This window comes from Thermococcus henrietii (assembly GCF_900198835.1).
Taxonomy (GTDB): Archaea; Methanobacteriota_B; Thermococci; order Thermococcales; family Thermococcaceae; genus Thermococcus; species Thermococcus henrietii.
Genome location: NZ_LT900021.1, coordinates 1,543,033 through 1,765,488 on the forward strand (window position 1 = coordinate 1,543,033; position 222,456 = coordinate 1,765,488).

234 protein-coding genes, 1 tRNA gene, 5 pseudogenes and 1 CRISPR repeat array (2 of these 241 cut by a window edge) are annotated in these 222,456 nt (G+C 54.3%); of the genes and pseudogenes, 121 read left to right on the forward strand and 119 right to left on the reverse strand.

Going from position 1 to position 222,456, the window contains the following annotated elements; all coding sequences use genetic code 11:
- The 17 genes from CS910_RS08480 to CS910_RS08555 form a co-directional block, all read left to right on the forward strand.
- Positions 1–457, forward strand: the 3' portion of a protein-coding gene (locus tag CS910_RS08480) for a TIGR00288 family NYN domain-containing protein (protein ID WP_099211156.1). Its footprint begins 29 nt before the window's first position; 457 of the gene's 486 nt are visible here — the last part of the coding sequence; its start codon lies off the left edge, out of view; its stop codon occupies positions 455–457.
- Between the two features lie 86 nt (positions 458–543).
- Complete coding sequence (locus tag CS910_RS08485; protein WP_099211157.1) at positions 544–1,710, forward strand: thiamine ABC transporter substrate-binding protein; 1,167 nt, start codon at positions 544–546, stop codon at positions 1,708–1,710.
- A gap of 114 nt (positions 1,711–1,824) precedes the next feature.
- Positions 1,825–2,040, forward strand: coding sequence for a hypothetical protein (locus CS910_RS11830; protein WP_145955400.1), 216 nt, complete (start codon positions 1,825–1,827; stop codon positions 2,038–2,040).
- Positions 2,018–2,521, forward strand: a complete 504-nt coding sequence (locus CS910_RS08490) for a hypothetical protein (RefSeq protein WP_223211947.1) — start codon at positions 2,018–2,020, stop codon at positions 2,519–2,521. The genes CS910_RS11830 and CS910_RS08490 overlap by 23 nt, the downstream gene beginning before the upstream one ends.
- A gap of 1 nt (position 2,522) precedes the next feature.
- Positions 2,523–4,367, forward strand: coding sequence for a hypothetical protein (locus CS910_RS08495; RefSeq protein WP_099211160.1), 1,845 nt, complete (start codon positions 2,523–2,525; stop codon positions 4,365–4,367).
- A gap of 42 nt (positions 4,368–4,409) precedes the next feature.
- A complete protein-coding gene (locus CS910_RS08500) occupies positions 4,410–5,006 on the forward strand; it encodes a chromosome assembly protein (protein WP_099211162.1) in 597 nt (198 codons plus the stop codon).
- Positions 5,003–5,620, forward strand: a complete 618-nt coding sequence (locus CS910_RS08505) for a hypothetical protein (RefSeq protein WP_099211164.1) — start codon at positions 5,003–5,005, stop codon at positions 5,618–5,620. Before CS910_RS08500 ends, CS910_RS08505 begins: the two co-directional genes overlap by 4 nt.
- A gap of 36 nt (positions 5,621–5,656) precedes the next feature.
- Positions 5,657–10,285 carry a DUF2341 domain-containing protein gene (locus tag CS910_RS08510; RefSeq protein WP_099211166.1) on the forward strand — a complete coding sequence of 1,543 codons (4,629 nt, stop codon included), beginning with the start codon at positions 5,657–5,659 and terminating at the stop codon, positions 10,283–10,285.
- 56 nt (positions 10,286–10,341) lie between these two features.
- Positions 10,342–11,934 carry a serine/threonine-protein kinase gene (locus CS910_RS08515; RefSeq protein WP_099211168.1) on the forward strand — a complete coding sequence of 531 codons (1,593 nt, stop codon included), beginning with the start codon at positions 10,342–10,344 and terminating at the stop codon, positions 11,932–11,934.
- 135 nt (positions 11,935–12,069) lie between these two features.
- Positions 12,070–15,948, forward strand: coding sequence for a PEGA domain-containing protein (locus CS910_RS08520; RefSeq protein WP_099211170.1), 3,879 nt, complete (start codon positions 12,070–12,072; stop codon positions 15,946–15,948).
- Positions 15,949–15,957: 9 nt separating this feature from the next.
- Complete coding sequence (locus CS910_RS08525) at positions 15,958–17,070, forward strand: pentapeptide repeat-containing protein (RefSeq protein WP_099211172.1); 1,113 nt, start codon at positions 15,958–15,960, stop codon at positions 17,068–17,070.
- Positions 17,071–17,097: 27 nt separating this feature from the next.
- A complete protein-coding gene (locus CS910_RS08530; protein WP_099211174.1) occupies positions 17,098–18,297 on the forward strand; it encodes an ATP-binding protein in 1,200 nt (399 codons plus the stop codon).
- Entirely contained in the window at positions 18,294–22,037 is a 3,744-nt protein-coding gene (locus tag CS910_RS08535; RefSeq protein ID WP_099211176.1) for a protein kinase domain-containing protein, read from the forward strand. The genes CS910_RS08530 and CS910_RS08535 overlap by 4 nt, the downstream gene beginning before the upstream one ends.
- Before the next feature lie 310 nt (positions 22,038–22,347).
- The gene (locus CS910_RS12070; RefSeq protein ID WP_223211949.1) at positions 22,348–24,672 is read left to right on the forward strand and encodes a serine/threonine protein kinase; all 2,325 of its coding nucleotides are present in this window, start codon (positions 22,348–22,350) and stop codon (positions 24,670–24,672) included.
- Positions 24,669–25,433, forward strand: a complete 765-nt coding sequence (locus CS910_RS08545) for a PP2C family protein-serine/threonine phosphatase (protein ID WP_099211178.1) — start codon at positions 24,669–24,671, stop codon at positions 25,431–25,433. Before CS910_RS12070 ends, CS910_RS08545 begins: the two co-directional genes overlap by 4 nt.
- Positions 25,427–27,313: a serine/threonine-protein kinase gene (locus tag CS910_RS08550; protein WP_099211180.1), complete on the forward strand. Its 1,887-nt coding sequence runs from the start codon at positions 25,427–25,429 to the stop codon at positions 27,311–27,313. Before CS910_RS08545 ends, CS910_RS08550 begins: the two co-directional genes overlap by 7 nt.
- A gap of 3 nt (positions 27,314–27,316) precedes the next feature.
- Entirely contained in the window at positions 27,317–27,865 is a 549-nt protein-coding gene (locus tag CS910_RS08555; protein ID WP_099211182.1) for a hypothetical protein, read from the forward strand.
- Here CS910_RS08555 and CS910_RS08560 read toward each other — a convergent pair.
- Positions 27,852–29,051, reverse strand: coding sequence for an amidohydrolase family protein (locus CS910_RS08560; protein ID WP_099211184.1), 1,200 nt, complete (start codon positions 29,049–29,051; stop codon positions 27,852–27,854). The two genes, CS910_RS08555 and CS910_RS08560, sit on opposite strands and share 14 nt — an antisense overlap.
- A 220-nt stretch (positions 29,052–29,271) precedes the next feature.
- On the opposite strand from CS910_RS08560, the gene asnS reads away from it, so the two are divergent.
- On the forward strand, positions 29,272–30,564 hold the full coding sequence (gene asnS / locus CS910_RS08565; protein WP_099211186.1) for an asparagine--tRNA ligase: 1,293 nt from the start codon (positions 29,272–29,274) through the stop codon (positions 30,562–30,564).
- Between the two features lie 33 nt (positions 30,565–30,597).
- Here the strand turns inward: asnS and CS910_RS08570 are convergent, their stop codons facing one another.
- Complete coding sequence (locus CS910_RS08570; protein WP_145955401.1) at positions 30,598–32,331, reverse strand: hypothetical protein; 1,734 nt, start codon at positions 32,329–32,331, stop codon at positions 30,598–30,600.
- A 996-nt stretch (positions 32,332–33,327) separates the two neighbouring features.
- Positions 33,328–33,404: transfer RNA gene (locus CS910_RS08575), tRNA-Val, on the reverse strand.
- Between the two features lie 50 nt (positions 33,405–33,454).
- Between CS910_RS08575 and CS910_RS08580 the strand changes: the two genes are divergently transcribed.
- Positions 33,455–34,228 carry a hypothetical protein gene (locus CS910_RS08580; RefSeq protein WP_223211950.1) on the forward strand — a complete coding sequence of 258 codons (774 nt, stop codon included), beginning with the start codon at positions 33,455–33,457 and terminating at the stop codon, positions 34,226–34,228.
- On the opposite strand, the gene tgtA is transcribed toward CS910_RS08580, so the two are convergent.
- A complete protein-coding gene (tgtA, locus tag CS910_RS08585; RefSeq protein WP_099211192.1) occupies positions 34,225–35,961 on the reverse strand; it encodes a tRNA guanosine(15) transglycosylase TgtA in 1,737 nt (578 codons plus the stop codon). The genes CS910_RS08580 and tgtA overlap by 4 nt on opposite strands.
- A 98-nt stretch (positions 35,962–36,059) precedes the next feature.
- On the opposite strand from tgtA, the pseudogene CS910_RS08590 reads away from it, so the two are divergent.
- A pseudogene (locus CS910_RS08590) lies at positions 36,060–36,691 on the forward strand (IS607 family transposase).
- Positions 36,692–36,714: 23 nt separating this feature from the next.
- Positions 36,715–37,776 (forward strand): annotated as a pseudogene (locus CS910_RS12075) (RNA-guided endonuclease TnpB family protein); the annotation flags it as partial.
- A gap of 161 nt (positions 37,777–37,937) precedes the next feature.
- Here CS910_RS12075 and CS910_RS08600 read toward each other — a convergent pair.
- The 16 genes from CS910_RS08600 to eif1A all read right to left on the reverse strand — a co-directional run bounded on the left by CS910_RS08600 (position 37,938) and on the right by eif1A (position 52,592).
- Positions 37,938–38,873 (reverse strand): inorganic phosphate transporter, encoded by a 936-nt coding sequence (locus tag CS910_RS08600; protein WP_197704280.1) that lies wholly within the window; start codon positions 38,871–38,873, stop codon positions 37,938–37,940.
- A gap of 133 nt (positions 38,874–39,006) precedes the next feature.
- Positions 39,007–40,056 carry a glycosyltransferase family 2 protein gene (locus tag CS910_RS08605; protein WP_099211194.1) on the reverse strand — a complete coding sequence of 350 codons (1,050 nt, stop codon included), beginning with the start codon at positions 40,054–40,056 and terminating at the stop codon, positions 39,007–39,009.
- Positions 40,057–40,058: 2 nt separating this feature from the next.
- Complete coding sequence (locus CS910_RS08610) at positions 40,059–41,174, reverse strand: HD domain-containing protein (protein ID WP_099211196.1); 1,116 nt, start codon at positions 41,172–41,174, stop codon at positions 40,059–40,061.
- Between the two features lie 54 nt (positions 41,175–41,228).
- Positions 41,229–41,978 (reverse strand): ABC transporter ATP-binding protein, encoded by a 750-nt coding sequence (locus tag CS910_RS08615; RefSeq protein WP_173866242.1) that lies wholly within the window; start codon positions 41,976–41,978, stop codon positions 41,229–41,231.
- The gene (locus CS910_RS08620; RefSeq protein WP_099211198.1) at positions 41,975–42,436 is read right to left on the reverse strand and encodes a hypothetical protein; all 462 of its coding nucleotides are present in this window, start codon (positions 42,434–42,436) and stop codon (positions 41,975–41,977) included. The genes CS910_RS08615 and CS910_RS08620 overlap by 4 nt, the downstream gene beginning before the upstream one ends.
- Positions 42,433–43,200: a hypothetical protein gene (locus CS910_RS08625; RefSeq protein ID WP_099211200.1), complete on the reverse strand. Its 768-nt coding sequence runs from the start codon at positions 43,198–43,200 to the stop codon at positions 42,433–42,435. Before CS910_RS08625 ends, CS910_RS08620 begins: the two co-directional genes overlap by 4 nt.
- A gap of 4 nt (positions 43,201–43,204) precedes the next feature.
- On the reverse strand, positions 43,205–44,269 hold the full coding sequence (locus CS910_RS08630; RefSeq protein WP_099211202.1) for a hypothetical protein: 1,065 nt from the start codon (positions 44,267–44,269) through the stop codon (positions 43,205–43,207).
- A 49-nt stretch (positions 44,270–44,318) separates the two neighbouring features.
- The gene (locus CS910_RS08635; RefSeq protein ID WP_099211204.1) at positions 44,319–44,642 is read right to left on the reverse strand and encodes a hypothetical protein; all 324 of its coding nucleotides are present in this window, start codon (positions 44,640–44,642) and stop codon (positions 44,319–44,321) included.
- 757 nt (positions 44,643–45,399) lie between these two features.
- Positions 45,400–46,200 carry a GTP cyclohydrolase IV gene (locus tag CS910_RS08650; RefSeq protein WP_099211206.1) on the reverse strand — a complete coding sequence of 267 codons (801 nt, stop codon included), beginning with the start codon at positions 46,198–46,200 and terminating at the stop codon, positions 45,400–45,402.
- Between the two features lie 41 nt (positions 46,201–46,241).
- Entirely contained in the window at positions 46,242–46,634 is a 393-nt protein-coding gene (locus tag CS910_RS08655; RefSeq protein WP_042690571.1) for a DUF1699 family protein, read from the reverse strand.
- Between the two features lie 4 nt (positions 46,635–46,638).
- Positions 46,639–47,892, reverse strand: a complete 1,254-nt coding sequence (locus tag CS910_RS08660) for a DUF530 family protein (RefSeq protein ID WP_099211208.1) — start codon at positions 47,890–47,892, stop codon at positions 46,639–46,641.
- The gene (locus CS910_RS08665) at positions 47,889–49,049 is read right to left on the reverse strand and encodes a DNA topoisomerase IV subunit A (RefSeq protein ID WP_099211210.1); all 1,161 of its coding nucleotides are present in this window, start codon (positions 49,047–49,049) and stop codon (positions 47,889–47,891) included. The genes CS910_RS08660 and CS910_RS08665 overlap by 4 nt, the downstream gene beginning before the upstream one ends.
- The gene (gene top6B, locus CS910_RS08670; protein ID WP_099211212.1) at positions 49,042–50,724 is read right to left on the reverse strand and encodes a DNA topoisomerase VI subunit B; all 1,683 of its coding nucleotides are present in this window, start codon (positions 50,722–50,724) and stop codon (positions 49,042–49,044) included. The genes CS910_RS08665 and top6B overlap by 8 nt, the downstream gene beginning before the upstream one ends.
- 2 nt (positions 50,725–50,726) lie before the next feature.
- Positions 50,727–51,425: a KH domain-containing protein gene (locus CS910_RS08675; protein ID WP_099211214.1), complete on the reverse strand. Its 699-nt coding sequence runs from the start codon at positions 51,423–51,425 to the stop codon at positions 50,727–50,729.
- A gap of 4 nt (positions 51,426–51,429) precedes the next feature.
- Positions 51,430–52,206 carry a serine protein kinase RIO gene (locus tag CS910_RS08680; protein WP_099211216.1) on the reverse strand — a complete coding sequence of 259 codons (777 nt, stop codon included), beginning with the start codon at positions 52,204–52,206 and terminating at the stop codon, positions 51,430–51,432.
- A 17-nt stretch (positions 52,207–52,223) separates the two neighbouring features.
- Complete coding sequence (gene eif1A, locus CS910_RS08685; RefSeq protein WP_099211218.1) at positions 52,224–52,592, reverse strand: translation initiation factor eIF-1A; 369 nt, start codon at positions 52,590–52,592, stop codon at positions 52,224–52,226.
- Positions 52,593–52,767: 175 nt separating this feature from the next.
- Here eif1A and CS910_RS08690 point away from each other — a divergent pair, with 175 nt between their 5' ends.
- Genes CS910_RS08690 through rnhB form a run of 3 tightly spaced genes read left to right on the forward strand, consistent with a single transcriptional unit; the run spans position 52,768 to position 55,083 of the window.
- Positions 52,768–53,562, forward strand: coding sequence for a metal ABC transporter ATP-binding protein (locus tag CS910_RS08690; RefSeq protein ID WP_099211220.1), 795 nt, complete (start codon positions 52,768–52,770; stop codon positions 53,560–53,562).
- Positions 53,559–54,380 carry a metal ABC transporter permease gene (locus tag CS910_RS08695; protein ID WP_099211222.1) on the forward strand — a complete coding sequence of 274 codons (822 nt, stop codon included), beginning with the start codon at positions 53,559–53,561 and terminating at the stop codon, positions 54,378–54,380. The genes CS910_RS08690 and CS910_RS08695 overlap by 4 nt, the downstream gene beginning before the upstream one ends.
- A 4-nt stretch (positions 54,381–54,384) precedes the next feature.
- Positions 54,385–55,083 (forward strand): ribonuclease HII, encoded by a 699-nt coding sequence (gene rnhB / locus CS910_RS08700; protein WP_099211224.1) that lies wholly within the window; start codon positions 54,385–54,387, stop codon positions 55,081–55,083.
- Here rnhB and CS910_RS08705 read toward each other — a convergent pair.
- Positions 55,055–56,470 (reverse strand): dolichyl-phosphate-mannose--protein mannosyltransferase, encoded by a 1,416-nt coding sequence (locus CS910_RS08705; protein ID WP_099211226.1) that lies wholly within the window; start codon positions 56,468–56,470, stop codon positions 55,055–55,057. The genes rnhB and CS910_RS08705 overlap by 29 nt on opposite strands.
- Before the next feature lie 60 nt (positions 56,471–56,530).
- Between CS910_RS08705 and CS910_RS08710 the strand changes: the two genes are divergently transcribed.
- The gene (locus CS910_RS08710; protein ID WP_099211228.1) at positions 56,531–57,682 is read left to right on the forward strand and encodes a methyltransferase domain-containing protein; all 1,152 of its coding nucleotides are present in this window, start codon (positions 56,531–56,533) and stop codon (positions 57,680–57,682) included.
- On the opposite strand, the gene CS910_RS08715 is transcribed toward CS910_RS08710, so the two are convergent.
- The gene (locus CS910_RS08715) at positions 57,677–57,871 is read right to left on the reverse strand and encodes a PCNA-inhibitor (RefSeq protein ID WP_099211230.1); all 195 of its coding nucleotides are present in this window, start codon (positions 57,869–57,871) and stop codon (positions 57,677–57,679) included. The two genes, CS910_RS08710 and CS910_RS08715, sit on opposite strands and share 6 nt — an antisense overlap.
- 120 nt (positions 57,872–57,991) lie before the next feature.
- Between CS910_RS08715 and glmS the strand changes: the two genes are divergently transcribed.
- Positions 57,992–59,800, forward strand: a complete 1,809-nt coding sequence (glmS, locus tag CS910_RS08720; RefSeq protein ID WP_099211232.1) for a glutamine--fructose-6-phosphate transaminase (isomerizing) — start codon at positions 57,992–57,994, stop codon at positions 59,798–59,800.
- A gap of 10 nt (positions 59,801–59,810) precedes the next feature.
- Positions 59,811–62,771, forward strand: a complete 2,961-nt coding sequence (locus CS910_RS08725) for an STT3 domain-containing protein (protein WP_099211234.1) — start codon at positions 59,811–59,813, stop codon at positions 62,769–62,771.
- Here CS910_RS08725 and CS910_RS08730 read toward each other — a convergent pair.
- Genes CS910_RS08730 through CS910_RS08740 form a run of 3 tightly spaced genes read right to left on the reverse strand, consistent with a single transcriptional unit; the run spans position 62,747 to position 63,998 of the window.
- A complete protein-coding gene (locus CS910_RS08730; protein WP_099211236.1) occupies positions 62,747–63,436 on the reverse strand; it encodes a class I SAM-dependent methyltransferase in 690 nt (229 codons plus the stop codon). The genes CS910_RS08725 and CS910_RS08730 overlap by 25 nt on opposite strands.
- Positions 63,436–63,717, reverse strand: coding sequence for an MTH1187 family thiamine-binding protein (locus tag CS910_RS08735; RefSeq protein WP_099211238.1), 282 nt, complete (start codon positions 63,715–63,717; stop codon positions 63,436–63,438). Before CS910_RS08735 ends, CS910_RS08730 begins: the two co-directional genes overlap by 1 nt.
- Positions 63,717–63,998, reverse strand: coding sequence for a ubiquitin-like small modifier protein 1 (locus tag CS910_RS08740; RefSeq protein ID WP_099211240.1), 282 nt, complete (start codon positions 63,996–63,998; stop codon positions 63,717–63,719). The genes CS910_RS08735 and CS910_RS08740 overlap by 1 nt, the downstream gene beginning before the upstream one ends.
- A gap of 72 nt (positions 63,999–64,070) precedes the next feature.
- On the opposite strand from CS910_RS08740, the gene CS910_RS08745 reads away from it, so the two are divergent.
- Positions 64,071–64,814 (forward strand): hypothetical protein, encoded by a 744-nt coding sequence (locus CS910_RS08745; RefSeq protein ID WP_099211242.1) that lies wholly within the window; start codon positions 64,071–64,073, stop codon positions 64,812–64,814.
- Here the strand turns inward: CS910_RS08745 and CS910_RS08750 are convergent.
- On the reverse strand, positions 64,780–65,451 hold the full coding sequence (locus CS910_RS08750; RefSeq protein WP_099211244.1) for an adenylate kinase: 672 nt from the start codon (positions 65,449–65,451) through the stop codon (positions 64,780–64,782). The genes CS910_RS08745 and CS910_RS08750 overlap by 35 nt on opposite strands.
- 51 nt (positions 65,452–65,502) lie before the next feature.
- Between CS910_RS08750 and CS910_RS08755 the strand changes: the two genes are divergently transcribed.
- Positions 65,503–65,955, forward strand: coding sequence for a single- stranded DNA-binding family protein (locus CS910_RS08755; RefSeq protein ID WP_173866244.1), 453 nt, complete (start codon positions 65,503–65,505; stop codon positions 65,953–65,955).
- On the opposite strand, the gene trmY is transcribed toward CS910_RS08755, so the two are convergent.
- Together trmY and CS910_RS08765 are read right to left on the reverse strand one after the other, a co-directional pair.
- Positions 65,939–66,544: a tRNA (pseudouridine(54)-N(1))-methyltransferase TrmY gene (gene trmY, locus CS910_RS08760; RefSeq protein ID WP_099211248.1), complete on the reverse strand. Its 606-nt coding sequence runs from the start codon at positions 66,542–66,544 to the stop codon at positions 65,939–65,941. The two genes, CS910_RS08755 and trmY, sit on opposite strands and share 17 nt — an antisense overlap.
- A gap of 1 nt (position 66,545) precedes the next feature.
- On the reverse strand, positions 66,546–66,929 hold the full coding sequence (locus CS910_RS08765; protein WP_099211250.1) for a DUF2095 family protein: 384 nt from the start codon (positions 66,927–66,929) through the stop codon (positions 66,546–66,548).
- Positions 66,930–66,987: 58 nt separating this feature from the next.
- On the opposite strand from CS910_RS08765, the gene CS910_RS08770 reads away from it, so the two are divergent.
- The 4 genes from CS910_RS08770 (at position 66,988) to CS910_RS08785 (ending at position 69,768) form a co-directional block, all read left to right on the forward strand.
- Positions 66,988–67,422, forward strand: a complete 435-nt coding sequence (locus CS910_RS08770) for a GIY-YIG nuclease family protein (RefSeq protein ID WP_099211251.1) — start codon at positions 66,988–66,990, stop codon at positions 67,420–67,422.
- 4 nt (positions 67,423–67,426) lie between these two features.
- Entirely contained in the window at positions 67,427–67,621 is a 195-nt protein-coding gene (locus tag CS910_RS08775; protein WP_099211253.1) for an antitoxin family protein, read from the forward strand.
- Positions 67,622–67,670: 49 nt separating this feature from the next.
- Positions 67,671–68,429, forward strand: a complete 759-nt coding sequence (locus CS910_RS08780; RefSeq protein WP_099211255.1) for a geranylgeranylglyceryl/heptaprenylglyceryl phosphate synthase — start codon at positions 67,671–67,673, stop codon at positions 68,427–68,429.
- Between the two features lie 148 nt (positions 68,430–68,577).
- Positions 68,578–69,768 (forward strand): magnesium transporter, encoded by a 1,191-nt coding sequence (locus tag CS910_RS08785; protein ID WP_099211257.1) that lies wholly within the window; start codon positions 68,578–68,580, stop codon positions 69,766–69,768.
- Positions 69,769–69,774: 6 nt separating this feature from the next.
- Here CS910_RS08785 and CS910_RS08790 read toward each other — a convergent pair whose 3' ends face one another.
- Positions 69,775–70,014, reverse strand: coding sequence for a hypothetical protein (locus CS910_RS08790; protein ID WP_317450603.1), 240 nt, complete (start codon positions 70,012–70,014; stop codon positions 69,775–69,777).
- Positions 70,015–70,157: 143 nt separating this feature from the next.
- On the opposite strand from CS910_RS08790, the gene CS910_RS08795 reads away from it, so the two are divergent.
- Positions 70,158–71,003 carry a M55 family metallopeptidase gene (locus CS910_RS08795; RefSeq protein WP_099211261.1) on the forward strand — a complete coding sequence of 282 codons (846 nt, stop codon included), beginning with the start codon at positions 70,158–70,160 and terminating at the stop codon, positions 71,001–71,003.
- Between the two features lie 293 nt (positions 71,004–71,296).
- On the opposite strand, the gene CS910_RS11835 is transcribed toward CS910_RS08795, so the two are convergent.
- Entirely contained in the window at positions 71,297–71,530 is a 234-nt protein-coding gene (locus CS910_RS11835) for a hypothetical protein (protein ID WP_145955402.1), read from the reverse strand.
- A 175-nt stretch (positions 71,531–71,705) separates the two neighbouring features.
- Positions 71,706–72,353, reverse strand: a complete 648-nt coding sequence (locus CS910_RS08800; protein ID WP_099211263.1) for a PHP domain-containing protein — start codon at positions 72,351–72,353, stop codon at positions 71,706–71,708.
- Between the two features lie 120 nt (positions 72,354–72,473).
- Here CS910_RS08800 and CS910_RS08805 point away from each other — a divergent pair, with 120 nt between their 5' ends.
- From CS910_RS08805 to CS910_RS08830, 6 genes are all read left to right on the forward strand, one after another.
- The gene (locus CS910_RS08805) at positions 72,474–72,902 is read left to right on the forward strand and encodes a cobalamin B12-binding domain-containing protein (protein WP_042690502.1); all 429 of its coding nucleotides are present in this window, start codon (positions 72,474–72,476) and stop codon (positions 72,900–72,902) included.
- A gap of 40 nt (positions 72,903–72,942) precedes the next feature.
- Positions 72,943–73,908 (forward strand): methylmalonyl Co-A mutase-associated GTPase MeaB, encoded by a 966-nt coding sequence (gene meaB / locus CS910_RS08810; protein WP_099211265.1) that lies wholly within the window; start codon positions 72,943–72,945, stop codon positions 73,906–73,908.
- A gap of 4 nt (positions 73,909–73,912) precedes the next feature.
- Positions 73,913–74,314, forward strand: a complete 402-nt coding sequence (gene mce, locus CS910_RS08815) for a methylmalonyl-CoA epimerase (protein WP_099211267.1) — start codon at positions 73,913–73,915, stop codon at positions 74,312–74,314.
- Between the two features lie 159 nt (positions 74,315–74,473).
- Positions 74,474–74,896: a DUF835 domain-containing protein gene (locus CS910_RS08820; RefSeq protein WP_099211269.1), complete on the forward strand. Its 423-nt coding sequence runs from the start codon at positions 74,474–74,476 to the stop codon at positions 74,894–74,896.
- 44 nt (positions 74,897–74,940) lie between these two features.
- On the forward strand, positions 74,941–78,507 hold the full coding sequence (gene smc / locus CS910_RS08825; protein ID WP_099211271.1) for a chromosome segregation protein SMC: 3,567 nt from the start codon (positions 74,941–74,943) through the stop codon (positions 78,505–78,507).
- 2 nt (positions 78,508–78,509) lie between these two features.
- Positions 78,510–79,184, forward strand: a complete 675-nt coding sequence (locus tag CS910_RS08830; RefSeq protein ID WP_099211273.1) for a segregation and condensation protein A — start codon at positions 78,510–78,512, stop codon at positions 79,182–79,184.
- Positions 79,185–79,355: 171 nt separating this feature from the next.
- On the opposite strand, the gene CS910_RS08835 is transcribed toward CS910_RS08830, so the two are convergent.
- Complete coding sequence (locus tag CS910_RS08835) at positions 79,356–79,577, reverse strand: hypothetical protein (protein WP_042690523.1); 222 nt, start codon at positions 79,575–79,577, stop codon at positions 79,356–79,358.
- Positions 79,578–79,591: 14 nt separating this feature from the next.
- On the reverse strand, positions 79,592–80,041 hold the full coding sequence (locus tag CS910_RS08840) for a hypothetical protein (protein WP_099211275.1): 450 nt from the start codon (positions 80,039–80,041) through the stop codon (positions 79,592–79,594).
- 114 nt (positions 80,042–80,155) lie between these two features.
- On the opposite strand from CS910_RS08840, the gene CS910_RS08845 reads away from it, so the two are divergent.
- Entirely contained in the window at positions 80,156–80,512 is a 357-nt protein-coding gene (locus CS910_RS08845; protein ID WP_099211277.1) for a DUF5658 family protein, read from the forward strand.
- Positions 80,513–80,600: 88 nt separating this feature from the next.
- Positions 80,601–82,988: a DEAD/DEAH box helicase gene (locus tag CS910_RS08850; protein WP_099211279.1), complete on the forward strand. Its 2,388-nt coding sequence runs from the start codon at positions 80,601–80,603 to the stop codon at positions 82,986–82,988.
- Here CS910_RS08850 and CS910_RS08855 read toward each other — a convergent pair.
- The 4 genes from CS910_RS08855 to CS910_RS08870 form a co-directional block, all read right to left on the reverse strand.
- The gene (locus tag CS910_RS08855; protein ID WP_099211281.1) at positions 82,967–84,016 is read right to left on the reverse strand and encodes a glycoside hydrolase family 5 protein; all 1,050 of its coding nucleotides are present in this window, start codon (positions 84,014–84,016) and stop codon (positions 82,967–82,969) included. The genes CS910_RS08850 and CS910_RS08855 overlap by 22 nt on opposite strands.
- 53 nt (positions 84,017–84,069) lie before the next feature.
- Positions 84,070–84,364: direct repeats of the CRISPR family, unit length 30 nt; unit sequence CTTTCAATTCTCCTCGAGTCTTATTGCAAC.
- Between the two features lie 453 nt (positions 84,365–84,817).
- Positions 84,818–85,378 carry a Maf-like protein gene (locus CS910_RS08860; protein ID WP_099211283.1) on the reverse strand — a complete coding sequence of 187 codons (561 nt, stop codon included), beginning with the start codon at positions 85,376–85,378 and terminating at the stop codon, positions 84,818–84,820.
- A 99-nt stretch (positions 85,379–85,477) separates the two neighbouring features.
- Positions 85,478–85,846: a hypothetical protein gene (locus CS910_RS08865; protein WP_099211285.1), complete on the reverse strand. Its 369-nt coding sequence runs from the start codon at positions 85,844–85,846 to the stop codon at positions 85,478–85,480.
- 48 nt (positions 85,847–85,894) lie between these two features.
- The gene (locus CS910_RS08870) at positions 85,895–87,703 is read right to left on the reverse strand and encodes a PINc/VapC family ATPase (RefSeq protein WP_099211287.1); all 1,809 of its coding nucleotides are present in this window, start codon (positions 87,701–87,703) and stop codon (positions 85,895–85,897) included.
- Positions 87,704–87,772: 69 nt separating this feature from the next.
- On the opposite strand from CS910_RS08870, the gene minD reads away from it, so the two are divergent.
- The 6 genes from minD (at position 87,773) to CS910_RS08900 (ending at position 94,137) form a co-directional block, all read left to right on the forward strand.
- Positions 87,773–88,510 (forward strand): cell division ATPase MinD, encoded by a 738-nt coding sequence (gene minD, locus CS910_RS08875; RefSeq protein WP_042690266.1) that lies wholly within the window; start codon positions 87,773–87,775, stop codon positions 88,508–88,510.
- A complete protein-coding gene (locus CS910_RS08880) occupies positions 88,507–89,247 on the forward strand; it encodes an ATP/GTP-binding protein (protein ID WP_099211289.1) in 741 nt (246 codons plus the stop codon). Before minD ends, CS910_RS08880 begins: the two co-directional genes overlap by 4 nt.
- 96 nt (positions 89,248–89,343) lie before the next feature.
- Positions 89,344–90,783 (forward strand): DUF7411 family protein, encoded by a 1,440-nt coding sequence (locus CS910_RS08885; protein WP_099211291.1) that lies wholly within the window; start codon positions 89,344–89,346, stop codon positions 90,781–90,783.
- Between the two features lie 22 nt (positions 90,784–90,805).
- The gene (locus tag CS910_RS08890; RefSeq protein ID WP_099211293.1) at positions 90,806–91,834 is read left to right on the forward strand and encodes a glycosyltransferase family 4 protein; all 1,029 of its coding nucleotides are present in this window, start codon (positions 90,806–90,808) and stop codon (positions 91,832–91,834) included.
- Positions 91,835–91,874: 40 nt separating this feature from the next.
- A complete protein-coding gene (locus tag CS910_RS08895; protein ID WP_099211295.1) occupies positions 91,875–92,894 on the forward strand; it encodes an L-threonylcarbamoyladenylate synthase in 1,020 nt (339 codons plus the stop codon).
- A gap of 52 nt (positions 92,895–92,946) precedes the next feature.
- On the forward strand, positions 92,947–94,137 hold the full coding sequence (locus CS910_RS08900) for a hypothetical protein (RefSeq protein ID WP_394346603.1): 1,191 nt from the start codon (positions 92,947–92,949) through the stop codon (positions 94,135–94,137).
- Here the strand turns inward: CS910_RS08900 and CS910_RS08905 are convergent.
- On the reverse strand, positions 94,124–94,546 hold the full coding sequence (locus tag CS910_RS08905; RefSeq protein ID WP_099211299.1) for a hypothetical protein: 423 nt from the start codon (positions 94,544–94,546) through the stop codon (positions 94,124–94,126). The two genes, CS910_RS08900 and CS910_RS08905, sit on opposite strands and share 14 nt — an antisense overlap.
- Positions 94,547–94,628: 82 nt before the next feature.
- Here CS910_RS08905 and CS910_RS08910 point away from each other — a divergent pair, with 82 nt between their 5' ends.
- Both CS910_RS08910 and CS910_RS08915 read left to right on the forward strand, forming a co-directional pair.
- Positions 94,629–95,333, forward strand: coding sequence for a nucleotidyltransferase domain-containing protein (locus CS910_RS08910; protein ID WP_099211301.1), 705 nt, complete (start codon positions 94,629–94,631; stop codon positions 95,331–95,333).
- Between the two features lie 64 nt (positions 95,334–95,397).
- A complete protein-coding gene (locus tag CS910_RS08915) occupies positions 95,398–96,153 on the forward strand; it encodes a hypothetical protein (RefSeq protein WP_099211303.1) in 756 nt (251 codons plus the stop codon).
- Here CS910_RS08915 and serS read toward each other — a convergent pair.
- Entirely contained in the window at positions 96,147–97,511 is a 1,365-nt protein-coding gene (serS, locus tag CS910_RS08920; RefSeq protein ID WP_099211305.1) for a serine--tRNA ligase, read from the reverse strand. The two genes, CS910_RS08915 and serS, sit on opposite strands and share 7 nt — an antisense overlap.
- Positions 97,512–97,628: 117 nt before the next feature.
- On the opposite strand from serS, the gene CS910_RS08925 reads away from it, so the two are divergent.
- The gene (locus CS910_RS08925) at positions 97,629–98,711 is read left to right on the forward strand and encodes an ATP-binding protein (protein ID WP_099211307.1); all 1,083 of its coding nucleotides are present in this window, start codon (positions 97,629–97,631) and stop codon (positions 98,709–98,711) included.
- Here CS910_RS08925 and CS910_RS08930 read toward each other — a convergent pair.
- Positions 98,708–99,910 carry a molybdenum cofactor synthesis domain-containing protein gene (locus tag CS910_RS08930; protein ID WP_099211310.1) on the reverse strand — a complete coding sequence of 401 codons (1,203 nt, stop codon included), beginning with the start codon at positions 99,908–99,910 and terminating at the stop codon, positions 98,708–98,710. The genes CS910_RS08925 and CS910_RS08930 overlap by 4 nt on opposite strands.
- A gap of 73 nt (positions 99,911–99,983) precedes the next feature.
- Positions 99,984–100,124, reverse strand: a complete 141-nt coding sequence (locus CS910_RS11930) for a hypothetical protein (RefSeq protein ID WP_158523832.1) — start codon at positions 100,122–100,124, stop codon at positions 99,984–99,986.
- A gap of 123 nt (positions 100,125–100,247) precedes the next feature.
- Here CS910_RS11930 and CS910_RS08935 point away from each other — a divergent pair, with 123 nt between their 5' ends.
- The 3 genes from CS910_RS08935 (at position 100,248) to CS910_RS08945 (ending at position 103,915) form a co-directional block, all read left to right on the forward strand.
- Positions 100,248–101,003 carry a hypothetical protein gene (locus CS910_RS08935; RefSeq protein WP_099211312.1) on the forward strand — a complete coding sequence of 252 codons (756 nt, stop codon included), beginning with the start codon at positions 100,248–100,250 and terminating at the stop codon, positions 101,001–101,003.
- Entirely contained in the window at positions 101,000–103,513 is a 2,514-nt protein-coding gene (locus CS910_RS08940; RefSeq protein WP_099211314.1) for a CDC48 family AAA ATPase, read from the forward strand. The genes CS910_RS08935 and CS910_RS08940 overlap by 4 nt, the downstream gene beginning before the upstream one ends.
- 69 nt (positions 103,514–103,582) lie before the next feature.
- Positions 103,583–103,915 carry a PRC-barrel domain-containing protein gene (locus CS910_RS08945; protein WP_099211317.1) on the forward strand — a complete coding sequence of 111 codons (333 nt, stop codon included), beginning with the start codon at positions 103,583–103,585 and terminating at the stop codon, positions 103,913–103,915.
- Here the strand turns inward: CS910_RS08945 and CS910_RS08950 are convergent.
- Genes CS910_RS08950 through acs form a run of 3 tightly spaced genes read right to left on the reverse strand, consistent with a single transcriptional unit; the run spans position 103,912 to position 106,880 of the window.
- Entirely contained in the window at positions 103,912–104,610 is a 699-nt protein-coding gene (locus CS910_RS08950) for a metallophosphoesterase family protein (RefSeq protein WP_099211319.1), read from the reverse strand. The genes CS910_RS08945 and CS910_RS08950 overlap by 4 nt on opposite strands.
- A gap of 32 nt (positions 104,611–104,642) precedes the next feature.
- The gene (locus tag CS910_RS08955) at positions 104,643–105,440 is read right to left on the reverse strand and encodes a hypothetical protein (protein WP_145955403.1); all 798 of its coding nucleotides are present in this window, start codon (positions 105,438–105,440) and stop codon (positions 104,643–104,645) included.
- Between the two features lie 48 nt (positions 105,441–105,488).
- Entirely contained in the window at positions 105,489–106,880 is a 1,392-nt protein-coding gene (gene acs / locus CS910_RS08960; protein WP_099211323.1) for an acetate--CoA ligase alpha subunit, read from the reverse strand.
- 222 nt (positions 106,881–107,102) lie between these two features.
- Here acs and CS910_RS08965 point away from each other — a divergent pair, with 222 nt between their 5' ends.
- Both CS910_RS08965 and fen read left to right on the forward strand, forming a co-directional pair.
- A complete protein-coding gene (locus tag CS910_RS08965; protein ID WP_099211325.1) occupies positions 107,103–107,558 on the forward strand; it encodes a phosphate-starvation-inducible PsiE family protein in 456 nt (151 codons plus the stop codon).
- Between the two features lie 92 nt (positions 107,559–107,650).
- Positions 107,651–108,670 (forward strand): flap endonuclease-1, encoded by a 1,020-nt coding sequence (gene fen / locus CS910_RS08970; RefSeq protein ID WP_099211327.1) that lies wholly within the window; start codon positions 107,651–107,653, stop codon positions 108,668–108,670.
- Here the strand turns inward: fen and CS910_RS08975 are convergent.
- The 5 genes from CS910_RS08975 to CS910_RS08995 form a co-directional block, all read right to left on the reverse strand.
- Positions 108,667–109,566 (reverse strand): transcription initiation factor IIB, encoded by a 900-nt coding sequence (locus CS910_RS08975; protein ID WP_042690374.1) that lies wholly within the window; start codon positions 109,564–109,566, stop codon positions 108,667–108,669. The genes fen and CS910_RS08975 overlap by 4 nt on opposite strands.
- 22 nt (positions 109,567–109,588) lie before the next feature.
- Positions 109,589–109,882 (reverse strand): hypothetical protein, encoded by a 294-nt coding sequence (locus CS910_RS08980; RefSeq protein ID WP_042690371.1) that lies wholly within the window; start codon positions 109,880–109,882, stop codon positions 109,589–109,591.
- Positions 109,883–109,896: 14 nt separating this feature from the next.
- Positions 109,897–110,235 (reverse strand): DNA-binding protein, encoded by a 339-nt coding sequence (locus CS910_RS08985; RefSeq protein WP_099211329.1) that lies wholly within the window; start codon positions 110,233–110,235, stop codon positions 109,897–109,899.
- 73 nt (positions 110,236–110,308) lie between these two features.
- The gene (locus CS910_RS08990) at positions 110,309–110,761 is read right to left on the reverse strand and encodes a 30S ribosomal protein S19e (protein ID WP_042690366.1); all 453 of its coding nucleotides are present in this window, start codon (positions 110,759–110,761) and stop codon (positions 110,309–110,311) included.
- A 3-nt stretch (positions 110,762–110,764) separates the two neighbouring features.
- Positions 110,765–111,175 (reverse strand): YhbY family RNA-binding protein, encoded by a 411-nt coding sequence (locus tag CS910_RS08995; RefSeq protein WP_099211331.1) that lies wholly within the window; start codon positions 111,173–111,175, stop codon positions 110,765–110,767.
- Between the two features lie 71 nt (positions 111,176–111,246).
- Here CS910_RS08995 and CS910_RS09000 point away from each other — a divergent pair, with 71 nt between their 5' ends.
- Genes CS910_RS09000 through CS910_RS09010 form a run of 3 tightly spaced genes read left to right on the forward strand, consistent with a single transcriptional unit; the run spans position 111,247 to position 112,292 of the window.
- Positions 111,247–111,594, forward strand: coding sequence for a 6-pyruvoyl trahydropterin synthase family protein (locus tag CS910_RS09000; RefSeq protein WP_099211333.1), 348 nt, complete (start codon positions 111,247–111,249; stop codon positions 111,592–111,594).
- Between the two features lie 48 nt (positions 111,595–111,642).
- The gene (locus tag CS910_RS09005; protein ID WP_099211335.1) at positions 111,643–111,825 is read left to right on the forward strand and encodes a hypothetical protein; all 183 of its coding nucleotides are present in this window, start codon (positions 111,643–111,645) and stop codon (positions 111,823–111,825) included.
- A complete protein-coding gene (locus tag CS910_RS09010; protein ID WP_099211337.1) occupies positions 111,822–112,292 on the forward strand; it encodes a PIN domain-containing protein in 471 nt (156 codons plus the stop codon). The genes CS910_RS09005 and CS910_RS09010 overlap by 4 nt, the downstream gene beginning before the upstream one ends.
- On the opposite strand, the gene CS910_RS09015 is transcribed toward CS910_RS09010, so the two are convergent.
- Positions 112,289–112,759: a DUF192 domain-containing protein gene (locus CS910_RS09015; RefSeq protein ID WP_099211339.1), complete on the reverse strand. Its 471-nt coding sequence runs from the start codon at positions 112,757–112,759 to the stop codon at positions 112,289–112,291. The genes CS910_RS09010 and CS910_RS09015 overlap by 4 nt on opposite strands.
- Positions 112,760–112,856: 97 nt before the next feature.
- Between CS910_RS09015 and pfdA (CS910_RS09020) the strand changes: the two genes are divergently transcribed.
- On the forward strand, positions 112,857–113,282 hold the full coding sequence (gene pfdA / locus CS910_RS09020; protein ID WP_099211341.1) for a prefoldin subunit alpha: 426 nt from the start codon (positions 112,857–112,859) through the stop codon (positions 113,280–113,282).
- 35 nt (positions 113,283–113,317) lie between these two features.
- Positions 113,318–113,608, forward strand: a complete 291-nt coding sequence (locus CS910_RS09025; protein WP_099211343.1) for a prefoldin subunit — start codon at positions 113,318–113,320, stop codon at positions 113,606–113,608.
- Here the strand turns inward: CS910_RS09025 and CS910_RS09030 are convergent.
- The 11 genes from CS910_RS09030 to CS910_RS09080 all read right to left on the reverse strand — a co-directional run bounded on the left by CS910_RS09030 (position 113,598) and on the right by CS910_RS09080 (position 122,042).
- A complete protein-coding gene (locus CS910_RS09030; RefSeq protein WP_099211345.1) occupies positions 113,598–114,149 on the reverse strand; it encodes a 2-oxoacid:ferredoxin oxidoreductase subunit gamma in 552 nt (183 codons plus the stop codon). The two genes, CS910_RS09025 and CS910_RS09030, sit on opposite strands and share 11 nt — an antisense overlap.
- Positions 114,146–114,991 carry a 2-oxoacid:ferredoxin oxidoreductase subunit beta gene (locus CS910_RS09035; protein WP_014121907.1) on the reverse strand — a complete coding sequence of 282 codons (846 nt, stop codon included), beginning with the start codon at positions 114,989–114,991 and terminating at the stop codon, positions 114,146–114,148. The genes CS910_RS09030 and CS910_RS09035 overlap by 4 nt, the downstream gene beginning before the upstream one ends.
- Entirely contained in the window at positions 114,991–116,139 is a 1,149-nt protein-coding gene (locus CS910_RS09040; protein ID WP_099211347.1) for a 2-oxoacid:acceptor oxidoreductase subunit alpha, read from the reverse strand. Before CS910_RS09040 ends, CS910_RS09035 begins: the two co-directional genes overlap by 1 nt.
- Entirely contained in the window at positions 116,136–116,648 is a 513-nt protein-coding gene (locus CS910_RS09045) for a 2-oxoacid:ferredoxin oxidoreductase subunit gamma (RefSeq protein WP_099211349.1), read from the reverse strand. The genes CS910_RS09040 and CS910_RS09045 overlap by 4 nt, the downstream gene beginning before the upstream one ends.
- A gap of 2 nt (positions 116,649–116,650) precedes the next feature.
- Positions 116,651–117,028: a HEPN domain-containing protein gene (locus CS910_RS09050; RefSeq protein ID WP_099211351.1), complete on the reverse strand. Its 378-nt coding sequence runs from the start codon at positions 117,026–117,028 to the stop codon at positions 116,651–116,653.
- A complete protein-coding gene (locus CS910_RS09055) occupies positions 117,025–117,300 on the reverse strand; it encodes a nucleotidyltransferase family protein (RefSeq protein ID WP_099211353.1) in 276 nt (91 codons plus the stop codon). Before CS910_RS09055 ends, CS910_RS09050 begins: the two co-directional genes overlap by 4 nt.
- A complete protein-coding gene (locus tag CS910_RS09060) occupies positions 117,293–118,153 on the reverse strand; it encodes a 2-oxoacid:ferredoxin oxidoreductase subunit beta (protein WP_099211355.1) in 861 nt (286 codons plus the stop codon). Before CS910_RS09060 ends, CS910_RS09055 begins: the two co-directional genes overlap by 8 nt.
- Entirely contained in the window at positions 118,153–119,343 is a 1,191-nt protein-coding gene (locus CS910_RS09065) for a 2-oxoacid:acceptor oxidoreductase subunit alpha (RefSeq protein WP_099211357.1), read from the reverse strand. Before CS910_RS09065 ends, CS910_RS09060 begins: the two co-directional genes overlap by 1 nt.
- A 2-nt stretch (positions 119,344–119,345) precedes the next feature.
- Positions 119,346–119,615, reverse strand: a complete 270-nt coding sequence (locus CS910_RS09070) for a 2-oxoglutarate ferredoxin oxidoreductase subunit delta (RefSeq protein WP_014121915.1) — start codon at positions 119,613–119,615, stop codon at positions 119,346–119,348.
- A 143-nt stretch (positions 119,616–119,758) separates the two neighbouring features.
- Positions 119,759–120,733 (reverse strand): archaeosine biosynthesis radical SAM protein RaSEA, encoded by a 975-nt coding sequence (locus CS910_RS09075; protein WP_099211359.1) that lies wholly within the window; start codon positions 120,731–120,733, stop codon positions 119,759–119,761.
- 34 nt (positions 120,734–120,767) lie between these two features.
- On the reverse strand, positions 120,768–122,042 hold the full coding sequence (locus tag CS910_RS09080) for an AAA family ATPase (protein WP_099211361.1): 1,275 nt from the start codon (positions 122,040–122,042) through the stop codon (positions 120,768–120,770).
- Positions 122,043–122,368: 326 nt separating this feature from the next.
- Here CS910_RS09080 and CS910_RS09085 point away from each other — a divergent pair, with 326 nt between their 5' ends.
- The 4 genes from CS910_RS09085 to CS910_RS09100 are packed head-to-tail and all read left to right on the forward strand — an operon-like array spanning position 122,369 to position 124,242.
- The gene (locus CS910_RS09085; RefSeq protein WP_042690226.1) at positions 122,369–122,587 is read left to right on the forward strand and encodes an AbrB/MazE/SpoVT family DNA-binding domain-containing protein; all 219 of its coding nucleotides are present in this window, start codon (positions 122,369–122,371) and stop codon (positions 122,585–122,587) included.
- Positions 122,584–123,000 carry a type II toxin-antitoxin system VapC family toxin gene (locus tag CS910_RS09090; RefSeq protein ID WP_099211363.1) on the forward strand — a complete coding sequence of 139 codons (417 nt, stop codon included), beginning with the start codon at positions 122,584–122,586 and terminating at the stop codon, positions 122,998–123,000. Before CS910_RS09085 ends, CS910_RS09090 begins: the two co-directional genes overlap by 4 nt.
- Complete coding sequence (surE, locus tag CS910_RS09095; protein WP_099211365.1) at positions 122,997–123,782, forward strand: 5'/3'-nucleotidase SurE; 786 nt, start codon at positions 122,997–122,999, stop codon at positions 123,780–123,782. Before CS910_RS09090 ends, surE begins: the two co-directional genes overlap by 4 nt.
- Positions 123,783–123,789: 7 nt before the next feature.
- Entirely contained in the window at positions 123,790–124,242 is a 453-nt protein-coding gene (locus tag CS910_RS09100) for a hypothetical protein (protein ID WP_099211367.1), read from the forward strand.
- A gap of 12 nt (positions 124,243–124,254) precedes the next feature.
- Here the strand turns inward: CS910_RS09100 and ftsY are convergent, their stop codons facing one another.
- Positions 124,255–125,238: a signal recognition particle-docking protein FtsY gene (gene ftsY / locus CS910_RS09105; RefSeq protein ID WP_099211369.1), complete on the reverse strand. Its 984-nt coding sequence runs from the start codon at positions 125,236–125,238 to the stop codon at positions 124,255–124,257.
- A 62-nt stretch (positions 125,239–125,300) separates the two neighbouring features.
- Entirely contained in the window at positions 125,301–125,780 is a 480-nt protein-coding gene (locus CS910_RS09110; RefSeq protein WP_099211371.1) for a hypothetical protein, read from the reverse strand.
- A gap of 129 nt (positions 125,781–125,909) precedes the next feature.
- On the opposite strand from CS910_RS09110, the gene CS910_RS12195 reads away from it, so the two are divergent.
- The 4 genes from CS910_RS12195 to CS910_RS09130 are packed head-to-tail and all read left to right on the forward strand — an operon-like array spanning position 125,910 to position 130,739.
- Positions 125,910–127,226, forward strand: a complete 1,317-nt coding sequence (locus CS910_RS12195; protein ID WP_099211373.1) for a BMP family lipoprotein — start codon at positions 125,910–125,912, stop codon at positions 127,224–127,226.
- 42 nt (positions 127,227–127,268) lie between these two features.
- Positions 127,269–128,804, forward strand: coding sequence for an ABC transporter ATP-binding protein (locus CS910_RS09120; protein ID WP_099211375.1), 1,536 nt, complete (start codon positions 127,269–127,271; stop codon positions 128,802–128,804).
- Positions 128,788–129,831: an ABC transporter permease gene (locus CS910_RS09125; RefSeq protein WP_099211377.1), complete on the forward strand. Its 1,044-nt coding sequence runs from the start codon at positions 128,788–128,790 to the stop codon at positions 129,829–129,831. Before CS910_RS09120 ends, CS910_RS09125 begins: the two co-directional genes overlap by 17 nt.
- The gene (locus CS910_RS09130; RefSeq protein WP_099211379.1) at positions 129,828–130,739 is read left to right on the forward strand and encodes an ABC transporter permease; all 912 of its coding nucleotides are present in this window, start codon (positions 129,828–129,830) and stop codon (positions 130,737–130,739) included. The genes CS910_RS09125 and CS910_RS09130 overlap by 4 nt, the downstream gene beginning before the upstream one ends.
- A gap of 5 nt (positions 130,740–130,744) precedes the next feature.
- Here the strand turns inward: CS910_RS09130 and CS910_RS09135 are convergent, their stop codons facing one another.
- Positions 130,745–131,725, reverse strand: coding sequence for a metal ABC transporter solute-binding protein, Zn/Mn family (locus tag CS910_RS09135; RefSeq protein WP_099211381.1), 981 nt, complete (start codon positions 131,723–131,725; stop codon positions 130,745–130,747).
- A gap of 93 nt (positions 131,726–131,818) precedes the next feature.
- Between CS910_RS09135 and CS910_RS09140 the strand changes: the two genes are divergently transcribed.
- Positions 131,819–133,621 carry a DUF4932 domain-containing protein gene (locus CS910_RS09140; RefSeq protein WP_099211383.1) on the forward strand — a complete coding sequence of 601 codons (1,803 nt, stop codon included), beginning with the start codon at positions 131,819–131,821 and terminating at the stop codon, positions 133,619–133,621.
- On the opposite strand, the gene CS910_RS09145 is transcribed toward CS910_RS09140, so the two are convergent.
- Positions 133,603–133,911: a hypothetical protein gene (locus tag CS910_RS09145; protein ID WP_099211385.1), complete on the reverse strand. Its 309-nt coding sequence runs from the start codon at positions 133,909–133,911 to the stop codon at positions 133,603–133,605. The two genes, CS910_RS09140 and CS910_RS09145, sit on opposite strands and share 19 nt — an antisense overlap.
- 12 nt (positions 133,912–133,923) lie before the next feature.
- Positions 133,924–134,571: a phosphoribosyltransferase gene (locus tag CS910_RS09150; RefSeq protein ID WP_099211387.1), complete on the reverse strand. Its 648-nt coding sequence runs from the start codon at positions 134,569–134,571 to the stop codon at positions 133,924–133,926.
- A 119-nt stretch (positions 134,572–134,690) separates the two neighbouring features.
- On the opposite strand from CS910_RS09150, the gene CS910_RS09155 reads away from it, so the two are divergent.
- Positions 134,691–135,305, forward strand: a complete 615-nt coding sequence (locus tag CS910_RS09155) for a DUF7411 family protein (protein WP_099211389.1) — start codon at positions 134,691–134,693, stop codon at positions 135,303–135,305.
- Here the strand turns inward: CS910_RS09155 and rpl18a are convergent.
- The 7 genes from rpl18a to CS910_RS09190 form a co-directional block, all read right to left on the reverse strand.
- Positions 135,289–135,522 (reverse strand): 50S ribosomal protein L18Ae, encoded by a 234-nt coding sequence (gene rpl18a / locus CS910_RS09160; RefSeq protein WP_042690358.1) that lies wholly within the window; start codon positions 135,520–135,522, stop codon positions 135,289–135,291. The two genes, CS910_RS09155 and rpl18a, sit on opposite strands and share 17 nt — an antisense overlap.
- Before the next feature lie 45 nt (positions 135,523–135,567).
- The gene (locus tag CS910_RS09165) at positions 135,568–136,254 is read right to left on the reverse strand and encodes a translation initiation factor IF-6 (protein ID WP_099211391.1); all 687 of its coding nucleotides are present in this window, start codon (positions 136,252–136,254) and stop codon (positions 135,568–135,570) included.
- A gap of 27 nt (positions 136,255–136,281) precedes the next feature.
- Positions 136,282–136,551, reverse strand: coding sequence for a 50S ribosomal protein L31e (locus CS910_RS09170; protein ID WP_099211393.1), 270 nt, complete (start codon positions 136,549–136,551; stop codon positions 136,282–136,284).
- Between the two features lie 10 nt (positions 136,552–136,561).
- Positions 136,562–136,717 (reverse strand): 50S ribosomal protein L39e, encoded by a 156-nt coding sequence (locus tag CS910_RS09175; protein WP_099211395.1) that lies wholly within the window; start codon positions 136,715–136,717, stop codon positions 136,562–136,564.
- Between the two features lie 79 nt (positions 136,718–136,796).
- A complete protein-coding gene (locus CS910_RS09180) occupies positions 136,797–138,212 on the reverse strand; it encodes a CGP-CTERM sorting domain-containing protein (protein ID WP_099211397.1) in 1,416 nt (471 codons plus the stop codon).
- A gap of 77 nt (positions 138,213–138,289) precedes the next feature.
- Complete coding sequence (locus tag CS910_RS09185; protein WP_099211399.1) at positions 138,290–139,576, reverse strand: dicarboxylate/amino acid:cation symporter; 1,287 nt, start codon at positions 139,574–139,576, stop codon at positions 138,290–138,292.
- A gap of 122 nt (positions 139,577–139,698) precedes the next feature.
- Positions 139,699–140,412, reverse strand: coding sequence for a biotin--[acetyl-CoA-carboxylase] ligase (locus CS910_RS09190; protein WP_262926570.1), 714 nt, complete (start codon positions 140,410–140,412; stop codon positions 139,699–139,701).
- Positions 140,413–140,538: 126 nt separating this feature from the next.
- Between CS910_RS09190 and fba the strand changes: the two genes are divergently transcribed.
- From fba to CS910_RS09245, 11 genes are all read left to right on the forward strand, one after another.
- Complete coding sequence (gene fba / locus CS910_RS09195; RefSeq protein WP_099211403.1) at positions 140,539–141,384, forward strand: class I fructose-bisphosphate aldolase; 846 nt, start codon at positions 140,539–140,541, stop codon at positions 141,382–141,384.
- Positions 141,385–141,469: 85 nt separating this feature from the next.
- Positions 141,470–143,233 (forward strand): pyruvate/oxaloacetate carboxyltransferase, encoded by a 1,764-nt coding sequence (locus CS910_RS09200; RefSeq protein WP_099211405.1) that lies wholly within the window; start codon positions 141,470–141,472, stop codon positions 143,231–143,233.
- Positions 143,234–143,382: 149 nt separating this feature from the next.
- Entirely contained in the window at positions 143,383–145,161 is a 1,779-nt protein-coding gene (locus CS910_RS09205) for a carbon starvation CstA family protein (protein ID WP_099211407.1), read from the forward strand.
- Between the two features lie 39 nt (positions 145,162–145,200).
- Entirely contained in the window at positions 145,201–145,467 is a 267-nt protein-coding gene (locus tag CS910_RS09210; RefSeq protein ID WP_099211409.1) for a hypothetical protein, read from the forward strand.
- Between the two features lie 9 nt (positions 145,468–145,476).
- Entirely contained in the window at positions 145,477–146,478 is a 1,002-nt protein-coding gene (locus CS910_RS09215) for an ArsA family ATPase (protein WP_099211411.1), read from the forward strand.
- Positions 146,459–146,749, forward strand: coding sequence for an iron-sulfur cluster assembly protein (locus CS910_RS09220; RefSeq protein WP_099211413.1), 291 nt, complete (start codon positions 146,459–146,461; stop codon positions 146,747–146,749). Before CS910_RS09215 ends, CS910_RS09220 begins: the two co-directional genes overlap by 20 nt.
- Entirely contained in the window at positions 146,749–147,405 is a 657-nt protein-coding gene (locus tag CS910_RS09225) for a hypothetical protein (protein WP_099211415.1), read from the forward strand. Before CS910_RS09220 ends, CS910_RS09225 begins: the two co-directional genes overlap by 1 nt.
- Before the next feature lie 56 nt (positions 147,406–147,461).
- The gene (locus CS910_RS09230) at positions 147,462–147,737 is read left to right on the forward strand and encodes an AbrB/MazE/SpoVT family DNA-binding domain-containing protein (protein ID WP_099211417.1); all 276 of its coding nucleotides are present in this window, start codon (positions 147,462–147,464) and stop codon (positions 147,735–147,737) included.
- Positions 147,734–148,138, forward strand: coding sequence for a type II toxin-antitoxin system VapC family toxin (locus CS910_RS09235; RefSeq protein ID WP_099211419.1), 405 nt, complete (start codon positions 147,734–147,736; stop codon positions 148,136–148,138). Before CS910_RS09230 ends, CS910_RS09235 begins: the two co-directional genes overlap by 4 nt.
- A 1-nt stretch (position 148,139) precedes the next feature.
- Positions 148,140–148,922: an alpha/beta hydrolase gene (locus tag CS910_RS09240; RefSeq protein ID WP_099211421.1), complete on the forward strand. Its 783-nt coding sequence runs from the start codon at positions 148,140–148,142 to the stop codon at positions 148,920–148,922.
- Positions 148,923–148,990: 68 nt separating this feature from the next.
- Positions 148,991–151,045 (forward strand): hypothetical protein, encoded by a 2,055-nt coding sequence (locus CS910_RS09245; protein ID WP_099211423.1) that lies wholly within the window; start codon positions 148,991–148,993, stop codon positions 151,043–151,045.
- On the opposite strand, the gene CS910_RS09250 is transcribed toward CS910_RS09245, so the two are convergent.
- Positions 151,038–152,057, reverse strand: coding sequence for an adenylosuccinate synthetase (locus tag CS910_RS09250; protein WP_099211425.1), 1,020 nt, complete (start codon positions 152,055–152,057; stop codon positions 151,038–151,040). The genes CS910_RS09245 and CS910_RS09250 overlap by 8 nt on opposite strands.
- 158 nt (positions 152,058–152,215) lie before the next feature.
- Between CS910_RS09250 and CS910_RS09255 the strand changes: the two genes are divergently transcribed.
- Together CS910_RS09255 and CS910_RS09260 are read left to right on the forward strand one after the other, a co-directional pair.
- Entirely contained in the window at positions 152,216–152,509 is a 294-nt protein-coding gene (locus CS910_RS09255; protein ID WP_158523833.1) for a hypothetical protein, read from the forward strand.
- Between the two features lie 31 nt (positions 152,510–152,540).
- Positions 152,541–153,461, forward strand: coding sequence for an SDR family oxidoreductase (locus tag CS910_RS09260; protein ID WP_099211429.1), 921 nt, complete (start codon positions 152,541–152,543; stop codon positions 153,459–153,461).
- Here CS910_RS09260 and CS910_RS09265 read toward each other — a convergent pair.
- From CS910_RS09265 to CS910_RS09280, 4 genes are all read right to left on the reverse strand, one after another.
- The gene (locus CS910_RS09265) at positions 153,446–154,885 is read right to left on the reverse strand and encodes a hypothetical protein (protein ID WP_099211431.1); all 1,440 of its coding nucleotides are present in this window, start codon (positions 154,883–154,885) and stop codon (positions 153,446–153,448) included. The genes CS910_RS09260 and CS910_RS09265 overlap by 16 nt on opposite strands.
- Before the next feature lie 85 nt (positions 154,886–154,970).
- Complete coding sequence (gene pfdA / locus CS910_RS09270; RefSeq protein WP_099211433.1) at positions 154,971–155,384, reverse strand: prefoldin subunit alpha; 414 nt, start codon at positions 155,382–155,384, stop codon at positions 154,971–154,973.
- 62 nt (positions 155,385–155,446) lie between these two features.
- Positions 155,447–156,337: a nucleotide-binding protein gene (locus CS910_RS09275; RefSeq protein WP_099211435.1), complete on the reverse strand. Its 891-nt coding sequence runs from the start codon at positions 156,335–156,337 to the stop codon at positions 155,447–155,449.
- The gene (locus CS910_RS09280) at positions 156,337–157,206 is read right to left on the reverse strand and encodes a P-loop NTPase (RefSeq protein WP_099211437.1); all 870 of its coding nucleotides are present in this window, start codon (positions 157,204–157,206) and stop codon (positions 156,337–156,339) included. The genes CS910_RS09275 and CS910_RS09280 overlap by 1 nt, the downstream gene beginning before the upstream one ends.
- A gap of 106 nt (positions 157,207–157,312) precedes the next feature.
- Here CS910_RS09280 and CS910_RS09285 point away from each other — a divergent pair, with 106 nt between their 5' ends.
- The 4 genes from CS910_RS09285 to CS910_RS09300 are packed head-to-tail and all read left to right on the forward strand — an operon-like array spanning position 157,313 to position 159,177.
- On the forward strand, positions 157,313–157,795 hold the full coding sequence (locus CS910_RS09285) for a ferritin family protein (RefSeq protein ID WP_223211978.1): 483 nt from the start codon (positions 157,313–157,315) through the stop codon (positions 157,793–157,795).
- 55 nt (positions 157,796–157,850) lie between these two features.
- Positions 157,851–158,261 (forward strand): NifB/NifX family molybdenum-iron cluster-binding protein, encoded by a 411-nt coding sequence (locus CS910_RS09290; protein WP_099211441.1) that lies wholly within the window; start codon positions 157,851–157,853, stop codon positions 158,259–158,261.
- A gap of 3 nt (positions 158,262–158,264) precedes the next feature.
- Entirely contained in the window at positions 158,265–158,696 is a 432-nt protein-coding gene (locus CS910_RS09295; protein ID WP_099211443.1) for a methyltransferase family protein, read from the forward strand.
- Complete coding sequence (locus CS910_RS09300; RefSeq protein WP_394346605.1) at positions 158,659–159,177, forward strand: DUF2250 domain-containing protein; 519 nt, start codon at positions 158,659–158,661, stop codon at positions 159,175–159,177. Before CS910_RS09295 ends, CS910_RS09300 begins: the two co-directional genes overlap by 38 nt.
- Positions 159,178–159,195: 18 nt before the next feature.
- Here CS910_RS09300 and CS910_RS09305 read toward each other — a convergent pair whose 3' ends face one another.
- The 6 genes from CS910_RS09305 to gapN all read right to left on the reverse strand — a co-directional run bounded on the left by CS910_RS09305 (position 159,196) and on the right by gapN (position 165,156).
- Entirely contained in the window at positions 159,196–159,588 is a 393-nt protein-coding gene (locus CS910_RS09305; RefSeq protein WP_099211447.1) for a hypothetical protein, read from the reverse strand.
- A gap of 135 nt (positions 159,589–159,723) precedes the next feature.
- Positions 159,724–160,464, reverse strand: coding sequence for a Rossmann-like domain-containing protein (locus CS910_RS09310; RefSeq protein WP_099211449.1), 741 nt, complete (start codon positions 160,462–160,464; stop codon positions 159,724–159,726).
- Positions 160,465–161,259, reverse strand: coding sequence for an ABC transporter ATP-binding protein (locus CS910_RS09315; protein WP_099211451.1), 795 nt, complete (start codon positions 161,257–161,259; stop codon positions 160,465–160,467). It lies immediately after the preceding gene.
- The gene (locus CS910_RS09320) at positions 161,259–162,215 is read right to left on the reverse strand and encodes a FecCD family ABC transporter permease (protein WP_099211453.1); all 957 of its coding nucleotides are present in this window, start codon (positions 162,213–162,215) and stop codon (positions 161,259–161,261) included. Before CS910_RS09320 ends, CS910_RS09315 begins: the two co-directional genes overlap by 1 nt.
- Positions 162,212–163,321, reverse strand: a complete 1,110-nt coding sequence (locus tag CS910_RS09325; protein WP_223211953.1) for an ABC transporter substrate-binding protein — start codon at positions 163,319–163,321, stop codon at positions 162,212–162,214. The genes CS910_RS09320 and CS910_RS09325 overlap by 4 nt, the downstream gene beginning before the upstream one ends.
- Before the next feature lie 308 nt (positions 163,322–163,629).
- The gene (gene gapN / locus CS910_RS09330; RefSeq protein WP_099211457.1) at positions 163,630–165,156 is read right to left on the reverse strand and encodes an NADP-dependent glyceraldehyde-3-phosphate dehydrogenase; all 1,527 of its coding nucleotides are present in this window, start codon (positions 165,154–165,156) and stop codon (positions 163,630–163,632) included.
- 125 nt (positions 165,157–165,281) lie between these two features.
- Between gapN and tsaA the strand changes: the two genes are divergently transcribed.
- The 7 genes from tsaA (at position 165,282) to CS910_RS09365 (ending at position 169,054) form a co-directional block, all read left to right on the forward strand.
- Positions 165,282–165,764 carry a tRNA (N6-threonylcarbamoyladenosine(37)-N6)-methyltransferase TrmO gene (gene tsaA / locus CS910_RS09335; RefSeq protein ID WP_099211459.1) on the forward strand — a complete coding sequence of 161 codons (483 nt, stop codon included), beginning with the start codon at positions 165,282–165,284 and terminating at the stop codon, positions 165,762–165,764.
- Positions 165,765–165,829: 65 nt separating this feature from the next.
- Positions 165,830–166,453, forward strand: coding sequence for a NifB/NifX family molybdenum-iron cluster-binding protein (locus tag CS910_RS09340; RefSeq protein WP_099211461.1), 624 nt, complete (start codon positions 165,830–165,832; stop codon positions 166,451–166,453).
- 37 nt (positions 166,454–166,490) lie between these two features.
- Positions 166,491–166,721: a hypothetical protein gene (locus CS910_RS09345; RefSeq protein ID WP_042690424.1), complete on the forward strand. Its 231-nt coding sequence runs from the start codon at positions 166,491–166,493 to the stop codon at positions 166,719–166,721.
- A 55-nt stretch (positions 166,722–166,776) separates the two neighbouring features.
- Positions 166,777–167,247, forward strand: a complete 471-nt coding sequence (locus CS910_RS09350) for a NifB/NifX family molybdenum-iron cluster-binding protein (protein ID WP_099211463.1) — start codon at positions 166,777–166,779, stop codon at positions 167,245–167,247.
- Positions 167,248–167,292: 45 nt separating this feature from the next.
- Positions 167,293–167,601 (forward strand): antibiotic biosynthesis monooxygenase, encoded by a 309-nt coding sequence (locus tag CS910_RS09355; RefSeq protein ID WP_099211465.1) that lies wholly within the window; start codon positions 167,293–167,295, stop codon positions 167,599–167,601.
- A gap of 37 nt (positions 167,602–167,638) precedes the next feature.
- The gene (locus CS910_RS09360; protein WP_099211467.1) at positions 167,639–168,430 is read left to right on the forward strand and encodes an SDR family oxidoreductase; all 792 of its coding nucleotides are present in this window, start codon (positions 167,639–167,641) and stop codon (positions 168,428–168,430) included.
- Positions 168,431–168,475: 45 nt separating this feature from the next.
- Positions 168,476–169,054, forward strand: a complete 579-nt coding sequence (locus CS910_RS09365; protein ID WP_099211469.1) for a DUF998 domain-containing protein — start codon at positions 168,476–168,478, stop codon at positions 169,052–169,054.
- Here the strand turns inward: CS910_RS09365 and CS910_RS09370 are convergent.
- Positions 169,026–169,448 carry a PPC domain-containing DNA-binding protein gene (locus tag CS910_RS09370; RefSeq protein WP_042690435.1) on the reverse strand — a complete coding sequence of 141 codons (423 nt, stop codon included), beginning with the start codon at positions 169,446–169,448 and terminating at the stop codon, positions 169,026–169,028. The genes CS910_RS09365 and CS910_RS09370 overlap by 29 nt on opposite strands.
- A gap of 54 nt (positions 169,449–169,502) precedes the next feature.
- On the opposite strand from CS910_RS09370, the gene CS910_RS09375 reads away from it, so the two are divergent.
- Entirely contained in the window at positions 169,503–170,027 is a 525-nt protein-coding gene (locus tag CS910_RS09375; RefSeq protein ID WP_099211471.1) for a hypothetical protein, read from the forward strand.
- On the opposite strand, the gene CS910_RS09380 is transcribed toward CS910_RS09375, so the two are convergent.
- Positions 170,024–170,479, reverse strand: coding sequence for a 6-pyruvoyl trahydropterin synthase family protein (locus CS910_RS09380; protein WP_099211472.1), 456 nt, complete (start codon positions 170,477–170,479; stop codon positions 170,024–170,026). The two genes, CS910_RS09375 and CS910_RS09380, sit on opposite strands and share 4 nt — an antisense overlap.
- A gap of 73 nt (positions 170,480–170,552) precedes the next feature.
- On the opposite strand from CS910_RS09380, the gene CS910_RS09385 reads away from it, so the two are divergent.
- Positions 170,553–170,903: a DUF134 domain-containing protein gene (locus CS910_RS09385; RefSeq protein WP_042690444.1), complete on the forward strand. Its 351-nt coding sequence runs from the start codon at positions 170,553–170,555 to the stop codon at positions 170,901–170,903.
- 366 nt (positions 170,904–171,269) lie between these two features.
- Here the strand turns inward: CS910_RS09385 and CS910_RS09390 are convergent, their stop codons facing one another.
- Both CS910_RS09390 and purB read right to left on the reverse strand, forming a co-directional pair.
- Positions 171,270–171,557 carry a hypothetical protein gene (locus tag CS910_RS09390; protein ID WP_099211474.1) on the reverse strand — a complete coding sequence of 96 codons (288 nt, stop codon included), beginning with the start codon at positions 171,555–171,557 and terminating at the stop codon, positions 171,270–171,272.
- 757 nt (positions 171,558–172,314) lie between these two features.
- Entirely contained in the window at positions 172,315–173,658 is a 1,344-nt protein-coding gene (purB, locus tag CS910_RS09395) for an adenylosuccinate lyase (RefSeq protein WP_099211476.1), read from the reverse strand.
- A gap of 196 nt (positions 173,659–173,854) precedes the next feature.
- Here purB and albA point away from each other — a divergent pair, with 196 nt between their 5' ends.
- The 3 genes from albA to CS910_RS09410 all read left to right on the forward strand — a co-directional run bounded on the left by albA (position 173,855) and on the right by CS910_RS09410 (position 175,327).
- Complete coding sequence (albA, locus tag CS910_RS09400; protein WP_013467275.1) at positions 173,855–174,130, forward strand: DNA-binding protein Alba; 276 nt, start codon at positions 173,855–173,857, stop codon at positions 174,128–174,130.
- Between the two features lie 75 nt (positions 174,131–174,205).
- Positions 174,206–174,763 (forward strand): ArsR/SmtB family transcription factor, encoded by a 558-nt coding sequence (locus CS910_RS09405; protein WP_223211954.1) that lies wholly within the window; start codon positions 174,206–174,208, stop codon positions 174,761–174,763.
- A 39-nt stretch (positions 174,764–174,802) separates the two neighbouring features.
- The gene (locus CS910_RS09410) at positions 174,803–175,327 is read left to right on the forward strand and encodes a CBS domain-containing protein (protein WP_099211480.1); all 525 of its coding nucleotides are present in this window, start codon (positions 174,803–174,805) and stop codon (positions 175,325–175,327) included.
- Here the strand turns inward: CS910_RS09410 and CS910_RS09415 are convergent.
- On the reverse strand, positions 175,324–175,854 hold the full coding sequence (locus tag CS910_RS09415; RefSeq protein ID WP_099211482.1) for an NTPase: 531 nt from the start codon (positions 175,852–175,854) through the stop codon (positions 175,324–175,326). The genes CS910_RS09410 and CS910_RS09415 overlap by 4 nt on opposite strands.
- A gap of 56 nt (positions 175,855–175,910) precedes the next feature.
- Between CS910_RS09415 and mtnA the strand changes: the two genes are divergently transcribed.
- Complete coding sequence (mtnA, locus tag CS910_RS09420) at positions 175,911–176,984, forward strand: S-methyl-5-thioribose-1-phosphate isomerase (protein WP_099211484.1); 1,074 nt, start codon at positions 175,911–175,913, stop codon at positions 176,982–176,984.
- A gap of 1 nt (position 176,985) precedes the next feature.
- On the opposite strand, the gene CS910_RS09425 is transcribed toward mtnA, so the two are convergent.
- The 5 genes from CS910_RS09425 to CS910_RS09445 form a co-directional block, all read right to left on the reverse strand.
- Complete coding sequence (locus CS910_RS09425; RefSeq protein ID WP_099211486.1) at positions 176,986–177,273, reverse strand: hypothetical protein; 288 nt, start codon at positions 177,271–177,273, stop codon at positions 176,986–176,988.
- A 62-nt stretch (positions 177,274–177,335) separates the two neighbouring features.
- A complete protein-coding gene (locus CS910_RS09430) occupies positions 177,336–177,836 on the reverse strand; it encodes a GNAT family N-acetyltransferase (protein ID WP_173866281.1) in 501 nt (166 codons plus the stop codon).
- Positions 177,793–179,271 (reverse strand): hypothetical protein, encoded by a 1,479-nt coding sequence (locus CS910_RS09435; protein WP_099211488.1) that lies wholly within the window; start codon positions 179,269–179,271, stop codon positions 177,793–177,795. Before CS910_RS09435 ends, CS910_RS09430 begins: the two co-directional genes overlap by 44 nt.
- Positions 179,243–180,328 carry a DUF1611 domain-containing protein gene (locus CS910_RS09440; protein WP_099211490.1) on the reverse strand — a complete coding sequence of 362 codons (1,086 nt, stop codon included), beginning with the start codon at positions 180,326–180,328 and terminating at the stop codon, positions 179,243–179,245. Before CS910_RS09440 ends, CS910_RS09435 begins: the two co-directional genes overlap by 29 nt.
- On the reverse strand, positions 180,321–181,235 hold the full coding sequence (locus CS910_RS09445) for a pyridoxal-phosphate dependent enzyme (RefSeq protein WP_223211955.1): 915 nt from the start codon (positions 181,233–181,235) through the stop codon (positions 180,321–180,323). The genes CS910_RS09440 and CS910_RS09445 overlap by 8 nt, the downstream gene beginning before the upstream one ends.
- Before the next feature lie 271 nt (positions 181,236–181,506).
- Between CS910_RS09445 and CS910_RS11995 the strand changes: the two genes are divergently transcribed.
- The 3 genes and pseudogenes from CS910_RS11995 (at position 181,507) to CS910_RS09460 (ending at position 184,568) form a co-directional block, all read left to right on the forward strand.
- Positions 181,507–181,668, forward strand: coding sequence for a hypothetical protein (locus tag CS910_RS11995; protein WP_173866246.1), 162 nt, complete (start codon positions 181,507–181,509; stop codon positions 181,666–181,668).
- A 39-nt stretch (positions 181,669–181,707) separates the two neighbouring features.
- Positions 181,708–182,985 carry an MFS transporter gene (locus CS910_RS09450; RefSeq protein WP_099211494.1) on the forward strand — a complete coding sequence of 426 codons (1,278 nt, stop codon included), beginning with the start codon at positions 181,708–181,710 and terminating at the stop codon, positions 182,983–182,985.
- 271 nt (positions 182,986–183,256) lie between these two features.
- Positions 183,257–184,568 (forward strand): annotated as a pseudogene (locus CS910_RS09460) (RNA-guided endonuclease InsQ/TnpB family protein).
- Positions 184,569–184,614: 46 nt separating this feature from the next.
- Here the strand turns inward: CS910_RS09460 and hisC are convergent.
- The 6 genes from hisC to modA form a co-directional block, all read right to left on the reverse strand.
- Positions 184,615–185,625, reverse strand: coding sequence for a histidinol-phosphate transaminase (gene hisC, locus CS910_RS09465; protein ID WP_099211496.1), 1,011 nt, complete (start codon positions 185,623–185,625; stop codon positions 184,615–184,617).
- A 15-nt stretch (positions 185,626–185,640) separates the two neighbouring features.
- On the reverse strand, positions 185,641–186,390 hold the full coding sequence (locus tag CS910_RS09470; protein ID WP_099211498.1) for an ATPase domain-containing protein: 750 nt from the start codon (positions 186,388–186,390) through the stop codon (positions 185,641–185,643).
- Between the two features lie 90 nt (positions 186,391–186,480).
- Positions 186,481–187,287, reverse strand: coding sequence for a beta/alpha barrel domain-containing protein (locus tag CS910_RS09475; protein ID WP_099211500.1), 807 nt, complete (start codon positions 187,285–187,287; stop codon positions 186,481–186,483).
- Positions 187,284–188,339, reverse strand: coding sequence for an ATP-binding cassette domain-containing protein (locus tag CS910_RS09480; protein WP_099211502.1), 1,056 nt, complete (start codon positions 188,337–188,339; stop codon positions 187,284–187,286). Before CS910_RS09480 ends, CS910_RS09475 begins: the two co-directional genes overlap by 4 nt.
- Positions 188,320–189,117, reverse strand: a complete 798-nt coding sequence (locus CS910_RS09485; protein WP_099211504.1) for an ABC transporter permease — start codon at positions 189,115–189,117, stop codon at positions 188,320–188,322. The genes CS910_RS09480 and CS910_RS09485 overlap by 20 nt, the downstream gene beginning before the upstream one ends.
- Positions 189,105–189,917: a molybdate ABC transporter substrate-binding protein gene (modA, locus tag CS910_RS09490; RefSeq protein WP_099211506.1), complete on the reverse strand. Its 813-nt coding sequence runs from the start codon at positions 189,915–189,917 to the stop codon at positions 189,105–189,107. The genes CS910_RS09485 and modA overlap by 13 nt, the downstream gene beginning before the upstream one ends.
- A gap of 136 nt (positions 189,918–190,053) precedes the next feature.
- Between modA and CS910_RS09495 the strand changes: the two genes are divergently transcribed.
- Positions 190,054–191,190, forward strand: coding sequence for an iron-containing alcohol dehydrogenase (locus CS910_RS09495; RefSeq protein ID WP_099211508.1), 1,137 nt, complete (start codon positions 190,054–190,056; stop codon positions 191,188–191,190).
- A gap of 18 nt (positions 191,191–191,208) precedes the next feature.
- Here the strand turns inward: CS910_RS09495 and CS910_RS09500 are convergent, their stop codons facing one another.
- A complete protein-coding gene (locus tag CS910_RS09500) occupies positions 191,209–192,702 on the reverse strand; it encodes an MFS transporter (RefSeq protein WP_099211510.1) in 1,494 nt (497 codons plus the stop codon).
- A gap of 101 nt (positions 192,703–192,803) precedes the next feature.
- Here CS910_RS09500 and CS910_RS09505 point away from each other — a divergent pair, with 101 nt between their 5' ends.
- From CS910_RS09505 to CS910_RS09515, 3 genes are read left to right on the forward strand one after another with little or no spacing between them, the layout of a single operon-like run.
- Positions 192,804–193,016, forward strand: a complete 213-nt coding sequence (locus tag CS910_RS09505; RefSeq protein ID WP_014122108.1) for a hypothetical protein — start codon at positions 192,804–192,806, stop codon at positions 193,014–193,016.
- A gap of 34 nt (positions 193,017–193,050) precedes the next feature.
- A complete protein-coding gene (locus CS910_RS09510) occupies positions 193,051–193,491 on the forward strand; it encodes a PIN domain-containing protein (RefSeq protein ID WP_099211512.1) in 441 nt (146 codons plus the stop codon).
- Positions 193,492–193,522: 31 nt separating this feature from the next.
- Positions 193,523–196,297 (forward strand): DEAD/DEAH box helicase, encoded by a 2,775-nt coding sequence (locus CS910_RS09515; RefSeq protein ID WP_099211514.1) that lies wholly within the window; start codon positions 193,523–193,525, stop codon positions 196,295–196,297.
- Here the strand turns inward: CS910_RS09515 and CS910_RS09520 are convergent.
- The 4 genes from CS910_RS09520 to CS910_RS09535 form a co-directional block, all read right to left on the reverse strand.
- Positions 196,289–197,530, reverse strand: a complete 1,242-nt coding sequence (locus CS910_RS09520; RefSeq protein WP_099211516.1) for a sugar phosphate nucleotidyltransferase — start codon at positions 197,528–197,530, stop codon at positions 196,289–196,291. The two genes, CS910_RS09515 and CS910_RS09520, sit on opposite strands and share 9 nt — an antisense overlap.
- A gap of 233 nt (positions 197,531–197,763) precedes the next feature.
- On the reverse strand, positions 197,764–198,024 hold the full coding sequence (locus tag CS910_RS09525; protein WP_099211518.1) for a DNA-binding protein: 261 nt from the start codon (positions 198,022–198,024) through the stop codon (positions 197,764–197,766).
- Positions 198,025–198,026: 2 nt separating this feature from the next.
- On the reverse strand, positions 198,027–200,015 hold the full coding sequence (gene feoB, locus CS910_RS09530; RefSeq protein WP_099211520.1) for a ferrous iron transport protein B: 1,989 nt from the start codon (positions 200,013–200,015) through the stop codon (positions 198,027–198,029).
- Positions 200,016–200,024: 9 nt separating this feature from the next.
- Positions 200,025–200,252, reverse strand: coding sequence for a FeoA family protein (locus CS910_RS09535; protein ID WP_099211522.1), 228 nt, complete (start codon positions 200,250–200,252; stop codon positions 200,025–200,027).
- A gap of 189 nt (positions 200,253–200,441) precedes the next feature.
- On the opposite strand from CS910_RS09535, the gene CS910_RS09540 reads away from it, so the two are divergent.
- The 6 genes and pseudogenes from CS910_RS09540 to CS910_RS12240 all read left to right on the forward strand — a co-directional run bounded on the left by CS910_RS09540 (position 200,442) and on the right by CS910_RS12240 (position 204,076).
- Positions 200,442–200,792 carry a DUF4870 domain-containing protein gene (locus CS910_RS09540; RefSeq protein WP_099211524.1) on the forward strand — a complete coding sequence of 117 codons (351 nt, stop codon included), beginning with the start codon at positions 200,442–200,444 and terminating at the stop codon, positions 200,790–200,792.
- A 37-nt stretch (positions 200,793–200,829) separates the two neighbouring features.
- Positions 200,830–201,615: a DUF7411 family protein gene (locus CS910_RS09545; protein WP_099211526.1), complete on the forward strand. Its 786-nt coding sequence runs from the start codon at positions 200,830–200,832 to the stop codon at positions 201,613–201,615.
- On the forward strand, positions 201,615–202,367 hold the full coding sequence (locus tag CS910_RS09550) for a PP2C family protein-serine/threonine phosphatase (protein ID WP_197704291.1): 753 nt from the start codon (positions 201,615–201,617) through the stop codon (positions 202,365–202,367). Before CS910_RS09545 ends, CS910_RS09550 begins: the two co-directional genes overlap by 1 nt.
- A complete protein-coding gene (locus tag CS910_RS09555; RefSeq protein ID WP_099211530.1) occupies positions 202,367–203,362 on the forward strand; it encodes an AIR synthase family protein in 996 nt (331 codons plus the stop codon). The genes CS910_RS09550 and CS910_RS09555 overlap by 1 nt, the downstream gene beginning before the upstream one ends.
- A gap of 155 nt (positions 203,363–203,517) precedes the next feature.
- Positions 203,518–203,706, forward strand: a complete 189-nt coding sequence (locus tag CS910_RS12080) for a hypothetical protein (RefSeq protein ID WP_223211956.1) — start codon at positions 203,518–203,520, stop codon at positions 203,704–203,706.
- A 38-nt stretch (positions 203,707–203,744) separates the two neighbouring features.
- A pseudogene (locus CS910_RS12240) lies at positions 203,745–204,076 on the forward strand (HEPN domain-containing protein).
- On the opposite strand, the gene CS910_RS09570 reads toward CS910_RS12240, so the two are convergent.
- A complete protein-coding gene (locus CS910_RS09570) occupies positions 204,063–205,136 on the reverse strand; it encodes an mRNA surveillance protein pelota (protein WP_099211532.1) in 1,074 nt (357 codons plus the stop codon). The pseudogene CS910_RS12240 and the gene CS910_RS09570 overlap by 14 nt on opposite strands.
- A 40-nt stretch (positions 205,137–205,176) precedes the next feature.
- Positions 205,177–205,935 (reverse strand): molybdopterin-binding protein, encoded by a 759-nt coding sequence (locus CS910_RS09575; RefSeq protein WP_099211534.1) that lies wholly within the window; start codon positions 205,933–205,935, stop codon positions 205,177–205,179.
- Between the two features lie 155 nt (positions 205,936–206,090).
- Here CS910_RS09575 and CS910_RS09580 point away from each other — a divergent pair, with 155 nt between their 5' ends.
- Positions 206,091–207,098: a phosphorylating glyceraldehyde-3-phosphate dehydrogenase gene (locus tag CS910_RS09580; RefSeq protein WP_099211536.1), complete on the forward strand. Its 1,008-nt coding sequence runs from the start codon at positions 206,091–206,093 to the stop codon at positions 207,096–207,098.
- Here the strand turns inward: CS910_RS09580 and CS910_RS09585 are convergent, their stop codons facing one another.
- The 7 genes and pseudogenes from CS910_RS09585 to glyS form a co-directional block, all read right to left on the reverse strand.
- Positions 207,099–207,509, reverse strand: coding sequence for a PIN domain-containing protein (locus tag CS910_RS09585; RefSeq protein WP_099211538.1), 411 nt, complete (start codon positions 207,507–207,509; stop codon positions 207,099–207,101).
- Complete coding sequence (locus CS910_RS09590) at positions 207,494–207,724, reverse strand: AbrB/MazE/SpoVT family DNA-binding domain-containing protein (protein ID WP_099211540.1); 231 nt, start codon at positions 207,722–207,724, stop codon at positions 207,494–207,496. Before CS910_RS09590 ends, CS910_RS09585 begins: the two co-directional genes overlap by 16 nt.
- Before the next feature lie 116 nt (positions 207,725–207,840).
- A pseudogene (locus CS910_RS09595) lies at positions 207,841–209,307 on the reverse strand (AAA family ATPase); the annotation flags it as partial.
- 235 nt (positions 209,308–209,542) lie between these two features.
- Complete coding sequence (locus CS910_RS09600; RefSeq protein WP_099211544.1) at positions 209,543–210,910, reverse strand: ATP-binding protein; 1,368 nt, start codon at positions 210,908–210,910, stop codon at positions 209,543–209,545.
- 25 nt (positions 210,911–210,935) lie between these two features.
- Complete coding sequence (locus CS910_RS09605) at positions 210,936–211,235, reverse strand: DUF167 domain-containing protein (RefSeq protein ID WP_099211546.1); 300 nt, start codon at positions 211,233–211,235, stop codon at positions 210,936–210,938.
- Positions 211,232–211,735 (reverse strand): DUF402 domain-containing protein, encoded by a 504-nt coding sequence (locus tag CS910_RS09610; RefSeq protein ID WP_099211548.1) that lies wholly within the window; start codon positions 211,733–211,735, stop codon positions 211,232–211,234. The genes CS910_RS09605 and CS910_RS09610 overlap by 4 nt, the downstream gene beginning before the upstream one ends.
- A 34-nt stretch (positions 211,736–211,769) precedes the next feature.
- A complete protein-coding gene (glyS, locus tag CS910_RS09615; RefSeq protein ID WP_099211550.1) occupies positions 211,770–213,482 on the reverse strand; it encodes a glycine--tRNA ligase in 1,713 nt (570 codons plus the stop codon).
- A gap of 149 nt (positions 213,483–213,631) precedes the next feature.
- Between glyS and CS910_RS09620 the strand changes: the two genes are divergently transcribed.
- From CS910_RS09620 to CS910_RS09640, 5 genes are all read left to right on the forward strand, one after another.
- Positions 213,632–213,862, forward strand: a complete 231-nt coding sequence (locus CS910_RS09620) for an LSm family protein (RefSeq protein ID WP_042690133.1) — start codon at positions 213,632–213,634, stop codon at positions 213,860–213,862.
- A gap of 18 nt (positions 213,863–213,880) precedes the next feature.
- Positions 213,881–214,072 (forward strand): 50S ribosomal protein L37e, encoded by a 192-nt coding sequence (locus CS910_RS09625; RefSeq protein WP_015859350.1) that lies wholly within the window; start codon positions 213,881–213,883, stop codon positions 214,070–214,072.
- Positions 214,073–214,176: 104 nt separating this feature from the next.
- A complete protein-coding gene (locus CS910_RS09630) occupies positions 214,177–215,577 on the forward strand; it encodes an MATE family efflux transporter (protein ID WP_099211552.1) in 1,401 nt (466 codons plus the stop codon).
- 47 nt (positions 215,578–215,624) lie between these two features.
- Positions 215,625–215,846, forward strand: a complete 222-nt coding sequence (gene vapB / locus CS910_RS09635; RefSeq protein ID WP_099211554.1) for a type II toxin-antitoxin system VapB family antitoxin — start codon at positions 215,625–215,627, stop codon at positions 215,844–215,846.
- The gene (locus CS910_RS09640) at positions 215,827–216,237 is read left to right on the forward strand and encodes a type II toxin-antitoxin system VapC family toxin (RefSeq protein WP_173866248.1); all 411 of its coding nucleotides are present in this window, start codon (positions 215,827–215,829) and stop codon (positions 216,235–216,237) included. Before vapB ends, CS910_RS09640 begins: the two co-directional genes overlap by 20 nt.
- On the opposite strand, the gene CS910_RS09645 is transcribed toward CS910_RS09640, so the two are convergent.
- The 4 genes from CS910_RS09645 to CS910_RS09660 are packed head-to-tail and all read right to left on the reverse strand — an operon-like array spanning position 216,234 to position 219,451.
- Positions 216,234–217,331: a VIT1/CCC1 transporter family protein gene (locus CS910_RS09645; protein ID WP_099211556.1), complete on the reverse strand. Its 1,098-nt coding sequence runs from the start codon at positions 217,329–217,331 to the stop codon at positions 216,234–216,236. The genes CS910_RS09640 and CS910_RS09645 overlap by 4 nt on opposite strands.
- A complete protein-coding gene (locus CS910_RS09650) occupies positions 217,312–218,442 on the reverse strand; it encodes a tRNA (guanine(10)-N(2))-dimethyltransferase (protein ID WP_099211558.1) in 1,131 nt (376 codons plus the stop codon). Before CS910_RS09650 ends, CS910_RS09645 begins: the two co-directional genes overlap by 20 nt.
- Positions 218,443–218,483: 41 nt before the next feature.
- Positions 218,484–218,750, reverse strand: a complete 267-nt coding sequence (locus tag CS910_RS09655; RefSeq protein ID WP_042690112.1) for a 50S ribosomal protein L35ae — start codon at positions 218,748–218,750, stop codon at positions 218,484–218,486.
- Positions 218,751–218,785: 35 nt separating this feature from the next.
- A complete protein-coding gene (locus tag CS910_RS09660; protein ID WP_042690110.1) occupies positions 218,786–219,451 on the reverse strand; it encodes an HAD family hydrolase in 666 nt (221 codons plus the stop codon).
- An 84-nt stretch (positions 219,452–219,535) separates the two neighbouring features.
- On the opposite strand from CS910_RS09660, the gene pepQ reads away from it, so the two are divergent.
- Positions 219,536–220,588 carry a Xaa-Pro dipeptidase PepQ gene (gene pepQ, locus CS910_RS09665; RefSeq protein WP_173866284.1) on the forward strand — a complete coding sequence of 351 codons (1,053 nt, stop codon included), beginning with the start codon at positions 219,536–219,538 and terminating at the stop codon, positions 220,586–220,588.
- Here the strand turns inward: pepQ and CS910_RS09670 are convergent.
- A protein-coding gene (locus CS910_RS09670) for an ATP-dependent helicase (protein ID WP_099211562.1) crosses the window boundary here: on the reverse strand, positions 220,585–222,456 show its 3' portion. It continues 723 nt past the right edge of the window; only the last 1,872 of its 2,595 coding nucleotides appear in the window; its start codon lies off the right edge, out of view — the gene reads right to left on this strand; it ends in the stop codon at positions 220,585–220,587. The two genes, pepQ and CS910_RS09670, sit on opposite strands and share 4 nt — an antisense overlap.

The window sequence follows — 222,456 nt, forward strand, 5'->3', positions numbered from 1 at the left end:
GCGCGAGAAAGAGCCACCAAGTGAGGAGATAAGCGGCAAGAGCATCGGGCTCATAATAGACGGACCGAACATCCTGAGGAAGGAGTTCGGGATAAAGCTCGAAGACATCGTTGAGGCCCTTGAGAGAATTGGTAAGATAAGGGTCGCAAAGGTTGTCCTCAACCAGTACGCACCCCAGGGACTCATAGAGGCGGTCGTCAACCAGGGGCTTGAGCCCGTTATAGTCGCCGGCGACACCGACGTGAGGATAGCGATAGAGGCCATGGAGCTCATATATAACTCCGACGTGGAGGTTATAGCCCTGGCCACGAGGGACGCGGATTTTCTACCTATAATCCAGGAAGCGAAGAGAAAGGGAAAGGAGACGATAGTCATAGGCACCGAGCCCGGCTTTTCTGTGGCCCTTCAGAACGCCGCCGACTACGTCATCAAGATGGTTAGCAAGGTAGAGGACTGAAGTGGCCAAAGTTGGGAGGCAAACCTTTTTTAAACCTTCAATTATCGGGTTATTGAACGTGACAACTTGTTAATGGAGGTGGTTCGATGAAGAGGCTACTGGTGATTCTGGTTGCCGCCCTCATGGTGGCCTCCCTCTTTGGCGCAAGGCCAGTCAAGGCCGAGGAAACGCTGACCGTTTACTCCTACGATAGCATTGAGCCCTGGATGAAGGAAATCATTCCAATATTCGAGAAGGAGTACGGCGTCAAAGTCCGCCTCGTGACGTTCGGCGACGCCGGGGAAGTGCTCAGCAAGCTGATAATCGAGAAGAACAACCCGCAGGCGGACGTTGTCGTTGGAATAGACAACAGCTACCTTCAGAAGGCACTTCAGGCGGACATCTTAATCCCCTACAAGCCGGAGAACGCGAAGTACATCCCCGATTGGATTATAAAGGACTTTGACCCGACCTTCCACCTCACGCCCTATGACTACGGTGCTATAGCAATAGTCTACAAGAAGGACGTCGTGAAGAACCCGCCGAAAACCTTTGAGGACCTGACGAAGCCCGAGTGGAAGGGCAAGCTCATCGTCGAGAACCCGCTGACGAGTTCAACTGGAATGGCCTTTTTCCTCTGGACGATTGGCGTTTACGGCGACAAGTGGCCCTACTACTGGGAGAAGCTCAAGCAGAACGACGTGATAATCGTCAAAGGCTGGGGAGCCGGCTGGGAGATGTGGGACAAGAACCAGGCCCCTCTGTTCGTCAGCTACGCCACTGACCCGGCCTACGCAGCCTGCGAAGAGAACAGCACCAACATCGGTGCAATCTTCCTTAACAACACCGCCTACGTTCAGATTGAGGGAGCGGGAATCGTCAAGGGAACTAAGCACCTCAAACTCGCCGAGGAGTTCATAAACTTCCTGATAAGCAAAACCGCCCAGGAGAAGCTCCCAACGACGCAGTGGATGTATCCCGTTAACAAAGAAGTCAAACTCCCGGCCTGCTTCAGCTACGCCCTCAACGTCAGCTCCGCTAAGGTAATCTCAATCCCCTCCGAGGAGCTCGCCAAAAACACCGACAAGTGGCTTAAGGAGTGGAGGGAGCTGATGGTCGAGGGCAAATCCCCCGAGGAAATCTCCCCAACGCCGACTTCCACCGCCAATACGAACAAAACCGAGAGCTCACGCGGTAAGGGTTCGAGTATCTGTGGCCCTGGTTTGATAGTCGGACTTGCCATAGTGCCTCTTCTTCTCAGGAGAAGACTCTAACTTTCCCCACTTTTCAATTATGCCTAACAAATCTCTATTCAATGAGTAAGAACGAGAACAACATTTTTCCTTTGAGGTTAACACCTCTAAAACGTCCAAATTCTCGTCGAACAAGTGAAGTTTAGGCTCAAGGAGAGCATTGGAGCACTCTCCCGAACTTGTAGAAAGGTAAAGGGAATAATCCACAGGATAAGATTGGCTGATATAATTCCTTATTCTTCCATGGAAGGCAATCTCCAGATTGGAGAAACATTTATATACTCCAAGAGCAGTGATATTAAGTGCAGTGGTGTCTATGCGATATTTGGTGATAGTGAGATACGAAAATGATGCCGAGAGAAAGAGAGTGGACTACCTCCTTGAGAAATGGTCAGAAAAAACTTCAATAAAAAAACCAAAGGGTCTTATTTTTTTCATAGATACCGACCGTCCACATGAGTTCTTGGAGGACTTGTTTTCAAAGTTAGAGGGAGAACCCGAGAGGAAAGTGGAGGTGTATAAGGTTGAAGGTACCGTTAGGGGGGTGGAGAAAAGGAGCGTTGAGTTGAGATACAAAATTCCCGAGGAAAAGCGAGTGGTTGAGAGGTTTATTGAGTATATCCTTACGAAGTTTAATGCAAACGTACTCCAGAAGATAGGGGGGAGCAAAGTCTACGAGGTCCCCACGCGAAAAGGTAGGGGTACGGTACAAGTGGAACTCAAAGAGAACAACGGGACCGAGGTCATAATCACGATTCAGGGTTATGGGGATGTTGTTGATTTTCTTTCAGAACGAATCAAAGAAGAACTCACATTGTTTGCAGGTGATTAAGATGGGGCTATTTGAGGAGGGCAGGACGGATTGTGTTAAGGCTTTGCTAAAACCCGCGGAGCGGGTTTTGAAAGAAGGGCTGGATATCGCGGTAGAGAGTTTTCAGAGGCGAGAAAAGCTCTGGCAACAGGTAGAAGAAAATTATGAACGCTATTTAGACGGAGAATGTGGGGAATTTCTTAGGGACCTTGATATGCACTTTAGGAGCAAGTTTGAGGGCGCGTTGGCTTTGCTCGCTTGGAGTTTCAGGCAGAACGGCGAAACGTACCTTCCAGCCAGTAGGAGGTATAGGGACAGGGAGCTTGAGGCTCTCGAACGTGTTCTCCGTTACAACGTCTTTGAAATTTATACTATGGAGGACATACTGAGGCAGATAATGCATAGGGACACCAACATTCTCGGTCTCCTCAGGGAGTACCGTAGCGTGAACACATGGATTGAGGGAATACTACAGGACCACAGCATCAAGTTGCAGCTGAGATTGTTCTTGAAATCAACATGGGAATCCTACAAGGGCAAAATAACCGCCGCTATGGCAGAGGCAACACAGCGCTTTGATTGGTTCCAGGACGTCATCCACGAAGCCGAAGAAGAAACAATGGCCGTCGAGAGGACATACCGGAGACAACTGGAGAGGAAAGACCAAGAGATGAACGAACTGAGGAAGCAGATGAACAGTATGCGCATGAGATTCGAGCAGGAAAAGGCGGAGCTTCAGAAAAGACTTGAAGCCGCAAAGGATGAGGAACTCGCCCGCATCATTCAGGAAAAGGAGGAGATGCGGAGAAGGTTCGAAGAGGAAAAGGCCCGGCTTGTTGAAGAGATAAGCAGAATGAAAGATGAGGAAGCTAGAAAGATGCTGGAAGAAGAACTGGCCAAGATGCAGGAGAAAATGACGGCAGAAGTTAGGGCGATGGAGGAAGAAATAAAACGGAGGGAACTCCAGCTCAGAGAAAAAGAAATGGAACTTAGGAAGAGAGAACTTGAAATCAAAGAGAAAGAGGACGAGATTTCAAGGAAAATCCGAGAGGTAATGAACCTTACAGGAAAGGTCGAGAAGGGTTCACGCTTTGTGAAACTTGACGAAGCAAGGATAATGGAGATTAACTTCATCGGTCGGATTAAGAGCAAGTTCAAGGACAACGTTAAACTCCTTGGAATGACGTTTAAGGTGGAGTCAGTAAAGGAAGTAAAAACGTTTGACAAAACATCGTACGTTGGAAAGCTCAATGAGAGGGACCTCAAAAACGTTCCGGACAATACGCTTGTTGAGGTCAAGCTAAAGGAAAAGAAGCTTCTTGGCAGGGGAAAAGAGATAATGGTCAAGGCACTCTTCTACGGAAGGCCAGAGCGTTATGCGGAGGTCGGCTTCGATACAGACCCAATTGAATTGGCCGACATAAACGCCCTCCTAATAGACGCCCGGGATAACGCCAAGAACGGCCGCGTTGTTCTTCTCGTGGCATCTCCCACGGGATTCGAGAGGAGAGTAAGGAGTTACATCGACTCGAAGGACTTTCATAGGAACTTTATCTCCGAGAACGTCTCCATTGCCCTCCTTGACCTTGAGAGCGGTGAACTGCTGTACAATCCCCACGATGAATACGCTAAGGCCTTTAAGCCTTTCCTCAGGCTTGAACGGGATGAAGAACTCTTGGCCAAGGTCAAGGCAATGCTTGAGGAGAGAGTCTCACAGAAGGGATACGTTAGGCTTGAAGATGCCGTTGGAGACTTTTCCGAGGACATCGTGAAAAGGGCATTCCAGGAACTCAAGAATGAGAAAGGTTACGTAACAAAATTCATCGACGGCGTTGGTTACGTCCTCGTAAAGGAGGGGTTCCTCTGAAGCTTTCGTTTTTAGTATGCAGATTGTGGTGGGGGTGTTGATATGGGACTAAGAGACATGTTTGGGAAAAAGAACACGATAGAGAAGCTCTCCCTTAGGGAGCTCCAGGGGGAAGAGATACGGCTGAGAAACAGACTGGAACGTCTCAAGAAGGACCTCAACCAGATAGAGAAAAAGAAAAAGCAGCTCTTTCAGGAGGGAATCGGAGCGGATAAACTCAAGAAGAAGATGCTTGCCCAAGAAATCAAAAGCCTCGACATGGAGCAGAAACTCAAGCTCAAGGACTTCACGATGGCCCAAAAGCAGTACACTCTGATAAAGAATATGATAATCGTCAAGAAGTACGAGAAGGAGCTTCGGAAAGTTGGGATATGGGAAAAGCTGAGCAGTGTTGAGCCAGAACAGCTCGAGCAGGCCCTGATAAAGATAAACCTTGACGGAAAGGAGTTCGATGAGATGGTAAGCAGCCTCAACAGGGTATTCGAAATGGAGGTTGCTGAATTTGAAGAGAGCGAAGACGAGACGGAGAGGGAGCTTCTCAAAGCCTGGAGCCAGGTAGAAACAGGGGAAGCTGATGTAGAAGAGGTCGCAGAGAAGGTCATTTCTATGGACAAAAAACTTGAGGATGAGGAGCTATGAGCATCCTCTCAAAATTTTTTGGAAAAAGAAATCCGCTGGACGTCCCCTTGAAGAGCCTTAACGAGAGCAGAATAAAACTGGAGTACCAGATAGAGAAAGTTGAGAATGAGATAGCAGGCATTGACCGGGAGATAGCGATACTATTCGAGAGAGCCAAAAGAGCGAGGAGCAAGAGCGAAGAGCTGACCATTGCAACCAAGATTAAAACGCTCAACCAGCGCAAAAAGAACCTCCAGAAGACTCACATGCAACTTAACAAACAGCTCATGCTCATCAGTAACCTTGCAATAATCAAGGAAAACGAGGCTCTTCTCAAGGGCACACCGACGTGGAATCTACTTCGTAGGATGTCTCCAGAGGAGCTTGAGCGCCACCTCACAGAGATGCAACTCGATGCCCAGAACTTCAACGAGAACCTCAACCAGATGCTGGGCATGACCGACCAAACGATAGGAGCAGGTGTGGATTTTGAAGAAGATGAGGAGCTTGCCGAGATTATGAGGACCATCCACGCGGTCAAGGAAGGGGAACTCGAGCCCGAGGTAGCGGCAGAGAAAGTAACCGGCGAAGAGAGGCCGAAGAAAAGGAAGGAGGATTGGTTCGAGGAGTTTTGATTTTTTCTTGCTTCCAAAACCCTTGGAGATGGGATAATGAAAAAGAGAATCATTGCTGTTGTGTGGGTCGTTCTAGTAATTGAAGCGTTTCTCCTAACTCCCTACCCTACTGTAGCTACAGGTTACTCAGATACAATTTATGAGTACAAGTATGTCCTCCCATTAGTATACCTAGAATCCCTATGGGGTGCAGATGGTTACCACAGCGGTATTGTCGTATTCTCGGCGACACCAGATACAAAGGTTCTTATAGACACTAACTTTAACGGTCCTGATGCCTCAGATAAAGTGTTCACTCTTTCTGCAGGGGATAGACTGTATATAGGCAACTTTCCTGATGTTTCCAAATATCAAACGTTTCAATGGAACAAGAATCCGTTGGTGATATACTCAAATAAACCCCTGTATATACAGGGGCAATACTCCAACAATGATTTTGGGGACTATGATGATTCATACATGTTCTTTGGAACACCTATTCCGGGTACCAAACTAATAGGCCCAGACGTTAAAATGTTGTACATAACAGCTTATTCAAGTGAAACTGATGTTTATATAAATGGGAACTACATCGGACATGTTTCCCCCGGAGAAGTCCTAACGGAAAATTTCACTACTCCTCAAACTGTGGTTGTAACTTCCACAAAGCCTGTTGTGGCTATGGGAGTATCAATAGATCCCTCCACAAGAAGCAGGAGCTACGCATTCCCATTGATGCCCCCAATGTCAGGCAAATTTTTGATTCCCGATTCAAATGCACAGTATGCTTATGAGATGAATACACAGGAAGTTAATGAGCGTTATCTCATCTTGGATTCAAACGGAAACATTATCAAAAACGAATCCCTACCTTCAACACCACAAGTTTTTACACTCCAAAACTCAGAAGTCTTTGTCTTTAGAACTTATTACTACCAAGACCCTTGGGGAGATGGAGCCTCAAGATACGCCATGAGTGCTACAGCCATAAAGCCGGCTATGAACTCAACGTTGATTGGATGGATTGGAAAAGTCGATAATAATGATGTAAACAGAGAGCTCGTATTCTACGCTGCCAGTAACGTAAAAATCTATGAGGACTATAATGGGGACGGAACAATTGACAACGTTGAAATGCTCTCAGGGGGTAGAATTTACAAGTTCTCTGATAGGAAAGATAATGAATCTGTGTTGATATATGTGGTTGGTAATATCTCCGGTGAATATTTGGATTTTGTTGGGTGGGCTGGACAACTCGAAGGAGTGCAGGAAGAAGGGACAGTCCCCCTGTCCAAAATCAACAGTCTTGAAAATAGTGGAAGTTCTGAGAGTAACGAGAACTCCCAGAGTATGGGGCATACTATCTTCTTTGACGGCTTTGAAAATTACACTGTTGGGTCATTTCCTTCAGCAGGCGGATGGATTCTTGATTATGAAGGAGCAGGTAGCAGTTATCAAAAAGTAGTCTCTTACCCTGTTAAAACAGGAGAAAAAGCACTGCAGTTATTGTCTGCTCAAGGATGCTGGGCTGCAGTTGCAGAACATAAATTCAACTCGAATGCTCAGATAATAGGGTTTGAAGCAGATGTTATGGCCCAGAGTTTTGGAACCGAGGGATGTGGAGGGAATAGAACTACTGTTATACGATTGGCCTTCTGGAATGGGAATCTAGATTCCTGGGGTAGATACTATGCCGATGTACAATTTGCTCACAATGGCATTATTTACGCCCTATCCTCAGGTATAGAGCACAGATTAATCTCTTGGAAGCCTCAGAAGTGGTATCATGTCACAGTAATTCTTAACAGAAACACAAACACGTACTCTGTGTATATAAACAACAAACTTGTCGCCAGCAATATCCCTGTGGAGCATACAGACACAAACAATATCAACGCTATAGTATTAACCGCTGGACACGCTAATACCAAAGTGTTCTTTGACAACGTAAGAGTTTTTGAAATAAATTCAAGTGCATCAATATCAAAACAAACTCCAATCCTAAAAGTGGTTCAATATCTAACTCCTGAGGACCTATCTAAGTGGAAGTATTATCGCAATGTTATCATACAGGACAAGTCCGGACAAACATTGAAGAACTTTCAGGTTCTGATTAAACTCAACTCAACTAACTTTGACTTCTTCCACGCCAACCCCGATGGTAGTGATATAAGGATAGTGGATGAAAACGGCAACTTTTTGCCCTACTGGATTGAGGAGTGGAACTTAACTTCAAAAGAGGCGGAAATCTGGACGATAGTTCCAGAAATCCCAGCATATGGGACGGTCACATTAAAATTATACTACGGCAATCCCAACGCCCAGAGTAGAAGCAATGGGGATAAAGTGTTCGAGTTTTTTGATGATTTTTCAAGAGATGTGATAATAAACAAACAAAAATGGAACCTTAACTACAGTTATAACTCAACATGGACCCTTGTGAATGGATTACTAAAATACACAGCTAATGGTAACAGGGGGTACCTTTTGACAAACCAATACTGGGGACGTGAAAACTTAATGTGGTGTACTGTAGCAAAATCTTCCAATGACTATCAGAATTGGGTTGTATGGTACAGTCCTCCCTTTGGTGGATACGTATCTAATCCTGGAACAGGTTATTTTGTAGATGTTAGGGCCTATGGATACGGATGGAGCATAGGAGAATCCTCTGGAAACCCATGGCAGTGGAAAAATATTGCTCTAGGCAATATATCTAATGATGGGTCTTCATGGTATTTGGCGTGTATTGCATTAACACCATCTCAAGTCATTGGCTACATTAAAAATCTCAACACCGGAAAGTCAGAAATTCTTACTGCCACTGATCAAAATTATACAGCCCCGAGAATGTTTGGGTTATCCTCACGAGAGCAACCAGACGGAGCTACTGCATATTTTAAATATGCATATCTACGCCTCTATGCCCCCAAAGACCCTCTTGTTACTGTGGGTAGTGAACACATTACAGAGGAGTATAGCCAGTCGACAACTCCAACGACCACCTACACCTCAACAGCTACTCAAACTTCTACAACAACTCAAACTCCAACCCAAACCTCGTCTTCCACAACAACCCAAGCTACATCGAATACGCAAACATCTACCTCAACCCTCGCCCCAGTCGCCAGCTCCGCAATAGGCGCAGCTAAGACAATAATATCCCAGGTACCATCCTACGTGAACACCAGCCAAGCGAAGACTCTGCTGGAAGAGGCACAGAATGCCTACAACAACGGGGATTACAAACTCGCCAAAGAATTCGCTGAAACTGCTCAAGCTCTTGCGGTCAAGTCCTACTACGACGCATTATATACCAAACTCCAAGAGGAAAAAGCCAAAGGCGTTGACACGTCCAAAGCAGGAACACTACTCCAGCAAGCTTACAGTGCATATCAAGACAAAGATTACACAAGAGCCCTTCGTATTCTTGCCCAGGCCGATTTAGTGCTTGAGGGAACAAGCTCTTCATCTTCTAAATACTATTACTACATCCTTGGCGCCCTTGCCATAGTTGGGGTAAGTGCCTATGCATTCTCTCGGAGAAAGTCCAAACCAGCTCCAGTTTCCCAGAATGACTCCGTAGAAAAGAAGCCGATAAGGACAACTGCTCCAACGACCGGAAACATCGTTGAGAGCCTCCAGGAGCTCTACACAGACTTTGAACTTATTGGCCAGGGAGGTTTTGCTTGGGTATACAAAGCACGGAGAAAGAAAGACGGCAAAGTAGTCGCTTTAAAAATACCGAAGAACATAGACCCGGTAACAGGAAAATCCTTCCTCAGGGAGATTACCCACTGGCTTCACCTCAAACATCCAAACATTGTAGAACTGTACGATGCAAATGTTCTACCAATTCCATACCTGGAAATGGAGTACTGTGATAAACCTCTCTCAAAACTAAGGACACCACTAGACGTCGAGCAGGCGACTTGGATAATATTTAACATCGCCGAAGGATTGAAGTATGCACACAAGCGGGGTGTTATTCACAGAGACTTGAAACCAAGTAATGTTCTCTTAAAGGCAGGAATTCCAAAGATAAGTGACTGGGGACTTAGTAAAGTCATGAACGAGAGCAAGAGTTCGACAACTACTACTAGCTTTACTCTCCTCTACGCAGCTCCGGAACAACTTTCAAAGTCCCAATTTGGACACACAGACGAGAGAACAGATATCTGGGCACTTGGAGTTATCTTCTATGAGCTCGTCACCGGAAAACTGCCCTTTGATGGTAGCGACCTAGGCGAGATAACTTTCTCAATAATAGGCAAAGACCCAATTCCACCCAGTTCTATCAACCCTGAGGCAAAACTAATTGAACCCATTATCATGAAGATGCTCGCCAAGAGAAAAGAAGACCGCTACACCAGCGTTGAGGAGTTGCAACAGGACCTTGCAAGGGTGTTAAACCTAAGCCTCGTTGAGAGTATGAAAAAAAGCCAGGACCCAAGAGCAGTAGTATTCTATGCCGGTAACTTAGCACTAATGCATCTAAAGCTTGGTAATCTAAATGAGGCTTTGAAATACCTCCTAGACCTCCAGCGTTATACAGGGAGAATGAACTCTGACCTCAATTGGCTCATTGACCAAGTAAAACTTGCGATGGAGGAAAATGTCAGGTTAGGTGAAGACGCGCTGATGAAAGCCGACGTCATCATCCACGAGATAAAGATGGGGAGGTGAGATTTGCCTCCCTTTTTAGGTTTATCTCAAAGTTAAAACGACAGGAGAGAAAAAAGATGCCAAAGAGAAGCCTTGAGGAGGACTTCGTTCGGAGGCTCATCATCTCGATTTTCCTGATTGCCCTCCTTCAGGGCTTCGGGTTACTCATATCGTTCTTCATATTCCTGCCGTGGATTGAGAGATTCCTGCGGGAAACAGGCCCTCGGAGACCAAGACCCGAACCAGTTCCCAGACCGGTGCCCAAGAAACCGCATGACAAGGACTCAAATCCCGGAATCTCCCTTACGGACGGGCTGATTTTTGAGGCGCCGAAAAAGCTAATCCGGGGAGCTGAGGCGCTGATAAAGGTTGGTTTCAGGAACAGGACAGGGAAAAGCCTTCGCGTCTCGATAGACCTGTCGGAGCTGGCCCTCTACGGAAAGCTGGAGAGGAGGACCCTTGACCTGTACCTCCTCCCTGGCGAGGAGAGGAGCGAGTACGTGCGCTTCGTGCCCTCGAAGGTTGGGAAGCACGCGCTTACCGTCCGCGTCCGCTCCGGGCCGTTTATGGGGAAGAAGGCCATTGAAATCGAGATCGCAGGGGAAAAAGCCGGGGGCAACGGGCTAGATGCCCTTCTGTCGAGGTACGAGAGGGTCGAGCAGATTGGAGAGGGCGGCTTTGGCAGGGTCTACCGCGCCCTGAGGGACGGCCGGTGGGTCGCGCTCAAGGTTCCCCACGTCCTCAACGAGAGAACCGGAAAGCTCTTTCTGCGCGAGGTTTCAATATGGCGCGAGCTGAGGCACAGCAACATAGTGAGGCTCCACGACGCCAACCTGACGCCTTACCCCTACATAGAGATGGAGCTCTGCGACCGGTCGCTCGAGGACCTGGAGAAGCCCCTTCCGGTGGAGCGCGTGGCTGAGATAGCCTTTGAGGTAGCGGAAGGCCTGAAGTACGCCCACTCGAAGGGTATAATCCACCGCGACCTGAAGCCAAGCAACGTCCTCCTCAAGGGCTCCAAGCCGAAGATAAGCGACTGGGGGCTTGCGAAGGTTCTGTTCGAGAGCGGAACCACGACGGTAACGGCGATGACGCCTTACTATGCCTCACCCGAGCAGATAAGTCCGTCTCGCTTCGGAGGGGTTGACGAGAGAACCGACGTATGGCAACTGGGCGTTCTCATGTACGAGCTCGCGACGGGGAGGAGGCCCTTCGAGGGGAGCGACTTCGTCGAGGTCGCCGGGAGGATAATCATGGAGGAGCCGCAGAAGCCGAGCGAGCTTAATCCAGAGGCGAAGCCCCTTGAAGGAGTAATCCTCCGCTGTCTGAGTAAGGAGAAGGAGAGGCGCTACGGAAGCGTTGAAGAGCTCCAGCGGGATTTGTCGGGAATCCTCGGCGGGAAGTACCGGGAAGAGCTCAAGAAGAGCGTCGAGCCCTCGCGCTCGGCCTACTACGCGGGCCAGCTGTTCCTCCTCCACCTGCGGCTCGGGGACGCGAAGGAGGCCCTGAAGTACGCAAGGGACCTGCTGAGGTACGCAAGGGGGAGGGAGAGGGAAGAGCTGGAGAAGCTAATCGAACAGATTGAGCTGAGGGTTGAGGAGGGTCTTCCGGCCCCGCAGGAGCTCGTTGAGAAGGGTGAGGTGGTAGTTCATGAGGTTAGCGGGGTATGAACGTATAGTGCATGTTATAGCTCCCCTAGACACAGAGGGGTTCGAGATGGGAGGGATGTTGAATTTGGATGATTGCAGCGCTCGTTGGGGGTCTAGCATGGGTAGGAGCCAGTTAGATAAGGGAGGGGGAATTTCATGAGAGCAATGAAGATGTTTGTACTAGTTTTTGTTCTTTTAGTATTCATTGTCTCGGAGAGTGTCCCTTGGGCTACTGCTGGAAACGTTAGCGTTTCGTGGTCCTCAAAGACACCAGGTACACTGATTGCCGTGTGTGAGACAATGAACCAGTTGATAATAGCTTCCGGGACCAGGTTGGAGTTTAGAGACCTCAAGGGGAACCTCCTGAATTCGAGGGATTTGGTGTATCCAATAACCGATGTCGAGCTTGAGCGTAACACATGGGGGTTGGATGTCTATGTTGCATCTGGAAAGTTCATCCATGTTTTCTATAAAAACGGGATGTACAAAAGGTTCACAGCACCAGACTCGATGAAAGTTCTGAAAGTAGAACCCTCCCCTTGGACCGACAGGGTTCTTCTCCTGCTGATGGATAACGGGCACTACTACGCGTATATAACGAACAAGAAGTTCTCAGAGGTCGTATTTAAGCTCGATTTGGGGACGGATAGGCCCCTTGTTGGAATGACCTACGATGCCAACTACCTCGCGGTAGCCCAGGGAAGCGAACTCCGCCTCGTTGAGGTTTCCGACGGAAAGGTCGTGTGGGCTAAAAAGCTCGGAGGAAGCGTTACTGCTCTCCTCGTTGTTGACCGTGGAGATGTGTACGTGGGAACCTCCGGGGATACACCGAAACTCCAGAAACTCAATGCTAAAACTGGAAAAACCGAGTTCTCGGTGCCTCTGCTCGGTACTCCCGTTGCAGTATCCATCGACTGGGAGGGGAGCTATCTCGCCGTCGCTCAGAAACCTGGTAGGCTGTCTTTACTCTCCTCCTCTGGAAACGTTCTGTGGGAGGAGGATTTCTCCAAGGAATTCGGCGAGGTGGGTGATGTTGAGGTATCGAGGAGCGGTCGCTACATAGCGGCGACGTTCGGCGGTGGGACGTTGGTTCTTACCAACGGATTTGTGCCTCCGGCGAAGTTTAGTGTGAATGCCAAAAACGCCAAGTTGATTCCTGTGTTCACGGCACAGGTTAGGGGAAGCGTTTACGCTGTTGATGCGGACGATGAAGGGAAAGTTCTTGCGGTCATTAGTTACTATCCGAACCCTAAGGGGATCTTTCCGAATTATTTAAGTGACGTTGTCATTATGGACAGCTCCGGCAACGAGATTGGAAAAGACACTTTCGAGGGAATACTCAGAGATGTAGCAGTTAGCGGGAATGGAAAATACATAGCGGTTGTTGGCGACGACCACTATCTTCACGTGCTCAATATGAAAGGCGATGAAGTTGCGAACAGATTTTTTGACTTTTACAGTGGTGGATCATACACGGTCGCCATCTCAGAAAACGGTAATAGAATAGCAGTTGGAACCTTTGCAGGCTGGACCGATGATAACATGACGGAGGTGGCAAACGCCAGCATTTACTACTTCACGTTTGATGGCTCCAAAATCAATGAGGTATGGAAGAAGCCGTTTCCAAGCCCTACCTGGGGAACGAGGGTGTGGGGACTCTCTATGGACTCTCAGGGAAACCACTTGGCAGTGAGTGTTGATGGTGGGTATAACAACACATTTATCCTTTCATCGAGCGGTAAACTCCTGTGGGAAAGTGGGGAAAGGGGATATATCCGTATCAGCAAGGATGGTGAAACCGTAGTATACCTGCCCCTCCCAGGAGATGGCATTATTCGCGTTCAGAAAATAACGGGGGATATTATCTGGACCAAGCCCGTATCTGGGGTTATAGGGGGCTTCAAGTTTTCAAGGGACTTCTTGGTGGCATGTCTACGAGATGAAAATAAATTAACCAGCACTATCAAGATTTTCTCGATACAAAATGGCACAGAGATTCTTACAGCAACTTTTCCTGGATTAATAGTTGATTTCGCAGTCAGCAGGAACAACTACCTCCTGATAGGCTTCGAGAACGGCACCGTAGAATACTACAAAATCGAGAGCACGGTTCCTCTGCCCAACGTTAGGGTCACACTGAAAATCAAGAGCTTCCCATCCAACGCGAGGGTCTTCGTGGACGGCTCATACAAGGGAAATACTCCCATAACCCTTGAGCTTGAGGAGGGTACTTATTCAATAGCCATCGAGAAGATAGGCTACACCCGGTGGACCTCGACCGTTAAGCTCCTTGCGGGGGAGACGAAAACCCTCAACGTAACTCTTGAGAAGGTGGCCGCGGACACGGGAGCAGTCTTGGAGGTAACCTCCACTCCCGAGGGAGCAAAGGTCTATTTGAACAGGGAGTACGCGGGGGTTACGCCCCTCAACTTGACACTTGAAGCCGGCGACTACGAGGTAAAACTGGTTAAAGAGGGTTATCTGGACTGGGTAAAAACCGTCTCCCTAACTCCAGGCTCCTCGGAGAAGGTCAGTGCAGTTCTGAGCGAAGCTTACGGCGTCCTTGAGGTTACCACGAGTCCAACTCAAGCCAAGGTCTATGTAAACGGGGATTACCAGGGCCTCTCACCTCTGAGGATAACCCTCACCCCCGGCAACTACACCGTGAGAATAGTCCGCGAAGGCTACGAGGATGAAGAGAGGAACGTTACAATCAAGGGTGGGGAAAAGACTTCCCTCGCATTGACGCTTGTTCCATTGAAGGGCTCCTCAGAAGGGCCAGTTGAAATAGCAGGGGTTACAATGAGCTCGAGCACGTTCTACTACATAGGTGCCGGTGTGGTTGCCGTTTTCGTTGCCCTCATGCTCTTCATCAACAGGCGCTTGAAGCAGATAGAGCAGAAGACCACCGCCATGACGGTTGATGAATTCGCCCCAAGGCCGGCCTCCCCTACTACCTTTCCCCAGGAGCTCTCCAACAAATACACTGAAGTTGAGTTTATAGGCAGGGGCGGCTTCGCCAGGGTCTTCAAGGCCAAAAGGGCGAGCGATGGAAAGGTCGTCGCCGTAAAGGTTCCCATAAACCTAGACGAGGCTACTGGCAAGAGTTTCATCAAGGAGCTCCAGAACTGGGCCAACCTGAGGCATCCAAACATCGTGGAACTCTACGATTACAATATCCTTCCCATCCCGTACCTTGAGATGGAATACTGTGACTGCAGTCTTAGGCGGGAGAAAAAGCCTATGGACGTAAAGAAAGCAGCATGGCTGATTTTCAACATAGCTGAAGGCCTGAAGTACGCCCACAATAAGAAGGTCGTCCACCGCGACCTGAAGCCGAGCAACATCCTCCTCAAAAACGGGGTTCCAAAGATAAGCGACTGGGGACTGAGCAAGGTCATGACGAGCAGCAGGAGCTCCACGGTTGCAGGCTTTACCCCGCTTTACGCCGCCCCAGAGCAGATAAGTCCGACAAACTTCGGGGGCACCGATGAGAGGACGGACATCTGGCAGTTGGGCGTGGTGTTCTACGAGCTCGTAACCGGAAATCTTCCATTTGAGGCGAGCGATTTCGTGGAGCTGGCTTCAAAGATCACTACAGAGGACCCGGTTCTGCCGAGCCGGCTCAATCCAGAGGCGAAGGAAGTGGAGCACATAATAATGAAAATGCTCTCCAAGGACAAGGAGCTCCGCTACAAGAACATGCTCGAACTCCAGAGGGACCTCGCGATTTACCTCGGCATGTCCCTCAAGGAGGAGCTCAAAAAGAGCACGACTGTGAGGGACAGGCACAGGATTGTTTCGTATCTCGGCGACCTTCTGCTGATGAGCATGAAAACCGGAAATAAGATCGAGGCATATAAATACGCAACGGATATCGTGAACTACGTTACAGGAGAACTGGGAAATGAGTTCAGAAACCTTGCAAAGTACCTGCAAATAATAACAGAGGAGGGCCTTCCGATTCCGGATGAACTCATTCAAAAAGCCGAGATTCTCATCCACAAGGTCAAGCTCGGCTTTGAAAGGCTCTAGGTGGTCTAAATGAGATGCACCCACCAGTACAGGCATTCGATTAAGGAGTGTCCGCGCGAGGCGGAGGAGCTTGGCCTCTGCATTTTCCACCTTCCATTCAGTGGGAAGAACTTTGAAGAGGCAGAGCTAAGCGGGGAAGACCTGGAGGAGGCATACCTCAGCGGGGCAAATCTGAGGGGGGCAAACCTCAGCAACGTCAACCTCCGCTATGCCGATGTAAGTGAAGGTAATCTAAGCGGGGCAAACCTTGAATGGGCCTCTTTGGTGGGTGTTGATTTAAGCAGTGCCAAGCTGGACGGTGCGAACCTGACAAACGCTGATATACGTAATGCTGACTTAACGGGAGCCAACCTAGACGAAGCAACCCTGAGCTTTGCCAACCTTGAGGGTACGAGCCTTATTAGGGCGTCTCTCAATGGAGCCGAGCTCTACGGTGCAAGTCTGAATGGCACAAATCTCCTTGGCGCCGACTTCAGGGGGGCAAGGCTCTATGGGGCTGAGTTTGATGGGGCAAAAAACGTTGAGCACGCGATTTTTGACGACATCGCAGTTGAGGAAAAAGAAGGAGATGAATTCAGAAAGAAAAAGGACTTTGAAAGGGCATACGATTCCTACTCCAAGGCTCTTGAAGTTTACCTTGACCTGAAGAGAATTTTTAGGACCAAGGGGCTCTACGACAGGGCCTCGGTTTACTCAGTCGGCGAGTGGCGCGTTCGTGGTAAGCTTCAGTTAATAGCATCACGGGTTCAGAATCATAGTTCAACCAGATTTCTGCCCCTAACGGGAGGTGGAAAACTGGGTGTTGTTGAGGGAACGCTCAGGTACGTTACAAACAGGTTGTACGGGATTACATCCCTTTACGGAGAAAGCCCACTGAGAGTTCTCTTGACGACGGTGACGATAATACTGGCTTACGCACTGATTTTCTGTGTGAGTGGAACAATCCGTGTGGGTTCCCCAAGGGACTGCCTCTACTTTAGCATTGTGACGTTTACAACCGTTGGATACGGGGATATAACCCCCGTCCCCTCCCATAGACTACTCGCGGCGAGTGAAGCCTTTATCGGTGCGTTCATGCTTTCGTTCTTTGTGGTTGTGATGAGCAGAAAACTTATCAGATAAATGAGAAAGTTAGGAGGAGGTGTAAGAATGCCAGTTGACCTTTCAGGACCTTTAATGGCCGCCTTCAAGAAAGCGAAAAGGGAATTCGAAGAAGCCGTAAAGAAAGGAAATAACGAGGTTGCCAAGAAGAAGGCTCTGGAGTGTGCCCGCATACTGAGGCAGCTCGCCAACTATGACGAGTTCAGCAGGGAGAGTTATCTTAGAAAGGCCAAGAAGTGGGAAGCCATCGCAAGGGACGTTGAAGCCGGCCGCTACGGGATAAAGAGGAACAAGCCGATAAAAGAGGGTGGGAACCAAAGGAGAAGCGGGAACTTCGAAGAGAATGGTGAAGATGATGTATTCAAACAGTACGTAGAGGGCCTCATTGCAAGGTCAAACGTTAAGTGGAACGACATAGGTGGTCTTGAGGAAGTTAAGAGACTCATGATGGAGACCATTGTTATCTCAGCCCTACAAAAACCCCAGTCAGTACAGCCTTGGAAGGGAATCCTTCTCTTCGGCCCGCCTGGAACCGGTAAGACCCTCCTCGCGAGCGCGGCAGCTGGAAGCTTAAACGCGACCTTCTTCTCTGTCAAAGCCAGCAACGTCCTAAGCAAGTACTTCGGCGAATCCGCGAAGATAATCTCGGCCCTCTACGAGGTGGCTAGAGAGAAGGCCCCCAGTATAGTGTTCATGGATGAAATAGATGCCCTGACAACGAAGCGCTCCGGTGACCAGAGTGAGGCCAGCAGGAGGATGCTGTCAACACTGCTGACCGAACTCGACGGCTTCCAGGACAAGGGCAATGACGTGCTCGTCCTAACGCTGGCGGCGACCAACACCCCCTGGGACCTTGATGAAGCGGTTCTGTCAAGGTTTCCACGGAGGATTTACGTTCCGTTACCGGACCAGAAAGCCACGAAGGAGATAATCAAAATCAACACGCGTGGGCTCGACACAAGCAGACTTGACTTGGACGCGATAGCCGAGGAGAGCGTCAGACGCCGGTACTCGGGAAGGGACATCAAGAACCTCTGCCAGGAAGCAATATGGAATATGATACGTGAGGAGAACAGGGACCTTCACAAGCTCGCCGAGCTTCCATTCCACGAGCTGAAGAAGCGCTCGCTCAGAACGAGGCCTCTTGAGATGAGGGACTTCGAAGAGGCGTTCAAGAAGATTAAGAGCCCGCTGACGAGGAAGGAGGTCGAGAGGTACGAGAAGTGGGCGGAGGAGTTTGGGGGATGAACTCCACCAAGAGTAAAACATGCTGTATACCTTGGGAAAACACATTGGAAGTTATATCCGTCCTTGTTATCCTATTGTTGGCTTTATTGAATGCTAACTTTGCATTAGGACAGCCTGCATACGAATTCTGGAAAGAGATACCCCTCCCAAGCCTCCAAGAGAGACTAACTTATCACTATGATTACAACAATGGTTTCATCCTCATTGGCAGCAACAGAACGGTAATGCTTTACTCAGAAAAAGGCACAAAGTTGCTGGATATTGACTTGCCTCCCAATGACAACGGGCACATAATAAGCGTTGGATTATCACCGGATGGGAAGTACTTCGCAGTTGGAACTGATGACCACGGCCTTTACGTCATCGATTCAAAGGGAAAAGTTCTCTGGAGGAGCCATGAACCTAATCAGTGGGTTAGTGCGATTGCTATTGACCATGGTCTCATCGCGATAGGCAACGGGAACACCCTTGAGCTCTGGAATGTCAGTGGGAGTCTACTCTGGGCTCAAGAAGTTGGTTCTTGGATATACGACGTGAAGTTTATGTACTGGACTGGTCAAACGTACATAATAGTTGGAACGTGGGGAATTGGAAAAGGATACAATACTAATCTTTTAGCGTTTGATATATCGGGTAATATTAAATGGAAAACAAAGCTTGAAAACGGAAACGTGGAGAGCCTTGCCGTGAACGATGCCACTGGGATGATTGGGGCCGTTGTTATGTCTCAAGGTAACTCAGGGAGCTGGTACTGCAATATTTACGTGCTCAGTTTTGGAGGGGCCATTCTACACAGGATAAACTGGACGACTAACCTACACACCAGTAAGATAGCATTTCGCGAAGATGGAGCCTACCTCGGGGTGCCCGGTTACTTCGGTAGAATGGCAGAGGTTGATGTTTCCAGCGGGAAAGTGATTCCCACTAAGATTCTAGCCTCAAATGTTCTTTATTTCTCGGGTTCAATGGTTGTTACCTCAGAAAAAGATACGGTATACATCTACAGGACTTCACTTGGTCAGAACTCAACGGAAACTTACTCCTACACCCCTTGGAGCCTGCGGTTTAACTATACTCCAAGAGCCGTTGCGGTATCCGACAACGGCTGTTCCGTGGTCGGTACAGAAATGCCAGATGGAAGCGTCTACTATGTGCTTAATGGGAAAATACTGTGGAGCCACCCGCTGTCGTCAAGTGTTTACGACGTCGCGATAACCGCCAACGGGTCGAGAGTCTACGCAGTAGGTGGAGATGTCCGAGCGTTTTCACGGAACGGAACACTTCTCTGGAGATACGACGTGTCGACAACAGTCACGAGCGTTGATTCAACGCCCAATGGAAAGTATGTAGTGGCAGGAGCGATTGGTGGGGTGTACCTCTTTAATTTCAAGGGGGACCCTCTGTGGAAGGTACCCCTAACTGCAGAGGACACGATAACAGTCCACGTCGCCGTAAGCAACGACGGGAATGTTGTGGCAACAGTAACTACGAGAAATGGCGGGTATGTTTGGTACATTGAAAATGGTCGCGTTGTGTGGAAAAAACACGTAACCGATGACATGTTATTAAGCGCCGACATTTCCCCAGACTCAAACTACATTGCAGTTGGAGGAAGTGACGGGAGGGTATACGTCCTCAATAATAAGGGGGAGCTCGTAAAAGAGTCGATTGTAGGAACGGTTAGAGCGGTTGAATTTTTCAAACAGGGAAACCGGCTTTACCTAGCAGTAAGGGCGAACGGAGTTAAAGTATTCACTGTTCCCAATCTCAGAAAAATCCTGACAATACCTGCCGAGGAGTACCCCTCCTCACCATCAAGACCTATGGACGTGTCCAATGACGGAAGTTATATACTTCTCGCTGACAGTGATGGTACCGTCAGCTTCCGGAGTTTACCTGACCTTAGAGAAGGTACTCTAATAATAACCTCAACGCCTTCCAATGCGCAGATACTTCTCAATGGAACGTACCTGGGAACAACTCCGATGAAAATAACAGTCAAACCTGGTAAATACGTTCTCGTGATTATGAAAACTGGATACAAGAACCATACTGAAGTCTTAGACGTGGAGTCCAATAGTGTTATTACAAGGAACGTGACTCTCACTCCCCTTGTAGGATATGTAACAGTTACATCAACACCAGAGGACGCCAAAGTTTACATTGATGGAAGATACGTGGGCATGACGCCACTAGAGAATTACAGTATACCCAGTGGAACCCATGAGATAATACTTAGAAAGAGTGGGTATAAGGAGTACACAAAAAAGGTACTCATTACAGCTGGAGAGGGAGTAACTCTATCCGTAGCTCTCGTCATGGCAACTCCTTCCCTACAATCCCAAACATCAACAAACACCAGCTCATCCCATGTATTGGCAACAATGACTTCATCAAAGGCCATTCCGACAAAAGAGACAACCTCCATAACCGTGGGTTCCTATTCAAAAAGAGACAGGAACACATCCCCAAACTCATACGCACTCATTCTGTTTCTAAGTTTGGTGGTCCTTGGTGGAGTTACCGTTGGAGCATGGCGCGTGAAGTCTCGGAAGAAAAAGCACACACAGGGGACATCTATTGTGGGATTTCCATTGGAGCTCCTCGACAAGTATGAACCCCTCGAGTTCCTCGGTGAGGGCGGCTTCGCCAAAGTCTTCAAGGTTAGAAGGAAATCCGACGGGAAAATCATAGCCCTTAAGGTTTCCCGCCTCGACGAGAAGGCAAAGCGTTTCTTCCTCAAGGAGGTTAAGGCTTGGCGTCTGCTTGACCACCCAAACATCGTCACGCTCTACGACGCCTACGCTGAACCGTTGCCTCATCTCGAGCTGGAGTTTGTGGACGGGGTAAAACTCAATGGCGAAACCATTAGAGACCTTGGAAGATACCCGAAGCCAGTTGAGGAAAGTGAGGCACTCCACTTTATCAAAGGTATCGCCAGTGGTTTAGCTCACGCGCACTCCAAGGAGGTCTATCACCGCGACCTTAAGCCCCAGAACGTCCTCATAACAAGCGATTTAACGCCGAAAATAACCGACTGGGGATTGGCCAAGGTTGGAGCCGTATCAACAACTGCTACAACCACTAAGGGACTAACGCTTCTCTACGCCGCGCCAGAACAGCTTGACGAAGGAACATATGGGCATACCGACCACAGAACGGATATTTATCAGCTCGGACTGATATTCTACGAACTTTTAACCGGAAAGCTTCCCTACACAGGAACCACCCCCGCGGTGGTCATGGCTAGGGTGATAAATCCAGCGGTGAAGCCCAAGCCACCGAGTCACTACAACAAAGCTTTGGCGAAGTACGATGGAATCTTCGAGAAGCTCCTCGCTAAGAACAAGGAGGACCGCTACCAGTCCGTTGAGGAGTTTTTAGCGGATTTGGAGCTCATAGAAAAGATAGAAGAGGAGAGAAGGACCCTTGAGAGGGAGATAGAAAAGACGAAGACCACCATGAGTCTCACAACAAATAGCAAGGAACTCAAAAAGCTCATGCGCCAGCTTGTTGAACAGCTGAGCAGAAATGCCATACTACATGCCCAGCTCAACGACAAAGCTGGACTCATCAACGCGCTTGAGGATTTGAAGGCGTTCTCGAAGGAACATAGAGATGAGCTTGAAAGTGCAATAGACCAGTTCAAGATGATGATGCAGGAGAGCGTGCCAATAAGCAAGTCCACGCTGGACGAGCTGAAGGTCCTCCTGCACAAGGTTCAGAGGGAAGTTGAATGACTTCGACAGCAATAAAGCTCCACAAACGGCACTTTAAAATTTCAGAGGAAATCAAAATAGTCCCACATCTAATGGAAAAGTTGAATGTGCAAAGAGCATCATCACAACGACCTAGAGTTCATCCTCACGAGGGAGACGTTGAAGAGGGAATATTCCTGCTCAGCTCAGAAGGTTTCACAATTACCTAGAGGCGAGAGGAATGAGGGGGATAACTCACCCAAAAAATGATGGGAATCCCCACAAGACCCAATTGGAAAGACACTGCCAATTGCAAGGGACAATGTAGAAGCCGGCATGTTGGTGGTGGGAAATGAGCAGAAATCCATCTCTCCTGTTGCTCCCCGTGGTTTTCTTAATTATATTGCCGTACGTCAGTGCAACAACGATTGGGATAGACCTCTCTCACGGCGAGAACCCAAACGGCCTCACGTCAGTGGTCTACAAAAATCAGACGCTCGCTCCAGGAATAGTTGAAATCTTAACCCAATATAACTTCGTCTACTTTGGGAATGAGAGTTACCAGGATGAGCTGGGAATTCGCTGGCTGGGCAGGTCAATAACTCCGGGCCTGCTGGAAAACGTTGACGTCCTCATACTCGGCCAGCCAACGGCAAACCTCTCAAGCGCCGAAATCTCAGCCATAAGGGAGTGGTTCTACTCCGGAGGGAAGGTTCTGTGGGTTGCCGGTGATTCGGACTATGGAAACGGTGCCAAGACCCAAGAGATAGTGAACGGCCTGCTCAAAGCCCTTGGAGCGCCCCTACGCCTTGACCTGTGCTCCGTTGAGGACCCCGTGAGCAACGCCGGCGGGAAGGCATACCGCCTCATAGCCTACGACAGACCGAGCAATGATACCCCCTACCGCCTGCTTTTGATTCAGGGAGTAGCTCATGGCATCCTCGCGCACGGGCCCGGGCCGGTGGCGCTCTTCGCAAACGGCACTTGGAAGCCCCTGAGGGATGGGAACAAGCCTTCGGGAGTTTACATCATACTCAGGACGAGCAAAAATGCCCAAATCGTTGAGAACAGCGCACCCTCTGCAAAGGCTTACAAGGCCGGAGAAAAGGGTGAATTCCCGATAGTGGTGGCATGGGTATGGAATTCGGGCAACAAAAGGAGTGTTCTGGTAGTCAGCGGCGAGACGCCCGTTGGAGGCTACATTCCAATGTGGGTTAGTCAGTATTACGGCATCAAGCTCGACGGGCCAACCTTTGTCTCGAACGTAATCCACTGGGGAATCACCGTTGCGTCTGGATCCCTTGGGGCTTCAGGTCCGAGCTCATCGACGTCCGCACAGGAAGTATCAAACAACCCTCTTGCCCAACCTCCGAGCTCCCTGCCAGAGACAGGAACGACAGGAAAGGGCCCGTCTTCACAAGTCTCCTACCTCGCAATTGGAGGTATTCTAGTATTCCTCTTCGTTGGACTTGTCTTCCTGAAGAGCAGGAGCGGAAGTGAGAATAGGGGCAACCGCACCATCCCCGGCTTTCCTCCTGGGCTCTTGGACAGGTACGAGCCACTCGCGTTCCTTGGCGAGGGCGGCTTCGCCAAGGTCTTCAAGGTCAAACGCAAAAAGGACGGCAAAACAGTCGCCCTAAAAGTCCCGCATCTAACAGATAAGTCAAGAAAATCCTTCATTAGGGAAGTTCAGGCCTGGAACATGCTGGAGCATCCAAACATAGTAAAGCTCTACCGTGCAGAGGAGGAGCCAGTACCATACCTCGAGATGGAGTTCGTCGAAGGGGCTGAGGTTGATGGGAAGCTCGTTAGAACTCTTGAGGAACTGCCAAAGCCCGTTGATGAGACCACTGCTTTAGAACTCATCAGAGGCATCGCAGAGGGATTGGAGCACGCGCACTCGAAGGGTATAATCCACAGGGACTTAAAACCCGGAAACATCCTCCTGAAGGCTGACTTAACGCCAAAGATAACCGACTGGGGACTCGCGAAAATAGGAACACATTCAACGACCACCACCTCGGGGGTAACGGTTCTCTACGCCGCGCCGGAGCAGCTTGACCCCGAAACCTACGGGCGCACCGACCACAGGACGGACATCTACCAGCTCGGCCTAATCTTCTATGAACTCCTGACAGGAAAACTGCCCTACGGAGGGAAGGGCCCCGCAAGTGTAATCGCAAAGATTCTCAACCCAGAAACCAAGCCAAAACCGCCGAGTGCCGTTAGGCCAGAGCTTGCGAAGTACGATGGGCTCTTCGAGAAGCTGCTGGCGAAGAGGAAGGAAGACCGCTACGGAAGCGTTGAGGAGTTTCTGGAAGACCTTAAGCTCTTGGAGAAGCTTGAAGGAGAAAGGACCGACCTCAGAGGGCAGATTGAGGAGCTCAAGAAAACCATCCAAGTAACGACGGACAGGTCGGAGGTTCAGAGGCTCGTCAGGAAACTCGTTGAAGGACTTGGGAGGAACGCGGTCCTTTCGGCGAGGCTCAACGACAAGGCAGGCCTGATTAGTGCGCTTGAGGAGCTCAAGGAGTTCACTCGGGAAGAAAGGGGAGAGGTTGAGCGGGCGATTGAAACCGTCGAGCTCCTCCTGAGGGAGGGCCTGCCGATTTCCCGGGAACTCGTTGAGAGAGTGGAAGTCCTTGTTGATAGGATTAAACGGGAGGTGGAGAGATGAGGCTAATACTGCCCGAAAATCCATGCGTGGACTTCAGCGGGGCCGGAACTGACTTCGTTTACGGGATAACCCACATTGGAGGACGAAAGCACAACGAGGACGGCCTGCTCATCATGAAGCTCCCCGACGGATACCTACTTGCCGTTGCGGACGGACTGGGCGGCCACAACGCCGGGGAAGTCGCTTCTAGGCTGGCCCTGGAAACCCTTGCGGGGGTCTTTGGGGAGGAGTACGTTGAAGGCCTTGAAGAAGACCTTCTCGCGATTCTCCTGAGGAAGACCCACGAAGTTGCCCACTCCGTTGTTAGGGAGCGCGCAAAGGGGCCGCTTGAAGGGATGGGGACGACCCTCGTCTCGGCCGTGGTTAGGGGAAGGACTGTTATCGTTGCCAACACCGGCGACAGCAGGGCGTACCTGGTTTCCAGGGGGAGGCTCGTCGCGAGGACGCTCGACCATTCACCACTTCAGGAGCTCGTCCTTATGGGGCAGGTAAGCGAGGAGGAAGCCATGTACCATCCACTCAGGAACAGGGTGAGTTCTGCAATTGGGCGGCGTCTGATGGTTGACCTCTACCGCTGGGAAGCCGGACCCGGCCACGTTCTCCTGCTCAGCACGGACGGCCTTCACGACTACGTTCCAAAGGAGGAAATCCTGCGGGCGCTCACCCCGGGGAAAACGGCACGTGACCTCGCCAAAACCCTCGTGGAAAGGGCCCTGCCTGCCACTGAAGACAACGTCACGGTGGTGGTGTGGAGATGGTGACTAAGAACATGGGGAGTCTCGTAGTGATAGCCCTGCTCCTCGTGGCAATTTTGGCGTCCTCTACACCGGCCGCGGCCAGCAAAAGCACCCCGGTGGTTAACATCGACACAACGGCTCCGGGAGTTAGCGTTTACCTCGATGGTAAATACGTCGGAGTGACTCCTATACACGGGCTTGAGGTCTCGGAGGGAATTCATACAATTCGACTCGAAAAAAACATGTATGGAACAGTCATTGTTCTCTTCAATGCGGTCCCCGGCAGAAACATTACACTAAACGTCCCTATGGTGTTCAATTTTAAGGTTGGAGAAAATCCCATTCTTAACGTGAAAACAAGCCCTCCCGGTGCGGAAATAGAGCTGAACGGTGTTATCATAGGCACGAGTCCAGTATACAACTATACACTCCTTCCAGACATGAAATACCAACTCCAGATTAACCTGAGAGGGTACAATCCAGAGAACCTCACACTGAACCCAGATATGCACACTTTGTACTACGTCTATATCACGCTGACTCGGGAACTCACAACGAATTCCCCGGGCTCCCCTGAAGAAACCTCTATCACTTCAAAGCTGTTGGGTCTGGCTCTTCTGATTGCAGTTGGGGTTGTAGCGGTTGCCATAGGCCGTAAAAGGCACAGAAAAGAAAAGAGGCCTCCCTCCCCACGGCAACCCAAAGAAAGCGTATCCAAGCCCTTGGAAGGCTTCCCCCAGGAGCTCCTAAACAGATATGAGCCACTCGAGTTCCTTGGCGAGGGCGGCTTCGCCAAGGTCTTCAAGGTCAAACGCAAAAAGGACGGCAAAACAGTCGCCCTAAAGGTCCCAAGAATCGACGAGAAAACCAGTAAAACCTTCCTCCGCGAGGTTTCAACGTGGTTCCAGCTCAATCATCCCAACGTCGTCAAGCTCTACGACGCGGACATTTTACCAGTTCCTCACCTTGAGATGGAGTTCGTTGAAGGAGCCGAAGTTGGCGAAAAGCTCGTTAGAACACTTGAAGAACTGCCTAAGCCCGTTGATGAGGAAACCGCACTGAGACTCATAAAGGGCATTGCGGAAGGCCTAAAACACGCCCACTCGAAAGGCATCGTTCACCGCGACTTAAAGCCTGGAAACATCCTCCTGAAGGCTGACTTAACGCCAAAGATAACCGACTGGGGACTCGCAAAAATCGGAACGATGAGCTCGGGAAGGAGCGTGATGGGCTACACCCCACTCTACGCAGCCCCCGAACACCTTATGCCCAGCAGGTTCGGAAGCACCGACACCAGAACAGACATTTGGCAACTGGGAACGATTTTCTACGAGCTTCTCACAGGTAGGGTTCCCTTCGAGGGCTACACATACGAGGAGGTCTTCGGCAAGATAACCGACGAAAACTACCGCCATAAGCCGCCCTCCGACTTCAACCTCGCATTGGCAAAGTACGATGGGCTCTTCGAGAAGTTGCTGGCGAAGAGGAAGGAAAACCGGTACGGAAGCGTTGAAGAATTCCTGATGGACCTTGAGAAGCTCGAAGAAAGCGAGAAGCGGAAGCAGGAGCTCGAGTCCCAAGTTGAGGAGCTGAAGAAAACGCTCGCAAGAAGCGTGGAAGCCCTGAAGAAGAGCAAGACAGCTGAGGAAATCAGAGAGAACAGCCGGCTCGTTGTCCAGACTCTCTCAAAGCTTGCCCTGGCTTACGCGGAGCTCAACAGGAAGGCGGAGCTTCTCAACACCCTAAGCGACCTGAAGTTCTATACAACCCAGCACAGGGAAGAACTCGGAAGGGCAATTGAAGCCCTTGAGCTCATGATTAGAGAAAACCTGCCCGTAAGAGAGGACTTCATTGAAAGGCTCAAGGTGCTTCTTCACAAGATAGAGCGCGAAAACGGGGTGTGAGTTATGAAGTTCTGGAAATCCAAGGAGGAAAAGGAAATAGAGCGGAAGATAAGGGCTAGAAAAGCGAAAATGGCCCTAAAACAGTACATAACCAACCTCGAAGCCTTAAAGCGCCGGGTCTTTCTCCAGGGAAAGGAAGCAGCGAAGCTCGGCGACGAAGAGCTGTTGAGGAGGAGTGCAGTGAAATACCTCACACTCGAGAACAGGATAAAGCAGGCGAAGAGACTCCTCCTCCTGATGGAAGAAGCCGAGATTCAAAGGGAGCTCGTTAAGGTCTCTGGAGAGTTTCTCCGCTTCAGCAGGGACATCGTTGAGAGCATTGCGGAGGGACCCGGAGCAGAGGACGTTGCCAAGATGCAGGTCGAGTTCGAGAAAGCGATGACAAAGGTGGAGAGCCTCGATGAGGCTCTGAGTTCCATGCTAGACGTAACGAGCGAAAGCATCCTGAGCGGAAACTTTGACGAAGAAACGATAAAAGAAGCGGAGGCGTTCTTCGACGTAGAACCCTCCGGAGAGAGGCTCAAAGAGATTGAGAAGGCTATGAGGGCTTAGCCCAAGCCACTTTTCCATTTACCACAACCTTTTCCACGTCGCTTCCCCTCGCGGAATACACGAGGAGCGAGTAAACGTTTTCCAACGGCCTGAACCACGGTTTATCTGCGTTTACGAGAACCAAATCCGCGAGATAGCCGGGCTCAATGAGTCCGGCCTTTAATCCAAGGGCCCTTGCGCCTCCAACTGTCGCCATTCCGAAGAGCTCTCTCGCGGGAACCGCGTGCGCCTTTCTGGCCGTCAGGTTCGCAACGATTCCAGCTGCCCTCATCTCAAGGAATGGGTCAAGGGTTCCTGTTGGATTCGGCGAGTCGTTGCCTAGAGCCACGTTGAGGCCGAGGTCAAGGAGTGTCCTTAGGTTCACTGTCCGGGCTTCAAGCTTGACGTTGCTCGTTGGGCAGTGGACGAGGGTCGAGCCGGCCTTGGCTAGCCTCTCGAAGTCAGAATCGCTTAGATAAACGCCGTGGACGCCGATTAGGCTTTCGTTCAAAAGCCCGGCCCTTTCGAGGAGGCCAACGGGCGAAAGGCCATAGCGCCTTCTAACCTCAGAAACTTCCGCCCTGCTCTGAGCCAGGTGAACGTGAACCCTTGCGCCGGTTTCCCGGGAGAGTTCTGCGAGTTCTTTCATCAGCTCAAGCGAGACGGTGTTCGTTGCGTGTGGTGCCAGGGTGGGCGTTACAAGCTCGCTCCGGTTCCGCCAGCGTTTGAAGAACCGGAAGCCTTCCTCAGGACTCGCGAGAGGGAAATCGACCTCGTCCATAACCGTCTGGCCGATGAAGGCCCTTACGCCAAGCCTTTCGGCGACCTTCGCTATCTCGTCCGCGAAGAAGTAGTGGTCGTTTACCGTCGTCGAGCCGTTCATCAGGGCTTCTCTAAGGCCGATTTCAGCCCACTCGCGGATTTCCTTCCGCGTCCATTCCAGCTCCATCGGCCAGATGATTTTCTCAAGCCACTCCTCCGTCGGTAGGTCCTCGCCGAGACTCCTAAAGCGCGCCATCGCCACGTGGGTGTGGGCGTTAATTAGGCCGGGAATCACGAGGTAGTTCTCCCCGCCGTAAACTCCGTCAACGCCCCACTCCCCCAGTTCCCCCACCGGAACGACGGCCCGAATGACGTTATCCTCAACGATGACGGCCCCATCTCGAACGGAGCGGTAATCAACGAGCTTTCCGACCAGCGCGAACATCCTCCCACCGTTGAACATACGGCAGGGAAGAACTTAAACCTTTTGACGTTGTGACATTCAAATGCCCAAAGGATTTAAATCCCAAAACGAAAAACCCCTACCATGCCCCGGCTCGTTCGGATTGAGTCAAGGTTACGGGCCCTGTCGCTCTGGCTGAATAACCTCTTCTGATTGGGTTAGCGTTATAAACCCCGCTGAAAAGCTTTTGGAGGTGGTAAAGGTGATTGATAAGGTTTACTGTGCCGACGTTAAGCCCGAAATGGAAGGGAAGAGGGTTAAGCTCGCCGGATGGGTTTACAGGAAGAGGGAAGTCGGAAAGAAGGTCTTCATAGTGCTCAGGGACTCGAGCGGAATCGTTCAGGTGGTCTTCTCCAAGGAACTCAACGAAGAAGCCTACAGGGAGGCCAAGAAGCTTGGCATCGAGTCGAGCGTCATCATCGAGGGAACCGTCAAAGCTGACCCGCGCGCCCCAACCGGCGCCGAGGTTCGGGCCGACAAGCTCGAGGTAATCCAGAACGTTGACTTCTTCCCGATAACGAAGGACGCGAGCCCGGAGTTCCTGCTCGACGTCAGGCACCTGCACCTCCGCTCGCCCAAGGTCGCGAGCATAATGAAGGTGAAGGCCACGCTCGTTCAGGCCGCTCGTGAGTGGCTCCTTCAAGATGGATGGTACGAGGTTTTTCCGCCGATACTCGTCACCGGGGCGGTGGAGGGCGGCTCAACGCTCTTCAAGCTCAAGTACTTTGACCGCTACGCCTACCTGAGCCAGTCGGCCCAGCTCTACCTTGAGGCGGCAATATTTGGCCTCGAAAAGGTCTGGTCGCTCACGCCGAGCTTCAGGGCCGAGAAGAGCAGGACGAGGAGGCACCTCACCGAGTTCTGGCACCTCGAGCTTGAGGCCGCGTGGATGGACCTCTGGGACATCATGAAGGTCGAAGAGGAGCTGGTAAGCTACATGGTTCAGCGCGCGCTTGAGCTCAGGAAGAGCGAGATTGAGACCTTTAGAAAGGATTTGACCACGCTCAAGAACGCCGTTCCGCCGTTCCCGAGGATAAGCTACGACGAGGCCATAGACATACTCCAGAGCAAGGGCGTCGAGATAGAGTGGGGAGAGGACATGGGTGCCGACGAGGAGAGGGTTCTCACCGAGGAGTTCGAGGCCCCGTTCTTTGTTTACGGCTATCCAAAGGGCATCAAGGCCTTCTACATGAAGGAGGACCCGGAGGACCCGAGGAAGGTTCTCGCTGCGGACATGCTCGCGCCCGAAGGCTACGGCGAGATAATAGGCGGCTCCCAGCGTGAGGACGACTACGACAAGCTCGTGCAGAGAATCCTTGAGGAGGGAATGAACCCCGAGGACTACCAGTGGTACCTCGACCTCAGGAAGTACGGTTCCGTTCCGCACAGCGGCTTCGGTCTCGGCCTTGAGAGGCTCGTCGCGTGGGTCCTCAAGCTCGACCACGTCCGCTGGGCCACGCTCTTCCCGAGGACGCCGAGCAGGCTGTATCCGTGAGGTCAGTTCTTTTTATACTTTTTTTAGTTTTAGTCAAGACAAATAGTAAAACACAATAATAGCTATAAAAAAGAGAATACCTAAAAATATCCTCCTTCTTCCCGTCACGTTTCCAATTTGTGAGACAACAAGAGCAAACAAGCCAATAGAGAGCTCAGCTGAATACACAACTCTAGCAATCGTATTATTGATATTATTTATGTTTAATAGCCCGCCCCCACCTATTCCAAGCACAATCAACAGCATTGCAATGACGTTCTGCAAGGTAAGGAATCTTGCAAGCATCGAATTTTCCTGACTCTCTTCCCAGAGGAGAAGAACAGATGTAAGAGTTACACCAAGATAAAGAAGGGCCACATATCGGAATTGTTCTTGTATTACCTCGATTATATTTGACGCATTTGAAAGCCCTATTCCGTTTGCGATAGCATCAGCAAAAATGATAGAGCTGGGGACAATGAAAGCACCAATAATAAGGTTGTAGAATGTATCTAAGATATCATTGCTCCCTCCTCGCCCAACAGTAGTTTTAATAAGGGCCTGAACAAATACAAGTCCATATCCCATCAAGCCCATTAAAGTTAGACCGTATGTGGGAGATATCATAGAAACTTCTAATATAAGAATTACAATAAAAATAAAGAAGACTCCCCCAACTATACCACTAGCCCTTGCCCTAATTAAAACAAAGGTGATACCTGCCCCAAATAACACTGAGAAGACCCAGATGAGTATGGCAAAGTCCCCCGGATTAACCCCCACCCGAAGGAGAAGGGCAACATTCCCAATAATCAAAAGAGTAACACCAAATGAAATAAGAAGTGCTCTTAGAGTGTCCAATATTTGTTGCGTTCTCCATATTACATACATCATTATACACATCGCAGTTATAATCAATACGATGCTAATAATGTTGGATAGGGCAAGTACCCCTATTAACCCAAGGATACCCAATATGGCTCCCACCAGACTAAACGCCGCAGTTCTCCCCTTTCTCCTCAGTAGACCATCAGAGAACATAAACGCTATAGTGGGCAATAAAATCAACAGTAGAATCCACGTTAGAAGCAGGTCTCGACCAACGTTAGTAGAATTCGTAGAGCCTGAAGATACGTTGAATTTTTTACCGTTTGTGTTTGATACAAATGTGAAGTTCTTTACTACTCTTTTGCCATTCTCAGTAAACGTAACAACTAGATAAGCAAGATTTTTCTCTGGAACGAGCAAACTCATATTGGCTGAATTACTCTCAAGGACTGCATATGCGTGGTCAATATATACAGTAGTGCCTGTTAAAGTTACATTTTTCAGAATAAAACCAATTTCAAGGGGGCGAGAACACATATCATTTTCGCAGAGAACTACGTTCCAGTGGTTTAAGTGGCCATAGCTGATGGTAGAATTTAAAATAATGTCTCTGGAACCTTGAGGGGAAATAACAAAAAAAGCTCTTTTGCTGTGAGGTCCACACAGAAAGGTCTTAACTTTGAGAATATGTGAAGAGTTTAGAACGCCAACAGTGGCATAAATTGCAATATCGATATCTTGGGCATTTTTTGGAAAGTTAATTATTGTAACGTTGCTGATATTAAAAACAACGTACTTGCTGGTGGATACCACCGCAAATTGATTGCTGCCCCTCCAGACTGTCTCAGCATTAGCATAAGAATGGGATATAGAACCTACAACTATGAATGCTAATATTGCTGCTAAGATTATGATTTGTAGCTTTTTCATTTTAATCGTTGGTACATAGTATAAGCACAATTTAAAAACGTTTCGTTAGTTAATTAAAAAGTTTAATTTAAAAATTAAAAATCCTCAACGCCAGCGGCGGAAACAATATTGCAAGCCCTAATTAGCACTTTCAAGGAGGCTTTTCAAAAGTTTGTAGCTCTTTATAGCGTTGCACTCTGAGGGTGGGGTTTCTAAACCAAGGCCAACTTTTCTCGTGAGAACTTCCAAAGATTCCTTGCAAAGAGGTTTGACTTCAAAAAGATGCCCGGAGGGCATCAAAAGAAAGCAAACCTTACACAAAGAGGCTTTTAAAGCAATTCTCCACGCTAAACCGCCCCAATAATAAGAAACCCCTGGACACCAGCATTTCAAAAAGGAGCTACGAACCTTGGTCAAACTCTGCGGGACTCTCGTTCCTCGCGTCGAGCAAAGCTCGACGTCGCGCAGGCGAACAAGCTTTACAACAGCCTTTGGGAAAGGCTGGCGAAAAACGCCCTTCTCACCAAAGGGCAAAAAACAGTCTGCACTAACCAAAGGGCAAATTCACAGAGGGTTTAACGCTACAACAAAACCCCTAAGATAGTTTCAAATTCCTATTGGCGCCCTTCGGGCGCCTCTTCAGAGTGAAACTCTTGGAAATGAAGCAAATTTGACAGAAACCCCTTTTCCAAAACGAACACTTAGAATCAGCACTTAACCTTCCGCCAGCGCTTTCGAAGGAAGCTTTTGGAAAAAGCTTCACCAAAAGTTAGTAGCTCCTACGGAAGGCTCAAATAGTCAAAATTTTACTCACAAAACTGCGCATTCCCAAAGGAGAACATGCTAAAACAGCCCCCTCACAAAAGGGTTTACTCTTCCCTGACGCCCAAAGGGCGTCGATTTAAATGCAAAAACCTACGAAAGGAGCAAGTTGAGAAAGTTCTCACAATTAAATTGACCATTCAACAAGAAAAATCACCCAAAAACTTAACCTTCCAAAAGGAGCTACGAACCTTGGTCAAACTTCGCGCAGGCGAAGTTTGTAACTGGTGGGCCCGCGGGGATTCGAACCCCGGACCTCCACCTTGTAAGGGTGGCGTCATAACCATCTAGACCACGGGCCCGCCCACCTTCGAGGACGCTGGAAAATTTATAACGTTTTCGCATTATTCCCTTGGGGATTGGCATGGACAGAATCAAACTTCTCGCGGGACTCTCGGCAGTTCTCATCCTAATCGCAACGGGGGCAACGTGGGTTATTACAAAAGACATCAACACTACCATTGTAATTCTCACGCTTGCCTCGACCCTGGCAACCGTCATGATGGCCGTAACGATATACGAGCTGGACATAGCGCTGAAAGAGCTCAACTTCGAAGCGGTTAGTGCAGTTTATGAGATGATGGACGAGAAGGTCAAAGGCGACATTACAAAGATTAGAAAGTGGCACCAAGAGGATAGTGAAAAAGGGCTGATTTCAAAGGGAGACGAAGTGAAAGAGGAGTTCTACAGAGAGTTCTTTCGGGACAACGAAAAGGTAAAAACCGTAAGCGACGCCAGCAGGGTGCTCAATCGCATAGGATACTTCGTTTACAGGGACTTCGTGGGTGACTGGTTCATCCAGGAGCAGTACGCGGGTTTGATACTTGACTCATTTCTCGCCATGAAGCCATACCTCAAAGCCCTCAGAGACCGCAGAGAATGTGGCGATGAGGATGAGAAAAGCGAAAAGGAAGGTTGCAAAAACGGACCCTGGTTTCTGAGGCGCTTCTACCTTCTTCTGGTCGTGATTAGCTACGACTACCTGTGCAGGGAATTTCAAGAGAACTGCGAGAAAACGTTCAAAAAGTATGGATATCCTGGGCACACAAATCCCATACCCAAAGAGTGGCTCGCAGAAGACGTTAGAAAATGGCTAAAGAAGAAAGGGTACAAAAATTACGTTTAACCAACGCCCCTCCTGACCTTTACGGCCAGCCCGCTCTGGAAGACCTTCAACTCCTCGCCGTTCAGGAGGGTCTGTCCGGTCGCGAGGAGCTCGTCTTTTTCATTCACCACCAGAACCTCGTCGTAGGGCCTGATTGAGGGGTCGGCATCGACCACGAACTTTGCGAAGACGTTTTTTCCGCGCTTCGCGAAGGGTTCGGCATCTTCGTTGACAACGACACGCATCCTCGGGAACGGCAGGAGCGCGTGGAGTCTCTTTGCCCCTTCGATGCCGAGCGTTAACAGACCGTCCTCCGCTCTAAAGGTCGCAAGGTGCTTGCCCTTCGCCTTTACCTGCCTCGGCATTCCTGTCTTCCGGGAAAGCTCGACGAACGCATCTCTGAAAGCCTCGCCCGCCCCTTCGCCGAACTGATACTCCGCCACCGCCATGACGTACTTCCTCGCTTCCCCTTTCCTCGGCTTCTCTATCGGGAAGTCCTCCTCGCCCTCGCTCTGGGCGAAGGGGTAGCTCAAACTCAGGTACTTTGGAATCTCGCCGAATATCGGGTGTTTTACCTTCTCGGGGAACTTTCTGGCAATGCGCTCGGCCCTCGTCTTGGCGCGGTAAACGATGGGCCATCTCATCGCTTCCTCGCTAACCTTGAAGAAGGCGCTCGCTTTGGTTACCGGCTCGTTCCTCTCAAGGTAGTCCCTGTACTCGAGCAGTCTCTTGTAGGCGGAGTAAAGCTTCGGGTGGCTCCTTGCCCTCTCGTCAACGAGGCGCCAGAGTTCCCCTTCCTTTATCGCCTGCTTGACCCTGTTGAGTTCTTCGCGTATTACCCAGAGGTTGTGGATGGCCAAAAGCCTTGTCCGTTCCTCCTTCGGCATCTCACGGAGCTCCTGTGGAGTGTAGCGGGAGCAGACCGGGCAGGAGCAGGGGAAGTACTCAAGCTCTTCGAGCCTTTTCGTTCCCTCAGGTGTCAGATAGCGGTCGTCTTTAGCGTACAAAGCGTAGCTCGCCGAGTCGAATAGGTCAACGCCCATGGCAACTGCCAAGGCGAAAATCATCGGGTGGCCAGCGCCGAAGAGGTGAACGGGCCTGTCCGGTCTTAGACCGAGCTTGGAAGCCACCACAATGTCCACCAAATCTCTATAACGGTAGCTCTCCATGAGAGGAACGACCGCACCAATCGGATGTATCTCGAAGTTCATCTTGCTGAGCTCCCGCGCGGCGTAGGTTCTTAAGTCCGGATAAGTTGAACCCTGAACCGCCGCGTTCATGGCAATGTTCTTTATGCTCTCGGCTTCCTTCGCCCGCTCGAGGGTTATCCTGAGGTCCTCCTCGGCCTTCTCCCTCGGCGCGTCGGGAGAGGTTGGAATGTCGAGGAAAGTGCCTATATCGACGCCGATTTTCTCCTGGAACTCGATTATCTCCCGGTTGGTAACCTCAACCTCGCCGTAGCGCATGAGCTGGAAGGAGCCTGAGTCAACCTCGATTATCCCGTCGTAGTCGAGGAGCCTGTGAATGCCCAGCTCTAGCGCTTTCTCCCTCAGCTCCGGCGTCTTGTAGATGATGTAGGAGTTGGTGATTACCATTCCAAAGCCCATCTCCCTGAGCTCCTTCGGCGTCACGATGAGCTGTTTTGGATTGATGACGGGCATTATGGCGGGAGTTTCGATGCTCTTGCCGTTGACGGTGAGCTTTCCTATTCTTCCGGCCGCGTCGCGCGCCTTAACCTCGAACCTGAACTCCATGCTATCACCTCTAGGAGAGCTATCTCTTGAACTTAAAAGCCTTAGTTGACTGTTTTTGAGCGGAATGTTTAGAAGTTTTTGTGATTAAATGTGAGTATATGGTAGTGAAAGAGAAACTCTATACGCTCAAACAGGCGAGCGAAATACTCGGAGTCCACCCAAAAACAATCCAGAAATGGGACAGAGAAGGAAAAATCAAAGTCATTAGAACGCCCGGCGGACGAAGAAGAATCCCCGAAAGCGAAATCAAACGCCTCCTCGGGATAAAAGAGGAAAACGGCCTCATCATAGGCTACGCAAGGATTTCCAGCCACACTCAAAAAGACGACTTGGAACGACAAATCGAGGCGATAAAAGAATACGCAAGAGAAAGAGGCTGGCAAGTTAAAGTCCTCAAGGACATCGGCTCCGGGCTGAACGAGAACAGGAAAAACTACCGCAAACTCCTCGAATTAGTTGCCAAAGGAGAAGTTTCAAAAGTCATCATCACTTACCCAGACAGACTCTCACCCGTTTTGGATTCAAAACACTTCAATTCTTTTTCCAGCAACACGGGGCAGAGATAATAACAATCCAAGAGAAGGACAAAACCCCAAGAGAAGAACTAATTGAGGACTTGATGGCCGTAATCAGTCATTTTGCAGGCAAACTCTACGGAATGCGCTCTCACAAATACAAAAAACTCAAGGAAGGCTTGAAAAAACTCATAGAGGAGGTTGAAGACGAGTGAAAATCGTTCTCACCTACAAAATGATGCACGACTGGAACGTCGGAGAACTCCTCATTGAGTATCAAAAACTTCTCCAGCGGGCGATTGACGAGATTTGGGCGAACACGACTTGGAAGGAAAAGAAGGTAAAACACCGCTATTTAATCGGAGAAGAGAAATACAAATATTACACGACAACCCGATTAATCCCATACTTTCCAAAATCCAACGAGTTCAAGAGGGAACTTAGGAACGAACTCCTCAAAGATTGGCCCTTTGCGAGACATTACATTGATTCGGCCATAAAAACAGCCTACTCAATCCTTGAGAGCTGGAGACAGAACTACCTGAAGGGAAGGCGAAAAAAGAGAAAACCGGTTGTGAAGAGGAAATTTGTGCGAGTCAAAACCACGTTGATGAAGGTTGAAGGCTCGAAAATTAGGATAACCATCAAACCGAGGGAGGAATACCTAGAACTCGACTATTCTGGCGAGTGGTTTTATGAGAGGATTACGGGCTGGAAGGTTGGCGAGTTGATAATCAGGGAGAAGGACGTTTACCTGACTTTCTCAAAAGAAGTCGAGTTTTCGAGAAGGATTAAAATCGGAATTGACAGCAACTTAACGAGCCTTAACATTTATCACCCTGAGAGGGGCTGGATTAAGGTGGACTTGAGTGAACTCCACAGGATTGCGGAAACTCATGATAGGATTATTTACAGACTTAAGAGCCTTCAAAGGAAGGCTCCGAAGAGGATTTCGAGACTGCTCAAAAAGTATTATGCCCGCAGGCGGAACAGGATTGAAGATTATCTCAACAAGTTGGCTGTCCAGCTCTCAAAGGAGTTTCCTGATGCAGTTTTCGTCTTCGAGGACTTGAACAAGTTCAGCATGTTCAACGGAAATGGTAGGAAGTTCAACCGGAAACTCTCACGCTCAACTTGGAGTAAGATTGTCCAAAAGCTCTCCTATCGTGTTCCGGTTGAGTTCGTCAATCCCGCTGGCACTTCCTCCACCTGCCCGAGATGTGGGAGTAGGTTAGAGTCCCGAAACGGGCTGGTGGAGTGTTCTAACTGTGGGTTTAAGGCTAATAGACAGTTTGTTGGAGCGTTCAACGTTTTCGTGCGGGGGCGTGGGGTCGCCCTGAGCGGGGGTGAGGCCAGTGATTTACTCCCCTATGAACCCGGAGGGGAGTTGAGGCTGATGAACCCCAAGTCCGTCGTGAGGGTTGACTTGAACGGGAGAACACTCACTTACCTCCCTAAAACTCACGACGGACAGACCCCTGCCGAGAAGAGCTTGATGAGCAGGAACGCGAGGATTCCGGCGAAGAGTGGCGCGCGAACCCAGCTCTTCACGATGTCCACGAGGAGCTTTTTGTTAACGCGCTCGCCCTTGTAGGCGCTCAGCCCGCTTATCGCTCCGACTATCGCCTGGCCCGAGCTGACGGGCAGACCGAAGAGGTTCGCAGTGCTGACCGCTATCGAGGCCCCGAACTGACTCGAGAATGCCGAGGTCGGTCCGAGGGGTGCTATGTCCTTTCCTATCGTCATCATGACCTCGTAGCTGAAGGTGAGCGTTCCAAAGGCCATCACAAGGGCGAGGAAAGCGTTCGGATTGGACATTCCGCCGGCCTTTGCGAGTCCGATGACGTTCGAGACCTCGTTCGTGCCGAGGTTGAAGGCCGAAAAGGCCGAGGCGAGAAAGACTAGCCACTTTTGAGTAATTTCAAGGTTCTTGAGGCACTTTATCCTCCGGAGGAATGGCTTGTAGAGCTTGTATATTGCTATAGCAAGGAGAGATGCGAAGACAGGCGAGAAAAACCACGCCGAGACGATTTTGCCGATTGTCCACCAGTCGACTGGGAGACCAAGGGCGAGGGAGGAACCTATGAGCGCACCGATTATGGACTGGGTCGTCGAAATTGGCCGTCCCCACAGGCTCGCGATTGTAACCGCAGATGCCGCGCTGAAGAGCGCCAAAGCGACTTCCCCAGCTGATAAACCGCTCGCCAGTCCAGTTATCGTCCCTGAAACGGCAGAGTGACCGATAACTGCACCTAACGTGGTGAAAACTGCTATTATCAGAACAGCCCGTTTGAAGCCCACTATTCCCGAACCGACCGCTGTGCCAACCGCCTTTGCGCTGTCGTTCGCTCCGACGGCCCATGCCATGAAGAACGCCGCTGCGATGACCTCCAGCATTCCCTCACCTCTCTATATTCTATATAGTCTATTTAGGCAGAGGGGCACTTTAAAAGGGTTTCGGCTTTAAAAGCATTGCGGTAGTTATGACCAAAAACTTAGGACAAAATGCTGGATTGAGATTCACAACGAATCACAACCGTCCAGTGAGAAGTCTGGTGTAGCCGTAGACGTGGAGCAAGAGGTAGAAGAGCGCCCAGAACCAGACGATTAAGGGGAAGAGAAGGGCGTTGGAGAGCTTTCCGCCCTCAACGAGCGTTGGAAGGAGCATTGTGACAACCTCAAACCCCCACCAGAGGGCAAAGAGGCCAAAATTGCCGGTTGCGAGCAGTAGAACGGGAACCAGAACGTCGAGGAGGGCTATGAAGTCGCCGAGCAGGAGAAACCCCCAGTCCTTGGTAAAGCCACCGCCCAGGTTCTTGAGGTCGCCGAGGAACCAGCGCTTCCTCTGGCGCCAGAGAACTGAGAGGTTCTTCGGCATCTCCGTCCAGACCCTCGCCCTTGGCGCGTAGACCACCTTTCCGAGCCTCTTGATGGCCTTTGTGGTGGCGTAGTCCTCAACGATGTCTTCGACGAAGCCTCCGATTCTCCAGAGGGCGTTCCTGCGGAAGGCAGAAACCGGGCCGGGGGCGAGGCTTAAATCTTCAAGCTCCTTAGCTCGGCGGAACATCGCTATCCTAAGGTGCTCCGCGTCCTGCGCTCTCTCGAGGAAGGAATCCCCCATGACCCTCACCTGTCCCCCAACGGCGAGCACTTCGTCGGAGTAGAAGCGCCTCACGAGTTCTCTAACCGCGGTCGGTTCGAGGTAGCTGTCGGCGTCGGTCGTCACTATTATTTCGCCAGAGGCCCTGGAAAGGCCGAAGTTCATGGCTTTGGCTTTGCCCCCGTGCTCCTTCCGGTAGACCTTCAGACGAGGGTTCTTCATGGACGAGGCAACTTCAAACGTGTTGTCCTCACTGCCGTCATCAACAAAGATGACTTCAAAATCGGGGTAATCCTGAGCGAGCGCCGAGCGTAGGGCTCTAAGAACCCTCTCCCCCTCGTTGTAGGCCGGGATTATGATTGAAACCCCCGGCATCCATTCCTTAATTCTGTAATTCCTGAAAAGGCTAATTATGTAATTGAAGAAAAAGTAGCCGTCCCAGAGGAGGATAATGGCGAGTGCAAGGCGAAGGAAGTTCATGGTCATAACTTCAAATTCTGGTTTTTAATGGTGTCGCCGGGGACGTCAAGGAACCTCAAGAGCCATCGAGCCACCTTTGCTACGGCTTCGGGCCTTGCGTAGATTCCCCAGCGCCAGTTGCTCTCCTTGGCCTCGACGAGCGCCCTAACGACCGGCGAGACCTCGCTTAGGCGTTTTATTTCACCGCTGAACTCCACGAAGGCGTTCCTCTCCTCAAACCTCGGCTTTGGTGGGTAATCAAGCAACGCGAGGTGGCCGAACTCACTCTCCAGCTCTTTTCTCAGCTCCTTGATTGTCTTCTCATCGAGCTCCTCCCCGCTCCAGATGACGCGCTTGTAGAGTTTTCTGTTCTCGATTGCACCGATGAGCTCGCGAACTTCCTTTCTCTCGCTCGCCCTCAGCCGAGCAACAAGGTCAACCTCGTCCATTTTCCGGAGCTCCTCAAGCTCAATTCCTTCGAGCTCAACGGCCTTGCACAGCATTGCGCTCACTATTCTAACAGTGTGATGCTGGTAAACCGTCGGATACATCATGCTCCTCGATATCAGGAGGTTCTGACCGGCCATTATCCCCTTCTCGCCGAGAATTAGTCTCTCGCCGTCCCAGCGGAGGTTTCTGATGAGCCTCTCGAGGTCAACGAGTCCGTAGGCAACGCCGGTGTAGTAGGCGTCGCGCACGAGGTAGTCCATTCTATCGGCGTCTATGTCTCCGCTCACGAGCGGGTGCTTGAGAAGGCTGAGGAACTCCTTGAGCGAAAACCGCTCCTGTAAAACGTCACCGATTTCCCCGTGCTTTATCAGCCACCTCGTGTTGTCCTCGTGCCTTGGGAAGAGGCATTCAAGGGTGTGACTGAAGGGGTAGTGCCCGAGGTCGTGGAGCAGGGCCGAGTAGACCGCCCCCTCATTAATCCCCGGGTTTCTCTCCCGTATGAGCCTCGCTATGTGGAAGGTCCCGAGGGAGTGCTCGAAGCGTGTGTGTCTGGCCGAGGGGTAAACGAGGAAAGCCAAGCCGAGCTGGGTAATCCTCCTGAGCCTCTGGAACTCCGGAGTGTCGACCAGCTTTACCGCGAAGTCGTCGAGCTCTATTCCACCGTGTATCGGGTCGTGGACGAGCTTCATGTTGACCGCCATGAGGGAGTAAGAAAAAAGCTAATAAACCTAACCGCCCAAAACTCAACCGTTGGCAGGGTGCGGACCCTCCTGCCCGGAAGGTGAGGGAGCCTCTGTGCTCCCTCCCCTCTTCCTTCTGATGTGCGGCTTGAACAGCCTCTCGACCTCTTCTTGAACCTCCTCGGCTCTTCCGCTCAGAACGAGCTTTCCGTTGCCTATCACGACGACCCAGTCAACGATGGGCATCAGAGGCTCCCAGATATGGCTTATGATTACGAAGTTGGTCTTCCCCCTCGTATCCTCGATGATTTCAATGACTTTTTCCATGCTGTCAAAGTCTATATTGGCGAGAGGCTCGTCAAGGAATACTAGCTCCGGCTTTCCGATGAAGGCCTGCGCGAGGCTCAGTCTCTTCAGCATTCCCGAGGAGTAACCGCTTACCCGCTTGTCAAGGAACGGTTTTACCTCAAAGAGCTCCGCCACGCGCTCTACTTCCTCTTCACATGCCCCCTTGCTCTCCGCAAAGAGACTTAGCCATTCCCTGCCCGTTGTAAACTGCGGAAACGCCGGCGGGTCGTAGGCGACGCCGAAGCGGGCCTTGACTTTCCAGTTGTTCCAGGGACTTTCTCCGAACACCTTTATCTCTCCGGAGCTGGGGCGGTAAACGCCGGTGGCGAGCTTAAGAAAGGTGCTCTTTCCGCCACCGTTGGGGCCGAGGATTAGCGTTATCCCCCCCGGAATGCTAACCGTAACCCCGTCAAGTGCGTGGATGCTCCCGAAGTATTTCTTCAAATTCTTCACCTCGATAATCATTCCCTCCACCTCCAGACCACGAGCGATAGGAGGAGCGCGAAGGCGGAGCCGCTTAGATAGAGGGTGTTTTGAACCTCCTTGGTTGGGTAATTCTTAATGAAGCGGAGGGCGCAGGTTAGCTTTCCTGTTCCGTTGTTGACTATCAGATAGTCTCCCTCGTGGGGGAGAACAAACTGGTAGGTTAGGTGTTCGTAGACGCTCTCCCTGCTCACGAGGTTACCCGTCAGTACATCATAGACCACAATGACCCCATTGCCGCTACAGGAAGCCTCAACGAGGGAACTCGTTGGAGTGTGCACTGTTACTGTGCTGAGACTTGTAACGTTTCCTCGATGCTCCGTGGGTTGGAGAAACACCGGTCCAATTGAGCCGACCTCGTCCTCATAGGGGTTGTAAACCCATAAAGAACCGATGGTGAGCATGAGCATTGCAGAGAGCAGGACAGCCCAGAACCTCACACCACATCCCTCCTTCTGATGAGAACCCACGAGAGGGCAAAGAGCGCCAGCGGAACGAGAAGGCCCCAGCCGATGTATTGAACCGTGAACGGTGTGAAGTCGGTGCTACCGCTCCTGGAGATGGCGTTGATGAAAAGCTGGGGAGGCAATTTAGAAACTCCAGTCACTCGGGGCGCATATATCACAGCGAAGCCGGCCATGAAGGCAAGGAACGCATTTGGAGATGCCAGTGAAGTCAGCGTGGCAACGGCTATCAAGTAGAGGACTAAAAAAGTCACCAAGGCCAACGCATCGCCAATGAAATCAGATGTTATTCCAGGAAGATAACCGGCTATGCTTGCATAGGTTGTTACAGTGACATAAGCAAAGGGTAGAAGTACCATTGTGAATCCGTAGATGAGGAGGGAGAGGAGTTTGACTCCAAATATTTCCGTGTTTGAGTATGGAAGCGAGTAAACCGAGAGTGCAACTCTACTGTCCCGGTCGTAGCGGAAGGTTAAAGCTCCGAGGAGTAGAATTAGAAAGCTCAGGAGAGTCCAGGCATCATCAAGGGAGAGCATACCCAATATTGATGTTGAAACCCCGGATGCCTTTGACACCCTAAAGAGCTGTATCTCAGTCCCAGATGCGAATCCGACGCTTAAGCTAACACTCATTAGAGACCTTTTCATGGCCATTCCAACAAGGAGTATTCCAGAGAATAGAAGAACGTTCTTTATTACATCATTCATTTCCCAGCGGAAGAGCTTGTAAAGCCTTCCCATGTGCTTACCCCCTCAGTTTCTTTACCCTGCTAATTCCAATCGTTACCAAGAGAACCGCGAGGGACCCATAGAAGACAAAGGCCGTTTTAACGTCCGGTTTGTGAAAGCTGACAGTGTTGGGTTTTTTAACGCCCGTTTTAAACGACATCAGCACAAGCCCCATCGCATAGGAGTCATCGTGTTTAACTTCTACTTGACCCAGGGAGTATTCATCGGAGAACGACGCGCTTAGAACACCAAGGGCCCAGAGGTCGGGCCCGCCGTTGGGTGTGAACACGAGTTTTCCATCTGATGCGTCAAACGTGTAAATCAGGGTTGCCATCTGGACAATCTCGATGGGATACCCCTTTCCAAAGGGCTGGGTCAGGTTAAATGAGTATCTGTTAGTAACCACGGTCTTGATAGGTGGGTAATAGGTGATGTTCTTCCATCTCTTCGGTTTCTTGTTGTCTACCATGACTCTGCCGACAACGGTGCTGAACGGGTAACTGGAAAACGTACTCCCCTTTTCGAGTGGATGAAATGGGCTGTCAAAGAGCATCGTGTGTCCATAGGCTTTTCCGTCCTTTACAACCTGCATATCAGCTTCTCTGATGAGATACGAGCCGGTTATCATAACTTTCCGAAGTTTGAACACGTACCAGGTCCAGCCATTGAAACCTGGCTCATGGCTTTTCTCGGTTTTCTCCGATAGAACTTCTGATTTGTTCCAAAAGATTGGGGGAGACATATATTTGGGAAGAACCGTCATTACGGTGACGTTTCTGAGTTCTATTTGTACGTGCGAGAGAATATACCCGTTGTTTTCATCGGAGAGGTTGAACCTTATCACGGTGCTGTTGTACGTTTTTATCACGTAGAGGACTCCTGAGTAATTGTAAATCATCAGCGACGTAGTTATCCAGTCCGGTTTGTCACCGTGGGAGACACAATAGTGGATGTAGGGGTTGTATCTGGAAGCAATGTAAGTTAGGGACGTGTAGCCTTCAATTCCAGACGAAGCACCGACAAAGGATGAGGTTACAATTATCGTTAATATGAAAAAACACGTTAACAAGCTCTTTTTCATCTCTACTCCCTCCGAAAATTAAAAAGGAAGTTTAAAAACAAGAAAGCGTTCAAATGTATGGCCACCCAGCAGACGAAACTACCTTGTGGTATCCATCTATGGTTACTATAGTCTCTGCTCCATTCGGATCGGGGATTATAGTAATCCCCGTGAGGATATGGCCTGCGTAGGCACCTCCTCCCCCAGTTCTGTACGTGATGTGGTAGTTGGTGTAGGGGTGCTGAACATCGTACTTGACTCCGATTTCTGTCCAAGAGTATCCATATGAGTCACTGTTGTGTCCTCTAACTGCAGTAACAGCCCAAGTCGTCGCTGCCGCGAACCCTGCCGCCACTACTAACAAGCCGAACAACATGGCCATTAACTTCTTCATGGTGTGGACCCTCCTACCCGAGGGGCGATTAATACGCCCGGTCGGGCGATTGATACTATTTTTAGCATAGTATTTAACTTTTACTTCGAAATTGAGATATAAATTCCAAAAAAAATCGGCCACACTGCAACATATGCATGACATAGTGCAAATGAAGGGGCGGATTACTTCAATTGATAACCAAATTATATCGAAATTGTCGAAGATATTTAACAAAATGTTTTATCATTATGGAAAAACTTCGGTGGCTAAACATGATAGACAGGTGTCGGATTTCGAACCTTCAGCTCCACGTCTTCTTCTGAGTCACCGCCGTAAACGTTTTCCCGCTTCCCGATTTTCAGGATTCGTATACTCTTCTCTGCCTTGTTATACTCAACCAGAACTCGGTAATCCCATACGAAGGCGGTAAACGTTCTCATATCCTCTGAGTTTTTGAACATCGAGCCTCGCAAGGGGAAAGTAGGCCAGCTTTGATATCTTGTCCTTAACTAGTTCGCGTTCTTTTACGGGATCAAAGCCCATCCTTCACCACGTCCCACTCAAGGAACTCGTCGTCTCTGCGCTCTCTGATGGCCTGTTTCTCCCACACCTCTGGCTCGACCTCTTCAATAAGCAAGCTGAAGGTTCACCTCAATAAGTTCCTTCAGGAGCTTCTCTATCTCGTCTGTCCTCTGCATTATCTCGACAAGAGACGTTCCCATGTTCCCACTGATTCAAAGTATGGAGAAGAGGAGTAAATAAATTGTGTTCCCAATCAGCTCCACGTCTCGGCTATGACGTCGTGCTTGTGGATGCTCTCGTTGCTGATTACGCGCACGTGGATTTTGCCCCTAAACTTCTCCCGGGCCTTGGCGAAAATCTCGCGTGCAACATCTTCAACGAACTTCGGGTTCGCGAACATTCCCTGCACAACCGCGTTCTCGTCAACCGTCTTCAGAAGTGTGTAGGTCGGGTGGCTGAAGGAGCTCTCGACGACGTCAATCATATCCTCGAGCGCTATCTCCTCGTCGAAGGCCGTCCTGACCTCGAGCTCGCCGATGGCGCGCTGTATGTGGGTCTTCCCGTTGTTGTTGGCCATCGCGTGGGGACATGCGGTGTTGCCTATAACCCTGACGCGGAGAACCTTCTCAAAGGTGCCATCCTCGTTCTTTATGACGCCGACCTCTACGTCATAGGGCTCGTAGCTCGTCTTCCCACTCGCCGGCGTTTCCCTGGGGATTATCAGATGGGTCTTAATCCAGACCTCCGCCCTTCTGTGCGGGTGTTTGCTCTCAAGGCGTCTTATGACGGCTCTTCCAAGCTCCTCAAGCGAGCTGTGGGCCTCCCTAACCTCTTCCTCCACGGCCTCGCTCATGGCCTCGGTTATGCTCTCCACGAGACGGCTCATGTGGATTCCCTTTTTCTCGGCCGGGACGTCTATCGTGACTTCAAAGAGCGGGAGGAACGTGTAGACCTTCCCCTTCCAGTTAATCTTGGCGACGCTCCTGAGGTTGGTTATGCCGACGCGCCTGAGGGGTTCTCTAATCTCCGGAACTTCTTCCTGGGTCTCAATCACTTCTCTCACCCGGGGTTGGCTTGAGAAAAGGTCTTTTAAAGTTAAGCCCGGAGCTCGTTCACCATGTAGTAAACGGTCCTCAGGGGAATGCCGAGGCGCTCGCTGATTTCCCGCATCGGAACGCCCTTCCTGGCCAGCTCCCGGACGAGCTTCACCGTTTTTTCGTCGTACTTCCTCGGCCTCCCCCTGGGCCTGTTCTCGGGGACGAGCTCTATACCGAGCTGACCGAGGGCGTAGATGACCCTTTTGGAGACCTTTGGATAGAGGCTCGGCGGACAGCTTATCCTCTTCACGTTGGGCGCGTTCTCGAGGATTTTAACGACGACCTCCTTGGTGGGCCTTAAACTAACGTAGACCTCGGTGACGTCCTCGTCGAGCTCGGAAAGCTTCCGCAGGAGCTCGTCGTAGGTTTTGGCACTCACCCGAACCTTCATGCCCTCACCCCTGCAGGAGGTCGAGGAAGCGCTTGGCCTTGTCGCTCTTCGGCATGAACTTCTCGAACTTCTTCAGCTCGTTCTCGCTGAACAGAACCTTGTGCAGGCCGGAAATCACGAACTTCTTTATGGCCTCCTCCAGCTCGGCCTCGTCAATCCCGAGGAGCTCCGCGACTTTTCCTTCGTCGTAGGGGCTCATGCCGTAGAGCAGAACCCCGCCGAGGAGGTAGTTGGGAATCGTGGTGATGTCCTTCCTCTTCCCGGTCAGCTGGCCCTCCATCTCGCACTTCCTTATGACGTAGATGCTCCCCTGCCCTGTCTTGAAGTCCTTCTCGTGCCTGAAGGGTAAATCGAGGATTGAGTAGTGGCAGTCTATGCAGAGCTTTATCCCCGGGAAGATGCCGAGGGTCTCGCGCTCCGTCGAAGAGGTGAGGAAGTAGTAGCGGAAGATGTCCAGGCCGAGCTTTTCGGCGCCGTTTTCGGGGTCAAGGGAAGCGTAGGCCAAGGCGAGGTTGTCAACGGTGTAGTGGTTGTTTATGAGAACCCCCCTCGTCTTCACGAACGTCAAAACGCGCCAGCGGAACCTTCTTCCGAAGCGTTTCCTGAGCTCCATCTCGATGTCGGCATCGGCCGGAAGGTCGAGGCGGGCCTTCTTCAGCCTGTTGTTCTCGAAGTACTCGACCTCAATCCTTATGCTCTTCGTCCTGACAGTCCCCTTCTCGCGGAGCTTGCCCTTGATGAACTTGAAGGTTTCTCTAACCTCAATACTCTCCTTGGCCAGAAGGCGCAACACGTCGCCGGAGTAGGCGAGGTGTGGAAGAACTTCAAGCCTGCCGAGCTTCACGGGCTTCTCAACGGCCCTGACCTTCTCGAAGTTCTCCTTCGTTATCGCCTCTACCGGAATCTCTTTCCTGCCGAGCTTGAAGGTGTAGTTGGCCGAGAGCAGAGCTAAGGCCATCTTGTGGGCGGTTATAGCCGAACGGAGTCTCTCAAGGGCCAAAGCCCTGTTGTGCTTCTTCCTGTAAATCCACTGGAGGTGGGGGTCGCGGTTTTTCTTGTCCATGAAGCGGACGGACGGGGCCGTTTCCCCAACGCGCCTCTCAAGCTCGTCCTGGAGGTCGTTCAGAAGGGAAACGTTGCGCTGGAGGGTGTAGGCTAACCTGGCTGGCTCGAAGTTCTCGAAGAGCTCGCCCAGGTCTATGCCTATATCGTCGAGTATCTTGTTGACCTGGGCGACGAGCTCTTCAGTCGTCGTCATGGTAGCAAATCACCGTTGTTTATCTTTTCCGGCAGGTACTCCTTGGCAACGAACTCGAGGGATTTGTTCGCGAGGGCCTGCTGTTCAATCCTGACGCCCCACTTGAGGGCCATCTTGAGCTGTCTCTGCCATTCCTTGTTCTGGAACCAGGGGTACTCCATCTCCTCCAAAATGCGCTTGTAGTCGCCCGTCGGGCCACCTTTCTTGTTGGGAGGAATCCCCTTGAGCTTCTCGGTGACGTTCTCTAAACCATAGCGCTTTATGTCGTCCATCGTCATGCCAACGAACCTCGCCTCGGGCGTTGCCAGCTTGTCGCTGAGGTAGGCGAGGTTTATCGAGCCCTGCTTTATGGTGGAGTAGATGTACCAACCGTAGGGGTCGCCATCTGTGAAGACGATGATTGGCAGGCCTTCCTCGTAGTGAAGCCTGTGGATAAGCCTTCTAACGCCACGCGAGGCCTGTCCCTGGGTCGCTATGATTAGGGCCTTCTCCTTCTTCGGGAACTTTTCCTCGATGAGACGGTCGGCCATAGCGGCGGTCTCGACAACGAGGGCGTAGTCAACGTTTATCTCGGGGAACTGAATGTGCTCGACTGTTCCCGGGACGGCCCAACCACCGCTTCCGAGCTTGCTCGCGTTGAACTCGTCCTCGCCATCCCTAATCACTATGTCGCCGTAGATGTAACCGCGCCTGTCCGCTGTGATGTGCATCTCCTCACGCAGGACTCCGAGCATTCTCTCAAGGTCTTCTATGATAGGGTCGCTCTCGCGCTGGTCCTCGAAGGTGTTCTCCTTCGTTCCAGGAATCGTGTGTTTGTTGGCGTAGTAGGCTTCACGAAGGCTCGCGTGCTTGCCCTCGGCGACGAGCCTCTTCACGTAGGCCATTATGAGCAAGGTTTGCATGAACTTTCTGGCATGAGCCACGTTGAGGAAGTAACGCCTTGAGAGCTTGTCGCCCATCCTGATGAGCTTGGCCTTCTCGTCGAAGTAGACGTTGTTGAGTCCGCGCGTCGGTATGTCAAAGTAGGGGTTCTTGCCGGCCTTGATAGCCTCAAGGACGCTCCTTCCGTACTCTTCGAGCTTGCTGAGCACCTTTCTCGGGTCGTAGGAGAACTTCTCCTTGGGCCTCTCGCGCTTTATTGCCTTGGATTTAGGCATTCTCGCTCACCTCCTGCCCCTTGGAGGCAAAGTGACTCTCTATAAACCTGATGAAGTACTCCCTAATCTTCTCCTCCGGCTCGCCCGTGAGAACGCTCAGAGCCCTCGCTATCTCGGGCACGTACTTCTCGAAGGTCTTCTTCCTCTTGACCTGGTAAAGCCTTCTGTGCTTTCCGCTGAGGTAGGTCTGCAGTCTTCTCGCCGCGTCCATTATGGCCAGGCGAATCTCGTTGTAAATCTCATCGACGCTCGCTATGCTCTGCTTTCCGGTTCCGGTGTAGGGGACGTGGACTGAAACGACGTTAATCATGAGCACGAGCGGGGTTCTGTCAAGGTCGTCAACGCGGTAGCGCTTCCAGTCTATCGAGCGTGCGGCCTGAGTGGTTACACACGAGCCTGCATCGAAGAGGAGCGGAACGCGGTTCGCGTAGCGGAGGAGCTCGAAACCGCTTGGTATCTCACCGCCGTAGGCAAGGCCGACCTCGACCTGGAAGGGGATTCCTCCGGAGTAAACCTTGGGGGGCCTCGTTACGGCCGTTACGAACTCCGGCTTGAGGATTCCCTTCAAACCCTTCTCGATGTTCTCCTCGCCTATGGGCCTGAGGCCGTGCGTCGGCGGAGCGAGGAACTTCATGCACTTGAAGGCCTCGACTATCTCCTCTGCCTCGTGCCAGGTGAGCTTTTCAGGTGGCTTCTCCATCATCTTCGCGACCTGCTTGACGACCTTGGTGTAGCCCTTGAAGGAGCGGAGAACGGCTTTGACTTCGCCCTTCATGAGCCTCTCGTAGAGCCCTTCCTGAACCTTCTTGTCCTCGACCGTCTTGATGAGCCTCAATGCCGCTATGTACTCGACGAGCTCGTCAACCTTCTTGTCGCTTATCCTCGAGAATTCTCCAACGAGGAAGCGCCTCACGCTTGTCCTTCTCGTCTTCTTGGCCATCCTGTAGACGTCGTCCGTGAGAACTCCCTTCGGGTGGGGCTTCATCTCAACAGGAGGTTCAGGAATCTCGTCGCTCGAGCGCGGGAAGACTATTAACCTCCCGTCCGGCTCGATGAGCTCGATGTGGGCATGTGGATTCGCTATCGCGGTGAGCTTGAGGTACCAGTAAACGCCCTGCTTCGAGCGCATGTACTTGACGTTCTTGACCTCGAGCTCTATCCTCGTCCCGTGCCAGCCGTCCGGGTTGGGGTGCTTCTCCTTCTTTACGATTTTACCCTCGTTTCTGTCAACGTCAATCTTGACCCAGGCCTCTATTATCTCGTCGCCCGTTGATGTGACCACGCGCGTTGCCTTACCGCTCGTTATCTGGGCGAACATCACGGCACCGCTTATACCGATACCCTGCTGGCCCCTGCTCTGTATGTTCCTGTGGGCCTTCGTTCCGGCCAGCATCTTTCCAAAGACGTGGGTTATGTACTTCTCCGGGATTCCAGGGCCGTTGTCCTCTACAACCACCTTGTAGTGCTCCCTTCCGAGTTCCTCAATCTCGACCCTTATATAGGGGGAAATCCCGGCCTCCTCACAGGCGTCGAGCGAATTCGTCACCGCCTCGTGGACGAGCGTTGTAAGCGAGCGGACCTTGCCGGTGTAGCCGAGCATTGCCGCGTTTCGCCTGAAGAACTCGCTGACGCTCTGGATTTTGAACTCCTTAAAGAGCTGATTCGCCTCGGCCATGCTCATTCCTCCAGTTCGTTCTCGGGCCCGCCCTCGATGGCCTCGTAGTAGGCGGAACTCTCAAGCTCGAGGTCCTTCTTGCGCCTTTCGAGGTAGCGGTAAACGACGCCGTGGGGCGAGCCCTTAGCGAGCTTCTCGATGGCCGTCCTGGCCACCTCGACCTGAATCGGATTACCGATAATCGCGACGGTCTTTCCGTAAACGCTAACGTCAGCGCCACTCATCTCCTCAATAATCTCCCTCGTCCTTCCCTTCCGCCCGATGATTCTACCCCTGACCCTCGGCAGGGCGTTCTTCTCGTTCCCAACCACGATGTCGGTGAGGTTGACAACTTCGAGGATTTCACCCTCGTTGAAGAGCCTGAAGGCCCTCTCGGGGGAGAAGCCCCTTCCGATGGCGAGAACGACGTCCCTCGCCTTCCAGACCGCGAGCGGGTCCCTGGTTTCCTTTGTGGAGGTTATGAAGACCTCTCCGGTCTCGCTGTCGACCTCTATCTTGGTTCCGGTGCGCTCCTCGATTTCCTTCTTGGTCTTGCCCTTTCTGCCTATGAGAACCGCTATCCTCTCCTTCGGAATCCTGACGAACTCCTCCTGGTCGCCCTCGGCCACGTAATCAATCTCGCCGAACTCAGGTTCCTCAACCGGTTTTCCGTCCTTATCAACGCGCTCGTACTTCTTCAGGAGTCTCTCAAACTCGTCCATGCTCTCACCTCTCAATCAGCTCGCGGAGCTTCACCTCGTAATCCTCAACCTCAACACCCTTCCTCGCGAAGTAGTTGGTAACGTTCCTCAGGTCGCGCTTTAAAAGCTCGACGCTCATGCGGTTCCTCCTGACGGTGGCCTGCGACCAGTCTATTACAACGGGCCCGTCCCAGAGCAGGACGTTGTACTCGCTCAAATCGCCGTGAACCATGTCACCGCGCTTCCAGAGCCTCTCGATGACGCCGATTAAATAGCTGTAGAGCTCCTCAAAGTCGCTCCTCTCAAGCTCCCTCTCAACGTCCTTCAGCCTTGGAGCTGGCATCTTGTCGCCGATGAACTCCATTACCAGGACGTTGTTGCGGAAGATTACCGGCTCGGGAACGCGGACGGCGTACTTTATCGCCCTCTGGAGGTTCTTAAACTCCCTCCGGGTCCACTGGAAGACGAGCTTCCGCATGTCCTTCGGCAGGTAGCCGATTCTCGGGTCAGCCGCGAGGTACTCCCATATCCTGCGGAACTCGGTGGTGTACGTCCTGTAAATCTTCACCGCTATCCTGTTGCCCTCTGAATCGACTCCTGCGAAGACGTTTGCTTCCTTGCCAGTACTTATTACGCCGTAGAGCTCCTCGATTTTACCGCGACGGTGGAGGTAGGCGAGAGTCTCCTTGGTCGTCCTGTCAAAGACCTCGTTGGCTATCTTGTAGAGCTCGCTGTCCTTCTCCCGCCTATCCCTGAGGCCGAGTATCTCCTCGACTTCCCTTTCAAGGGCTTCCTCGCGCATCGCCACCACTCACGGGCTCAGAACAACATCTCCGCACCGGAGAGGAAGTCCTGGCTTATCTTGCCCTTCCTGAGGAGCCAGTCAACCTGGGTCCTCGTGTAGCGGTAGACGATGTCCCCGCGCTCGTCGGTCTGAACCGGCCAGGGCTGGACGATGACGACGTCGCCAACGCGCATCCACATTCTCCTTCTGAGCTTGCCCGGAATCCTGCATCTCCTTATCTTGCCATCTTCACAGCGGACGTCCATCCATCCGGCACCGAGGGCCTGCTCTATTACACCGAAGAGCTGTCCCTGGCTCCTGTCCGGGAGTGGAACGCGGATAACCTCGTCACCCTCCACCTGCCTGTTCTTCTTTTTACCGCCCCTACCTTTCCTGTACGCCATGAGCATCACCTCCAACCGCTTTGTTTGAGCCCTTATAAGCTTACCCATGCAAAAATTCTCCAACTGCCCTTTGGCCCCAGACTTTTAAAATTTTTGCAACGAGATTACACACTCCTGTCCACTATGGGAACATCAAAGTTTAAAAACGAACCGAAATACTTGAGGTGGGATTGACATGACCGCGGTGGAGGCCGAGAACCTTACGATACTCTACGAGGGCAAACCGGCTTTGAGCGACGTGACGTTCAGGTTAGATGAAGGTAAAACCCTGCTCCTCCTCGGCCCCAACGGCGCGGGAAAAACGACGCTCCTCAAGACGATAGCCTGCTTCCACCGCGAGTACAGGGGAAAGCTCCTCGTCTTCGGAAGGAACCCCTGTGACGCGAGGCACCTGATAGGCTACGTCCCCCAGAGCAGTTCCCTCAACGAGCGCGTTCCGATTACGGCCTTAGAGGTCGTCGCGATGGGCGGGCTCTACAGGAGGGGCTTCGTTCACTTCAAGATTCCCGAGGAGGTTCTGAGGAAGGCCGAGGAGGTTCTAACCTTTGTCGGCCTCGGCCACGTTAAGGACAGGCTCTTCCGCGAGCTTTCTGGCGGTCAGAAGCAGAGGGTTCTGCTCGCGAGGGCTTTAATGAGCGACCCCAAGCTTCTCCTCCTCGACGAGCCCCTCTCGGCATTGGACCCGAGCGCGAGGGCCGAGGTAACGAACGTCCTCAGCAAGATAAAATCCGAGAAGAACGTCACGATGATAATAACGACCCACGACATAAACCCTCTCCTGGAGATAGGCGACCTCGTGATGCTGATTAACAAGAGGCTGATAGCCTTTGGAAGGCCTGAGGAGGTCCTCACCGACGGCGTCATCAAGTCCGTCTACGGCCCGCTGGCAAAGGTAATCCCTGTCGGCGGAAAGCTCTACTGCATAACCGGCGACTTCCACCTCCACAGGGACAGGGGTGGTGGGTTGTGATTCCGGAGTTCATACTGAGGGCAATCCTCGCGAGCATAATGGTCAGCGTCCTCCTCGGCCTGCTGAGTCCGCTGATAAACACCAAGGGCCTGGCTTTCCTCACGCACGCGCTCTTTCACGCCCTCCTCCTTGGAGCCGTCCTCGGAATGATTCTCGCGCTCCTCTTCAACAACTACGCCCTCGTAACCCTCGTCGCGCTCATAGTGACGATTGCAATCGTCCTAATCATAGCCCAGCTCGAAAAGCTCGGCTTCACCCCCGATTCGGCCGTAGGAATAGTGGCGAGCTTCGTTGCGGGCCTAACGGTTCTCGGCTTTGGAATCCTCTACAAGGTCATGGCGAGCAGGCCCTACTTCCCGCTTACCGAGAACATCGTGTCCTACCTGACCGGTGACATATTCCTCATAACCCTCAACAACCTGACGGTTCTAATCCTCGGCGGTGCGCTCATCTTCTTCGTCCTCCTCTTCCTCTACCGCGACTTCCTCTACCTCAGCTTCGACCCGGAGGGGCTTGAGAGCTACGGCGGGAACGCGAGGGCCTACCTCATGATTCTCTACGTCCTCGTGGGGGCGATTGGAGCTTTAATCGTCCAGACTGTCGGCCTGATAACCCTCCAGGTCGTTGCCGTTCTACCCGGGGCGATAGCGCTCATGGTGAGCTCGGATTTGAGGAAGGTCCTCGCGGTTAGCCTGCTTTTAACCCTCGCCGTCCAGCTCTCATCGGTTGTTCTGGCCTACTTCACTGCAATCCCGCCGAGCGGTATAGCGACCATAATGCTGGGCGTAATCTACGGCGCGCTCCTATTCCGGAGGTGAAACCGTGGGACGGAAGATAGCGGGCATCGACGAGGCCGGCAGGGGGCCGGTGATAGGTCCGATGGTCATCACGGCCATAGTCGTTGACGAGGAGAACCTATCGGAGCTTGAGGAGCTCGGAGTTAAAGACTCAAAAAAATTAACGCCGAAGAGGCGCGAGAAACTGTTTGACGAGATTCTAAGCCTCGCTGATGATTACGCCGTTCTAATCCTCTCGCCGGAGGAGATAAGCTCCCGCGAGGGAACGCTCAACGAGTTCGAGGTCGAGAACTTCGCGAAAGCGTTGAACTCCCTGAAGGTGAAGCCCGACGTGATTTACGCCGATGCCGCCGACGTCGACGAGGAGCGCTTTGGGAGGGAGTTAAAGGAAAGGCTGGGCTTTGAGGCCGAGATTGTAGCGAAGCACCGAGCCGACGCGCTCTTTCCGGTTGTTTCCGCCGCTTCAATCGTCGCAAAAGTAACCCGCGACAGGGAAATCGAGGGGCTGAAAGAAAAATACGGCGAAATCGGGAGCGGCTATCCGAGCGACCCGAGAACTAGGGCTTTCCTTGAGGAGTACTACCGGGAGCACGGAACGTTTCCTCCGATTGTGAGAACCGGCTGGAAGACGCTGAGGAAAATAGAGGAAAAGCTCAGGGCGGAGATGGAAACCAAAAAGTCAAAGAAAGGCCAGCTCAGTCTCGAAGATTTTCTGGAGGGGTAGCTTTCTCAGGGCCGAGCTTTTGGAAGGCCCGGTCCTTGAATCCCTTCAGCTTCTCCCGATAGAAGGCCAAGGAGCTTCTGAAGGCCTCCCACCTGAGGAGCTCGTTCAGCGCGACGCCCATGACAACGGCCGCCGATGGGACCAGGGAGGTAGCGTAGAAGCTGAACTGCGTCTTTCCGCCGAGAGCGTACTGGAGGGCAAAGAAGCCTATCGTGCTCCAGAAGACCATGAAGGGCGCGAGGATTCCCCGTTTCCTCCTGTAGAGCCAGGGCATCGCGAAGATTAGAACTACCATGCCGAGCAGAAGAACCGGGTCGGTGCTCGCGAAGACGTTGGGGTTGAAGTGGAACGGAAAGGCCCGGTAATTGACGAACCACTGCCAGAAGGGCGAGGTGTTCGGGTTCGGCCCCTTGTAGCTCAGATGCCACCGGAAGCTCGCGAGGAACTGCTTCAGCCAGGGGACAAAGCCTATGGCCTTTATTATCGTGAGCTCCGGGAGAAGGAAAACGATGCCCGGGATTACCACGACTATTGAGAAAAACCTCACAAAGGATTTCTCCCGCTTGAGCGCCCTCCACAAGAGGACGGGCCAGCCGAAGGCGCCGTCGAGCTTGGCCGCCGCGGCGAGGCCTATCGCCACCGAGGAACCGAGCTCGCTCTCGTAGGCCAGCGCAAGAACGAATACGGCAACGAAAAACGCGGTGTGAATGTCGAGCATGGCCGCAACCGAAGTTGCCTGGAGCGTAGGGTCGGCAACCACGAAGGCGAGCGCTATGAGCGACGCGAGGTAGCTTCTGCTTATCCGGTAAGTTGCCAGAACGACGAGGAGCTCTATGAGCGCAAACTCGATTATACCCGGAAGGCGCCAGTAAATCGGCTTGTCCCCGAGGAGTGCCATGCTCAGCATTATAAGGTCCTTCGCAAGGAACGGGTGCTCTGTGTTGAGGTAGTTCTGGATGTTCTCCTTGTCCGGATACCTGTAACCGGGGACGATGTAGTACGTCCCGGGGGGGAGCTCCTCAGAGAGCCTTTTCAGAAAAGCGGTGTAGTTGGACTTGGGAATCTCGTAGTAGACTCCTGGGAAGTTGTAGTATTCGAGCCTGAAGCGGACGCCGGCGAAGCTCGCAACGGAATCGGCGGCCCCAAGGTACTTGAACTTGTCGCTGTCGTTGGTGAATATCACGTTGACACCGTAGGTGCCGTTGTGCTCGTAGGTGACGTTGATTCCGAGGAGGTGGAGGACGTTCCTGCTCGCGGGCACGTACCAGACCTCGTCGCCGATGTAGGTGTTCAGACTTCTCTGAGAAGCGAAGTGATAGTCGAACCAGACCGTCCCGGCCATCGTGAGGGCAACGATTAGAACGAAGGCAACCCGCTTCCAGTCCATTATTAACACCGCTTAAAATAAGCGGGCAACGTTTTTAAGCCTCTCTCCTTAGGCGAGAACATGCTCGAAGGAATCACAGAGGAAAAAGTCAGGGAGGCAATGGAGCTCATAAAGCGCGGTTTCGACGAGAAGAAGCTCCGCACGAGGCTCGGAAAGGACTGGGAGCTGATAGCTGAGATAGCGAGGGCAAGGATTAGGGCTAAAGACAAGTTTTCGCGCGACGACCTGTGGATGGACCTTGAAGGCCTTCGCTACGCCACCCACGAGGTTGTGGCGAAGTACCGCGCCGAGCGCCTGAAAGAGCTCGGGGTCAGGAGCATCGCCGACGTCTCCTGCGGAATCGGAATCCAGCTCATCTTCTATGCGATGAAGGTCGAGAAAGCCTATGGAATCGATATAGACCCTCTCAAGATAGAGTTCGCCCGGAGGAACGCCGAGCGCTACGGCGTGGATAACATCGAATTCATAAACGCCGATTCACTCACGCCCGAAACTATCGAGAGAGTCGATGCGGAGGTAATCTTCTCGGACCCGGCCAGACCGCCGGAGATGCCCGAGAGAAGGCTTGAAGACCTGCTCCCAAGCCCGCTGGCAATCCACGAGGCCTACAAAGCTAAGACTGACGCCTTCATATTCGATTTGCCCCCCCAGATGAGGCGCGAGAGGGTTCCTTGGAAGGGCGAGTTCGAGTACATCGATTTACACGGCCACCTGAACAGGCTGACCTTCTACACCGAACCGCTCGCCAGAGCGGAGAGGAGCGCCGTAATCCTTCCGGCGGGAGTCAGACTCGAGAGCGACCCAAACCTTGAGAACATCGTCGAGTGGACTGAAAAGCCCGGTCAGTACCTCTACGAGATTCCACAGGCTGTGGACTACGCTGATTTGCTCAACGAGCTGTTCCACGTTCTCAGAGGGAACGCGAAGATGCTTCTCCGCGAGAAGAGGCGCGTTCTGGCTACGGGCGACGAGCCGATTAAGAGTCCCTACCTCAAGAGGACCTACTCAGTCGTTGCCGTCCTGCCCTTCCATCCGGTCAGGATTAACGACCTCCTGAAGAGGGAGGGCTTCGGAAGGGCGACGCTGAAGATGAGCGTCCCGCAGGAGGAGTACTGGAGGATAAGGCGGAAGATAGAGGCCGGGCTGAAGGGCGATAGGAGGGCTTTCGTCTTCAAGGTCGGGGAGAAAGCGGTTGTAGCAGAGGCGCTATAGCTCTTCTATCCTCGCGTTTCTAATCTTCTTCGAGCCTATCCTGAGTTGTTTGAAGTAGTTGACGTGCTCCTCGGGCAGAAAAGCCTCAAGGCTCATTGATTTAAGGCGCTTCTTTTTCTTTTTCGGCTTCTCTTCGGTTTTCGTTTTCGACCTGGCGGAGCCAAGGAACTCGTCGAGCCTCCTGTTCATTCGCCCACCCGGTGAAGGTTGAAGCCGTCGTATAAAGGCTTTTTCCTTGGTTCAACCTTCTTAGGAAAGCTTTTAACTTCCGGGGTTTATCAGGGGAAAGAGTAAAGGCGGGTGGTTGCCATGTGCGGAATCATCGGCTACATCGGCGAGCGACGGGCCTGCGAGGTAATCGTCAAGGGGCTCAAGAGGCTCGAATACCGCGGTTACGATTCGGTTGGAGTTGTAACGGAGGAAAACGGGAAGCTGTACATCAAGAAGGGCGTCGGAAGCGTTGATGATGTCGTTGAAAGGCTCAACCTACTCGACATGCCCGGGAAGCGTGGCGTTGGCCACACCCGCTGGGCGACCCACGGGGTTCCGAACGATATTAACGCTCACCCCCAGAAGGACTGCACCGGGAAGATAGCCCTCGTTCACAACGGCATAATCGAGAACTTCGCAGAGCTGAAGAAGGAGCTGGTCGAGAAAGGTCACACATTTGAGAGCGACACCGACACTGAAGTCATCGCCCACCTCATAGAGGAGGAGCTGAAATCGAGCGAGAACTTTGAGGAAGCCCTCCGAAAGGCCCTCCTTAAGCTTAAGGGTTCGTTTGCCCTCGGAATCGTCTACACGGAGGAACCGGACAGACTCTACTTCGTCAGGAACGAGAGCCCCCTCGTGCTCGGAATCGGTGAGGGAGAGATGTTCGCGGCGAGCGACGTCCCGGCCTTCCTCGAGTACACCAACAGGGTTGTCTTCCTCGACGACATGGAGTACGCGGTCGTTACGAAGGATTCCTGGGTTGTAAAGAGGCTCGAAACCGGTAGGGAAGTCAAGAAGGAGGTCAAGACGATAGACTGGACGCTCGAGATGGCCGAGAAGGCCGGTTTTCCACACTTCATGCTCAAGGAGATATTCGAACAGCCGAGGGTTCTGAGGGACGCAATCCACGGGAACGCGAAGGTAATCCGCGACGTTACGAGGGAGATATCTGACTACGAGAAAATCTTCATCGTAGCGATGGGGACCTCCTACCACGCGGCCCTCACCGCCAAGTACCTCTTCCAGAGGCTCGCGAAGAAGGTTCCGATAGTCGAAGATGCGAGCGAGTTCCGCTATGAGTTCGAGGACGTAATCGACGAGAACTCCCTCGTCATAGCGATAACCCAGAGCGGTGAGACTGCCGACACACTCGCGGCGATGAAGCTCGCGAAGAGGAAGGGGGCGAAAGTTCTGGCCATAGTCAACGTGGTCGGCAGTATGGCGACGAGAATAGCCGATTTAACGCTCTACACCCACGCAGGGCCGGAAATAGGCGTCGCGGCGACGAAGACCTACACGACACAGCTCGCGGTTCTCACGATGCTCGCCATCGAACTGGCCAGAACCCTCGGAACGGCCGATGGAGAGTACCTTGAAAAGCTTGAGGATTCCCTCAGAAAGGTTCCTGACCTTGTTGAAGGCATTCTAAACCTCAGCGAACCGCTCAGGGAGCTGGCAGAGGAGCTGAAAGACAAGCCGAACTTCTTCTACATAGGCAGGGGCATAGGCGTTCCGACGGCCCTTGAAGGTGCCCTAAAGCTCAAAGAGATAAGCTACATCCACGCCGAGGGACTGAGCGCCGGCGAGCTCAAGCACGGCCCTTTGGCCCTAATTGAAGACGGCGTTCCGGTCGTTGCGATAGCGCCGAAAGGGAGGACATTCGACAAGATGCTGGGCAACATCGAGGAGGCGAAGGCGAGGGGCGCCCACGTCATAGCCCTTGGCTCCTCTGAGAGGCTGGGGGAGGTCTCGGACACTTTCATAAGGATGCCAGACCTTGATGAAATCCTGACCCCGATTCCCTACATCGTCCCGCTCCAGCTCTTGGCTTATCACCTTGCCGTGCTGAGGGGCAACGACCCCGACAAGCCGAGGAACCTCGCCAAATCCGTTACGGTTGAATGAGGTGGTGTGAATGAAGACGGACGTTAAAGAAAAGAGGAAGCGGAAGGGCTCAAAGCCCGAGCTATCCAAGTTTTACGTCTATTTCCGAGAGTACGCAATACCCCTGATTGTACTGCTCTTCGCGTACGTCGGCTACAAGATAAGGGCAGTCACATCGAGCTACAAGACGTTCCTCGACCCGGATACGTTCTTCCACTTTGAGATGTACCGCCAGGCCATAGCACACTGGATTCCAAAGTACTATGCCTACGCCGAGCCTCCAATGGGCATAAAAGCCGGAGGCTACCTCGGCCTCTACACCATGCAGGCGCTGTTCTACAAGGTAACCCACGCACTCTTCGGCTGGAGCGAGCTCCACGCCTTCAAGGTTTGGCCGCCGTTCGTCGGTGCGATGATAGTTATAGCGGTCTTCCTCGTCGGCAGGAAGCTCCACTCGAACTGGGCGGGCTTCTGGGGAGCGGCGCTGATAATGTTCATGAGCGCCAACATAACGAAAACCATGTCCGGAAACAACCGTGGTGAAGGGCCGTTCATGATGTTCTTCCTCTTCGCCGTCTACTTCCTGCTCGTTTACCTTGACGAAAAGGCCTGGAACTGGAAGAAGATAGCCGGACTCATTGGCTTCCTGGTTCTCAGCCCGATTTACATGGGCGTCTGGAACGGAAGCCAGCTGGGCATAATGGTCCTCCTGACCACGGCGGGCCTGACCATGGTGACCCTCTTCACACTGGGGGAGATGGAAAAGCTCAGGCGCTTCGTTAAGGAGCTCTACCCCGTACTGGGAGCGTCCCTCATCATAGGATACGTAATGGCTCACCTCAGGTTCGTCGGAATCGGTGGCTTCCTCGTCTTTGCCATTGAGCTCTACGTTGCCCTCGGCGTCCTCATAGCGGTGATGCTCTACGGAAAACGCTTCGGCCTGAACTACTCCGACAAGAAGCACCGCCTTGGAACCGTCGTTGGAATCCTAATCCTTGGATTCCTGGCGTTCTACGCGTACTTTGGAAGGGACCTCCTCCGGTTCCTCGGTCAGGCAACGCGCTCTACTCCCCTCTACCAGACCGTTGCAGAGCTCCAGGCCGCCAGCCTCAAACAGCTTGCCTCGTTCTTCAGCGTAAAGTCTAAGGACGGCCTAATCTTCGTGCTCTCCTTAGGCGGTCTCGCCGTGATGATTGGAAAGATGCTCAAGAAGTTCACGGAAAGGGACTACACAGTCTACAAGGAGTTCTTCATACTGACGTACTACCTCGCGGTCATGTACCTACTCCACGGGGCGATACGTTTCACGTTCCAGGCATCTGCCCCCGTTGCGATTCTCGCTGGTGTCGCAATAGGTTTCGCCTTCGTCTTCGTCGAAAACATGAAGGAGAAGGCAAGCACGAAGGCGCTCTACGCGGTTTTCCTCATACTGCTCTTCCTGCCGCTGCCCTACGTGGGGGCCAGCTACGCGGACAGCCAGCAGAAGAACATGATGCAGGCGTATTCCAGAATTAACCCCTCAATGCCGGGTAGCGTTCCGGAAGCGTGGACCGATGCGCTGTTCTGGCTCAGGGACCACAGCAGTCCCTACGCAACGGTTCTGAGCTGGTGGGACTACGGCTACTGGGAAGAGTCGAGTCTCCTAAGTCATAGGAGGGCGGTCAGCGACGGTGGTCACGCATACGACAGGAGGTACATAATAGCCAAGTTCTTCTCCCACAGCGACAACGCCGGCGAGGTGGACCTCGAGGCTTGGGAAGACAAGTACGTCATAACTTTCCTCGACCCCTTCGACGGCCAGAGCGACTTTGGAAAGTTCAACGCGATTGCCTACCTCGGCGGTGCGATAAGCCACGGTGAAGGAACCGCGATGTTCGGCTACGTCCCGTATACGAGCATCATAATCCAGAACAACACCGTCTACGTTAACCTTGGAAACAACCAGTACATAAAGCCCGTCATGACCATAGACATGGTGAACGGTAAAGTTTACAAGGCCACGGGTACAACCGCCCCCTACGTTCTCTACGTCGTTCCATACAAGACCGCGAACAACAAGATTTATCCCATCGGAATCCTCGCCTACAAAAAGATTGCGTTCAGCAACTACGTTAGGCTCGCGCTCCATCTAACGTTCTCAGTTAAGGAGTGGGACGCCCAGAAGCTCTTCGCCAACTTCAAACTCGTCTACACTGGCTACAACGGCTACCTCCGGAGAGAGGGAGTCTACGACCCCGCGGTGATGGTCTACGAGTTCACGCCCTTCGCGATATACAGGATGGACTTCCTCCAGAACGGAACGTGGGAGCCGTTCTACAGCACCACGGGAGGAGGAAAGCTTCCAACGGGCAACCAGACGCTCAGGCTCTGGATTTCGGCCTTCGGCAGGGATGTTAAGAACGGAACGATAATCTTTGAGGCATACAACGGGACCAAGCTCATCGAGAGAAAGGTCGTGGCCAGGAACGTCTACATCAACCACCTCAACGAGACGCCCGTTGAGATACACCTCTACGTTCCGAAGGCTACCAAGTACCGCTTCCTCCTCATTCAGGACGGCCCGGTGGGGGTTACAAACGGCCCGGTTTACGTGAACGGAAAGCTCGCGAACCCAAGTTGGGTCATCGCCCCCGGCCAGAGTGGAACCATCAGGCTCACCGAGGCCTTCGACAAGAGCTACACCAACGTCGAGTTCACCCTCAGGGGGATGCTCTACTACTACGTAGCCCCCAACGGGACGGACATATACAAGCCCAACTTCTACCTTGAGCCGCACATGGACATCGTCGGCTACATTCCAGTTGAAACCCTGAAGAGCGTCAAGAAGGGCGACAACGTAATAACCGGAAGGGTGAGCGTTCCGGCGGACCTGTTCACCAAGTACATAAACGAGCTCAAGAAGAAGTACGGCGACAAGGTCGTCATCGTCAGCGAGAGAATCGAGCCGATATTCATCACAGAGAAGACCTACGTCCTCTGGGAGGGGAGCTGAGCTTTCTCCCCTCTAACCAATATGAAAGCGGCGAAGTTTTTGCATTTTTTGTAACATTTTTTATCCACTTTCTCCGCAAGGCCGGGGAACGGCCAGAACGAGGGGAGGAATATCACCCCAGCGCTCTCGACGTTGGTGAAGCCGGCCTTTCTGAGAAGCTCCTCGAGCTCCTTTGGCGTGTAAAAGCGGGCGTAGCGGTAGGCGGTTTCAACGAAGAGGCTCTTCAGTCGTTTGAACAGGAACCAGAGGCTTCTCCCGTTCATCGTTCCGATTAGAACCTCTCCCCCAGGCTTTAAAACGCGGTGGATTTCGGCGAGAACCTTCTCCGGCTCGTGGATGAACTCAAACATGGTAACGCTCAGCACGAGGTCTAAACTCCCATCTGGAAATGGGAGCGAGTAGGCGTCTCCTTTAACGCAGTCGAGACCCTTCGAGCGTGCTATTTTGAGCATCTCCTCACTCGCGTCGAGGCCAATTACGTCGAAGCCCCGCCTTTTGAGCTCGAGCGTGTAGTTGCCGGTTCCACAACCGAGGTCCAAAGCCCTGCCGGATTTCGTCCGGAGTATAGAGAAGACGAGCCACTTCTCGATTCTGTCAACGTACCGGCCGGTCTTCGTCCTGTACCAATCATCGTAGCGGTTCGCTATTCTGTCGAAGTACTCCATCAGAGCTTCACCTTGCCCTCGATGGTGAGTTCCTTGTCGGTCCTGTCGTCTATCCTCAGGCTTATAACTACGCGCTCCGCTCCAGCCTTCAAAATCGCCTCGTGACACTTCTTCACCAGCTCAAGGATTTCGTCTATCGAGCCCTCAACGACCGTCCCCATCGGGCAGAGCTGGTATTTGAGCCCGCTCTCCTCGATTACCCTGAGGACGGGCTTCAGATACTCGCCGACGCTCGGGTTTCCAGTTCCGAGGGGAAAGACGCAAAGCTCCGCGACGGCCATCAGCCACCACCCGCCGGCGGGAAGATGTGCACCTCGTCGTCCTCCCTAAGCTCGGTGTCGAGGCCTTTCAGGTGGAGGACGTTGTGGCCATTCACGAGAATCATGCCGTCTATCGGCTTGTTCGGCCCAACGCGCGGGCTCTCAAGGAGCTCCTTTTTAATCTCGGGGCTGTAGTGTTCGGCAAGGTAATCTATGAGCTCCCTAACAGTTCTGACCCCACGAACCTCAACCTCCTTCTTTCCAATGAGTTCGCGAAACGTAGCGTAGAACCTCACCCTCATTAGACACACCTAAGGTTAATGGATGGAAACCCTTAAAGCGATTTCCACTTACTATTCTAAGGTGGCGAGAAAGTGCTGAACGTGGAGCCCGGAGAATATTACTCAATCGTTGATAAGCTGTTTGCATCGAGGATAGTTGAGGCAGTTGAACCACTCGGTGCGAGCGTTGAGAGGATTGACGCTAAAATCAGACCTGAAGGAAGGGTTCTCTTTCTGAGCTTCGAAGTGGAGGTTGTCCAGCACAGCCTCGCGGGAATAGTTGATATGGAAACCGTTATCCAGGGAATCGTTGAGAAGCTCATCCAGGAAGCCAACTCATCCTTTGGAAAGCTCTATGGGGTTGCCTTTGCCCTCGAATCACTGAAAGTTAGGGAGGAAGTTCCTAGAGCGCACAAAAGGGGAGAGGTCAAGCTCGTAATCAGCGGGCCTCCCGAGCTGGAGGACGCACTCAGGCGGCTTGGCCGCGGTTTAATGATAACTTTAAAGGATTGGGGGGTTTCCCTCTCATCAATAACCGTGACCACGGACTTAGTCACCCCGAAGATTGTTTCAGTCGTTCTTAGGCTCACCGAAAAAAAGAGCGAAGCCGAGAAAGAAACCCTGCGTGAAGCCGTTGAAACCAAGGCCAGGGTTTACGCGAGAACGCTCCTCCCTGAGGACCTGTCAATCCAAGTTAAGGTTCTTGACCCGAGCGACAGGAACATTGCCCAGGTGATGAGAAGGGCCAGGGAGATAGAGAAAGAGATTGAAATGCTCACCAAGGATGAGGAAATCAGAAAGCTCATGGAGGCCTTAGGTAAGTCTCCCTCGCCCTGATGTAGTCGAGCAACGGGTGGATTCTCTTCCACACCTCCTCAACGCTTCCATCGCCGTCAACCCTCACGTATATCCCCTTGTTGCGGTAGAACTTTATTATCGGCTCCATGTTCTTCGTGTAGATTCTGTACCTCCGCTCCACGACCTCGCGCCTGTCGTCCCTCCTCTGAATCAGCTCAGAGCCACAGACGTCGCATATTCCGGGCTTTTTGGGCGGGTTGTGCTTGACGTGGTAAACCGCGCCACAGTTCGGGCAGATTCTCCTCCCGCTTATCCTCTCGACGCTGGTTTCGAGGTCTATGAAAATCTCAAGGGCAAGGGCAAGCCTTATCCCGTGGTCGTATAGGTAGCTCTCAAGGGCCAAGACCTGCTCTGGGGTCCTCGGATAGCCGTCAAGGATGAAGTTCTCCCTCTGGCGCCTCAGCTTGGAGATTATGAGCGTGTTCACAATCGTGTCTGGAATCAGCTCACCCCTGCTTAGATAAGCCTCCATCTCCTTCCCTATCGGCGTTCCGCGCTCTATTTCGCGCCTTATCAGGTCGCCCGAAGAAATATACGTCAGACCGTAGCGCTCCACTATCCTGTGGGAGTGCGTGCTCTTTCCGCTTCCGGGAGGGCCGAAAATCAGAATGTTCACCGCGCACCACCATTAAACATTTATGCACACGAGTTGAATAAACTTTTGGTGATGGCCGTGAAGCTGAGCACAGGCTACGTCCGCGCGAGCGGTTACGCCCACAAGGTAAGGCGCGTTCTGTTCGCTCTCGCCAGAAAGAAGGTCGAGCCAAAGGAGATTATACGCGCCTCGGCCGAGCTCAACCAGAAGATTTTCGAGGAGTTCCAGAGGCTCAACGTCTCGAAGGAGGACGTCGTGAGGATTACCGTCGAGTTCAAAATCAAGGACGGCTCGATAGTCTGGGACTACGACTCGCTCAGGATTGAGGTTTACCGGAAGGGTGAAGAGGAGAAGCTTGCGAAGGCGATGGAGGAAGTGGAGGAGCGCGAGAGGGAACTGGAGGAGAAGATTAAGGCCATCGAGGAGGTTGCCCTCAACCTCAAGAAGCTCAGCGACGAGCTAATCGAGAGGATTGAGGAGCTCAAGCAGGAGCACACCTCGCTCAAGCTCAGGGAAGAGCTATAGAGTCGAGGAAGATGTTGACGTAGGCAACGACGTGGGAAGCGAGGTAACTCTTTTTCCCGACGCTCACCTTTTCCGCTATTCCCTCCAAGAATGCCTCGTCCTCCCGGCTCAGCCCCTCGTGGTCGCCGAGGACAAAGGCGACGTTTCCTCTGAAAGAAACCGTTTCTATCGGCTTTCCCTCCTCGTGGAGGTAGTAGAGCCTTGAGTTCTTGAGCGTCAGCCTGATGACGTCCTCAAAGGTTCTGTTGCTCACGTAGAGGCCGGGGTAAACCTCAACCTCCTTCCCGGGCTCCTTCAGTCCTTCCCCGGCCTTGAGCGCATTCATTATGAGCTTCGCCGTGCTTCTCTCGTCGGGGTTGAGGCGGACTTTAAGATGGGGCCCCTCAAAGCGTATGGCCTTCGGCGGGTTCGGCGGACCGTAGAGGAGGAGCCAGACGCGGACATTTTTCCGGAAGCCGTGCGAGAGCAGAAAAGCGGAGTTCAAAAATCTGCAGAGGACGTCTATCCTCCCGCTCGTGCCGGGTAAATCGCTCAGCTTGAAGTCAGGGCTCGTTCTGGCCTTGTTGGCCTTGATTATGAATGTTCTCAACTCACCCCCTCCCGTGCCTCTCGTACCAGCCCCACTCCTTTTTCGGCCCGAAGGCCCTCACTCCCTTCTTGGCGAGCGTTATCCTCAGCTCTTTCGCAATCTCGGGCGTTATCTCGCCCCTGCTCTCCATCCAGTTGATTATCTCCAAAGCCTCTTCGTCGGTCTCGCATCTCCGGAGGAAGTCTATGACCGTCGGCTCGTAGCCGGCAAAGCTCCTCGGCTCGGCCTCCCTCTCGCCCTCTTCTTCGTCGGCCCTGAAGGCCTCTATCGGAACCCCACCTCCCTCAAGCTCCTTCGCGAGGGCCGGAAACTTCCTCTCGAACTCCTCCTTATCGTATTCCTGCCACGCGAAGTCATCAACTGGTTTCTTCTTCTTGCCGTCCATAGGCACACCGATTGGGTTACGGCAGTGGGCTTATAAACCCCACCCCGAAGGAGAGAGCATGAAGGGCTCGTACTTCCTCGTCATCAGGCTCGAGGAAGAGAAGAGGATTCGCACGAAGGGGAAAGCCTTCGAGCTCAAACCTGGTTACTACGTTTACGTCGGTTCGGCGATGAACTCCCTCGAAAAGCGCGTCGCGAGGCACTTCCGGCGGGAGAAGAGGCTACACTGGCACATTGATTACCTCCTCAAAGAGGCCGAGCTTCTCAGGGCGTACCTTATTCTGAGCGGAGTGAAACTCGAGGAGGACCTCTCACGCGAGGTTTCCAAGTTTGGAGAGCCGGTTCCGGGCTTTGGGGCCGGCGACGTCAGGGTGAGCACGAACCTCTACCGCTTTGAGGACGAGCCGGACGAAGCCCTGAGGGGAATCCTCGATAAGCTCGGACTGGGCTGGAAAATCGTTAAAAGCGAAGACGATATAGGGAAAACATGGTGATGATATGACAGTCATCGAGGCCGTCTACGACGGCGAGACTTTCAGGCCCCTGAGAAAGGTAAACCTCCCAAAGGGGGCGAAGGTCAAGGTAATCGTCGGCGAGACGATATGGGACTTACTTGAGGAGATTGAGGGAATTCCCGTTAATGCAAACGTCGAGGAAGTGCTCGAAGATGTCAGGGGACGAAAGAGGGTCTGATTTCATAACGTTCACGATGATGATTGGTTAATTTTCAGGAGGTGTGAACATGCTCGAAATAGGCAAAGTCGAGCGCTACATTCACGAGAAGCTGGAGAAGGAGAAGCTCCACTTCGTTCTACTCGACCCGGACGACGTTTCGCCGGAAACTGCCGGAAAGATAGCGGAGATGAGCGAGAGCATTGGCGTTGATGCGATAATGGTCGGGGGCTCGACCGGGGCCGAGGGGGACGTTCTCGACAACGTCGTTAAGGCGATAAAGGAAGCCTCCAGTTTACCGGTAATCCTCTTTCCCGGCTCGCACGGCGGGATAAGCAGGTACGCCGACGCGATATTCTTCATGAGCCTCCTCAACTCGAGGAACCCCTTCTTCATAACCGGCTCTCAAGCTTTGGGAGCCTTCACCGTCAAGCGCTACGGAATAGAACCGATTCCGATGGCTTACCTGATAGTCGAGCCCGGTGAAACGGTCGGCTGGGTTGGGGATGCGAAGCCGATACCGAGGCACAAGCCGAAGATTGCCGCCGCTTACGCTTTGGCCGGCCAGTACCTCGGCATGCGCCTTGTTTACCTCGAAGCGGGTAGCGGCGCGCCGCAACCGGTTCCGCCGGAGATGATTGCCCTCGTTAGGAAGGTCATAGACGTTCCCCTCATCGTCGGCGGTGGCATAAGGACCGGGGAGCAGGCGAGGAGAGCAGTTGAAGCCGGGGCCGACATCATTGTCACAGGGACGGCGATAGAAAAGGCCGGCTCCATCGAAGGCGCCAAGGCAAAGCTGGAAGAGCTCAACTCGGGAATCAAAGGGTGAGTTGCGTTTTCTGTACCCCTACCAAAACTTTTTTATATCCCTTCGGCCAGCCTAAAACCGCCGAGCTGGTTTCTGACAAGAATACAGCTCAGCGGAGGTTAAGGAGAGATGAGAGGACTGGAGGTGAAAGCGATGAGGGGTGAGGAAGATGAGTGTGGCGCAGATGGCAGTAGGCCACGCACACACGTTCAAAGGAAAACTGAAGGAAGCGTTTCTCCTGTCGTTCCCAGCCCTGTTCCTGTGCCTGATATTTGACTTCGTAGGTGGCGCTGTTCTTGGTAAGAACTGGAACACGATAATGAGCTACTTCCCGATTCTGGTCTTCATCATGCCCGGCCTCATGGACCTGAGGGGCAACATCTTCTCTGCCCTCGCGTCCCGCTTCACGACCAAGCTCAACCTCGGTCTCATAGAGAGCATCCGAGACCCCGAGGTAACTACTCAGATAGTTATGGCGATACTCAGCAGTAAGATTCCCCTGATAGTTCTCTGGGTCGTCGGCCTGTTTCTGATACATAACTTCATTCAGAACGTTATAGTGCTCCTCATGGTTATCGCGTCTGCAATCTTCATAGGGGTTATCCTCGGCTACGGTACGGCGGCGATAACGATAATCCCATTTAAAAGAGGTTACGACCCGGACCTGATAGCCGCACCGCTGATAAGTTCGCTTGCGGACCTTATAACGATGCCAACGATGGTCTACTTTGCCCTGCTCTATCTCCACCATCCGATTCCGTTCTACATCTTGGCCTTTACGATGCTTGGAATCCTCGTATTGCTTGCTCTAAAAGCCAAATTCAGGCACGAACACAAGCGAGCTTTTGGGGAGCTTGCGGCAGTCATTGGAGCCATGGCACTCATAGAAACCGTAACAGGAGGCCTACTCGTCACTTACGAGAAAATCATCAACGCGGTAATCATCGTCAGCGTCATGTGGCCGAGCGTGAACGACAGCATGGGCAACTTCGGCTCGATAATAGCGGCAAGGGTTTCAACAAAAATCCACCTTGAGGGTGTGGAGGCCGTCAAGAGCAGGGAAACGCTCTACGACTTCGTAGTCCTCTTAATTCTTGCACCAATAATAGGCTACCTCACAAACCTCATATCAATGTGGGTGGTGGTTCACTACATCCACCGGCCCGCGAGAATCCTCTGGAACTTTGTCTTGGGCTTTCCAGTTGTAATCTTGGTGGCCATGTTGATAGGTCTCGTCGTAGCGATACTGGCAGATAAGTACAACTGGGACCCGGACAACGTGGCGATTCCAGTCGTTACGACGCTCAGCGACGTCATAGGGACAATGTTCCTTGTCTGGGTGGCGCTGAGCGCAATGTAAAAAGAATCAGGCTTCGGAAAGCACCTTGAACGAGAGCCTTCCGTCCTTTACAATTTTTCTGAACTCCTGAATGAGCTCCTTACCACCAACGAGTTCCATCCTAACCTCAGACATGCCCGTAGCGTCGGGCGGAAGGAAGTGTATATCCCTAATCCTGCCAGAGACCTTGGAAAGGAGACGACCCAAAACGTTTCCCCTCTCGCGGTAGGGGAGTCTCATGTTAACTTCAAGGATTTGCATGCCCATCACCGCTTTATTCTTTGAATAAAGTCCTATAAAACCTTTTTCATGAGCGGGGATTATCGACCTTTGTCAAAAATATTCCCGGCAGTTATCGAAGGTCCGTTAGATTTTTATCTCAGCGCTTCTACACTTCTCTGGTGATTGCCATGAGGGCATTCATTTCTCTCGACCTTGAAGGGCTACCTCATATTGTCAGCAGGGAGCACCTATTCGTAAAGGGTGCGCTCTACGCAGAAGCGAGGAAGATAGCGACCGAGGTTGTAAGGGTCGTCGCCGAGACGCTCCACCACGAGCTCGAAGTTGATGAGGTTGTCATAGCGGACAGCCACGGCCCGATGGTGAACATCCTCGTTGAAGAAACGCCGGACTACGTCAGGCTCGTCCGGGGCTTTCCGAGACCCCTGAGCATGGTCGCCGGGGCGAAGGGCTCGGACTTCGCAATCTTCCTCGGCTACCACGCCAAGGCCGGAACCGGCGGGGCAACCTTTGACCATACTTACAGCAGTGCGACCGTGGACAGGCTTGAGATAAACGGCGTTGAGGTCAGCGAGACGCTTCTCAACGCATACCTGCTCGGCGAGTGGAACGTTCCGGTTGCGATGGTCGCCGGAGACAAAGCGCTGATAGAAACGGACGTGAAGACTCACCTCCCCTGGGCGGTCGGCGTTCCCCTGAAGGAGAGCCTCGGCAGGTATTCGGCAGTGAGCCCCGGAATGGAGGGGATAAAGAAGCTCCTCCGCGAAGGAACCCTTGAGGCCTTCAGGCGCGTCGAGCGCGGTGAGGTTAAGCCACTGGAAACCGAGAGGCCGGTCGAGGTCAAGCTCCGCTTCCTCAACAGCGCCTACGCGGAAGTCGCCGAGCTGTTGCCCTTCGTCGAGAGGCTCGACGGAAAGACCGTCCGCTTTGAGGCGAAGAACGTTGAGGAAGCATACAGGACGTTCGAGGTCCTCATCCTTGCCGCCTCCGGTGTCAGCTCGATAGTGAACCGCTAACGATTTAAGCAGGAAGTCCTCAACTTAAGTCGCCCCCGGGAAACCGCGGGGGATGAGCGCCTCGGCGAGCCGTGAGTCCCCTTCGCTCCCCGGGGGCACAACCACAAACTTCGCCTGCGCGAAGTTTGACCAAGGTCGGTAGCTCCTTTTTCAGAGTTAACTTTTGAGGGATTTTTCTCGTCAGTTGGCAGTTTTGAGTGGGAGAACTTATGACGCTGCTTCTTGGTGTGAAGGGTTTTAACTTTAAACCGACGCCCGGAGGGCGTCAAAAGAGAGTAAACCCTTTCAAAGGGCTATTTTGGCCAGTTCTCTCCTAGAAAGCCCGATTTTCTCAGTAAAATCTTCTTCCTTTGAGCCTTTGAGCGAGAGCTACGAGCTTTTGGTGAAGCTTTTTCCAAAAGCTTCAGCGCTGGCGGAGAAACTTTTCTTGTGAAAAGTTTCATCAAAGTGAAGCATGCTTTTTTAAAGGGTTCATTTTCAGATGAGTTTGCTCCCAAACTCACCGTTCTCGAGCGTGTTTCCTTCATTAGCGCCCTTCGGGCGCGTTTCGAGTTTAAACACCTTCCCCAAGCAGGCATGAAAATAAACCCTCCGTACTTTTCGCGGGGTCTCACTTTCATCTTTAAACCCTTGTGCACGGCCTCGGAATCCTCCCCCGCACCCTCACCAATCGGTCCGCTGGGCTCTCCTCATCGGCCGGAATCACAGGTAGGTGGCAAAGAGCAAATCCTCAAGCTTTCCGCCGGCTTTTCGGAAGACCGCCACGCTCCAACCGACGTTTCCAACCTTCTCCGGCCTGTGGGCGTCGCTGGCGAAGGTCAGCTTAACGCCCCTCTTTATGCACTCCCTCACAAACTCCAAATCTGGAACGCGGTAGCGGGAGCTTATCTCAAAGGCCTTTCCCCTTTCCTCGGCGAGGGCGATGAGTTCAAGGAGGTCCTCCCATGAGGGATAGCCAATGTATGGGAAGCTCGCCCCGAAGTGACCTATTACATCGACGTTCTCGTCGAGAAGGGCAATCCTGACGAGCTCGACGTACTGCTCCGGCCGGTCAACCCACTCGTGAACGCTCGCTATCACGAAGTCGAGCTTTTTAGCCATCCAGTCAGGCACGTCAACGCCGTTGGGAGTTATGTTGCCCTCGATTCCGGCCAGAACCGTTATCTCGCTATCCTCGCCCCAGCGCCTTATCTCGCTCAGGTAAGCGTTGAAGTTACCCCGCAGGAGGTAGTGGCTGTGGTCCGTTATCGCGACGAGAGATAGACCCTTCCGCTCGGCCTCCGCGATGTTCTCGAAGACCTCCCCAAGGCCGTCAGAGTGGAGCGTGTGGGTGTGCGAATCGTGAATCATGTTCAGGGCTATTCTGGGGCTTTAAAAAAGCTTGTGGACAAAAAATCCAACGTAAAGCTAAACCTTGAGTTTTGACAACCTTTAAATACGACAAGAAAGAAACCTTAGCCGGTGGTGTCAATGGTCGAGCGCTCAAAGGTTCGCGTCGTCATAGCGAAGCCCGGTCTTGACGGTCACGACAGGGGAGCCAAGGTTGTGGCGAGGGCCCTGAAGGAAGCTGGCTATGAAGTCATCTACACGGGAATCAGGCAGACACCGGAGCAGATAGTCGAGACGGTTATTCAGGAAGATGCCGCAGTCCTTGGGATAAGCATCCTCTCCGGCGCGCACATGGTCCTTATTCCGAAGATTATCAAGCTCCTTGAGGAGAGGGGCATAAAGCCGAACGAGGACATCGTAATCTTCGCCGGCGGAATAATCCCGCCCGACGACGCGGAGGAGCTGAAGAAGATGGGCGTCGCGGAGGTCTTTGGCCCGGGAACGCCCCTGAGAACGGTGATAGAGTTCGTTGACAGGGCCGTCGAGAACCTCAAGCGCTTCAAGGCTTAACTTTATATTCTCCCTCTGGATAATTTCTCCAGTGATGAAAATGACGCTCGAGCCCCTCATTCAGTCGGCACTATCGGGCGATAAGAAGGCCATAGCAAGGCTCATAACCCTCGTTGAAAACGACGAGGAAAAGGCAAGGGAGATAATACGGAGGATTTACCCCCACACGGGAAGGGCCTACGTCGTCGGCATAACGGGTCCGCCCGGTTCTGGAAAGTCAACCCTTCTCGACAAGCTCATCAAGCTCGCCAGGAACGAGGGACACAAGGTTGGAGTCATAGCCATTGACCCGACGTCGCCATTCACGGGGGGTGCACTGCTCGGCGACAGGCTGAGGATGCAGAGGCACTCGACCGACCCAGGCGTCTTCATCAGGAGCATGGCGACGCGCGGTTCCCTCGGCGGTCTGGCGAAAGCTACTAACGACGCGGTTAAGGTTCTGGACGCCTCAGGCTACGACCTGATATTCGTCGAGACCGTTGGAGTCGGGCAGATTGAGGTTGATATCGTGAAAACGGCCGATACGGTCGTTCTCGTAACCGTTCCGGGACTCGGCGACGAGGTTCAGGCCATCAAGGCAGGACTCATGGAAGTGGCAGACATCTTCGCCATCAACAAGGCAGACAGGGAAGGGACGGAGATGGTGTACCTCGAGCTCAAGATGGCCCTCGAGTTCGAGAGGGACAAGTGGAGGCAAATCGGCTGGGAGCCTCCGATAGTCGAGACCACAGCTTTCACCCTCAAGGGCGTCAGACCCCTCTGGGAGGCGATAAAGAGGCACAGAAAGCACATGGAGGAGAGCGGAAGGTTAAGGGAGAGGAGGGCCTTCCGCGCGAGGGAGGAAGTGAAGACGATTATCGCCTCGACGATAGCGAGCAAGGTGGAGGAGAGGCTCGCGAAGGGCGAAGCGAAAGAGCTCATCGAGGAGGTTGTTGAGAGGAAGCTCGACCCCTATTCGGCCTCTCAAATCGTGATGGAGAAGCTTAAGGAGGACCTCTGGAGGTGATTGCATGTTCAAGAAGATAGACCACGTTGGTATAGCCGTTAAGAACCTTGAGGAGGCGGTAAAGGTCTGGGAGGGCCTCGGCTTGAAAGTTGAGGAAATCGAGGAAGTGCCGGACCAGAAGGTTAGAACCGCGATAATCCACATCGGAGAGAGCAGGATTGAACTCCTCGAGCCGACCGCCGAGGACTCGCCGATAGCGAAGTTCATAGCCAAGCGCGGTGAGGGAATACACCACATAGCCCTCGGCGTTACGGACATCGAGGAGCACCTCAAGGAGCTCAAGGAGAAGGGCTACAGGCTTATAGACGAGGAGCCGAGGATTGGAGCCGGCGGGGCTAAGATAGCCTTCGTCCACCCGAAGGCCGTAACCGGTGTGCTTCTCGAACTCTGCGAGAGGAGAGGATAAAATCCCCTGATGACTTGAGAGCGTCTTTTTTCTTTTGCACTATCATATAATGTTGTTATTGGGGCCACCAGTAACATTTATAAGGAGATTATCAGAAGTGCCATCAGATTTACTTTAATGTTCCTATGAGTTCCAATGTACATCGAGAAGTGATGCCCCATGTTCCTGAAGGGTAAAAGTAGGGGCGGACTTCAAACGGTTCTCGACTACCGCCGGCTTTCCACGGTGTTAAGGTCAATCCCGGATGAGAAGGTACTAATAACAAGAAAGATGCCTGGAGAGGTTTCCGATTCGAACGTTATTCACATCTGGGTCACCCGGGTTAGGCACCCTCAAGCGGTTGAACCCACAAACCTCTACGTCATAGAGCAGAGGGTCTGGGACTCCCTTTCCAAAGGCGCCAGGAACGTAATCCTCGATGCCTTTGAATACCTCCTGCTCGAAAACGGGCTTGAGAGGACCCTCCGCTTCGTAGGAAAGCTTAGGGACATGACCCTTCTTTCCAACTCAAACTTCTACGTTACCGTCAGCGATGGCATTGATGAGCGGGTCCTCGCAATGCTGAAGAGAATCGTTGAGTGAGGTTTATATATCATCCTTTCCCCTTCTCCACTTAGGTGTGAGCTATGCCTTACATTGAGAAGATAGAAATGAAGGGCTTCAAATCCTACGGTAACAAAAAGGTCGTCGTTCCGCTCGCAAAGGGTTTTACTGCAATCGTTGGGGCCAACGGTTCTGGAAAGAGCAACATCGGTGACGCGGTTCTCTTCGTTCTCGGCGGGCTCTCCGCCAAGGCAATGCGAGCCAGCAGGATAAGCGACCTAATCTTCGCGGGCTCGAAGAGTGAACCTCCAGCCAAGTACGCCGAAGTTGCGATGTACTTCAACAACGAGGACAGGGGTTTTCCTGTTGACGAGGACGAGGTTGTAATCAAGAGGCGCGTTTACAAGGACGGCAGGAGCACTTACTGGCTCAACGGAAAGAGGGCAACGAGGAGCGAGATAATAGACCTCCTGAGCGCGGCGATGATTTCGCCTGAGGGCTACAACATCGTCCTCCAGGGGGACATAACGAAGTTCATCAAGATGTCTCCCACTGAGAGGAGGCTCATCATAGACGACATCTCCGGCATAGCGGAGTACGACGCCAAGAAGGAGAGGGCCCTGAAGGAGCTCAAGCAGGCTGAAGAAAACCTCGCGCGCGTTGATTTGCTCATAAGGGAAGTTAAAGCCCAGCTCGACAAGCTTGAGAAGGAACGCAACGACGCCCTTCGCTACCTCGACCTGAAGGAGCGCGTTGAGAGGGCCAGAGTCACTCTCCTCCTCGGCGAGATAAAGAGGCTTGAGAAGATTATTGAGGACGAGAGCACGAGGGACAGGGAGATAGAGGCCGAGGTAAACGCTCTCAACGCCAAGCTGAAGGAAATCGCCAAGGAGATAGTAGCAAAGGAGAAAGAGCTCGCCGAAGTCGAGAGGGAACTTGAGGAGAAGAGCGAGGACGGTATACTCGAGGTTACGAGAAAAATAAGCGAGGTAAAGTCGAAGATTGAGATGGCGAGAAGGAACATCGAGAACGCCAAGGGGGAAATCGAGGAGAGCCAGCGGAGGCTGAAGAAGGCAAAGGACGAGCTCAAGAGAATCGGCGAGGAGATAGAAAAGAGCAGGAACGCGATAAAGCGCTGGTCGAAGAGGAGGGAGAAGCTCCTGGCCGACATAAAGACGCTCGAGGCAAGCAGGAATGAGCTCGTCGTGAAGCTCGGCGAGATTGACAGGCGCTATTCCCTCGCGAGGGAGGAGTTTGACAAGGTCGTCGAGGAGCTTGAGGAGGCTAAAAAGGGCCTCTACATGAAGGAGAGCGAGATTGAGAAGTTCACCGAGGAAATCGAGAGGGCCAGAACGAGGATAACGCAGGCCAACCTTAAGAGAAACGCCCTCCGTGAGAGGATTGAGGAAACCAAGAGGGCCCTTGAGGAGAAGCGCTCCGAGCTCTCTGAAGTCGAAGGAAAGCTCTCGAAGGTGGAAGCGAGGCTCAGGAAGCTTGAAAAGGAGCTCGAGGAGAAGACAAAGAAGCTCAGGAAGCTCGAGCCCGAGCTTGCAAAGGCCAAGGAGGAGCTCATAAAGGCCGAAGCCCAGAGGGAAGTCCGCGGAAACAGGGCTGTGGAGTTCCTTAAGAAGAGCAACATCCCCGGTTTATACGGCACGCTCGGCGAGCTGATAACCGTTAAGGACGGGAGATATGCCCTAGCGGTTGAGGTGGCCCTCGGAGGGAACTACGATAACGTTGTCGTTGAGGACGACAGGGTGGCCGAGAGGGCCATAAAACTCCTCAAGGAGAGGAAGCTCGGAAGGCTAACCTTCCTCCCGCTCAACAAGATAAAGCCCCGCTCGATGCGCGAGAGGCCGTCCCTCGGGATCCCCGCCATGGACGTCGTGAGCTACGACCCGCGCTTCAGGAACGCGGTGGCTTACGCCCTCGGCGACACCCTCATCGTCGAGGACATGGACGAAGCGAGGAGCGTCGGCATAGGGAAGGTCAGAATGGTAACCCTCGGCGGTGAGTTGCTCGAGAGGAGCGGTGCAATAACGGGCGGTCATTACAGGCCACGGGGCAGGCTCGGGGTCAACGTTGATGAGATTAAGGCGAAGGTGGAGAGGCTTGAGCGCGAGAAGGAGGCACTTGAGGCGGAGGTAAACTCGCTGAAGGCCGAGAGGAAGGGGATAGAAAATACTCTCTTCGAGCTCCGCATGAGGAAGAGCGAGCTGTCGAAGGACTTGCAGGTTCTCCAGCGCGACCTTGAGAGACTTCTTGCAGAGGACAAGTCCCTGAAGGAGGAAATCGAGGAGAGCGAGAAGCTCATAGAGACCCTCACCGCGAAAATCGACGAGGCAAAGGGCGAGATGGCAAAGCTCCGCGGAAGGATTGAAAGGCTCGAGAAGAAGAGGGAGAAGCTCAGGAAGGCCCTCGACAACCCCGAGGCGAGGGAGCTGAACGCGAGGATTAGAGAAGTGGAAGGGCAGATTGCGAAACTCAAGGAGGAGCTCAGCAGGGTCGAGAGCAAGCTCGAGAGCCTTGAGAGCAGGATAAACGAGGAACTGCTCCCGAGGAAGGCCGACCTCGAGGAGGAAATCGAGGGCCTAATCAACAGGATAAACGCCCTCCAGGCCAACATAAAGGAGAACGAGGAAGCGATAAAGAGGTTCGAGGCCGAGCTCGAGGAGCTGAAGAAGGCCGAGGAGAACGTGAAGGACGAACTGAAGGAGCTCCGCGAGAGGCGCGAGAGGCTGAAGAAGGAGATAGCCGAGCTGAGGAAGGAGAAGGACGAGCTGAGCTCGAAGCTCCAAGAGCTCAGGATAGAGGCCAACACCCTCAAGATAAAGCTCGCGCAGGCCGAAACGACGCTCAAGGAGAAGAGGGCCGAGCTCAAGCACTTCGACGCGAAGCTGATTAAGTCGATAAAGGAAATCCCGCTGGAGCTTGAGGCCTTGAGGGAAGAGATTGAGCGCATGGAGGAGGAGATACGCGCCCTCGAACCGGTTAACATGAAGGCCATTGAGGACTTCGAGGTCGTCGAGCGTCGCTACCTCGAGCTCAAGAGCAAGCGCGAGCAGGTTCTGGCCGAGAAGGAGAGCATAGAGGAGTTCATAGAGGAGATAGAGGGCCAGAAAAAGCAGGTGTTCCTCCAGACGCTCGAGGCGATAGCGAAGAACTTCTCGGAGCTCTTCGCCAAGCTCTCGCCGGGAGGAGAGGCCAAGCTAATCCTCGAGAATCCGGAGGACCCGTTCGCGGGTGGCCTTGAGATTGAGGCGAAGCCGGCAGGTAAGGACGTGAAGAGGATTGAGGCAATGAGCGGTGGCGAGAAGGCGATAATCGCTCTGGCCTTCGTCTTTGCGATACAGCGCTACAAGCCCGCCCCGTTCTACCTCCTCGACGAGATAGACGCGCACCTCGACGATGCAAACGTCAAGCGCGTGGCGGATTTGATTAAAGAGGCATCGCAGGAGAGCCAGTTCATTATAATAACCCACCGTGACGTCATGATGGCCAACGCCGACAGGATAATCGGGGTTGCCATGAGGAACGGCGTCTCAAAGGTCGTCTCGCTCAGCCTCGAGAAGGCCAGGAAAATCCTCGAGGAAATCAGGCGGAGAAGCGACGAGGAGCACAGGGAGATGTTCGGCCGTCTGGAGGGCTGACGATGGAATCGAGAAGGGAAGAGGAAATCACCCCGATTGACATACTGCTCCAGCTCGTCCAGATGGGGCGCGTTGACCCCTGGAACATCGACATCGTTGATTTGACCGAGAAGTACATTCAAAGGCTCAGGGAGATGAAGGAGCTCGACCTCCGCGTTTCAGCGAGGGCAATCCTAGCGGCTTCAATCCTCGTCAGAATGAAGAGCGAGGCTTTACTCTACGAGGGAGAGGAGAACGAGAAGGAAGAAGAGGAAGAGAGGATTCGCGTCGAGGTTGAGCCCTTAGCGCCTCCTCTCAGGAGGGTGGAGCGCTACTACACCTTCGACGACCTCCTTGAGGCGCTGATGGACGCGCTTGAGGAAGCCGAGAGGAGGAAGCCGAGGAAGAGAAAGCGCGAGGAGATTGATGAGGAGGTTTTCGTAGTTGACGACTTCCGCGTTGACATCGAGAAGCACGTCAACAGGCTCTACGAGATAGTCAGGAAGCTCTACGAGGAGACGAGAAAGCCCATAAAGTTCTGGGATTTGGTCTTCGACAACACACCTAAGGTCATCGCGAGGACCTTCCTCTACCTACTCTTCTTAGCGAACATGGGCAAGGTCGACCTCGTTCAGGAGGAGCCCTTCGGGGAGATACTGGTCGTGCCAATGGTTGAGACCGCAAAGAGCGGGAGCTAGACCCTTTCCTTTACCCACTTTAGAAACTCCACAGGGGTCATAACCCAAATTCCTCTCTCGGCAATATAGTCTGAGACGTTCCACGTGAGTATTACTACAAAAGGGTTAGGACGTACCTGTTAACCCCTCCAGAACGGATTAGTGAAGCGAAGACAACGTTGGTGTCCACAACTACAGCGATTTCCATGCGCCCTTCCCCACCTTCCGAGAAAGCTCCATTGCATCTTGGAGCTCGAGTTCAGAATTCATGGATATCGCCTCAAGAACGAGAAACCGCTGGACAGCCCTAACTAAGCGTTCCTCAGGAACGCCCCTGATTCGCGCCAAGGTTTTGAACTCCGGAGGAATTGGAACCTCGACCTTTCGAAACGATGCATCGCTCTCGATGCTCAATCCCCTTCACCCAACTAAGTTTCACTCGATTCCCTATTAACCTTTTCCCGCTCCCGTCTTTTCGCCGGCCTCAGAGTTATTGCGAGTAAGGGCTCCTCGCTCCCGATGTAGAGGTTTCGCTTTTCCCTGTTGAGGTAGAAGCAGTAAATGCCGTCTGGAATCTCAGAAAGGAACTTGAGCGAAGACGTTTCCCTCGCGAGCCTCTTATCCGGAAAGACGCACCGATAGGTTCCTTTCAATTCCTTCACGCGCTCACGGATTTCATCGAGGCGAAGCCTCTCGCAGTCGAGCCTGGCACAGACGAGGCTCTTCCTTCCGTCGGTGAAGATTACAACGCGCTCGTTGATGTCAATCCTCCGCGAGCGGTCGAGAAACGCCCAGAGTTCCGAGTAGACCCGCTCAAGCTTCCTCCTCTTTGCCAGTCTTTTCACGAGCCTTTCCTCTGCGTGCCTCGTCAGGAGCATGTTCACACCTCCACACCTAGTTGAAAAAGCCATTGGGCATCTGCATAGATACCTACATATGCAGGTTCTGACTAACGAGAAAAGTATTTAAGGATTCAAACGAAAAACCGAGTGATGAAGGCGAGAACCTACGTGCTCCTCTTCGTACTGTTTGCACTGGTCGATGCCCTTACAACGTGGTTCGGGGTTAGGTTGGGCTTTGCTGAAGCCAACGGGGTAATAGCTGAGAGACTCAGGAACCCGGCGCTCTTTTTCGGCAGCTACGCTCTCTTCACGGCACTCGGGGCCAGTGTCATAGCGATTTCAATCAGATTGGAAAAGCTCAGCCCCGCTTTCAAACTTATCGCACTCGGAATGGTGCTCTTGAAGGCGGTTCCCGCCGTTAACAATCTCATTCTCCTCGCAGGCATCTCAAAGTCGAGCGTTATTGCCACGACTGTTGGGCCACTGTTGAGGGTAGCACTTCCATGACAGTCGGCACTTCTAAGCCCCAACAGGGCATTTCTTCAACAACGCCACACTCGGAAAGCTTTTATGGTTCCCCACCGAAGGGCTCAACATGTCCTATCTTCGCAGGGATTTAATCGAGCCCCGCGTTTACCAGGAGGTAATCTACGCCCGCTGTAAGGAGCGGAACTGCCTCGTCGTCCTGCCTACCGGCTTAGGAAAGACGCTCATAGCGATGCTCATAGCCGATTACAGGCTTTCGAAGTACGGGGGAAAGGTTCTCTTCTTAGCTCCGACCAAACCACTGGCGATGCAACACGCCGAGAGCTTCAGGCGACTCTTCAACCTTCCGCCCGAGAAGATTAACGTCCTCACCGGCGAGCTTTCCCCCGAGAAGCGCGCCGAGCTGTGGAGGAAGAGCGTTGTCATTACCGCGACGCCCCAGACCGTTGAAAATGATATCCTAACCGGGAGGATTTCGCTTGAGGACGTCGTCCTGCTCGTCGTCGATGAGGCTCACAGGGCCGTTGGCAACTACGCCTACGTCTTCATAGCGAAGGAGTACCTTAAGACCGCCAAACATCCCCTCGTCCTCGGATTAACTGCATCGCCCGGTAGCGACGAGGAGAAGATTCGCGAGATAGTTGAGAACCTAGGGATAGAACGCATAGAAATCAGAACCGAGAGCTCGCCGGACGTCAAGCCCTACGTCCAGAAGATAGCCTTCGACTGGGTTAAGGTCGAACTGCCGGGAATCTACAAAGATGTAAGAAAAATCCTGCGCGAGATGCTCAAGGATTCCCTAAAACCCCTCGCCGATGCCGGGCTTGTGAGCTCCTCTTCGCCAGACATCTCGAAGAGGGAGGTCCTTCAGGCGGGCTCGAAGATAAACCAGGCGATGGCCAAAGGCGACTACTCCATCGGCTACCTCAAGAAGCACCAGGCCAAGGCCATGAAGCTCCACCACGCGATTGAACTTTTGGAGACCCAGGGACTAACTGCACTCAGGAGCTACCTCAAGAAGCTCCGCGAGGACCGCTCGAAGTCCGGTAGAGAACTCATGGAAGACCCGCGCATGAGGAAGGTCACCTACCTCCTCGTTCAGGCGAAGGAACTTGGCCTCGACCACCCGAAGATGGAGAAGCTGAAGGAGCTTATCCGGAAACAACTTGAGAAAAAGCCGGACTCTAAAATAATCGTTTTCACGAACTACCGCGACACGGGCAGGAAGATAGTTGAGGAGCTCAAGGAGATGGGCATCTCGGCGGAGCGCTTCATAGGACAGGCGAGCAGGGGAACGGACAGGGGGATGAGCCAGAGGGAGCAGAAAGAAGTCCTAGACAGGTTCTCGCGCGGTGAGTTCAACGTTTTAGTTGCCACGAGCGTCGGTGAGGAGGGGCTGGATGTTCCCGAGGTGGATTTGGTCGTCTTCTACGAGCCCGTGCCTTCAGCAATAAGGAGCATACAGCGCCGCGGCAGAACAGGAAGACACAGGCCCGGAAAGGTGGTAATCCTCATGGCCAAGGGGACGCGCGACGAGGCCTACTACTGGAGCTCCCGGAGGAAGGAGAAAGGCATGTTCGAGGCGATAAGGAAAGTCGCAAGGGAGCTTGAATCAAAGCTTGAGAGGGAATCAAAAGGCCGGGAGAGGGTTGAGATGGGGAAGGGGAGGATAACTTCCCTTGACGCGTTTCTAAAGGTTGGCAGGGTCAAGAAGGCCGGGAGCGGGGAAAAGGCAGAAGAACCGGAGAAAAAGGCCGAATCAAAAGCCCTGCAGATTCAAGATGAGAAAAAAGCTGAGAGCAAGAGCGGGGAAATCCCGGTTAAACCCATCTTCGTGAGGAAACCGAAGGGAATAGTAGTCTACGTTGACTCGCGCGAGCTAAGGAGCGGGGTGCCGAAGATTCTGAAGGAGCTTGGGGCTGAGATTGAGGTCAGAACCCTCGACGTTGCCGATTACGTCGTCAGCGAGGAGGTGGGAATAGAGAGGAAGAGTGCCAACGACTTCATACAGTCAATCATAGACGGCAGGCTCTTCGACCAGGTTGAGAGGCTTAAGAGGGCCTACGAGAAGCCCGTAATAATCATCGAGGGAGAGCTCTACGGCATCAGGAACGTCCACCCCAACGCGATTAGGGGAGCCATAGCCTCGGTAACCGTTGACTGGGGTGTTCCGGTGCTCTTCTCCTCGGGGAAGGAGGAAACGGCCCATTTCATTTACCTCTTAGCTAAACGCGAGCAGGAGGAGCGGAAGAAGGAAGTGAGGCTGAGGAGCGAGAAGAAGGCCCTAACCCTGGCTGAGAGACAGCGCCTAATCGTTGAGGGCCTTCCAAACGTCTCCTCGACGCTGGCCAAGCGCCTGCTGAGGCACTTCGGCAACGTCGAGCGGGTATTCACAGCAACGGAAGAGGAGCTCAAGGAGGTCGAGGGGATAGGCGAAAAGAAGGCGAGGGAGATAAGGAAAGTCATAACCGCCCCCTACGTTGAGGACGAGGGGTGAAGGACTACCCTCAGAACCGGGAGCCTGTCCTGATACCACGTCAGGTTCTCGATGTTGAAGAACCATACGTCGGCGTTGATGTCGTAGGGGATTCCGGCGTTCCAGAGGGCCGAGGCCATAACCTTTCCGAAGTCCTCGTCAGCCTGAATCGGGCACTGAACGCTTTTATCCTTCTTTGAAAACCAGAACGGCCTCCACGCACCAACCCACGTGGGAATTCCGGTCTTTTTCGACCAGTTGAGGGCGGCGTTTATCGCGCTCTCTATTAAGGTCATGTTGTAGGTGCAGTGCTTCGGGCCGCCCGCGTAGACGTGCCACTCGGCGAGGGTGTAGCCGTCGTTGGTAACGTTGAGGTAATTGAGGTAGAAGGGGCTTGAAACCCGCACAGGGGTTACGAAAACGAGCCGGTAGGGGTCGATTTTTCTGATTTCGGCTATCGTCTGAGCGTAAACCTTGTTGAGGACGTTGGGATAGTCTTTTATCGGCCCACTCGACTCGATGAGGAGGTCGTAGGAAAGAAGGTAGGAGGTTCCTTTGAAGTACTCGGCGACGGTCTTCCACCAGAGGATGAAGTGCTCCTGGGCCTTCTCGCTCGTCGGGTCGTTCCTCAGCTCCGGTGCCGTATATGTGATAATTGGGATAAGGCCGGCTTTGAGTGTGTCGTTGACTATCTCGCCGAGCTGGACCAACGCGGTTTTGTTGTTCACGACGTCAGCTTCTACCCTTATCCTGACGTTGGAGAAGCCAGCTTTCTTGAAGTATTCTGGCACGTTCACACCCTTCGAGCGCCAGTAGAAGTAGTAGCGGTGAACCCTCGCGAAGCTCATCCAGTCAACGTCGATTCCAACGCCCAGGAGCTTCTCGTACTGCTGAGCCGTTATAGGCTCTTCTCCGAGCGATTGCGTGGACCAATTAGTGGCCGGGGCAACGGTGTGATTAGGAGCCCGGTTTTCAACGACCTTGGCGTGTATGCTCCAAAGGAACGCGAGGAGGACGAGGAGTAGGAGCGCGACGCCGAGCCTCTTCATGAGATTCAATACACAACATGAGAGGATTAAGCTTTTGGTACAACTCTCTAGAGCTTTCAATTCTCCTCGAGTCTTATTGCAACGGCCTTGCTGAGTTTGATAATCTACAGGCCATCATCGCTTTCAATTCTCCTAGAGTCTTATTGCAACTGACACGGTGGGCTTTAGGGTCCTATACGTAGTTCGCTTTCAATTCTCCTCGAGTCTTATTGCAACTCACCCTCACCGTGAACGTGAAAAACGAGACAATACTTTCAATTCTCCTCGAGTCTTATTGCAACTGAACTGCATTGCTTCAGGCGTGTCTTTGGCATCTATCTTTCAATTCTCCTCGAGTCTTATTGCAACAGGGCGTGAAACTCGCCCTTTCGTCCAGAGGAGAAATAAGAACGCCCCAATATTTAAGCATTTCTGAAAAAGCCACTATAAAATCCATCAGAGGCCCTGAATTCAAGCGGTGAGGGAACACCGATTTTCAGGTAGAAGCAAGAGACTCACCAAAAAATCTGAGCCGAATAAATTTGATGGCATTCCCCTAAACGTTACCGGGACGATAGACAAAAACAAACGATTATAACAGCACTAAATTGAACAGGGCACGATTTCAGTTGGGATTGGCAAAATTCACGGACTCAAAACGTCCTGCCCTTCTTTTCGAAGAAAATTCGTCACATCAAATCCAGCAAAATATTATAGATGGTTACATTTTTTGGAGACCCAAAATCCAACCCCCTGGTTGTTTCCAAGCTCCAAATAAGGAAACAGAGCCAATCAAACATAGAACTCAAAGAAGGCCTTGCCTCAGCGTGATAACACATCAAAGCCAAGCTCCCTGAGCTTCCATATTATCTCCATCGGGAAGCCCACGACGTTATAGTAGTCCCCCTTAATCCACTCGACGAAGAGGCCCGCCTTTCCCTGAATTCCATAGGCTCCGGCCTTGTCCATCGGCTCGCCCGTTCTTATGTAAGCCCAGATTAGCTCGTCGTCAAGGTTTCTGAACTTGACTTCAGTCGTCACGAAACCGGTTATCTCCCTTCCCTCGTGGATTATGCAATAACCGGTCGTGACGCGATGAACCCTTCCGCTGAGGAGCTTGAGCATCTCGTAGGCTTCATTCTCGTCCCCTGGCTTTCCAAGGATTTTTCCGTCGATGCTAACGACTGTGTCAGCCCCGATGACCGTTCCGCCGGTCCGGGAGTAAACCTCCCGCGCCTTCAGCCTCGCAAGCTCGACGGCACATTCCTCTGGAACAGTGCTGGAACACTTCTCCTCGGCGTTGCTCGGGATTACGTGAAAGTCAGCGATGAAGCGCGACAGTATCTCCCGTCTCCTCGGTGAAGCCGACGCCAGAACGAGCATTCACTCACCCCCAAACGTTAAAAGGAAAGCGCCCAAGTTGAACGGGCGATGACGATAATTTCGCTAGCTGAACCGTGATGAGTACCCTCGCAACCGAGCCTAATCGAGGCACTCCTCTATTGCCTCAACTATGCACTCAACGTCCCTCTCGAACTCGAGAACCGAACAGCGGTTCCCGTCTATCGGCGGGCAGTTCTCGGCTATTCTCCTCAGCTTGACGTGGACGATGCCCTTCCTGCCGTCCTTCTCGAGCGTGTACTTCCGGTAGAGAACGTCGCAGTCCTCGCCCTCAAGCTCCTCGACGCTCGCGTTGAAGTTTGCCTTTATGACCCTGTCAACGCCGTTCACTATCTCCATCGCTATGTCGTAGCTCCTGTCCCCGATGACCATCGGAGGGCAGATGTGCTCCATGTTGTGTTTATCGAACTTGTGGAAGCTCTCCGGAATGATAACGACGTCGTACTTCATGGACACCACCAAAAAGAATTGGAAGGGGCATTAAAAAAGCTTTGGACTTCAGGTGCTGGCCCAGATTGGTATGCCAGCCTGGATGAGCCTCTTGAGTTCCTTGCCAATCGGCGTGCTCTTGCTGACCTTGACAAGGCCTTTCTTGCTCGGCGTCGCGGTGAAGACGTACTGCTCACCACCGTAGAACTTGAGCGGTTTCTTCGCGTAGTCGGGCGAGACGCGAAGGACAATCGTTTTCTTCTTTTCCTCGACCTCGACGGGTATCTTCTCCTTGGGCTTTTCAGCCTCGCGCTCGGCGAAGCTCTTGACGTCTATGCTTATGCCTATCCTCTTCTCCAGCTCTGTGATGCGCTTGCCCTTCTTGCCTATGATTGCCGGAATGTCGAACTCGTCGGCGTAAATCACGGCCTTGTGCGGGCTGACTACCTCGACCTCGGTGTAAACATCGGGCAGGAACTTCTTAATTTCCTGCTTGAGCCTCTTCTCGGCGAGTCTCAGTGCAGGGGCCTTCTCCTCCTTCTTAACCGGGACGACGCTTATCTCCTCGCCGTAGGTGTAGATTTCGTACTCAAGTTCACCCGTCTCGAAGTCCCTAACCTCTATGACCGGCCTCGCGAGGTCCTCCTCCTTCATCCCACTCGGGACCTTGACGAGGTACTCGAGCGTCAGAACCTTCGCAACTCTGCCCGCCTTGATGAAGAGAACCGTATCGACTATCTGCGGTATCATTCCGAGCTCGACCCTTCCAATGAAGCGCTGAATGGCGTCTATCGGCTTCGTCGCGTGAACCACTCCAACCATTCCGACGCCAGCCAGACGGAGGTCGGAGTAAATCTTGAAGTCGCTCGTCTTCCTCATCTCGTCGAATATCGTGTAGTCCGGCCTCACGAGAAGCAGTATGTCGCCGGTGAGCTCCATCTTACCGTTTAGAGCGGTGTACTGCGTTATCTCCTCGCTCACCTGCAGGTCCCTCGGCTTCTCCATCGTCTTCACTATCTTGCCCATGCTCGCGTACCACTCAGCTAAAGCCTGGGCGAAGGTCGTCTTTCCTTCACCGGGCGCACCGGCGATGAGTATTCCCTCGGCCTTGTCCTTGAGCCTCTCCAACAGCCTCTCGCTCAGCTCGTAGTCCTCTATGCTGAGTTTTTTAACCGGCCTGACGGCGGTAATCTCAATCCTGTCGGCGAAGGGCGGCTTGGCTATGACGATACGGTAGTTCCTGAGCTGGACGACGGTAGCTCCCGGCTCGTCGAGCTCTATGAAGCTGTCTGGTTCCCTCTTCGCCCTCTCGACTATGTCGTCGGCTATCTCCTCCAGCTCCTCGTCGCTCAGCGGTTCGTCGCGGATTGGAACGAGCCTCCACTCGCCGGGCTTCCCCTTCTTGGCGAGGGGCTTAACCCCTGCCTTGAGGTGGACGCTCATCGTCGTCTCGTCGAAGAAGTCCTCGAGGCGGTGGCGAACCTCCTTCTTGGCGGTTAAATAAATCACGTCGATGCCCTTGGCTATCGCAATGTCCCTCTGCACCTGGTCGCCGGTTATCAGGGTGGCGTTGAGCTGTTTTGCCGTCTCACGGACCATGTGGTCTATCTCGCCGGCCTTGGCTCGTCTAATCTGCCAGAGCTCCGGCCTCTCGCCGTAGAACTCGAGGAGTATCTCTCCCCTGTCGGCCATGTCGCGGAGCTTTTTGAGCTCCTCAAGGCCCGTATGGCCTATCGCCTTTCCCTCGTTGGCCTGGTGTTCTATCTCGGCTATGACCGCTTCAGGAACAACGACCTTGACCTTCTCGTCGAGGGTTGAGAGGAACTGCGTTAGTCTTCCATCAACTATCACGCTCGTGTCTGGAACGAACACTCTCATCTCTCTCACCGCTCTTCGCTGAGGCTAAAGGTTCATAAAGGTTTAGGCTAACCTTAAAGGGGTGGGATGATGGGCCGATTAATCTCGATTGCGAGCGGGAAGGGTGGAACCGGGAAAACGACCACCACCGCGAACCTTTCGATAGCACTCGGCAAGATGGGCTACAAGGTTCTGGCGATTGACGCCGACCTGACGATGGCAAACCTGAGTCTCGTCATGGGAATAGACGACGCTGAGACGACGATTCATGACGTTCTGGCTGGAACGGCCCAGATTAATGATGCAATCTACGCGACGAGCTACGATAACGTTTACCTCGTTCCTGCTGCCGTTGACTGGGAACACGTCATAAGGGCCGACCCAAGGCGATTGCCTGGCACGATAAAGCCCCTCAAGCCCCACTACGACTTCATCATCATTGATTGCCCCGCGGGGCTCCAGATGGACGCGATGAACGCGATGATGAGCGGGGAGGAGGTAATCCTCGTCACGAACCCGGAAATCTCGTGCATAACCGACACCATGAAGGTTGGAATCGTCCTCAAAAAGGCTGGTCTGGCCGTTCTCGGCTTCGTCCTGAACCGCTACGGCAGGAGCGACAACGACATCCCTCCAGACGTTGCAGAGGAGGTCATGGAGGTCCCACTTTTGGTCGTCGTTCCGGAGGACCCGAAGGTCAGGGAGGCGACGCTTGAGGGAGTCCCCGTCGTCGAGTACGCCCCCGACTCCGACGGCGCGAAGGCCTTCTACGAGCTGGCCGAGACGGTCGTGAGGATAGCTGGCTTCAAGGCGAGGGTGATGGGATGATTCTGGCCTTCATTGGCACCGCGGGGAGCGGGAAGACAACCCTAACGGCCGAGTTCGGAAAGTATCTTGAGGAGAACGGCTACTCGGTCTCGTACGTCAACCTCGACACGGGCGTTAGAAAGCTCCCCTACCGGCCGGACGTCGATGTGCGCGACGATGTGACCGCGTGGGAGCTCATGGAAGAAGGTTTGGGCCCGAACGGGGCGATAGTCAGGAGCTACGACCTCCTCGTTCCGAAGGTCAATGACTACGCCGAAAGAATCAGGGAGCTCGACGGGAGAAGCGACTATGTCCTAATAGACACCCCCGGCCAGATGGAGACGTTCCTCTTCCACGAGTTCGGGGTAAAGCTCATGGAGGCCTTCCCCGACGCCCTCGGCGTCTACCTCTTCTCGCCGGAGATACTGAGGAAGCCGACCGACTTCTGCTTCGCGCTCTTCTTCGGCCTCATGATAGACCTAAGGCTCGGCGTAACGACCGTTCCGGCGCTGAGCAAGATTGACACGGCCAACGCCGACGAGCTGAGGAAGTACCTCGACGATATTGAATACCTTACGGCGAGGCTCAAGCTCGAACCCTCAACCCAGGGGCTTTTAGCGTACAAGCTCTGCTCAACACTTCCGGAGCTGGCGCCGCCAACGAGAGTTCTCTACATCTCGGCCAAAACGAGGGAAGGCTTTGACGAACTTGAGACGGTGGCTTATGAGCATTACTGCACCTGTGGAGACCTGACGTGAACGGGCGTTCAAGGAACGCTCTTTTCCCTGCAAACTCTCCCAAGTGGAAAGGGCGAAGGCTTTTCTCCTCCATCTCGAAGGAAGATGGGTGAGAGCATGTGCCTTATCGCCGGTGGAATCGGTGAGGTCAGGGAGAGGCTCATAAGGATGGCCTTAGCCGGAAAGCACCGCGGGCCAGACAGCTTCGGCGTCTGGACGGACGGGGGAGTGCTCAAGTCGAGCGACTTCTCAAGGCTGGACGAGGTTCCAGACGGAAAAATAGGCCTCCTCCAGTGTAGGCTGGCCATGACCGGTTCAAAAACCTTCACACAGCCCTTCGTTAACGAGTTAGCTCTCGTTCACAACGGCGAAATCTACAATCACTTCCAGATTCGGGCGTTCCTTGAGGGGAAGGGCGTTTCCTTTGAGAGCGACGTTGACACGGAAGTAATACTTCGCCTAATCGAGTTTTTGAAGGAAAGGGGTTTGAGCTTCCCCCACGCGGTTAAGGAGGCAATGCGCTGGCTTGAGGGCGACTACGCGGTGGCCTTCTCAGATGGGGAGAGGATTTACCTGTTCAGGGACCCAATGGGGATACGACCCCTTTACTTCTCACCCAACGGCTTCTTCGCCAGCGAGAAGAAGGTTCTCTGGGCGGTTGGGGAGAAAGCAATTCCGGTCGAGCCCGGCGAGCTCGTCGTTCTGGGAGACGGAGTCCGGCGCGCGAGGCTGTTCTCACTGGAGTGCCTGAAGGGAAAGCCCCTCCCCGGGGAGAGCGTTCTAAGAGGACTCGAAAACGTCCTTGACTACGCGGTAAAGCTTAGAAGCGCCCAAAGGACGGGAATCCTCTTCTCCGGCGGGCTTGACAGCACGCTCATTGCTTATCTCGCGTCGAGGCACTCAGACGTCGTCCTCTACACCGCCGGAACAGAGGACAGTCCGGACTTGGAGTGGGCGAGGAAGGTTTCCGACCACTTCGGCTGGGAGCTGAGGGAGAGGGTTTTCGACTTGGACGACGTGGAAGAGGCCATCAAAAATGTCATCTTCGCCATCGAGGAGCCGAACCCGATGAACCTTGCCATAGGGGTTCCCCTCTACTTCGCCACCGGGCTCGCTAAAATGGACGGTGTAAAGGTTCTCCTGAGCGGACAGGGGGCGGACGAGCTCTTCGGGGGCTACGCGAAGTACATCGAGAGGCCGGAGCTCATGTGGGAGGACCTGCTCAACATAGCCGAGCGGAACCTCGCGCGCGACGACAAGATAGCGATGCTCAACGAGGTCGAAGGACGCTTCCCGTTCCTCTCGCTCCCGGTCGTTGGCATAGCCCTGAGAACCCCGGGCGAGCTCAAGATATCCGGAGGGGAGAGAAAGGTAGTCCTCAGGAGGCTCGCTTTAAGGCTCGGAGTCCCGGAGTGGATAGCAAACCGGGAGAAGAAGGCCGCTCAATACGGTAGCAGGGCGCAGAAGCTCCTTGAAAAGCTCGCGAAGAGGGAAGGCCTCTCGCTGAGAGAATTTGCCGAAAGGCTCTTCCGCGAGACATTTCCAAACGCTTTTTAACCCCCTTTTCCAATCCAGGCACATGAGAGTCCTCATGGTCGGCCACTATCCACCGCACGGCGGGGGCGTCGCGAGGCACCTTGACAATCTCGTTCGAGAGCTGAGAAAGAGGCACGAGGTCCACGTTCTCACCTACGGCCCGGTCGAGCCGAGGGACTTCGAGAAGGACCTGGTTCATCAGGTCAGGGTTCCACCGGTTTACGGGCTGAGGGGGACGAGCTTCGCGTTTTTAGGTGCGAGGAAGATAGTTCAACTCCACCGGCGCTTCGGGTTCGATATAATCCACGCCCACTTCGTTGGAACGACCAGCTTCGCCGGAGTTCTGGCGAAAGAACGGCTTAACCTTCCGCTCGTCGTTACCGCCCACGGAAGCGATTTAGAGCACACTGCAAAGCTGACGCTTGGAAGGTTTTACGTCAGGAGAAGCCTTGAGAGAGCTGATGCTGTCATAACAGTCAGCCACTACCTCGCCAAGCTCGCCCAGAGGCGGGGGGCCGGAAACGTCAGGGTAATCCCCAACGGTGTCGAAGAGATGGAGGAAATCCCGGCGGAGAGGAGGTACATCACCTTCATCGGGGCGCTCAGGGAGTACAAGTCGCCCGAAACCTTCATCGAGCTCGCGAGGCACTTTCCGGGGGAAGAGTTTCTCGTCGTTGGCGACGGCCCGCTGAGAAAGAAGCTTAAAGAGAAAGCTCCGGGCAACGTCCGTTTCCTCGGCTATAGGAGGGACGTGAACAGAATTCTATTGGAGAGCAGGCTACTCGTCCTCCCCTCGAAGAGAGAAGGCTTCGGCCTCGTGATTTTGGAGGCAAACTCCCTTGGAGTTCCGGCCGTTGGAAGGCGCGTCAGTGCTATTCCAGAGCTGATACGCGAGGGAAAGAACGGGCTGACCTTTGAAAGCTTTGACGGGCTCGTTGAGGCCGTAAGAACGCTCCTCGAGCCGAAGGTGAACCGGAAGGCCGGGACAATCGGAAGGCGCGTCGCCCGGTTTTACTCATGGGAGAAGGTCGCGAGGGAGGTTGAAGCCCTTTACGAGTCCCTCACGGGATAGGTTTTTAACGGCTTTTTTAGGGATTTCCACGGGTGAGAGCATGACGATTGTGATAAACACGCGAGACGGCCTCGACGAGAGGAAGATTAAAGTCGCCGGGAGGCTCATCATAGAGGGAAAGCTCGTTGCCTTTCCGACTGAGACAGTTTACGGCCTTGGAGCCGACGCGCTGAACGAAAACGCCGTGAGAAGGATTTTCGAGGCCAAGGGAAGACCGGCCGACAACCCGCTCATAGTCCACATCGCAGATTTCAACGACCTTAAGAAGCTCGCGAGGGAGATTCCAGAGGAGGCCAAGCTCCTGGCGGAGAAGTTTTGGCCGGGGCCCCTAACCCTCGTCCTGCCGAAGAGGGAAGAGGTTCCGCTCGTTACAACTGGAGGACTCGACACCGTTGCCGTAAGAATGCCGGCCCACCCGATAGCGCTCGCACTGATAAGGGCCAGCACGCCTATCGCGGCGCCTTCCGCCAACATAAGCGGGAAGCCGAGTCCAACCCTGGCAGAGCACGTGGTCGATGACTTCTACGGCAGGATAGAGGCGATAATCGACGGCGGACCAACATGGGTAGGTGTCGAGTCGACGGTGATAGACATCAGCTCCGAGAGGCCGACGCTCCTTCGGCCCGGTGGGTTGCCCCTTGAGGAGATTGAGAAGGTCATCGGCCCGGTCGAGATTCACCCGGCGGTTAAGGGGAAGGCCGTTGACCTCGCGAGGGCGCCGGGAATGAAGTACAGGCACTACTCGCCGAACGCCCCGGTTGTGGTGGTCGAGGGGCCGAGGGAGAAGGTTAGAGAAAAGATTGAGGAACTCGTTGCGGAGTACCGCTCTAAGGGCTACCGCGTGGGAGTAATGGCCACCGAGGAGTTCGAGGCCGACGAGTTCTTCCACCTTGGAAAAACTGTCGAGGACGTTGCCAGAAACCTGTTTAGGGCTCTTAGGGAGCTCGACAGACGCGGTGTTGATGTAATAATCGCGGAGGGAGTCGAGGAGCGGGGCCTAGGTCTAGCAGTCATGAACAGGCTGAGGAAGGCTTCGGGTTACCGAATAATCCGCGCTTAGGCAACGCTTAAATATTGCTTTCAAGTAAATCAACCCGATTCGAGTGGGTGGGGTGAGGACTTTGATTTCGCCGGGTATTGACTCTTCGCCTGAGGAACTTGAGGAGCTCGGGTTCAAATACATAGACAATGGTAAAGCCAAGGATGGGCTCAAACTAATCCTTCGAGCAGCCAAGGGGTACGAGGCGAGAGGGGATAAGGAAAACGCCGCGAGACTGTACCGTTATCTGGGCTACTTCCTCGCCAAGAGGGCCGGAATCGAGAAGGCTAGGCCCTCCCTCCTTAAGAGCGCTTACCTCTACATAGACCTTATCGAGGAGGAGATTTCAAAGCCAGAGGTTGATATTGACCGTCTCGACGACTATTGCTTCAGCGTCCTTGAAGCGTTTGCAACCCTCAACGACACCCGCTTGCTTGGCAAGTACTCCCTTGAGTTCGCCAACATATACGAGGACCTCGGAAACTCCTACGAGGAGGTGAGCGATGTAGCCCTCGCAATAAGGGCCTACGAGTCGGCGTTCCGCTACTACAGACTGGCAGGCTCTGAGGAAGAGGCGAGAAAGATTGCGGAGAAACTTATAAGCCTCTACGGCCAGATTGCTGAGACAAAACTCGGTGAAGGCGACGCTGAGGCGGCGGCAGACGCCTTTTACGAGCTGGCTCGCTACACGAAGGTCATATTCGGCTACGACGCCCACTTCAAGGAGATGATGGACACCGCCGCGAAGAACTACGAGAGGGCCAGCAAGCTGGCCTACTCCGAGGGGGACCTGAACGGGACCACTAGCTACCTCGTTAAGGCTCAGTACGCTTATCTGCTCGCGGGCAACAGCGGAAGGGCGAAGCTTATAGGGATTAACACCATCAGGATGCTCAACCAGGTCGTCAGCTCCCACCGCGCGTCTGGAAACGATAAGATGGCATCACAGAAGCTTATGGAGGCCACAGAGGCTCTGATAGGCGTCGGAAAGGTTGAGGAGGCAATGAATGCCTACAAGAGCGCCCTTGAGCTCGTCGGCGGACTCCAGCACAGAACCCGTGTAAGGCTCGCCGTTGCGAAGGTATACGCGTCCCAGAAAGGCTCGGTTGAGGTCCTCGACGAAATTGACGTAGTTGAGTTTCACCTGAAGAAGAACAACCTTCCAAAGGCATTCGAGGTCGCGGACAAGATACTCGAAAAGAGAGACGAGCTAACCGAGGTAAGAAGGAAGATACTGGAGGCGGAGGGACTCACTGAGTTCTGAGCTCTGCCCTTGGAATCGGAACGTGGTACGGAAGACGCATCTCCTTGGCTATGACCGCCAGCATTGGCGTCAGCTCGATGGAGAGGAAGTTGACGACTTCAACGAAGAGGAGGGAATCGACCTTCTTTTCGTCCTCCCATGTGTTCAGTATCTCATCAATCTTCTCCTTCTGAGGCGGCAGGTACATAAGGGCACCCTCAACAACCGCCTTAGCTATTTGGGGGTTGTATGAGACCTCGTACGTGAAGAGAACTTCGATTCCGTTTACCTTCCCGGTTGGGGTTCTAATTTCACCGAGGCGAAGCTCCCTGACCCTGGGAGATATCTTGACTTCAATCTCCCCTGGGGGAACGTTCTGGGCGTTTTTTTCCATCTCAACTTTTGTAATATTGTATCCCAGCACCGGCATCTTCTTTCACCACCTTGGATTTAGTCGGGCCGTATAAAACGCTATCGGTAGGCCTTTAAAAGTTCCCGCCGAAGTTCCGCCGATGCCGAGGGAAAAGGTTGTCCGCGTCTGGGACGAGAGGGAAATCATCTACACCCCAAAGCGGTGGCGCTACCTCTGGGAGAAGCGCGAGAAGGCCTTAGCCATAATGGAGCGTCTGGCACAGTTCGACCCCCTGCTCTACGGGAGCGTCGCGAGGGGCGACGTGAGGAGGGACAGCGACGTGGACATCTTCATCCCGATTAGGGTCCCGAGCTATCTCATAGAGCTGGCCCTGGAAGGCCTCGTGAGGAGAAGGAAGATAGTCATGGCAACCCCCTGGCACCTGATAAAGGGAGTGATTGAGATTGACGAAGAAACGACCGTGACGTTTCCCCTCATCGAGCCGACGGACAGGGAGCTGGACTTCTACCGCTGGGGAGGGGCCGTTGATTTGTGGGGCGTCAAAACGAAGGAGCGCGTTCCGGGCGTCAATAAGAAGCTGATTTTGATAATTCCCACCGAGAGGGGCCACGTCGAGCGCGAGGTGGTTGGAAGGGAGAGCGAGGTCGCCAAAACCCTCGGCGTTAGCGTTGACATAGTTACGGAGCGCGTTCACGTCCTCACGAGGAGGGACGCGATTGGAAGAACCGGGGTCTACCTCAACGAGGAGGTTCCGGACTGGATGACCTTTGAGGAGGCCTTGAAAATAATCGCCGACCGCGACCCGAACGTCAGGAGGAAGGTGAGGGAGCGGGGAGGGGTTTAGGGTCGGACTGTATGCAGTACATGAGTTTATAAAGGGTTGTACTGTATAGAGTACATGAGGAAGTATGTGGAGTAAGCTTGAAAATGGTGACTTCCTCTTTTGGTTTGCTGTAGCCATTGTAATGATACTGGCGGTTATCGCTGGGATAATGTGGGGAATTCAGTACGTTGGCCCACTTGCTACACTAGGAACAGTTATCATACTTGCGTTCCAAGCATGGTGCAATAAGCAAACTGCAGAGATTATGAGAGAGCAGGCAGGAATAATGAGACAGAATATGATACTCTCCTTGAAAAAGGAGCATACAGCACAGCTCCAGTATAAAGCTATAGAGCCTCTCAATGAAATATTCTCCAGACTAAAAATGGAGAACAATAAATTGAGAGTAGAAACGCCTAAAGAATCTGGGATAGAAGTCACAACTGTTGATGCCAGCTCCCTGCTTAATGGCAACTTGGAGAACAATGAAGACGCTTGGAGACTTCAACTCATAGCATTTGCGACCTCTGTTAATCCAAATTTGGATGTACACCTTTTGTATGACCTAGTGAAATATCATCTTCCTGAGAAGATTATAGCACATTTCAAAGGGCTAGTGCTTGCAACAGCAAACAGCGATGAATCCAGCTTTAACGAGCATCTGAACAATATAAAGGGAACACTGAATGCATTTAGAACCTTTATTATGCTTTCAGATGAGTGTCCATACATTAAAGGAGCCATGAATAAAAACGAGATTTCAGTGTTAATTGAACAAGTGCAAAAACTCAGGGAGAATATTAAAATTGAGACCAAAAAGAAGGAGAAATTCTACTACTGACAGCACTTCTCCTTCATGCTCGCGGGCAGAATCTCCTTGAAGCCCGTGTACTTCCAGAGGGCCTTCGGGAGCTTTACAACGCCCTCCTCCGTCTGGTGGTTCTCGAGTATCGCCACGATGGCCCTCGATGTCGCTATCGCCGTCGAGTTCAGCGTGTGGACGAACTTCGGCTTCTCGTGGGTCTTGTCGCGGAAGCGGATGTTCAAGCGCCTCGCCTGCCAGTCGGTACAGTTACTGGCAGAGACGACCTCCCTGAACTTGCCCTGACCCGCCATCCAGGCCTCGATGTCGTACTTTTTAGCCGCTACGTAACCCAAATCGCCGGTGCAGATGTTCACGACCCTGTAGGGAATCTCAAGCTCCTGGAATATCTCCTCGGCGTTGGCTATGAGCTTCTCGTGCCACTCCCAGCTCTCCTCAGGCCTCGAATAGACGAACTGCTCGACCTTGTGGAACTGGTGCACCCTGAAGATTCCCTTCGTGTCCTTTCCGGCGGTTCCGGCCTCCTTTCTGAAGCAGGGGCTAACGCCGACGTAGAGGAGCGGTAAGTCCTTACCGTCGAGGATTTCGTTGGCGTGCATGCCCGCTAACGGGTGCTCCGCCGTCGGAATCAGGTAGAGGTCCTCACCCTCAACCTTGTATATGACGTCCTCGAAGTCCTCGAAGGTCGTCGCCCCCTCCTCAACGAAGCGACGCACCATGTAGGGCGGGACAACCGGCGTGAAGCCCTTCTCGATGAGCTTGTCGAGGGCGAAGCGGATTAAGGCCAAATCCAGTATGACCAGCTCGTTGAGGAGGTAGTAGAATCTCGCACCGCTCACCTTCGCGGCCCTTTCAAGGTCCGCACCGCGGAGGAGCTCAAGCATGTCAACGTGGAGCCTCGGCCTCCAGCTCAAAACCTCGTACTCCATCTTTCCGAGGCTCTGCTCCTTGAAGGTCTCAAGGAAGCCCTCCCAGACCTTGGCCTTGCCCCAGAACCTAATCGGCACGTTGTCCTCGTCGCTCTCACCAACCGGAACGCTCTCGTGGGTGATGTTGGGCAGGCGCCATAGGTAGTAGTCTATTTTCTTCTTTAGGGCCTCAACCTCTTTCTCAAGCTCCTCAATCTGCTTCACTATCTCGTTGCTCCTCGCGAGGAGCTCTTCTATCGGCTCTCCAGCCTTCTTGCGCTTGCCTATCTGTATGGCAAGCTGGTTGCGCTCCTTCCTGAGCTGGTTGATTTTCTTCAGGTTCTCGCGCCACTTCCTGTCGAGTTCGAGGATTTCATCAACCCATTTGACCTTCTCGGTTTCGCCTCTCTTGATGAGGTCCTTTTTGACGACCTCGGGCTTTTCGCGGATGAGCTTTATGTCGAGCATAGCCAACACCTAACCAAAGAACGGGGAGGCCTTTAAAAAAGGTTTCCTAAGCTACACAACCACCTACACAAAAGCGCTATAAAAGCGCGCGCCGAAGTCCTCAGAGGGGCCGGCGCGATGAAAGCCTACTCGTCGCTTCTCCACAGGTACGAGCGCCTCTACGAGAGGGCCCTTGAGGAGGGCAACGCGGGAAAGGCGCGTTTCTTCGCCCTCCAGTGCGCCGGCCTCTTGAGAAAGCTCGCATCCGAGGAGTTGCAGTTCTCGCACTACTACCTTGAAATGGCATTGGAATGGGAGAGAAAGGCGGAGAACGTAGAACACAATGTAAAAATGCAGGGGGATAAAATTGAGAGATTAATCACGAGGTCGAGCGTAACCTGGGAGGATGTAGGGGGACTTAGGGAGGCCAAGAAACTCCTTGCGCAGTCAGTTGGAATAATGCTGGCAAAGGTCCCCGGAAACTTCAAGCCCTGGAAGGGAACTTTGCTCTTCGGCCCACCCGGGACGGGAAAGACGCTCCTCGCCAAAGCCCTCGCCGGCAGCATGAGGGCAACGTTCATAAACGTCAAGGTGAGCGACGTTCTCAGCAAGTACTTCGGCGAGTCGAGCAAGATAGCATCGTCTATTTACTCAAAGGCCCGGGAGAGAGCTCCAAGTGTCGTTTTCATAGACGAGTTCGACGCCTTGGCCATGAAGCGTTCCTCGATTGATGATGCCGCGAGGAGACTTTTAGGAACGATACTAGCCGAGATAGACGGATTCACGGGCAACGAGAAGGTCGTAACCCTCGCCTCTACCAACGCCCCATGGGACCTCGACGAGGCTATGCTCTCCCGCTTCCCACTGAGGATTTACGTGCCGCTGCCGGATGAAGAGGGAGCGAAGGAAATCTTCCAGATACATCTACGGGGGTTTTCATTGAAGGTCAAGTTGGATTCGCTGGCGAAAACAGCCGTAAAAAGGCTCTACTCGGGAAGGGAGATAGCGAACTCCTGCACCTTTGCGGTTCTCCACATGCTGGAGGAGATGAACCCCGAGCTGAGCGACCCACTCAAGGTGGGCTCGATAGCGGGGAAGGAGCTCACGATAAGGCCCCTTGAGGCTAAAGACTTCAAATACGCTTTCAAACGGGTTAAGAGCCCGGTAAAGAAGGAAATGTTGAAGAGGTACGAAAGGTGGGCGAGGGAGTACGGCGTTTAGCCAAAGAATGTAACCTCAACCTCTTCCCCGGCCTCAAGTATCTCCACGTTCTCGGGAACCTCGATGAAGCCGTCCGCATCGATGAAGCTCGTGACGGCACCGCTCCCCTTGAGTATCGGAACGGCCTTCTCGCCCTCAATCCTCACCGGGAGGAACTGCCTTCTGCCCTTCACCGAGAAGACCTTGTGGGCGAGCTTCTTCTTGACCTTCCTGACCTCGCTCTCCCTTCCGATGAGCCTTCTCAGGAGCGGGGCGACGAGCAGGGTGAAGTTCGTCAGACAGCTCGTCGGATAACCGGGGAGGCCGAAGACGGGCTTTCCATTTATCAGGCCGATTATCGTCGGCTTTCCTGGCTGAATCGCTATGCCGTGTATCTTAACCTCGCCGAGCTCCTCGATTATCGAGCTGGTCAAATCCCGTATCCCACCGCTCGCGCCACCGCTGAGGAGCACGATGTCACAGCACTCAACGCCCTTCTCTATCAGGGCATTCAGGCTCTCTCGGTCGTCCTTCGCTATGCCGAGGAAAACCGCTTCACCTCCAAGCTCCCTGACGGCGTCGGCTATTGCCCTTCCGTTGATGTCGTAAATCTGGCCCGGTTTGAGCTCCTCGCCCGGGAGAACGAGCTCGTTTCCGGTGCTTATGACGGCCACCTTCGGCTTCCTGAAGACGGGAACCTCGGCCAAACCAACCGCCGAGAGAAGTGCAGTCTCCTTGAAGCCGAGCCTCGTCCCGCGCTTCAGGAGGGGCTTGCCGGCAGGTATGTCGGCCCCGGCCTTCATGACGCCTAGTCCTGGGTAGGCGGGCTTGTAGATGATTACCTCGTCGCCGTCCCGGTCAACGTCCTCGAACTGTACCACCGCGTCGGCGCCTTTGGGCAAAGGAGCGCCGGTGGAGATGTAGACGCTCTCGCCGGGCTTCAGCTCGAAGTCCGGAAAATCACCGGCGTTAACCTCGCCGGTTACCTTGAGCCTGACGGGCTCGCTCTCGCTCGCCATGAAGGTGTCTTCCGCTCTAACCGCGTAGCCGTCAACGGTGGCTCTGTCAAAAGGTGGCACGTTTATCGGCGAAACGATATCTTCTGCAAGAACCCTGCCGAGGGCTTCGCCCAGCGGAACCCTCTCGACCTTTGGTTCGAGCGGGAAGGAGTCTATGACCTCGAGGGCCTTTTCAAGGGGCACGACTTTGAGGAACGCCATTCTATCACCGGGAGAAAAGAAAAGCCTTGGCGTATAAATGGGTTGCGTAAACGAGAACGTTTAACCGGAAAGCTCACCACTCGTCCTCATCTTCCCAGTCTTCGTCCTCCCACTCTTCCTCCCAATCCTCGTCCTCCCACTCCTCCAGCTCGAACTCCTCGTCGAGGAACTCCTCTTCCTCATCCATCACTTTCTTCTTCTTGGGTGGGTCCATACTCTCCCCTCGCCTGGAATTTGGTTCAATGACCTATAAACTTTATTCCAAAAATTTAAAAGGTCCGGACGCTCCCGATGGGATTTCGAAAAAGGTTTATATCCCCCGTGAGAAGTGGAAACCATGAGGGTTGCGATTGTCACAAACGACGCGCGGGTCTACTACACCGCCACGAAGGTCCTGAAGGAGTACCGAATCCCCTTCCTGAGCCTGCGCGTTGGCGAGAGGATTCCCTACGACGTTGAGGTCGTCCTGACGGGTGAGAGGGATAAGGTGGACTTCCCGGTTAAGGTCATCGTTCACGATGAGAACTTCATAGACGAACTCCTCGCGAAGCTCGAAGGAAGGGAGAGGTTTAAGAACATCTTCATTGCAATAGACCCCGGAGCGAGACCGGGTTTGAGTGTTGTGGCGGATGGGAGGGTTATAGAGGTTCACCGCCTTGGAAGTCCAAGGGACGTTGAAATCGTTGTGGACCTGCTTGAGAAGTATCCCGGTGCGAGGATAAAAATCGGCCACGGCGCTAAAAGGCACAGGACGATGACCCTCAAGGCCCTCGGCGAGATGCTCGGCTACGATTACCCGATAATCGTCGTCAACGAGTTCAGAACGACGCCAAAGGTTGGAGGAATCGAGAGCTCCTCCGTCGTTGACATAGTCGCTTCAATCAACATCGGCCTGAGGGGCGGAAGGGAGACGACGATAGGGGAGCTCCTCGAGGTAAAAGAACCCACGAAAAGGGAAATCGAGGATATTAAGAGGAGGAGTAGGGAGCTGAGTGGGAATATAACAATCCCCTCAAGCCTCGCGAGGGAGGTTGCCCTCGGGAACCTGACCCTTGAGGAGGCGATTGAACTTCACAGGAGGCGTTCAAGATGATATTCGGAAAGGAACCCGAAAAGGTGGATGAGGTTAAGCTCCGGGTTGCGGAGGCCTTGAAGAGGGACGTCGGCAGGGGCATAGTTCGCTTTGACAGGAAGTATCAGAAGCAACTCGGTGTTGAACCGGGCGACATCGTTGAGCTCGTTGGGGAGAGAACAACCGCCGCCATAGTGGCGAACCCGCACCCGGACGATAGGGGACTCGACATAATCAGGATGGACGGTTACATCAGGAGGAACGCAGGGGTGAGCATAGGCGACTACGTGACGGTTAAGCGCGCCGAGGTTCAGGAGGCGAAGAAAGTAGTGCTTGCACCAGCCCAGAAGGGAGTATTCATCCAAATTCCGGGTGATTTGGTCAAACAGAACCTCCTCGGCAGGCCCGTCGTCAAGGGCGACCTCCTAGTTGCAAGCAACAGGAGCGAGACATACTACGGCGGCTCCCCCTTCGACGACCTCCTAAGGGGTCTCTTCGAGGCGATGCCGCTAGGCTTCGGCGAGCTCAAGTTCGTGGTTGTAAACACGGTTCCCAAGGGAATAGTCCAGATAACCTACAACACTGAAGTGGAGGTTCTCCCGCAGGCCGTTGAGGTTCGTGAAGAGAGCATTCCAGAGGTCACCTACGAGGACATCGGTGGCCTAAGCGACGCGATTCAGAAGATTCGCGAGATGGTCGAGCTTCCCCTAAAGCATCCGGAGCTCTTCGAAAGGCTTGGTATCGAGCCTCCGAAGGGTGTCCTGCTCTACGGTCCTCCGGGAACGGGTAAGACCCTCCTCGCGAAGGCCGTCGCCAACGAGGCAAACGCCCACTTCATAGCCATCAACGGCCCCGAAATAATGAGCAAGTTCTATGGCGAAAGTGAGGAGCGCCTAAGGGAGATTTTCAAGGAGGCCGAGGAGAACGCCCCGAGCATCATCTTCATCGATGAGATTGACGCGATAGCGCCGAAGAGGGAGGAAGTCGTTGGAGAAGTCGAGAAGAGGGTTGTTTCACAGTTGCTTACCCTCATGGACGGTCTCAAGAGCAGGGGCAAGGTAATCGTTATTGCCGCAACCAACAGGCCCGACGCGATTGACCCCGCGCTGAGAAGGCCGGGACGCTTCGACAGGGAGATTGAGGTCGGCGTTCCGGATAAGCAGGGTAGAAAAGAGATACTCCAGATACACACCAGAGGAATGCCCCTTGAGCCGGACTACGACAAGGCCACCGTCCTCAGGATTCTGAAGGAAATGAAGTCCAAGGGCTCCTTCGATGAGAAAAAGCTTGAATCGCTGATTCGCAGGGTTGAGGAGGCAAGGGACGAAGGGGAGGTCAAGGAGGCCCTCAAGAGCGAGGGTGAAATCTACGCTGAAGTGCGGAGCAGGCTCATCGACAAGATGCTCGAGGAGATTGCCGATAAGACGCACGGCTTCGTTGGAGCGGACCTCGCGGCATTGGCCAGAGAAGCCGCGATGGTCGTTCTGAGGAGGCTGATAAACGAAGGCAAGATAAGTCCCGAGCAGGAGAAGATACCGCCGGAGGTTCTCCAGGAGCTCCGCGTCAGGAAGGAAGACTTCTACGAGGCGCTCAAGATGGTCGAACCCTCCGCTCTGAGGGAGGTCCTCATAGAGGTTCCCAATGTCCGCTGGGAGGACATCGGAGGTCTCGAAGACGTCAAACAGGAGCTCAGAGAGGCGGTAGAATGGCCACTCAAGTACCCGAAGGCGTTCGAGAGGCTCGGCATAACGCCCCCAAGGGGCATACTCCTCTACGGTCCGCCGGGAACCGGTAAGACACTCCTCGCGAAGGCAGTAGCGAACGAGAGCGAGGCCAACTTCATCGGAATCCGCGGGCCGGAAGTTCTGAGCAAGTGGGTTGGCGAGAGTGAGAAGAGGGTAAGGGAGATATTCAGGAAGGCAAGGCAGGCGGCCCCGACGGTGATATTCATCGACGAGATTGACGCGATAGCGCCCGCGAGAGGTGCTGAAGGCGACCGCGTTACGGACAGACTCATCAACCAGCTGTTGACTGAGATGGACGGCATAGAGCGGAACAGCGGCGTCGTGGTTATAGCGGCCACCAACAGGCCCGACATCCTCGACCCGGCCCTGCTAAGGCCAGGGCGCTTTGACAGGCTCGTGCTCGTTCCAGCGCCCGACGAGAAGGCCAGGTTGGAGATACTGAAGGTCCACACGAGGCGCGTTCCCCTCGCGAAGGACGTCAACCTTGCCGAGCTCGCCAAGAAGACAGAGGGTTACTCCGGCGCTGACATCGAGGCCCTGGTCAGGGAGGCGGCGCTCATAGCGATGCGCAGGGTCATGCGCGAACTTCCGAGCGAGCTCGTTGAGAGCGAGAGCGAAGAGTTCCTCGAGAGACTGAAGGTTTCGAGGAGGGACTTCGAGGAGGCCATGAAGAAAGTCAAGCCTAGCATAACTCCCTACATGATTGAGTACTATAAGAACTTCGAGGAGGGCAGGAAGAGAAAGCCCGAGAGGGAGCGCGGGGGCGTGGATTACTACACCTTCTGAATTTTTTGGAAAAGGTTTTATACGTTAATCCCCAAGGGATTACACGATTAAGCCCAGGGGTGGCGAAGAATGGTCAAGATAATGGCATCCAAGCTTAGGGATGTGGAGCTAATAACGGACACTGGAATAAGACTCGGATGGGTCTACGACCTCAGCTTCGACGAGGAGACCGGTGAAATCCTTGTAATCGTCGCCGAGCCCGATGAGGACCTCGACACGAGTGAGTTCGTAACTGACCATGAGGGGCTTCTCCTAATCCCCATCAGCGCAGTTAAAAGCATCGGCGAGGTCATAATAATAGACTCCAACAAACTTGCCGTACGCTCGAAACTCAAACACCTTCCAAAAACAACCGTTCAAAGGACCAAACCCCTCGAAGGGGGTCTGAAGAAAAAGGATTAAAGGCCCTCGAAGAGTCTGTCCGCTAAAAACCTCGGCAGTCCCGCCTCTATTATCTTCCTCGCGCTTTCTTCGACGTCGTATTCAATGCGATAGAAGGTTACCTCCTTCGTTTCCGTATCAATCAGCGCGTAGCTCGCCCTCCAGTCCCCGTCCCTCGGCTGGCCGACGGAGCCCGGGTTTATTATCCTTCTCCCCCCGATTTCCTTCAGCATCGGTACGTGGGTGTGGCCGAGAAGGAGGTCATCCTGGCGGACATAGCTCAGTACGGCCCTGAACTCACTTTCGGGAAGCCAGGGGAAGAGGTACTCGTCGAGAGGAGCCCTTGGGGAGCCGTGGATGAGGAGGTAGCTTCTATCGGTGTCGTCCGTGAAGAGTTGCCTTACTGGAAGTCGCCGGAGGAACTCAAGGTTCTCAAAGGTCATGACACGCTGGTGCCACCTCACGGCCTGTCTCGCGTAGGGGTTGAAGCTCCAGTCCGCGCCGAAGGCTATGGCGTTGTCGTGGTTTCCTCTGACGCAGAGAAAGGTTCTCTTCTCCATTTGCTTCCGCACGAACTCAACGACCTCGTTTGGGCTTGCCCCGTAGCCAACGAGGTCGCCCATGCAGAGGAAAACATCAGCATCCTTAATCTCGTCCCACACGGCTTCGAGGGCCTCAAGGTTCGAATGAATATCGCTTATGAGTGCTATGAGCATGCCCGCCACCGTGGAAAAATTGGGGTGGGAACTTAAAGCTTCTTTCCCAGCCAGAACAGACCAAAGCCAAGAACCATGAGACCGACGCCGAGGGAGAACTGGTACTCCGGAGAGCCACTGGCGCGGCAGGCCTCAACAATCTCTCGGTAGTGCTCGGTGCAGTTCCTGGACTCGAAGTAGCCCTCTGGGTCGTTATAAATCGTCATACTGCTTACCTGTGTCCCGGGCATTATCTCTATTCCACCGAGTTCTCGATGATAAATCAAATCCCTCACACGGACTGTGCCGTTTGAATAGCTTACCTCCAGCCTTCTGGACTCTCTCGCTGGAAATATGGTGGCCATATCAGTGATATTGAAACCAATCGGACCGATGGCTTTCATGTAGAAGCGTTTCAATCCAATAGTGTAACTTTCATGGAACACGAAATACCTGCCGTTGTAGGATATTACCACAGGAAGGACATTTGAAAGGTACGGGTTGAACTCATAGACTGTGAGATTACCGATGCACTGGGGGACCTTGAACTTTTCAAAGTGACCAGCTTTATCAGCTATGTAAACCCCTTCTTTTAGCCTGAATCTGACCGCTCCTGAAGAGGATGCCACAACTATGCTGTTCCCGGTGCAATTGCCTTTAAAGGCTAGTACATAGGCGTTTATGTATTCTCCGTTCTTCACCGTGTGGTTTCCAAGTTCAAAAACTGGAATTGCAATAGGACAGGCGATTCCCGAGCAGTTCGGCCTATTGTACGTCGCGGTGAGAATGAAGCCGATTGTGAAGAGAACGATTCCGAAAAGCTTCAGCCAGCGTCTCATCACGACCCTCACTGAATTACGCATCAAAAGTATAAAAAGATTTTGGAGAAGAAGCGAAATTCACTCCTGCTTAGCCTTCCACCTGCTCCAGCGGTAGAGGGCCGCGAGGGCCTTTATCGCCCTGTCCGGCTCCGGATAGGCGGGAATTCCCTCTTCGTTGAGCCTGTCGATGGCTTCCTTGGCCTCGATTCCGCCGACGATGGCAACGACGAGGGGCTTCTTCCTTCCGCTGGCGTTGTACTCGCGGATGACTATGTCGGCCAAATCCCTCGGGTCGAGAACGGCGGTCTGGCAGTACAGGACGGCTATGCTGTGCATCTCCGGGTGCTCGAGGGCGGCCTTGATAGCTCCCTCGTAGCCCTCGGCGCCGGCCATACCGGTCAGGTCAACGGGGTTCTTGTAGCTTCCAAAGGGTGGCATATAGTTGGCGAAGACCTTGAGCTGTTCGAGGTCATCGTAGAGGTGCAGGCCGGCTTCCTCGGCCGCATCTGTGGCCATAACACCTATTCCACCGCCGTTGGTGATTATGACGAGGTTCTCTCCCGGGGGCTCGGGAAGGTTGCTAAGGGTCCTCGCGTAGTCGAAGGCCTCACCGATGGTATAGGCCCTTATTATTCCCGCCTGCTTGAACGCCGCATCGTAAATCTTGTCGCTTCCCGCGAGGGAGCCTGTGTGGCTCGCGGCGGCCTTGGCACCGCGCTCGCTCCTTCCGGCCTTTATGACGACTATCGGCTTGACCTTGCTGACGTCCTTTGCGGTCTCCATGAAGCGCCTTCCGTCCTTGACGCCCTCCATGTAGATGAGTATGGCCTTGGTGTTCTCGTCCTCCTTGAAGAACTCGAGTAAATCAGCGTCGTCTATGTCGCTCTTGTTTCCAACGCTGACGACCGCCGAGAGGCCGACCTTCTCGAGGATAGTCCAGCCCATGAGGGCTATTCCAAGCGCTCCGCTCTGGCTGATGAGCGCGAGCGGGCCCGGAAGGACGTCGGTCGGACCGAAGGTGGCGTTGAGCTTGTCCGGAGTGTAAACGACACCGAAGATGTTCGGGCCGAGGATTCTCATGCCGTACTTTCTGGCGGTCTCAACGAGCTGTTCCTCGACCTTCTTGCCCTCAGGGCCGAGCTCACCGAAGCCGGAACTTATAATCGGGAGAACCTTGACGCCCTTCTTTCCGCAGTCCTCGACGACCTGCGGGACGAACTTGGCGGGAACGACTATAACGGCCATGTCGACCTCGTCGGGAACCTCAAGAATGCTCTTGTAGGACTTGAAAACGCGGTTGCCAATCTTAATCTCAACGCCCTTGATGTTGACGGGGTAGATTTTGCCCTCGTAGCCGTACTCCACGAGGTTCTTCATAATCGCGTACCCTATCTTGCCCGGCTTCTCGGAGGCGCCTATCACGGCGATGCTCTTCGGCCTGAAAAGGGCTTCGATGTTCGGGTCAACCATTTTTATCACCTCGGATGACATTTACACTTTTACGTCTGTAAAAGGCAGTTAAAACCTTTCCCTTCTCTTTTTGCCGATATCGGACTCGACGGACGTTAAAACACCTGAAGTTCCCAACTGATGTTTCAAAATTCTCAGCGAGGATTTCTTAGGCTTTCGAAGAACCCTTAGGTTTGCCGAAAAGTTTTTAGCAATTTTGGGGAGAACCTCTTGGGTGTGCGGATGGGAAGGAAGCATCATGATGCCGGCCTCATTGAAAACTGGCTTGTTAAGTGGTTGAGCGTTCTCTTTGACATAGTCGTTATAGGCCTCGCCACGATAACCATGGGCTACGTCGTTTACTTGATGTTCAGCCTCATCACCGAGACCCTGCACGCCTTCAACATCGAGGAGGTCCTGCACCAGATAGTCCTCGTTATAATCTTCCTCGAAATCTTTGAACTGCTCACCATGTACGTCAAGGAGCACCACGTCAGCATGAGGAACGTCGTCGAGCTCGGCGTTCTGGCGATGGTGAGAAAGATTATAATCACCCTTGACTACAATCAGCTCGGCTGGCAGACGCTCCTCGGCATGGCGGCGCTGATTTTCGTGATGGGCTGGATTTACGTGCAGGAGAGGCAGAGGAGAACGAGGCACGAGGAGTTCCTCATCGAGAAGGGCCTCTACCGCCGATGACGACCCTTCCCCTCCCTGATGGGTGATGAGCAACCCGGTAGGCCGAGGCAAACCCTAAATACTCTTTTCCCCACTTTTCTTGGGTGGTGAAGATGGGAGTCCAAATCGGCGAGCTGGTTCCGAGAAAGGAAATCGAGCTGGAGAGGCTTTATGGAAAGAAAGTGGCGATTGATGCCTTCAACGCCATGTATCAGTTCCTCTCGACCATAAGACAGCGCGACGGGACGCCCCTAATGGATTCGAAGGGCAGGATAACCTCTCACCTGAGCGGGTTCTTCTACAGGACGATTAATCTGATGGAGGCGGGCATAAAGCCAGCTTATGTCTTCGACGGCGAGCCACCAGCCTTCAAGAAAAGGGAGCTTGAGAAGAGGCGTGAGGCCAGGGAGGAGGCCGAGGAGAAGTGGCACGATGCCCTTGAGAGGGGCGACATAGAGGAGGCCAAGAAGTACGCGATGAGGGCGACGAGGCTCAACCAGACCCTCATAGAGGACGCCAAGAAGCTCCTTGAGCTAATGGGTGTTCCGGTGGTTCAGGCCCCGAGCGAGGGAGAGGCTCAAGCCGCCTACATGGCCTCCAAGAAGGCCGTCTACGCCTCCGCGAGCCAGGACTACGACAGCCTTCTCTTCGGGGCGCCGAGGCTCGTCAGGAACCTCACGATAACGGGAAGGAGGAAGCTACCCAGCAAGAACGTCTACGTTGAGGTTAAGCCGGAGCTGATAATTCTCGAAGAGGTTCTCAACGAGCTTGGCATAGACAGGGAGAAGCTCATCGAGCTGGCAATTCTCGTTGGAACGGACTACAACCCGGGCGGAATCAAGGGAATCGGGCCCAAGAAGGCCCTGACGATAGTCAAGCGCTCGAAGGACCCCCTGAAGAAGTACCAGAAGGAGAGCGACGTTGATTTGTACGCGATAAAGGAGTTCTTCCTGAATCCCCCCGTTACGGACGAGTATGAGCTCAAGTGGCGCGAGCCCGACGAGGAGGGAATCCTCAGGTTCCTCTGCGATGAGCACGACTTCAGCGAGGAGCGCGTTAAGAACGGCCTCGAAAGGCTGAAGAAAGCAGTAAAGGCAGGAAAACAGAGAACGCTCGAGAGCTGGTTCCGCTAAAGCGGTATCTTGAGGTTCAGCTTGTCAACGAGCTCCTTGTAGCGGTTCCGAACGGTGACCTCGGTGACGCGCGCGACCTCGGCAACTTCCCTCTGCGTCCTTTTCTCCCCTTCAAGCAGTCCCGCTATGTAGAGCGCCGCCGCAACCAGACCGGCCGGGCTCTTTCCGCTCGTGAGGCCCTTCTCGTAGGCCTCCTCGAGTATCTGGATTGCCCTCCTCCGCACCTTCTCGCTCAGGCCGAGCTCGTCGGCGAACTTGTTCACGTAATCAGTCGGTTTGACGAAGAGCTTCTTTGGAGTCAAGTTGAGGTGCCTCGCTATGAAGCGGAAGCTCCTTCCGATTTCCTTCTTGTCAACGCGCGAGATGTCGGCTATCTCGTCGAGCGTTCTGGGGACCTTCAAAAGTCGGCAGGCTGCATACACGCAGGCCGCTATGACGGCCTCTATCGAGCGACCCCTTATGAGGCCCTTTCTGACTGCCTCCCTGTAGAGCCTTGCCGCCTCCTCTTCAACGTGCCTCGGGAGCTTGAGCTGGCTCGCTATCCTGTCGAGCTCGCTCAGTGCGAACGCCAAATTCCTCTCAGCGGCATCGCTGACCCTTAAGCGGCTCTGCCACTTCCTGAGGCGGTACATTTTCTCCCTCATCAAGCCGGTGAGGGAGCGGTCTATTCCTATGTCGGTCGAGAGACCCTTATCGTGGAGGAGTATGCTCTCCGGCGCTCCAACGCGTGCCCTCTTCTCCCTCTGGCTGGGGTCAAAGGCTCTCCACTCGGGGCCCTCATCGACAACGTTTTCCTCGATGACGTAACCGCAAACCTTACAGACTATTTCACCCCTGCTGGGGTCGTAGATGAACTCGGTAGAGCCACAGACGGGACACACTCTCTTCCCGCTCACTCAAACACCCCCGGCCGGCGGGCTATTTTGCAAGCCCCTTATAAACCTTAACTTTCGGAAAGACGAACTTCAACAGCCAGAGCAGGTCCTCCTTCTGGAAGGTTATCCTCTCCAAAACCCGGACGTCCCAGTCGTCCTCGACTATGTTGGCGTAAATCCAGAGGAAAACGGGGTTCTCCTCGCTACCCACGTGCCGGTTCTTGTAGAGGACGTCCGCCGTGCCGTCCTCGTTTTTCCGCACGGAGACGACCTTCCAAGTGTCGAGACTGACCTCTCCCTTTTCGTCGAGAATCTTCACTATCTCCCGCGCGTCCATTAATGCACCGTCCGCTACCACTTAATCCTGAACTCCCTTCTCGTCCTCGCGTCAATCTGGGCCAGTATCTTCTTCAGCTTGGCGTCGTCTATCGGTTCCCTTATCTGGCCGGCCTGGTAGAGCTGAACGAGGACGAGCTCAACCTGTCTCGCGAGTTCCGGCTTGACGAGCTTAACGCGACCGAGCCTCTCCCTCGCGTCAGGCGTCAGGATTTTCCTCATTATAGCATCGAGCTGGGCCTGGAGCTCCATCTCCTGCTTTATTGCCTCCTCCTGGGCCTTCTGCTGTTCAAGGTACTTCTTCTGAAGCTCCATGAGCTTGCGCTTCCTAATCTCCTCAATGTCCTCGGCCATGCCCCTCACCTCCGGTTCAGGCTCAGAAGTGGGAGTTAAAAAGGTATTGGGTGGGATGTGAGAAAAGGGGAGCTCAGTACTTCTTGAGCTCCGGAATCTGCTCCTCGAGCTCCTTCTTGAGCTCGGTGGCAATCTTGTCAAGGAAGCTCTGGCCCTTCGGGGTTATGACCCTTCCCTCTCCCGGAACCTTCTGAACGAAGCCGGCCGCCTCAAGCTGCTGGAGAGCCTTCCTGATTATGCTTCCCCCGGCCTTGTAGAAGTGCTCCGGGGCGTGTCCGCGGTTCTTCCTGCCTCCGTACCAGGTCCTGAGCCTCTCGATTCCGACGGGGCCGTCGATGTAGACCTTTCTGAGTATGCTGGCAACCCTGTAGTACCACCAGTCGTCCTGCTCTGGAAGTCTCTCCTTGTGCCTTCCGGTCTTAACGAAGGGCGCCCACTCGGGGGGCTTTATCTCCTCAACCTCTTTGAGTGCCTGCGCGACCCTCTCGACGAGCAGGTCACCGGGAACGTCATAGACAGTCGCCATCTTTCAATCCCTCCCCTTCCTAAACTTCTTCCTGAAGTTAGCGATGTCGAGCCTGACTTTACGGACGGGCTTCTCCCGCCTCTCAGCCGACGCCTTTCTTTCAAGGCGCCTTAAATACCTTTCCCAGCCTTCCCTCGGTTTGAACAATATAAACCTTTTGCCCCTGACGTCTATCAGCTCGCTGTCGGTGAGCTCAGCTACCTTCTCCGCTATGGCCTTCCTGTCCATTCCGGTCGAGATGAGCGCTCCCTTCCTTATCTCAACCTTAAGGACACCGTCCTTCTCAAGCTGAGTGTTTATCTCCTCAATCACGCTCTCGGCGAGACCCTTCTTACCAATCCACGCTCGCGGTTCGATGTCGTAGTATCTCGCGCGCAGAGCCCTCCTCACCTTACCGGGTAAGCGTTTCTCCATCTCTCTCACCTCTTAACCTCTGGCCCGAAAGGGCCTTAAAAAGGTTGGCCCCTCAAGTGTTGGTGACCCCCATGAAAGCAAGGGTAGTTGAACGCTTCAGGTTTGAATCCGCTCACGCGGTTGTCATCGACGGAAAGCCGGAGGAAATTCACGGGCACACGTTCAGGCTTGAGATTGCAGTTGAGGGACCCCTCAGAAACGGCTATGTGATTGACTTCCTCGAGCTGAGGCGCATCGTGGAGGAAATCATCGGAAGGCTCGACCACAGGAACCTCAACTCCCTCTTCGAGAACCCAACGACGGAGAACGTCGCGCTCTGGATTGCGGGGCAGGTTAATGCGAAGCTCCCCGAGGGCGTTTCTCTGAAGAGGCTGACCCTATGGGAGGGCGACGAGAACGGGGTCGAGCTGGAGTTTTGAGAAAATGTTTTTAGAGGTTGCTCCCATAACCCCCTTGTGGTGAGTTAAATGGAAAAAGTTGCAGATAATCCAAATTCAACCCTCAGGGAGAAACTTTTCCGTGAACTTCTGGCTGAGGAGGAGTTTAGACTAATGGTGAAAGAGGCCAAAAAAACTGCCCGTATCGGAATGTTCGGAAAAGGTAGGGCCGAGGACTTTTTTGAGGCAAAGATTGAGGTGTATGAACAGTGATTTTCATTGACTCAAGCGTTCTCTACAATGCACTTGTTGTAACAGAACTCACGGAGTATTCAGCTAAGATATTCGAGCTGAACGAACCTAAGATAACCTCCGAAATCGTTATTGATGAGGTATGGTTTGCACTCCTTAAAAGGGACGTGGGTTCTCCTTGGAAGATTAAGAAGGAGCTCAGGGACAATGAGGAATTTAGAAACACGGCAGTTAAGTACCTAAGTGGAATACTTGGCTTTCTTAGCGCTCAGAACGTTATAGTTGTAGCTGATTCCTCGAATTGGGCAAAGATTGCCTATCATGTTAGGGAATTTGGTCTAATGCCCCATGATGCCAGAATCCTCGCTACTGCCGTGGAACATGGGTGTGATAAGCTCGCAACCCTCGATAAAGATTTCGACCCTGTGAGAGATATTCTTACTCTTGTTCCAGAAGATTTCTGGCAAAAACTCACTACGCAGGGTTAGTTCTTCTCGGCTTTCAATTCCTTAACGCTCTCCGCCATAGCGAAGCCGTTGGCCTTGTCAAAGGGGACCTTACCGGGGAGAGAGACTCTGACCGGAACGCTCTTCCCCTTCTCCTCGCTGACCTGCCAGCTTATTAAATCCCCCTCTTCCACCTCAAGGGACCTGATGAGGCCAACGGGCCCCTCTATGATGTACTTGGCCGGTTTCTTCGGAGCGTAAACGCGCCACTTCTTTGCCCTCTTGAAGTCAACCACACTCTTCGTCGAGTCGAGCCAGATTACGTCGATGTCGCTCAGCATGAAGAGCATGTGGATTGAAGCGTTGAGCCGGCTTTCAACGGGGAGTACGAAAACGAGGGCATAACTTACGTTGCCCACGAGCATTAGTCCCCTAAAGCGCTTGAAGAAGGTGTCCGCGAGTTCAACGCGCCCGTGCCAGACCCTGCCCTTCGTCTCGTTGATTATCATGTTCGATGCTTGGGGCTCATCTTAATAAGCCTGCCGGCGAAAAACTTTTAAACACAAAAGGTAACTAAAATATGGAAAAGGGAAGGGGGTGGTGGGAATGGCCGAGGAGAAGAAGGTCAGGACCCTTGAGCAGATTCAGGATGAGATTAGGAGCTACCTCGGTGAAATCGAGTACCTCAGGAGCCAGGTCGGGGCGATAGATGCCACCATCGCTGACCTCAGGACCGTTGACGCCACTCTTGCCTACATTAAGGACAAGGGTGAGGGCAAGGCAATCTATATCCCGCTCGGAAGTGGCATAGCGATAAAGGGCAAGATTGAGAACCCCGACGACGTTATCATGGACGTTGGAGCCGGAATCCTCGTCGGGGCCACTATCGACGAGGCCAGGGAGAACATCGAGAAGAGGATTAACGCCCTCATGAACCTCCGTCTGGCCCTGCTGAGGAAGATTGAGGAGGACACCAGGAAGGTCAACGAGCTCCTCAAGGAGCTCCAAGAGATGAGCCCCAAGAAGGAGTGACCCCTCTCGGCCATTCTTTTTTAGGGGGTGAGACCGTGGAGGCAGTGAAGGCTTACGAGCTCGAACTTGAGCTCAGACAGGTTAGGGAGCTCAGGAAGGCGATAGAGCTTAAGATGAAGGAACTTGAATACGCCGAGGGAATCATCACGGCCACCAAGGCCGAGAGGAAGCTCTACAGGGCCTTCGCGGACCTGCTCGTTGAGGTGACGAAGGATGAGGCAATCGAGCACATCGAGAGAATGCGCCTGGCCTACAAGAGGGAACTCGAAAGACTCAAGGAGAAGGAAAAGGAGATAATGGAGAAGCTCTCCAAGCTCAGCTCCTGAGTTCCTCCGCTATCTCAAAGCCCTTCTTGAGGGCCTTGACGTTTATTTCCTCGGTTCCCCTTGGAACTGCGTCGCGGACAGCCTTCTCTATCGCTTCCCTGCTCACTATCCCTGTCACGCCGACGAGTATGCCGAGGGTTAGAATGTTCATCGTCAGGCTTAATCCGGTTGTCTCTTCGGCTATCTCGGTCAGGGGCAAAGCGATGACGTTGAGCTTCTTCTCGAACTCCTCGTCGCGGTGGGGAACGAGGTCCTTCTCGACTATTACTGTGGCGCCTTCCTTCACGGTGTGGAGGTACTTGCTGTAGGCCTCCTGCGAGAAGAAGACGGCGTAGTCGGGGTGGAGCGTCTTGGGGTAGTCAATCGGCTCGTCGCTTATAACCACTTCGGCCCTGCTCGCACCGCCCCTCGACTCCGGCCCGTAGCTCTGGGTCTGGACCGCGTAGAGGTTCTCGTAGACAGCGGCGGCCCTTCCAAGGATAACGCTCGCCAGAATGACACCCTGGCCGCCGAACCCGCTGAAGAGGACTTCCTTCCTCATTGCTCCCACCCCATCATCTTCTTGGCCCTCTTTATGTACTCCTGATACTCCCTCACGAGGCCGGGCCTGTCCCTGTCCGCGAACTCGCCGATTACTATCTTGCCCTCAAGCTCCTCCTCGCTCATCTTCTTAGCTTTGGCGAGCGGAACGGTTATCTTCTGATACCAGCGGATTAGCTCTGGTGCCGTCTTCATCCTGTTCCTCCTTCCGAAGCTTATCGGACACGGGCTTAAGAACTCGACCAGGGTGAAGCCTTCCTTCTGCAGGGCCTTCTTTATGCTGTTGATTCCCTGGAGGTAGTTGAAGACCGTCCAGCGGGCAACGTAGTTCGCCCCGGCAGAAACCGCCAGGTTGGCTATGTCGAAGGGGTTCTCGAACTGGCCGTAGGGAGCGGTAGTCCCGCGCAGGCCCTTTAGAGCGGTCGGGGCGACCTGTCCGCCGGTCATTCCGTAGGTGAAGTTGTTGATGAGGATTACCGTCACGTCGAGGTTCCTCCTGATGGCGTGGATGAAGTGGTTTCCGCCTATTGCCGCGGCATCTCCATCGCCCATGAAGGCGATTATCTTCAAATCGGGGTTGGCGAGCTTTATGCCGGTGGCGAAGGCCAGAGCCCTTCCGTGGGTCGTGTGAAGGCCGTCGAAGTTGACGAAGCCCGGAACGCGGGAGGAACAGCCTATTCCGCTGACCCAGACAATCTCGTCCTGGTTGAGGCCGAGGTCGTCTATCGCGCGGAGGGTGAACTGGAGAACGCTACCGATTCCACAGCCCGGACAGAAGATAGTGGGCAACATGTCCTTTCTCAGGTATTTGTCGCGGATTTCGTAAGCGGACTTCAGGTACATCATCCCACCACCCTTTCGACTATCTCCATCGGCGTGTGCACCTCACCGCCTATCTTGGCTATCAGCTCGACCTCCGCCTTTCCGTTGGCGCCTTCTTTGACGAGGTGGTAGAGCTGTCCAAGGTTCATCTCGGGCACGTATATCCTTCTCACCCGCTCTGCCAGCTCCTTGATGTAGTCGAAGTCGAAGGGCCATATCGTGTTGAGCTTCAGCAGGCCGGCCTTGACGCCCTTCTCGCGGAGTATCTTGACGGCCCTCACTGCGGAGCGCGAAACTATTCCGGTCGTGACTATCGCAACCTCGGCATCGTCGAGCATGAACTCCTCCATGCTGATTATCTCGTCCTTGTGGTCGAGTATCTTCCTGAAAATCCTCTTTATGAGCCTCTCGTGGATTTCGGCATCGACGGTCTTCGGATGACCGTACTCGTCGTGGGTCAGACCCGTAACGTAGGTTCTGTAACCCTTCCCGAAAATCGGCATCGGTGGAACGCCATCTCCGTGCGGGTCGCCGAAGGGGAGTTTCGCTTCCTCCTCGTTCTGGGGAAGCTTACGGTAAACGGTCTCAATTTCCTCCGGTTTTGGAATGTAAACGCGCTCGCGCATGTGGGCTATCTCGGCATCAGTGAGCAGAACGACCGGCGTCCTGTACTTTTCAGCCAAGTTGAAGGCCCTAATCGTGAAGTCAAAGGCTTCCTGAACGGTTGACGGGGAGAGAACTATCAGCATGTGGTCGCCGTGCGTTCCCCAGATGGACTGCATTATGTCGCCCTGAGCCGGTAAAGTTGGCTGGCCCGTCGAGGGACCTCCGCGCTGGACGTCAACGACAACAATCGGCGTTTCAGTCATCACGGCGTAGCCGAGGTTTTCCTGCATCAGCGAGAAACCGGGACCGCTCGTTGCGGTCATCGCCTTCGCTCCAGCCCAAGAAGCACCTATTATCGCCGCTATGCTCGCTATCTCGTCCTCCATCTGAATGCTAACTCCATCGACGAGGGGCATGTAGAGGGCCATCGCCTCGAATATCTCGCTCGCGGGGGTTATCGGGTAGCCGGCGTAGAACCTGCAACCGGCCAGTATAGCCGCCCTCGCTATGGCCTCATCGCCCTGGATGAAGTCCGACCTGCCGACCGGAAACGGGTACCTCATTTCAATCCCTCCTCATAACCGGCCCTGAAGGCCTTGATGTTTATCTCCTCGGTTCCCTTCGGAACGCGCCTTCTAATCGCCTCCTCAACGCTCTCCTTCTTCACAACATTGGTTTTCGCAACAAGGTAGCCGAGCGCGACCATGTTGACCGTCAGGGCGAGTCCTGTGGTTTCTTCGGCGATTCTGGTAAAGGGTGCGCCGACGTAGTCCCTATCGGGCTTTACAAGGTCGGTCTCGATTATTAAAAGCCCATCCTCCTTCAGCGAGTCCTTGACGGTGTCGTAGCCGAGCTGGGCGAGGGCTACCAGAACGTCCGCTCTAGTGACCATTACGTCATAAATCGGTTCCTTTGAGATTATGACGTCCGCTATGGAGTGACCTCCCCTGCTCGCGGAGCTGTAGTCCTGGGTCTGAAGGACGTTCAAGCCCTCAATCGCGGCGGCCTCGCCGAGGATTACTCCAGCCAAAACGACTCCCTGACCGCCGATTCCGGCGAGCCTAATCTGCATGTTTACACCCCCAGATACTCCTTCGTGAACTTCAAAAACTCCTCCGCACCTTTCAAAACGACCCGGGCGTCTCCCTCGGTGTATTCAACGAAAACGTCATAATCGGCTGTATGCCTCATGTTCAGGGCCTTTGAATACGCTGTGTAGAGCTTAGCCGGAAGCACCCCAGTCTTCACGAACTCCTTTCCGAGCTGGGCATGAATCCCCGCGTGGCTCTTGGGGTTAACTCCCTTTGAGAGCAGAAGCGCCCTGGCGCAGTAGAACATCGAGTAGTACGCGCTTGAGATTGCGAAACCGTAGTAACCTTTGGAGTAAAGCTCCCAGGAAGCTTTGAGCCTCTCCTCGGCTCTCCTGATGAGTGCCCCGATTTCCTCGTTCATACCGCTATGCCCTCCCTTGCGGCGGTCTCGTAGAGGCTGTCTCTCCTCGTGTGAAGGACAATCATGACCGAAATCCCCAATTCAAGCGTTAGCTCGGCGCTGAGCTCTCCTGCCCTGTCCCAGTCCTCAGGTTCTATCTTATCGAGCACCACGAGGACGTCGAGGTCGCTCTCGGGTTTAGCCTCACCCCTCGCCCGGGAGCCGAAGACTATGACCTCCTCCACTCTGTCCCCAAAGGCTTCCTTCACTTTCTTCCCAACGGTCTCAAACATCATCGCCACCCTTAAGGCCAAAGTGCTCCTGAACCTCGTCAATCAGCTTGTTGAGCTCCTCCGTGAATTCCGGTCTCTGCCTGTTGACGAACTCGCCGATGACGAACTTACCCTCGAGCTCCTCAGGTGACATCTTCTTGGCCTTGCTTATCGGGACGCTGTTCTTCAGGAACCAGCGGAGCATTTCAGCGGGCTCTTTCATTCTGTTCCTCCTTCCGAACTGGACGGGACACTGCGAGATGACCTCGACGAGGGAGAAGCCCTTAACGGTTAGGGCCTTCTTGATGCTCTCGATGAGCTGGTAAACGTGAGCTGTGGTCCATCTGGCTACATAGCTCGCCCCTGCCGCCGCTATCGTCTCGGAAATCTGAAGCGGGTGCTCGATGTTGCGGTAGGGTGTTGTCGTCGTTTTTGCCCCGAAGGGCGTCGTCGGAGCGACCTGTCCGCCGGTCATTCCATAGATGAAGTTGTTGACGAGAATCACCGTTATGTCGATGTTCCTCCTCGCGGCGTGAAGCAGGTGGTTTCCGCCTATGCTCGCCAAATCGCCGTCACCGCTTATGACAACGACCTTCTTGTCCGGCAAACCGACCTTAACTCCCGTAGCGAAGGCTATCGCCCTTCCGTGCGTCGTGTGGAGGGTATCTGCCAGAAAGTAGGGCGAGGCTATCCAGGCGGAACAGCCTATTCCGCTCACGACCACCAAATCCTTCGGGTCGAGTTTGAGCTGATCAACGGCGTTGGCGAAGGCGTTCAGCACAGTTCCACCGCCACAGCCGGGACATAGAGCGGTTGGCAGGGCCTCCTTGCGGAGGTACTTAACCATCGGGTACTTGGAATAAATCTCGGGCATCAGGCAACACCCCTTATCTCGCGCAGGATTTCCTCAACGGTTAAGGGAACGCCACCAATCTTGTTCACGCCCTTGAGCAGGACGTCGTCGTTGACGTAACGCTGGACCTCGAGAATCATCTGGCCGAGGTTCATCTCGGGGACGAGTATTGCCCTAACGCGCTTTCCGAGCTCTCTCATTCTCTCTCCAGGGAACGGGTGGACCGTTTTCGGCACGAAGAGGCCGACCTTTATTCCCTCTTCCCTCGCCTTCAGGACAGCTCCGAGGGCGGGTCTTGCCGTTACTCCCCAGCTGACGACGAGTATCTCGGCGTCGTCGGTGAAGTGCTCCTCGTACTTCTCGTAGACGTGCCTGTTTTTCTCTATCTTCCTGTGGATTCTCCTCACGAGCCTGTCGTGGACTTCCGGCGTGTAAACGTCCCTCAAACCGTTCTCCTTGTGGGTTGAGCCTGTTACATGGGTGAAGTAGCCGTGGCCGAAGAGGGGCATCGGTGGAACGCCGTCTCCGTGCGGGTCGCCGAAGGGGAGCTTCGCTTCCTCCTCGTTCTGGGGAAGCTTGCGGTAGGTTATCTCCACCTCGTCCACACTCGGAATCTTCACCAGCTCGCGAGTGTGGGCGAGAACGCCATCGAAGAGGAACACCACCGGCGTTCTGAGCCTCTCGGCGATGTTGAATGCCCTGATGATTTCCCAGAAAGCGTCCTGCCCGCTCGTTGGAGAGACGGCAACAATCGGGTGGTCGCCGTGCGTTCCCCATCTAGCCTGGAAGAAGTCTCCCTGGGCTCCCTTTGTAGCCTGTCCCGTGCTTGGTCCACTCCTTTGCACATCAACAAGGACGAGGGGCGTTTCAGTCATCACCGCATAGCCAAGGTTTTCCTGCATCAGCGAGAAGCCCGGGCCGGCCGTTGCGGTCATGACCTTGAAGCCCGTCCAGGAGGCACCAACCATCGCCGCGATGCTTCCAATCTCGTCCTCCATCTGGAGGTAGTAGCCACCGAGCTTCGGAAGTTCGCGCGCCATCGTCTCCGCTATCTCGCTCGACGGGGTTATCGGGTAGCCAGCGTAGAATCGACAGCCCGCAAACAGAGCGCCGTAAGCTACGGCCTCGTTGCCCTGCATGAAGTAGTTGCCGGGCTTGTAGAGCTTCCTGAGGAGCCTAATCTGCTCCGGCTCGTCACCGCGGATTATCATGGTCACCACCTTACCGCGATGGCGAAGTCCGGGCAGAGCAGTTCACAGAGCTTGCACTTGACGCACTTCTCTGCGTGAACCGGGACTGGATAGTGCACACCCTTCTCGCTCAGCTCCTTGCTCCACTCGAAGACCTTCCTCGGGCACATCTCGACACAAATTCCACAGCCCTTGCAGAGAAATGTATCAACGTCAATCTCGACTATTCCTTCCGCCTTTCCGACGACAAGATAGCCGTTTTTTTCAACAACGGTGTTCGCGTTTTCGGCCATCGGGACCACCTCTCGACGTGGCCTTTTACGTTTGTCAACATTTAAAGCTTTCGCGGGGGACATTGATGTCCAGAAAAGGTTCATTCGAGGGCAAACGTGCATCGGGATAAAAGTTTTGGAGAAGGCAGGGGGCTTTCGAAGAATCACCACATGACCAGTTGCCAGTCGAGGAGGCCGTTCTCGACGATATAGCTCCACCGCTCCCTGCACTCCGGCTTGAGGTTTTCGATGTATTTCAAATCCTGCGTCGCCGAGAACTTCTTTATCGCCCTGCCGATAACGCGGTCGTAGTCGGTCAGACAGTTGTGGGGTCCGCGCTTTGAGCCAGCCCCAACGGGGTCGCTCAGGATTCTCTTGTCCGGGAACTTTTTCTTCGCCCAGATTAGAACCTCGACCGCGCTCCAGAGCCACGGCGGGCGGTACTCGTTCCTCTCCCACAGCCTCTCGTAGAGCGTCCCCTTCTGAATGTCGGTGATGTTTATCGAGAAGGTGTCCGTGTAGGGCTCGGCCTTGATTATGCTCCCCTTGACGTCCTCGATGGCGGTTCTTTCGCTCAGGAAAATCGGCTTCAGCAGGAGGTAAGTTTTGACCTTCGCTCCAGCTTTTCTCGTTATCTCAGAAGCCCTCACGAAGTCCCCGAAGGTGTTGCCCTTGTTTATCGAGACGTCGGCGACGTCGTCGTTGGCCGTCTCCAAGCCGATAGCGACCTCGAAGTGCTTGTCCGGGACTATCTCGGCCAGCTCTTTAACCGCGTCGTAGCGAACCAGCTCGCTCCTGCTCTCGATGACGATTTCCTCAACGTTGTCCATCTCCGCCAGAAGCTCAAAGATTTTTCTCCTCGTTTCCGGTTTGAGCTCGCCGTTGTCGAGGAATGAACCTGAGGTGAACATTCTCACCGCGAAAGGGCCTTTTTTGCCTTTTATTTTCTCCAGCGCTTCCCTCACGTAGTCCACTATTGCTTCCTGGCTCCACTTGACTTTGGGGGCCGAGGTGGGGTAGGCGCACATGTAGCAGGCCTTTCCTATTCTGAAGCGATAGCAACCTATAGTGGGCAGGATTATGAAGAGCGCCGTTCCCGGCTTTCCGGCAACGTTGTCCTCGCTCGTCCAGTAGGTCATCCTCTCACCTAGCCCGGGGTCTGAGATAGGGTTTTTAAAGGTGCTCCATATTCAATGTTTTCTCGAGGCTCTCCTTCGCGATTTCTAGCAGGTCTTCAGGGGTCAGCACTTCCATTCCTTCTGGTTTACGTTCGAGGACGTCTTCGCTCGGAACAACGAGCACTCTGCGGCAGTCGAAGCGCGAAAGCTTCTCCTCAATCTTCCGCACTTCCTCTCTCTTCACCCGCTCCTTCCACTTGACCTCTCCGACGAGTTCGAGCCTGTTAAATCCCCGCAGAGCAATGTCGAGCTCAAGCTGGGGAAGCTCAACACTCACCCTTCTCAGGCCGTAAGCCTTGGCGAGCAAATCCGCTATGAAGTCCTCGACGTGCCTTGGAAGTTTGTAGTCAACGGCCCTTCTTATGAACTCAACGGACGTTTCAAGCTCGGTGTAGGCGTACTTGGCCTCAAGGTAGAAGTGCAGGTCGAGGAGAGGTGAGACGTGCCTGTAAACGAACTTTTTGCGCCTCTTGCCCTGAACCAGGAACTTGCGCAGGATTCCCATCTTCGTGAGGATTGTGAGGTACTTCTGGAGTGTCCCGGGGTTGTCCTTCTTCAGCAGGCCGCGGGAGAAGAGTGCAGAGGAAAGCTCGGTGCTCGTCCCCTTTCCGTTGGCGACTTCCATCATTATCCCGAGGTAAACCCTCGTCAGCTCGTGGCCCTCTTCGCTGAATGTCTCGCCAACGAGCTCGCTCACGAATGAACCTGAGGACGAAAAGAAGCCGGTTAAAAAGTCCCTCAGCGGAGGTTTGTAAGCCGGCACGAGCATGGGCTCCCTCAGGTAGGTGGATGCCTCTATCAGCTCCTTTCCCTTCACTTCCTTCGACAGCTCGACTAAGATTTCGCGCTCGTCTATGAGTCCGATTTTCACGAGGAAGGCTATCCCGAGGAGCGGGCTTTCCCTCATCGAGAGCAACCTTTGGGCGAGCCACATCGTTGAGGTTACGAGGATTATCCCGCTATCCTGCTCAGTTGAGTACGCATGCAGGAGGTCGAGGAAACCATCGGGGAGGCGGTGGAACTCGTCGATGACGATTCTTCTCTTCCCTTTAACCAGCCTTGGAAAGAGTCTCATGAACTCCTGATAGGTCATCTTGTCGCTGCTCAGCCTGTCGTGGACGGTGCCGTCCTTGTTCACGAAGAAGAACTCGTCGTAGTCGAGAAAGTGCTCGACGAGGAAGGTCTTGCCGGTCTTTCTCCTCCCGTAGAGCATCTTCCAGCCCGGGTATCTCAGGAGGGCACGTTCAATTCTTCGAGGAATTATTCTCATGAGAATAATTCCCGCGGGAATAGTTATAAAGGTTTTGGGCTTCCCCCCGAATATAACCCCTCATTGCGCTGAGCCTTCCTGATGCTGTGCCTTTGATTCTTTTTAGAATGATTCTTCGGGAGAATTATTCCCGCAGGGATAATTATGCAGTTCAGATTGGGGTGAGGGTTATAAGGTGAGCTGAGAACTCTGGCTATGCTCAGCTTGAAGGGGAATCTCAAAACCTGACTCCCCTCGTCCTCAGGCTTCTCTCGAAGGAAGGATAAGCGGCATCTTTTTCAATAACTATTTATATCTGCCAGAATTATCAATAAACTGGTGGTTATATGGAGATAGTGGTGAAACGTCTCGACTCCCAGGGCAGGCTTCTCATTCCCCGTGAGATTAGGGAGAAGCTTGGTGACGAAGTCATAATAGTTGACCTTGGCGATAGGGTGGAGCTCCTTCCGAGGAGGAGAGCCAACCTGCGGAAGTTCTTCGACAGTGTTGAGATTGATGAGCTGAAGGAATGGGAGGAGCTCAAAAAGGAGCTGTGGATGGAATGAGGTTCATCGACGCCAACGTCTTCATCTACGCGTTTCTAAGGCCGAAGAAGGAGCCACCGGAGAACGTTAAGGAAATCAAGGAGCGGGCCAAGGCGATACTCACGAGGGTGAGTGATGGCGAGCGTGTTGTAACTACGGTCGTCCATCTGAGCGAAGTGGCCAACGTCGTCGAGAGCAGGGGCAGGAAAGAGAAAGCAGTTGAGGTCGTTCTGGCGGTTTTGACGAGTGAGAACATTGAAGTTCTTCCGGTCTCTCCCAGTGATTACTTGAAGGCAACTCTCATAGCCGAGGAGAAAAACCTCGGCGTGAACGACGCTTTGGCCTACGTTAAGATGAAAGAACTCGGCATAGGAGAGATTTACACGTTCGATAGGGACTTTGAAAAGCTCGATGTCATGGTGGTGAACGAATGAGAATCCTCCTTACCAACGACGACGGAATCTACTCCAACGGACTGCGCGCCGCTGTAAAAGCCCTTAGTGAGCTCGGCGAAGTTTACGTCGTCGCCCCGCTCTTCCAGAGGAGCGCGAGCGGCAGGGCCATGACGCTCCACAGGCCGATAAGGGCCAAGCGCGTTGACGTCCCCGGGGCGAGAATAGCCTACGGAATAGACGGGACTCCCACTGACTGCGTGATTTTCGCTTTGGCCCGCTTCGGTGGCTTCGACCTGGCGGTCAGCGGGATCAACCTCGGCGAGAACCTGAGCACCGAGATAACCGTCTCCGGAACGGCCTCGGCCGCTATAGAGGCTTCCACCCACGGGATTCCGAGCATAGCGATTAGCCTTGAGGTGGAGTGGAAGAAGACCCTCGGCGAGGGTGAAGGGGTTGACTTCTCCGTCTCGGCGCACTTCCTCAGGAGAATAGCCGGTGCGGTCCTTGAGCGGGGCCTTCCGGAGGGCGTTGACATGCTCAACGTCAACGTCCCGAGCAACGCGACGGAGAAAACCGAGATAGCGATCACCCGCCTCGCCCGGAAGCGCTACTGCCCGACGGTCGAAGAGCGCATTGACCCGAAGGGCAACCCCTACTACTGGATCGTCGGCAGGCTCGTTCAGGACTTCGAGCCGGGAACCGATGCTTACGCCCTGAAGGTCGAGAGGAAGGTCAGCGTCACGCCGATAAACATCGACATGACGGCGAGGGTGGATTTTGGGGAACTGGAGATGTTGTTGGAAAGCACGTTGAAAGGTTGAGAGTGCTATGAAACGACTGCTCCCTCTTTCCATTCCCTTCGTCGAGTTCGCGCTTGCCTTTGCAGTTCCGCGGGAGAACTACGTGAAGGCCGTCTGCTGGTCGAGAAATCCACCGGCCTGCTCCTTTGAGTTTTCTCCATCACCAATCTTTTTCCTTGCCGTTGCGCTTCCATTCCTCATTCTTACAGTTTACTTCCTCTGGAGGAAGCGGAGAGAAATCGCCCTGCTCTCGGGTTCTGCCGGGATTGTGGTGCTCGCGGGAACGGCGCTCCTGACCTTTGACGAGGGAATCGCCCTGCTCACCGTTCTGCTCCTCGCACCCCTTCTCCAGTGGGCTGGAGAGAAGGTTTTGGAGATACAACCTGATAAAAACGAGGAAATTATATGGACCATCTCGGCCGTTCTGAGCTTCCTCGCCGTCTGGATTGTGGTCCGCATGGGGCTCGCGGTCAGCGTGTGAGAAAAGGGAAAGTCAATCCTCCCCAAAAATCCTGTCCACAAACCACTTCTCGTCGAAAGGCTTTAAGTCGTCGTAGCCCTGACCGACGCCGACGAAGAGTATCGGCGCGCCAATTGCGTGGCTTATGCTCAAAGCCGCTCCACCCCTCGCGTCCGCGTCGAGCTTGGTGAGGATTACGCCGTCTATTCTGACGGCCTCGTTGAACTGCTTGGCTTGCTCAACAACGGCGTTTCCGCTCAGGCTGTCGCCGACGAAGATTACCAAGTCAGGTTTGGTGACGCGCACTATCTTCTTCATCTCGTCCATGAGGTTTCTGTTGAGCTCGTTCCTTCCGGCGGTGTCAACGAGAACCACATCAACCCCCCTCGCCTTGGCGTGCTGGATTGCGTCGTAGGCGACCGCCGCCGGGTCGGCACCGTAGTCGTGCTTTATCACCTTAACTCCAACGCGCTTCGCGTGCTCCTCTATCTGCTCTATCGCTCCGGCCCTAAACGTGTCGCTCGCCGCTATGACGACGCTCAGCCCGTTCTTCTTGAGCCAGTTGGCGAGCTTGGCAATGGTTGTGGTCTTCCCCGAGCCGTTGAAGCCGACGAAGACTATCACGAAGGGCTTCTCTTCTTTGGAGCGAATCATCTCGAGGAGGTCAATCTTTTTCTCCGGAGTGAGGATTTCGAGAATTGCCTCGCGGAGCGCTTCCTCTATCAGCTTGCCCTTGTTGGTTCCGATGCGGACCTTCTTTCCGACCAGCTTCTCCTTAATCTTCTCCCGCAGGGCCTCGACGGTTTCGAGGGCAACGTCCGCCTCGAGAAGCTCAAGCTCCAGCTCGTCCAAAGCTTCCTCAACGTCCTTCTCTTTAATCTCGACCTGAAGGAGCCTCTCCATGAGGCCGGGCTTCTTTTCCGGCTCGGTCTTTTCGACCCTCTTCTCTTCCTCCTCAATCTTCTCCTCGACCTGCTTGGTGAACTTCTTGAGCTTTTCCCTGAGCTTTCCGAACATGCTCTCACCCGGAGAAAAGAGGGGGAAGGCCTATAAAAAGCCCTCGGCGATAGCTGGTTTCATCACCGCTCAGACCCGAAGCCACTCGTCATCGGGCGCCTTACGTAGGTCTTCCTCTCAACGACGCGACCGTTTTCGAGCTTATAAACCTTCAAGAGCTCGGCCCCCATTGTCTCTCGCCTGTATGCTATGAGATAGTCGAGGTGGTTCCTGATTTTGTATCGGGTTATTGAGTCGGCCACGTAGCGCTCCTCGTAGAGGAGGACGAGCTTTCCTTCCTCCCGCTTCATCTCAAGCCAGCGGAGCAGTTTCTCGCGCTCTGCTCCCTTTCGGGAGAGCGGGTTGATGATAAGGTAAACGGGGAAGTCAGCCCTGAAGGGATTGCCCACGTAGATTTCTCCCTCGACGGGGAACGGAAGTTCTTCCGCTAATGCCCTTCCCTTCCTTTCGGCCCACGATTGGAAGTAGAGCCGCGCGAGCCTCTTACCTCCCCCCGAAATCATCAGAGTTCCGGATTCGAGCGTAAGTATTTCCCTCAGCATACGCCTCCCTTTAACTTTTACCGGGCAGTTAAATCTTTTTCGGGATTTTTCACACCAAGGTTCACCGCAAAGTATTTATCGGGGCCCACTGAATAAGTTTTTACAAACAATGACGGGGTGTGTTAGAGCATGCGAAAACTGTTCGGTTTGTTGTTGGTGGGCCTGATGGCCCTTAGCGTCGTGGCCAGCGGCTGTATAAGCGGAGGAGGAACTTCAACCCAGAGTCCAACAGCAACGAAAGTCCCGAATAAGATAAACATACTCTACACGTACACGGGCTCGTTCAGCGACCCCGCCAAAGGTAAACAGGCGGCACAGGCCCAGCTCCAGCAGGGAGCGTGGGTCATCTATCAGGTCGCGGGCGGTACTGGCTTGGGTGTCTTTGAGGCAGTTGGCGACTACCTTAAGGCCAACGGCAAGAAAATGGGACCCCCCTTTGCCATCGGTGTTGACTCAGCTCAGGACTGGATTAAGCCGGGAGTTATAATCGCTAGCATGATGAAGCGCGTTGACGTTGGTGTTTACAACGCCGTCAAGGAGGCAGAGGAGAACCAGTTCCGCGGCGGCGTCGTCGAGCTCGGTCTCAAGGACGGGGGTGTTAAGCTCTCCACGATAGCAGACGTCAAGGCTATGTTCGACTCCCTCCCAGCCGATGTCAGGGCCAAAAAGCTGAAGGACCTTGGCTTCCAGAACGAGCAGCAGCTTTTGGAGTACCTTAACAAGACCCGCCAGCAGGTTCCGAGCTGGATATGGCAGGCCGTTGACCAGCTTCAGCAGGAGATAATAAGCGGCAAGATACTGGTTCCCAAGGCAACCCAGAAGAGCCAGATTGAACAGCTCAGGAAGGCCACCAGCTGGCAACAGATGGAGAAGCTTGGGGAGGAATGGGCAAAGGAGTCACCCAAGCCTGAGACTTACTTCAACAAGACCCTCAACGAGAGGCAGAACACCAAGAAGATAGCCATCGTCTTCGACGTCGGTGGCAGGGGTGACCTGAGCTTCAACGACATGGCCTACATGGGTGCCGAGAGGGCCGTTAAGGATTTCGGACTCCAGCTCACCCAGCTTCAGAGCAACAGCCCGAACGACTACTACACCAACCTCCAGAGCCTCGCCAAGACCGGCCAGTATGACATCATAATCGCCGTCGGATTTATGATGACCGACGCCGTCAAGAAGGTCGCCCAGGAGTACCCGAAGCAGAGGTTTGTCCTAATCGACGGCTACGACCCCAACATGCCGCACAACGTCCAGATGGTCCTCTTCAAGGAGAACGAGGGTTCAGCCTTGGCTGGAGCGCTCGCCGCCCTCATAGCCCTCAACGACGGTAAGGACACCATAGGTATCGTCCTCGGTATGGAAATTCCGGTTCTCTACAAGTTCGAGGGCGGCTACCGCTTCGGTGCCTACTGGGCCCTCGACTACTACAAGAACCACAAGCAGTGATTTCCTTCCCTTTGTTCTTCTTCCCTTTAGGAGGTGAAAGCGATGGAAGAGAGGACTCCAGTGCTCGAGATGCGTGACATCGTGAAGGTTTACCCGGACGGCACAAAGGCTCTGAAGGGCGTCACGATTAAGGTCTACGAGGGTGAAATCCTCGGTCTCCTCGGCGAGAACGGTGCCGGAAAAACGACGCTGATGAAGGTTCTCTTCGGAATGCTCAAGCCGACGAAGGGCAAGATTTTTCTCAGGGGTAAAGAAGTCCGCTTCAAGAGCCCCGCCGATGCAATAGCGAACGGAATCGGAATGGTTCACCAGCACTTCACGCTCGTTGAGGTCTTCAACGCCCTCGAGAACATCATCCTCGGAATGGAGGGGCACGGACTGCTGTCCAAGATTGACGTCGAGAACGCGAGGAGGAAGCTCCAGAAGCTGATGGATGAGCTCAACTTCCAGGTTCCCCTCGACGTCCCCGTCGAAAACCTCCCCGTCGGCGTCCAGCAGAGGATTGAAATTCTCAAGATGCTCTACCGCGACGTTGACATACTCATTCTCGACGAGCCGACCGCGGTTCTCACTCCGATTGAGGTTAAGGAGCTTTTCGCAGTTCTTAGGAAGCTCAAGGAGCAGGGAAAGACGATAATCTTCATCAGCCACAAGCTCAACGAGGTCATGGAGATAACCGACCGCGTTACGGTCATAAGGAAAGGTGAGGTCGTCGGAACCGTCAAGACGAGCGAGGCAACGCCCCAGCTCCTCGCGAGGATGATGGTTGGCAGGGACGTCGTTCTCAGGATTGAGAAGCCCCCGAAGGAGCCTGGTGACGTCGTCTTCCGCGTCGAGGACCTATGGGTGAAGGGAGACAGGGGCGAAGAAGCTGTTCGCGGGCTGACCTTCGAGGTCCGCGCTGGCGAGATATTCGGCATAGCCGGTGTTGAAGGCAACGGCCAGAGCGAGTTGATAGAAGCCATAGCTGGTCTGAGAAAAATCGAAAGGGGCAAGGTTTACCTCAAAGGAATCGACATCACAGGCAAGAAACCGAGGGAGCTCTACGACATGGGGGTGGCGCACATACCAGAGGACAGGACGCACATGGGTTTAATCCTCGAGATGACGGTGATGGAGAACTCAATTCTGGGAATGCACTGGAGGGAGGAGTTTTCCAGGGGACCCCTTATCGATTGGGGCAAGGTCGAGGAGCACGCAAAGAGACTGATAGAGGAGTTCGAGGTCAGCGCACCTGGAACGAAAGCCCCGGTAAAGAGCCTGAGCGGTGGAAACCAGCAGAAGCTGATAGTTGCGAGGGAGGTAAGCAAAAAGCCCGAGTTCATCATAGCGGCACAGCCAACGCGTGGTGTTGACGTTGCCTCGACCGAGTACATCAGAAACTACCTCGTCAAACTGAGGAACGAGGACAAGGCCGTTCTGCTCGTCTCTGCCGACCTGGATGAGGTTCTCCAGCTCAGCGACAGGATGGCGATAATGTACGAGGGCCAGTTCATGGGAATAGTCAAGCCCGACGAGGTTACCGAGGAGCAGATTGGACTCATGATGGGAGGTGTTAAGGGTGAACCTCAAAAATGAGCTCAGAGGATACGCCAAACCCGTGGCCGAGAGCGTTTTGGCGATACTCATTGGAGCGTTCATAGGTGCCCTCGTCCTCTGGTTCAGTGGTTACGACGCGATTGCCGCGTACCGAGCCCTTCTATCGGGTTCCTTCGGTTCCCTCAGCAACTTTGCGGAGACCCTCAGCAAATCAACACCGCTCATTCTGACGGCGATAACCTTCGCTATAGGCGCGAGAACCGGGCTCTTCAACATCGGCGCCGAGGGAACCGTCTACTTCGGTGCCATAGCGGCCGTCGCGGTAACCCAGAGCGTACGGAATCCTTTGGCCGGAATACTAGCTGGAATCCTAGTCGGTGCGCTGTGGATGCTCCCCGCGGCGGTCCTCAAGGTGTACAGGGGCGTTCATGAAGTTATCTCCACGATAATGTTCAACTGGATTGCCTTCTTCTTGGCGAGCTGGCTCGCCCTCCAAGTCTTTGAGAACCCGATGAACCCCAACAGCACGCTGCCGATTCCACCGGGGGCAAGGCTACCCCTGCTCGTGAAGAACTCTACTCTCTCGCTGGCCTTCGTGATAGCGATAATCTCAGCAATCATTGTTTACGTGGTAATGTGGCACACCAAGCTCGGCTACGAACTCAGAACCAGTGGACAGAACCCGAGGGCGGCTGAATACGGTGGCACGAACCCTAAGGTGGCCATGCTCTGGTCCTTCGTCATCGGCGGAATGACTGCCGGACTCGCGGGTGCGCTCCAGGTCATGGGAATCCCGCCGAGCTACTCCATCAGCCAGGGACTCGCGAACGTCTACGGCTACGGTTTCGACGGAATAGGTGTCTCCCTTGTCGGCAGGAACCACCCCCTCGGCATAATCTTCGCGGGGATACTCTTTGGAGCCCTCAACGCGGGGGCAACACAGATGCAGCAAACGGGCGTTCCCCTTGAGATGGTTAAGGTCATCGAGGGCATCATCATCGTGGCCGTCGCCGTGCCCGGACTCCTTGACCTGTTCACCAGAGCGTTCAGGAGGGGAAGTGCATGAACGAGACTATGGTAATCAGCCTCCTGCTCGGTTCCCTAGCGGCGATGGTTCCAATAGCACTTACGAGCATAGGTGCCGTGATAAGCGAAAGGGCCGGTGTCGTCAACATCGGCTACGAGGGAATACTGATGCTCTCGGCGTTTTTCGGGGCGATATTCGCTGAGCTAGCTCACAACGGATGGGTTGGTCTCCTCGGAGGCGCACTAACCGGCCTTATCATAGGGATAATCCACGGCGTAATCACCGTCTACCTCAAGGGCGACCACGTCATTCCGGGCATCGGTATAAACCTCATAGGCTACGGTGGCGTTGCATTTGGAATCCTAGCGTACTGGGGCACCGCAGGACAGCATCAAGTCCCTCAGAACGCCCAGATTAAGCCCCTCTGGATGGACGCCTTCGGAAACTCCCTCAGCCCTATGGTACCGATAACGATAGCGGTCGCGGTAATAGTCTGGTGGATGCTCTTCAAGACGCCGTTCGGGCTGAGAATTCGCGCCGTCGGAGAGAACCCAGAAGCAGCGGACGCTATTGGAATAAACGTCGAGCTCTACCGCTTCACGGCGGTCCTCATAGCGAGTGCCTTGGCCGGCGTTGCCGGTGCCTACCTCAGCGTTGACTGGCTCGGAACCGTAACGAAAACGATAGCGGCCGGAAGGGGTTTCATAGCCCTGGCGAACATGGTCTTCAGCGGCTGGAACCCGATAGTGGCCCTCGGTGGAGCGTTCCTCTTCGGATTCTTCGACAACTTCGCCATCTACATACAGAACAACCCCTGGCTCGCGGGAACGATACCCTGGCAGTTCATAGCGACCCTGCCGTACGTCGTGACCCTCATAGTGGTCGCGGGAATAATAGGAAGGGCAAGGCCACCCAAGTGGGACGGCAGGCCCTACAAGCGCGAGTGACCCTTTCATTTTTTCAATATTACCCCCAGCGCGGTTCCCAGGACGATTCCCGTAACGAGCGCCAGGAAAGCGTACGTAACAGCGGTGTTCTCTGCATTGTTCGGCTTCGCAGGTTTCTCGGGGGTCGAGAGTGCCTTCATTATCGATGCCGTGTTCTTGATGAGCCAGTCGGTGTAGTTCCCCGAGGCCCAGAAGACGGTTATCTCCGCAAGGGGCTTTCCGCTCTTCTGGGCGAGTTCGATTGCGGCATTCTTAAGCTGTTCCGAGCTGTCGGAGCCGTAAACTATGAGCGAGCTCTTCTTCGCGGTCGGAACGAGCTGGTCAACCCCTATCGCCGGAACCTCTTCCTCGGGCTTTATCGAGGCAACCGCCTTAATCCCGAGCCAGTCAATGGCGTACTCGTCTGGGGGCATCTGGATTACTGCGGTCGCGTTCTTGGGGGCTAAAGCTTTGTAGGCCTCGACTATCGCAAGGACCCTCTCGCGGAACTTCTCGAAGTCCCTCTCGTAAGTCACCGCGTTCGCCGGGTCCTCCTCGATTAGGGCCTTCTCGGTAGCTTCTGCTATGGCTATGGCGTTGTAGGGGTCGAGCCAGACGCCGTGAGGATTGTCCTTCCCGTTGTACCAGTATTCCTTGGCGTAGTGGAAGCCGTATTTCATATAGTCGTCGACGAAAAGGGCCTTTCCCGTTACGGTGCCCTCCTGTTCAAGTTCTGCAATCCTCTTTTCAACGGGCAGGTGACCTCCGGTGGTCACTATGACCCGGGCCTTTGAGAGCAGTTCAACCTGCTGGGCCGTCAGCTGGTAGTCGTGCGGGTCAACCCCGGGCGGAACTATCACCTCGACCTTAACGCCCGGGAACGCCTCCTGAACTATTGACGCTATCGGCGCTATCGTCGCTACCACCGTGACGTTCTCCTGAGCCGAGACGCCGTTGAGGGGAACCAGCGCGAGCGTCAGCAGGATTATGAGCGCGAGCCTCTTCATCTTAGGCCACCCTAATTCTCCCTTGGCCTTCGCCTTTTAAAGCTCTCCCACAACCCTTATAACCCATTCCCCTAACTACTACCGGGTGATGTTATGAAGCGCCTCCTTGCGTGGGTAACACTTGCGGTCCTCCTGCTGGCCTCATCGGTTCCCGGGGCGTCGGCGGTTGAAATTGACTCCCACGTAACGGTCGAGATAAGCCCCAACGCCGAGCTCCTTGGAATCGTTTACTACCTCGCCTTCGGGAAGGACCCCTTCGTCATCGACAGAGGGAGTTACCTGAGTGAGGTTGAGGCCCACTTCGGAAGGTTCAGAAACTCAACGGCGGTGCTCCTCCTGAAGTCCTACCTCTCCCGGGCGAGAACCGTGCCTGAGAGGGATTACTACCTGATGGAACTCGAGTACTACCTCCTCCTGTGCTCCGAACCGCCCGGCCTCATGCCCATGGTTGACATTGACTTCCCGTGGTTTGAGAACGAGTTCCTGCCGTCACTAAGGGAGTTCGCGAATGAGAGCGACTTCATGGACTTCTACGAGAGTCACATGGACTACTACGACGATGACCTCAGAATCTACGAGAACGCCCTTAAAATGCTACCTCCCGATGAGTTCATGACCGAGAACGCGGGAGTTCACAACGTTACCTACGAGTTCCTCCACCCCTACCTCGTCGCGATACACGGCCACAGCTTCAGGCCCGTCCTGAACGGCACCTCGGTTTGGGGCGCCGGCGGAATGCTCCCCCTCGTCAGGAGAACACCCCAGAGAACGCTCTGGAGCTACAAAACCGCGAGGGACACGATGTTCGGGCTTCCTCTGAACAGGGACTACGTGATGAGCATGGGGCTCGACGAGTTACTCTACCTCGGCTTCATTTACCACGAGCTCGGTCACGACATCACGATTCCAGCCCTCGACGCCTACGGAAACCTGTCGAACCTCACCTACTTCGTTGACGCCATAAGGAGCGACATGCCCTACCTGGCACGCTACGATATCCACTTCTGGAGCAAAACGGGGATGCTCTACGAGGGCTTCGCCGACGCGTGGGAGGACTACGCGATAAGCCGGATAAACGAGAACTACACGCTCCTGGCAATCAACATGCAGAAGGCCTGGGGCGAGTTCTGGATTGGGTGGCTCCTCAACAGAACTGCCTACTATTCAGAGCTGAGCCGGAAAACCGGGAAGCCCTTCTCGGACTACGTTTGGAGTATCCTCGGCGAGATGAGGGGCTTTGCATCGCCGGAAAACGTCAGCGAGGTTTACTCTCGCGAGGTTCCGGTCACACCGCTGAGGGCATTTGACAGGGGCGCGGAGCTGGGAAGGGTCGTCATCGTCTACGGAACGGCCAACCTGGACCCGACCGGGACGGAGAAGGATAAAGAGACAGCCGAGGAGATAGCGGGGAACTTGAGGCGATTCTACTCCCAGTGGGTTGAGCCTGTGGACGTCGTGGTGAAAGCGGACGTTAACGTCACGGACGCTGACCTTGAAGGGGTCGTCGTCCTCGTCGGCGGTCCGGTCTCGAACCGGCTCGTGAGGGAGCTCGATAGTAAGTTCCCGCTCCGCTTCGAGAAGGTCAACGGAACGTGGGTGTTGACCCACACCGAGAACGTCACGAGCTTCGTTCTCCTCGACGAGAAGAGTCCCTGGAAAAAGGTTTACGGAAACGTGAGCGTCGCCGTTGGAAACCTTGGAAACGTCGCCAATGCGAGTGTCCTCATGGCGATTCGGAACCCCTACAACGAGAGCAACTACCTCGTCTGGGTTGCCGGTGAGAACAGGAACCTGACGGCGCTCTTCACGAACCCGACCTACTACCTAAGCAGTTACGAAATCTACACGGGAAAAGAAGTGGAGATGGGGTTCTACGTTCAGTCGGCCTCTTCCTGACTTTCCTTTTCCCTGAGTCCGTTGCTCTTTATGTGGGGCTTGCCGATGGCTATGGTGAAGCCCTTGAAGCTGTCGTCCTTCCTGTTGAACTCAATGGCCAGAGGAAGGCCGTTGTCCTCGTTGAAGACGATGCGGACGATTCTCGCCCGCGAGTGGTCGCTCAGGTAGTCCTCCTTCAGACTCTCGTAGTCATCGATAACGCGGTCGATGCTTTCGCTGTGCATATCGTAGATTTCCCGCGCGTATACGCTGTGGTTCTTGATTTCCTCGACCTTCTTCTCCCTGTCCAAGGTACCACACCCTCAGGCTTTGCGCCACTTCCCGTCGCGGAACTTAAAAACCTTCCTGCGCTCGGCCATCCTGAGGGCTTCCTCGAGCCTGCCCTTCGGAACTTCCATGCCGTGGAGCTCCTTGAAGAGCTCGACTATCTCGTCGGTGCTGACAGCTTCCTTCTCCTCAAGGATGTTGCCGACGAGGTTAATCATGTCCTCCACGAAGTTCCAGGGGAAGACTATCCAGGCCCAGTCGATTTCCTCGCCGAAGTAGTCGGGCTTGAAGCGCGAGCCCTTGATTGTCAGGAGCGTGGCGGTCCTTATCTCGGCCGGCTTCTGACCCTCGACGTAGTTCTTCGCAAGGGTCAGGCTCTCGCCGGTGTCGCTGATGTCGTCGACGATGAGGACCCTCTTGCCCTCGAGGCTGTAGTTGCTGCCGTACTTGAGCCTGGCCTTGCCGTCCGGGGTTGCCGTTACTCCCCAGTGCTCGACCTTCAGGCTTACCAGGTCCTTGACACCGAGGTAGTCGCAGTAGAGCCTCGCCGGAACCCAGCCACCGCGGGCGAGGCCGACTATAACGTCAGGCCTCCAGCCGTCCTCCAAAACCTTCCAGGCCCCTTCCTTGGCCCACCTTTCAATGTCTTCCCAAGAAGCGAGATACGCCGGAAACTTCTTCATTGGATTTCCCTTAACGGAGCAAAAACAACCTTTTATTTAAGGTTTTTGGCGGGGATTTTGACGGGTATTTGTCCATGAAACTGATTTAAACCGGGGGCGTAGGGGTTTAGGGGATTGCCATGAGGGTTCACCACCTCTACTCCGGCGGAAAGGATTCAAGTCTGTCGGCGTGGATTCTGAGCCAGCTCGGCTACGAGGTCGAGCTCGTGACGGTCACCTTCGGCCTGCTCGACAACTGGAGGTACGCGAGGGAAACAGCTGAGAGGCTCGGCTTTGCCCATCGGGTTCTGGAGCTTCCGGTTGAAATCCTCGAAAAAGCCGGGGAGATTGCCATAAGCGACGGCCACCCGAACAACGCGATACAGTTCATCCACGAAAGGGCTCTGGAGGCTCTGGCGTCCCTTCCCGAAGTGGAAAGGGTGAGCGACGGAACGCGGAGGGATGACAGGGTTCCGCTCCTCGATTTGCCTAAGGCGAGGTCGCTGGAGGACAGGTTTGGGGTTGCCTACATAAGGCCACTCCTCGGTCTCGGTTACAAGACGATACGCGAGCTGACCGAGAAGCTCTTCGTCGTTGAAATCCGGGAGAGCGAGGAACTTGAGAAGGCGGACTACGAGGTTGAGCTGAGGTATCTCCTCAGGGAGAAGGGCATCGACCCGCTCGAAATCTTTCCGAAGAGACACTACCAGTCGAGGGTTCTGGGGTGGAAAAGAGAAATCAGAGCTCGAGGCTGAGCCTTCTGACTATCGGGTTCTCCGCCTCTTCCGGTTTTATCTCCTCGATGCTCTCAATCCATATCTTGGTCCTCGGGACGCGGTGCTTGCTCCCTATCTCGGAGTAGACGAGCTCGACGACGTGCTCCGGCTTGAGAGCGCGGTACTCCTTGGTGAAGGGCTGCTTGAGCTTACCCCTCTGGAAGATTCCCTTAACGCGGTAGACCTTGACCTCCATTTCCATCCCTCCTTCAGCGGGCCTTTGACGGTGAACTTTTAAGCTTTATCCGAGGAAGCCTAAAGCTTCTTCAATCTTCACTATCTCCGGACCCGTCGTCAGGTGTCCGACGACGACGCCGTGTGAGTTGGCTATCATGCACGAGCCAACGAAGGGAACGCCCATGTTGGCGGTTCCGACGTATATATCGACCTTGAAGAGGTCGCTCAACCACTCAAGCTCCTCGTCGGTCGCCTCGGGGTGCACGAGACCGCCTTTGTTAGTGACGACGCCGACGCTTCCAACCGCTGTGTAGTCTGCTATGACTCCCCTCTCAACCGGAACGCCGAGTATGTCCTCAATCTTCCTCGCTTCCTCCCTCGTGAAGTCCTTGCTAACTAAAGCGCCCTTGTCGTTGGCCAGAATCAGGTTTCCGAAGGCGGTGAGCCTGCTCTGGAAGGGAACGACCTCCACCTCAATCCCGTACTCCCTGAGCTGGGCGTTTATGAAGTCGAGCTCGGCGTCCCAGATGTACCAAGGGACTATCAGCGCGTTGGAGTTGCCGGCGACGAATATGCCGACTATGCGCGACTTCATAACACTCGTCTCGATGAGCGGAACCTTCAGAACTTCTCTGAGGGTCTCTAACTTCTTCTCGCCGAGGCCCTCCCTAATGATGGCTACCCTGTCGGTGGCGAAGCCGTAAACGCCAAGGTACGGGGAGTTTTCAAAATCGAGCCTCTCGATGTGCATCTCTTCACCTCTAAAAAGTGGTTAAAATCAGGCCAGGGAGACCTTCGCAACCCTCTTGCCGTCAACTTCTTCAACGACGACCTTAACGCGGAGCTTGTTGGGTGGCTTCTCCGCCCCGCGCTCCCAGAGCTTCTCGTTGACGGCCGGGTCGAGCTTGACCTCCTCGGCCTTAGCGTGCCTTGCTATCCACTCGCGGACGAAGCGAGCCGCTCTCGGGGCCCTCTTCCAGCGCGGAACGCGCTTCTTTATCTTCCTGATGGGAACGACGAATATGACCTCCTCACCGGGCTTAATCATTTAGACCACCTCACTCCTTGAGCTTGGTTCTCCTCCAGTGCCTCCTCTTCGGATGGGTGAGAACCTTCCTGTTTGTCTTGATGATGACCCAAACGGGAACGCGCCTGTTCTGCTTTGCAGCCTTGGCGAGCCTGAGCTTCTTGGCGAGTGGCTTGTACCTTGACATGGTCACACCTCCCTCGCTATGCCTGTTGATGCTTTGGAGATGCGTTTTTAAGCTTTTTCGTGAGGGAAAGAAAAGGGGGTCAGCGCCTCCTCCTGTACAGGAGGAGCGGAAGAACGGCCAGTCCAACTATCGCGGCAGGACCGCAGATGCCCTTGCCTCCACTCCCCTCCTCGGCGGTGACCTCGTACTTGAACTCAACCTTGTTGGGAACCTTGGCCATGAACGCTTTGTAAGCGTCGGCGGGAACCCCATAGGCTATGTAAACGTTGCTCGTAATTAGAATCTCCCTGTCGCTGAGCCTCTGCACTTTCATCGTGACGCTTCCCGCCCTTGTCTTAACATCTATGTCGGAGGGAATGGACGTGAACTTGTAGCCTGTGGGAAGGCTTATCCTCGTGACCTTGGTTTCGTTTATCGCCGCGTTGAGCCGGTATGGGAAGTTCATGCTACCCAGCTCAAGTTTCGGGTCGTAGGCATAAACGTATGTTCCGTTGACCTTGCTGACGAAGCCCTTGAGAACCCAGTGGTACTTGACTATGAGGGGACCGCTGGTGTTGGCGTTCAGAATCGAAACCCTTCCCCCAAGGACCTGAACTCCCTCGTTCTGGAACTGCTGGGCGTACTTCTCATAAAGGCTCTGCTCAGCCTTCTGAAGACCCTCGTAGGCGAACTGAACCTTGACGTAGTTTATGTATGCCTCGGGCTTTATGTACTCCTCCGTAGTGTCGAGAACCGTCTGATTGCCCTGAACGGTTATGTTGTTGTATATTTTCATCTCCCAAGTCGTGTAGTTCTCAACACCCTTCTTCCCGGTGTATTGAATCATAACGGGCTCCAGCTTTGAATAAAGAACCATGAGGTCCTCCTTGGTAACACCCTTCTTGAGGTACACGATGGAGTGCGTGAATATTGTGTTCCCCTCGACCTTGACGTCCAGGAGTATGTAGCTTCCGTTTGATTCAACCTTAAATCCCTTCGTGACGTTCTTCAGTCTGGCTCCAGCGGGGAGATGGACAGTGAAGTAGTTCTCCAAGTACATTGAGCCGTTTATGGCGGTTGGGTTAATCTGCGAGAGGTCTGCCACGCGGAGCGCGTCGAGCGCTATCTCCCAGACGTTGTCGTAGGAGTAGTAGCGCGCGAAGTTGAGTATCCTACCCTTTATCACGGTCTCCAACGGCCCGGTGGTGTTGTACCCGATAATTTCTCCCGTTGCGTTTTTGAGCGTTAACCCCATCTGGGAGAGCTTCTGGGCCTCTTGGCTCACGAACACCTTGGTGGCGTTCTGAATGCCCATCTTCAGTATGCTCGCCTTTGTCTGGTTGAGCATCTCACTCGGGCCGTAAACGATGGACACGAGGGTCGCGTTGGCGCTTCCATCCCACGAAACCCAATACTCGTTCTTCTGGACTTCCTTGTATTCTCCAGCGGCCGAGACACTCCCTGCGAGAAGTCCAACGAGCAGAAGAGCGACCAGCCAAAATCCAAACTTCTTCATAACGTTACCTCCAACAGTCCTGGGCTTAAAAACGAACGGGGGTATATTAAGTTTGCCCAAAAGAAAGGTGAAGAAAATCAGTCACGCCACTTGCTCTCGTCGAGCTCCCCCTCCGTCTTGGCAACGATTGTGGTTCCCGTGAGGTCCCCGGTAACGTTTACCATGGTCCTGCCCATGTCGAGGATGGCATCGATTCCAAGAATCATCGCGTAGGCAAGCGCAACTGGACTTCCAGACGTCAGGTTGAGGCCAACACTCTGGAGAACCATCGCAAGCATTATCGCTCCGGCACCAGGAACGCCAGCGGTTCCGATGGAAGCGAGCACGGCCGTAAGGACGACAACGAGTTGCTGGCTCAGCGTGAGCGGGTGGCCGATGGCGTTGGCAACGAAGAGAACAGTGACACCCTGGTAGAGGGCCGTCCCATCCATGTTTATCGTTGCACCGAGCGGAAGGGTAAATGAGTAGATTCCCCTGTCCACCCCCATGTTCTCGTCGGCGACGCGCATCGTAACTGGAAGCGTTCCGCTTGAGCTCCTTGTCACAAATGCCGTCAGCATGGCGTCCTTTGCCTTCTTAATGAACTTGATTGGGTCGATGCCGAAGATTTTGAGCAGGATGAAGTAGGTCACGACAATCTGCAGGAAGAGGCCGAGGTAGACCGCACCAACGACTTTCGCCAGGGGACCGACGACCTTCAAACCTTCCTTAGCCATGACGTAAGCTATGAGGGCGAAGACACCTATCGGTGCGTACTGCATAACACCCCCAACTATGAGGTACATAGCCTCCGCCAGGCCGTCAAAGACCCTGAGAAGTGTTTCTGCGGACTTTCTAATGCGCTCCTCCTGCCTGTTCATGAGGTAGGTTATCGCTATTCCCAGGATTATCGCAAAGAATATCGTCTGGAGAACTACCCCGTTAGATAGGGATGCAAACGGGTTCGTGGGAACTATGTTTAGAAGCGTGTGAACGAGCGAAGGGCTCTTCGCTTCGATTGCCTTTCCGGTTCCCGAGCCAAGGTGTATGCCCGAGCCAACGTTGAAGACCCTACCAACTATGAGGCCAAAGAACACGGCCATTGCGGAGGTTGCCAGGTAGTAGACTATTATCTTGGCACCGACGCGACCGAGACGAGCGGGGCTTATACTCGCAGCACCGACGACCAAGGACGCGAGGATAATCGGCATCACGAGCATCTTCAGCAGCCGAATGAAGAGGTCGCCGAAGGGCTTGATGTACGTTGCCACGAAGTTCGTCCAGCCGAAGTGGCCCGCGATGAGGCCAAAAATCGCACCTAAAATTAAACCGTAGAGTATCTTCCACAGAACAGGGTAGTCCAGATACTTCCTCAGCAGGCCCATACTTTCACCCCCGCTATTCCAGCAGTTTAACAAGTGTAAACACGCGGGATTAATATTAATACAGAAGAGATTTTAACTTTTTCGCAAAATTTTTGGCAAAATGGCAAAGAGTGAGCAGAACTTCATGGAAGCCTCAGGGAAACGTCCCCGTAGAGGACCCTCTCGACCCTCTCCCCGGTGTCGACTAACAGGGCCCCGGACTCGTCTATTCCAACGGCCCTACCCCTCAGGATGACCTCGCCGTCCTCGAGTATAACAACCTCCTTTCCTATGACAGCGCTCCTATTTCGCACAGACCGCAGTATCTCCCCGTGGCGACCGCTCCTAAAGAGGCTGTACCAGTACGAGAGGGACCTCAAGAGCCTCTCAAGAACCTCGTTGGGGTCAAGTTTCCGCCCGAGGAGTTCAGTCATCGAAACGGCACCGTCCCTGAGCTCCTCGGGGACCTCGTTATTAACGTTCAGACCTATTCCAAGGAGGGCAAAGGAGTTTAGCTTGCACTCACTCAGGATTCCGGCTATTTTCCGCCCCCCCACGAGGACATCGTTCGGCCATTTTATCTTTCCCTCTATACCGTACTGAGCGAGGGTATCAGTGACCGCCAGAGCCCCAACAAAGACCAGCTTCGGAACGTGCTCGGGGCTGGACTTCGGCTTCAGAATCGCCGTCATCCACAGTCCGCCCTCAGGAGAAACCCAGCTCCGGTCCTTCCTGCCCCTCCCGGAGGTCTGCCTTCTGGCAACGACGACCGTCCCATCGGGCACATCCTCGGCTATCTCCCTAGCGTAGTCGTTGGTCGAACCGACCTCGGTGAGACGGATTACCTTCCACTCCACGATTGAACACCGATTCATCGTTCGTCGAAAGGAATTTAAACGATTGCGGAAAACCATTGCTGGTAGTAACAACTCCGAGGGAAAACCTTAAATTCCTCCTTGAATATATCACTCACGGTGATGTAAATGGATGCGTACCAGAGCGTTGGTATTAGGAGAAGGCTCAGGCGGTTTTTCAGGAGGGACGGGAGGGCGTTAATCTTCGCGATGGACCACGGCTTCGAGCATGGGCCGACCGATTTTGAGGAGCACTGGGAGCACGTTAACCCGAGGATAATCCTCCGCAAGGTCGTCAGGGCCGGAATAGACGGCGTGATGGTGCTCCCCGGAATCGCGAGGATTGCCGGCGACGAGGTCAAGCCCAACGTCGGTTTGATGATAAAGCTCACCAGCAAGACCAACCTCCGCCCGAAGGACGACCAGCTCCTCCAGAGCCAGCTGGGCTTCGTTGAAGATGCCGTGAAGCTCGGCGCCGACGCGATAGCGGCGACCGTCTACTGGGGTTCACCTCAGGAAGACGTTATGATGCGCCAGTTCGCGGAGATAGCGAGCTACGCCCACGACCTTGGCTTCCCGGTTGTGCAGTTCGCCTACCCGCGCGGGCCGTACATAAACGAGAAGTACGGGAAGAAAGAGGACTACCGCGTCGTCATGTACGGGGCCAGAGCTGCGGCAGAGAGCGGTGCGGACATGATAAAGACCTACTGGACGGGCTCGAGGGAAACCTTCGCCAAGGTCGTCGATGCAGCAGCTGGCGTTCCCGTCCTGCTGAGCGGTGGGGCGAAGACGGAAAATCCCGTTGATTTCCTCAAGCTCGTGTGGGAGGTCATAGAGGCCGGGGGTTCAGGAGCCGTCGTCGGGAGGAACATCTTCCAGCGCGAGAACCCGGAGCCCTTCATAAAAGCCCTTCTCAGGGTAATCCACAGGAACGAGGACCCGGAGGAGGCGGCGAAGGCTGAAGGTCTGCTCTGATTTCGACGACTGTCTAATCTCTCTTCTTTTCTCGTCGTAAGACTTTTAAATTCCTGTACTTTTCTGTGCACCGGAGGTGATGGAGTTGGCGAAAGTTGAGATTATAGACACAACCTTTCGTGACGCTCACCAGTCGCTGATAGCAACGAGGATGACGACCGAGGACATGCTGAAAATCGCCGAAATGATGGACAAAATCGGCTTCTACTCGATGGAGGTATGGGGAGGGGCGACCTTCGACGTCTGCATACGCTACCTCAAGGAGGACCCCTGGGAGAGGCTCCACCTCCTCAGGGAGCACATAAGGAAGACGAAGCTCCAGATGCTCCTTCGCGGTCAGAACGTCGTCGGTTACAGGCATTATCCCGACGATGTTGTAGAGAAGTTCGTCGAGCTGGCCCACAAGAACGGAATAGACATCTTCCGCATTTTCGACGCCCTCAACGACGTCAGGAACATGGAGGTCGCGATAAAAAAGGCCAAGGAAGTCGGAGCCGAGGTGCAGGGGGCGATAGCATACACCACGGGCAAAGTCTTCACGCTGGAGTACTACATGAAGAAGGTCGAGGAGCTCCTAAGGCTTGACGTTGACGTCATAACGATTAAGGACATGGCGGGCCTTTTAACTCCCTGGAAGGCCTACGAGCTGGTCAGCGAGATAAAGGAAACCTACGGCGTCCCAGTTAACGTCCACACCCACTCGACGACGGGAATGGCTGTCGCAACGTATCTGAAGGCGGTGGAAGCTGGAGCCGATTACATCGACACTTCCATAAGCCCGCTCGCCTTCGGAACGGCCCAGCCGGGAATACAGACGATATGGCACGCCCTTCCCGAGGCCGTTGGAAGCCACCTCGACAGGGAGAGAATACACAAGGTTTCCCGCTACCTCAAGAAACTGCTCGAGGAGAAGTACTGGGGGTTACTTCACAAGGAGACGCTCATGGTGAACCCCTACGTCCTCAAGTACCAGGTTCCCGGTGGAATGTTCTCCAACCTCATCGCCCAGCTCAAGGAGATGAACGCCCTCGACAGGCTCGACGAGGTTCTTGAAGAGATTCCGCGCGTTAGGGAGGACCTCGGCTGGCCCCCGCTCGTGACACCGACGAGCCAGATAGTTGGGACGCAGGCCGTTCTCAACGTCCTCTTTGGCCGGTACAAGCAGATAACCCAGGGGGTTAAGGACTACATCAGGGGCCTCTACGGAAGGCCCCCTGCCGAGATAAACCCGGAGCTCAAACGGCTGGTCCTTGGCGACGAGGAGCCGATAAGGGAGAGGCCGGGAAGCCTGCTCAAGCCCCAACTTGAGGAGTGCAGGAGGAAGCTCGAGGAGCTCGGCTACCTCCACAAGGAGGAGGACGTTCTAACCTACTGCCTCTTCCCCGAGGTCGCCCTCGAGTTCTTCAAGGTGAGGGCGGAGGGAAGAATGAAGGTTGAACTTCCAAAGAAAGCCTCAAAGGTTAAGGTCTACGTCAACGGCGTCGAGTTTGAGGTCGGCATTGAGGGTGTTGATTTTAGTGCGCTCAGATACCTGTCGGGGGTTCAGGGAGCCGTCCCGGCACAGGTCAACGCCCCTGCTTCCCATTCAGTTCCTGCCCCTGCTCCCGCTCCTTCGTCGGCTCCTGTGAGTGCTTCGCCCAACACTGTCACTGCTCCAATGCCCGGGAAAATCCTGAGGGTCCTCGTGAGCGAGGGTCAGCAAGTCAAAACCGGCCAGGGTTTGGTTGTTCTTGAGGCTATGAAGATGGAGAATGAGATTCCCGCTCCGAAAGACGGTATTGTGAAGAAACTCTACGTGAAGGAAGGCGACACCGTCAACACCGGCGACCCACTCGTAGAACTCGGGTAACGAATGGTCGTGTTAAGCCCGCTTCATTGAAAATCTCTTTTTTCCTCCTTTTTTCTGTGAAAAGTCGAAGTATTTTCGGTCTTTTGCCGAAAGACATTTAAGTATGCAATATGTACATTAAGGTGCAGATACTCTATGGAGGTGCAACCATGAACTCAGCTGTAATAATATTGATAGCGGCGGCCATTTACGTCGGTTTGTATTTTAGCTACGGTAAGGCCCTGCAGAACAAGGTCGTCAAGGCCGACCCCAACAGGCCAACACCCGCTCACAGGCTCTACGATGGCGTTGACTACGTTCCGGCAAACCCCGTGGTTCTCTACGGACACCACTTTGCGTCGATAGCGGGGGCTGGACCTATCGTCGGTCCCGCCATAGCGATGGCGTGGGGCTGGCTTCCGGGACTCCTGTGGGTCTGGTTTGGAAACGTCTTCATCGGTGCCGTCCACGACTATCTGGCATTGATGTCATCGGTGCGTTACGATGGAAAGTCAGTTCAGTGGATTGCGGGGAAGCTGATGAGCAAGAGGACGAGCATGGCCTTTGAGCTCTACGTCTGGTTCTCACTGGTCCTCGTCGTCGCGGCCTTCGGAGCAGTCATCAGTGGCATCTTCGTCAGTACTCCGGGAGCCGCAACCGCATCGTGGCTCTTCATGCTGGTTGCGGTAATCCTCGGACTGCTCCTCTACAAGTGGCAGATTGACTTCAAGCTTGGTACTGTAATAGGAATCCTGATGCTCATAGGTGCAATATACATCGGCTTCAAGTACCCTATACACGCCAGCACCCACACATGGCTCATCGCCCTCGGACTGTACGTTATCATAGCCTCCTCACTGCCCGTCTGGATTCTCCTTCAGCCGAGGGACTACCTTAACGCCTACATCCTGTGGTTCGGACTGATTCTCGGCGGCCTTGCATTCATAGTGGTCGGCATTAAGGGCACTGGAACCTTCACGGCACCTGCTTTCACCACATGGAGTGCCCACGTTGTCGGCGGAAAGCCCTCACCATTCTGGCCAACGATTCCGCTCATAATAGCCTGTGGAGCGCTGAGCGGGTTCCACTCCATAGTCGGTTCGGGAACCACGAGCAAACAGCTTGACAACGAGCTCCACGGCCTCATGGTCGGCTACGGTGGAATGTTCACCGAGGGCTTCCTCTCGACCCTCGTTATATCCTCGATAGCGGTGTACGGCTTCCAGGTCTTCAAGGACCTGAAGATACCCATAACGGCCGACAACTGGTACAAGGTCTACGCTCCAATAGTCGGCGCAAAGGGTAACCTTGTTACAGCGGGGCTCCTTCAGAAGCTCGGACTCCAAGTTCCAGCGGGCTTTGAAGCCGTCAAGCTCGGAAAGGTTGGCATCTTCGCCAAGAGCTACGCCTACGGCCTCAACAACGCGTTCGGTATTCCCGTTCACGCGGGAGCACTCTTCGCAAGCCTCTGGGTAGCGGCTTTTGCGCTGACGACCCTCGATACCGCCACAAGGCTCGGCCGCTTTGCATGGCAGGAAATCATGGAGATGGCCCATGGACCGGAGTTCCTGAAGAACAAATGGGTTGCCTCGATAATCCTTGTGGTCTTTGGAATCTACATGGCATGGGGAGGCAACTGGCTCATTATCTGGCCGGCCTTCAGCGGCATGAACCAGATGCTCGCCAGCATTGCCCTTATGACAGCATCGCTCTGGGTTGCAAAGGTTCAGAACCCGAAAGGTGCCTGGAAGTGGGCAGTGATAATTCCGGCGCTCTTCCTGTGGATTACCGTCACGGCGGCCCTCGTGTGGTTCCTCGTTGTCGTCAAGCCAGGAATCTGGGTCAGCGTCATAACCATCATCGGCCTGCTCCTGAACATAATGCTCGTCATCGACTGGTACGCGGCATGGAGGAGACCGGTCGAGGAGTACGCCGCAATGGCCAGCTGAGGCTTTCGTTCTTTAATTTTTCCTTCTGGAGGTGAGAGCTTGCAGAAGATTCGCGACTTCTTGAAGGGATTCAGTGAGGCCTTCAAGCATCAGTCGACGGAGTACATAGAGTTCGAGCTGAGGGAGCTTGAGAACGTCTTCGCGCTCATCCTGATGGGTTCGTTCGTAGGAATCCCGAGTCCGCCGACCACGCTCGTCATGAGGCTCATGCCACACATGGTCAAGGAAATCCGCGTCATGGAGAGTCGCGCTGTGAACCTCGACGACGTCTTCGCGGAAGTTGCCGGAATGTTCGATATAGACTGAGGTGGTAGCATGAGGGAGTACCTCGTCCCCAAGGAGGGCTTCAGAGTCCTTTTTGTCATAGGAAAGGGTGGAGTCGGAAAGACGACGACGAGCGCTTCAATAGCTGTTGGACTGGCCGAGAGGGGATATAAAACGCTGATAGTCTCCCTCGACCCAGCCCACAACCTCGGCGACGTCCTCATGGAGAAGCTGAGCGACAAGCCAAAGAAAATCCTCGACAACCTCTACGCGAGCGAACTCGACATGGAGAAGCTGATTAAGGCCTACCTCAAGCACCTTGAGAAGAACCTCAAGAACATGTACCGATACCTGACCGTCATAAACCTCGAGAAGTACTTCGAGGTCCTCAGCTACTCCCCAGGAATCGAGGAGTACGCGACGCTTGAGGCCATAAGGGAAATCCTGAGCGAAGGTGACAAGTGGGATGTTATCGTCTTCGATACTCCCCCCACGGGCCTAACGCTCCGCGTTCTCGCCCTACCGAGGATTTCCCTGATATGGGCCGACAAGCTGATTGACATAAGGCGCAAGATACTCCAGAGGCGGAAGGCGATAGCCAAAATCAAGGGGGAGGAAGAGTACGAGATAGACGGGGAGAAGTTCAAGCTTCCCAAGGACGAGGCGGAGGACCCGGTTATGAAGGAGCTCCTCCAGTACAGGAAGGAGGTCGAGTTCGTCGAGAGAGTGATAACCGACCCCGAGAAAACGAGCGTCGTTGCCGTGATGAACCCCGAAATGCTCCCGCTCTACGAGACTGAGAGGGCCTACGAGAGCCTGAAGAAGTTCAACGTCCCGCTGAGGCTCATAGTGGTAAACAAGGTAATCCAGCTCAAGGAAGAGGTTCCGGAGCTGAAGGTCAAGATGGAGGCGCAGAAAAAGGTCCTTGAAGAGGTCGAGCGGAAGTTCAGGGGCATAGACGTCATAAAGCTCCCGATGTTCGCGGAGGAGCCGAGGGGCCTCGAATGGCTCAGAAGGCTCGGGGGAATGATTCTTGAGGGAGGAGGTTCTTGAGTTGCTGAAATCAGTTAAGAACCCCTTCACCGGGGTTGACATCGTGAGCGAGGGGCTCGTTTCGACGATTATTGAAGAGGAGGAGGGGATACGGATATACCTCGCCTTTGCCCGGAACACTCCCCCGGGTCCGGTTTCAAGTGCCCTCGCCTGGCCGGTTCAGGCGAGGATAATCAAGGACATCATAAAGGCCCTTGAGGGGGCCGGAATAGAAAAGTTTGAAATACTCGATGACACTACCCTTCAGAGATATCATCCAGGTGGTGTGTGATGGAAGTTAGCTCAACCTTGCTGTTCGCGCTCATGGTCGTTGCCGCGCTGACATCGATTCAATTCTACAAGGGTCGAAAGCTCAACATTCAGCTGATGGAACACTACCTTCGCTCAATCGAGGAAGTTGTAAAGCCCGAGGACAAGGACTACGTGTGGCTCGGCGGCTACATTGGCTTCAGGGCGAGCTATAAGGTGAACCGCGACAACCTCAGGAAGTTCGAGTACACGCTAACGCTCCTGCCAAGGCACAGCCTCCTCTACTTCCCGATAGCGCTCCTTACGAGCAGACACGACAAGATTTACTTCGTAATCAGACCCTTCGCCGAGATTAAGCGCGAGGCTCACCTAATCCAGAAGGGCTACTACAGGCTGAAGCCGAACATCGAGAACGAGGACCTCCTCCAGAGGGAGACGATTGAGATAGCCGGCAAGGAGTACGAGGCACTCTACGAGAAGAAGAGGGACGTGATAAAGCTCAGGGAGCTCGTCGAGAGCCTTTCAAAGCCCCACAACGTCAAGCACGTTTCGCTTACGCCCAAAACCAACGTTTTCTACGTCCTCATGAAGCCCGAGCCCGATACCATTGAACGGGACGTTAAGAAACTCGTCCGCTTCATCAACGAGAAACTCAGGGAGAGCGCGTTTTCCTCCTAAGTTATTTTCTCGAAAGCTTTATTTTGTTGAACCGCGAGTTATACAGGGTGATACCTTTGGTTAGCATACGTCTCAAGGTCGGCCCCAAGGGACAGATTGTCATCCCCAAGGTTTTTCGCGAGGCCTACGGCATAAAGGAAGGGGGAGAGGTCATAGTTGAGCCTACAGATAAAGGACTGATAATCATGCCCAAGAAAAGCAAAGAGGAGCTGATTAAAGAGCTCCTCGAATGGAAGCACAAGAGGGCCAGGGGCAAGCCTGCCAAGCTTGGAGAACTCAAGGGGATAAGTCTCGAAGATGAGTTCGACGAGGTCTGGGGGATTGAGGAATGAAGCTCTTCATTGATACCAACCTTTTCGTTTACCTCCTGACCAAGACACCTGAAGACGAAAGAAAGATAATCGAGTTCTATGCCAAACTGATTGAGAATCACGACCTCTACACGAGCCCGTTGGTTCTTGACGAGACAATTCACGTCGCAAAGAAGAAGTACAGCGTCCCATACGAGCTCTCGATTGAGTTCATAGACGAGAAGGTTCTTCCCTACGTTGAAGTTCTCCCACTAACGGTCTTCGATTATCTAACCGCCAGACAAATAATCATGAATTACAACCTCCGCCCCTCCGATGCCCTCCACGTTGCGGTTATAGAGAACAACGGCCTTCAGGCGATAGTTAGTGAGGATGAAGATTTTGACGTTCTCCCGCTCAAGCGGGTCTGGCTGGGTGGTTGAGATGGAGGTTTACAAGGCCAAGTTCGGCGAACCAAAGCTTGGTTGGGTCATTCTCGTTCACGGCCTTGGAGAGCACAGTGGCAGGTACGGACGGCTGATTAGGGAGCTCAACGAGGCCGGCTTCGCGGTTTACGCCTTCGACTGGCCCGGACATGGCAAGAGCCCTGGGAAGAGGGGCCACACAAGCATTGAAGAGGCTATGGAAATAATTGATTACATAATTGAGGAATTAGGTGAGAAGCCTTTCCTCTTCGGTCACAGCCTCGGCGGTTTGACCGTCATCCGATACGCCGAAACGAGGCCCGATAAAATCCGGGGCGTAATAGCTTCGTCTCCTGCACTCGCCAAGAGCCCCGAGACGCCTGGCTTTATGGTGGTCCTCGCGAAGTTCCTCGGAAAGGTTGCCCCAGGGGTGGTCCTCTCCAACGGTATAAAACCGGAACTTCTCTCAAGGAACAAAGATGCCGTGAGGAGGTACGTTGAGGACCCGCTCGTCCACGACAGGATTTCGGCGAAGCTCGGAAGGAGCATCTTCGTTAACATGGAGCTGGCGCACCTCGAAGTGGAGAGAATAACAGTCCCGGTTCTCCTACTAGTTGGCACAGGAGACGTGATAACGCCCCCTGAAGGCTCGAGAAGGCTCTTTAAAAGGCTGAAGGTAAGCGACAAAACGCTCAGGGAGTTCGAAGGCGCTTACCATGAGATATTCGAGGACCCCGAGTGGGCGGACGAGTTCTATGGAACAATTGTTCGGTGGCTCGTGGATAGGGCTTACTCGGGGTGATAATTAACTCTTTTTTACGAGCCATAAACTATTTATTCTCCCCTGCCTATTCTCTAATGGGGGTTGCCATGTCATGGGAACCTTCGATGATATCCCTCGCACCAGAGGATTTCATAGTTGAGGGACTCGCCGAGCTTCTGAGTAAGGCAGGTTTCAGGGAAACCAGAAGAGAGTATAAGAGGAGGGGCAAAGCTCATCTCGTGATAGTCACCGGTGAAAGGGAGGACCCGTTCCAAGGAAAGGAAACTCTGGCAGTTGCGTTACTGCGGGGAAAGCCTCCAGAGAGTTGGCTCCGTAAGGCCCTACGCGGTGAGGACAAAACGTTTCTCGTAGCCCTTGACGGGCTCGAGTACAGTCTCGAGGGAGTTAATGTTCTCAGTCCAGACTGGCTCGCGGAGACCTTTAACCGCTATGCGATAGAGCCCCCGAGGACACTTCTTGAAAAGTTCCTTCCCCGCGAATACGAGGAAGAGGGCGTTCTCAAGGAGTTCGTTCTCGACGGTCCTCTTGTAGAGCCGCTGTCCAGCAAAAAGCTCGTTGATGAGGCCAAAAACGTCATCTCCTACAAATACGGCATCTCCAGGGAAGAAACCAGACTAAAAGAGCTACGGCTCGAGTTCAGGCCCGTATACATTGTATCCTGGGTGAGGGAAAGCGACAGCGGCAAGGCCTTCGTTGATGGGAAGCGAGTGGTGCTCAAAACAGAGGGCGAGCTGAAAGGTCTGGCAATGAAGGTCCTGCTGGAAGACGTTGCAACGGTATTGGCAACTGAGGTCAGGCTCAAAGAAGGGGAAGACCCCAGGAAGTTCGTAGTCGAGGAGGCGGCAAAGAGGGAATGGCTCGACCTTCGCGTTGTCCATTCGAGGAAGGCTTACGTTCCCGAGTCTGCGGTTGCGGTTTTCTCAATGGGACCGAACGAGGCCACGGTTGTGTTTGACTTTAAAAAGGGACGCGTGAGTGCAGAGGCGGAACCATTAAGCGAGGAGAGGCTCACAGAGCTCGCGAGAGATGTGGTTAGAGCGGAGATAGGAGAGGAGCCCCTCTCAATCGAGGTTGTTAGAAGGGGCCGCTTTACGGTCATGAGGGGAAAAACTGAACGCTACCTCTTCGAGGTCGAGCTCAACTCCTACAGCGGAAGCCTCAGGAGATTCCATCCGGCACTCACCGAAGAGGCCATGTTCGGGGTCGTCCTATCAAAGTACGACGGAGCCAGGGTAATAGGTGTTGAGAGGCGTTCAAACGCAGTGTTCATAGACCTTCTCACGGAGAAAGGCGTGCTTACTGTAAAGCTCGACCAGAGAACCGGGAACATCCTCGAGACCAGCAACCTTGGTGCTCCCATTGAGGTTCTGCGCAGAGTCGCAGGCGATATCGTTGAGGTCGCAAAAAACCTCGAACTGAAGGCCTGTCACGTAATAGACCACGGGATAGTTAAGGCCGAGTTCGAGGGAGAGGGGTTCAGGGCGTCCATAACATACGAGGGGGAAACTGGGAGAGTACTCGAAGAGGATCTGGAGATTGAGAAGAACATCGCAGTGGAAGTGGCACTGAGGAAGTACCGGGGATTCGCGCCGATATTCATCGAGGAATCCGAAGAGGGGTTCACAGTTACGCTTGAGGGGGACAGGAACGTCGTTAAGGTTTTCGTCTCCCGCTCTGGCGAAGTTGTGGAGCTCGACCGCTTCCTCAAGAAGGAGGTCGTTGAGGAAATTGCACTCTCCAAAATCCGCGAAGTTGAGCCGAGCCCCTCGATTGAGGGCCTCAAGCTGTCCAACCACTGGGAGGTAGAGTTCACCGGTGTAAAGGCCTTTGGAAGGCTGACGGTTCACAGGACGAGCGGGGAGGTTCTCGATTTTGACTACCAGTACATCGAAAGCACAATAGCGAAGTCGTTTGAGGAGTTCATTAGGACCACCTACGGAGATTCCATTGAAGTTGAGTGGGTGGCTCACAACATCGAGGAGGGCTACGCGGGAATAAAAGGGATTGGAAGGAGGGGAATTTACTTCGGCAAGTACAACACCCTAACCGGGGAGCTAATCGAGCACGACTTCATTCCAGGAAGCGGCATCACCTCAAAGATTAAACTGGCCCAGGTCGAGGGCAAGTACGCCGTCAAATGACGTCTCTCCTGTCGATGATGTGCTCCAGCTCGGGCCCGGTCTTTATGAGCCCTACAGGAACTCCAACCCTCTCCTCTATTTCTTCCACGAACTCCTTCGCCTTCTTCGGCAGTTTATCGTAATCGGTTACTCCGAAGGCGTTCTTATCGTACTTGTCGAGCATCGTGAGCGCTATCATAGTTGCCCCGTTGATTCTCGCGGAGTAGCGGGCGAACTCGAAGTCGAACCAGCCGACGCGCCTCCTCCTGCCGGTTACGGTTCCATACTCGACGAGACCAAGCTTTTCCGCTTCCTCCTGGTTCATCTCCGTCGGGAAAGGCCCGGCACCGACCCTCGTCGGAAAGCTCTTGAAGACGACTATGACGTCGTCAACCCTCGTCGGGCCTATTCCGACGTCGCTCGCTATCGCTGAGGCCGTGGTGTCCTTGGAGGTCACGTAGGGGTAAGTTCCATAATAAAGGCTCAGCCCAAAGCCCTGGGTTCCCTCGATGAGGACGAGCTTCCCCTCGTCGAGCGTATCGTTTACCTCTTCCGCCACGTCCGTTAGGTAGGGCTCGAGCTCTGGAATATCTCTCGCGAGCTTTGCCCTCCTCATGACCCTATCTGCATTGGCAGGTCCGCAACCGCTTCCCGTCGTTCCTATCTTCTCATGTAGGTGGCTGTTGGAGCGGTCGAGTTGCTTGTGCTTCTCCTCGATTATCGCGCAACGGTGGTCTATTCCAACCCTCTCGGCGACGTTGAAGTCCCTGAGATGCTCGAGTTCGTGGAAGAAGACCTCCGGGTCAACGAGGACACCGGCCCCAACGAGGAGCCTCGCTTTGGTCTGCATGAAACCCGTTGGGAGCTGTCTCACCGCGTACTTCTTTCCGTTGATAAAAACGCTGTGTCCGGCGTTCGTCCCAACGCCACCGCGCGCTATGACTTCGGGCTCGTCCTTCAGGGCAAGGTACGCTATGATAGAACCCTTACCCTCATCTCCCCATTGACCGCCAACAACGATGTAGCTCGGCATGGCTCCTTACCAAAGTTTAAGTCAATAAGGGCCTTATAATGGTTTCGAAGTTAACATTACAATGTCAATTTAGTGTCCCCCTGGCCCCGAAGTTTCAACGCTACGGAGCACAACCTTAAAGTACGTTGGTGCCCAATGTAGTAATGTGATGCCCAATGGTGAAGGCCCCCAAGGTTGACGTTAAGGTTGTCCTGGAAAACGGCAAGTTGCTTCTCGTTGAGTGTCCCAGCGAGAAGGTAATCTGCGAGTTCACCCTGGACGACCTTGCGGAGATTATCGAGTTCCGCTACGCAACGCCCTGGAACAAGAGTAAGGACATCCTTGAAAAACTCGTCATTATCATAAACGACCTCGTTAACGCTTACTCAAACGTTCCCGAGAGGCCCCCCACGAAGGAGGACCTGATGAAGGCCGTGAAGCTCAGGATGAGCTACTCGGAGAAAGAGACTTAAGGGGCCCGGTTCTACTCCCCTGGGGTTGAACATGAGGAACAAGCTAATCGTAGTCACCGGGGGAGCCGGCTTCATAGGCTCGCACATAGCCTGGGAGCTGGTCAAGGACAACGAAGTTATCGTTATTGACAACCTCTACACAGGTAAAGCCGAGAACGTTCCGCCCGGGGCGAAGCTGGTTAAGGCTGACATAAGGGACTACGAGGCGATAGCCGAACTGGTGAGCAACGCCGACTACGTCTTCCACGAGGCGGCCCAAGTGAGCGTCGTCGAGAGCATACGTGACCCTGTCTTCACCGAGGAGGTCAACGTTCTCGGAACCCTCAACATCCTCAGGGCTCTTCTTGATGGACACGGAAAGCTAATCTTCGCCTCCTCCGCCTCTGTCTACGGTGACAACCCCAACCTCCCGCTAAAAGAAACAGAACGGCCGAGACCGCTCTCGCCCTACGGCGTGACGAAGGCTACCGTTGAAGAATACCTTCGCGTTTACCACGAGCTCTACGGTTTACCGGTCGTTGCGCTCCGCTACTTCAACGTCTTCGGGCCAAGGCAGGGCTTCAACCAGTACGCGGGAGTGATAAGCATTTTCATCAACAAGGCCCTGGCAGGAGAGCCCCTCGTAATCTTCGGCGACGGCAAGCAGACGCGCGACTTCATCTACGTGAAGGACGTCGTCAGGGCCAACCTTCTCGTGGCCGAGAGCAAGCGTGCCAACGGAAGGATCTTCAACGTTGCAACCGGAAAACAGACGAGCATTCTCGAACTCGCGATGAAAATAATCGAGATAACCGGGACGACGAGCTCGATAATCTTTGACAAGCCGAGGCCAGGCGACATAAGGCACAGCCTCGCGGATATAACGGAAATCAAGAAGCTCGGCTTCGAGCCCGAGTGGAGCCTCGAAGAGGGACTTAAGAAGACGGTGGAGTGGTATCAGGGGCGGAAGTAGAGGGTGAAAGTGTAGGCCCCACTGGAAGGAGCAGAACACGTTGCGGGGAGGGATACTCTGGGGGGACTGCTCGCAAAGGGTCGGACGCCAATCCAGTAGTAGTGACTGCCACTATTGGCATTGTACTGCCCCAAGATGGGTGGAATTAGGGTTCCTCTAACTTTAGTAGAGTCAAGGAAGGTCCCGTTTAGATAAATGCCTATGTTTTTAGTCAGATTGTTGAAGGCCACTGAATACAATCCACTTGAGGATAGTGGAATGTTGTCATTCACCACACTATACGACCATAGGCTAAGCTGACTTGGATTGGTGCCCGCAAGCGTAACTGACCCGAGCTGATATGAATAAGATAACGTTGAAAATGATATCCAGTAATTGATACCGATTCCATACAGATAGTAGATACCCCTCCTATACCGATAAAATCCCAAAAACATCGGACCTGGATGATAGCTATTAGGAATATCTAAGTTGGCATAGGTATCAATGACGTAGCCTGTGTATCCAAGTGCGGAAATCCTTGAAAGATTCACACCAATCTGGTGTAACGTCATCTCGGACAGCCCTAAATTCCCGGTAAAGTTCCAAAATATCCTGTTTGGGTCAAAATACTGACTTGTCCCCGTTCCGTTGAGGTGTATTATTATCTCCCGCACGGAGTTAGCCGGCACGGTGTAGTTCACCCAGAACCATATTTTACCGTTTGCCGAGTCGTTGAATGCCCAGAAGTACAGCTGTTTTCCGGAGGAATCCGTTACGTAAACCTTTGAGAGATTGAGGATGCACGAGGGAGAAACCGTGAAGTTAACCACGTAGTCCCTCAGTTCCGGGTTTCCGGTGTTGTTAATCGTCACGTTTATCTGGGGAACGCCCACGGGTAGAGGAGAGTAGGAAGCAGAGCCAATGCCAATTCCTTCCGATGTAATGGAAATCCTCCCCGGGCACAGAGTAGTTCCTCCAGTTACTGTCCCTTCTGCGTTAACAATCTCTGGTTCCGGAGAATTTAAGAAAGGGGACACAATGTAGGTAGGACTGGCGTTCAACGTGAGCTGATACACTGCCCCGGCTGAGATACCTGAGTTCGTCGAGAACGTGGCTCTGACGACATCGAGGGTTGGATAAGCATCACCAAGGGAACGGTATCCTAAAATCTCAATTCTGGCGGTGAAATTGACCAGCCCACTCACGTCGTTGGAGAAAACAACGGAGGCCCCGGTGAGGGTCCACCTTTGTATCAACCCTCCTGATTTTGACCAGTGAAGGGTTATCGTCGCCCACCCTACTGGACTCTTTAGTTCACAGCTACCGCTTGTGATAGGCTGAACCCCAAGGGTGATGTTAGGAACAGCTAACCCTATCGTCACAAGGAGCACGAGGGGGAGGAAGAGCAGTAATGTGAACTTCTTAGACTTCAGACGACGCATCACCGAACATCGGCGAAAGGGCTTAAATCTTTAACCTTTTGGGGGCAAAGTAAAAGAATAGAACACCAAGAATCGTAACCAATCGTTAAGATTTGGTCGCCTGCAACTCCTGGGCCTTCCTCGCGAGCTCACCGAGTTGGGCCTCAAGCTTCTTCAGAGCTTCCTGGGTCTTCGCGATTGCCTCGTCGTACTCCTTTATACGCTCCTCGAGGTACCCGATGGCGCTATCGAGGTTCTTCTCGACGGCGTAGCCGGCTCCAACGCTCACAATCGCGTTCTCCTTGTCGGTTATCCTGCCCTTGAGGAAGGAACCGGCCCCAATCGGAACGAGGATTTCAACCTCCCCCTCGGTCTTCTTGAGCTCCTCCAGCGTCTCCTTAACGGCCTTAAACTCGTCCCTTCCGAGGGTGAGGAGCTCAAGGTTCTGGGCCAGCAACTGGGCCTGCGCCTGCAGGAGCTGATACTCGTAAGCGAGCTTCTCCATCTCCTTCTCAACCATCGCTACCACCGGAGAAACTACGGAGGGAGGCTTTTAAGGTTTGGGTTAAAAGAAAAGGGAAATCAGCCAAGGATTTCCTCAGCGATTCTCTCGGCAATCTCTTTGAGCGCTTTACTCGCCGGGCTGTCGGGGAAGGCCTCAACGACGGGTTTAAGCATCGCCATGCTCTTCGGAATGGCCCTGTCGTAGGGAACCTCGCCGATAACGGGAATTCCTTCGGCCTCGGCCCACTCCCTAAGGGCGGTAAAGCCCGGGTTCAGGTCGGCCTTGTTGATTATCAGGTAAGCCGGCTGTCTGAAGTGCTGGACGACCTTGTAGGCACGCTGAACGTCGCTGAGCGAGGCCGGCGTCGGCTCGGCAATCAGTATCGTTAAATCGGCCCCACCTATGCTCGCTATCACCTGACAGCCAATTCCCGCCGCGCTATCAACAATCATGTGCTCCAGGTTGAGCTCGTCCATCAGCTTCTTCGCCCACTCCTTCTCCTCGGTGACAAGCTTACCGCTCTCGGGCCTGCCGACGTCGAGCTGGGCCGAGATTATCGGGAAGCCGTACTTGGTGGTTGCCTTCCTGATGACGCCGGAGCGGGCCTGCTCAAGGGTTATAGTGCCCGGAACTGGGCAGACAAGGCCGCAGACGTTGCAACCCTCGCAGGTGAGCTCGTTGACGATGTAGTTACCGTCCTCGTCGATGTAGATGCTCTCGTAGGGACAGCGCTCGTAGCAGATTCCACAGCGGACGCAGGTCTCGGTGTTTATCCTGGCGACCTTAGCCCCGATGTGCTCGCGCTCCTCCTCCCACTCCTCAACGCCGAGGAGAAGGCCGAGGTTCGGCGCTTCGGCATCTGCATCGACCGCGATGAGCCTGTACCTATCCTTTAGGAAGTAGAGGAGCGACGCCGTTATCGTGCTCTTCCCGACGCCACCCTTACCGCTCGCAATGGCGACCTGCATCACTCATCACCTCCGAGGAAGCCGGCAACCTTCTCGGCCAGCTCGCGGAAGATTTTCGCCTCGGGAACGTCCTCCAGAACTATCGGCCTTCCGCTTACGTAGCTCCTCACGATGTTCTCACTGTAGGGAATTTCAGCGACGACCTCGGCGCCGTAGCTTTCGGCTATCTCCCTGACCTTCCCGACGTCACCGAGGTCCGAGCGGTTGACCACGACCCAGGTGTTGAGGCCCATCAGCTTCCCGAGCTGAAGGATGAGCTCGGTGTCGTGGATTCCGAGCGGGGTCGGCTCAGTGACCGCTATGAGGAGCCTTGACCCCTCTATGGCCTTCGAAACGGTGTTGCCGGTTCCTGCCGCCGTATCAACCATCAGGAGCTCGTAGTCGAGGTTTCTTGCCCTCTTCTTGGCCTCAACGACGAGGGGCATCGAGCGCTCTTCCCCTTCCCTCAGCTTCCCGGTGACGAGGGTAAAGCCGTAGGGCGTTTCCGTCACGTAGGTGTGGCCGATGACGCGGAAGGCTTCCTGAATAGCGCCGGGAACGGGACAGACTATTTCACAGGCCCGACAGCCCGAGCAGAGGTTCGGCATGAGAAAGGGCGTCCCGTCCTTCAGGGTTATTATCGCGTGCTCCTCGCAGACTTCCGCACACTTCCTGCACTTGGTACACTTTGAGTAGTCGAACTTCGGCATGAACTGGTTCACCGGTTCTTCCCCGGCCAGCTCAACGCCGAGGAGCAGGTGGTCGTTCGGCGCCTCGACGTCCAAGTCAGCTAAGACCAGCTTGAAGCGCCTCGCAAGCTCGACCGCGAGGTTAATCGCGACGGTTGACTTTCCGGTTCCTCCCTTTCCACCGCTCACGGCTATCTGCAAGCTCTCACCTCCGGAAATTAGGGAAGCCGAATTCCTTTTAAGCTTTGTGCATAATCACGAAAGTCGCGAAAGATTTTTATTCACTCAAGGTTATTAAAACTCGGTGATGGGCATGGAGAGCGTCGTTAGGCTAGAGAAAAAGAAGGCTGAAGTCTACAGAGCCTTACTTCCGCTCGTCCCGAGGGACTTCAGGGACGACCTGAAACTTCTTGCGAGCCACTCGGAGAGGAACGCGAAGCTCCTCGAGGGCGTTGAGATACCGGCCGACACGAAGGGCCTACGGGAGGTCGAGGTTGCCCTCGAGTTTCTCGAGAAGGCACTCGCCGACCCAGAAGCGACCGTTGAGGACTACTACCGCTACGCCATCGACGCGGAGGAAGCGACGGCAAAGCTTTACTCGGAGCTCAGCATGAGGGCTAAATCAGAAAAGACGAGGAGGCTCTTCCGCTGGCTGGCGGAGATAAGCAGGGAGCACGCCGAAATCCTGAGGAGGCACCTCGAGATGTGGGAGTTTATGCAGGAGAACGTTGAAGAGGAGGAGATTCCAGAGGATTTAATCGAGCAGTGGTTCGAGGACATCGACCTGTGATTAGGCTTCCCTAAATCTTTTTAAAGGGCCCATCGAGCTTTCACCGGTGATGCTCATGAGGTGCCTCAAGGTTGCGTTCGGAATGGAGGACGATAAACACTTGATAGACGCGCACTACGGCGACTCCGAGTTCTTCGCAATCTACGAGGTCTGCGAGGACGGGAGCGTGAGGCTCATCGAGAAGAGGCCGAACAAAGCTAAAGATTTTGAAGAGGAGCACGACGAGGGCCACGGCGACCCGAGGAAGTTCAAGGCTGTTGTGAGCCAGCTCCTCGACGTTGACGTCCTCGCCGCTTTCAGAATGGGGCCGAACTTCCTGAGGATTCGCGACAAGACCAACAAGGTCGCATTCTTCACGAGGACGAGGGATTTGAAGCTCGCCCTTCAGAGGCTCATTGAGAACTTCGACGACCTCTGGGGGCAGGTGCAGGCGAAGAAGGCCGAAAAGCCTCCAATCGAGGAGTGAACCATGCGCTTCTGGGGCATAGAGCCGAAGGTGGCGCTTTTCACTTTTCCCTACGCGCTCCTCGCCTTCTACCTGAACTCCGCCCTTGGACTCCGAACTCCGAGATTCCCGGAAGTTGGGGCGGTTCTCGTTATCGTCGGAGTCGCACTGTGGCTCATCTGCTACCTTCAGGTTTCAGGAGCTTACAGAGAAGGCAAACTGCTGACTGAAGGCTGTTATTCCCGTGTCAGGCATCCGATATACTCAATCTGGGGTCTCCTGATAATCCCCGGCTTCTCCCTCACCATATGCGGCTTCATGCTCGGCTTACCCCTGGTTTACTGGCTCGCCGTGGTGAAGTTTATAGGCGATGAAGAGAAGGTCCTTGAGGAGCGGTTCGGCGATGGGTGGCGGGAATATGCAGAAAGAACGCCCCGGTTCCTACCGAGGCTTTGAGCTCCTGCCGGTTCACCTCTACGTTCTCGCCCATCTGAAGAAAGCAGGCGTTGACTACGCCAAGATGATGGCGAAGGTGAGCGGTTTACCCCTTGAACTCATCGAAGATGCGATAAACGACCTCCTCGAGCTCGGGTTGATTGAGCGCGACTCGGGGAGCGCGATAAAGAGAAGCAGGGCGCGCTTCAAGAAGGCCTTCGAGGTTCACAAGCACCACACCTACTACCGCCTCTCCCGCAAGGGCGAGCTCTTCGTCCGCTCGATTGACGAAAGGTGGCTTAAGCGGTACTTCAACAGCCTCATTCCAGACGGCTGGAAGGTCGTTAACGCCCTTGCAGAAAGCAGGGACGTGAGGGAAGTGGGCAGAAAGGTTCAAATCGAAGAAGAAGCCCTTGAAGAGCTTAGGGTTCTTCGCTTCGTGACGGAAAAGGGCAGAAAAACGGAGTTCTTTAAGAGGCTGTGGGAGTTCGTTATGAAATGAAAAAACGAAAAGTCTGAATCAGCTCCCGTTCTCCTTTGCGGCAATTGCATTCTGCAGGAGATTAATTGCATTGGTGATATCAACGTAGGCAAGTCTAACGTGAAGGAACACGAAGTAGTCCCCAAGGCTGGCAAGGATGCAACCGCCGTTTGAGAGGTTCTTTGCGACTGCGATTTCCTTGGTGGCGTTTTCGTAGAGTGCAATGGCCTTGGAAAGGGTCTGGTTATCAACGCCCACCTGTACCGCCTTCTGGTACGTGGAGTTAAACGTCTGGACCATTGAGGTGTAGCTCCTGTAGTACCTAAGTGTGAGCCCTGCAACCGTTGAAGCAGACTGCGGTGAGAATGCCGCGGCGGTCACTGGCACTGCAACGAGAATCAAGAGAAGGAGCATTCCCGCAAGCTTTTTCATGATGTGTCACCCCCTTCATAGACTAATGCCTACCGTTCGTTATAAATTTTGTTATTGTACAACTCAGTTATGAAAAAGTTCACTGCTATACAGGATGGTCCCCCATCGTTCTGCTCTTTTTGAATGGCATTATATTTACATGACCACAACCACATACTTCCTGTTTCCCTCCTCGAAGCCCTTAAAGGAGCCGAGCTTGAGGCCGAGGAGGGCTTTCTTGATATCGACAACCTTCATCGCAGCGAGATGTGTCACGCCGGTTCCCCTGAGGAACTCCGGCAGAAGCTGGCCCGTCGGTCCGGTCAGGACGAAGAGCTTCGCCCTCTTTGCCCTCTCGAGGAGCATATCTATCGTTCCATTGACAAGGCAGCTGGCGCTCGCTATCACCGCATCCATCTCCGGCAGAAGGTGGTACTCAAGGGCATCGCTGAACGTGTCCTTGTCCCAGAGGCGGGCGTTTCTCTCGAAGACGTAGATTTCATAGCCTTTCTCCCCCAGCTCCCTCACGAGGGGCGGCATGTTGCCGATTAAGGCGACCTTTCCGGAGTTCTCGGGAATCAGCTCGAGCACGTCAACCCACTCCGCGCCGCTGAGGTCTATGTGGTACTGCGAGACAGCGTTTATGGCCGCGAGCCCGAGCGTCCTCTCGATGGCGTTTATACTGTCGGCCTTCCCTATGAAGGCCTCGAGCGAGGGCTCGGTTATCGAGTTTCGGTAGCGCTGCACCTCCTCGGGCAGGGTCATCGCAACCCCCAGTGCCATCTCCCCTTCGCCCTCAACGAGAACCCACGTGTAGGGAAGTGCAAACCCAAAGTCCACCAGCTCAAGGCCGTCGGCGAGCCTCAAAGCTTCGCGCTTGATTTTTCCGAGTAGCATTCAACCACCTCCAATCCATCGTTTTGCCTCAATAAAACCTTTGCCTGGAAGGATTAACCTCCTCCCATCAGTCCTCAGCTCCACAACATCCATATCGTATAAGCGCGAAATGTCCCCCGGGGTCACTACTTCGGTTGGACCCCAGCCCACGATTCGCCCCTGCCGCATCATGAAGATAACGTCGCAGAACTCGAGAGCCTGGTTCGGGTCGTGGAGGGAGAGGAGGGTGAGTTTATCGAGCTTCTTCGAGATTTTTTGTATTAAGGAAAGGACGAGGTACTGGTTCCTGAAGTCGAGGAAAGAAGTCGGCTCGTCAAAGAGGAGGAGCCTGCCGCCCTGGGCAATAGCACGCGCCACTATGACGAGTCTTTTTTGACCGCCGCTGAGCTCGCTGAACGGTCTTTCCGCGAGTTTTTCAAGGCCAAGATTTCGAAGGGCATCAAGAGCAATCCGAACATCCTCATCCCCCGGCCCGCATAGGGGGTTCACGTGGGGGTTTCTTCCCATCAGAACAACGTCGATAACGCGGTAGGGGAAGGCAACGTTGAACTCCTGGGGCGCATAGCTCACAAGCCTCGCGCGCTCCCGGTAATCAAGGGAGGTCAGCTCAACCCCGTCCAGCTCTATACTCCCCTTCTGAGGCGCCAGCACGCCGGCAATGCACTTTAGCAGGGTGCTCTTTCCAGCCCCGTTGGGACCGAGCAGACAGCCAACCCCACCATCGAGCTCGAAAGTCACGTCCCTCAGCACTTCTCCACTGCCGTAGGAAAAACTCACATCGCTGACGTTCAGCATCACCAGCGCCTCCTGATAATGTAGTTGCTCTTTGAGAGAACCAAGAGGAGGAGCGGACCACCAACGAGAGACGTCACTACTCCTATAGGAATTTCCCCCGGTGTGAGGCTCCTAGCGATGTCATCACATATCAGCATGATAACGGCCCCTGCCAGAGCGGTAGCGGGGGCGAGGGAGCGGTTGTCGTGGCCTACAATCAGCCTCGCCACGTGGGGAGCTATCAGGCCAACCCATCCGACCATGCCGGCGACGGCAGTCGTTGCGGAGATTGATAGGGTCGAGAGCCCTATGAAAATGGCCCGGAACCTGCTGATGTCAAGCCCAAGAGCCCTGGCCTCATCGCCGAGGCTCATGACGTTAAGAGGCCAGCGGAGTAGGATTATCCCGACCGTTCCCACGAGCATCGGTGCGGTGAAGGGAACGATATCACCCCACCTCACGCCCGCAAAGCTACCGAGGAGCCAGAAGGTTATCGCGGGAAGCTTGTTGTAGGGGTCCGCAACGTACTTGGCGAACCCGACGAAGGCCTGGAAGAGCGCCGAAACCGCCATGCCAACGAGAACAAGGCCCAGAGTCCCACCCCGAATTAGCCTTTGCAGTCTCCACACTATGACCAAGGCGAGTATTCCCCCAATGAACGCAGAGAGCTGTATTGTTAGCGGGTTAAATCCTAGGTACAGAATCGCCAGAACTGCCCCAAAGGCGGAACCGCTGGTAACTCCAACGATGTTGGGGCCCGCTAGAGGGTTTCTGAAAACGTTCTGAAGGGCCAATCCCGCCGTGGCAAGGGCCGCTCCAGATAAGGAAACGGCCACTGCCCTGGGCAGGCGTATGTCCACGAGTATCGTTCTCTCAACCCCGTTTGAGGGGAGGGGTAGGAAAAGGTACCTGCCGGTGAGCAGGTAAAGCAGGAAAACCAATGAAAAAATCAGCGAATAGAGAAAACGCCTCCTCATGGCATATCCCCAACTATTTTAACCTCCTTCGGGTTTATCCCGTAGAATTTGCTGTAAAGCTGGTCAGCCTTTGCGGTAACGTTCAAGTCGCTGAAGAGGGATGGATGGAAGAGCTTCGCCATCCAGTAGAGACCAAGGACCCACTTCGGCCCAAAGTCCCAGCTCTCCCCGTCGTTGGGCATCGCGTAGACCTTCCCATCCTCCACGGCCTTCACGGCCTTCCATGCAGGGTCACTGAGTATCTCCTCCTTGGCCTTTGTTGCTGGGAACTTTGGCCAATAGCTTACCACTATTATGATATCGGGGTCCCACTTGGCAACCTGTTCGGCATCCACGACGTTCCATCCACCTGAGAGGTTCGCGGAGACGCTAATTCCCCCTGACATTTCTATCAGCCTGTTCTGGAAGAAGTCCCTGCCCGGTGCCTTGAAGACCTTGTCCTTCATGCTGTACTCGAGTAAGAGGACCCTTGGACGCTTTGAACCGGGCAACTTCGAGGTTCTGTTCGTCACAAATGACACCGCCCCCTCGTAGAAAGATACTATCTCACTCGCCTTCTTTTCCTCCCCGAGAATCTTACCGATTATCTCAACACCCTTTGTGAAGTTCTTGACGCTCTCAAGGTTGAGAACCACGACGGGAATGCCGAGTGACTCAATCTGCTCGTTCAGTCGCGGGTCTCCCCAGTAGGCCGTGAAAACGACCTCCGGGTTGAGTTTTTCTATTGTCTCAACGTTTGCCTTGCGCGGACTGCCAACGAAAACCATCCTCTTCTCAGAACCCGGGTCTACCAGATGAATGAACCCGTCGTGTAGCGCGAGGGGCGTGCTCCCGACCACTTTCTTTCCCTGAGTGACGCCGAAGAGGTAGATAACCTGAGTGGCTATTCCGTAGAGTGAGACTATTTTATTAACGGGTTCTTTAATCTTGATGGAATTCCCAGACATGTCCGTGACGGTGAGGTATCCTGAAGAAGACGTGTCCGTGGAGGTTTTCTGGGTTCCTGAACCGGAGATGCACCCGCTTGAGAACACCGACAAAACAACCAGAAACATCAGCATCAACGTCAGAGCCCCACTTACCTTCGACCATCCCACTGGGACCACCGACATAAGTCCCCACGGCATATTTTTAACAATTTGCGTAAACAAAAAAGTTTAAATAAACAGAAGTGTTTACACGGGCTGGAACGGCCTCCCCCAGTCCTCGACCGGGACGGTGGTTTCTTTAATCGTCCGCGGGTTGAGCCAGAAGCCGGCCTTGTCGTTCGTTCCGCTGTGCCTCGTGCCTCCGAAGGGCTGTCTGCCTACTATCGCGCCGGTCGGCTTGTCGTTGATGTAGAAGTTTTAGAGCCTTGGCTTAAACAATTTATGCAACTAAAAAGGTTTTCGTTAAAAAGAAATGTTTTCATAGTTCACATGTAGCTCCAGATGCCCTTGCCCCTGTAGTTCTTGACGATGGTCTTCGTCGTCGTGAGGGTCTCGAGGGAGTAGCCTATGCCCTCCCTGCCGATTCCGCTGTCCTTCATGCCGCCGAAGGGGTAGTAGCCTATGCCGTGCCTCGGGAACTCGTTGATGAACACCGCGCCAACCTCAAGCTTCCTCGCGACCTTTCTCGCGCGCTCGTCGCTCCCGCTGAAGACCGCCGCGTCGAGCCCAAAGCGGGAGGAGTTGGCAACGCCTATCGCTTCCTCGTCGCTCCTGACCTTAACGAGGAGCGTCAGCGGGCCAAAGACGTCCTCCTGAAATGCCCTGAGCTTCTGGAGCGTTTCCCTGTCCACTTCAAGGAGGACCGGCCAGACGTAGGTTCCCTCACGCCTGAACTTCGTCAGCGGGACGGCGCCCTTGTCCACAGCATCCCTGTAGACTTCTTCAATCGCTTCGGCGCTCTTCTCGTCAATCAGCGGGCCCATCACGGCGTTCTCGTCCTCGAGCGGGTTCTTGGGCTCTATCTTTGACAGCTCCTCGACGAGTTTTGCCCTGAGGTCGGAGTAGATGCCGCTCTCCGCTATAATCAGCCTTATCGCGTCGCACCTCTGGCCGGAGTAGCTCACCATGCCCTTTACGAGCTTCTCGACGGTCTCCTCGAGCGGTGCGTCGTCGAGCACTATGGCCGGATCCTTGCCGCCGAGCTCCATGTGGTAGGCCTTTATCCCCCCGACCGCGAGGATGTGCTCCCCGACCTCGGTGCTGCCGGTGAACGTGACCGCCCTTATGCGTCTGTCCGCGACGACGGAGTCCATGAGCCTCCCGGGGATTGTGAGGAGCTGATACGCCTTGGGAGGAATCCCGGCGAGCTGGAGAACCCTCGTGAAGAGCAGCGGCGCGAGCGGGTCGAGGGAGGCAGGCTTGAGCAGGACCGCGTTTCCGGCGAGGAGCGCGGGTATCACCTTCGTGGCCGAGATGAAGAGCGGGTAGTTGTAGGGACTTATCGCCAAAACCACCCCGTAGGGCTCCCTCTTGACTATGCCCTCACTCTCCAGCGTTTCCTCACTCCAGTCGCCGGGTATGTAGTCGCCGACGAGCTTCCTGAACTCCATCGTCGTCTTCTCAAGCCTCTCAACCGTCGCCCTGACCTCGCCCCTCGCGTTGGAGAGGGGCTTCCCGGCGTCAAGGATGAGCGCCGTGACGAAGTCCTCAAACGCGTCCCTTATGAGGCACGCCGCCTTCAGGAAGGCCTTGACGCGCCTGTCCCCGGGGGTCTCCCTGATGGCAGACCTGCCCCTCTCGTATGCCGTGGAGACGGCTTTCCTCGCGAGGTCGCCGTCGGCGAGGCTCACGCGAGCTATGACGCTCCCGTCAATCGGGCTCCTGACTTCCGCGGTTCTGCCGGTGAACAGCCACTCCCCATCCACGTAGGTGGCGAACTCTGGAACCCCGTCCTCGCCCTCGCGCCACACTACCCTGAAGAGCTCGGACTTCGGTCTGAAGGGGCCAACCATGATATCACCCAAAGTGATACCGAGCTTGAGTTTAAACGTTTTTCGCAAACATTTCTGTTTTTGATAAGCATTATTGTTTACCCAAACGGGCTTAAGCCGGAGCCCCAAGGGAGAGCGGTGGTACCATGGAAATCTGCTACCGGCCGATTGGGGTCATTCACAGCCCCTTCCGAGAGCCTAATGGAGTTCCGATTCAACCTTCGGCCGCGAAGGGGATTCGCGGAACCGTGGAGGTGTTCCCGGAGTACGCGGACGGGCTGAAGGACATCGAGGGCTTCTCGCACGTAATCCTGATTTACCACTTCCACCTCGCGAGGCCCGGGGAGCTAATCGTCAGGCCGTACATGGACGACGAGGGGCACGGCGTCTTCGCGACGAGGGCACCTGGCAGACCGAACCCGATAGGGCTCTCCGTTGTGCGTTTGCTCGAAGTTCGGGGAAGGCGGCTCACTGTGGAGAACATTGACGTCCTCGACGGGACTCCCCTGCTTGATATAAAGCCCTACGTGCCGGAATTCGATGTTCACCGGGTTGAAAGAATCGGATGGCTTGAGAAAAACGTCCACAAACTTTCAGAGGCGAGGGACGACGGGCGCTTCACGCGTTAGGGTCGCCGAAAAGTTTATAAGTCTGTGCATATGCACAAAATAACAGAAGGAAGGAGGTGGTAAAGATGAAGATTGCGATACCTACCAACGGAGGAGGACTGAACGATACCGTTGCTCCCGTCTTCGCGAGGGCGCCCGCGTTCCTCATAGTTGATGTCGACGAGAACGGAAACGTCACCAACGAGAAGGTCATTCAGAACCCCGCTGCCAACGCCGCCGGAGGTGCCGGACCGCTGGCAGTTCAGACCCTCATCAACGAGGGCGTTGAGGCAATAGTCGCCCCGCAGGTCGGCCCGAATGCCCTTGGAGCCATTCAAGCCGCGGGCATAAGGCTCTACCAGGTCACTCCAGGAACCCCAGTCGAGGAGGCCATCAAAGCCATTACCAGCGGAAGCGCCCCGAGCGCGAGCACTGCCGTTCCAGCACCGGCCTACGGACCGTACCCCGCCGCACCCACAACTCCCGCGACCCCGACCGCCCCAGCGTACCCGGCTTACCCGCCCTACGGCTACGGCTTCGGCCCGGGAAGGGGCTGGGGAAGAGGCTGGGGACGCGGTAGAGGTTTCGGACGCGGTTTCGGCCGGGGCTGGGGAAGAGGAGGAAGAGGCTGGGGCGCGAGGCTCGGCTACTGCCCCTGGACCGGCCAGCCAAGCAGGAGAATCCTCCGCTGGCTCTACGGCTGGTGGTGAGTTCTCCTCTTTCTTTTAATTGGTTGGAGGTTCAAAGATGCCGCGGGGAATGGGCAGGGGCTACGGAAGGAGAGGTTACTACGGCAGAACCTTTTACCCGTTTGGGGGCTTCTACGGAATCCTCGACCTGCTAATCCTGTTAGGGATACTCTACTTCCTGTTCAAACTCTTCATAGTCGCCCTTCCGTACGCCCTCGGACTCGTCGTGTTGTTGCTCCTCCGCTCGTTCCTGAGGGGAAACCGTTTCCGGTTCTGCGGGCCTTTTTGAGCCTATGCAAAATTTTTTAAGTTCGGGTTACCTAAATCAACCGGAGGTGATGTGAATGAGGATTATTGTGTCCACTATAAACGGCGGACTCGACGACCGCGTTAACCAAGCCTTTGGAAGAACTCCGACCTTCACGATTGTCGACGTCGAGAACGGGGAGATAGTGAACGTCCAGGTCGTCCCGAACCCGGGCTACTCCCAGCCGAGGGGAGCGGGCGTTACCGCGGCGCAGTTCGCCATTGACCAGGGAGCTGATGCAGTAATAGCGGGCCAGTTCGGGCCAAACTCCTACGGCGTCCTTCAGGCGGCAGGCATAAGAATGTACTCAGCTCCCCCGACCATGACCGTCAGGGAAGCCGTTGAGGCGCTCCTCCGCGGTGAACTCCAGCCCGGAATTCAGGGAGGTGCAGGAATGGGTCCCGGCGGTGGCATGGGAATGGGCCGTGGCATGGGCAGGGGCATGGGTCGCGGCGGAGGAATGGGAAGAGGTCGCGGTATGGGCCGCGGAAGGGGCGGCTGGTACTGAGCCTTTTTATATCCCTTTCTCTCTTTATGTATCCTGTGATTGCTCATGGCGATTGTTAGACTCTGGCACGGGAAGGTTCCGGTTGAGAAGGCCGATGAGTATGAAAAGTTCCTCATCGAGAGGGCGGTTCCGGACTACGGCTCCGTTGAGGGCCTTTTGAAGCTCTACTTCACGAGGAGGGACGAAGGGGACGTTGCCCACTTTCTCCTCATAACGGTCTGGGACTCGATGGAGGCCATAAAGCGCTTCGCCGGCGAAAACCCCGAGCTGGCAAAGTATTACCCCGAAGACGATGAATTTCTCCTTGAAAAGGAGAAATACGTCCAGCACTACAGAGTTTTCTACGAGAAATAATTTTATGCTCAAAGATAAAAACTTCATCGGTGATACCATGCTGGGTATAGACCTATCCGGACGGCTGGCCTTCACAACCGCCTCGAGCAAGGGAATAGGCTTCGGCGTCGCGAGGGTCCTGGCAAAGGCCGGCGCTGACGTAATCCTTCTCTCAAGGAGTGAGGAGAACCTCAAAAAGGCGCGGGAGAAAATACGGGGCGAAAGCGACGTCGAGGTGCACTACATAGTCGCGGACCTCACGAAGCGAGGGGACCTTAAGAGAGCGGTTCGAGAGCTCGAGAACATAGGGGAGCCAGATATATTCTTCTTCTCGACCGGCGGGCCCAAGCCGGGCTACTTTATGGAGATGGACATGGAAGACTGGGAAAGCGCCGTCAACCTGCTCCTCTATCCGGCGGTCTACCTCACCAGGGCCCTCGTTCCCGCGATGGAAAGGAAGGGCTTTGGCAGGATAGTTTACTCCACGAGCGTCGCCATAAGAGAGCCGATTCCCAACATTGCCCTTAGCAACGTCGTCAGAATCTCGATGGCGGGCCTCGTGAGGACCCTCGCGAAGGAGCTCGGGCCAAAGGGCATAACGGTCAACGGAATAATGCCCGGCATAATCAGGACCGACAGAATGATTCAGCTCGCCCAGGACAGGGCAAAGAGGGAAGGAAAGAGCGTCGAAGAAGCTTTAAGGGACTACGCGAAGCCGATACCCCTCGGAAGGCTCGGAGAGCCCGAGGAGATAGGTTACCTCGTCGCATTCCTTGCGAGCGACCTGGGAAGCTACATCAACGGCGCGATGATTCCCGTTGACGGAGGGAGGCTGAACTCGGTCTTCTGAAGCAAATCCTTTTCAATTCTTCTACAGTACGTTAACGTGGTGGCTATGAACCGAAGTCAGCTCCTTGCGGGGATTTTTGCGCCGATAGTGGCCCTCACAGGCATAGGGACGGCGATTCTCATAAATCGCTCGTGGTGGAGGCTTACCGACAACGCGATAAGTGACCTCGGAAAGCTCGGCCTGCCCCACAACTGGGTCCTCAACGTCTCGCTCATAGTTTCTGCCGTTCTGGCGATTTACTACGCGGTCGGTCTCATCGGAGAAGTCAGCAACACCATGGAAAAACTCGGCATTGGAGTTTTCATCGTTGGGCTGGCCTTCCTCGCATTAATCGGTCTCTTTCCGGAGGGAACGAGCCCCCACTACTACGTCAGCTGGGCCTTTTTCGTGTTCTCGAGCCTTGGTTTCCTTGTCACGGGTATTGGACTGGGCCTCTCTGGAGAAAAGGAGCTTGCGGTCTTCAGCATAGCCCTCTTCACAGTCGGCTGGGCGCTGGCCCTCTGGGCGAAGAACAGCTTCCCAGGGATAGCACCGGCAGAGTTCGTCGGCGTCTTTGGAGTGATTGTGTGGCACTACACAGTAATGTGGAAAAAGTTCAGAGGGGCTCCTCGTCCCAGAGGCTGAGGTTGTTTCCCCTCTCTTTTCTCACCAGCGGCTCCCCCAGGAGTTCCTGCACATACAGCTCTGCGACGAAGACCTCTCCTCTCATCAAATGTCCCCCGAAAACGTCGCCGCTGGCGTTGCCCAGAGTAACGTGGAGGTGCGCGAAGGGCCGCCCATCCTTGATGCTGACGTTGCCGAGCAGGGTCAGCAGCTCGAAGGTTCCCACGAGCTCAATCCGCTTATAGCCGCGAGTTTCCTCCGAGTAGTAGCCCACGACCGGGTTCCTGAGCGAACCTATGCCCTTAACAATCGCCGTCTTTATTCCCTTCTCCTCCGCGAACCTGTTTACAAAATAGAGCAGGTCCTCCCCCTCGGGAACCCTAAGCAGGAAAATTCGCCCCGGCTTGAACTCCATGCTCCCACCTCAAAGCTAATAAGACGGCCACGCTTTAACGCTTTGGGTGATTCGATGAAGACCAAGGAGGCACTGCTCGCAATCCTGCCCGAGCTTGAGGAGCTGAACGATGTCGACTTCAGCCAGTACGCGCCACCGTATCCAAACTTACTCACAGCTTTCCTCGAAAGTGGGGAAAAAGGTCTTCCCGCCTTTCAGCGGTTTGCGGAAAGGGCAGTCGGTAAGGAAGTCGTTGGTCAGGTGCTCCTCTCACTCCTCCAGTACCTGCTCATACGCTACCGCCGTTTCAACGAGTACGCCGTTGTGAGGCCGGCGGTGAAGGTGTTCCTGACGCTCAAAGGCTGGCTCAACGAGAACGGCTTCGGGGAAGACTGGGACAGGGTTCTTGGCTCCTTCATAGGCTACCTTGTGAGCATGGTGCCCATGATAGCGGAGCATGAAGACAGAGAGACCGCTTTAGCGTATGCGAAGCTAATCGAAGACCTCGCAAGGGAAGCTTCCGAAAAGTTCAACGACGAGTACTACGACGAGCTTCTTGAGCGGGCCCTGGAGCTGAGGAAAAAGATTGAAGAAAGCTAACGCTCGAGGACTACCTGCGCGTAGCTCCTCGGGTCCTCCCAGACCTTAACGAGGATTCGCTTCACGTTCTCCCCGGCCTTCTCCGCTATTCTCTCCGCGAACCACTCGGCTATGTATTCAGCTGTAACGTTGGGCTTGTCGAGGATTACAACCTCATCCTCGGGCAGTTCGAGCCTCTTGCCGTTCTTCTCGACCACGACTCTGCCATCTCTCCTTTCGAGGACCCAATCCTCGCTGACGAGAATCCTGTGGTCGAGCCTCTTAATTAGGTTGCTGAGGTGGTTGAAGTCGAAAATCATGCCGTTCTCGTTCAGCTCACCCCATACCTCCACGTCCACGTTGTAGGTGTGTCCATGAATTCTAAGACACTTGCTGTCGTAGGGCAAGGCGAGGAAATGCGAGCTGTCAAAGTCCTTGTGCCAGCCGATTTTTCTCTCCACGAGCCTGAACATGCTCCCACCGATTGGGCTTCCCCGTTAAGGTTATAACTCTAACTGGACAAACCTGAGGGGAGGAGGCCGAAGAATGCCGATGGGAGGACCTGGATGGGGACGAGGTAGAGGAAGAAGGCGGAAGATGAGAATGATTGGGTTCATTCCCCAGGTTAGACACTTCTATCCTGCGTTGCCCCCGGTCAGCCAGCCGAAACCGCCGATTTTTATGACCTATGAGGAGTTTGAAGCCCTCCGGCTGGTGGATTATGAGGGCCTGACTCAGGAGGAGGCGGGAAAGAGAATGGGTGTCTCCCGCGGCACCGTCTGGAGAGCGCTCAATTCGGCCCGAAAGAAGGTCGCCCAGATGCTCGTTGAGGGGAGGGAGCTCATAATTCTGCCCCAGGGGAACGAGGTTCCCAGGAGATTTGAAGAGGAAATCTAAGGTTCTGTCTTTTTAAACTCCTTCTTGGACATTTTCCTCAGTCTTCTTGTCAAACAGCCCTTTCTAATGTCTCCTTTGTTTTTAGGGCATCCTAATTACCGAGTGACTTAAAAATTTTCAGAGGGTTTTTACTTTTGATAGTTTTAATATTATGTTTTGTTTTATGTTAATTATTGTGACTTAATAAAATAATTTTTGAGTACGATAAAAATTTGTAAATAAAAATTATTAAAATTAAGTTAATAATTCTTTTTAAAATATACAATTTAAACACAACTTAAGAAAATTAGATTTGAGGGAAAATCTACAAGAAAAAGTTGAAAATATGAAACAATAAACAAAAAAGAAGATATTCTTATTCTCAAATCAAGAACCGTGATACGTTTTAAGGATTAGCTCGGGCAGGCGGGGGTCAATTGCAATCCCTTCCTTTGCAGGTATAACGAACGCAATGACGACGCCATCTCCAACTCTCACAGGCTTGGGGGAATACCCAACCGCCTTCAGGACTTCCCTCTCCAGCCGGTTCAGAGACCCAAGCGGAATGACAAGCTCAACCTCACCTGTGCGGGGATTCTCCTTGAAGAAAGGCTTGGTGCGGTTCTTTACGAATAGAACTTCTCCAAGCTTTGCCGTGATAATCTCCCACGCCAAGGGGGCCAAGGTGTTTGTACTCGCTCATCTCAACTCCCCCCATATACGAAGAATTCTTCGTAGTCGAGTCTGTAGAGGATATAGACCGAACCGGTGAGCTCGCCCAGGCGTTTAACTTCTTGACAGAGGGGTGCAAGTAACGAGGTAAGTTACCTGGAATAATGCTTGATATAGGTTGATGCTCTTTAATTGAGCACGATTGACAATGCATATTTTTATTCGATGTTTTTAGATATAAGGTACATTATATCTCAAACCAACGAGCAGAAAAGTGCATTAGCAGGAGAAACGCATGAAGAGTATTTCAGTATTGCCACTCATCTCTAACGGTGAACAACAAAGGCACCCTCCCCGTATTTTCTATGTTCCCCCGCACAAATCTAGGCCTTCCAGACGTTAACCGCAGCATTAACCACGATGAATTGTAATGGGAAAAATTGGAATTGATGCGGGCTTCACCACGTGTGATTCCCCTACAAGAGCAAGCGGGACAGGTGGCCAAATATTTCAGCCAGCATTTTACTCACCAAGTAAGTAGATTCTTTGGATTTTATACAATTTTCTATATGTGAAAATTTACTTAATATAGAGGTTTTAATCCCCTTTTAAAATTAGAAAAAAACTAACTAAAATTAAATTATTATAAAAATGCTGATGAGAATAATAAAATCACTAAGAAGATTGTAAAACATAATAAGAACATAAACAGTAAACACCCTCCCAAGAATCAAGAGAGTTTGTGATAAAAATGAAGGAATCAGAGAGAACGCCCACGGATGTGGCGGAGCACGTTGTCAACTATCTGGGGGGCAACGCCGATGTAGTTCTCTGGCTTCAGCGAGGCCAAGTCCTCATCGGTTAGATACTTTCTAACTTCCTCGCTCTCCTTCACGACCTCAAGGAAGTCCCTTCCCTCCCCAAAGGCCTTCATGGCCAATTGCCTAACGAGCTCGTGCGCCTCCTGCCTGCCCATGCCCCTCTCGGCGAGCTTGAGCATCAGCGGTTCGGCCATGATGAGGTTCTTCGTCAGGTAGAGGTTGCGCTCGATGTTCTCCGGGAAGAACTCCAGCCCCTTGAGAACGCGGATTGTGACGCGGAGCATCTCGTCGAGAAGAACAAAGCTCTCGGGCAGGATAACGCGCTCGACCGAGGAGTTCGTGAGGTCCCTCTCGTGCCACAGCGGGTTGTTGAGGAGCGCGGGGATAACGTTCGAGTAGAGAACCCTCGCCAGACCGCAGACTTTCTCCGTCCTTATCGGGTTCCTCTTGTGGGGCATCGTCGAAGAGCCAACCTGCTTCTTTCCGAAGGGCTCGCTGACCTCAAGGATTTCCGTCCTCTGGAGGTTCCTAATCTCAAGGCCTATTTTGTCGAGGGTAGAAGCAACGAGGGCCAAAAACATCATCAGCTCTGCGTATAAGTCCCGCGGAACGAGCTGGTTGGTTACCAGCGCGGGCCTGAGGCCAAGGTCCTCCATGACGAGCCTCTCAATCTCAAGGGCCTTCTCCCCGAAGGAGGCAGCAGTTCCAACGGCACCGCGCATCTTGCCGACGAGAACACGCTTCTTGAGCTCTTCAAGCCTCTCAAGGTGTCTCTGAACCTCGTCGAGCCAGAGGGCGAACTTCATGCCGTATGTGGTTGGAACCGCGTGCTGTCCGTGGGTTCTGCCGATGCAGACGGTGTACTTGTGCTCCTCGGCGAGCTTCATTAGCACGTCGCGGAGCTCCCTAAGGTAGCGCTCGATGAGCTCAAGGCTCTCCTTTATGAGGAGCGTGTTGGCGGTGTCGATTATGTCGTTGGAGGTCGCGCCGAGGTGGACGTACTTTCCGTGCTCACCGCAGACCTCGCTTAAGGCCTTAACGACGGCCATTATATCGTGGTGTATCTCCGCCTCTATCTCCTTGACGCGCTCGAGCTTCACCCACTCAGTGCTGGCTCTCTCGGAAATCACGCGGGCGCTTTCCTCGGGAATGTTGCCGAGCTTCGCGTGGGCCCTTGCCAGAGCGGCCTCAACGTCGAGGAGCTTTTGAAGCTTGTTCTCCTCGTCCCAGATGCGCCTCATTTCCTCGCTTCCATAGCGGTAGTCAATCGGGTGAACCGCCATTCCAATCACCATTCTCGTGATTATTTTGGATGTTAAAACGTTTTCTTTTGACAACTATACGTCAATATCAGCCGGGCAAACGAGCGTTTTTGAGATGCGCTCGCCACTTAAAAAGCCCTTCCCACAGATAGAACCGAAAAGTATTTAACCCTATGCCCGCGATAGGCTGATGACAAAACTTCCGGAGGTGCCAGAAATGGCTGAGGAGCACGTCGTCTACATCGGAAAGAAGCCGGTTATGAACTACGTCCTCGCCGTGATAACCCAGTTCAACGAGGGCGCTAAGGAGGTCAGCATCAAGGCTCGCGGTAGGGCTATCAGCAGGGCCGTTGACGTCGCCGAGATTGTCAGGAACAGGTTCCTCCCCGAGGTCAGGGTCAAGGAAATCAAGATAGGCACCGAGGAGCTCCCGACTGCCGACGGCAGGACCGCCAACACCTCGACCATCGAGATTATCCTCGAGAAGCCGTGAATTTGACCCCTTTCCTTTTCCTTCGGGTTTCTTCTGAGAAGCAAAGTTTAATAGCACCGCCCCGTACCCCTTCTGGTGGGCCCGTTGGAGTACGAGACCATAGACGTTACAGATGAGCGGGTTCGCGAGCTCGCGCAGGTTCTCGCCAGCGAGAGGTCGATGGCCATTCTGAGGATTCTCCGCGAGCGTGAGCTCTCGATGAGCGAGATTGCAAAGGAGCTCGACATGCCCATATCAACAGTCTCATACCATCTTGACAAACTTCTCCGTGTGGGTCTCGTTGAAGTGACCGGGAAAAAGTACGGCAAAAGGTTGCAGGAGGTCAAACTCTACAGGGCATCAAGCCGGCCGATTCTACTGCTCCCGCGCCCAGCCGAGCGGAGAACGTCACCGTTGGACAAACTGCGCGTCATAACCCTCTCGGTTGCAACGGGGCTTTCCGCACTCGTCTACTGGGCCGCGGAGAAAATGTTGTCATCTGAGAGGAGTAGCGGGACGGAGACAATTAAAATGTTCTCGGCCGAGACGACAAGCAGGGCCGGCCACTCGGGGGATTACGTTCCCGCCCTACTCGCGATAATGACGTTCGTCATCGTAATTTCCGCAGGGTGGTTTCTTAAGAAACGTTTTTAAGAAACTCAAATCAACCCCAACTCGTGGGGTGAGATTCCAATGATGACCGTGGGACAGGTAGTCAAGAGAAAGGCAGTGATTGTGAAGCCCGACGACACCATCGAGAGGGTTGCAAGGATACTCTCAAGGCACAAGGTTGGGAGCGCCGTTGTCGTGGACGACGACGAGATAGTTGGGGTCATCACCGACCGCGACATCCTCGACAAGGTCGTTGCGAAGGGACGCGACCCTAAGACCGTCAGGGTGCACGAAGTCATGACAAGGAACCCGATAACGATTGAGGATGACTATGACATAAGCGATGCAATAGACAAGATGATGGAGAAGGGCATAAGGAGGCTCCTCGTAACGCGCCTTGGAAAGCCCCTCGGTTTCGTTACCGCGGCGGACCTGCTGGCAGCCCTCAACAGCATGAACAGCGAGGAGGAAGAGGAAACCGTTGAGGAGACCGAGGTTTACGGAATCTGCGAGCTCTGCGGTCAGTACGGTCCACTCTACAAGGTCTACATAGAGGGCCAGGAAAGGTGGATTTGCGAGAGCTGTAAGGACAGTCTCAACCTTTAGCCCCTCAGCTCTCTCATTATCTCATCGAGGATTATTCCGAACTCCCTGTTCCTGTTCTCAACGCTTAGAATATGGGTCCTTCCAAGGGGCCTGAACTTGTCAATCATCCTCCTGTGGACGACCGCCAGAAGGGGTTTGTCCGAGTTCAGCACCTCGCCGACTGCCTTCACGAACTCGTCGCTCTTATACTCCATCGGGCCTATTTCGTCTATTACAACCAAATCCGCCTCGACCAGCGCGCGCCTTATTGCTGAAACACCAACCCGTTCAAGCTCATCAACGTGGACGACGTACTTTCCGAAGGGAACCCCTGGCAAGTGCGACGTTCCGCGCAGGCTTGCGAGCGTTCCCTCCTCACCGGTGTCGAGGGCGATGATTTTGAAGCCTATTCTCCTTCCGTTTCGCCTGACTTCCTTCGTTATCATGCCCCCAACGATGTAGCCCCACCTCTCGACTTCCCTCGCGACCCTCTCGACGAGCGTCGTCTTCCCAACCCCTGCCGGGCCGGTCACGAAAACCCTGACCATTTTTCATCACCGAAGGAGCTTTAAGTTCCTCCCTTAAACCCTTTGGGGTGGTCGCGGTGGAGATAAGGTATAAACCTGAAGAACTCACGAGGCTCCCGAGGAGCGTTCGCTACGAGACTGGAAAGGTTATCATGATTGACCAGACGCTCCTGCCAAGGGAGTTCAAGACCATCGAGCTGAGAACAGTTGATGAAGTAGCTGAGGCAATCATCACGATGAAGGTGCGCGGTGCTCCGGCCATTGGAGCGGCGGCTGCTTTCGGTCTTGCCCTCTACGCGGACACGAGTAAAGCCAGAACCAAGGACGAGTTCATGGACGGCTTTTACAAGGCCTACGACCGGCTGAGGAACACGCGCCCCACCGCCGTAAACCTCTTCTGGGCGCTCAACAGGATTAAGAAGCTCGTCGAGGAAAACGCCGAGAGTCCGCTGGAGGAAATAAAGAAGCTCATAGTTGCCGAGGCGCAGAGGATAGCGGACGAAGACGTCGAGGCGAACCTAAGGATGGGTCACTACGGCGCTGAGGCCCTGCCTGAGGGCAACGTTCTCACCCACTGCAACGCCGGGAGCTTGGCTACCGTCCAGCTCGGGACCGTTGGGGCTGTTCTGCGCGTGATGAACAAAGACGGAACGCTGAAGCTCCTCTGGGTGGACGAGACGAGACCCGTCCTTCAGGGGGCCAGGCTTTCAGCCTGGGAGTACCACTACGATGGAATTCCGCTGAAACTAATAGCGGACAACATGGCCGGTTTTGTTATGCAGCAGGGGAAGGTTGACGCGATAATAGTCGGCGCGGACAGGATAGTGGCCAACGGCGACTTCGCCAACAAGATAGGCACCTACACACTGGCGGTTCTCGCGAAGGAGCACGGAATACCGTTCTTCACGGTTGCACCGCTCTCGACGATAGACATGAGCCTGAAGAGCGGGAAGGAGATACCAATTGAGGAGCGGAAGCCGGAGGAAGTTTTGACCTGCGGCGGTTGCAGAATCGCTCCAGATGTGGACGTTTACAACCCGGCCTTCGACGTTACACCGCACAGGTATCTGACCGGCATAATAACCGACAGGGGCGTCGTTTACCCGCCGTTTGAGAGGAACCTGAAGAAGTTGTTCAAGGGACAGGAATGAGCTATTTCTTTCCTTTTAGTTTCCCAAGCAACTCCCTAATCCTTCTCAGAACAGATTTCTCTTCCTCAACATCCTCGACGAAAACACCCTCTATTTCGCCGATGCGCTCCTCGAAGGCCGGCAGGAGAAGGCCGACCAGCTCAAGTGGTTCGAGGCAGGGGCAGTCAACAGAGTAATCGAACGGTTCTCCGTCAGGAAACTCCGCCCTGAGCGTTAGACCCCCTTTCGCCTTCTTGACCTCAAAACGGGCGGTGCCGTTCTTTCCGACGACCTTTCCCCTGACGAGCATCGAAGGTAGTGCGAAGGGGAAACTTAAAGGCCTTTTTTGAACGGAGGGTTAAAAACGGGAGGTTAAAGTTCCTTTTCGAGGATGAAGGCCCTCTCACGGTAGCCCCTGCGCCTGTACCAGTTCAAGGCAGGGTTGTCGAGCTCGACGCGGAGCGAGACCTTTGAGGCTCCTTTCTCCCTCGCCCAGTCCTCGGCCCTTTCGAGGAGCGCCGAGCCGATTCCGAGGCCACTAATTTTCGTCTCGACGTCAAGGATGTATGCCGTTGGCACGAAGTCAACGGTGTCCTCCATGATGCAGACCCAGACGTGGCCGAGGTACCTCCCGTAGGGGTCCACCGCAACAAAAAACTTGTGCTCACCATGAGCCAAGAGGCGGTTTATGACCCTTGAGTAGGCGGAGACGTAGTCCTCATCGCTCAGTTCCGCCCTTGAAAAGCCCCTGCTGACATCCATGTCGTACTCGAAGATTTCGTCGAGGTAGGACTCGCCGTCAACCACTTTGAAGTCCCTCGCCGTCTCTTCAATCGGCGGGAGCTTTTCCTTCGGTTTCTTCCCCAAGAACACCCCTGACAGCCTCCTCACGCGTTATCCTCACCCATTTGTTCCCCTTCAGGTAGGCGTAACCCCTAGTGTAGCCTTCAAAAATCGAGTAGAGTTTTTCTCTGAACTCCTGGGGAATTGCATCAATCCTTGAGCTTTTCCCGTCGAAGTGCACCATCTCCACGTGCCAGTGGGGCTTTCCATCGAGCGGGAAGTTGGGAAAGCGGCGCTTTATTAGGTAGAGCGAGTGTTCGAGCTCATCGCGGTCGAGCCTTACGAGGCCCTTCCTCAGCCTTTCAGGGAGCGTGACTATGTGCCAGTCCCTGTACTTAATCAACCTCGGATTGATGCCGTTGGCGAGCAGGAAGGTAAGGATTCCGTTGCACTTGAAGCAGGTTCCGCAGGGAACGTAGTCGTTGCCCTCCCTGTGGACCGAGTGACAGCTCCTCTGGAGGGCGAAGAGTTCTGGATAGCGGCTGTGGAGAATTCTCTCCACTATGAGACCCGTCAAAGGCCTCACCGCCGACCACTGGCGGATTTTAAGGCCCCTCTCAGCGAACCAGCGCGTCATGTAGAGCTCGAAGTCCTGGCTCTGGTCGTAGGTGGCGTTGTAGTGCTCTATCCCGTGAAACGGTTCATAAGAGCGGGGGTCGTCGTACTCGTTGCCGAAGAGCAGGTTGCCGATGGAGTACTTGTAGAGCAGCGGCAGGAAGGCGAAGGCGTAGCCCTCGAAGAAGAACAGCCTGATTGGATAAACCTCGGCCCTCTTCCTCCTCCCGACGCCGTGCAGGATTCTCATGTTCCGCTCTATGAAGGTGTAGAGCCTGTCGGCGTTGCTCCAGACTTTCCTTGTATTCGGTTCATTCTCCTCGAACCAGCGGTATGCAGGAACCGCCACGCGCCAGTGGGCACCGGATTCGTTGTAGAAGAACGGGTAAACCTCGCAGCCGAGCTCCTTCATGAGGCCGTAGGTCAAAAGGCTTTCCTTCCCGCCGCTGAGCATGACCGCACAGCGGGAGTAGTCGGGCTCGAAGTCTATCTCCTCTTCCTCGATTCCCTCTGGAGTTAGCTTCGCCATCGGCTCGGCCATCTCGGGCTTTATCTCCTTCGGCACAAACTCCGGCCTTAGGAACTCGCTCGGATTCGCGATTCTGTTCACGAAAATATCTCTCGCGGTCACGCGCATCATGTCCTCAAAGAACCTCATGTCCCTGCTATCGAGGGTGAACTCGAACCGAATTTCGGGCGTGAAGAGGCCGTAGTTTATAGCTGGGACGATGCTCATGAGCTTGGCAAAGGCTTCTATCTTAGGAATCCTCTCGCGGTAGGAGTGAACGAGCTCGTAGCCCTTTTCCTCGCCGTCAATTCCGAGGACGTAGCGCGCTTTGATGTGCCTCGAAGAAATCCTCGGCCGCTCTATGGCGATGTAGTCAAAGCACTTCAGCTCTGGCAGGCTCACGGCCCGTCACCTCCCGCCTGGAGAGCCGCAGGATAAGCCTCGCTATATCGCCGACCCCCTGGAGGAAGGGGACGCGCGTCATAATCCCTGTCGCGGCCTCGATGCGTTTCGCCCATTCAAGGGCCTCATCATCGCTCAGGCCGGAGGAGTTAATCGTTATCGCCACGGGCTTCTTCCCGCTGAGGAGCTCTATGAGCTGGATGTAAACTTCAAGCGGGGGAATCCTGAATTCGGGAAAGTCGTCGAAGGTCTTCCTCGCGGGGGCGTGCTGGAGGACGATGAAGTCGGGTCTCGCCGCGGCAATCAGGTCAAAGCCGCCGGGAAATGCCGGATGGAGAAGCGAGCCCTCGCCGTGGGTGACGATTACGTCTGGCCTCTCCTCAACCCAGGCGCGGTAGAAGACGTCCTCTATCGCCCCCGGCACGAAGTCGTCTATTATCGAGTCCGTGACTATAGCGTACCTGAAGCCCTGCATCCAGCCGGTCTGGCCCATCGCTATGAACTCGCTCTTTAAGCCGAGCTCTTTGAACGCCTCGTGGAGCATTATCGCAACGGTTCTCTTTCCTATCGCCGCATCCGTTCCGAGGACGGCCACCTTTACCGCTTTAACCTCCGCTATCTTCCCGGTGAAGGGAATCCTCATATTGTAGAAAATCTTCCTCACGTCAACTATCTCCACGCCGTAGCGCCTCGCGAGGTGCTTGAAGTAGGGGTCGTCGCTCAGGAACTCGTGGAGGCCGTTCACAACGCCGAGGCCGTTCCTTATTGCTTCTTCAACGATTTTCCGATAGTTCTCAGGCAGTTTTCCTCCCGGAGTTGCGACGCCGATGATGAGCCACTTTGCGTTTGGATTCTCGTGGAGCGCCTCCTCCAGAGAGGCATATATCGGGATTCCGCGCCTTATTCCGTCGAGGACTTCACCGGCGTCCCTACCGGCGAGCGTTGGATCTATTAGCCCCACGATTTTGAACTGCCTCGAATAACGCACGAGGCCGTGGGCGGTCTTTCCGTCGGTCGTTAGATAACGCCCCTCGGTAAGGATTAGCGCCTCATCCAACCCGGACACCCCCAGTGACGACGAGGACGAACCGTCCGTTCCTCAGGTTAAATTTCCTCACGAACTTCACGAGACCGGCCAGCACTAAAGCCGACGCGGGAAGGGGTCTTATCCCTGCCGCGACGCGCATCAGCTCGGCACACCTCAGGGCGGTGTCGTCGGCGAATCCGAAGACGTAGCCGTTTGACTCGCGGACGGCTTTCAGTGCTCCATCTGCATCGAAGGACCTCTCCGAAACGAGGGGCTCGTTGAGTTCAGTCTCCGCGAAGTCTTCGTTTCCATCGCCGTAGAACCTCCTCAGGATTTCGTTGCCAAAAGCGGTGGTCACGCCAACCATCCTCGGGGCCAGGCCAATGCTCCTGAACCCCTCCCAGAGGCCTGCCATCGTCGTCCCGTTGCCGAGGGGTACGAAGACCGTGGTGGGGTTTACCCTTGACGCAATCCAGAGGGCCATCTCGGAGTAGGCCCTTATGTCAACGGCGCGGTTGCTCCCCGGGTTGGCGTCGTAGAAGCCGTTTTCCCTCGCGAAGGCCCTGCTGGCCCTGACGGCCTCCTCGTAGGTGCCCGGAACCTCTACGACTTCTGCACCGAGTGCCTTCATCTCGGGAAGCCTTTCGAGGGTGTAGCCTCTGGGGACGAATATCACCGCTTTCAAACCCGCGAGGGCAGAGTAATAGGCTATCGCGGCGCCGTAGTTGCCGCACGTGCCGACCGTTATCCCCGGAAAACCGCGTTTAACGGCCTCACCAACGTGGGCAAGGGCAATCCTGTCCTTGTGGGTCCCTGTTGGGTTGACGCCCTCGTAGTCGACGTAGACCTCCCTAACGCCGAGGAGCTCCTCCAAAACCGTGGCGCGGAAGAGCCTGCCGAGGCCGCCGGGCCCCTCACCTGCCTCGGATTCACTCACTGAAAGGCCTTCTTTGGACCTATAAGATTCGGAACGGGCTGTTTTTATGGCTTCCATTGTTGAATTCCCCCAATATTTGGAATGGGGCATCATCGGGTTGGGCAATGGTATATAAACCTTTCTCCCAGATGAGGCCGTTTTTGAGGCCGAACTTTGTTCTCAACAGTTAAAAATTTTAGAAAACCGAATAATTGCCGTGAAAATGGAAAAGAAAAGTTTTTAACCCTTTAACCAACCGTAGAGTGCCCCTGAGCGGGGCGAGGTGGTTGAGATGTATCCACCGAGGAAGAAGGTTCAGCCCAAGGTTGAGGAGGAAGAGGAGGAGTTTGACCCCCTCGAGAGCGTCGAGGGCGCCTACGAGGACTTCGACGAATACGAGGAAGACTGGGAGGACGAGGAAGAGGACTGGAGCTGGGATGACGACGAGGACTGAGGGTTAGGTTTTTAAACCCTCTCCTTTTCTCCCGCGCCCATGGCGGTCAGTCAGAAACGCAAGAGAACGAACCTGAAGAAGCTTGAGAGAAAGAGCCAGATGAGACACCGGCCGAATCCGGAGAGGTGGTTTTACTCCTTCATCCCATTCAAGGTCTCAACCGGCGGAGCGGCTCCCCTGATTCCCCTCCTCACAATGGAGCTCGGTGGTGGCCCGAGGGAAGTCGGCCTCGTGAACGCGGTCGGAAGTCTGTCCTCGATGCTCGGTGGCCTCTTCTGGGGAAAGCTCAGCGACAGGCTCAACAGGCGGAAGGTCTTCCTGATACTCGGTTTCCTCGGGACGGCGCTGTCGACATTTCTGTTCGCCCTCGCGGGGAGCATTCCATCGGTGGTTTTCGCAAACGCAATCTACACCTTCTTCATAGCCGCGACCGTCCCGATTCCCGTCCTCATAATAACCAAGGTCTTCCGCCTTGAGGACTGGGACTGCGCCATAGGGAGGTTCAACGAAATAGGTGGCTGGGCGTGGGTGCTCGGGCTCGTGATTGGCTTCATCCTGTCTCACCTGCTCCCCATCAGGTGGATTTTCGCCGTTCTTGGCCTAATCGGTCTGCTCTCCGTCCCGTGGGGAATGCGGACGATAAGGGAGGTCCCGCTTCACCTCGACAGAAAAGTCCTCGGGGTCTACGCGGGCTACGTCGTCGAGAAGTTCCGCTACCTCCCGAACTTTATAACGCACCTCCCAAGGTTCTCCACCTGCGGTTTTGGGAGACTCTATATCTCGGCCCTCCTCTTCTGGTTTGGGGCCATGCTCTACTTCACCCAGTTCCCCGTCCTGCTGAAGGCAAGGGGCTTCGGGGCCTCGGTGCTCTACCTGATGAGCATAGGGAACTCCTCAATCTCGGCCTACATGTACACCCGCGTGGGGAGGCGCGTTAGGGAGAGGGGTGGTTACGGAACACTCAGGTTCGGTCTCCTCCTCAGGGGACTCGCGTTCCTCCTGCTCGCTGTTGCAACGCCCACCAAGGGGCCCCTATTCCCGGTTCTCGCCTTCGTATCCTACTTCCTCGCGGGCTACACGTGGGCATTCATCGGCATATCAACGACCGCCGTAATCTCCCGCCTCGCCCCGCCCGAAAAGAAGGGGACGCTGATAGGGGCCTACAACCTCGTGAGCTCCCTCGGGGCCATAGCCGGCAACCTGACGAGTGGTTTCGTCGTTTCACTGCTCGGCTTTGCCGGCAACTTCGCCCTCGCCTCCGTCTTCCTCTTCCTCTCGCTCCTTCCCATAGTCCGTCCGAAGGCTAAAGCTCGATAACGCTTCCCGTCATCACCGCCACGAACTTCCCAGGATACTTTCTCCGCACGTAGGCCTTTGCCTCCTCGCCCGAGCAGTGGGCGGGGGCCATGAACTCCGTCATCTCGGCAAGTCTATCGAGGGTCTCTCTGGACGGATAGTGAAAGCCGCCGATTACATTTTTCTTTTGAAAGCCTCGCCCTTTAGGGCGGGGATGCAATAATCAACCAAACAACCTTCAAACGGGAAAGCGACACTTTTTTAAAGCTTAAAATTCATACCATACTTTGAAATGAAGAGAAGCGTGACGGTAAAACTCCAGCCCTCCAAAGAGCAGGCGAAAATTCTCCACCAGTTAGCCGACACTGGAGCCAAAGTCTGGAACCGAGTAAACTACCTGAGAATACAACAATACTTCAAAGAACAAATCGTGGACTTCAATTCAACCGAGAAGACCGTTTATGAGGAGTTTAAGCGGGAAATTGGCTCTGCAACTGTCCAGCAAATAGCGAGGAAGAATTCGGAAGCCTGGCGGAGCTTCTTCTCCCTCCTCCGCAAAAAGCGTAACGGAGAACTCCCCAACTGGCTTAAGCCAAAACCACCAAATTACTTGAAAGAAGACGGGAGGAGGAAACCATTAATCGTCCTGAGAAACGACCAATACAAAATTGAAGGAAATAAGCTCATTCTAAAAGGCTTTGGCAAATTCAAACGCCTTGAAATCCAATTCAAGGGAAGAATACACTTGAAGGGCAAGCAAGGGCGGTTAGAAATCACTTACGACCCTGTAAAGCGGAAATGGTATGCCCACTTGAGCGTTACCGTCGAGGAAAAACTTGAAGGTGAGAATTGGATTAAACTCCCGAGAACTCCAAAGGGAAGCCTTTCGGCAGGAATTGACCTCGGAGTTAACAATTTGATGGCCGTTTATGTGGAAAACGGGGAAAGCTTCCTTGTGAATGGAAGACCGTTAAAGAGTATTGACTTCTACTGGCGGAGAAAAATCGCTGAGTATCAGTCAAAACTCAACAAGTCTGGAGCAAAGACGAGCAGGAAACTCAAGAGAATGCATGAGAAGTCCAAACTTCAGGCGAGGCACTACATCAACACGGTAGTTAGACAAACGGTCAAGAAGCTCTACGAGTTAGGCGTTTCTAAAATAGTGGTTGGTTATCCTAAGGGCATAGCTCGGAATTCTGATAAGGGCAAAAGGCAGAATTTTATCCTCTCTCACGTTTGGCGGTTTAATTACGTTATCAAACGCTTGACTGAGGTTGCGGAGGAGTATGGTATTCGGGTTTTGGTTGTGAATGAGGCTTTCACTTCTAAGACCTGTCCCGTTTGCGGGAAGCCTCATGAAGGGGCTCGTTTTGTTCGTGGGTTATTTAAGTGTCCCGCGACGGGGCTTGTCTTTAACGCGGACTTGGTTGGAGCGTTTAATATTTTGAAGAAGATTGTCAAAACCATAACCCCGAATCTGGGCGGTTTGTACGCTCAGAGGAGGGGTAATTGGCCGAAGGCCCGGCCAGAGGGGTTCGAAGACCCACTTTTTAGTGGGTTTGAATGAGACCCCTCAAACCTCCCCATCCCCAGCGAGGGGTTAAACCGTTGGAACCCTCGCCCTTCAGAACGGGGAGGAGGTCAGGAGCCTCATGGGGCAACCTCCAAAAACTCCCGCAGGGCATCCAGAAGCGCATCGTTTTCTTCTTTTCTGCCGACCGTTATTCTAATGTGCCCCTCAAGCCTTCCGGAGAGCTTTTTAACCGCAATCCCGCGCTCAAGGAGAAAGTCATGGGCGTCGAGCTTTACCAGGAGGAAGTTCGCCTCGCTCGGGTAGGCGTAAGGCCTGAGGGCATGGTAGAGCCTCTCGCGCTCCGAGACGATGTAGCGGATGATTTTCCTCACGTAGTCGAGATGGTTGAGCATGAAGTCGGCTGTCGCGAGGGAGAGCGAGTTCACGCTGAACGGGGGCCGGAGCTTCCTGAGCTGCTCCATGGTTTCTTCACTCGCCACCGCGTAGCCGAGCCTCGCCCCGGCAAGGCCGAAGGCCTTCGAGAACGTTCTGAGGACTATCAGGTTGTCGTAGTCCTTCACGAGGCCAGTGCTACTCTCCCGCGAGAACTCGGCATAGGCCTCGTCGAGCACCACAGGCGCCCCCGTCTCAAGCACTTCGATAATCCTCTTCCGGGGCTGGACGTTCCCCGTCGGATTATTGGGAGAGCAAATGAAGACGGCCCTCGCGTTCTCCGCGTGGGCCTCGATGTTACCGAGCTCGAAGTTTTCGCCGAGGGGGACGTCCTCAACCTTCAGCCCCTCGACGGCCGCGAAGAAGGAGTACATCCCGAACGTCGGCGAGCTTATCACTACCCGGTCGCCCTCGAAGAGCTTGAGGATTAGGCCTATCAGCTCGTCGCTCCCGTTGGCGAGCATGACGTTTTCGGGGCTTAACCCGAGGGCTCCGGCGATTTTCGCCTCGACGTCGGTGGGAAAAGCCGGAGGATAGCGGTTCAGGGGAATCCGCGAGAGCTCCGAGAAGAGCTCCCTCTTGAGGCCGTGCGGCAGGTCAAAGGGGCTCTCGTTCCTGTCGAGGCGGATTCTCACTTCTGGCTCCCCAACGGGCTCCCATGAGGGAAGGTTCAGCACGTTTTTTCTAATTCTCACTTCACCCGCCTCCAATCAGAGCCGCTTTATAGCGGGAATCAGGTTCTTCTTGCCCCTCTCCGCTTCCTTCCTAATCTCCTCAAGGATTTCCTTCGAGAGAGGAACCTCGATTTCTTTCCGCTCGAAGGGAGCGCCTTTCACCCGCTCGACCCTCAGGAAGAGCCTCATCGGCTTCTCCATCCTGCTGAACATGAGGTTGTCGGCTACCTTCTCCAGCTCCTCCACCATGTCCCTGAAGACGTCGGTGTTCACGGTCAGGAAATACGTCTTCGTTTTATCAACGCTCAGTGCCCCCTTAATCTTTTCGTGGATGGCCCTTCCATAGGTCGGCGAGAAGAATAGCAGGTTCAGCGCGGAGCCTACCACCATGGTGCCTAAGGGCGGATGGGAGTTGCTGAGGTAGACGCTTCCAAGCGCTATAGCCTCGTCCCAGACGTTGGGTTTCACAAAGTTGGCCCTGACGTGGTTGTCGGAGACGAGTTCGATTCCCTCAATCGTCGGGTCGAGCTCAACGAAGAAGACCCTTCTCCTGTACCGCTCAAGGCTCGCACCGAGGAGCCTCATCGTGTTCTGAAGGTATTCAACTGTCGTGCTCGTGAGGAGGAAGACGACCGCTCCACCGTTTTTGAGCCAGCCGGAGGCGAAGATGTAGCCGATTAGGGGCTTTCCTGAGCCGCCGGGCCCGCTGACGAGTGTTGATGTGTTCGCCGGAAACCCCTTGGGGAGTACTTCCTCAATCCAGGGAATCCCGAGCCTCACGAGCATGGCACCACCCCCCAATTAGGTTAGGCTAACCTAATTCCATGTGCGTGGTGAATTACACGAACTTTAAACCTTGCGCCACAGATGTGTCCATTAAAGTCGCTCAATCCTCGTCGTCAGGTCGAGGGGCCTGGCGTAGTAGGGAGCGCTCGTCACTATGACATCGGCCAGGCGGGCGTAGTCGGCGATGTTATCGGCGTTTATGTTGCCCGCGACGGCTATCTCAAGCGAGGGGTTAAGCTCCCTAAGTCTCGGCACGAGGTCCTCAAGCTCCTCCGGTGAGAAGTGGTCGAGGAGGAGAAGGTCAGCGGTCTTGGCGTACTTCATGGCTTCCTCGGCAGTCCCTGGCTCCAACTCGACTTTTCTGAGGGTTTTAAGGTCTCCAAGCCCTCCGAGACAATCAACAACGCGGAGGTGGTTCCCGGTTATCAGAACGGAGTCGCTGAGCGAGTTCCTGTGGATTCCCCCGCCGCCGGCTTTAACTGCTTTCAGCTCGAAGTAGCGCATCCCCGGGTGAGTCTTGCGCGTCGTCGCGATGATGACGTTGGGATTTACTTTCCTCGCGAGATTGACGAGCTTTCTCGTCTCGGTCGCTATCGCGCAGGTCAGCGAGAGGAACGTCTGGCTCACGCGCCAGACCCGGAAGAGCGTTCTCAGGTCTCCCCTCGCCGAGAGGATTGCCGAGCCTGCATCGAAAGTTCTTCCGCTCGGGATGAAGCCGGTCTCAAGTCCAAGGGAGGATAAAAAAGCGGAGAGCTCCTCCGTGCACGCTGAAACTCCAGGCTCCCTTGAGATTATCCTCAGCTCTCCTTTCCCCTCAATGCCGAGCAGCTCGGTTGTCTCGTCGAAGTAGGGGCAGTCCTCGTCGAGGTATAGCTCGAAGAGCCTCAGAGGGTTCATTTCACCACCCTCAGTGCGCTCGCTTTGAAGAGGGCGTAGAACCTCTCACCGGGCCTTATCTTGAGCAGCTCGACGGCGTTCGGTGTGACAACCGCGCGGAGCGAGAGGCCGTCCGAGACGAGCGAAAGCCAGACGAGCTGGCCGCGCCTCTCCATCTCCGCTATCTCAACGGGGACAACGTTCTGAGCAGAGCATTCCCCGGGCTCCCTGGCGAGTATTATCTCCTCTGGCCTGAGCGAGAGCGTGGCTTCCCCTTCCGCCTCATCAGCGGTGTAGAGGATTACGTCCCCGACCCTAACAGCCGTCAGGCCGTCGCGGAGGCCTTCAACGCGCCCCCTGAGCAGGTTCGTCCCGACGAAGCTCGCTATGAACTCGTCACCCGGCCGCGAAAAGACCTCCTCCGGCGTTCCAAACTGGACAATTCTCCCGTCTCTCATCACCGCGACGTGCTTTGCCAGGGCAAAGACGTCCTCGAAGTCGTGGGTGACGTGGATTACCGTCGTGCCGTGCTCCTCGATGACGGACTTCACGAGGGAGCGCAACTTTTCCCTCGTCTTCGAGTCGAGGGCGGAGAAAGGCTCGTCCATCAGGAGGACCTTTGGCCCGACGATTAGGGCCCTTGCGAGTGCAACCCTCTGCTGCTCACCGCCGCTCAGCGTCCCTGGCTTCCTGTGGAGGATGTGACCTATGTGGAGCTCCCCAGCTATTGAGCGGACCTCCCTCTCGATTTCTCCCCGCGGGAGGCCCTTCTTCCTCAGCCCGAACGCTATGTTGTCGAAGACGCTCATGTGCGGGAAGAGCATGTAGTCCTGGTAGACTATGCTTATCCCCCTCCGCTCCGGCGGCTCGTTGGTGATGTCGCGCCCCTCAAGGATTACCCTTCCTGAGAGGAGGGGGTAAAAGCCGGCTACCGCCTCAAGGAGGACGGATTTTCCGGCCCCGGTTGGCCCGATGACGGTGAGGTAATCGTTCTCCTCGACCGAGAGCGAGACGTCTCTAAGGTGGAAGTCCCCGAGGTCTATGCTCAGGTTCTCAACCTCTAACAGGGCCATGCTCTCCACCCTCCAGCCTCTCGAAGAGGAGTATCGCGAGGAACGAGACCACGACGAGCACTATGCCGCTCGTTATTGCCATGCCGATGTTGCCGTAGGAGATGTTCAGGTAGAGCGTCACCGGCAGTATCTCAGTGTTCATGTAGCTCCCGCCAGCTAAGATGAGCACGGCACCGAAGGCACCCATCGAGCGCGCGAACGAGATTATGGTCGAGGCAAAGAGGCCGTTCTTGGCCATCGGGAGCGTCACCTTCCTGAAGGTCTCGAACTCGGAGTAGCCGAGGCTCCTCGCGACGAGCTCGTAGCGCGGGCTTATCTCCTCAAACGTCGTGTAGATTACCCTGACGGCGTAGGGGAGTGCCGTGAAGAACTGGGCCACGACGATGCCGAGCTTCGTGAAGACAACCTTTACCCCAAGGTCGCTGAGGGCTTCCCCGACCGCAGTCCTGCCGAAGAGGAGGAGCAGAGCGAGACCGAGGACGAGCTCCGGGAAGGCCATCGGCAGGTCGAGGACTGACTTGACCGCGCTCTTTCCAGGGAAGTCGAAGCGCGAGAGGGCGTAGCCTATCGGTATTCCCACGAGGATGACGAGAACCGTTGAGACCGATGCCGTTATGAGCGAGAGCTTGAGGGAGTAGACCATCTCCTCCGACCTCAGCGCCTCAAGGATTTCGTGGGGCCTCGGCACGAAGAAGAGCGTCGCTATCGCCACGAAAAGGAAAAACGTGAAGATGAACGCGACCGCAATCGTGACTCTCCTGAAGCTCAGCCCTTCCATGGCCTGAACCCCCACTTCTCCCAGATTTCCGTGTGATTAGCTACGAACTCGTTGAAGGCCTTCGCGACGGCGAGGTGGCCGTCCTTTTCGGCGCAGGTCGTCACGGCGGTTGGGATGGTTTTAATCGAGTTCTGCTCGCGCGGTATCTGAATAACCTCGATTTTGCCCTTTGACTGGGCCCACGTCACCATGTCCTCCCAGATTATCGCCGCGTCCGCCTGCCCGGTGGCGATGTAGATGAGGAGCTGGTTAACCGTCGGGGTAAAGACCACCACGTTTTTACTCACGTTCTCCCAGAGGCCGTTCTTTTCGAGGATTTTCTTGGCGACCTTACCGATGGCGCAGGCCTTCGGGTCGCCGAGGACGACTCTAACGCCGGGCTTCGCAAGGTCCTTGAGGGAGTGGATTCCCTTCGGGTTGCCCTTCGGAACCGCTATGACCGGGACGTGCTCCGTAACGTTGATGACGGTGTCGTTGAGGATGTACCCTTTCTTCATGGCCTGCTCGGTGTAGTACCAGGCCCCGGGGATGAAGACATCGCAACCGCATGTCGTCTGAAGGACGCCGAAGATTTCGCTGCTCCCGCCGTAGTGCACCTCGACCTTCGCGCCGGTCTCGTTCTCGAAGAGGCTTATCAGCTCGTTCATCGGCTTCATCAGGCCGGCTCCAGAGCAGACGACGACGGTTTGACCCGAGAAGGGTTTTTCGCTCCCGTGGTGACTTCCCGAGGCTATACAGCCCGCGCCGACAACGGCTCCCAAGAGCAGCAAAACCAAGACAATACCTGTAACACCCTTCATTAGACCACCCGAAAAGGAGGTTCGGGATTCGAATTTAAACGTTTGCGTAAACAAAAGAGTTTTCTGTAAATGAAAGTGTTTTCCAACCCTGCGAGACCGTTAAAAGGATTCCCTCGAATTCGGTCCGGTGGTGGCGATGTTCTGGCTCAAGACGAGAATCATCGAAGGCAGGGGCTCCCTCGAGAAGCTCAGGAAAGAGATAAGCGGGCACGAGAAGGTTCTTATTCTGGCCAGCAACTCAATGAAGAAGCACGGCTTCCTGAGCGAGGCGGAGGATTACGTTAGGGAAGCGGGAGCGGAGGTTCTGTCCATAGCCGGCCTTCCGGCGGAGCCGAGCGTGGAAACGATAGAGGAGTTCCTGCCGAAGGTGAGGGAGTTTAAACCTGACCTGCTGATAGCGCTCGGCGGTGGAAGCGTGATAGACACGACGAAAGCGTTGAAGGTCTTCTACGATGCTCCCGAGCTGAACTTTGAGGAGATAGCCTTCATGGACCGCTTTTCAAGGCCCAAACCGGTTCCGAAGCTGAAGACGAAGCTCATAGCGATTCCCTCGACGAGCGGTGCAGGAAGCGAGGTCTCCGGAGCGAGCGTTCTGAAGAAGGGCGGAATCAAGTACAACATCGTTACGCCCGAGATAGCGCCTGAGGTTGCGATACTTGACCCCCGCCTGCCGATGACAATGCCGAGGGAAGTGGCGAGGAATTCCGGGTTAGACGTCCTCGTCCACGGAATAGAGGCCTACACCACGAAGGTCGCCAACGACTTCAGCGACGCGATGGCGATTAAGGCAATAAAGACCGTCTTCAGCTACCTTGAGAAGAGCCTCGAAGGCGACGAGGAAGCGCGCGAAAGGATGCACTACGCCTCTACAATGGCCGGAATCGCCTTTCTCAACGCGCGCCTCGGTATCTGCCACGCGATGAGCCACAAGGCCGCTTGGCTCGGTCCGCACGGACTTCTCAATGCCATATTCCTGCCCTACGTTATGGAGTTCAACGCCGAGAGAAGCGACTACGCGAGGAGGCGCTACGACGAGATAGCGAGGGAGCTCGGGCTGAGGGACTGGAGGGCGCTGGTTGATGCCGTCAGAGAGCTGAACGAGCGGACGGACGTTCCGAAGCTGAGCGAGCTCGTTGATGAAGAGACATTCATGGCGAGGCTCGACGAGATGGCCGAGAAGGCATACCACGACGGCCTTTTGGCCTTCAACCCTGTCGAGGCGAAGCCGGAAGAGATAAGGGAGCTGTATTTGAAGGCTTTCAGGGGAGAGTAAAGAGAAGAAAAGCGGAGTTCAGCCAACCTCTACTTCCTTTTCTCCCCCGTTCTCGACCTCGCGAATCTTTCCACCTTTCATGACCTCGACGATGGCCAGGCTGAGTATCGCCAGGAAGAGGTAGATTCCTGCGGAGGTCCCGAAGAGGACCTCGTAGGCCTTCGTCGTCGGTATCTTTATCTTGACCCACGAAGGGGCACCGGGCGGGTGGAAGAGGGTGTAGTAGGTGCTCATGACGGTTCCGGCTATAGCCGGTCCCCACGTCGAGCCGAAGTTCCTGAAGAGGCTGTTGGCACCGGTCGCGACGCCCATGACCCTCTGCGGGACGCTGAAGACGAGAACGTTGATGAAGGAGATATTCATCAGCGTTATTCCCGCGCCAACGTAGGTTATCATCGCCACGAAAGCCCAGAGGTGGTTCGGCGGGAATTCAGGGGCGTACTTCGCCAGAATGGCGAGGCCCGAGCTCGCGATGAGAGCGCCCGTTATTGCGAGGGGTTTGGCGCCGATTTTCGGCATCAGTTTACCTGCCAGGGGGGCTATTACGAGCATGACGCCCGCCATTGGGGTCATAAGCAGACCGCTCTCGAGTATGCTCTTGCCGAAGCCGTACGGTGGCTTCATCTGGAAGATGTAGGTGTTCGCCTGGCTCATCATTGAGATTCCAAAGGCCGCGAACATTATTCCGAGGTTCACTATCGCGGGGTTCCTTGCGGTCACGATGTCGAGGGGGATTATCGGGTTCTCAGCGCGTTTCTCCCAGAGGACGAGCAGGACCGCGCCGACTATCGAGACAGCGAAGAGGACGAGGGTTTCTCTTGCGGTCCAGCCGACGTTCGGGGCGCGCGTTACAGCGACGAGTGCCGGAACGACGGCCCAAACGAGGAGCAGAGCGCCCTGCCAGTCGAGCTTTCCGGGGTTGATGTATCTGCTCTCGCGGAGTATCTTCCACGCGAGGATGAACATCAGAACCGCGAATGGGGCGGCGGTATGGTAGGTCCAGCGCCAGCCCCAGTGCTGGGTAACGTAAGCTCCGAGCGGGAGGGCTATGACCATACCGACGCCAAACATCGCACTTATCATTCCCTGAACCTGGGGCACCATCTCGGGCGGGAACTCCTCACGAACGAGGCTGAAGGCGAGCGGGAATATTGCCATTCCAAAGCCCTGGATTGCCCTGCTGAAGAGCAACCAGCGGAAACTCGGCGCAAAGCCGTTGAGTATGACGCCGAGGGTGTAGAAGCCGAGGGCAACGAGGAACATCTTCTTCTTGCCGTACATGTCGCCGAGCTTTCCAAAGACCGCGACGCTGACCGTTCCGACGAGGAGGTAGATTGTGAGAACCCAGCTGACATCGTTGGGGTTTATTGCGAACTCCTTCTGAATCGTTGGCAGAGCGGGAGTTAGCATCGCCTCTGTATACATGACCAGGAGCGGGAGGAGAACCACGACGAGCGTGGCCTTCTTCGCATAGCTGAGGTCGTACGTTTCACCGTTCCTCGTGACGTTCATATCTCTTCACCGATATGTCGAACGATATATCGTCTTATAAAGTTAGCGGTAGGGGTTGAAAGCGAGTAAGGTATATAACCACTATTGAGAAATACCAAACCATGAAAGTCATAAGCGTGAAAGTCCCAGAATGGGTTTCGGAACAGGAAGCCGAGCTCTGGATAGCAGAGGGGCTCGGGAAGAAGATATCAAGAAAGATAGTCCTTGAGGCCCTTGCCGAAGGAATACCCCTGGATAAGAAATTCTTTGAGGAAACAAGGGAAGAAGTCTGGGCCGAAGTAAAGCACAAATATATCAAAATGGGATTGATATGAGGGTCGTTGTTGATAGCAACATTCTGTTTTCCATATAGTATCTGGAAGGAAATCAAAGGCATTCAGGCTTCTCGAAGAGCACGAGCTTACCCTCTTCGCCCCGGAAGAGGTCATCCTTGAGTTCAGACGACACTCCACTAAACTTAAGAAGTTTGCAAAGGACTTTGAATACCGAACGTTTCTGACCTTTTCACTGGTTCAGATAATCCCGCTTGAGTTTTATTCCAACAAAATCAGAGAAGCTTATCAGATAGCCTCCAAGTTTGATGAGAAAGACACACCCTTCATAGCCTTGGCCATGAAGCTTGGTATTCCCCTATGGACGGGAGATAAAAAGATTCTGAGCGCGGCAATCTCAACGGAAAGATTTTTGGCCCTCGATTCTACTGCATTAGAGTCTCTGCTGAATGGAGATACGCTGGAAAACGTACTCAACGAAATGAAAACTCGACTTGGTATTTTGAGAACACAGTAAAGTTCAAGAACTAAAGGTTCTCCCTTGAATCATGCACCCACTCCTCAAGAAGGCCATCAGGGAGCGCTTTGGGAAGCTCAACCGGCTCCAGCAGGACTCGTTCAGGGAGGTTAGCTCCGGGAAGAGCGTTCTAATCATCGCGCCAACCGGCTCGGGGAAGACGGAAGCGGCAGTTCTGCCGGTTTTCAATGAAATCCTTGAAAACGGTCTCAAGCCGATTTCGGCCCTTTATATAGCCCCTCTCAAGGCCCTCAACAGGGATTTGCTCGAGAGGCTCGAATGGTGGGGGAGGAAGCTCGGAATAACCGTCGAGGTCAGGCACGGCGATACGTCGGCCTACAGGAAGGCGAAGCAGACGAAGAATCCGCCTCAAATGCTAATCATCACCCCCGAAACCCTCGGCGTGATTCTGACGGTTAAGTCCCTCCGGAAGCACCTGAGCAACGTTAAGTTCGTTATCGTTGACGAGATAGCGGAGCTTGTAGACAATAAGCGCGGTTCCCAGCTCCTCCTGAACCTTGAGAGACTCGCTGAGATTGCCGAGTTCAAGAGGATAGGCATGACCGCAACCGTCGGCAACGAGGAAGAGGTAAGGGACTGGCTTGGGGCCGAGGTGATAGTAAAGCCGAACTGGAGGAAAGCCTACCGCTTTCACGTCCTCTATCCGAAGCCGAAAGAGGAAGACGAGGAGCTTGCGGAGAAGCTGAGCGTCTCGCTGGAGATAGCGTCCCGTCTGAGGGTTCTGTGGGAAATCGTTGAGAGGCACGGGAAGGCTCTCATCTTTACCAACACCCGCCAGTTCGCCGAGGTTCTTGCGCACCGCCTCAAAGCCTGGGGAAAGCCCGTCGAGGTTCATCACGGCTCGCTCTCGAAGGAGGCGCGCGTCAGAGCCGAGAAAGCCCTCAAGGAGGGGAAAATCAAGGCCCTAATCTGCACCTCCTCGATGGAGCTCGGCATAGACATCGGCGACGTTGACGTTGTAATACAGTATATGAGTCCGAGGCAGGTGAACAGGCTGGTTCAGCGCGTCGGCAGGGCGAAGCACAGGATTGGAGAGGTCAGCGAGGGCTACGTCATAGCGACGAACGTCGAGGACTACCTCCAGAGCCTTGTCATAGCGAAGAGAGCCTTGGAAGGGCGCTTCGAGGCGGTCGAGCCGATAGGCGGGCTTGACGTCCTGGCCCACTTCGTCGTCGGGTTGCTCATCGAACACAAACGCCTTCCGCGCGAGAGGCCCTATGAGATAGCGAAAAGGGCTTACGTCTACCGCGATTTGAGCTGGAGCGATTACCTCGACGTTCTCAGCGTTTTAGAGGACGCTCGCCTTGTCGGCTACGATGAGGAGAGCAACCTCCTCTACCTTAGACGAGGAGCGTTTCAGTACTACTACGAGAACCTCTCGACGATTCCGGACGAGGTTTCCTGGAGAGTTTTCGACGCCAAAAGCGGGCACGTCATAGGAAGACTTGACGAGAGCTTCGTGATGGATTTGGAAGAGGGCATGGAGTTCGTCATGAACGGGCGGAGCTGGATAGTGCTCAAGATAGACGACGAAAGCCGGCTCCTCAAAGTCCGCGAGAGCAGGAGTCTTGAGAGCGCGATACCGAGCTGGGAAGGTGAGATGATTCCGGTTCCCTTCGGGGTTGCATTCGACGTCGGCAGGCTGAGGAGGGAGTTGGCCTTCGACTTCAGAAAGGCATTAGGCCTTTTGGAGGGCGTTGAGTTCAGCGAAGATGAGCTTAGAAGGGCCTTTGATGAAATCAGGGACGAGCCGTTTCCAACGGATAGAGATATTATCGTCGAGAGCACGCCCAAAGCGCTGATAATCCACGCCGATTTCGGGAGCAGGGCGAACGAAGCGATAGGTAGGATAGTTCACTCGCTCCTAATCCTCCGCTACGGCCGGGTCTTCTCCGTGAGGAGTCAGGGGCACGCGATAGTCTTCAAGACCCCGTTCCAGCTCAACCCCGACGAAGTGAAGCGCTACCTCTACCAGGAACCCGAAAGCGTCGAGTTCATAGTTTCCCGCGCTCTGAGGGATTCCCACGCCTACCGCTGGAGAATGCTGAACGTGGCCAAGCGGTTCGGTGCCTTGAGGCGGGACGCGAGGATAAGGAGAATCGAGAGGCTCTTCGAGGGGACGGTGATTGAGAGGGAAACGCTCAACGAGCTCTACCACGACAAGGTTGACGTCAAAAAGGCGGAGCTCGTGATGGAGCTGCTCAAGGCCGGCTCTCTGAGGGTGAAGACCGTCCTGAGGAAGGAGCCGTCAACCCTGGCGAGGCTCAACATGACGGTGAGCGGGGAGTTCCTGCTGTCGAGCGTTCTCGAGAGGGACGAGCTTATCGAGCTGTTCAGGAAGAGGTTGCTCGAGCACGAGGTCGTTCTCGTCTGCACCAACTGCGGCTGGAATTCAAAGACGAAAGTGGCGAGACTTCAAAACATCAATCTGAGGCATTGCCCGCGCTGTGGTTCAAAGATGTTAGCTGTGGCGCACCCGATTGACGCCGAGGAGTTTCTCTCGGTGCTTGAAAAAGTGAGGCACGGAAAACCCCTCGAAAGGAAGGAAGAGAGAGCTTACAGGAAGCTGCTGAAAGCGGCCGATTTGGTCGATACCTACGGCTTCGAAGCGGTGCTGGCGCTGGCAAGCTACGGAACGGGGCCGGATACCGCCGCGCGACTGCTCGCGCAGTACAAAGGAGACTCATTAATCCTCGCTCTAATGGAGAGGGAGAGACAGTTCATAAGGACGAGGCGGTTCTGGGTCGATAAGAAGAAAGGGGTCGAGGAAGAGAAATCAGAATAGCCACTGGTTCTCGATACATTCGTCGCACGGCGGCTTCTCGCCGGCTATCGCCTTGAACTTCTTGTAGATGCACTCCGGCAGGCCGAGCGGACAGCGGTCCGGGTACTGGCCGGGCCTGACCTTCGTCGGGTCGAGCTTTATCTTGATGTAGGCCTCGTACTCCTCGACCTTCTTCCAGGGCAGGACCTTCGCCCCGTAAATCACGAGTCCGTCGTAAATCTTCGCGTAGTCGCCGATGACGGCGTTCTCCTTTACGATGACGTCCCTGCCAACTACAACTCCCTCGCCGAGTATCGTGTCCTTCAGCTCGGCGCGCTCCTTGATTATGTCGCTCCCGATGAGGACCGAGCGCTTGATGTAAGCTCTGTCCTCTATCACGGTGTTCGGGCCGATGTAGGAGTATGCCTTAATCTTGACGCCGTGTCCTATCCTGACGCCCTCGTCAATGTAAACCGGCCCCTGAATCTCGACGTCTTCCGGAACCTCCGCACTCTCGGCTATGTGGAAGTAGCCGTTCTCGCGGGCCATCTCATCAAGGGCAATCTGGTGGGCGTAGAACAGGTCGTCCGGAGTTCCGAGGTCGACCCAGTAGGTCCCCTTCGGCATCCTGTGGGCGTAAACCTCGCCGCGCTCGACGAACCTCGGGAGGACCTCGCGCTCGAAGTAGACCTCCTTACCCTTCGGAATCTCCTCGAGGACCTTCTTGTTCACGACGTAGATTCCGGCATCGACGAGGTTGCTCTTGGGCCTCTTGGGCTTCTCCTCGAAGTGGAGCACCTTTCCGCTCTCGTCCATCTCGAGAACTCCGAAGCGCTCCGGGTCGTAGACCTTGGTCGCCCCCACCGTTATGAGCCCGTCGTTCTCCTCATGGGCCTTTATGAGCTCGCGGTAGTCGAAGTTCGTGAAGACGTCGCCGTAAATCACAAGGAAGTCATCGCTCACGTACTCCTCAACGTTCTTGAGCGCGCCACCGGTCTCGAGCGGCATGGGGTCGTTGACGAAGCGGATTTCCTTGGGGTAGTCCGCCATCTTCTCGTCAACGAACTCCCTTATCTCACCCCTCATGTAGTGGACGGAGAGAATAACCTCGTCTATCTCGGGGACCTTCTCGAGCGCTTCGAGGATATACTGGAGGTTGGGCTTTCCGAGGACCGGAATCATCGGCTTTGGCCTCGTTGATGAGAGGGGCCTGAGTCTCGTTCCAAAACCGCCTGCAAGAATGACAGCCTTCATGGTTCTCACCGTCTATAGATACCACGGGCCAGCTTATATATTTTACGGCCATAAAATATATTACCGCTGGTGAAAGGTTTAACCGGCGGTGACTACTCCCGAAAAGCTGACGTTAACGTGGCAAAAGTCCCAATAACCCCTGCGAATGGAGTGGATAAGCCGGCTTAACGGTTCCTGCTTGAAGAACGCGAAACACCCAACCGGGCGAAAAGATGGGTGCACCGGGTTGTTCGCTAATGCTCGTTTTTGTGAACATCAAAGCTCGGTCTAAGCACCTTCACCCTCGGCACGAGGCACTTCCCGTAGCAGACCTTCCTGAGCGGGCAGGTCTCGCAGGCCGGCCCCTGCTCAACCTCCTCGATGTAGCCGAGGCTTTTGAGGAGCTCGATTATTCCCTCGACTTCCTCGACCGTAATCCCGAGCTCCCTTGCTATGTCCTGAGGAAACCGCTTGCCCTCGTTGATGAGTCTCAGCACTTCCTCCATCTTGCCCATCTTCACAACCCCAGCGCCGTTCCAACGTGCCATATCAGGATTCCGAGGAGCGAGGCGACGGTTATCATGTAGACGGTTACAGCGAGCGCCCACTTCCAGTTGCTCTCGGCTCTTATGGCCGCTATCGTGGCCACGCAAGGTATGTAGAGCGTCGTGACGACAGCTAAGACGAAGCCCTGCAGTGGGCTCATCGAGGACATCATGGCCTCCTTGAGTGCCTCCCCCGTCAGACCGCCGTAGAGAATGCTGTACGTTGAGATTACGTTCTCCTTGGCGATTATTCCGAAGATTAGGCTCACCCCGGCCTTCCAGTCGAGCCCCATGAGGTTGAGGTAAGGCGCGACGAAGTGGCCGAGCCTCTCGGCGTAGCTCTTTCCGGTTCCAATCGGCACTGGATAGTTGCTGAGGTACCATATCGCTATCGAGCCGACGAGGATTACCGTTCCTGCCTTCTGGACGAACTCCTTGCTCCTCTCCCACGAGTGCAGGAGAAGGCTCCTTCCGCTCGGGATTATATACTCCGGAAGCTCGATTACGAAGGGGCTCTCCTCGCCGGAAACGAACCTGCTCACGAGTTTGGCGGAGAGCAACGCCACGGCGACCGCTATGAGGTAAATTCCAACGGCGACGACCGCGTCTCCTCCGAAGAATGCCCCCACGAGGAAGCTTATGACGGCGAGCCTGGCGGAGCAGGGGATGAAGGGGTTGACGAACATCGTCACGAGCCTGTCGCGCTCCTCGTCGAGCGTCCTCGTGGCCATCACAGCGGGAACGTTGCAGCCGAGGCCGAGGATTAGGGGTATTATCGCCTTGCCCGGCAGGCCGAACTTCCGCATTATCCCCTCCATCAGCACCGCTACCCTCGCCATGTAGCCGAGGTCTTCCAGGAAGGAAAGCGCGAGGAACAGGAGGAAGACGAGCGGGAAGAAGCTCAAGACGGAGCCGACACCGCTGATGATACCGTGCACCAAGAGCCCCCTCAGGGTTTCACTCGATATATGGGGTGCAAGCCACTCACCGAACCGCGTGAACGCCTCGTCTAGGAGGCCCTGGAGCGGCATCCCAAAGGTGAAGACGAACTTGAAGACGAGGTAGAAGACGAAGGCCATCGCCAAGAAGCCGTAAACGGGGTGGACGAGGATTCTGTCGAGCTGGTCGGTGAGCGTCTCCCGGGCCTTCCCGTAGCTCATGAACTCATGGGTAAGGCCGTCTATGAACTCGTACTTCTGGCCGGCTATAATCAGGTCCATCGCCCGCCCGTAGCACTCCTCGGCCTCGCCTATGTGGGTCATTATTTCGTTGAGCTTCTCCTCGCCGAGGTACCTCAGAACGAGCTTCATGACCTCGTCGTCGCGCTGGAGGAGCTTTATCGCCAGCCAGCGGAGCGGGTAGCGGCCGGCCAGCTTGGTTCCCTCGAGGCACTTGGAAATGTGCTCGATTTCCCTCTCGACGGCCTCGTCGTAGCGCGGTAGAACGGGGTTCGTCTTTATCCTCCCGTGCGCCATCTCCCATACCTTCTCCTTGAGCTCCTCGATTCCTGCCCCTTCCTTGGCGCTGAGCGGAACAACTGGAACGCCGAGGGCCCTGGACATCTTCACGGGGTCTATCTTGATTCCCTTCTTCTCGGCCAAATCGAGCTTGTTGAGGGCGATGATTACGTTCTTCAACCCCATCTCGAAGATTTCCATCGTGAGGTAGAGGTTCCTGAGAATCGAGGTTGCGTCGACGACGTTAACAACCACATCGGGGTTTCCGTTTAGGAGGAAGTTCCTCGCCACGAGCTCGTCAACTGAATGGGCGGTGAGGGAATAGGTTCCGGGCAAATCAACGACGAGAAAGCGCTCACCTTTATACTCAAAAACGCCCTCCTTCTTCTCGACGGTAACGCCGGGCCAGTTGCCAACGTGCTGGCGCATACCGGTTAGGGCGTTGAATATCGTCGTCTTTCCAACGTTGGGATTGCCGGCTAGGGCGACCACCCTCATCGCCATGCTATCACCTCAGAGTTTTCTCACCAGCACCCTTGAGGCCATACCCTTTCCAAGCGCTAACCTCGTTCCGCCGGCCTCGACTATAACCGGCCCCCTTGGGTAGTTCTCGAGGACCCTAACAATCGCCCCTGGAGCCAGCCCCATCGCGTAGAGCCTGCTCCTGAAGTTAGGCCCTCCCCGCAGGTCAACCACAACCCCTCTCTCGCCAGGAGCGAGTGACAGTAAGGGCACAATCATGTTCATCACCGTTAGGTTTTCCTAATTCCACTTGAGGTTGGCGAATCCCTTAATAAATCTTTGGTGAGCCTAACAAAACTCAGCGGTTCGAATCCAAATCACTGAGGTTGGAAAACCGTCCCCAAAGGTGAGCCCCGTTGCAAAGGTATTTATAGGAGCTTCAATAGAGAAGGATGGAGGTGTATTACCATGGGTGAGGAGATTAGAAAAACGTCCCTCGGGATGGATGAGAACGTGGAGGGACTGCTCGCGTATCTGCTATGGTGGTTAACTGGAATAATCCTGCTGTTGCTGGAGAAAGAGAGCTACTTCGTCCGCTTCCATGCGATGCAGTCAACTGTGATGTTCCTGTTCTTCACGGTGGCGATTAAAGTTTTCGAGTTCATACCTATCATTGGAGGACTCATTGCATACCTGCTATCACTCATTGCCATCATAGCCTGGATTGTGGGCATGGTTAAGGCTTACCAAGGCGAACTCTACAAGTTCCCGGTTTTCGGCGACCTCGCCGAGCAGTGGGTTGAGAAGGTCAACATCTAAGGCTCAGGTTTTTAAGCCCCGTCCTTTACGTTTTTTCATGCTCAAGGATGTTGTTAAGGAAATCCGGGAGTTCTCCATGGCGTCTGGCGTTCACCGCAAGAAGATTCTCGTCCTCTTCTCTGGGGGAAAGGACAGCTCGCTCGTTCTCTACCTGCTCAAGAAAGCGGGCCTCGACGTTTCCGCTTTGACGTTCTTCCACCGCTGGAGCTGGCGCGAGACCCTTAACTGGGCGATGCACTTCACGAAGAACCTCGGCGTTGAACATTATCTGGTTGACATCACGGACGGCCTTCTCCGTGAGGCTACCGGCAGGAAGGGCCCGGTCTGCATAAACTGCAAGAAGATCATGCTATGGAACGCCAAGTGGTTCGCCCTCAACAACGGCTTTGACGTCTTAGCAAAGGGCGACAACGCCAACGATAAGATAATCGGGGCCCTCCTCGACCAGTGTAAGACAGACATAAGGCTCTGCGAGATTCCAAGGATGGGTGTTCCCTTCTTCAGGCCCCTAATCAAGTACCCGGCAGACGTCGTCGAACGGCTCGCGGAGAAAGCTGGTATAAAGCCCTACCGCATGTACGAGCACGCGAGGAGGAGGCAGTGGCGCGAGGGCTGTCCGTTGCAGTACATAGACCGCGAGGAAATCGTCACGGAGGAGCTGATGGACCTGGCTTACAGGGTGAACTACGAGGTCAGCAGAATCGCGAGGAGGCGGAGGGTCAGGGTAAGCGTCCGCGTGCCGAGCTTCGAGATAATGGCCTGGAACGCCGACGGAGAGACACTCGAAGAAGTTAAAAAGGTTATCGAAAAGTTCAAACGGTGATGAGAATGGACTCGAAGTGGCTCTGCTACCCTCACCTCTGCGCGGCGAGCGACGTTGGGGCGAGGAAGAACAACGAGGACGGGTTCACCATCGGGAAGCTCCCCTACGGTCACTACATCGGGATAGCAGATGGTCTCGGGGGACACGCGGCGGGAGAAGTGGCTTCGGCGATTGCCCTTGAGACGGCCCGGGAGGTCGTCCTGAGCGAGTACGAGGACGGAATGGACGGGACGATGCTACGGGTTCTCCTCAGGAAGTCCCACGAGCTCGCGAACTCCGCCGTTCTGGAGGAGGCCATTGGAGAGAGGGCCGGAATGGGAACGACGCTTCTCACCGCCGTTGTCAGGGGAAGGGAGGTTTTCCTCGCCAACACCGGCGACAGCAGGGCCCAGCTGATAAGGAATGGAAAAGTGCTGGCCCAGACGCGCGACCACAACCTCTTGAGGGAGCTCCTCGACAGGGGGGAACTGACCGAAGAGGAGGCATGGGGCCATCCAGCGTCCAGCAGGCTCACCCACGTCATCGGCGCCAGTGGGAGGCGCTTCGCCGTGGATTTCTACCGCTGGGAAGCCCGGCCCGGCGACTGGCTTCTCTTGAGCACCGACGGTCTTCACGACTACGTGAAACCTAAGAGAATCCTTGAAATTCTGAGCGAGAACAACGAACCCCGCGAGGCGGTTAAGGCACTGCTCAACGAGGCCCTCGGCGTCACCCACGACAACGTTACGATAATCCTCTACCGGTGGTTCTGATGCTCCCGCCCGGAAAGCTCCGAAACGACGTCCTGCGGGAGGTAATCTTCCAGAACCTAGGCATCGAGGACGCCAAGGTAATCCACGGGCCGAAAGAAGGCTTTGACTCGGCGGTTCTCGAGTACGACGACGAGAACTACCTCGTAATAGCCACTGACCCAACGCTCGGCGTTCCCGCTGAAACCTTCGGCTTCTTCACCTACCATTTTGCCTCAAGCGACGTTGCCGTCTTCGGGGCGAGGCCGAGGTGGCTCGTGGTTGATTTTCTCCTCCCGCCGGGGACAACGAAGGGGTTTCTCCGAAAAGCAATGGAGGACCTCAACCGGGAGTGCGAGCGGTATAAAACGGCGGTAATCGGCGGGCACACCGGAGTTTACCCCTCGATTTCCGAGCCAACCGCAACCACAACGGCGATGGGGCTCGTGAGGAAGGAGGAGCTCAAGCTTCCCCTCGCGAGGCCGGGAGATAGAATAATCGTTACGAACAAAGTCGCCCTTGAGTTCGCGGTTTCCTCCGCCTACTTCCAGGCTGAAGAGCTGAGGAAGGTCTTAACCCCCTGGCAAATCGCCGAACTCCGCTCGCTCTATCGGCTCGAGACTGTTCTTCCAGATGCTCTGATAGCGAAGTCCTTCGTCAGGGGAATGCACGACGCGACGGAAGGTGGTTTAACGGCGCTCCACGAGATTGCCGACAACTCTGGAGTTGGCTTCAGGATCTACGCCGAGAGACTTCAGCTTAACCCCCTCGTGAAGAGGGTTCTCGATTTCTATAAGCTGGAACCCTGGGGCGTCTCCTCAAGCGGAACGCTGATAACAATAACGCCTCCGGAGAACTCTGGTTCCCTGATTACGGAATTGAATAAGAATGGAATTAAGGCCTTCGAGCTTGGCGAGTTCACGGAGGAGAAAGAGAGGGTTCTCATAGCGGATAGCGAGGAAAGACCATTCCCGGAGTTCGAGGGCGACCCCTACGCGGAGCTCTATGGCAAACGATAAATAGAGGGAAGGTGCAGTATCACCCATGAGCTCGGAGCTTATCCGCGATGTGATTTTGAGGGTATCACGCGAACTGGGTCTTGAAGTTGACGAGATAATCCTCTTCGGCTCACGAGTCAGGGGGGGATTTTAGAGCCAACAGCGACTGGGACGTTTTGGTTGTTCTGTCAGAGCCCGTAGAACGGAAAATGGAACTCGAAGCCTACAAACGAATGCACAGGGAGCTTCTGTTGAAGAGAATCAAGGCGGATATCCTCTTCATCTCAAGGAACGAGCTGGAGAAGGTCAAAGACGATACCGGCTTCATCTACTACTACGCCCTCAGGGAGGGTGTGAAAATTTGAGCTTCAGAGAGTGGCTCCAGAAGGCTGAGAAAGACCTCATGCTGGCCAAGAACAGCCTTTCCCTCGAATTCTACGATTATGCAACTTTTCACCCCAGCAGTGTGCAGAGAAAGCTCTAAAAGCGTTTTTAGTATCGAGAGGAAGGCCCATCAAGCGAACCCACGATATTGGAGAGCTCATACTCCTGTGCGCTGAAGTAGATTCGGAATTCCTAAAGCTCTTCGATGATGATGTTGATGTTCTAACCGCCTACGCCGTTGAGGCGAGGTATCCAACCCTCCACGAGCCGGATAAAGAAGAGGCAGAGAACGCGATAAAGCTCGCCGAACTCACTCTCTCATTCGTGCGCTCCAGGCTCACTTCACCCTGAACCTCAGCAGGGCCGCGAGGCCACCAAGGGCCTTCAGCTTTTCACCGCCTTCGTGCTCAGAGCTGACGATGACAGCTTCACCCCTTGAATACCTCACGGCGTCCATGAGTTCCTCGACCTTCTCCCTGTGCTCGCCCTTCAAAAGCTCGTCGAGGACCAAAAGCGTCTCAACGGCCCCGTAGTTCACCGCTTCCTCCACTTCCCTGAGGCCGTAGGTGGCCAACCCGGTGTTCCTCGCGATGTTCTCAAGGACCTTCTCAACGAGCTGGACTTCCTTGGCAACCCTGTTCTCATGGTAGACCCTGTCAACGGTTCCGCGCTTGATGACCTCGTAGATGCCCGTCCTTCCGGTTACGCTGGTGTCTTCGATGACGACCTTCTTCGCCAGCTCGGGGTAGTTTTCACGCAGGAACTTGTGGAAGTCCTCCTTGACGAAGCCCGGGCCAGCTACAATCGCCTTCTCGATTTTCTCCCTCCCCATGAGCTCGGCCATCGTCTTGGCCAAGTCGTGGAAGAACTTCTTTTCCTCGCTTTCTCTATCTGTGTTGTAGCGCTTCCCGCCGAGGTTCCGCCTTATGCTAGCGACCATCTCGACGCCGTACTCGCGGACTAGCGCTATGTCAGCCTCGCCCTCGTCTATCACCACAATCATGACCTTGGCCCTCTTCGAGGCCTCTATCGCCTCCTTAAGGCGCTCTATGTGGTGCTCCTTCCAGCGGGGCTTCTGGATTGTTACGACCGTTCCTTCTTCAATCGTTATCGTGTGGTACTTGCCGAGGGGAACATCTTCTCTGCTCGCGTAGACTATCGGCCCGGTAACGCGGACCTGGTTTGCGAACTTGTGAAAGTTTATCTTCTCAGCTTTGACGCCGAGATAGACAGGAATGACCTCGACCTTCTCGGCCCTCAGTGAGTCCGTCCTCTGGGCCTGCTTCCTAAGGGTCTTCGCGTAAACGACGTCGCCGGGGTCTATGACGTGGTAGAGGTGCCAAAGGTCGTCCAGCGTTTCGGCCTTTACCTTCACTATGCCCTCCTTGGGCTTCTCTTCGAGTATCTGCACCTTCTCACCCCTAACGAACTTGGAGGGAAGGATTTAAAGGTTACCAGCCCTCCTCGAAGCGGATTCCCTTCGACTCCATGAAGGCCTTCGCGCGCTCTATCTCCTCCTCGCTTTCACCGAAGAGGATTATCCCGATGTACTTCCCGAAGCCCTTCGGCGAGGAGTGGATTCTAACGTTAAAGCGCTCCAGCGTCTCGTTGAGTATCGGCGCGAGCTTGCTCTCGTCCGTTATCTCCGCCAAAAGCTTCCTCTGGACGAACTTCTTCTTCCCGAGCCTCGGGAGGACTTCCTTCTCGAGCATCGCCTTCATCTCGCGCGGCATTCCGGGGAGGACGAATATCTTAACACCCTCGTGCTCGATGTAGGCCCCCGGAGCGGCACCTTCGATGTTCTCCAGCGGTTCCGCGCCCTCCGGCAGGTAGGCCATCTTTCTTCTCGCCTCGTTTAACTCGGGGTCGTCTATGAGGCCCTTCTCGTAAAGCTCGCGGTAGAATGCCTTAATCCTCTCAAGGCACTCCTCGCAGAGGACGAGCTTCCTGCTGAGGGCCTCCGCAACCGCCAGCATCGTAACGTCGTCGTGGGTCGGCCCGAGACCGCCCGAAATCACGAGAACCTCGGGTTTTCTCCCGAGGATCTCTCTGAGGACGGTCTTTATCTCCTCCACGTCATCCCCTACAGTCGTCTTCCTCCTCACCCAGTAGCCCCTCTCGGTGAGCTTCTTCGCTATGAATGCGGAGTTGCTGTCAACGGTGTTGCCAGTCAAAAGCTCGTCGCCTACCGTCAGTACCTCCGCGAACATTCCCACCACCGGAGAAGTTTCAACTCCGGGGCTTATAACGCCAGCGGAATGCTTTTGCAGGAGAATGTCAAAACGACCCCTTTTCAAAGTGCTTTTCACCGCGGGTGAAAGCAACGCTTAAGTATTTTATCGCTGTAAAACTCCCGGTGGTTGCCATGGCCAGGGTTAAGGTCGGAATCAACGGCTACGGCACGATAGGAAAGCGTGTCGCTTACGCCGTCACGAAGCAGGACGATATGAAGCTCATCGGCGTAACCAAGACCAAGCCGGACTTTGAAGCCTACCGCGCGAGGGAACTGGGAATCCCCGTCTATTCTGCCAGCGAGGAGTTCCTTCCGCGCTTTGAAAAGGCGGGCTTCGAGGTCGCCGGAACGCTGGAGGACCTTCTCAACGAGGTTGACGTAATCGTTGACGCCACCCCCGGAGGAATGGGAGCGAAGAACAAGGCCCTCTACGAGAAGGCCGGCGTTAAAGCCGTCTTCCAGGGCGGTGAGAAGGCGAACGTTGCCGAGGTTTCGTTCGTGGCCCAGGCCAACTACGAGAAGGCCCTCGGCAAGGACTACGTCCGCGTCGTCTCCTGCAACACGACGGGTCTAACCAGGACGCTGAGCGCGATTCAGGAATACATCGACTACGTTTACGCGGTCATGATTAGAAGGGCGGCCGACCCCAACGACACGAAGCGCGGTCCCATAAACGCCATTACGCCGAGCGTTACCGTTCCTTCCCACCACGGTCCGGACGTCCAGACGGTTATACCGATTAACATCGAGACGAGTGCCTTCGTCGTTCCGACGACACTCATGCACGTTCACAGCGTAATGGTCGAGCTGAAGAAGCCGGTCGAGGCGAAGGACGTCGTGGATATCTTCGAGAACACCACGCGCGTTCTGCTCTTCGAGAAGGAGAAGGGTTTCGACAGCACCGCCCAGCTCATAGAGTTCGCCCGCGACCTGCACCGCGAGTGGAACAACCTCTACGAGATTGCCGTCTGGAAGGAGAGCATCAGCGTGAGAAGAAACAGGCTGTTCTACATTCAGGCCGTCCACCAGGAGAGCGACGTGGTGCCCGAGAACATCGACGCGATAAGGGCAATGTTCGAGCTGGCGGAGAAGTGGGGGAGCATAAGGAAGACGAACGAGAGCCTGGGAATTTTGAAGTGATTAAAGCTCCTCTGGGAGAACAACAACCCCTTTTCTTTTTGCCAAGTTTCTCAGCTTGACGTCGAAGGTAACGAGGCTTCCCTTCTCCAGGGCGTGGAGGAGAATTACCGCATCGTTGAAACGTGAGAGCGAGAGCTCTTCCCTCACCACTAAGTCCAGGGCGCTTTCGATTAGTCTGGGGTCTTCACTCAATCCCTTGAATCTCGGGTCCTCTGTGTACCCCTTCAGGGCTTCGAGGGCCTCTCTCGCTGAAAAACCGTTGTTTTTGAAGAACCACACGTACTCCTGCACGACTATCGCCGGAACGTACCACCTGTCGAGGGATTCGAGGGTTTCCTCAGCCTTTTTGTGGAACTCCGTGTCCTCGAAGGTGTCGTAGATGAGGACGTTAGTGTCTATGACCCCATGCATTCCCTCATGCCCTCCTCGATGGACTTCTCTATCTCCCCGAGCGTCACGTTCTTGCCGAGTTTCAGGCGCTTTCTTTCCCTTCTGAGCCTCCGAAGGACTATCCTGTCTCCCTCGATGCTGACTTCGAGAAGTTCACCCTCCCTTATGCCGAGGGCTTTCCTAATCTCGGCCGGAATCGTTATCTGGTAGTTCCGGGTTACTTTCGTGATGCTCATAGTAGGGCCACCTTAGTAGTAGGGTTGCTTTCCTACTATATTAAGGTTGTGTGAGTTATCAGGTAATTAAAGCAAAACAATAAGAGGTATACAATTCACCCAAGTTTCTTCCTCCGTTTTATCTCTTCAAGAGCCTTGTAGAAGTCCTCTTTTCTAACATGGAGTTCTTGAAAAACTCTCTTGGGTATCTGCTCCGCCTCGAAGTCAATCTTGCCCTCCTTGATGAGCCTTCTGAGCGCTATCATTGCTGCCTCTCTCACAAGAGCTGCTAGGTCAGCACCGACGAACCCATGAGTCTTTTCGGCAATCTCATCAAGCATTTTGTCTACCAGCTTGGCGCGTATCTCGGGGTAAAACTCGCGTTTGGATTTAAGAATTTCTTTCACTTCCTCCACGCTCTTCGCAGATTCGACGAGTTTAATTAGTTCCTTCACTTTCTTTGAATCGAAAGTGTTCATGCTCTTAAGTTCTTTGAGAACCTTGAGAACCTCCAAAACAGTGCCTCTGTCGTATTCAGGTTCTAGTGGCATTCCCCTCGTGTGTATTTGGAGTATCTCCTTCCTACCCCTCTTGTCCGGAGGCTTAAGCTCTATCACTTCTTCAAATTTCTCGTCTGTGAGAAGTTTCAAATTCTTTATCAATTCAAGGTTCGAGGTAGTTCCTATAACCCTAAATTGGTTGAACAGTAAGTTAACAGTTGCAACCACCATGTCTCTGTTGTCTGGGCTCAATAGGACTATGCTGTCAATGTCTTCAATAAGGACTAACTCACGGGCATCCTTAGAGAACTCTTTAACAATATCTATTGGAGATTCCTTTCTGAGAATCGAAACAAGTTCGTAAGGATTCGTTATAACAGCATTGGCTCCACTTTCATTGATAACTGCCCTGGCAAGTAAAGATTTGCCAGTCCCAGGCGGACCGTAGAGCAGGACACCCTTCGGGGGTTCGATTCCAAGCCTTTCGAAGAGCTCTGGGTGCTTGAGGGGAAGCTCGACCATCTCGCGAATCTTCTGAATCGCGTCGCTTAAGCCACCGATATCCTCATAGGTTATCCCTAAGACTGTTGTTTTGACATTTTCTTGAATTGGTTTCTCCCTGACTTCAAATTCTGTGAATTCAGCTATCTGAACTATACCAATGGGAGTTGTTGCTATGACTACAAATGTGAGTTCTTGGTCAGGAATTGTTATTTTAATGTAGTCTCCTCTGACGACGGGTCTGCCGACGAGTCTGCCGTGGAGCCACTCGACGAAGTCCCTTCCAAACCTAATCGGCTCGGTCGGGGCAACGATGACCTTTTTAGCCTCCTTAACGTCGGCCTTCCTAACCGTAACCTCGTCGCCGAGTCCGACGCCGGCGTTCTTCCTGATTGTTCCGTCCATTCTGATGATGTTGAGTCCCTCGTCCTCAGGATAAGCAGGCCAGACGACTGCGGCCGTGTTCTTGGTTCCGATAATCTCGACTATGTCGCCCGGCTGGACGTTGAGCTCGCGCATGGCGGTCCTGTCAATCCTGACGATTCCCCTACCAACGTCCCTCTGATAAGCGGACGCAACCTTACGCTTAATTTCGTTGCTCATTTTGCTCACCATAATTGAATAACCCTCAAAACTCTAAAATGTTTTGTAACCAACACGGGAATTAGATACTTAACCTCCTCCGCGCTCAGCCTGACAAGCAAATTCTTAAACACGATTGAGGCAATATTTGAGCTCGCCGATAAGTGAGAGAGCATAAGGAAAACGAACAGGAGTTTGGGGATTTTGAAGTGATTCGAGCTTATTGAAGGGGCTTTTTCTCTTTTTTCTGTGATTCTCAGCGGATGGTATTTTCAAAGTCCTCCAAGTCCCAGACGAGCCAGCCCCCTTCTCTCATCTCCCCTTTTCCTTCGGCCCGCTTTGCCACGAGGCCATAAAACGATTCCCAGTCATCAAGCCCTACAAGCTCTGCCTTTCTTTTCAAATCTTTCAAAATTCCTCTCGTTTCCCGCTCACTTAGCTCCTTCCACTTGACCTCAACGAAGAGCGCCCGCTTCTCCCGCTCGTTTAAAGCGACGAGGTCAATCTCCTCCCCCTTCCGCCACCATCTGCCGATTTTCGTAAACATGAAAGGTAGCTTCCTGGCTTTGTTCAGCTCGACGAGAAACTCTTTGGCGAGTTCCTCAAACCGCACGGAGTAGGCCCTCTGGAGGTTCTCAAAAACACTTTCGAAATCGGCCAGACCGAGCTCTATGGCGGTTCTGTTCGGATAAACCAGCGAGAACCACGTGAGCAGAAACGGGTCGTTTATCCGGTAGATGCCCCTCTTTTCCTTTCCTACCACTGGAACCTCTCTCCTCACGAAGCCCAGCCGGATTAGGGTTTCGAGGTAGGGGTATATCCTCCGCCCCTCGATGCCGAGGCTGTTTGCTATCTCTGTCGGCCGGTGTTTCCCACCCGCTATTGTCGCGAGAATCGAAAAGTAAACCTTAAGCTCCCTCAACTCTCCTGCGAGGACTATGTAAGGCTCGTCATAGAAATAGCCGAGGGGGGAGAGAAACTCCTCTTCCACAAGCTCTTCAATGCTCCGTTTCCTCGATGCTATGGCGAGGTAAGCAGGAACGCCCCCAAGGAGGAGGTAGGCCCTGAGTCCGTAATCCCAATCACCGAAGAACTCAATGGAGTGCCTGAAATTCAACGGTTTCAGCATGAAGCCCGCGGTTCTTCTGCCGTAGAGGGGCGAAGAATAGCTTAAAACCTCATCTCGCATCATTCCGAGGAGCGAGCCGGAGAGAACAAGCATTACTGGTCTCCGCGAGAGCTCATGGTCCCACGCCCTCTGAAGGGCACTCAGGATTTCTCTGTCGGATTTAACCGCGTACGTAAATTCATCAAGGATTACCGCCGTTCGTTCGTTTATCTTGGAGGCGAGGTACTTGAAGAGCGGGAACCAGTCCGAGAAGCTGAGGAACAGTTCATCCCCGAAAAACTCCGCGAGTTCCTTCCTGAGGGCCTCTATCTGCCCCTCTTTAGTGCCCTCAGTAAACGTATGGAAAAATACCTTCTTCCCCTTTGCAAACTCACTCAGAAGCCTTGTTTTCCCAACTCTCCTTCTGCCGTACACCACGACAAAGGACGGCGTGTTTTCCCATTCCCTCTCCAGCAGGTCCAGTTCGTCTTTCCTGTCAATGAATTTACCAATCATGATTAGTACTAATCATGATTAGTATTTAAGACTTCTGGTTAAATCCCAGCCTCTTCTTTACCTCCTCAGCACTCACCCTGACCAGCAAGTCCTTCTCCCTGCTCGTCTCCCCGCGAACCAGCTCGACTTCAGCCCCAAGGACCTTTGAGAGGAACTTAACCAGCTCCTTGTTTGCCTTCCCTCCAACGGGCGGCGCCTTCACCCTGACCTTCAATCTCCCACGCCACTCGTCGATTCCCTCAATCTCGTTTTTCTTTGCCTTCGGCTGGACGTAAACGAGAAGGAGCGTCCCGTCTTTAGTCTCCTTCAAGAACTCCGCGCTCATCTTAACACCTCCCCGTACTTCCACACGATTTCGGGTGGAAACTCACCGCGCTCGGCCTTTTTGAGTATCTCCCTCGCGACGGAGTAAGCGAAATCGAAAGTCTCTCTGTCAATCAGCCCGTAGTTGAGGGCCATCTCAAGTTCGTCCTCGTCGAGGAGGAACGCTCCCCCGTCCGGGAAGATGAATATGTCAAGGAAGAGGTCGAGCATCTCTAAGGTGTTCCCATTGCGCTTTGTGTAGGCGAGAACATCAACGTAGAGCCCCTTGAAGTTGCCCCGCCCATCATAGACCTTTAAGAGGTCGTAGTTCTTTCCGATGAAGGCAAAGTAGAGCATGGTGTAGCCGTTTTTAATGACTTCCACGCCGTTCACCCTCAGCGGGGCGAGCATTCCCTCGAACTTGGCTTTGGCGACGATTACGTCTCCTAAATCGGCTACAACCTCATCGTCCCGTTCGAGAACCCTGTTTGGAATCCGCCGGTAGATTAGGTGGATTTTCATGTCTCCCACCAGAAAGAGTGTAAGAAACGGGGACTCACTCCCCGAAAATCAGTTCCCTGAGCTTTGACGGTAGCTCCTCGATGCTCACCCTTACCTGTTCCCTCGTGTCGCGGTCGCGAATCGTCACCGTGTTGTCCTCGGGCGTCTGGTTGTCAATGGTCACGCAGTAAGGCGTTCCAATCTCGTCGTAGCGGAGGTAGCGCTTTCCAATTGTGTCCTTCTCGTCGTAGACGACTATGAATCCCGCCTTCTGGAGCTTCCTGAAGACGTTGTATGCAATGCCCTTAAGCGGTTCCTTGGCGACGAGCGGGAGGACAGCAACTTCAATCGGCGCCATGTCCTTCTTGAGCTTTAGATAAGTCCTGTCCTCCTCGATGACGAGGCTGTTCTCAAGAAGCAGGTAGAAGGGGCGGTCTATTCCGAAACTCGGCTCGAGGACGTGTGGGACTATTTTCTCGCCGGTAATCTTTTCCTCGACTTCCCTTATTATGAAGTCGTCCCTCTCCAGCTCGTAGCCCTCTATCGTGATTTTGCCCTCTTTCTCAAGGAGCTCAACCAGCTCGCGCTTTTTCTCCTCGTTCCAGCCCTTGATGAGCTCGTTTATCCTCTTGGCGTCTTTCCTCAGCTTTGGACCAACACGCTTGAGGTTGAGGGAAACCTCCAGCTTTCTCACGATTTTCGGCTCGTCGTAGTGGATGAGCACCGTAAGGTCGGCCCCGCTCTCGCGCATGTGCCGGCTCAGGTCGTAGTCTCCCCTGTTCGCTATTCCAACGCATTCCACCCAGCCGAAGCGCTCGCTGTGGATTTCCGCGTCCCAGGTGTCGCGCGAGTAGTGGGCGCGCTCCTCGGGGAGCTGCTGGCGGAAGCGTATCTTGTCCTCGGGAATGCCGATGTCGAGGAGGGTTCTCTTGACCATGACCATGTAGTAGGCGAAGAAGGTGTTCATCACGTAGCCCCGCTTTACAGCCTCCTCGGCGGTGAGCTCAATCTCGCCAAGGCCCTTGAGCTGGTGCTCTATCGGGTAGAGCCTCAAAACCTCGTCCTTGACCTCGTCGAAGTGCGGGTGTTCGGTTTCCTTCGGGTTGAAGAATATCTCGGCCTCTGCCTGCGTGAACTCCCTGAGCCTTAACATCCCCTGCCTTGGTGAAATCTCGTTTCTATAGGCCTTCCCAATCTGGAAGACGCCGAAGGGGAGCTTGTTCCTTGCGAAGGCGTTCAACCTCTTGAAGTTCACGAATATGCCCTGGGCCGTCTCGGGCCTCAGGTAGCCTTTCTGGTCGCCGTAGGGGCCGATTTTCGTCTCGAACATGAGGTTGAAGTACCACACATCGGACAGCTCGCCGCCGCACTCCGGACAGCGAATATCGTGCTCCCTGATGAGCTTTGTGAGTTCTTCAGCAGATAATCCCTCGACGTCGGTTCCAAGGGCTTCCTCGACGAGGTGGTCGGCCCTGAAGCGGGCACCGCACTTCTTACACTCGACGAGCGGGTCGACGAACTTCTCAACGTGTCCGCTCGCTATGAAGACCTTCTCGGGCGTTATGTCAGGAGTTTCAAGCTCGAAAAAGCCCTCCCTCTGGAAGGCCTCCCTTATCTTCCGCTCTATCTTCCTCTTTATCGTCGCGCCGAGCGGGCCGTAGTCGTAGAATCCGCGTGAACCTCCGTAGATTTCAAAGCTGCCCCACGCGAAGCCTCGCCTCCTCATCAAATCCTGAAGAATCTCGTACTTGTCGGGCTTCTCTCCCATGCTCTATCACCTGAGAGTTGAGCGGGCGAATTTCATAAAAATGTTTTGGGGCCCAATTTGGAACTCTGACGAAGCCCAAAAACGGAAAGAGTTATAAACCGTTCCCGTCGTTTAGGCTATGAGCTTTGATTGTTTGGAGGTGCGTGAAAATGGCGGAAAGACCACTCGATGTTATTCACAGGTCCCTTGATAAGGACGTCCTCGTGCTCCTCAAGAGGGGTGGCGAGTTCAGGGGAAGGCTCATCGGTTACGACATCCACCTGAACGTCGTCCTCGCCGACGCCTCGCTCATGCAGGACGGCGAGGAGGTTAAGAAGTACGGTAAAATTGTCATCAGGGGAGACAATGTCCTGGCCATCTCCCCGGTCGAGATAGAGTGAGCTTAGTGGGGTGATACCATGGGAGCCGGAACCGCGCCGAAGGGCAAGCGCAATAGGACCCCTACCCACATCAGGTGCAGGCGCTGTGGTAGGAGGGCCTTCAACGTCAAGAAGGGCTACTGCGCCGCCTGTGGCTTCGGCAGGAGCAGGAGAATGAGGAAGTACAGCTGGAGCCACAAGTGGAAGAAGAAGAGGAACCTCTCCTACTGAACCCTTTTCTTTTGTTTCCCCGTGTTCTATTCTGTTCATTCGTTCACGAGACCGCAACCCTTATTAACTAAAACGCTCCTTTGTTCGTTTAGAGGGGCGTCTTAATGATACTCCGTAACGAGACCCAGCGCAGGATATGGCAGCTCGCGTGGCCCGCTATTATCGCCAACATCTCCCAGACCCTTCTCAACTTAGTGGACACGCTCATGGTCGGCCACGTGAGCGCCCTGGCAATAGCCGCGGTGGGTCTCGGTGGGCAGGTAAGCTGGTTCATGTTCCCAATAATGATGTCGGTCTCCGTCGGAACCCTCGCCCTCGTTGCTAGGGCCGTGGGTGCAAAGGAGTTCAAACGGGCGGAGCTCGTTCTCGAACAGAGCCTCTACCTGGCTTTTCTCCTCGGAATTCCCGTCCTGCTTTTCGGCTGGTTCTTCGGCGACGACGTGCTGAGGATTATGGGCGCAAAGGGAGAGCTTTTGAGCCTCGCCTACGCCTACCTCAAGGTCGTTTTCCTTTTCTATCCCGTCCGCTTCGTGGTCTTTACGATAAACTCGGCCCTCAGGGGAGCCGGCGATACAAAGACTCCGATGAAGGTAGGAATCCTTATGAACGTCATGAACGCGCTCTTTGACTACCTTCTAATCTACGGGAAGCTCGGCTTTCCGAGGCTCGGAGCCGTTGGAGCGGCGTGGGCATCTGGAATAGGCATAAGCTCGGCGCTCGTTGTTCTCCTTGTTCTTCTGTTCTCGAACAGGCTCATCCTTAAGTTTGAGCCGAGCTGGCGCTTCAAATGGGACATCGTGGAGAGAATCGTCCGCATAGGCACACCGACGCTCGTTGAGAGGAGCCTCTTCAGCTTCTACAACTTCCTCTACATGAGCATAGTCACCCGCTTCGGCGACGTGGCTTTAGCGGCACACCAGATAGGCCTCAGGATTGAGAGCATCGCCTACATGCCGGCCTTCGGCTTCAACGTCGCAACATCGGCCCTGGTCGGCCAGAACCTTGGCGCCGGAAAGCCGGAGGAGGCCGAGAGGACGGTTTATGAAGCTATGAAGATGGCAGGCCTCTTCATGGGCGTCATGGGCGCGGTGCTAATCCTCTTCCCGCGCTACCTCGTCATGCCCTTCCTCAACCCGAACGACCCGAACTACGCCGAGGTCCTCCACCTCGCGAGCATCTACCTCATAATCGTTGGCGTGAGCGAGGTTCCCCTCGCGTGGGTCTTCGTTCTCAGCGGAGCTCTAAGGGGAGCCGGAGATACGAAGAGCCCGATGTACGTAACCGCGATAAGCAAGCTCCTGTTTCGGATTATTCCGGCATACCTTCTCGGCTTTGGGTTTTCAATTCCGAGCTTTCACGTTCTCGGCTTCACGTTCCCGGGCTTTACCTTCGAGGGTCTCGGCGTCATAGCGGCGTGGATTGCGATGAGCCTCGAGACCTTCACGAGCGCCGGAATGTACTGGTGGATTTTCAAGAAGGGCAAGTGGAAGCACGTGAAGGTGTGACGGGAATGTTTATATCCCCGTAATGAGTTTCTGTAAACGGTGGTTGTATGGCGGTCATAAGCGTCCGCGTTCCCGACGAGCTTAAGGAGAAGATGAAGAAGTACGACATCAACTGGAGCGAGGAGATACGGCGGTTCATAGAACTCAAGGTAAGGGAAATTGACAGGGAAAAACTGCTGGACGAGATAGATTCGTTCCTTGAGAACGTGCCCGAATTGCCCAAGGGAAAAGCGACAAAGCTCGTGAGGGATGACCGTGATAGTAATTGACACCTCGGCCCTCGTCAAGTACCTCCTCAAAGAGGAGGGCTGGAGGAAGGTTTCCGCTTTCCTGAGGAAGAATCGAGAAATCACCTCTCTGGAGCTTGCCTTAATTGAAGGGGCAAACGCCGTCTGGAAGCGCTACCGCCTGTACAGGGACATAAACTTTGAAACCGCCCAGAGGTTGCTGGACTACCTTCACGCGACGAGGGAGATTCTCATTTATGAGAATCCCATTGAATACCTTCCTGAGGGCGAGAAAGTTGCTCTTGAAAACGGCATACCCATCTACGACGCCCTCTACATCGCCCAAGCCCTCAAGTACGGAAAGCTTGCGACGCCCGATGAGAAACAGGGAAAAATAGCGGAAAAGCTCGGCGTTGAGGTGGTTTACCTTTAAAGCGCCGAGACGTGGAAGATTGCCTCCATGGCCCTTCCGAAGAGGTAGCTCAGGAACGCCGCGCCGAGGCCAGTAGTTACCATCTCCGCGACCTTCTTCTTGACCGATATTCCCGAGAGGAGCGAAATCAGCGTCGCCACTATCGCGAGAGCCGAACCCGCGAAGAGCACCGAGAAGGCGAGCGCCGTGAGTGAGTTCGAGGCCAGGAAGTAGGGAGTAACCGGGAAGACGACGCCGAGAAGGTACGATAAGCCCGTGTACAACGCGGCGCGAACCTCGTTCTCCTCGGCCTCGGGAAGGAGGAGCTTTTTAACGGCATCGGGGTTGTCCTTGAGCTTCTCCGCTATCTCCTTCGCCATGTCCTTGGGCATTCCACCCTCTACCAGCTTTTCCCTGAGTTCTTCGGCCGTTTTCTCGGGTGAGACCTCGAAGAGGACCTCGGTCCTCGAGCGGATTGATTCCTTGACCTGCCTCTGCGAGCGGACCGAGACGAAGGTGCCTATCGCCATCGAGAGCGCGCCGGCAACTCCGACGATGAGACCGCTTATCCCGACGAGCTGGGGGTTGTTCGGGTAAACCGCCGAGAGGCCCGTAACCGCTCCGAGTATCTCGACGAGGCCGTCGTTCATTCCGAGGACGAGGTCCCTGATGTTCTCCACGTGGAAGGCCTTCTCCTCCTCGCGGAAGAACTTCTCGTGCTCTATCTCGTCGAGGATTACCCTCCTCAGGGTTTCGCGCTCCTCATCGCTCATCTCGCGGGCGTATTCGTTGAGGAAGCGGAAGTACTTCTCTATCGCGCTGTTCTCGCCCATCTCAAGGAGAGACGCCACCGAACCCGGCCCAAGGAACTTCCGAAGGAGCTTAACGCTCCATACAGTCAGGCGGTTCACCCTCGGCCTCGGCGGTTTCTCGTTCCTCCTCTCGAGGAAGGACTTCCAGAACTCGGCGTGCCAGCGCTCAAGCTCGGCCAGACGCTTGAACTCCGCCATTATATTCTCGTCCTTTTCCCACTCGGCGAGCCTCTCGTACAGCTCCGCGTCTGCCCACTCGTCGAGGTAGAAGCGCCTTGCGAGCTTAATCGCCTCTGAGGACATCGAGCACCACCTCGAAGGGGGCATCGGTTTTTACCGCGGTTGGCGAGAAGTGCGTCCTGCTCGCCCTGTATCCGAGTTTCTCAAGCCTCTCGATTACCTCGCTCACCTTCCTCACTTCCAGGCCGTTCCTCCGCGCGAGGGCGTGGGTGTCGTAGTGGAACGGAACGTCGAGTTCGCTCGCGAGTAGCTCCACAAAGGACCTCGTTTTCTTATGAGCCGGTTTAAAGGTCTCAAGCTCTTTTGAAAGCCTTTCCATGAACTCCGAATCCTTCAGCGGGCCGAGCCACATCGGGCCGAAGGCCTTAGGCTTCTCCGGGAGGAAAGCTTTCTCGTAGGTGGACCTTCCGTCCTCATCTTGCCAGAGGTAGCCGAGCTGGGCGAGGCTCTTCTCGGCCTTCTTCGCCCCGCTCTTAAACCGGAGGAACGCCCTGAAGTAGTGGTCGCGGTAGTAAGCCAGGAGAACTTCAACTCCAAGGTCGTACTTTGCAGAGTATCTAACCACGGTTCCGATGAGGATTCTCAAACCGGCCTCGTGGCACAGCTCTCCCCGTATCGGCCTCGCGAGGTAGTTCTTCACGCAGGCCCTCGCGTAGGCCCCGCAGAGAACTCCGGTATCCGTTGCCGTAACGGCCAGAACGCCTTTCCTCTTCACGCTCCTTAGAGCGGTGTCGAGGAACTCCATCGGCGAGCCGAAGGGGTCCAAATCAACCAGGTCGAAGTAGCGGAAGTTCTCCGCCATCAGCCTGTTGGCGTCGCCCTTGTTTATGACTATTAGCTTCTCGCCCCAGAGGTAGGAGCGGTCGCCCTCTTCGTAGAGTTCCCCCTCGAAGTTGAGGGCGACGTTCCGCTTCATCAGGCTGTAGGCTTCGTCGCTTATGTCGTTGAGCCAGACCTCCTCCGCTGGACTTTCGAGGGCGTAGCGGATTCCCCTTATTCCAGTCGCCGAGAGCGCGTCAAGAACCCTCTTGGGTTCAAGAGCACGGGCGACGAGGACGCTTATATCCCTGTTGAGCGCCATCACGGGGTTGTAGAAGACCGGTGCGTCGTAAATTCGTTCGGCCTTCGGTACGAGGAACCTCGCGGAACCTTCACTGACCTCAATCAGCTCCATTTTCCCACCCGTAAAGAAAAGGGTTGAGGGGCTTTAAAGGTTTAGAGAATCTCGACGATGTCTCCAAGGGCCTGCCCCGGAAGACCGGGCTTGAAGACGGCCTTGACCTCACCGCGGTTGCCGTGGGTCTTGATGACCCTGCCGAACATCTTCCTACCGGTCGGGGTCCTCCAGACGACCTTCCTGCCGATGAGCTGGGCCGCGCTTCCCCTGTCGTCGATTCCGATGGGCTTGAGAATCATTCTGTGGTTGTCCTGGTGCTCGTGAGAACCCGCGTAGGAGAGGACGACAGCCTTCACCCTCGCCATCGCCCTCACCCGGCCTTGATTTAGGGGCTGGATTTTTAAGTTTTATCGCCCAGGAACTCGCTTAGGCCATCGTCTATCTCGAGAACCTCTCGGATGGATTTTATCTTCACGAAGTTCACCCGGTCAAAGAGGAGCGGAACGTCGCTCTTGTAAGGTGAGGCCTTCTGAACGAGGAGCGTGTTCTCGTCGAGGACGTAGGTGAAGCGCGACGGGCTGTCGTCAACCCACACGAAGGGCTCATCCGGGTAGAGCTCCCTCAGCGTCTGGAACTTCTTGAGCATGTCCTTCGTCCCCTTGAAAGTTATGACCTCGTCGAACTCGTCGTACCAGTTGGTCTTCTTCATGAAGATGACCTTTCCGCCCGGATAAGTGTGCTCGCCCGAGAAGCTTATTACCTTCCGTCCCCGCTTTCTGAGCTCCCTCACAACCTCACGGGCGAAGGGGAAGTCCTTGATGTACTTGGGCATGAGCTTGTAGTACTCGTGGATTGTCCCCTGAGCCACGAGCTCGTGTATGACGCCGAGGTGGCCGTAGGTGAGCTTGCCCTTGATAAAGAGGAACAGCGCCTTGTAATACTCGTCGTAGAGGTCGCTCTCAATCACCGCAGGAATCGTCTTCTCGATGGCTATCCTCAACGCCTTCTCCACCGCGCCGGTGCTGTCAACGAGCGTTCCGTCGAAGTCGAAGAGGTAAACCGTCACGCTTAACACCTGTTCGGGGTTTCGCCCCGGAGTTTATATTCCTTCCGAAACCGTTTTATCCTGCCCGGCCAACTTCACCCGGTGGTGGTCATGAGAATCGAAAGGCTCAGGGAATACATAGCCGAAAAGGAACTGGACGGCGTAATAATAACCCATAAGCCGAACCTCTACTACTTCACGGGCTCTGCCCCCGTTCTCGGCGGCTACCTGCTCGTAACGGCTGACGAGGCGCTCTTCCTCGTTCCCCAGCTTGAGTATGAGGAAGCCAAAGAAACCTCGCGCGTTCCCGTTGAGGCCTTCAAGCGCGGGCCAGAGCTCTTCGAGAGGCTCAAGTCCTTCAAGCTGAGGAAGCTCGGAATCGAGGGAAGAACTGCCTACTCAACCGTCCAGAGCTACCGCGAGAAGCTCGGAGCTGAAGAGTTCGTGACCGTTGATGACGTCATAAAGGAGCTGAGAATGGTTAAAACGAAGGAAGAACTTGAGGTCATCCAGGCTGCGTGCGAGATAGCGGACCAGGCGATGCTCGTTGCCATAGAGGAGATAAGCGAGGGCAAGCGCGAGAGGGAAATAGCCGCCAAGATGGAGTACGTCATGAAGATGAACGGCGCTGAGAAGCCGGCCTTTGATACGATAATCGCGAGTGGCTGGCGCTCGGCCCTTCCCCACGGTGTCGCGAGCGACAAGAGAATCGAGCGGGGTGAGTTCGTCGTTATAGACGAGGGCGCCCTCTACAGGCACTACAACTCCGACACGACGAGGACCATCGTGGTCGGCAGTCCCAACGAGAAGCAGAAGGACATCTATCAGGCGGTTCTCGAGGCCCAGATGAAGGGCGTTGAGATGGCGAGGCCGGGAATAACCGCGAAGGAGCTCGACACAATCGTTAGGGACGTCATCAGGGAGTACGGCTACGGCGACTACTTCATCCACTCCACCGGCCACGGCGTCGGCCTTGAGATACACGAGTGGCCCGGCGTGAACCAGAGCGACGAGACCGTCCTCAAGCCCGGTATGGTCGTCACCGTCGAGCCGGGCATCTACATTCCCAAGTTCGGTGGGGTAAGGATAGAGGACACGATAGTCATAACCGAAAACGGGGCCAAGAGGCTGACGAGGACGGAGAGGGAGCTAATCTAAGCCTCCCCTATCATCGCCATTATCTTTCTGTGCAGGGCCTTAATCAGCTCTCTTCTATCTTCCATCAGAACCACGTCGCTCGAGCCAATAGCTTCCAGATTGAAGGCGAAGGGACTCGGAACGGCGTTCCTCTGGAAGACCACCCTTATCTTCCCCTCGCGAACCCAGCTCAGGAACAGTTCCGCGTTTTCCACGTCCATCTTGTCCTCCATAATCTCGCGGTAGACCTCCTTCAGGAGCGGGAAGTCGGGATAGTTCTCCTTGAGCACCTTGAGTAGCGAGACCGCCATGACCTGCTGCCTGCCGAGCCTCTTGCTCCTCCCGACGTAGCGCCTCAAAATAAGAAGCCCGCGGTTGGCGACGTGCCTGAAGCGCCTCTTCAAAAGCTCTGTGTTGTCCAGGGCCCGCTTTAACGTTTCCCTCAGGTCATCAACCTCGAAAAGCTCCATCACTTCCTCCTCGCTCAGCTCGACCTCCGGCGGAAGGAGCAAAGCGAAGCCGTTGTCGTTTATCGCTATCCCGACGTTGCAGTTCTTTTTCTTGCTCACGAGGTAGGCGAAGGCCCTGCTTAAAGCGTCGTTGGCGCGCCTTCCTATGAGTGTGTGGAAGAAGTAGCGGTTCCTCCGGTTTCCCGGAACGAATTCCACCAGAAGGGTCTCGTCGTCGGGAACCACCGAATACCTAGCCTGCTCGCGGAAGTAAGCGATTATGGCGCGCGAGGCCTTCTCGTCTATCCCGTACTTCCTCATGAGCCTTTTAACGGCGTCCTTCCTGCTGAGGAGGCCCTTAACTTCCCTCCTAAACCGCTGAATATCCACCGCCAAATCGAAGCTTAAAGGCAACATCTCTGAGAACCAAGCGGGAATGGTCGGCTTGGCGCCCTCGCGCGGGACGACGTAGAGCTTGTTTCCTCTGCTCTTGACGAACTCGTAGGTCCTTCCCGCCAGAACGAAGATGTCGCCGGGCATCAGCCTCTCGGCGAACTCCTCCTCAACGGTTCCGATTAGCTTTTTGTCCATTGTGTAAACCCTGATTTTGGCCTCATCGGGAATCGTGCCGACGTTCATGTAGTAAATCGCCCTCGTCATCTTTCCGCGCTTTCCGAACTTCCCGTCCTCCAGCCATATCTTGGCGTAGACCTTCCGCTCCTCCAGTCCGGCGTATTCTCCGGCCAAATACTTCAAAACGCTCATGAAGTCCTCGAAGGGCAAATCCCTGAATGGATAAGCTCTTTTGACAACGCGGTAAGCTTCGTCAACCTCCCATACTCTGTTCAGGGCCATTCCGAGGAGGTGCTGGACGAGGACGTCGAGCGGGTTCCTTGGAATTCTGACGCGGTCGAGTCGTCTGTTCCTCGCGTTGTGCGCCAAAACGGTAACCTCGACCAGGTCATCTCTATCGAGGGCTAAGATGACGCCTTTGCTGACCTCGTGTAGCCTGTGGCCCGCTCGCCCAATTCTCTGCAGGGCCCTGTTCACGCTCTTCGGCGAGCCGATTAGGACAACTAAATCAATCGTTCCAATGTCTATCCCGAGCTCCAAGGATGTACTCGACACAACACAGCGAAGTTCGCCCCTCTTCAGCTTCTCCTCAACGTCCAGCCTAACCTCACGCGACAGGCTTGAGTGGTGCGCCTCTATGAGCCCCTCGAACTCGGGATAGCGCTTCTTGAGGTTGAAGGCGACCCTCTCGGCACCGCTCCTCGTATTGGTGAAAATTAGCGTCGTCCTGTGCTCCCTGATAAGCTCGGCCAGTCTTCTGTAGAGCGCCTCGCTCAGCGCTCCCGCCGGGGTGTAGATTAGGTCCTCGACGACGCTCTCGACCTTTATTTCGGTCTGCTTGGCGAAGCTTACGTCAACGATAAGGCC

Bases quoted from the DNA above. Each gene is read 5' to 3' on its own strand.
- CS910_RS09165 (WP_099211391.1), bottom strand. From the start codon at position 136,254: ATGCACATCGAGAGGCTCGATTTTGAAAACTCCCCGTACCTTGGCGTT.
- CS910_RS08710 (WP_099211228.1), top strand. From the start codon at position 56,531: ATGCTCGAAGGAATCACAGAGGAAAAAGTCAGGGAGGCAATGGAGCTC.
- CS910_RS09275 (WP_099211435.1), bottom strand. From the start codon at position 156,337: ATGCAGGTCGCCATTGCGAGCGGTAAGGGTGGCGTCGGGAAGAGCACG.
- tgtA (WP_099211192.1), bottom strand. From the start codon at position 35,961: ATGGAGTTCAGGTTCGAGGTTAAGGCGCGCGACGCGGCCGGAAGAATA.
- CS910_RS11930 (WP_158523832.1), bottom strand. From the start codon at position 100,124: ATGGACCCACCCAAGAAGAAGAAAGTGATGGATGAGGAAGAGGAGTTC.
- CS910_RS08885 (WP_099211291.1), top strand. From the start codon at position 89,344: ATGTGCCTTATCGCCGGTGGAATCGGTGAGGTCAGGGAGAGGCTCATA.
- CS910_RS09585 (WP_099211538.1), bottom strand. From the start codon at position 207,509: ATGCATGGGGTCATAGACACTAACGTCCTCATCTACGACACCTTCGAG.
- CS910_RS09520 (WP_099211516.1), bottom strand. From the start codon at position 197,530: ATGAAGGCTGTCATTCTTGCAGGCGGTTTTGGAACGAGACTCAGGCCC.
- CS910_RS08785 (WP_099211257.1), top strand. From the start codon at position 68,578: ATGAGTGTGGCGCAGATGGCAGTAGGCCACGCACACACGTTCAAAGGA.
- CS910_RS09580 (WP_099211536.1), top strand. From the start codon at position 206,091: ATGGCCAGGGTTAAGGTCGGAATCAACGGCTACGGCACGATAGGAAAG.
- CS910_RS09030 (WP_099211345.1), bottom strand. From the start codon at position 114,149: ATGAGGAAGGAAGTCCTCTTCAGCGGGTTCGGCGGCCAGGGTGTCATT.
- CS910_RS09650 (WP_099211558.1), bottom strand. From the start codon at position 218,442: ATGGAGCTGATTGAGGTCAGTGAAGGTTCCGCGAGGTTCCTCGTACCG.
- CS910_RS09215 (WP_099211411.1), top strand. From the start codon at position 145,477: ATGAGGGAGTACCTCGTCCCCAAGGAGGGCTTCAGAGTCCTTTTTGTC.
- CS910_RS08735 (WP_099211238.1), bottom strand. From the start codon at position 63,717: ATGGCCGTCGCGGAGCTTTGCGTCTTTCCCCTCGGAACTGGAAACCCG.
- CS910_RS08655 (WP_042690571.1), bottom strand. From the start codon at position 46,634: ATGAAGGTTCGGGTGAGTGCCAAAACCTACGACGAGCTCCTGCGGAAG.
- CS910_RS12195 (WP_099211373.1), top strand. From the start codon at position 125,910: ATGCGAAAACTGTTCGGTTTGTTGTTGGTGGGCCTGATGGCCCTTAGC.
- CS910_RS09305 (WP_099211447.1), bottom strand. From the start codon at position 159,588: ATGAAAAAGCTTGCGGGAATGCTCCTTCTCTTGATTCTCGTTGCAGTG.
- CS910_RS08880 (WP_099211289.1), top strand. From the start codon at position 88,507: ATGATTCTGGCCTTCATTGGCACCGCGGGGAGCGGGAAGACAACCCTA.
- CS910_RS08870 (WP_099211287.1), bottom strand. From the start codon at position 87,703: ATGAGAGTGTTCGTTCCAGACACGAGCGTGATAGTTGATGGAAGACTA.
- CS910_RS08840 (WP_099211275.1), bottom strand. From the start codon at position 80,041: ATGCTCCTGACGAGGCACGCAGAGGAAAGGCTCGTGAAAAGACTGGCA.
- CS910_RS08915 (WP_099211303.1), top strand. From the start codon at position 95,398: ATGTGGAGTAAGCTTGAAAATGGTGACTTCCTCTTTTGGTTTGCTGTA.
- CS910_RS09140 (WP_099211383.1), top strand. From the start codon at position 131,819: ATGAAGCGCCTCCTTGCGTGGGTAACACTTGCGGTCCTCCTGCTGGCC.
- minD (WP_042690266.1), top strand. From the start codon at position 87,773: ATGGGCCGATTAATCTCGATTGCGAGCGGGAAGGGTGGAACCGGGAAA.
- CS910_RS09385 (WP_042690444.1), top strand. From the start codon at position 170,553: ATGCCGATGGGAGGACCTGGATGGGGACGAGGTAGAGGAAGAAGGCGG.
- CS910_RS09475 (WP_099211500.1), bottom strand. From the start codon at position 187,287: ATGAACCCTCTGAGGCTCTTCGAGCTATACCTCGACGAGGACTGCCCC.
- CS910_RS08555 (WP_099211182.1), top strand. From the start codon at position 27,317: ATGAAGTTCTGGAAATCCAAGGAGGAAAAGGAAATAGAGCGGAAGATA.
- CS910_RS09185 (WP_099211399.1), bottom strand. From the start codon at position 139,576: ATGGGCCTGCTGAGGAAGTATCTGGACTACCCTGTTCTGTGGAAGATA.
- CS910_RS09175 (WP_099211395.1), bottom strand. From the start codon at position 136,717: ATGTCAAGGTACAAGCCACTCGCCAAGAAGCTCAGGCTCGCCAAGGCT.
- CS910_RS09380 (WP_099211472.1), bottom strand. From the start codon at position 170,479: ATGTTCAGGCTCGTGGAGAGAAAAATCGGCTGGCACAAGGACTTTGAC.
- CS910_RS09470 (WP_099211498.1), bottom strand. From the start codon at position 186,390: ATGCTCGTGAGGCTCGGGATTCCCTGGATTGAGGAAGTACTCCCCAAG.
- CS910_RS09315 (WP_099211451.1), bottom strand. From the start codon at position 161,259: ATGCTGAACGTCAGCGATGTGAGTTTTTCCTACGGCAGTGGAGAAGTG.
- CS910_RS09495 (WP_099211508.1), top strand. From the start codon at position 190,054: ATGTTCTGGCTCAAGACGAGAATCATCGAAGGCAGGGGCTCCCTCGAG.
- CS910_RS08730 (WP_099211236.1), bottom strand. From the start codon at position 63,436: ATGGAGTACTTCGACAGAATAGCGAACCGCTACGATGATTGGTACAGG.
- CS910_RS08855 (WP_099211281.1), bottom strand. From the start codon at position 84,016: ATGAAGAGGCTCGGCGTCGCGCTCCTACTCCTCGTCCTCCTCGCGTTC.
- CS910_RS09180 (WP_099211397.1), bottom strand. From the start codon at position 138,212: ATGAAGAAGTTTGGATTTTGGCTGGTCGCTCTTCTGCTCGTTGGACTT.
- CS910_RS09575 (WP_099211534.1), bottom strand. From the start codon at position 205,935: ATGTTCGCGGAGGTACTGACGGTAGGCGACGAGCTTTTGACTGGCAAC.
- CS910_RS08950 (WP_099211319.1), bottom strand. From the start codon at position 104,610: ATGCTCATAGCACTCATAAGCGATATTCATTCGAACCTTGAGGCCCTC.
- acs (WP_099211323.1), bottom strand. From the start codon at position 106,880: ATGGTTGACCCGAACATCGAAGCCCTTTTCAGGCCGAAGAGCATCGCC.
- CS910_RS09250 (WP_099211425.1), bottom strand. From the start codon at position 152,057: ATGCCGAGCTACATCGTTGTTGGCGGTCAATGGGGAGATGAGGGTAAG.
- CS910_RS09000 (WP_099211333.1), top strand. From the start codon at position 111,247: ATGAAAGCAAGGGTAGTTGAACGCTTCAGGTTTGAATCCGCTCACGCG.
- CS910_RS09065 (WP_099211357.1), bottom strand. From the start codon at position 119,343: ATGATAATCCGCGGTGACGAGCCGGAGCAGATTAGGCTCCTCAGGAAG.
- CS910_RS09375 (WP_099211471.1), top strand. From the start codon at position 169,503: ATGAAGACCAAGGAGGCACTGCTCGCAATCCTGCCCGAGCTTGAGGAG.
- CS910_RS08895 (WP_099211295.1), top strand. From the start codon at position 91,875: ATGACGATTGTGATAAACACGCGAGACGGCCTCGACGAGAGGAAGATT.
- CS910_RS08625 (WP_099211200.1), bottom strand. From the start codon at position 43,200: ATGGGAAGGCTTTACAAGCTCTTCCGCTGGGAAATGAATGATGTAATA.
- fba (WP_099211403.1), top strand. From the start codon at position 140,539: ATGGATGCGTACCAGAGCGTTGGTATTAGGAGAAGGCTCAGGCGGTTT.
- CS910_RS09260 (WP_099211429.1), top strand. From the start codon at position 152,541: ATGAGGAACAAGCTAATCGTAGTCACCGGGGGAGCCGGCTTCATAGGC.
- CS910_RS08965 (WP_099211325.1), top strand. From the start codon at position 107,103: ATGGGAAGGAAGCATCATGATGCCGGCCTCATTGAAAACTGGCTTGTT.
- CS910_RS08805 (WP_042690502.1), top strand. From the start codon at position 72,474: ATGGTCGAGCGCTCAAAGGTTCGCGTCGTCATAGCGAAGCCCGGTCTT.
- CS910_RS08850 (WP_099211279.1), top strand. From the start codon at position 80,601: ATGTCCTATCTTCGCAGGGATTTAATCGAGCCCCGCGTTTACCAGGAG.
- CS910_RS09005 (WP_099211335.1), top strand. From the start codon at position 111,643: ATGGAAAAAGTTGCAGATAATCCAAATTCAACCCTCAGGGAGAAACTT.
- CS910_RS09060 (WP_099211355.1), bottom strand. From the start codon at position 118,153: ATGCCCGAGATTTATTCCAAGTACCCGATGGTTAAGTACCTCCGCAAG.
- CS910_RS09120 (WP_099211375.1), top strand. From the start codon at position 127,269: ATGGAAGAGAGGACTCCAGTGCTCGAGATGCGTGACATCGTGAAGGTT.
- tsaA (WP_099211459.1), top strand. From the start codon at position 165,282: ATGGAAATCTGCTACCGGCCGATTGGGGTCATTCACAGCCCCTTCCGA.
- CS910_RS09100 (WP_099211367.1), top strand. From the start codon at position 123,790: ATGAAACGACTGCTCCCTCTTTCCATTCCCTTCGTCGAGTTCGCGCTT.
- CS910_RS08780 (WP_099211255.1), top strand. From the start codon at position 67,671: ATGCTCGAAATAGGCAAAGTCGAGCGCTACATTCACGAGAAGCTGGAG.
- CS910_RS09410 (WP_099211480.1), top strand. From the start codon at position 174,803: ATGATGACCGTGGGACAGGTAGTCAAGAGAAAGGCAGTGATTGTGAAG.
- CS910_RS09340 (WP_099211461.1), top strand. From the start codon at position 165,830: ATGAAGATTGCGATACCTACCAACGGAGGAGGACTGAACGATACCGTT.
- smc (WP_099211271.1), top strand. From the start codon at position 74,941: ATGCCTTACATTGAGAAGATAGAAATGAAGGGCTTCAAATCCTACGGT.
- CS910_RS09070 (WP_014121915.1), bottom strand. From the start codon at position 119,615: ATGGCCGAAAACGCGAACACCGTTGTTGAAAAAAACGGCTATCTTGTC.
- CS910_RS09235 (WP_099211419.1), top strand. From the start codon at position 147,734: ATGAAGCTCTTCATTGATACCAACCTTTTCGTTTACCTCCTGACCAAG.
- serS (WP_099211305.1), bottom strand. From the start codon at position 97,511: ATGCTCGACATAAAGCTCATCCGCGAAAAGCCCGAGGTCGTCAAAAAG.
- CS910_RS09055 (WP_099211353.1), bottom strand. From the start codon at position 117,300: ATGTTTGAGACCGTTGGGAAGAAAGTGAAGGAAGCCTTTGGGGACAGA.
- CS910_RS08925 (WP_099211307.1), top strand. From the start codon at position 97,629: ATGAAAGCCTACTCGTCGCTTCTCCACAGGTACGAGCGCCTCTACGAG.
- CS910_RS12070 (WP_223211949.1), top strand. From the start codon at position 22,348: ATGAGCAGAAATCCATCTCTCCTGTTGCTCCCCGTGGTTTTCTTAATT.
- CS910_RS08830 (WP_099211273.1), top strand. From the start codon at position 78,510: ATGGAATCGAGAAGGGAAGAGGAAATCACCCCGATTGACATACTGCTC.
- CS910_RS08605 (WP_099211194.1), bottom strand. From the start codon at position 40,056: ATGAACTTCCTTCGCCTTGCACTCGCCATTATCCTCCTCTGGGACGGC.
- CS910_RS09500 (WP_099211510.1), bottom strand. From the start codon at position 192,702: ATGAACGTCACGAGGAACGGTGAAACGTACGACCTCAGCTATGCGAAG.
- CS910_RS08705 (WP_099211226.1), bottom strand. From the start codon at position 56,470: ATGGACTGGAAGCGGGTTGCCTTCGTTCTAATCGTTGCCCTCACGATG.
- CS910_RS08600 (WP_197704280.1), bottom strand. From the start codon at position 38,873: ATGCTGGAGGTCATCGCAGCGGCGTTCTTCATGGCATGGGCCGTCGGA.
- CS910_RS09015 (WP_099211339.1), bottom strand. From the start codon at position 112,759: ATGATAATCAACGAGACGAAGGGCAGGGTCTGGCACGGGCGCGTTGAA.
- CS910_RS09050 (WP_099211351.1), bottom strand. From the start codon at position 117,028: ATGAACGAGGAAATCGGGGCACTCATCAGGAGAGCCGAGGAGAGGCTC.
- CS910_RS08665 (WP_099211210.1), bottom strand. From the start codon at position 49,049: ATGCCTAAATCCAAGGCAATAAAGCGCGAGAGGCCCAAGGAGAAGTTC.
- CS910_RS09605 (WP_099211546.1), bottom strand. From the start codon at position 211,235: ATGAGCGCGGAGTTCTTGAAGGAGACTAAAGACGGGACGCTCCTTCTC.
- CS910_RS09610 (WP_099211548.1), bottom strand. From the start codon at position 211,735: ATGAAAATCCACCTAATCTACCGGCGGATTCCAAACAGGGTTCTCGAA.
- CS910_RS08530 (WP_099211174.1), top strand. From the start codon at position 17,098: ATGCCAGTTGACCTTTCAGGACCTTTAATGGCCGCCTTCAAGAAAGCG.
- CS910_RS08765 (WP_099211250.1), bottom strand. From the start codon at position 66,929: ATGGACGGCAAGAAGAAGAAACCAGTTGATGACTTCGCGTGGCAGGAA.
- meaB (WP_099211265.1), top strand. From the start codon at position 72,943: ATGACGCTCGAGCCCCTCATTCAGTCGGCACTATCGGGCGATAAGAAG.
- CS910_RS08860 (WP_099211283.1), bottom strand. From the start codon at position 85,378: ATGCTCGTTCTGGCGTCGGCTTCACCGAGGAGACGGGAGATACTGTCG.
- CS910_RS09655 (WP_042690112.1), bottom strand. From the start codon at position 218,750: ATGGCGAGGGTGAAGGCTGTCGTCCTCTCCTACGCGGGTTCTCACGAG.
- CS910_RS08800 (WP_099211263.1), bottom strand. From the start codon at position 72,353: ATGATTCACGATTCGCACACCCACACGCTCCACTCTGACGGCCTTGGG.
- CS910_RS08615 (WP_173866242.1), bottom strand. From the start codon at position 41,978: ATGATTATCGAGGTGAAGAATTTGAAGAAATACTTCGGGAGCATCCAC.
- CS910_RS08675 (WP_099211214.1), bottom strand. From the start codon at position 51,425: ATGGACGAGTTTGAGAGACTCCTGAAGAAGTACGAGCGCGTTGATAAG.
- CS910_RS09555 (WP_099211530.1), top strand. From the start codon at position 202,367: ATGCTCCCGCCCGGAAAGCTCCGAAACGACGTCCTGCGGGAGGTAATC.
- CS910_RS08520 (WP_099211170.1), top strand. From the start codon at position 12,070: ATGAGAGCAATGAAGATGTTTGTACTAGTTTTTGTTCTTTTAGTATTC.
- CS910_RS09590 (WP_099211540.1), bottom strand. From the start codon at position 207,724: ATGAGCATCACGAAAGTAACCCGGAACTACCAGATAACGATTCCGGCC.
- CS910_RS11835 (WP_145955402.1), bottom strand. From the start codon at position 71,530: ATGAAGGAAACACGCTCGAGAACGGTGAGTTTGGGAGCAAACTCATCT.
- CS910_RS08525 (WP_099211172.1), top strand. From the start codon at position 15,958: ATGAGATGCACCCACCAGTACAGGCATTCGATTAAGGAGTGTCCGCGC.
- CS910_RS08715 (WP_099211230.1), bottom strand. From the start codon at position 57,871: ATGAACAGGAGGCTCGACGAGTTCCTTGGCTCCGCCAGGTCGAAAACG.
- CS910_RS08770 (WP_099211251.1), top strand. From the start codon at position 66,988: ATGAAGGGCTCGTACTTCCTCGTCATCAGGCTCGAGGAAGAGAAGAGG.
- CS910_RS09350 (WP_099211463.1), top strand. From the start codon at position 166,777: ATGAGGATTATTGTGTCCACTATAAACGGCGGACTCGACGACCGCGTT.
- CS910_RS09205 (WP_099211407.1), top strand. From the start codon at position 143,383: ATGAACTCAGCTGTAATAATATTGATAGCGGCGGCCATTTACGTCGGT.
- CS910_RS09545 (WP_099211526.1), top strand. From the start codon at position 200,830: ATGCTCAAGGATGTTGTTAAGGAAATCCGGGAGTTCTCCATGGCGTCT.
- CS910_RS09355 (WP_099211465.1), top strand. From the start codon at position 167,293: ATGGCGATTGTTAGACTCTGGCACGGGAAGGTTCCGGTTGAGAAGGCC.
- top6B (WP_099211212.1), bottom strand. From the start codon at position 50,724: ATGGCCGAGGCGAATCAGCTCTTTAAGGAGTTCAAAATCCAGAGCGTC.
- CS910_RS09630 (WP_099211552.1), top strand. From the start codon at position 214,177: ATGATACTCCGTAACGAGACCCAGCGCAGGATATGGCAGCTCGCGTGG.
- CS910_RS08790 (WP_317450603.1), bottom strand. From the start codon at position 70,014: ATGGGCATGCAAATCCTTGAAGTTAACATGAGACTCCCCTACCGCGAG.
- CS910_RS08485 (WP_099211157.1), top strand. From the start codon at position 544: ATGAAGAGGCTACTGGTGATTCTGGTTGCCGCCCTCATGGTGGCCTCC.
- CS910_RS09085 (WP_042690226.1), top strand. From the start codon at position 122,369: ATGGAGATAGTGGTGAAACGTCTCGACTCCCAGGGCAGGCTTCTCATT.
- CS910_RS09225 (WP_099211415.1), top strand. From the start codon at position 146,749: ATGGAAGTTAGCTCAACCTTGCTGTTCGCGCTCATGGTCGTTGCCGCG.
- modA (WP_099211506.1), bottom strand. From the start codon at position 189,917: ATGAAGGGTGTTACAGGTATTGTCTTGGTTTTGCTGCTCTTGGGAGCC.
- CS910_RS08775 (WP_099211253.1), top strand. From the start codon at position 67,427: ATGACAGTCATCGAGGCCGTCTACGACGGCGAGACTTTCAGGCCCCTG.
- glmS (WP_099211232.1), top strand. From the start codon at position 57,992: ATGTGCGGAATCATCGGCTACATCGGCGAGCGACGGGCCTGCGAGGTA.
- CS910_RS08995 (WP_099211331.1), bottom strand. From the start codon at position 111,175: ATGGAGAAACGCTTACCCGGTAAGGTGAGGAGGGCTCTGCGCGCGAGA.
- CS910_RS09540 (WP_099211524.1), top strand. From the start codon at position 200,442: ATGGGTGAGGAGATTAGAAAAACGTCCCTCGGGATGGATGAGAACGTG.
- CS910_RS09135 (WP_099211381.1), bottom strand. From the start codon at position 131,725: ATGAAGAGGCTCGCGCTCATAATCCTGCTGACGCTCGCGCTGGTTCCC.
- CS910_RS08635 (WP_099211204.1), bottom strand. From the start codon at position 44,642: ATGAAGAAGTTAATGGCCATGTTGTTCGGCTTGTTAGTAGTGGCGGCA.
- rpl18a (WP_042690358.1), bottom strand. From the start codon at position 135,522: ATGGAGGTCAAGGTCTACCGCGTTAAGGGAATCTTCCAGAGGGGTAAG.
- CS910_RS09365 (WP_099211469.1), top strand. From the start codon at position 168,476: ATGAACCGAAGTCAGCTCCTTGCGGGGATTTTTGCGCCGATAGTGGCC.
- CS910_RS08545 (WP_099211178.1), top strand. From the start codon at position 24,669: ATGAGGCTAATACTGCCCGAAAATCCATGCGTGGACTTCAGCGGGGCC.
- ftsY (WP_099211369.1), bottom strand. From the start codon at position 125,238: ATGTTCGGAAAGCTCAGGGAAAAGCTCAAGAAGTTCACCAAGCAGGTC.
- CS910_RS08630 (WP_099211202.1), bottom strand. From the start codon at position 44,269: ATGAAAAAGAGCTTGTTAACGTGTTTTTTCATATTAACGATAATTGTA.
- CS910_RS08515 (WP_099211168.1), top strand. From the start codon at position 10,342: ATGCCAAAGAGAAGCCTTGAGGAGGACTTCGTTCGGAGGCTCATCATC.
- pfdA (WP_099211341.1), top strand. From the start codon at position 112,857: ATGGCCGAGGAGAAGAAGGTCAGGACCCTTGAGCAGATTCAGGATGAG.
- CS910_RS08500 (WP_099211162.1), top strand. From the start codon at position 4,410: ATGGGACTAAGAGACATGTTTGGGAAAAAGAACACGATAGAGAAGCTC.
- CS910_RS09265 (WP_099211431.1), bottom strand. From the start codon at position 154,885: ATGCGTCGTCTGAAGTCTAAGAAGTTCACATTACTGCTCTTCCTCCCC.
- CS910_RS09300 (WP_394346605.1), top strand. From the start codon at position 158,659: ATGCAGAAAGAACGCCCCGGTTCCTACCGAGGCTTTGAGCTCCTGCCG.
- CS910_RS09240 (WP_099211421.1), top strand. From the start codon at position 148,140: ATGGAGGTTTACAAGGCCAAGTTCGGCGAACCAAAGCTTGGTTGGGTC.
- CS910_RS09370 (WP_042690435.1), bottom strand. From the start codon at position 169,448: ATGGAGTTCAAGCCGGGGCGAATTTTCCTGCTTAGGGTTCCCGAGGGG.
- eif1A (WP_099211218.1), bottom strand. From the start codon at position 52,592: ATGGCGTACAGGAAAGGTAGGGGCGGTAAAAAGAAGAACAGGCAGGTG.
- CS910_RS09480 (WP_099211502.1), bottom strand. From the start codon at position 188,339: ATGGCCCTGTTAGAGGTTGAGAACCTGAGCATAGACCTCGGGGACTTC.
- CS910_RS09525 (WP_099211518.1), bottom strand. From the start codon at position 198,024: ATGGGCAAGATGGAGGAAGTGCTGAGACTCATCAACGAGGGCAAGCGG.
- CS910_RS08940 (WP_099211314.1), top strand. From the start codon at position 101,000: ATGATATTCGGAAAGGAACCCGAAAAGGTGGATGAGGTTAAGCTCCGG.
- CS910_RS09035 (WP_014121907.1), bottom strand. From the start codon at position 114,991: ATGTACCTGAAGTCCGCTTACGAAATCCGCGACAAATACCTGAGAAAG.
- CS910_RS08935 (WP_099211312.1), top strand. From the start codon at position 100,248: ATGAGGGTTGCGATTGTCACAAACGACGCGCGGGTCTACTACACCGCC.
- CS910_RS09360 (WP_099211467.1), top strand. From the start codon at position 167,639: ATGCTGGGTATAGACCTATCCGGACGGCTGGCCTTCACAACCGCCTCG.
- CS910_RS08945 (WP_099211317.1), top strand. From the start codon at position 103,583: ATGGTCAAGATAATGGCATCCAAGCTTAGGGATGTGGAGCTAATAACG.
- CS910_RS09155 (WP_099211389.1), top strand. From the start codon at position 134,691: ATGAGGGTTCACCACCTCTACTCCGGCGGAAAGGATTCAAGTCTGTCG.
- CS910_RS08980 (WP_042690371.1), bottom strand. From the start codon at position 109,882: ATGGACGCGCGGGAGATAGTGAAGATTCTCGACGAAAAGGGAGAGGTC.
- CS910_RS09320 (WP_099211453.1), bottom strand. From the start codon at position 162,215: ATGAGGAGGCGTTTTCTCTATTCGCTGATTTTTTCATTGGTTTTCCTG.
- CS910_RS09295 (WP_099211443.1), top strand. From the start codon at position 158,265: ATGCGCTTCTGGGGCATAGAGCCGAAGGTGGCGCTTTTCACTTTTCCC.
- CS910_RS09505 (WP_014122108.1), top strand. From the start codon at position 192,804: ATGAAAGTCATAAGCGTGAAAGTCCCAGAATGGGTTTCGGAACAGGAA.
- CS910_RS09245 (WP_099211423.1), top strand. From the start codon at position 148,991: ATGTCATGGGAACCTTCGATGATATCCCTCGCACCAGAGGATTTCATA.
- CS910_RS08845 (WP_099211277.1), top strand. From the start codon at position 80,156: ATGAAGGCGAGAACCTACGTGCTCCTCTTCGTACTGTTTGCACTGGTC.
- CS910_RS09620 (WP_042690133.1), top strand. From the start codon at position 213,632: ATGGCGGAAAGACCACTCGATGTTATTCACAGGTCCCTTGATAAGGAC.
- CS910_RS08740 (WP_099211240.1), bottom strand. From the start codon at position 63,998: ATGAGGGTGAGGTTCTACGCTACGTTTCGCGAACTCATTGGAAAGAAG.
- vapB (WP_099211554.1), top strand. From the start codon at position 215,625: ATGGCGGTCATAAGCGTCCGCGTTCCCGACGAGCTTAAGGAGAAGATG.
- CS910_RS09170 (WP_099211393.1), bottom strand. From the start codon at position 136,551: ATGATTAAGCCCGGTGAGGAGGTCATATTCGTCGTTCCCATCAGGAAG.
- CS910_RS09640 (WP_173866248.1), top strand. From the start codon at position 215,827: ATGACCGTGATAGTAATTGACACCTCGGCCCTCGTCAAGTACCTCCTC.
- CS910_RS08495 (WP_099211160.1), top strand. From the start codon at position 2,523: ATGGGGCTATTTGAGGAGGGCAGGACGGATTGTGTTAAGGCTTTGCTA.
- CS910_RS09040 (WP_099211347.1), bottom strand. From the start codon at position 116,139: ATGAGGTACCCGTTTCCGGTCGGCAGGTCGGACTTCATCCAGGGCGAT.
- CS910_RS09600 (WP_099211544.1), bottom strand. From the start codon at position 210,910: ATGATTGGTAAATTCATTGACAGGAAAGACGAACTGGACCTGCTGGAG.
- CS910_RS08910 (WP_099211301.1), top strand. From the start codon at position 94,629: ATGCCGAGGGAAAAGGTTGTCCGCGTCTGGGACGAGAGGGAAATCATC.
- CS910_RS08690 (WP_099211220.1), top strand. From the start codon at position 52,768: ATGACCGCGGTGGAGGCCGAGAACCTTACGATACTCTACGAGGGCAAA.
- CS910_RS08795 (WP_099211261.1), top strand. From the start codon at position 70,158: ATGAGGGCATTCATTTCTCTCGACCTTGAAGGGCTACCTCATATTGTC.
- CS910_RS09310 (WP_099211449.1), bottom strand. From the start codon at position 160,464: ATGCTACTCGGAAAAATCAAGCGCGAAGCTTTGAGGCTCGCCGACGGC.
- CS910_RS08505 (WP_099211164.1), top strand. From the start codon at position 5,003: ATGAGCATCCTCTCAAAATTTTTTGGAAAAAGAAATCCGCTGGACGTC.
- CS910_RS09110 (WP_099211371.1), bottom strand. From the start codon at position 125,780: ATGCTGAGGGAAATACTTACGCTCGAATCCGGAACTCTGATGATTTCG.
- CS910_RS09550 (WP_197704291.1), top strand. From the start codon at position 201,615: ATGAGAATGGACTCGAAGTGGCTCTGCTACCCTCACCTCTGCGCGGCG.
- CS910_RS08660 (WP_099211208.1), bottom strand. From the start codon at position 47,892: ATGACGACGACTGAAGAGCTCGTCGCCCAGGTCAACAAGATACTCGAC.
- gapN (WP_099211457.1), bottom strand. From the start codon at position 165,156: ATGGTTGGCCCCTTCAGACCGAAGTCCGAGCTCTTCAGGGTAGTGTGG.
- CS910_RS08680 (WP_099211216.1), bottom strand. From the start codon at position 52,206: ATGCGCGAGGAAGCCCTTGAAAGGGAAGTCGAGGAGATACTCGGCCTC.
- CS910_RS09130 (WP_099211379.1), top strand. From the start codon at position 129,828: ATGAACGAGACTATGGTAATCAGCCTCCTGCTCGGTTCCCTAGCGGCG.
- CS910_RS09090 (WP_099211363.1), top strand. From the start codon at position 122,584: ATGAGGTTCATCGACGCCAACGTCTTCATCTACGCGTTTCTAAGGCCG.
- CS910_RS08550 (WP_099211180.1), top strand. From the start codon at position 25,427: ATGGTGACTAAGAACATGGGGAGTCTCGTAGTGATAGCCCTGCTCCTC.
- CS910_RS08535 (WP_099211176.1), top strand. From the start codon at position 18,294: ATGAACTCCACCAAGAGTAAAACATGCTGTATACCTTGGGAAAACACA.
- CS910_RS11995 (WP_173866246.1), top strand. From the start codon at position 181,507: ATGTATCCACCGAGGAAGAAGGTTCAGCCCAAGGTTGAGGAGGAAGAG.
- CS910_RS08930 (WP_099211310.1), bottom strand. From the start codon at position 99,910: ATGGCGTTCCTCAAAGTCGTGCCCCTTGAAAAGGCCCTCGAGGTCATA.
- CS910_RS08905 (WP_099211299.1), bottom strand. From the start codon at position 94,546: ATGCCGGTGCTGGGATACAATATTACAAAAGTTGAGATGGAAAAAAAC.
- albA (WP_013467275.1), top strand. From the start codon at position 173,855: ATGGCTGAGGAGCACGTCGTCTACATCGGAAAGAAGCCGGTTATGAAC.
- CS910_RS08755 (WP_173866244.1), top strand. From the start codon at position 65,503: ATGGCCGTGAAGCTGAGCACAGGCTACGTCCGCGCGAGCGGTTACGCC.
- CS910_RS09485 (WP_099211504.1), bottom strand. From the start codon at position 189,117: ATGGAAGGGCTGAGCTTCAGGAGAGTCACGATTGCGGTCGCGTTCATC.
- CS910_RS09345 (WP_042690424.1), top strand. From the start codon at position 166,491: ATGCCGCGGGGAATGGGCAGGGGCTACGGAAGGAGAGGTTACTACGGC.
- CS910_RS09535 (WP_099211522.1), bottom strand. From the start codon at position 200,252: ATGATTGTGCCCTTACTGTCACTCGCTCCTGGCGAGAGAGGGGTTGTG.
- CS910_RS09450 (WP_099211494.1), top strand. From the start codon at position 181,708: ATGGCGGTCAGTCAGAAACGCAAGAGAACGAACCTGAAGAAGCTTGAG.
- glyS (WP_099211550.1), bottom strand. From the start codon at position 213,482: ATGGGAGAGAAGCCCGACAAGTACGAGATTCTTCAGGATTTGATGAGG.
- CS910_RS09075 (WP_099211359.1), bottom strand. From the start codon at position 120,733: ATGACCTACTGGACGAGCGAGGACAACGTTGCCGGAAAGCCGGGAACG.
- CS910_RS08820 (WP_099211269.1), top strand. From the start codon at position 74,474: ATGTTCCTGAAGGGTAAAAGTAGGGGCGGACTTCAAACGGTTCTCGAC.
- mce (WP_099211267.1), top strand. From the start codon at position 73,913: ATGTTCAAGAAGATAGACCACGTTGGTATAGCCGTTAAGAACCTTGAG.
- CS910_RS09645 (WP_099211556.1), bottom strand. From the start codon at position 217,331: ATGTCCTCAGAGGCGATTAAGCTCGCAAGGCGCTTCTACCTCGACGAG.
- CS910_RS09080 (WP_099211361.1), bottom strand. From the start codon at position 122,042: ATGAGAATAATTCCTCGAAGAATTGAACGTGCCCTCCTGAGATACCCG.
- CS910_RS08610 (WP_099211196.1), bottom strand. From the start codon at position 41,174: ATGAAGCTCGTCCACGACCCGATACACGGTGGAATAGAGCTCGACGAC.
- CS910_RS08985 (WP_099211329.1), bottom strand. From the start codon at position 110,235: ATGGCCGAGGACATTGAGGAGATTAGGAAGCGCAAGCTCATGGAGCTT.
- CS910_RS08560 (WP_099211184.1), bottom strand. From the start codon at position 29,051: ATGTTCGCGCTGGTCGGAAAGCTCGTTGATTACCGCTCCGTTCGAGAT.
- CS910_RS09045 (WP_099211349.1), bottom strand. From the start codon at position 116,648: ATGCAGATTAGGCTCGCCGGAATCGGCGGTCAGGGAGTCGTTTTGGCT.
- CS910_RS08865 (WP_099211285.1), bottom strand. From the start codon at position 85,846: ATGAAGTACGACGTCGTTATCATTCCGGAGAGCTTCCACAAGTTCGAT.
- CS910_RS09425 (WP_099211486.1), bottom strand. From the start codon at position 177,273: ATGCTCGTCAGGGGAAAGGTCGTCGGAAAGAACGGCACCGCCCGTTTT.
- surE (WP_099211365.1), top strand. From the start codon at position 122,997: ATGAGAATCCTCCTTACCAACGACGACGGAATCTACTCCAACGGACTG.
- CS910_RS09290 (WP_099211441.1), top strand. From the start codon at position 157,851: ATGAGGTGCCTCAAGGTTGCGTTCGGAATGGAGGACGATAAACACTTG.
- CS910_RS09415 (WP_099211482.1), bottom strand. From the start codon at position 175,854: ATGGTCAGGGTTTTCGTGACCGGCCCGGCAGGGGTTGGGAAGACGACG.
- CS910_RS08890 (WP_099211293.1), top strand. From the start codon at position 90,806: ATGAGAGTCCTCATGGTCGGCCACTATCCACCGCACGGCGGGGGCGTC.
- pfdA (WP_099211433.1), bottom strand. From the start codon at position 155,384: ATGGTTGAGAAGGAGATGGAGAAGCTCGCTTACGAGTATCAGCTCCTG.
- CS910_RS08990 (WP_042690366.1), bottom strand. From the start codon at position 110,761: ATGGCGACTGTCTATGACGTTCCCGGTGACCTGCTCGTCGAGAGGGTC.
- CS910_RS09515 (WP_099211514.1), top strand. From the start codon at position 193,523: ATGCACCCACTCCTCAAGAAGGCCATCAGGGAGCGCTTTGGGAAGCTC.
- purB (WP_099211476.1), bottom strand. From the start codon at position 173,658: ATGGCGGTTCACCCGATTGACTACCGCTATGGAAGCGAGGAAATGAGG.
- CS910_RS09150 (WP_099211387.1), bottom strand. From the start codon at position 134,571: ATGAAGAAGTTTCCGGCGTATCTCGCTTCTTGGGAAGACATTGAAAGG.
- CS910_RS08510 (WP_099211166.1), top strand. From the start codon at position 5,657: ATGAAAAAGAGAATCATTGCTGTTGTGTGGGTCGTTCTAGTAATTGAA.
- CS910_RS09625 (WP_015859350.1), top strand. From the start codon at position 213,881: ATGGGAGCCGGAACCGCGCCGAAGGGCAAGCGCAATAGGACCCCTACC.
- feoB (WP_099211520.1), bottom strand. From the start codon at position 200,015: ATGGCGATGAGGGTGGTCGCCCTAGCCGGCAATCCCAACGTTGGAAAG.
- CS910_RS08725 (WP_099211234.1), top strand. From the start codon at position 59,811: ATGAAGACGGACGTTAAAGAAAAGAGGAAGCGGAAGGGCTCAAAGCCC.
- CS910_RS09285 (WP_223211978.1), top strand. From the start codon at position 157,313: ATGGGCATGGAGAGCGTCGTTAGGCTAGAGAAAAAGAAGGCTGAAGTC.
- fen (WP_099211327.1), top strand. From the start codon at position 107,651: ATGGGAGTCCAAATCGGCGAGCTGGTTCCGAGAAAGGAAATCGAGCTG.